General features: G+C 39.6%; 217 protein-coding genes, 1 tRNA gene and 1 pseudogene (1 of these 219 cut by a window edge). 204 read left to right on the forward strand and 15 right to left on the reverse strand.

Going from position 1 to position 230,686, the window contains the following annotated elements; translation table 11 throughout:
* Window positions 1-572: 572 nt before the first annotated feature.
* A complete protein-coding gene (locus tag CRN97_RS01975) occupies window positions 573-1,217 on the reverse strand; it encodes a phosphoribosyltransferase (protein ID WP_044933654.1) in 645 nt (214 codons plus the stop codon).
* A gap of 239 nt (window positions 1,218-1,456) precedes the next feature.
* Here CRN97_RS01975 and CRN97_RS01980 point away from each other — a divergent pair, with 239 nt between their 5' ends.
* On the forward strand, window positions 1,457-3,469 hold the full coding sequence (locus CRN97_RS01980; RefSeq protein WP_097075668.1) for a methyl-accepting chemotaxis protein: 2,013 nt from the start codon (window positions 1,457-1,459) through the stop codon (window positions 3,467-3,469).
* A gap of 29 nt (window positions 3,470-3,498) precedes the next feature.
* On the opposite strand, the gene CRN97_RS01985 is transcribed toward CRN97_RS01980, so the two are convergent.
* Window positions 3,499-4,359, reverse strand: a complete 861-nt coding sequence (locus CRN97_RS01985) for a patatin-like phospholipase family protein (RefSeq protein ID WP_097075669.1) — start codon at window positions 4,357-4,359, stop codon at window positions 3,499-3,501.
* A 149-nt stretch (window positions 4,360-4,508) separates the two neighbouring features.
* Here CRN97_RS01985 and CRN97_RS01990 point away from each other — a divergent pair, with 149 nt between their 5' ends.
* From CRN97_RS01990 to CRN97_RS02065, 16 genes are all read left to right on the forward strand, one after another.
* On the forward strand, window positions 4,509-7,349 hold the full coding sequence (locus CRN97_RS01990; protein ID WP_242961987.1) for a glycoside hydrolase family 3 protein: 2,841 nt from the start codon (window positions 4,509-4,511) through the stop codon (window positions 7,347-7,349).
* Between the two features lie 17 nt (window positions 7,350-7,366).
* On the forward strand, window positions 7,367-8,449 hold the full coding sequence (locus tag CRN97_RS01995) for a PTS transporter subunit IIC (RefSeq protein ID WP_097075670.1): 1,083 nt from the start codon (window positions 7,367-7,369) through the stop codon (window positions 8,447-8,449).
* Window positions 8,450-8,562: 113 nt separating this feature from the next.
* Window positions 8,563-8,904, forward strand: coding sequence for a hydrogenase maturation nickel metallochaperone HypA/HybF (locus CRN97_RS02000; protein WP_097075671.1), 342 nt, complete (start codon window positions 8,563-8,565; stop codon window positions 8,902-8,904).
* A 22-nt stretch (window positions 8,905-8,926) separates the two neighbouring features.
* On the forward strand, window positions 8,927-9,760 hold the full coding sequence (locus tag CRN97_RS02005; RefSeq protein WP_097075672.1) for a formate/nitrite transporter family protein: 834 nt from the start codon (window positions 8,927-8,929) through the stop codon (window positions 9,758-9,760).
* A 33-nt stretch (window positions 9,761-9,793) separates the two neighbouring features.
* A complete protein-coding gene (locus tag CRN97_RS02010; RefSeq protein WP_097075673.1) occupies window positions 9,794-10,489 on the forward strand; it encodes an MgtC/SapB family protein in 696 nt (231 codons plus the stop codon).
* A 21-nt stretch (window positions 10,490-10,510) separates the two neighbouring features.
* Window positions 10,511-12,088 (forward strand): helicase HerA-like domain-containing protein, encoded by a 1,578-nt coding sequence (locus CRN97_RS02015; protein WP_097075674.1) that lies wholly within the window; start codon window positions 10,511-10,513, stop codon window positions 12,086-12,088.
* A gap of 79 nt (window positions 12,089-12,167) precedes the next feature.
* Window positions 12,168-13,430 carry a transglutaminase domain-containing protein gene (locus CRN97_RS02020; protein ID WP_097075675.1) on the forward strand — a complete coding sequence of 421 codons (1,263 nt, stop codon included), beginning with the start codon at window positions 12,168-12,170 and terminating at the stop codon, window positions 13,428-13,430.
* Window positions 13,431-13,436: 6 nt separating this feature from the next.
* Window positions 13,437-14,156 (forward strand): cysteate racemase, encoded by a 720-nt coding sequence (cuyB, locus tag CRN97_RS02025; protein ID WP_097075676.1) that lies wholly within the window; start codon window positions 13,437-13,439, stop codon window positions 14,154-14,156.
* Window position 14,157: 1 nt separating this feature from the next.
* Complete coding sequence (locus CRN97_RS02030) at window positions 14,158-15,666, forward strand: amino acid adenylation domain-containing protein (RefSeq protein ID WP_097075677.1); 1,509 nt, start codon at window positions 14,158-14,160, stop codon at window positions 15,664-15,666.
* A 48-nt stretch (window positions 15,667-15,714) separates the two neighbouring features.
* Complete coding sequence (locus CRN97_RS02035) at window positions 15,715-15,948, forward strand: phosphopantetheine-binding protein (RefSeq protein WP_097075678.1); 234 nt, start codon at window positions 15,715-15,717, stop codon at window positions 15,946-15,948.
* 3 nt (window positions 15,949-15,951) lie between these two features.
* Window positions 15,952-17,544, forward strand: a complete 1,593-nt coding sequence (locus CRN97_RS02040; RefSeq protein WP_097075679.1) for an MBOAT family O-acyltransferase — start codon at window positions 15,952-15,954, stop codon at window positions 17,542-17,544.
* Between the two features lie 12 nt (window positions 17,545-17,556).
* On the forward strand, window positions 17,557-18,615 hold the full coding sequence (locus CRN97_RS02045; RefSeq protein ID WP_242961988.1) for an SGNH/GDSL hydrolase family protein: 1,059 nt from the start codon (window positions 17,557-17,559) through the stop codon (window positions 18,613-18,615).
* Between the two features lie 114 nt (window positions 18,616-18,729).
* Window positions 18,730-19,542 carry a flagellin gene (locus CRN97_RS02050; protein ID WP_097075681.1) on the forward strand — a complete coding sequence of 271 codons (813 nt, stop codon included), beginning with the start codon at window positions 18,730-18,732 and terminating at the stop codon, window positions 19,540-19,542.
* A 162-nt stretch (window positions 19,543-19,704) separates the two neighbouring features.
* Window positions 19,705-20,577, forward strand: coding sequence for an NAD(P)/FAD-dependent oxidoreductase (locus CRN97_RS02055; RefSeq protein ID WP_044933668.1), 873 nt, complete (start codon window positions 19,705-19,707; stop codon window positions 20,575-20,577).
* A gap of 30 nt (window positions 20,578-20,607) precedes the next feature.
* Complete coding sequence (gene trxA / locus CRN97_RS02060; RefSeq protein ID WP_074788814.1) at window positions 20,608-20,919, forward strand: thioredoxin; 312 nt, start codon at window positions 20,608-20,610, stop codon at window positions 20,917-20,919.
* A 20-nt stretch (window positions 20,920-20,939) separates the two neighbouring features.
* Window positions 20,940-21,386: a MarR family winged helix-turn-helix transcriptional regulator gene (locus CRN97_RS02065; protein ID WP_074788815.1), complete on the forward strand. Its 447-nt coding sequence runs from the start codon at window positions 20,940-20,942 to the stop codon at window positions 21,384-21,386.
* Here CRN97_RS02065 and CRN97_RS02070 read toward each other — a convergent pair.
* Both CRN97_RS02070 and CRN97_RS02075 read right to left on the reverse strand, forming a co-directional pair.
* Window positions 21,379-22,563, reverse strand: coding sequence for a hypothetical protein (locus CRN97_RS02070; RefSeq protein ID WP_097075682.1), 1,185 nt, complete (start codon window positions 22,561-22,563; stop codon window positions 21,379-21,381). The genes CRN97_RS02065 and CRN97_RS02070 overlap by 8 nt on opposite strands.
* A 9-nt stretch (window positions 22,564-22,572) precedes the next feature.
* Window positions 22,573-23,520: a tetratricopeptide repeat protein gene (locus CRN97_RS02075; protein WP_097075683.1), complete on the reverse strand. Its 948-nt coding sequence runs from the start codon at window positions 23,518-23,520 to the stop codon at window positions 22,573-22,575.
* A 163-nt stretch (window positions 23,521-23,683) separates the two neighbouring features.
* On the opposite strand from CRN97_RS02075, the gene CRN97_RS02080 reads away from it, so the two are divergent.
* Window positions 23,684-26,014 (forward strand): hybrid sensor histidine kinase/response regulator, encoded by a 2,331-nt coding sequence (locus tag CRN97_RS02080; RefSeq protein ID WP_097075684.1) that lies wholly within the window; start codon window positions 23,684-23,686, stop codon window positions 26,012-26,014.
* 10 nt (window positions 26,015-26,024) lie between these two features.
* Entirely contained in the window at window positions 26,025-26,267 is a 243-nt protein-coding gene (locus CRN97_RS02085; RefSeq protein WP_044933673.1) for a hypothetical protein, read from the forward strand.
* A 44-nt stretch (window positions 26,268-26,311) separates the two neighbouring features.
* Here CRN97_RS02085 and CRN97_RS02090 read toward each other — a convergent pair whose 3' ends face one another.
* From CRN97_RS02090 to CRN97_RS02100, 3 genes are all read right to left on the reverse strand, one after another.
* The gene (locus CRN97_RS02090; RefSeq protein WP_097075685.1) at window positions 26,312-26,767 is read right to left on the reverse strand and encodes an acyl-CoA thioesterase; all 456 of its coding nucleotides are present in this window, start codon (window positions 26,765-26,767) and stop codon (window positions 26,312-26,314) included.
* 203 nt (window positions 26,768-26,970) lie between these two features.
* Window positions 26,971-27,852 (reverse strand): hypothetical protein, encoded by an 882-nt coding sequence (locus tag CRN97_RS02095; protein WP_097075686.1) that lies wholly within the window; start codon window positions 27,850-27,852, stop codon window positions 26,971-26,973.
* A complete protein-coding gene (locus CRN97_RS02100) occupies window positions 27,849-28,412 on the reverse strand; it encodes an RNA polymerase sigma factor (RefSeq protein ID WP_097075687.1) in 564 nt (187 codons plus the stop codon). The genes CRN97_RS02095 and CRN97_RS02100 overlap by 4 nt, the downstream gene beginning before the upstream one ends.
* Window positions 28,413-28,730: 318 nt before the next feature.
* Between CRN97_RS02100 and CRN97_RS02105 the strand changes: the two genes are divergently transcribed.
* Together CRN97_RS02105 and CRN97_RS02110 are read left to right on the forward strand one after the other, a co-directional pair.
* A complete protein-coding gene (locus tag CRN97_RS02105) occupies window positions 28,731-30,071 on the forward strand; it encodes a butyryl-CoA:acetate CoA-transferase (RefSeq protein WP_074788822.1) in 1,341 nt (446 codons plus the stop codon).
* Window positions 30,072-30,224: 153 nt separating this feature from the next.
* Window positions 30,225-31,781, forward strand: coding sequence for a family 43 glycosylhydrolase (locus CRN97_RS02110; protein WP_097075688.1), 1,557 nt, complete (start codon window positions 30,225-30,227; stop codon window positions 31,779-31,781).
* A 2-nt stretch (window positions 31,782-31,783) separates the two neighbouring features.
* Here CRN97_RS02110 and CRN97_RS02115 read toward each other — a convergent pair whose 3' ends face one another.
* On the reverse strand, window positions 31,784-32,572 hold the full coding sequence (locus CRN97_RS02115) for a biotin--[acetyl-CoA-carboxylase] ligase (protein ID WP_097075689.1): 789 nt from the start codon (window positions 32,570-32,572) through the stop codon (window positions 31,784-31,786).
* A gap of 197 nt (window positions 32,573-32,769) precedes the next feature.
* Between CRN97_RS02115 and leuB the strand changes: the two genes are divergently transcribed.
* The 35 genes from leuB to CRN97_RS02290 all read left to right on the forward strand — a co-directional run bounded on the left by leuB (window position 32,770) and on the right by CRN97_RS02290 (window position 78,595).
* On the forward strand, window positions 32,770-33,861 hold the full coding sequence (gene leuB / locus CRN97_RS02120; protein ID WP_097075690.1) for a 3-isopropylmalate dehydrogenase: 1,092 nt from the start codon (window positions 32,770-32,772) through the stop codon (window positions 33,859-33,861).
* A gap of 2 nt (window positions 33,862-33,863) precedes the next feature.
* Entirely contained in the window at window positions 33,864-35,522 is a 1,659-nt protein-coding gene (ilvD, locus tag CRN97_RS02125; RefSeq protein WP_097075691.1) for a dihydroxy-acid dehydratase, read from the forward strand.
* A gap of 106 nt (window positions 35,523-35,628) precedes the next feature.
* Window positions 35,629-37,299: a biosynthetic-type acetolactate synthase large subunit gene (ilvB, locus tag CRN97_RS02130; RefSeq protein WP_097075692.1), complete on the forward strand. Its 1,671-nt coding sequence runs from the start codon at window positions 35,629-35,631 to the stop codon at window positions 37,297-37,299.
* Window positions 37,300-37,303: 4 nt separating this feature from the next.
* On the forward strand, window positions 37,304-38,386 hold the full coding sequence (gene serC / locus CRN97_RS02135) for a 3-phosphoserine/phosphohydroxythreonine transaminase (RefSeq protein WP_044933680.1): 1,083 nt from the start codon (window positions 37,304-37,306) through the stop codon (window positions 38,384-38,386).
* Entirely contained in the window at window positions 38,386-39,549 is a 1,164-nt protein-coding gene (locus tag CRN97_RS02140) for a phosphoglycerate dehydrogenase (RefSeq protein ID WP_097075693.1), read from the forward strand. The genes serC and CRN97_RS02140 overlap by 1 nt, the downstream gene beginning before the upstream one ends.
* Complete coding sequence (locus tag CRN97_RS02145; protein WP_097075694.1) at window positions 39,549-40,784, forward strand: DUF1015 domain-containing protein; 1,236 nt, start codon at window positions 39,549-39,551, stop codon at window positions 40,782-40,784. The genes CRN97_RS02140 and CRN97_RS02145 overlap by 1 nt, the downstream gene beginning before the upstream one ends.
* A 294-nt stretch (window positions 40,785-41,078) precedes the next feature.
* Window positions 41,079-44,702 carry a DUF7604 domain-containing protein gene (locus CRN97_RS02150; protein WP_097075695.1) on the forward strand — a complete coding sequence of 1,208 codons (3,624 nt, stop codon included), beginning with the start codon at window positions 41,079-41,081 and terminating at the stop codon, window positions 44,700-44,702.
* Between the two features lie 37 nt (window positions 44,703-44,739).
* The gene (locus CRN97_RS02155; protein ID WP_097075696.1) at window positions 44,740-45,777 is read left to right on the forward strand and encodes a DUF5979 domain-containing protein; all 1,038 of its coding nucleotides are present in this window, start codon (window positions 44,740-44,742) and stop codon (window positions 45,775-45,777) included.
* 23 nt (window positions 45,778-45,800) lie between these two features.
* Entirely contained in the window at window positions 45,801-46,319 is a 519-nt protein-coding gene (locus CRN97_RS02160) for a hypothetical protein (protein ID WP_097075697.1), read from the forward strand.
* An 11-nt stretch (window positions 46,320-46,330) separates the two neighbouring features.
* A complete protein-coding gene (locus CRN97_RS02165; RefSeq protein WP_097075698.1) occupies window positions 46,331-47,074 on the forward strand; it encodes a hypothetical protein in 744 nt (247 codons plus the stop codon).
* A 14-nt stretch (window positions 47,075-47,088) separates the two neighbouring features.
* Complete coding sequence (locus CRN97_RS02170) at window positions 47,089-47,931, forward strand: hypothetical protein (protein ID WP_090481551.1); 843 nt, start codon at window positions 47,089-47,091, stop codon at window positions 47,929-47,931.
* A 1-nt stretch (window position 47,932) separates the two neighbouring features.
* Window positions 47,933-48,970, forward strand: a complete 1,038-nt coding sequence (locus tag CRN97_RS02175) for a MucBP domain-containing protein (protein WP_097075699.1) — start codon at window positions 47,933-47,935, stop codon at window positions 48,968-48,970.
* Window positions 48,971-49,071: 101 nt separating this feature from the next.
* A complete protein-coding gene (locus CRN97_RS02180) occupies window positions 49,072-49,941 on the forward strand; it encodes a mechanosensitive ion channel family protein (RefSeq protein WP_179670648.1) in 870 nt (289 codons plus the stop codon).
* 12 nt (window positions 49,942-49,953) lie between these two features.
* A complete protein-coding gene (locus tag CRN97_RS02185; RefSeq protein ID WP_330400058.1) occupies window positions 49,954-52,863 on the forward strand; it encodes an insulinase family protein in 2,910 nt (969 codons plus the stop codon).
* Window positions 52,864-52,879: 16 nt separating this feature from the next.
* Window positions 52,880-53,794 (forward strand): GTPase Era, encoded by a 915-nt coding sequence (gene era / locus CRN97_RS02190; protein ID WP_090394557.1) that lies wholly within the window; start codon window positions 52,880-52,882, stop codon window positions 53,792-53,794.
* Entirely contained in the window at window positions 53,795-54,520 is a 726-nt protein-coding gene (gene recO / locus CRN97_RS02195; RefSeq protein ID WP_074788857.1) for a DNA repair protein RecO, read from the forward strand.
* Window positions 54,517-55,296, forward strand: a complete 780-nt coding sequence (locus tag CRN97_RS02200) for a hypothetical protein (protein ID WP_090481562.1) — start codon at window positions 54,517-54,519, stop codon at window positions 55,294-55,296. The genes recO and CRN97_RS02200 overlap by 4 nt, the downstream gene beginning before the upstream one ends.
* A 20-nt stretch (window positions 55,297-55,316) precedes the next feature.
* Window positions 55,317-56,714: a glycine--tRNA ligase gene (locus tag CRN97_RS02205; RefSeq protein ID WP_090481566.1), complete on the forward strand. Its 1,398-nt coding sequence runs from the start codon at window positions 55,317-55,319 to the stop codon at window positions 56,712-56,714.
* 17 nt (window positions 56,715-56,731) lie between these two features.
* Complete coding sequence (locus tag CRN97_RS02210) at window positions 56,732-57,370, forward strand: coiled-coil domain-containing protein (protein WP_097075702.1); 639 nt, start codon at window positions 56,732-56,734, stop codon at window positions 57,368-57,370.
* Window positions 57,371-57,391: 21 nt separating this feature from the next.
* Window positions 57,392-59,035, forward strand: coding sequence for a putative manganese-dependent inorganic diphosphatase (locus tag CRN97_RS02215; RefSeq protein WP_074788860.1), 1,644 nt, complete (start codon window positions 57,392-57,394; stop codon window positions 59,033-59,035).
* Window positions 59,036-59,067: 32 nt separating this feature from the next.
* Complete coding sequence (locus tag CRN97_RS02220) at window positions 59,068-61,014, forward strand: EAL domain-containing protein (protein WP_097075703.1); 1,947 nt, start codon at window positions 59,068-59,070, stop codon at window positions 61,012-61,014.
* A 117-nt stretch (window positions 61,015-61,131) separates the two neighbouring features.
* Complete coding sequence (gene rho / locus CRN97_RS02225) at window positions 61,132-62,550, forward strand: transcription termination factor Rho (RefSeq protein WP_033153785.1); 1,419 nt, start codon at window positions 61,132-61,134, stop codon at window positions 62,548-62,550.
* A gap of 27 nt (window positions 62,551-62,577) precedes the next feature.
* Window positions 62,578-63,729 (forward strand): NAD(P)-dependent malic enzyme, encoded by a 1,152-nt coding sequence (locus CRN97_RS02230; RefSeq protein ID WP_033153786.1) that lies wholly within the window; start codon window positions 62,578-62,580, stop codon window positions 63,727-63,729.
* A gap of 35 nt (window positions 63,730-63,764) precedes the next feature.
* Window positions 63,765-64,280: a DUF4364 family protein gene (locus CRN97_RS02235; RefSeq protein WP_033153787.1), complete on the forward strand. Its 516-nt coding sequence runs from the start codon at window positions 63,765-63,767 to the stop codon at window positions 64,278-64,280.
* Between the two features lie 3 nt (window positions 64,281-64,283).
* The gene (locus CRN97_RS02240) at window positions 64,284-66,266 is read left to right on the forward strand and encodes an ATP-binding protein (RefSeq protein ID WP_097075704.1); all 1,983 of its coding nucleotides are present in this window, start codon (window positions 64,284-64,286) and stop codon (window positions 66,264-66,266) included.
* Window positions 66,266-67,114 (forward strand): response regulator, encoded by an 849-nt coding sequence (locus CRN97_RS02245; protein WP_074788865.1) that lies wholly within the window; start codon window positions 66,266-66,268, stop codon window positions 67,112-67,114. The genes CRN97_RS02240 and CRN97_RS02245 overlap by 1 nt, the downstream gene beginning before the upstream one ends.
* A 136-nt stretch (window positions 67,115-67,250) precedes the next feature.
* The gene (rpmE, locus tag CRN97_RS02250) at window positions 67,251-67,457 is read left to right on the forward strand and encodes a 50S ribosomal protein L31 (protein ID WP_015550865.1); all 207 of its coding nucleotides are present in this window, start codon (window positions 67,251-67,253) and stop codon (window positions 67,455-67,457) included.
* 66 nt (window positions 67,458-67,523) lie between these two features.
* The gene (locus tag CRN97_RS02255; RefSeq protein WP_097075705.1) at window positions 67,524-68,453 is read left to right on the forward strand and encodes a DUF1385 domain-containing protein; all 930 of its coding nucleotides are present in this window, start codon (window positions 67,524-67,526) and stop codon (window positions 68,451-68,453) included.
* Window positions 68,454-68,455: 2 nt separating this feature from the next.
* Window positions 68,456-69,286, forward strand: coding sequence for a peptide chain release factor N(5)-glutamine methyltransferase (gene prmC, locus CRN97_RS02260; RefSeq protein ID WP_097075706.1), 831 nt, complete (start codon window positions 68,456-68,458; stop codon window positions 69,284-69,286).
* Window positions 69,287-69,342: 56 nt separating this feature from the next.
* Window positions 69,343-70,416 (forward strand): peptide chain release factor 1, encoded by a 1,074-nt coding sequence (gene prfA / locus CRN97_RS02265; protein WP_090481586.1) that lies wholly within the window; start codon window positions 69,343-69,345, stop codon window positions 70,414-70,416.
* A gap of 113 nt (window positions 70,417-70,529) precedes the next feature.
* On the forward strand, window positions 70,530-71,234 hold the full coding sequence (locus CRN97_RS02270; RefSeq protein WP_097075707.1) for a LytR/AlgR family response regulator transcription factor: 705 nt from the start codon (window positions 70,530-70,532) through the stop codon (window positions 71,232-71,234).
* Window positions 71,234-72,592: a GHKL domain-containing protein gene (locus tag CRN97_RS02275; RefSeq protein WP_097075708.1), complete on the forward strand. Its 1,359-nt coding sequence runs from the start codon at window positions 71,234-71,236 to the stop codon at window positions 72,590-72,592. Before CRN97_RS02270 ends, CRN97_RS02275 begins: the two co-directional genes overlap by 1 nt.
* A gap of 95 nt (window positions 72,593-72,687) precedes the next feature.
* Window positions 72,688-75,048 carry a glycoside hydrolase family 3 C-terminal domain-containing protein gene (locus CRN97_RS02280; RefSeq protein ID WP_097075709.1) on the forward strand — a complete coding sequence of 787 codons (2,361 nt, stop codon included), beginning with the start codon at window positions 72,688-72,690 and terminating at the stop codon, window positions 75,046-75,048.
* 12 nt (window positions 75,049-75,060) lie between these two features.
* Window positions 75,061-75,612 (forward strand): GtrA family protein, encoded by a 552-nt coding sequence (locus CRN97_RS02285; protein WP_097075710.1) that lies wholly within the window; start codon window positions 75,061-75,063, stop codon window positions 75,610-75,612.
* A gap of 43 nt (window positions 75,613-75,655) precedes the next feature.
* Complete coding sequence (locus CRN97_RS02290; protein ID WP_097075711.1) at window positions 75,656-78,595, forward strand: glycoside hydrolase family 3 protein; 2,940 nt, start codon at window positions 75,656-75,658, stop codon at window positions 78,593-78,595.
* 55 nt (window positions 78,596-78,650) lie between these two features.
* Here the strand turns inward: CRN97_RS02290 and CRN97_RS02295 are convergent, their stop codons facing one another.
* Entirely contained in the window at window positions 78,651-79,721 is a 1,071-nt protein-coding gene (locus CRN97_RS02295; protein WP_097075712.1) for an HD-GYP domain-containing protein, read from the reverse strand.
* 242 nt (window positions 79,722-79,963) lie between these two features.
* Here CRN97_RS02295 and CRN97_RS02300 point away from each other — a divergent pair, with 242 nt between their 5' ends.
* From CRN97_RS02300 to nifU, 117 genes and pseudogenes are all read left to right on the forward strand, one after another.
* A complete protein-coding gene (locus CRN97_RS02300) occupies window positions 79,964-80,980 on the forward strand; it encodes a glycosyltransferase family 2 protein (protein WP_097075713.1) in 1,017 nt (338 codons plus the stop codon).
* 888 nt (window positions 80,981-81,868) lie between these two features.
* Window positions 81,869-82,681 (forward strand): PDDEXK family nuclease, encoded by an 813-nt coding sequence (locus CRN97_RS02310; RefSeq protein ID WP_097075715.1) that lies wholly within the window; start codon window positions 81,869-81,871, stop codon window positions 82,679-82,681.
* A 244-nt stretch (window positions 82,682-82,925) separates the two neighbouring features.
* Window positions 82,926-88,166 carry a SpaA isopeptide-forming pilin-related protein gene (locus tag CRN97_RS02315; RefSeq protein WP_097075716.1) on the forward strand — a complete coding sequence of 1,747 codons (5,241 nt, stop codon included), beginning with the start codon at window positions 82,926-82,928 and terminating at the stop codon, window positions 88,164-88,166.
* A gap of 22 nt (window positions 88,167-88,188) precedes the next feature.
* A complete protein-coding gene (locus tag CRN97_RS02320; protein ID WP_097075717.1) occupies window positions 88,189-89,577 on the forward strand; it encodes a SpaA isopeptide-forming pilin-related protein in 1,389 nt (462 codons plus the stop codon).
* A 96-nt stretch (window positions 89,578-89,673) separates the two neighbouring features.
* Window positions 89,674-90,567, forward strand: coding sequence for a class C sortase (locus tag CRN97_RS02325; RefSeq protein WP_097075718.1), 894 nt, complete (start codon window positions 89,674-89,676; stop codon window positions 90,565-90,567).
* Window positions 90,548-91,429, forward strand: coding sequence for a class C sortase (locus CRN97_RS02330; RefSeq protein ID WP_097075719.1), 882 nt, complete (start codon window positions 90,548-90,550; stop codon window positions 91,427-91,429). Before CRN97_RS02325 ends, CRN97_RS02330 begins: the two co-directional genes overlap by 20 nt.
* A 17-nt stretch (window positions 91,430-91,446) precedes the next feature.
* Entirely contained in the window at window positions 91,447-92,541 is a 1,095-nt protein-coding gene (locus tag CRN97_RS02335; RefSeq protein WP_097075720.1) for a DUF5979 domain-containing protein, read from the forward strand.
* Between the two features lie 13 nt (window positions 92,542-92,554).
* A complete protein-coding gene (locus CRN97_RS02340) occupies window positions 92,555-93,130 on the forward strand; it encodes a hypothetical protein (RefSeq protein ID WP_097075721.1) in 576 nt (191 codons plus the stop codon).
* Window positions 93,130-93,891, forward strand: a complete 762-nt coding sequence (locus tag CRN97_RS02345) for a hypothetical protein (protein WP_097075722.1) — start codon at window positions 93,130-93,132, stop codon at window positions 93,889-93,891. The genes CRN97_RS02340 and CRN97_RS02345 overlap by 1 nt, the downstream gene beginning before the upstream one ends.
* 12 nt (window positions 93,892-93,903) lie before the next feature.
* A complete protein-coding gene (locus CRN97_RS02350) occupies window positions 93,904-94,758 on the forward strand; it encodes a hypothetical protein (protein ID WP_097075723.1) in 855 nt (284 codons plus the stop codon).
* Window position 94,759: 1 nt separating this feature from the next.
* Window positions 94,760-95,908, forward strand: a complete 1,149-nt coding sequence (locus CRN97_RS02355; RefSeq protein ID WP_097075724.1) for a hypothetical protein — start codon at window positions 94,760-94,762, stop codon at window positions 95,906-95,908.
* A gap of 124 nt (window positions 95,909-96,032) precedes the next feature.
* Window positions 96,033-96,386 (forward strand): hypothetical protein, encoded by a 354-nt coding sequence (locus tag CRN97_RS02360; RefSeq protein WP_097075725.1) that lies wholly within the window; start codon window positions 96,033-96,035, stop codon window positions 96,384-96,386.
* A gap of 4 nt (window positions 96,387-96,390) precedes the next feature.
* The gene (srtB, locus tag CRN97_RS02365; protein WP_097075726.1) at window positions 96,391-97,635 is read left to right on the forward strand and encodes a class B sortase; all 1,245 of its coding nucleotides are present in this window, start codon (window positions 96,391-96,393) and stop codon (window positions 97,633-97,635) included.
* 155 nt (window positions 97,636-97,790) lie between these two features.
* Entirely contained in the window at window positions 97,791-102,476 is a 4,686-nt protein-coding gene (locus tag CRN97_RS14305) for a hypothetical protein (protein WP_179670649.1), read from the forward strand.
* Window positions 102,477-102,601: 125 nt separating this feature from the next.
* On the forward strand, window positions 102,602-103,624 hold the full coding sequence (locus CRN97_RS02375) for a hypothetical protein (protein WP_097075727.1): 1,023 nt from the start codon (window positions 102,602-102,604) through the stop codon (window positions 103,622-103,624).
* Between the two features lie 65 nt (window positions 103,625-103,689).
* Window positions 103,690-105,183, forward strand: coding sequence for an accessory Sec system protein Asp2 (gene asp2, locus CRN97_RS02380; RefSeq protein ID WP_097075728.1), 1,494 nt, complete (start codon window positions 103,690-103,692; stop codon window positions 105,181-105,183).
* Window positions 105,184-105,330: 147 nt separating this feature from the next.
* Window positions 105,331-107,505: a hypothetical protein gene (locus CRN97_RS02385; RefSeq protein ID WP_097075729.1), complete on the forward strand. Its 2,175-nt coding sequence runs from the start codon at window positions 105,331-105,333 to the stop codon at window positions 107,503-107,505.
* Window positions 107,506-107,665: 160 nt separating this feature from the next.
* Window positions 107,666-108,811 carry a preprotein translocase subunit SecY gene (locus CRN97_RS02390; protein ID WP_179670650.1) on the forward strand — a complete coding sequence of 382 codons (1,146 nt, stop codon included), beginning with the start codon at window positions 107,666-107,668 and terminating at the stop codon, window positions 108,809-108,811.
* A 12-nt stretch (window positions 108,812-108,823) separates the two neighbouring features.
* A complete protein-coding gene (asp1, locus tag CRN97_RS02395) occupies window positions 108,824-110,434 on the forward strand; it encodes an accessory Sec system protein Asp1 (RefSeq protein WP_097075731.1) in 1,611 nt (536 codons plus the stop codon).
* Complete coding sequence (gene asp3, locus CRN97_RS02400) at window positions 110,435-110,878, forward strand: accessory Sec system protein Asp3 (protein WP_044933747.1); 444 nt, start codon at window positions 110,435-110,437, stop codon at window positions 110,876-110,878.
* Window positions 110,878-113,217: an accessory Sec system translocase SecA2 gene (gene secA2, locus CRN97_RS02405; protein WP_242961989.1), complete on the forward strand. Its 2,340-nt coding sequence runs from the start codon at window positions 110,878-110,880 to the stop codon at window positions 113,215-113,217. The genes asp3 and secA2 overlap by 1 nt, the downstream gene beginning before the upstream one ends.
* A 24-nt stretch (window positions 113,218-113,241) precedes the next feature.
* Window positions 113,242-114,738, forward strand: coding sequence for an accessory Sec system glycosyltransferase GtfA (gtfA, locus tag CRN97_RS02410; protein WP_097075733.1), 1,497 nt, complete (start codon window positions 113,242-113,244; stop codon window positions 114,736-114,738).
* Window positions 114,711-116,063: an accessory Sec system glycosylation chaperone GtfB gene (gene gtfB / locus CRN97_RS02415; protein ID WP_097075886.1), complete on the forward strand. Its 1,353-nt coding sequence runs from the start codon at window positions 114,711-114,713 to the stop codon at window positions 116,061-116,063. The genes gtfA and gtfB overlap by 28 nt, the downstream gene beginning before the upstream one ends.
* Window positions 116,064-116,262: 199 nt before the next feature.
* A complete protein-coding gene (ppdK, locus tag CRN97_RS02420; protein ID WP_090479709.1) occupies window positions 116,263-118,902 on the forward strand; it encodes a pyruvate, phosphate dikinase in 2,640 nt (879 codons plus the stop codon).
* A 325-nt stretch (window positions 118,903-119,227) separates the two neighbouring features.
* Window positions 119,228-119,563, forward strand: coding sequence for a helix-turn-helix domain-containing protein (locus tag CRN97_RS02425; RefSeq protein WP_179670651.1), 336 nt, complete (start codon window positions 119,228-119,230; stop codon window positions 119,561-119,563).
* Window positions 119,564-119,801: 238 nt separating this feature from the next.
* Entirely contained in the window at window positions 119,802-120,455 is a 654-nt protein-coding gene (locus tag CRN97_RS02430; RefSeq protein ID WP_097075735.1) for a hypothetical protein, read from the forward strand.
* Between the two features lie 293 nt (window positions 120,456-120,748).
* A complete protein-coding gene (locus CRN97_RS02435; protein ID WP_097075736.1) occupies window positions 120,749-121,468 on the forward strand; it encodes a DUF6033 family protein in 720 nt (239 codons plus the stop codon).
* Window positions 121,469-121,636: 168 nt separating this feature from the next.
* Window positions 121,637-122,680 (forward strand): DUF5688 family protein, encoded by a 1,044-nt coding sequence (locus CRN97_RS02440; RefSeq protein WP_179670652.1) that lies wholly within the window; start codon window positions 121,637-121,639, stop codon window positions 122,678-122,680.
* A 127-nt stretch (window positions 122,681-122,807) separates the two neighbouring features.
* Complete coding sequence (locus CRN97_RS02445) at window positions 122,808-123,737, forward strand: DUF6017 domain-containing protein (protein WP_097075737.1); 930 nt, start codon at window positions 122,808-122,810, stop codon at window positions 123,735-123,737.
* A gap of 9 nt (window positions 123,738-123,746) precedes the next feature.
* Window positions 123,747-124,571: a ParA family protein gene (locus tag CRN97_RS02450; RefSeq protein WP_097075738.1), complete on the forward strand. Its 825-nt coding sequence runs from the start codon at window positions 123,747-123,749 to the stop codon at window positions 124,569-124,571.
* On the forward strand, window positions 124,528-125,463 hold the full coding sequence (locus tag CRN97_RS02455; RefSeq protein ID WP_097075739.1) for a ParB/RepB/Spo0J family partition protein: 936 nt from the start codon (window positions 124,528-124,530) through the stop codon (window positions 125,461-125,463). The genes CRN97_RS02450 and CRN97_RS02455 overlap by 44 nt, the downstream gene beginning before the upstream one ends.
* Window positions 125,464-125,474: 11 nt before the next feature.
* Window positions 125,475-125,954, forward strand: coding sequence for a PcfB family protein (locus tag CRN97_RS02460; RefSeq protein WP_097075740.1), 480 nt, complete (start codon window positions 125,475-125,477; stop codon window positions 125,952-125,954).
* Window positions 125,951-127,696 carry a VirD4-like conjugal transfer protein, CD1115 family gene (locus tag CRN97_RS02465; protein ID WP_097075741.1) on the forward strand — a complete coding sequence of 582 codons (1,746 nt, stop codon included), beginning with the start codon at window positions 125,951-125,953 and terminating at the stop codon, window positions 127,694-127,696. The genes CRN97_RS02460 and CRN97_RS02465 overlap by 4 nt, the downstream gene beginning before the upstream one ends.
* Before the next feature lie 126 nt (window positions 127,697-127,822).
* Entirely contained in the window at window positions 127,823-128,191 is a 369-nt protein-coding gene (gene crcB / locus CRN97_RS02470; protein WP_097075742.1) for a fluoride efflux transporter CrcB, read from the forward strand.
* A gap of 60 nt (window positions 128,192-128,251) precedes the next feature.
* Window positions 128,252-128,902, forward strand: a pseudogene (locus CRN97_RS02475) (CatA-like O-acetyltransferase, family 3).
* Window positions 128,903-128,930: 28 nt separating this feature from the next.
* A complete protein-coding gene (locus CRN97_RS02480; protein WP_027111100.1) occupies window positions 128,931-129,353 on the forward strand; it encodes a hypothetical protein in 423 nt (140 codons plus the stop codon).
* Window positions 129,354-129,626: 273 nt separating this feature from the next.
* Window positions 129,627-129,839: a Maff2 family mobile element protein gene (locus CRN97_RS02485; RefSeq protein ID WP_031558130.1), complete on the forward strand. Its 213-nt coding sequence runs from the start codon at window positions 129,627-129,629 to the stop codon at window positions 129,837-129,839.
* 23 nt (window positions 129,840-129,862) lie between these two features.
* Window positions 129,863-130,798 (forward strand): VirB6/TrbL-like conjugal transfer protein, CD1112 family, encoded by a 936-nt coding sequence (locus CRN97_RS02490; RefSeq protein WP_456300056.1) that lies wholly within the window; start codon window positions 129,863-129,865, stop codon window positions 130,796-130,798.
* A 12-nt stretch (window positions 130,799-130,810) separates the two neighbouring features.
* Window positions 130,811-133,324, forward strand: coding sequence for a VirB4-like conjugal transfer ATPase, CD1110 family (locus CRN97_RS02495; RefSeq protein ID WP_097075744.1), 2,514 nt, complete (start codon window positions 130,811-130,813; stop codon window positions 133,322-133,324).
* Window positions 133,325-134,638, forward strand: a complete 1,314-nt coding sequence (locus CRN97_RS14310; protein WP_097075745.1) for a C40 family peptidase — start codon at window positions 133,325-133,327, stop codon at window positions 134,636-134,638. It abuts the gene before it with no gap.
* A gap of 9 nt (window positions 134,639-134,647) precedes the next feature.
* The gene (locus CRN97_RS02505; RefSeq protein ID WP_097075746.1) at window positions 134,648-134,908 is read left to right on the forward strand and encodes a DUF4315 family protein; all 261 of its coding nucleotides are present in this window, start codon (window positions 134,648-134,650) and stop codon (window positions 134,906-134,908) included.
* Window positions 134,898-135,548, forward strand: coding sequence for a DUF4366 domain-containing protein (locus tag CRN97_RS02510; protein WP_097075747.1), 651 nt, complete (start codon window positions 134,898-134,900; stop codon window positions 135,546-135,548). Before CRN97_RS02505 ends, CRN97_RS02510 begins: the two co-directional genes overlap by 11 nt.
* A gap of 2 nt (window positions 135,549-135,550) precedes the next feature.
* Window positions 135,551-135,691: a hypothetical protein gene (locus CRN97_RS14090; RefSeq protein WP_179670653.1), complete on the forward strand. Its 141-nt coding sequence runs from the start codon at window positions 135,551-135,553 to the stop codon at window positions 135,689-135,691.
* A gap of 11 nt (window positions 135,692-135,702) precedes the next feature.
* A complete protein-coding gene (locus CRN97_RS02515) occupies window positions 135,703-136,005 on the forward strand; it encodes a DUF4316 domain-containing protein (protein WP_031558144.1) in 303 nt (100 codons plus the stop codon).
* A gap of 13 nt (window positions 136,006-136,018) precedes the next feature.
* Window positions 136,019-136,294: a plasmid mobilization protein gene (locus CRN97_RS02520; RefSeq protein WP_097075748.1), complete on the forward strand. Its 276-nt coding sequence runs from the start codon at window positions 136,019-136,021 to the stop codon at window positions 136,292-136,294.
* 94 nt (window positions 136,295-136,388) lie between these two features.
* Window positions 136,389-136,673 (forward strand): hypothetical protein, encoded by a 285-nt coding sequence (locus CRN97_RS02525; RefSeq protein ID WP_031558149.1) that lies wholly within the window; start codon window positions 136,389-136,391, stop codon window positions 136,671-136,673.
* Between the two features lie 83 nt (window positions 136,674-136,756).
* Window positions 136,757-137,929: a relaxase/mobilization nuclease domain-containing protein gene (locus CRN97_RS02530; RefSeq protein WP_097075749.1), complete on the forward strand. Its 1,173-nt coding sequence runs from the start codon at window positions 136,757-136,759 to the stop codon at window positions 137,927-137,929.
* A gap of 100 nt (window positions 137,930-138,029) precedes the next feature.
* Window positions 138,030-138,326, forward strand: a complete 297-nt coding sequence (locus CRN97_RS02535) for a SpoVG family protein (RefSeq protein ID WP_097075750.1) — start codon at window positions 138,030-138,032, stop codon at window positions 138,324-138,326.
* 32 nt (window positions 138,327-138,358) lie between these two features.
* A complete protein-coding gene (locus tag CRN97_RS02540) occupies window positions 138,359-139,621 on the forward strand; it encodes an LPD16 domain-containing protein (RefSeq protein ID WP_097075751.1) in 1,263 nt (420 codons plus the stop codon).
* 11 nt (window positions 139,622-139,632) lie between these two features.
* Entirely contained in the window at window positions 139,633-140,097 is a 465-nt protein-coding gene (locus tag CRN97_RS02545; protein WP_097075752.1) for a hypothetical protein, read from the forward strand.
* An 8-nt stretch (window positions 140,098-140,105) separates the two neighbouring features.
* Window positions 140,106-140,288 carry a hypothetical protein gene (locus tag CRN97_RS02550; RefSeq protein WP_097075753.1) on the forward strand — a complete coding sequence of 61 codons (183 nt, stop codon included), beginning with the start codon at window positions 140,106-140,108 and terminating at the stop codon, window positions 140,286-140,288.
* Between the two features lie 187 nt (window positions 140,289-140,475).
* Window positions 140,476-140,694 (forward strand): helix-turn-helix domain-containing protein, encoded by a 219-nt coding sequence (locus tag CRN97_RS02555; RefSeq protein WP_097075754.1) that lies wholly within the window; start codon window positions 140,476-140,478, stop codon window positions 140,692-140,694.
* A 14-nt stretch (window positions 140,695-140,708) separates the two neighbouring features.
* Window positions 140,709-142,700 (forward strand): site-specific DNA-methyltransferase, encoded by a 1,992-nt coding sequence (locus CRN97_RS02560; protein WP_097075755.1) that lies wholly within the window; start codon window positions 140,709-140,711, stop codon window positions 142,698-142,700.
* Between the two features lie 15 nt (window positions 142,701-142,715).
* Window positions 142,716-145,316 carry a DEAD/DEAH box helicase family protein gene (locus CRN97_RS02565; protein WP_097075756.1) on the forward strand — a complete coding sequence of 867 codons (2,601 nt, stop codon included), beginning with the start codon at window positions 142,716-142,718 and terminating at the stop codon, window positions 145,314-145,316.
* A gap of 227 nt (window positions 145,317-145,543) precedes the next feature.
* Window positions 145,544-145,795 (forward strand): hypothetical protein, encoded by a 252-nt coding sequence (locus CRN97_RS02570; protein WP_179670655.1) that lies wholly within the window; start codon window positions 145,544-145,546, stop codon window positions 145,793-145,795.
* A gap of 123 nt (window positions 145,796-145,918) precedes the next feature.
* Entirely contained in the window at window positions 145,919-148,498 is a 2,580-nt protein-coding gene (locus CRN97_RS14245) for an AAA family ATPase (RefSeq protein WP_097075758.1), read from the forward strand.
* A 14-nt stretch (window positions 148,499-148,512) separates the two neighbouring features.
* Entirely contained in the window at window positions 148,513-149,853 is a 1,341-nt protein-coding gene (locus CRN97_RS02580) for an McrC family protein (RefSeq protein ID WP_097075759.1), read from the forward strand.
* Window positions 149,846-150,643 carry a hypothetical protein gene (locus CRN97_RS02585; RefSeq protein WP_097075760.1) on the forward strand — a complete coding sequence of 266 codons (798 nt, stop codon included), beginning with the start codon at window positions 149,846-149,848 and terminating at the stop codon, window positions 150,641-150,643. The genes CRN97_RS02580 and CRN97_RS02585 overlap by 8 nt, the downstream gene beginning before the upstream one ends.
* A gap of 44 nt (window positions 150,644-150,687) precedes the next feature.
* Entirely contained in the window at window positions 150,688-150,900 is a 213-nt protein-coding gene (locus CRN97_RS02590) for a hypothetical protein (RefSeq protein ID WP_097075761.1), read from the forward strand.
* A 20-nt stretch (window positions 150,901-150,920) separates the two neighbouring features.
* Entirely contained in the window at window positions 150,921-151,487 is a 567-nt protein-coding gene (locus CRN97_RS02595) for an HNH endonuclease (RefSeq protein ID WP_207653194.1), read from the forward strand.
* Window positions 151,488-151,489: 2 nt separating this feature from the next.
* Window positions 151,490-152,578, forward strand: coding sequence for a macro domain-containing protein (locus CRN97_RS02600; RefSeq protein WP_097075763.1), 1,089 nt, complete (start codon window positions 151,490-151,492; stop codon window positions 152,576-152,578).
* A 116-nt stretch (window positions 152,579-152,694) separates the two neighbouring features.
* Window positions 152,695-153,381 carry a vWA domain-containing protein gene (locus CRN97_RS02605; protein ID WP_097075764.1) on the forward strand — a complete coding sequence of 229 codons (687 nt, stop codon included), beginning with the start codon at window positions 152,695-152,697 and terminating at the stop codon, window positions 153,379-153,381.
* Complete coding sequence (locus CRN97_RS02610) at window positions 153,381-154,166, forward strand: ADP-ribosylglycohydrolase family protein (protein ID WP_097075765.1); 786 nt, start codon at window positions 153,381-153,383, stop codon at window positions 154,164-154,166. The genes CRN97_RS02605 and CRN97_RS02610 overlap by 1 nt, the downstream gene beginning before the upstream one ends.
* A gap of 16 nt (window positions 154,167-154,182) precedes the next feature.
* Window positions 154,183-154,410 (forward strand): TM2 domain-containing protein, encoded by a 228-nt coding sequence (locus CRN97_RS02615; protein ID WP_097075766.1) that lies wholly within the window; start codon window positions 154,183-154,185, stop codon window positions 154,408-154,410.
* Between the two features lie 332 nt (window positions 154,411-154,742).
* On the forward strand, window positions 154,743-155,864 hold the full coding sequence (locus tag CRN97_RS02620; protein WP_179670656.1) for a ribonuclease III domain-containing protein: 1,122 nt from the start codon (window positions 154,743-154,745) through the stop codon (window positions 155,862-155,864).
* A 2-nt stretch (window positions 155,865-155,866) separates the two neighbouring features.
* On the forward strand, window positions 155,867-156,067 hold the full coding sequence (locus tag CRN97_RS02625; RefSeq protein ID WP_097075768.1) for a hypothetical protein: 201 nt from the start codon (window positions 155,867-155,869) through the stop codon (window positions 156,065-156,067).
* 106 nt (window positions 156,068-156,173) lie between these two features.
* Window positions 156,174-156,515: a helix-turn-helix domain-containing protein gene (locus tag CRN97_RS02630; RefSeq protein ID WP_097075769.1), complete on the forward strand. Its 342-nt coding sequence runs from the start codon at window positions 156,174-156,176 to the stop codon at window positions 156,513-156,515.
* Window positions 156,516-156,639: 124 nt separating this feature from the next.
* Window positions 156,640-157,176, forward strand: coding sequence for a hypothetical protein (locus CRN97_RS02635; protein WP_097075770.1), 537 nt, complete (start codon window positions 156,640-156,642; stop codon window positions 157,174-157,176).
* 174 nt (window positions 157,177-157,350) lie between these two features.
* A complete protein-coding gene (locus CRN97_RS14095; RefSeq protein ID WP_179670657.1) occupies window positions 157,351-157,560 on the forward strand; it encodes a hypothetical protein in 210 nt (69 codons plus the stop codon).
* A gap of 301 nt (window positions 157,561-157,861) precedes the next feature.
* Window positions 157,862-158,407: a sigma-70 family RNA polymerase sigma factor gene (locus tag CRN97_RS02645; RefSeq protein WP_097075772.1), complete on the forward strand. Its 546-nt coding sequence runs from the start codon at window positions 157,862-157,864 to the stop codon at window positions 158,405-158,407.
* Window positions 158,408-158,873: 466 nt separating this feature from the next.
* Complete coding sequence (locus CRN97_RS02650; RefSeq protein WP_242961990.1) at window positions 158,874-159,284, forward strand: type II toxin-antitoxin system PemK/MazF family toxin; 411 nt, start codon at window positions 158,874-158,876, stop codon at window positions 159,282-159,284.
* Window positions 159,236-159,409 (forward strand): hypothetical protein, encoded by a 174-nt coding sequence (locus CRN97_RS14100; protein ID WP_179670658.1) that lies wholly within the window; start codon window positions 159,236-159,238, stop codon window positions 159,407-159,409. Before CRN97_RS02650 ends, CRN97_RS14100 begins: the two co-directional genes overlap by 49 nt.
* A gap of 52 nt (window positions 159,410-159,461) precedes the next feature.
* Complete coding sequence (locus tag CRN97_RS02655; protein WP_097075774.1) at window positions 159,462-161,150, forward strand: recombinase family protein; 1,689 nt, start codon at window positions 159,462-159,464, stop codon at window positions 161,148-161,150.
* Between the two features lie 858 nt (window positions 161,151-162,008).
* Window positions 162,009-162,407, forward strand: coding sequence for a DUF2127 domain-containing protein (locus CRN97_RS02660; protein WP_097075775.1), 399 nt, complete (start codon window positions 162,009-162,011; stop codon window positions 162,405-162,407).
* A gap of 9 nt (window positions 162,408-162,416) precedes the next feature.
* Entirely contained in the window at window positions 162,417-162,947 is a 531-nt protein-coding gene (locus CRN97_RS02665) for a nitroreductase family protein (protein ID WP_097075776.1), read from the forward strand.
* Between the two features lie 34 nt (window positions 162,948-162,981).
* A complete protein-coding gene (locus CRN97_RS02670) occupies window positions 162,982-163,869 on the forward strand; it encodes an alpha/beta fold hydrolase (RefSeq protein WP_097075777.1) in 888 nt (295 codons plus the stop codon).
* Between the two features lie 123 nt (window positions 163,870-163,992).
* Window positions 163,993-164,796: a MerR family transcriptional regulator gene (locus CRN97_RS02675; protein WP_097075778.1), complete on the forward strand. Its 804-nt coding sequence runs from the start codon at window positions 163,993-163,995 to the stop codon at window positions 164,794-164,796.
* A 58-nt stretch (window positions 164,797-164,854) separates the two neighbouring features.
* A complete protein-coding gene (locus tag CRN97_RS02680) occupies window positions 164,855-165,601 on the forward strand; it encodes an N-acetyltransferase (protein ID WP_097075779.1) in 747 nt (248 codons plus the stop codon).
* Between the two features lie 302 nt (window positions 165,602-165,903).
* Window positions 165,904-166,080, forward strand: a complete 177-nt coding sequence (locus tag CRN97_RS02685) for a hypothetical protein (RefSeq protein ID WP_176757607.1) — start codon at window positions 165,904-165,906, stop codon at window positions 166,078-166,080.
* Window positions 166,073-166,696 (forward strand): Fic/DOC family protein, encoded by a 624-nt coding sequence (locus CRN97_RS02690; protein WP_026504805.1) that lies wholly within the window; start codon window positions 166,073-166,075, stop codon window positions 166,694-166,696. Before CRN97_RS02685 ends, CRN97_RS02690 begins: the two co-directional genes overlap by 8 nt.
* Window positions 166,697-167,122: 426 nt before the next feature.
* Complete coding sequence (locus tag CRN97_RS02695; protein WP_330400062.1) at window positions 167,123-167,407, forward strand: helix-turn-helix domain-containing protein; 285 nt, start codon at window positions 167,123-167,125, stop codon at window positions 167,405-167,407.
* Window positions 167,404-167,721, forward strand: coding sequence for a hypothetical protein (locus CRN97_RS02700; RefSeq protein ID WP_097075780.1), 318 nt, complete (start codon window positions 167,404-167,406; stop codon window positions 167,719-167,721). Before CRN97_RS02695 ends, CRN97_RS02700 begins: the two co-directional genes overlap by 4 nt.
* Before the next feature lie 139 nt (window positions 167,722-167,860).
* Complete coding sequence (locus tag CRN97_RS02705; RefSeq protein WP_097075781.1) at window positions 167,861-168,481, forward strand: TetR/AcrR family transcriptional regulator; 621 nt, start codon at window positions 167,861-167,863, stop codon at window positions 168,479-168,481.
* Window positions 168,482-168,545: 64 nt separating this feature from the next.
* The gene (locus CRN97_RS02710; protein WP_097075782.1) at window positions 168,546-169,244 is read left to right on the forward strand and encodes a transglutaminase-like domain-containing protein; all 699 of its coding nucleotides are present in this window, start codon (window positions 168,546-168,548) and stop codon (window positions 169,242-169,244) included.
* A gap of 59 nt (window positions 169,245-169,303) precedes the next feature.
* A complete protein-coding gene (locus CRN97_RS02715; protein WP_330400064.1) occupies window positions 169,304-169,927 on the forward strand; it encodes a class I SAM-dependent methyltransferase in 624 nt (207 codons plus the stop codon).
* Between the two features lie 192 nt (window positions 169,928-170,119).
* Window positions 170,120-171,031, forward strand: coding sequence for a cyclophilin-like fold protein (locus tag CRN97_RS14250; RefSeq protein ID WP_242961991.1), 912 nt, complete (start codon window positions 170,120-170,122; stop codon window positions 171,029-171,031).
* Window positions 171,032-171,042: 11 nt separating this feature from the next.
* A complete protein-coding gene (locus CRN97_RS02725; RefSeq protein ID WP_179670659.1) occupies window positions 171,043-172,086 on the forward strand; it encodes an alpha/beta fold hydrolase in 1,044 nt (347 codons plus the stop codon).
* The gene (locus CRN97_RS02730) at window positions 172,046-172,411 is read left to right on the forward strand and encodes an ACT domain-containing protein (RefSeq protein WP_027438426.1); all 366 of its coding nucleotides are present in this window, start codon (window positions 172,046-172,048) and stop codon (window positions 172,409-172,411) included. The genes CRN97_RS02725 and CRN97_RS02730 overlap by 41 nt, the downstream gene beginning before the upstream one ends.
* Window positions 172,412-172,701: 290 nt before the next feature.
* Window positions 172,702-172,896, forward strand: a complete 195-nt coding sequence (locus CRN97_RS02735; RefSeq protein ID WP_330400065.1) for a DUF7695 domain-containing protein — start codon at window positions 172,702-172,704, stop codon at window positions 172,894-172,896.
* A gap of 48 nt (window positions 172,897-172,944) precedes the next feature.
* A complete protein-coding gene (locus CRN97_RS02740; RefSeq protein WP_242961992.1) occupies window positions 172,945-173,526 on the forward strand; it encodes a metallophosphoesterase family protein in 582 nt (193 codons plus the stop codon).
* Window positions 173,527-173,603: 77 nt separating this feature from the next.
* A complete protein-coding gene (locus CRN97_RS02745; RefSeq protein ID WP_097075887.1) occupies window positions 173,604-173,882 on the forward strand; it encodes a type II toxin-antitoxin system RelE/ParE family toxin in 279 nt (92 codons plus the stop codon).
* Window positions 173,883-173,900: 18 nt separating this feature from the next.
* Complete coding sequence (locus CRN97_RS02750) at window positions 173,901-174,197, forward strand: HigA family addiction module antitoxin (protein ID WP_074790802.1); 297 nt, start codon at window positions 173,901-173,903, stop codon at window positions 174,195-174,197.
* Window positions 174,198-174,344: 147 nt separating this feature from the next.
* Window positions 174,345-175,004, forward strand: a complete 660-nt coding sequence (locus CRN97_RS02755) for a hypothetical protein (protein ID WP_097075785.1) — start codon at window positions 174,345-174,347, stop codon at window positions 175,002-175,004.
* A 100-nt stretch (window positions 175,005-175,104) separates the two neighbouring features.
* Window positions 175,105-175,176: transfer RNA gene (locus CRN97_RS02760), tRNA-Leu, on the forward strand.
* A gap of 238 nt (window positions 175,177-175,414) precedes the next feature.
* Window positions 175,415-175,714 carry a helix-turn-helix domain-containing protein gene (locus CRN97_RS02765; protein ID WP_074790796.1) on the forward strand — a complete coding sequence of 100 codons (300 nt, stop codon included), beginning with the start codon at window positions 175,415-175,417 and terminating at the stop codon, window positions 175,712-175,714.
* A gap of 284 nt (window positions 175,715-175,998) precedes the next feature.
* A complete protein-coding gene (locus tag CRN97_RS02770; protein ID WP_097075786.1) occupies window positions 175,999-176,409 on the forward strand; it encodes a peptide deformylase in 411 nt (136 codons plus the stop codon).
* Between the two features lie 20 nt (window positions 176,410-176,429).
* Window positions 176,430-176,900 (forward strand): GNAT family N-acetyltransferase, encoded by a 471-nt coding sequence (locus CRN97_RS02775; RefSeq protein WP_097075787.1) that lies wholly within the window; start codon window positions 176,430-176,432, stop codon window positions 176,898-176,900.
* Between the two features lie 26 nt (window positions 176,901-176,926).
* Window positions 176,927-177,181 (forward strand): hypothetical protein, encoded by a 255-nt coding sequence (locus CRN97_RS02780; protein WP_033153817.1) that lies wholly within the window; start codon window positions 176,927-176,929, stop codon window positions 177,179-177,181.
* A 284-nt stretch (window positions 177,182-177,465) separates the two neighbouring features.
* Complete coding sequence (locus CRN97_RS02785) at window positions 177,466-178,065, forward strand: hypothetical protein (RefSeq protein WP_097075788.1); 600 nt, start codon at window positions 177,466-177,468, stop codon at window positions 178,063-178,065.
* 75 nt (window positions 178,066-178,140) lie between these two features.
* Window positions 178,141-179,427 carry a hypothetical protein gene (locus CRN97_RS02790; protein ID WP_097075789.1) on the forward strand — a complete coding sequence of 429 codons (1,287 nt, stop codon included), beginning with the start codon at window positions 178,141-178,143 and terminating at the stop codon, window positions 179,425-179,427.
* Window positions 179,428-179,444: 17 nt separating this feature from the next.
* Entirely contained in the window at window positions 179,445-180,029 is a 585-nt protein-coding gene (locus CRN97_RS02795; RefSeq protein ID WP_097075790.1) for a TetR/AcrR family transcriptional regulator, read from the forward strand.
* Window positions 180,030-180,206: 177 nt separating this feature from the next.
* Window positions 180,207-181,220, forward strand: a complete 1,014-nt coding sequence (locus tag CRN97_RS02800) for an NAD-dependent epimerase/dehydratase family protein (RefSeq protein ID WP_097075791.1) — start codon at window positions 180,207-180,209, stop codon at window positions 181,218-181,220.
* 30 nt (window positions 181,221-181,250) lie between these two features.
* Complete coding sequence (locus tag CRN97_RS02805) at window positions 181,251-181,604, forward strand: dihydropteridine reductase (RefSeq protein WP_097075792.1); 354 nt, start codon at window positions 181,251-181,253, stop codon at window positions 181,602-181,604.
* A 105-nt stretch (window positions 181,605-181,709) separates the two neighbouring features.
* A complete protein-coding gene (locus CRN97_RS02810) occupies window positions 181,710-182,258 on the forward strand; it encodes a GNAT family N-acetyltransferase (RefSeq protein WP_097075793.1) in 549 nt (182 codons plus the stop codon).
* A 23-nt stretch (window positions 182,259-182,281) separates the two neighbouring features.
* Window positions 182,282-182,938, forward strand: a complete 657-nt coding sequence (locus CRN97_RS02815) for a hypothetical protein (protein ID WP_097075794.1) — start codon at window positions 182,282-182,284, stop codon at window positions 182,936-182,938.
* A gap of 537 nt (window positions 182,939-183,475) precedes the next feature.
* Complete coding sequence (locus CRN97_RS02820; RefSeq protein WP_097075795.1) at window positions 183,476-183,781, forward strand: hypothetical protein; 306 nt, start codon at window positions 183,476-183,478, stop codon at window positions 183,779-183,781.
* A 1-nt stretch (window position 183,782) separates the two neighbouring features.
* Complete coding sequence (locus CRN97_RS02825; protein WP_097075796.1) at window positions 183,783-184,580, forward strand: alpha/beta fold hydrolase; 798 nt, start codon at window positions 183,783-183,785, stop codon at window positions 184,578-184,580.
* A gap of 107 nt (window positions 184,581-184,687) precedes the next feature.
* Entirely contained in the window at window positions 184,688-185,623 is a 936-nt protein-coding gene (fmt, locus tag CRN97_RS02830; protein ID WP_097075797.1) for a methionyl-tRNA formyltransferase, read from the forward strand.
* Between the two features lie 14 nt (window positions 185,624-185,637).
* Window positions 185,638-186,918, forward strand: a complete 1,281-nt coding sequence (gene rsmB, locus CRN97_RS02835) for a 16S rRNA (cytosine(967)-C(5))-methyltransferase RsmB (RefSeq protein ID WP_097075798.1) — start codon at window positions 185,638-185,640, stop codon at window positions 186,916-186,918.
* Window positions 186,897-187,970, forward strand: a complete 1,074-nt coding sequence (gene rlmN, locus CRN97_RS02840) for a 23S rRNA (adenine(2503)-C(2))-methyltransferase RlmN (protein WP_044933787.1) — start codon at window positions 186,897-186,899, stop codon at window positions 187,968-187,970. The genes rsmB and rlmN overlap by 22 nt, the downstream gene beginning before the upstream one ends.
* Window positions 187,970-188,689 carry a Stp1/IreP family PP2C-type Ser/Thr phosphatase gene (locus tag CRN97_RS02845; protein WP_097075799.1) on the forward strand — a complete coding sequence of 240 codons (720 nt, stop codon included), beginning with the start codon at window positions 187,970-187,972 and terminating at the stop codon, window positions 188,687-188,689. The genes rlmN and CRN97_RS02845 overlap by 1 nt, the downstream gene beginning before the upstream one ends.
* 26 nt (window positions 188,690-188,715) lie before the next feature.
* Window positions 188,716-190,716, forward strand: a complete 2,001-nt coding sequence (gene pknB / locus CRN97_RS02850; RefSeq protein ID WP_097075800.1) for a Stk1 family PASTA domain-containing Ser/Thr kinase — start codon at window positions 188,716-188,718, stop codon at window positions 190,714-190,716.
* Entirely contained in the window at window positions 190,716-191,603 is an 888-nt protein-coding gene (gene rsgA, locus CRN97_RS02855) for a ribosome small subunit-dependent GTPase A (RefSeq protein ID WP_097075801.1), read from the forward strand. Before pknB ends, rsgA begins: the two co-directional genes overlap by 1 nt.
* Before the next feature lie 5 nt (window positions 191,604-191,608).
* Window positions 191,609-192,262: a ribulose-phosphate 3-epimerase gene (rpe, locus tag CRN97_RS02860; protein ID WP_097075888.1), complete on the forward strand. Its 654-nt coding sequence runs from the start codon at window positions 191,609-191,611 to the stop codon at window positions 192,260-192,262.
* Window positions 192,259-192,933, forward strand: a complete 675-nt coding sequence (locus CRN97_RS02865; RefSeq protein WP_097075802.1) for a thiamine diphosphokinase — start codon at window positions 192,259-192,261, stop codon at window positions 192,931-192,933. Before rpe ends, CRN97_RS02865 begins: the two co-directional genes overlap by 4 nt.
* 150 nt (window positions 192,934-193,083) lie before the next feature.
* Window positions 193,084-194,292, forward strand: a complete 1,209-nt coding sequence (nifS, locus tag CRN97_RS02870) for a cysteine desulfurase NifS (protein ID WP_097075803.1) — start codon at window positions 193,084-193,086, stop codon at window positions 194,290-194,292.
* 26 nt (window positions 194,293-194,318) lie between these two features.
* Window positions 194,319-194,756: a Fe-S cluster assembly scaffold protein NifU gene (gene nifU / locus CRN97_RS02875; RefSeq protein ID WP_044933797.1), complete on the forward strand. Its 438-nt coding sequence runs from the start codon at window positions 194,319-194,321 to the stop codon at window positions 194,754-194,756.
* Here nifU and CRN97_RS02880 read toward each other — a convergent pair.
* The gene (locus CRN97_RS02880) at window positions 194,753-195,157 is read right to left on the reverse strand and encodes an Rrf2 family transcriptional regulator (RefSeq protein ID WP_044933799.1); all 405 of its coding nucleotides are present in this window, start codon (window positions 195,155-195,157) and stop codon (window positions 194,753-194,755) included. The two genes, nifU and CRN97_RS02880, sit on opposite strands and share 4 nt — an antisense overlap.
* Before the next feature lie 813 nt (window positions 195,158-195,970).
* Between CRN97_RS02880 and CRN97_RS02890 the strand changes: the two genes are divergently transcribed.
* The 7 genes from CRN97_RS02890 (at window position 195,971) to cysK (ending at window position 202,294) form a co-directional block, all read left to right on the forward strand.
* Window positions 195,971-196,591 carry a GDSL-type esterase/lipase family protein gene (locus CRN97_RS02890; protein WP_097075805.1) on the forward strand — a complete coding sequence of 207 codons (621 nt, stop codon included), beginning with the start codon at window positions 195,971-195,973 and terminating at the stop codon, window positions 196,589-196,591.
* Window positions 196,592-196,613: 22 nt separating this feature from the next.
* Complete coding sequence (locus tag CRN97_RS02895; RefSeq protein WP_033153834.1) at window positions 196,614-197,513, forward strand: transporter substrate-binding domain-containing protein; 900 nt, start codon at window positions 196,614-196,616, stop codon at window positions 197,511-197,513.
* 38 nt (window positions 197,514-197,551) lie between these two features.
* On the forward strand, window positions 197,552-198,211 hold the full coding sequence (locus tag CRN97_RS02900) for an amino acid ABC transporter permease (protein WP_097075806.1): 660 nt from the start codon (window positions 197,552-197,554) through the stop codon (window positions 198,209-198,211).
* Window positions 198,192-198,866, forward strand: a complete 675-nt coding sequence (locus tag CRN97_RS02905; RefSeq protein WP_090394142.1) for an amino acid ABC transporter permease — start codon at window positions 198,192-198,194, stop codon at window positions 198,864-198,866. Before CRN97_RS02900 ends, CRN97_RS02905 begins: the two co-directional genes overlap by 20 nt.
* The gene (locus CRN97_RS02910) at window positions 198,866-199,621 is read left to right on the forward strand and encodes an amino acid ABC transporter ATP-binding protein (protein WP_033153837.1); all 756 of its coding nucleotides are present in this window, start codon (window positions 198,866-198,868) and stop codon (window positions 199,619-199,621) included. The genes CRN97_RS02905 and CRN97_RS02910 overlap by 1 nt, the downstream gene beginning before the upstream one ends.
* A 378-nt stretch (window positions 199,622-199,999) precedes the next feature.
* Entirely contained in the window at window positions 200,000-201,334 is a 1,335-nt protein-coding gene (locus CRN97_RS02915) for an O-acetylhomoserine aminocarboxypropyltransferase/cysteine synthase family protein (protein WP_097075807.1), read from the forward strand.
* A gap of 27 nt (window positions 201,335-201,361) precedes the next feature.
* Window positions 201,362-202,294: a cysteine synthase A gene (gene cysK, locus CRN97_RS02920; RefSeq protein WP_044933809.1), complete on the forward strand. Its 933-nt coding sequence runs from the start codon at window positions 201,362-201,364 to the stop codon at window positions 202,292-202,294.
* Between the two features lie 146 nt (window positions 202,295-202,440).
* On the opposite strand, the gene CRN97_RS02925 is transcribed toward cysK, so the two are convergent.
* Both CRN97_RS02925 and CRN97_RS02930 read right to left on the reverse strand, forming a co-directional pair.
* A complete protein-coding gene (locus CRN97_RS02925; protein ID WP_097075808.1) occupies window positions 202,441-203,169 on the reverse strand; it encodes an N-acetylmuramoyl-L-alanine amidase family protein in 729 nt (242 codons plus the stop codon).
* An 83-nt stretch (window positions 203,170-203,252) separates the two neighbouring features.
* Window positions 203,253-204,401, reverse strand: a complete 1,149-nt coding sequence (locus CRN97_RS02930) for a D-alanyl-D-alanine carboxypeptidase family protein (RefSeq protein WP_097075809.1) — start codon at window positions 204,399-204,401, stop codon at window positions 203,253-203,255.
* Between the two features lie 181 nt (window positions 204,402-204,582).
* On the opposite strand from CRN97_RS02930, the gene CRN97_RS02935 reads away from it, so the two are divergent.
* The 8 genes from CRN97_RS02935 (at window position 204,583) to CRN97_RS02975 (ending at window position 214,406) form a co-directional block, all read left to right on the forward strand.
* On the forward strand, window positions 204,583-205,125 hold the full coding sequence (locus CRN97_RS02935; RefSeq protein ID WP_074790751.1) for a glutathione peroxidase: 543 nt from the start codon (window positions 204,583-204,585) through the stop codon (window positions 205,123-205,125).
* Window positions 205,126-205,859: 734 nt separating this feature from the next.
* A complete protein-coding gene (locus CRN97_RS02945; RefSeq protein WP_097075811.1) occupies window positions 205,860-207,836 on the forward strand; it encodes an amylo-alpha-1,6-glucosidase in 1,977 nt (658 codons plus the stop codon).
* A gap of 15 nt (window positions 207,837-207,851) precedes the next feature.
* Window positions 207,852-209,588, forward strand: coding sequence for an ABC transporter ATP-binding protein/permease (locus CRN97_RS02950; RefSeq protein WP_097075812.1), 1,737 nt, complete (start codon window positions 207,852-207,854; stop codon window positions 209,586-209,588).
* Window positions 209,588-211,276, forward strand: a complete 1,689-nt coding sequence (locus CRN97_RS02955) for an amino acid ABC transporter ATP-binding/permease protein (protein ID WP_097075813.1) — start codon at window positions 209,588-209,590, stop codon at window positions 211,274-211,276. The genes CRN97_RS02950 and CRN97_RS02955 overlap by 1 nt, the downstream gene beginning before the upstream one ends.
* A 24-nt stretch (window positions 211,277-211,300) precedes the next feature.
* Window positions 211,301-211,696 (forward strand): hypothetical protein, encoded by a 396-nt coding sequence (locus CRN97_RS02960; protein ID WP_143063567.1) that lies wholly within the window; start codon window positions 211,301-211,303, stop codon window positions 211,694-211,696.
* Between the two features lie 126 nt (window positions 211,697-211,822).
* Window positions 211,823-212,419: a GTP pyrophosphokinase gene (locus CRN97_RS02965; protein ID WP_242961994.1), complete on the forward strand. Its 597-nt coding sequence runs from the start codon at window positions 211,823-211,825 to the stop codon at window positions 212,417-212,419.
* A 12-nt stretch (window positions 212,420-212,431) separates the two neighbouring features.
* A complete protein-coding gene (locus CRN97_RS02970; protein WP_097075814.1) occupies window positions 212,432-213,103 on the forward strand; it encodes a response regulator transcription factor in 672 nt (223 codons plus the stop codon).
* Entirely contained in the window at window positions 213,096-214,406 is a 1,311-nt protein-coding gene (locus CRN97_RS02975; RefSeq protein ID WP_097075815.1) for a sensor histidine kinase, read from the forward strand. The genes CRN97_RS02970 and CRN97_RS02975 overlap by 8 nt, the downstream gene beginning before the upstream one ends.
* A gap of 864 nt (window positions 214,407-215,270) precedes the next feature.
* Here CRN97_RS02975 and CRN97_RS02980 read toward each other — a convergent pair.
* Both CRN97_RS02980 and CRN97_RS02985 read right to left on the reverse strand, forming a co-directional pair.
* Entirely contained in the window at window positions 215,271-215,486 is a 216-nt protein-coding gene (locus CRN97_RS02980) for a hypothetical protein (RefSeq protein ID WP_083380679.1), read from the reverse strand.
* A gap of 16 nt (window positions 215,487-215,502) precedes the next feature.
* Window positions 215,503-215,700 (reverse strand): PspC domain-containing protein, encoded by a 198-nt coding sequence (locus CRN97_RS02985; protein WP_090394124.1) that lies wholly within the window; start codon window positions 215,698-215,700, stop codon window positions 215,503-215,505.
* 164 nt (window positions 215,701-215,864) lie between these two features.
* On the opposite strand from CRN97_RS02985, the gene CRN97_RS02990 reads away from it, so the two are divergent.
* From CRN97_RS02990 to CRN97_RS03065, 16 genes are all read left to right on the forward strand, one after another.
* The gene (locus CRN97_RS02990; protein WP_033153849.1) at window positions 215,865-216,359 is read left to right on the forward strand and encodes a helix-turn-helix domain-containing protein; all 495 of its coding nucleotides are present in this window, start codon (window positions 215,865-215,867) and stop codon (window positions 216,357-216,359) included.
* Between the two features lie 116 nt (window positions 216,360-216,475).
* Complete coding sequence (trxA, locus tag CRN97_RS02995) at window positions 216,476-216,793, forward strand: thioredoxin (protein ID WP_090479963.1); 318 nt, start codon at window positions 216,476-216,478, stop codon at window positions 216,791-216,793.
* 175 nt (window positions 216,794-216,968) lie between these two features.
* On the forward strand, window positions 216,969-217,547 hold the full coding sequence (locus CRN97_RS03000) for an ATP-binding cassette domain-containing protein (protein ID WP_179670660.1): 579 nt from the start codon (window positions 216,969-216,971) through the stop codon (window positions 217,545-217,547).
* 75 nt (window positions 217,548-217,622) lie between these two features.
* Window positions 217,623-218,444, forward strand: coding sequence for a HipA domain-containing protein (locus CRN97_RS03005; protein WP_097075817.1), 822 nt, complete (start codon window positions 217,623-217,625; stop codon window positions 218,442-218,444).
* Window positions 218,422-219,231: a hypothetical protein gene (locus CRN97_RS03010; protein ID WP_097075818.1), complete on the forward strand. Its 810-nt coding sequence runs from the start codon at window positions 218,422-218,424 to the stop codon at window positions 219,229-219,231. The genes CRN97_RS03005 and CRN97_RS03010 overlap by 23 nt, the downstream gene beginning before the upstream one ends.
* A 121-nt stretch (window positions 219,232-219,352) precedes the next feature.
* Entirely contained in the window at window positions 219,353-219,937 is a 585-nt protein-coding gene (locus CRN97_RS03015; protein WP_097075819.1) for a 50S ribosomal protein L25, read from the forward strand.
* 152 nt (window positions 219,938-220,089) lie between these two features.
* The gene (locus CRN97_RS03020; RefSeq protein WP_097075820.1) at window positions 220,090-220,716 is read left to right on the forward strand and encodes a GNAT family N-acetyltransferase; all 627 of its coding nucleotides are present in this window, start codon (window positions 220,090-220,092) and stop codon (window positions 220,714-220,716) included.
* 151 nt (window positions 220,717-220,867) lie between these two features.
* Window positions 220,868-221,188 carry a nucleotide pyrophosphohydrolase gene (locus CRN97_RS03025; protein ID WP_090479977.1) on the forward strand — a complete coding sequence of 107 codons (321 nt, stop codon included), beginning with the start codon at window positions 220,868-220,870 and terminating at the stop codon, window positions 221,186-221,188.
* A 98-nt stretch (window positions 221,189-221,286) separates the two neighbouring features.
* Window positions 221,287-222,225 carry a DMT family transporter gene (locus CRN97_RS03030; RefSeq protein WP_242961995.1) on the forward strand — a complete coding sequence of 313 codons (939 nt, stop codon included), beginning with the start codon at window positions 221,287-221,289 and terminating at the stop codon, window positions 222,223-222,225.
* A 31-nt stretch (window positions 222,226-222,256) separates the two neighbouring features.
* Window positions 222,257-225,247 carry a DUF3427 domain-containing protein gene (locus tag CRN97_RS03035; RefSeq protein ID WP_097075821.1) on the forward strand — a complete coding sequence of 997 codons (2,991 nt, stop codon included), beginning with the start codon at window positions 222,257-222,259 and terminating at the stop codon, window positions 225,245-225,247.
* 14 nt (window positions 225,248-225,261) lie between these two features.
* Window positions 225,262-225,663 carry a (deoxy)nucleoside triphosphate pyrophosphohydrolase gene (locus CRN97_RS03040; protein WP_097075822.1) on the forward strand — a complete coding sequence of 134 codons (402 nt, stop codon included), beginning with the start codon at window positions 225,262-225,264 and terminating at the stop codon, window positions 225,661-225,663.
* A gap of 411 nt (window positions 225,664-226,074) precedes the next feature.
* On the forward strand, window positions 226,075-226,299 hold the full coding sequence (locus CRN97_RS03045) for a hypothetical protein (protein WP_097075823.1): 225 nt from the start codon (window positions 226,075-226,077) through the stop codon (window positions 226,297-226,299).
* A 72-nt stretch (window positions 226,300-226,371) separates the two neighbouring features.
* On the forward strand, window positions 226,372-227,220 hold the full coding sequence (locus CRN97_RS03050; protein WP_044933849.1) for an FKBP-type peptidyl-prolyl cis-trans isomerase: 849 nt from the start codon (window positions 226,372-226,374) through the stop codon (window positions 227,218-227,220).
* Window positions 227,221-227,286: 66 nt separating this feature from the next.
* Complete coding sequence (gene amrS / locus CRN97_RS03055) at window positions 227,287-228,123, forward strand: AmmeMemoRadiSam system radical SAM enzyme (protein WP_097075824.1); 837 nt, start codon at window positions 227,287-227,289, stop codon at window positions 228,121-228,123.
* Between the two features lie 15 nt (window positions 228,124-228,138).
* Entirely contained in the window at window positions 228,139-229,524 is a 1,386-nt protein-coding gene (gene amrA, locus CRN97_RS03060) for an AmmeMemoRadiSam system protein A (protein ID WP_097075825.1), read from the forward strand.
* Window positions 229,525-229,620: 96 nt separating this feature from the next.
* Window positions 229,621-230,469 carry a DegV family protein gene (locus CRN97_RS03065; protein ID WP_097075826.1) on the forward strand — a complete coding sequence of 283 codons (849 nt, stop codon included), beginning with the start codon at window positions 229,621-229,623 and terminating at the stop codon, window positions 230,467-230,469.
* A 2-nt stretch (window positions 230,470-230,471) separates the two neighbouring features.
* Here the strand turns inward: CRN97_RS03065 and CRN97_RS03070 are convergent, their stop codons facing one another.
* Window positions 230,472-230,686, reverse strand: partial view of an MFS transporter gene (locus tag CRN97_RS03070; protein ID WP_097075827.1) — the end only. It continues 943 nt past the right edge of the window; only the last 215 of its 1,158 coding nucleotides appear in the window; its start codon lies beyond the right edge, outside the window; its stop codon occupies window positions 230,472-230,474.

Genomic DNA, 230,686 nt, shown 5'->3' on the forward strand with positions numbered 1-230,686 from the left:
GTACGTCACAGATTTTGGATTATCTAAATGTGTAGTCGCCCATATTTATTAGTAGGTGTTCTTACAAAGTTTTACAATTCTATCGGTAAGGTATGGGTGGAGACGGACAAACACTACACTAAGTAATCATCAGTCTTAAACTAGCTTTGTATTTATTACTATTTGCTTTGGAGTGAACTTAGAAAAATAAAAAGAGATATTTGATATGAATTGGCAGCTGCCGCTAGGACGGCGGCAGCAGTGGTCACTTGAAACAGGACGTTGAATGTGCCACGGTGCCAATACATACAAATATCTCTTTTTTAATTTTTCTTTGTGAACGGAGTAGCAAAAGTAATAATACAAAGACTAGTTAAGACTAGATGATTATATAAACTACATTGTCCGTTCCACCCATACATTACCTTCGAATAGTAAAAGCTTCGTAAGTACACCTACATATGGGCCACTTTACACATTAAGGTAATCCAAAAATCTGCTCCAATGATACTGGCGGGGAGTTGTAAGCCGTCCCCCAGCCCGGTGGCCTGTACTAAGTCTGTGGGCACCTGTGGATGGTGGCCCCCCTGGGATTAGCGAAGCTCTGAGTAGCCGAAGGAGTTTACGATGGCGTCGATTGGGGTGCCAGATTTGCAGAGAGGGCACTCGTGGAGTGGGTACGACTGGTAGTTAGGAATGTCCTCGTCGTGGAATACGGCTGTTACTGGGATGTTGTCCACTTCTCGAACGGCTGAGAAGATGGCGCAGGCACCGCTGATGGTTGCCCCGTAGTATTGTACACATTCGGCTAGACTTTCGAGAGTGCGGCCGGTGGTTAGTGATCCGAATAATAAAAGAACGTGTTTGTCGCGGATAGTCAGTTGTAGATTATCGCGGAAAATATGCAGGCCGGATGGAGCAAGCTCTGGGGCAGTGACATAGATTGTCTTGTGCTGATTGTAGTTTGCGACACCGGCTTTTGTTAGTTCCTCGGCAAGATATGTTCCAACTACTTCCATGCCATCGGCACATACGATTGTGTCTACTGGTGTGGATACGGAATAGTGCATTGCAAGAAGCTGGGCAACACCGTGAGCCTCATTACATCTGGTCTTTATGGTTCCGATTTCCATATAGTTTGTGATGTGGGAGTGGTTGGTTGCGAAGTGACCAGGAATTATTTTCAAAACAACATCTGAGTTTAGTGGAGCAGGAATTTTAGTATAGTCTTTTAACATAATAAACCCCTTTCTTTTATGAACCTCATAGTTCGAATTACCCCTTTGATATTTACATCATAACATACTTTTGTCAGATATCTAGTGAATAAATTTTGTAATATTTGGCAAATATAAAATGGCGCGCTGAGTTCACAGATAGGACATAGAAATTTACAAATTTGCACATCGAAATTTGCTAGTGTTTTAATTAGTACATTCTACGTTTACGTTTCATATTATACAGAAGGAGGGGACTTATGGCGAAAGGACAAGCTAAGCAAAAGCGTATTAGTGCACAATTATTGGCGGTTTTGATACCTCTTGTAATTGTGGCAATCGCAATTGTAACCACTATTTTGGCGTTGCAGGCAAAGAAGGTAATTGTGTCAGAGGCTACTGAGGGATTACATCAGGAATCTAGAGCAAATGCTGCTGATATTGCACAAACAATGGATAGCATGACTAAGTATTATGATGGCTTGGCAGATGCTATTGAGGGTGGAACCTTTGAAAGTGATGTTCAGGTTAATAATCTGTTGACTGAATCTTTGAATGAGTTCCCAGGTGTTGTAACAGATGCTTATATCGCAATCGGCAGAACTGAGTTCTATGATGGTAGCGGATGGTTCCCGGATTTAAGTGAATATGATGCAACTACCAGAGGTTGGTATCAGAATGGTGATGGCCAGGCAGAGATTGCTATAGGTGCACCTTCTCTGGATTTAACAACTGGAAATATGGTTGTGTGCGGTTCACGTTCTATCACTTTGAATGGTCGTAAGGGTGTAATGTCTACAGATATTGCCCTTGCTGGTATTTCAGAGATGGTTAGCCAGTATACTCCAGGTGGAAAGGGTGCCAGCTTACTTGTTCAGGGTACTCAGATTATTGGATCGGTAGAGACAGAATATGTTGGTACAGATGTATCTGAACATACAGATGATGGCTTCTTGCAGAGAATGTCAGAAGTTGTTGCTGCAGGCGGAAGTGATTCTGTTGTTACAATGAAAGGAAATAATGGAAAGAATTATTTCGTTTCATTTGATAATGTAGATGGTACAGAGTGGACTCTTATTTCATATGTACCTCAGGATGCAGTATTAGCAGAACTTAGACAGTTCATACTCATTAGTATTGTAATTGCTGCAATTATTGTTTTGGCAATGGCAGTAATCCTTCTTCAGTTAATCAACTCAAAGATTACAAAACCAGTACGTAGTCTTACAGAGAATATTACAAGAATTGCAAATGGTGACTTTACAGTGGATATTCCAGCAGGCGGCGGAAATGAAATTGGCACCATGAATAACAACATGCATGATTATGTTGAACAGATGCGAAGTACTCTTACCGAGATTAAGAGTATGACTGATCAGCTTGCTTCAGAGGCTACAAACAGTAAGAATGTATCTGGTGATTTGAATGAGCGTGCTGACGAGCAGGCAAATGCTATGCAGCAGATTCAGCATACAATGGACGATATGTCTTCTGCAGTTGCTGATCTTGCAGAAAACGCAACTACATTGGCTCAGCAGGTTAATGATTTGACTATGCAGAGTGAGACAACCAAGCAGACTATGGATGATTTGGTTAGCACAGCAAGAGATGGTCAGCGTGACATGCAGGCAGTTCAGTCTGGTATGACAAATGTTGCACAGTCAATGCGTGAAATGAATGATGTTGTTAACAATGTAGATGAGTCTGCTAAGCAGATTGATTCTATTGTTGATATGATTAATTCTATTTCCAGCCAGACAAACCTTCTTTCGCTTAATGCTTCTATTGAGGCTGCACGTGCAGGTGAAGCTGGTAAAGGATTCGCAGTTGTTGCTGATGAAATCGGTGCGTTGGCTCAGAACTCTGCAGATAGTACTCAGCAGATTTCAGCTATTATCAAAGAGATTACAGCTCAGATTGCAGAGCTTTCAACAAAGGCAGAATCAAATGTCGAAGAAATCAACACCAGTATGGAATCTGTAAACCAGGCTGGAGAGACATTTGAAAAGATATTCAAGAGCCTAGATGAAGCCAGCGATACTGTTGGTGATATGATTGATAAGATTGGTAGCGTTGATGAGATTGCAACTTCTATGGCTGCTATTTCAGAGGAGCAGTCAGCTAGTACACAAGAGGTTAGTGCTACAGCCACAACTCTTGCTGAAGGTGCAGAACAGGTTGCAGAAAACTCTCGTGGTGTGGATAACAGCGCTACTGTAGTATCTGAATCATCAGATAAGATTGAAAATCTTATTAACCAGTTTACCGTATAAAAGAAAGAATAATAAAAGAGCTTATTTGACTAAGCGGTCAAATAAGCTCTTATTTTTTCTAGATTTTCTGTGGCAATGCGTCGTCCGATATCGTAAACACGTTGCAATTCATCAGGGTTCTTTTCTGTGGCACCAATGTTAAGTGGAGCATCTGGCCTGATTACGAAAGCCTTGCCATTTGCTACCTGTTTTTTTACATATGCCTTTTGCGCATTATACATGTTGTGTCTGTTTTCCATTGTGTCAATCATTCGTGGATATTTTCTCAAAATCCATCTAATAATTTTCATGTATTTCTGAGGCTTTTTAATATAGTCAGCAGGCTGGGTTTCGATAACAAGGATTTTGTCGCAGCCTTGCTTTTCCATAAAGCGAAGAGGAATGGAATCTGACATTCCACCATCTAAATACAAATCATCTCCAATTGGAACTGGCTTTGACACTGCAGGCATTGAAGCCGATGCACGTATCCAGCGAATGTCTATTCCATCTGGAGTGCCGTCATAGTTATCGCATTTATGATATACCGCATTTCCGGTAGATAATTCTGTGGCCACACAGTAGAAATCCATAGGATTCTTGTAAAAGGTATCGTAATCCCATTTATCAAGCTCGTATGGGAGAGTGCCATAGCAGAATGGCACATTATAAATGTCCCCTGTTTTAATCAGGGAGCTGAAGCTAGCATAGCGCTTGTCGTTACAATATTTTTTATTGTAGCGAATCCCGCGTCCTATCTGTTTTGATTTAATATTAAGTCCAAATGTGGCACCAGCTGAAACACCAACAGCACTGTCAAAATCAATATTGTTTTCCATGAGAACATCGATTACGCCGCAGGTAAACATGCCTCTCATGGCTCCACCTTCCATTACTAATCCTTTTTTCATAATAATTCCCTCAATTCTCTATAAATAAAAATTTATCATTGTGCACAATTAATTGCAAGTTTTATTGATAAAAAAGCCCAAAAATGAAGATGAATTTTGTATAAATAAATGATGCAAGCCATGAATCTGTAATGTATACTCTTGAAAGAATGTTTTGGAGAAAGGATATTGGAGGAATGTCGGGAAAGTTATTTGACGAGAATAAATTTGCAGCTGTGGCCAGACGCGCAGTTGCAGAAGGTGTGGTACTTTTGAAGAATGATGGTGATGTTTTACCACTTCAGAAAGGTACCACTATTTCATTGTTTGGCCGTAGTCAGTACAACTACTATAAAAGCGGTACAGGCTCAGGCGGTATGGTAAATACCAAGTATGTTATTGGAGTAAAAGAAGCACTTGAGGCTGATGATAGATATAATCTGAACCAGGATTTAAAAGCAATCTATGATGAATGGATAAAGGAAAATCCATTTGATGCCGGAATCGGATGGGCCAGTGAACCATGGTTCCAAAAGGAAATGGTAATCACTCCAGAAATAGCAAAGGCGGCAGCAGCAAAGTCTGATGTTGCAATTGTGCTAATTGGTCGTACAGCAGGTGAGGACCAGGATAATAGTGCAACAGAAGGAAGCTACCTTCTTACAGAAGATGAGCATACAATGCTGAAAAATGTTACTGAGGCGTTTGAAAGGACAATCGTTCTTTTAAATGTAGGTAATATTATCGATATGAAGTGGGTTAAAAATTACAACCCTAGCGCTGTTGCATATATCTGGCAGGGAGGCCAGGAAGGTGGAAATGGTGTTCTTGATGTTTTATCAGGGGACGTAAATCCAGCAGGTCGTCTTTCTGATACTATTGCCTACAATATTGATGATTACCCATCTACAGCTAATTTTGGTAAAAAGAAGAGAAATATCCAGCAGGAAGATATCTATGTTGGATACAGATATTTTGAAACATTTGCTAAAGATAAAGTTTTATATCCATTTGGATTTGGTTTATCCTACACTAGCTTTGACATCAAGTGTAAGAGCTTAGAGTTTGATATCACAAATGGAGCGACAGTTGTGGCAACTGTTACTAACACTGGCTCACGTAAGGGGCAGCAGGTTGTTCAGCTTTACTTAGAAAAGCCACAGGGCAAGCTGGGAAATCCATCAAGAGTATTGATAGGATTTGATAAGACTAAGGAAATCGAACCTGGTGAAACAGTGGAATGTGAAATTCATGTACCAGCATACTATATGTCTTGCTACGATGACTCGGGTGTTACAGGCCACAAAAGTGCCTATGTGCTAGAGCAGGGAACATATACATTCTACGTGGGCGGTGATGTGCGAGCAGAGGAATCTGCATCAGCAGATATTTCTGAAACTGTTGTGGTAGACCAAAAGTCAGAGTTGATGGCACCACCAATTGAATTTACAAGGGTTAAGCCTGAGGCAAATGCAGATGGAACATTCTCAGTTGTCTATGAAGCTGTTCCAACAGCAACAAAAAGCTCAGTGGAACATCGCCTAGAGGAGCTTCCAACAGAAATCACCCAGACAGGTGATAAGGGCTACAAGCTTGTGGATGTTGCCAAAGGCAGAGTATCAATGGATGATTTCATTGCTCAGCTTTCTGATGATGATTTGGTAGCCATCGTTAGAGGCGAGGGGATGAGCTCACCAAAGGTTACACCAGGAACAGGCGGAGCATTTGGTGGTGTTACAGATTCACTTTTAGGTTACGGTATTCCTGTTGCCTGCTGTACAGATGGCCCTTCTGGAATCAGAATGGACTCAGGAAAGAAAGCATTTGCTATGCCAAATGGAACACTTCTTGCAAGCACTTGGAACCTTGAGTTAATGGAAGAACTTTATCAATGGGAAGGTTTGGAGCTACGTAAAAACAAAGTGGACGTATTGCTTGGACCAGGTATGAATCTTCACAGAAATCCTTTGAATGGTAGAAACTTCGAGTATTTTTCAGAGGACCCATTCTTAACAGGTAAGTGCGCTGCATATCAGCTTAAGGGTATGCATAAATACCATATCACTGGAACAATAAAGCATTTTGCTTTGAATACACAGGAGACCTCACGTCACTATGCTGAGCATGTGGCATCTGAGCGCGCAATCCGAGAACTCTATTTAAAGGGATACGAGATTGCTGTTAAAGAAGCTGGCGCTCATGCTGTTATGACAACTTACGGCCCAGTCAATGGAAGATACACATCTTCAAACTTCGATTTGGTTACAAAAATCCTTAGGGATGAATGGGGCTTTGAAGGTATCGTAATGACGGACTGGTGGGCAAAAGGCGGAAATGCCGGAGCAGGAGACGGAGCCGATATGGCAGACATTGTAGCAGCTCAAAACGACCTTTACATGGTTACTACAAGTGCTGCTGACAACACAAACAATGACAACTCATTGGAGGGACTTGCAAATGGTACAGTAACTAGAGCTGACTATCAGCGTTGCGCTGCAAACATTTGCAGATTCATTATTTCAAAGCCAGTGCTCTTTAGACTTATAAATGAAAACAATGAGATAGATAATCAGCTTTTAGACGAGGCAGATGAGGAAGAGCTTTCATATGACAATATGATTGACTGCAACTTCAAGAAAAGCTCTGTCTTTGCCATTGACCCATCTGAAATCAGAACAGGTCGTGACAGTGCCAATATGCTTTCTGTTGCAATCAAAGAACGCGGCGATTACAGACTTACAATGACTGTACGTGCAAAGAATCTTAGCGCACTTGCACAGATTCCTTTGACAGTTTTCAGAGATAGAGATATCGTAAAGACGATAACCCTCACCGGAGAGGACAGAGAGTGGCAGACAGTTTCTGTTGATTTCGCAGACTGCTTTGCAAGCTTCTATATCAAGCTTTACTTTGCCCAGGACGGTATGGAGATAAAGGATGTTAATGTAGAATTTGTATGCTCAAAGGAGCAGGAGATTCACGATATGTTAGCTAGACTTGGAGAAGATTAATTAAGGAGAATTGATAAATGAAAGAATTTTTGAAAAGAAAAAACATCGAGATTTCTGTTAAAAGATATCTTGTAGATGCTCTTGGGGCAATGGCTCAAGGATTGTTCTGTTCACTTCTTATTGGAACAATCATCAATACCATTGGTACACAGTTTGGAATTGAATTTTTAACTGTGCCGGTAGCTACCGTTGCCGGTGTGGAATACACAGTTGGTGGTCTTGCCACAGCAATGAGTGGCCCTGCCATGGCAGTTGCAATTGGATATGCTCTCCAGGCGCCTCCTCTTGTATTGTTTTCACTTATCACTGTAGGTTTTGCTTCAAATGCTCTTGGTGGAGCAGGTGGTCCACTTGCAGTTTTATTTGTAGCAATCATATCAGCAGAAATTGGTAAAGCAGTTTCAAAGGAAACAAAAATCGATATATTGGTTACACCTCTTGTAACAATTGGTGTAGGTATTGCCCTTTCAGCTTGGTGGGCTCCAGCACTTGGCAAGGCAGCTAGCTCAGTAGGAACACTTATTATGTGGGCAACAACAAAGCAGCCATTTATTATGGGAATTCTTGTTTCTGTAATCGTAGGTATTGCACTTACACTTCCTATTTCATCTGCAGCTATTTGTGCCGCTCTTTCACTTACAGGACTTGCAGGTGGTGCAGCAGTAGCAGGATGCTGTGCTCAGATGGTAGGTTTTGCATTCATGAGCTTTAAGGAAAACAAGTGGGGCGGTCTTATTTCTCAGGGCATCGGTACATCAATGCTTCAAATGGGAAATATTATCAAGAATCCTCGTATTTGGATTGCACCTATTTTGTGCTCAGCTATCACAGGCCCACTTGCAACATGCCTTTTCAAGCTCGAGATGAACGGTCCTGCCGTTTCATCTGGTATGGGTACATGCGGTCTGGTAGGTCAGATTGGTGTGTACACAGGATGGGTAAATGATGTGGCAGCTGGCTCAAAAGCTGCAATCACAGCATTTGACTGGATTGGCCTAATCCTTATTTGCTTTATCCTTCCAGCCGTTCTTTGCCCAATCTTCAACAAGATTGCAATGAAGCTTGGATGGGTAAAAGAAGGGGATATGAAGCTTCAATAAATATTTTGGCAGCAGATTTCTGCTGCCTTTTTTATTGTCAAAAAATATTTGTTTATAACATCAATATGAAATAAAATAATAAGAAAAGTAAGGTTTTTACATGAGAGGTTGAAATGCACGAACTAGCAGTGACACAATACGTTTTTGAATTAGTCAATAAACAGGCCGAAAAAAACAATCTTTCAAAAGTAAATATTATTCATTTGCTGATTGGGGATCAGTGTGATTATGTACCTGAGATTATCGAAGAATATCTGCAGGTGATGAGTGAGGGAACACCTCTTGATGGAGTAAAGGTGGATGCCACAGTCAAGGAATCGAAGGTTGTATGCAAGGACTGTGGAGCAGAGTTTACCAGACACGAATTCAAGGATGTTTGCCTAAAATGTGGGAGTAATAATTTAAAACTAAACAGATGCACAGATTTTATAGTAGAAAAAATCGAAGCTGAGTAAGGTTTTTAGAAGGGGAGGTCATATGGACAAAATTTTCAATTCACCAGAAGAGGTGATAGAGGCAAATATTTGTGGAGGGGAGAAGAAGGTTAGCCTTCCACTTCCAAAGATGATATTGCTTGGAATTATGGCAGGAGCATTTATCGCGCTTGGAGCTGCCACTAGTTCAACAGCTGCTCATGCAGTAACAAATGTGGGGCTTTCTCGTTTTGTGGCGGGAGCTATTTTCCCAGTAGGACTTATGCTTATCACATTTATTGGTGGAGAGCTTTTTACAGGCAACTGTCTTACATCAATGGGGGCAATGGACCACAGATTTTCATGGGGAAAGGTGGTCAGAGATCTTTGTATCATTTGGTTATCTAATTTAGTTGGAGCCTTAATCATAGTGGCTCTCACTTATTTCTCAGGAAATCTTGACTATTCAGCAGGTTTGCTAGGTGCATACTCAATAAAGGTTGCTCTTGGCAAAGCTACAATCACTCCTATAAAAGGAATTGCATCGGGAATACTTTGTAATATTCTGGTTTGTGCCGCCATCTTAATGGGAGCAGCATCAAAGGATATTTCCGGTAAGGTTTGGGCTATTTTCTTTCCTATCATGGCATTTGTGGTAGGTGGATTTGAGCACTGTGTGGCAAATATGTTTTATATTCCAATGGGCATGCTTGCTGCTACCAATGATACATACGTTGCAAAGGCAGCAGAGGCATACGGTATCACCACAGATCAGCTTGCTAATCTTTCTGTGGCTGGATTTTTTGCAAATCAAATTCCAGTTACAATCGGAAATATCTTAGGCGGAATGATTTTTGTTGGTTTGCCATGCTATTTGGCTCACTGCAAAAAGAATTAGCATAATACAGACTAAATAATTGAGGTGTTATATATGGTAAATACGATAATAGATTACTTGCAGGGCATGGATGATTTGGCAGTAGCAATTAGATTGGTGATAGCAACAGCTTGTGGCAGTCTTATTGGCTGGGAGCGTGTAGTTAGAAGACACAGTGCAGGTATTCGTACCTTTGCACTTGTTAGCTTAGGTTCAGCAGTTGCTACAGTTTTAAATATCTATCTGGCACTCATTCCAGAGCTTAATGCCGATGTAAGCCGTATTCCAGCAGGTGTTGTAAGTGGAATTGGCTTCCTTGGTGCAGGAACTATTCTTGTTACAGGTAGAAATCAAATAAAAGGTCTTACAACAGCTGCAACACTTTGGGTTGCTTCATGTATGGGTATGGCCTTTGGCGCAGGATATTTATCAGTGGGGTTTGTATGCTTTGGTCTTGTGCTTATTGCAAATCTGCTGCTCATGCACCTTAGCACACGTGTTGAGGAAAACAGCCGTTTTGTTAGCTTGTACATTGAAGTAGAAGAGACAAACGGAATCAAAAAGCTTCGTAAGAGCTTTATAGAAATGGGCTATCAAATCACTAGCATGAACAAGACAAAGGATAAGACCTTATCTGGTACTGATACAGCACTTATGATTGATTTGGACTTCAAGAAGAGACATTCACACTTAAAGCTTATAGATGATCTTAATAATCTTGATTTTGTAAGTTATGTTGAAGAAGTTTAAATAAATATTGGGAGGGCGATTATGATTAGAGAAGGTAAGATTTGGGTTGCAAATACGGAAAAGTCAGAACCGGTATATTTATTACCACAGATGTCAAATAGACATGGGCTTATCGCTGGTGCCACAGGTACAGGAAAGACCATAACGCTGAAGGTTTTGGCTGAATCATTTTCCGACATGGGAGTGCCTGTTTTTCTTGCAGATGTAAAAGGGGACATTGCAGGAATGATTAATCCAGGCCAGGATAGTGCCGATATGCAGGAGCGCATTAAAAGGTTTGGACTTGATAAGGCCGGCTTTGAGTACCATGGATATCCTGTTACTCTTTGGGATATCTACGGCAAAAATGGCATTCAGGCACGTACCACAATTACAGAAATGGGCCCACTTTTACTTTCTAGAATTCTTGGCTTAAATGATAATCAAAGTAGCATACTTTCCATCGTGTTTAAAATTGCAGATGAAAGCAATCTTGCCTTGATAGATACAAAAGATTTAAAGTCCATGCTTAACTATGTGGCTGATAATAACAAGGAATTTGAAGCTGACTATGGAACTCTTAACAAGCAAAGCATTGGTGTTATTCAGAGAGCTGTAGTTGCTCTTGAAATGGCCGGAGGAGATAAGTTCTTTGGTGAGCCTGCTCTTGATATCAGAGATTTCCTTACACTGGGGGAGCAGGGCAGAGGCATGATACATATTTTGGATAGTCAAAGCCTTGTAAACGACGGCAGATTATATTCTACATTCCTTCTTTGGCTTCTTTCAGAGCTTTTTGAAACCATGCCAGAGGTAGGTGATTTGGACAAGCCAAAGATGGTATTCTTCTTTGATGAAGCTCATCTTTTATTCAACGATACACCGAAGCCACTGCTTGATAAGATTGAGCAGGTGGTAAAGCTTATTCGTTCAAAGGGAGTAGGAGTATTCTTCGTAACTCAGAATCCACGTGATATTCCAGATGGAGTATTGGCGCAGCTGGGCAATAAGGTGCAGCATGCACTTCACGCATACACTCCAGCAGAGCAAAAGGCTGTAAAGGCAGCGGCAGATTCCTTCAGAGAGAATCCTGCATTCAAGACAGCAGATGTAATCGAAGCACTTGGAACAGGAGAGGCAGTTGTTTCATTCCTACAGGAGGATGGCACTCCATCAATTGTAGAGAAGGTTGCTATTTTGCCACCTCAGTCCCAGATGGGTGGAATTGATGATGCTTCTAGAGATAAGGCTATAAAGTCTAGTATGCTCTATTCTAAATATGCAAATGGGGTAGATGCTGAGTCAGCCTACGAACTTCTTCTTCGTATGGGTGTAGAAAAGGAACAGGCAGAAGCTCTTGCTAAAGAAGAGGAAGAAGCTGCAAAAGCCAAGGCAAAAGAGGAGGCTGCAGCAGCAAAAGCAGCAGAGCGTGAGAAGGAAAAGGAAGCCAATCGCAAGAAGCGTGCAGCAAAATCAGTAGGTACAACTGTGGCAGGCACTGTAGGACGTGAGCTTGGCAAAAAGGTTGGCAAGCAAATCGGAGGTAAGTTTGGCCAGACACTTGGTGGCAACACCGGCGCTCAGTTGTTTAGAGGTATTCTTAACACCTTAATCAAGTAAAAATCTAGCTAAATTTGACTATAATATCCATGATTGCTAAAATTATCCTTGAGTGTAATCGCTCGGGAGAATATGTATCATGGGAATGACAAAATCGCCAAAAAAGAAAAAGAAAAAAACTAGAACGATATATAGGCTTTTCATACCATCAGCAGCTGTTATTGCAGTCTGCTTAGGTGTGGGAGCCTATTTTTATTATGACTATTCAAACAGGGTGTATTCCAGCTGTGTTGTAGAGCTTGGTGGGGAAGTCTCTGCTGCAGATTTTCTGAAGAATCCAGATCAGACAGCGGAGTTTACAGGTGACACAGTTATTACTACAGATTTCCCAGGCACCTATGATGTAGGGATTATATCCGGTAAGTATACCTATCAATGTACCTTGGAGGTGCAGGATACTGTTGCTCCAGAGCTTACGGTAAAGCAGTTGACTCGCACAAAGGAAGAAATTCCAGCAGCCCAGGATTTTGTCGAATCTGTTAGTGATTTATCTGGGGATGTTTCAGTATATTTTGGTGAGGCCATAAGCTTTGATAATTATGGTCAGATTCCTATCACTATTGTTGCTGAGGATGGCTCAGGCAACAAGACAGAAGCAGATACAGTTCTAAATCTCGTTCAGGAATACGATATCGAGCCTCCAGTTATTGAGGGCCAGCTTGATAAAACTGTCTACGCAGGTACATCTGTAAGCTTCAAAACGGACGTGGTTGTCACTGACAATGTGGACACCGATATTGAGGTTCAGGTGGACAGCAGCAAGGTTGATTTGGATACCCCTGGTGAGTACACCGTAGTTTATACCGCCACAGATTCCATGGGCAACATGGATTTAAAGGAAGGCACAATCACCGTTATTCAGCAGGAATACACAGAGGAAGATGTATTTGCTTTAGCTGATGAGGTGCTGGCAGAAATAATCACTGACGATATGTCTGCTTATGACAAGGCTCATGCCATTTATGTGTGGGTGCAGGGTAATATAGGTTACAGCGAAAGTGAAGATAGCGGAGATTGGTTAAAGGGTGCCTACGATGGCCTTAAAAACAGGCACGGCGACTGCTACAATTATTTTGCCGTTAGCAAGGCTTTGCTTACAAGGGCAGGCATTCCAAATGAGGATATCGAAATCATTCCAACCGCCACAAGACATCATTATTGGAATGTAATTGATTGTGGTGAAGGCTGGCGCCATTTTGACACTACACCACGATTGGACAAAAGCTTCAAAGGCTTCTATCTGACAGACGAGGAATTAATGACATACTCAGATGCTCATTATCATTCTCACAACTACGATAGAGAAATTTACACATATTTTAACGACAATCAGGAGCAATAAGGGAGAATGAAAAAGTTAGGTATAATAGGTGGCCTAGGACCTATGGCTACAGCATATTTTATGCGCCGCATTATAGAGATGACAGATGCAGCCACCGACCAGGATAATATTGAGATGGTGATTTACAATTCGCCATCTATTCCAGACCGCACAGGCTACATTTTGGACAATACAAAGGAAAGTCCACTGCCAAAGATTATAGATTTGGCAAATCGCTTAGAGTTGCAGGACGTTGATTACATAGCAATTCCATGTATCACTGCACACTATTTCCATCAGCAGATAGCAAAGAGTGTGGATGTGCCAGTTTCCAATGGAATTAGAGAAGCAGCAGATTATTTATCAGAGCATGGTATAAAAAAGGTTGGCATTATGGCCACTGATGGAACAGTTTCAACCAGGCTTTTTGACTCCGTGTTTATGGATTATGGCATTCAGTGTGTTTACCCGGATGGGGAATATCAAAAGCTTGTAATGAGCATCATTTATGATGAGGTAAAGGCAGGCAAGCCTGTTTCCATGAAGGAGTTTGAACTGGTTAAAAATCAGCTTTTAGCTTCCGGAGCAGAAGTAGTTATTTTAGGATGTACAGAGCTTTCTATAGCAAAAAGAGATAATCATATAGAAGGTGTTCTTGACATAATAGATGTTTTGGCAAGGGATTGCGTAATGAAGTGCGCAAAGCTTAGACTAGAATACAAAGAACTAATAAAAGAAGGAAAGTAAGATGCAAAACAATGTTTTAGACTACATAGACGAGAGTCTAGTGAGAGTCCCAGAAAAGGTGGCTTATGCCGATGATGAGGTTCAGCTTACATTTTCCGATGTTAAAAACATCATGGATTCTGTAGGAACAAACCTCCTTGAGATGGGATGCAGCAGAGAGCCAGTAATTGTATTTATGAAGAAGAGCCCAAATACAATTGCTACTTTCTTTGGAGTAATCAATGCAGGATGCTACTACGTACCAATCGATAGCGAAATGCCTGCTACACGTATTCAGCTTATTCTTGAAAATTGTAAGCCAAAGGTTATCATCTGCGATGATTCCACAGTGGATATTGCAGAAGGTTTTGAGTATAAAGCTAAGGTTTTATTGTTCAAAGATATGGTAAATACCAAGCCAGATGTGGATAAGCTTGCTTTAGTTAGAAAGAAGGCTATCGATACAGATCCAATCTATATCGTATTTACATCAGGCTCCACAGGAGTTCCAAAGGGTGTATGTGCTTGCCACCGCTCAGTAATCGATTATATCGAGCAGCTTTCAGAGACTCTTGGATTTAATGAGGATACAGTTTTTGGAAACCAGACACCACTTTATTTTGATGCCTGTCTCAAGGAGCTTTATCCAACGCTGAAGTTTGGTGCAACCACTTATCTGATTCCACATTCATACTTCATGTTCCCTATCAAGCTTGTGGAATACATTAATGAGCATAACATCAATACAGTTTGCTGGGTTGTATCAGCCCTTACCATGATTAGTGCTTTCAAGACATTTGATACTGTCGTACCACACACATTGAAAACAATCGCATTCGGCAGCGAAGTCTTCCCAATCAAGCAATTTAGATTGTGGAGAGCAGCAGTGCCAGAAGCAAAGTTCTTCAATCTCTACGGACCAACAGAGGGCACCGGAATGTGCTGCTACTATCCAGTGGAAAGGGAGTTTGCTGACGATGAGGTTATTCCTGTAGGCTTCCCATTTAAAAACACAGAAATCATGCTTTTAAAGGAAGATAATACACTGGCTGCTGATGGTGAGCAGGGGGAAATCTGCATCAGAGGAACATCGGTAACACTTGGATACTACAACAATCCAGAGAAGACTTCTGAGGCTTATGTTCAGAATCCATTGAACACAGCGTACCCAGAAATCATATATAGAACTGGTGACATAGGTCACATCAACGAATATGGTGAGCTTGTGTTCCATTCCAGAAAAGATTTCCAAATCAAGCACATGGGACATCGTATCGAGCTTGGGGAAATCGAAGCAAATGTAAATCTTGTGCCAGAGATAAAGCTTTCGGGCTGCATCTACGCAAAGGAACAAGGGAAAATAGTGCTTTACTATGTAGGGGACATCACAGAAGGTGACCTTATCAAAGCATTAAAAACAAAGCTTCCACGCTACATGCTACCAAACAAGGTAAACCGTCTAGAAAACATGCCATTTACCGCCAACGGTAAAATAGATCGTGTAAAGCTAACACAAATGTATAATAATTAAATGAGCTTAGTAGTTGACGTAACTAAGCGGACTAGGAGGATTAGAAAGATGAACGAGTTATTAGAGATTTTGGAGGATTTACATCCTGAGGTGGATTTTAAGAGCGCTACAGATTTAGTTGATGGAGGTATCCTTGATTCATTTGATATCGTTTCGCTTATTTCAGAGATTAACGAGACATTTGATGTTACTATTGGAGCTGCAGAGCTTACACCAGAAAACTTCAATTCCGCAGAAGCAATCTATGCTTTGATTAAGGAAAAGCTAGACGACGAGGACTAAAGAATGCTTTTTACTTCATATGGATTTATAGGATTTTTGCTGGCAGTATTTGTGCTGTATTATCTGATTCCTAAAAAGATGCAGTGGCCATTTTTACTTATTGCCAGCTACATTTTTTATTTCATAGCAGATCCTAGATATTTGATTTTTATTGCTATTACAACTGTCACCACTTTCTACGGTGCAAAGGTTATTTCAGATAAAAAGGTGGCCTTTGATGGTTGGTTTAAGGAGCATAAAAAGGAATATGAAAAGGAAGAACGCAAGGCACTAAAGGCAAAGGAGCATAGTGTTGAAAAGAAAATCTTTTTGGCATGCCTTCTATTTAATTTAGGTATTCTTGCGGTTACAAAATATACCAACTTTACCATCGCCAATATCAATTCATTGTTGGCAGCATTTGGTAGAGCAGACGGGATTTCTTTTGTAGATTTAATCATTCCAATGGGAATTTCTTTCTACACATTCCAGTCTATGGGCTATCTCATTGATGTTTACAATGGTAAGCATGAAGCACAGGATAACCTTTTCAAGTTTGCTCTATTCGTATCATTTTTCCCACAGTTAGTTCAGGGACCTATTAGTAGATACCATGATTTGAGCCAGACTCTTTATGCGGAGCACAGCTTTAATTGGAAGACAGTAAGCTTTGGTTTAGAGCGTATACTTTGGGGATTCTTTAAAAAGTTGGTGATTGCAGATAGAATCCTTGTGGCTGTTCAGGCAATCATTGCAGACACAGATACCTACAACGGTTTCTATGCATTTGCTGGCGCAATGTTTTATGCACTTGAGCTTTATGCAGATTTCACTGGTGGAATCGATATTACCATTGGTGTGGCAGAGACAATGGGAATCAAGGTTACAGAAAACTTTATTCGCCCATACTTCTCAAAGAATATCAAAGAATACTGGAACAGATGGCATATCACCATGGGTACATGGTTCACTGATTACATTTTCTATCCAATCAGTGCCAGCCAGTTTATGATGAAGCTTTCAAAGAAATCAAGAGCACGCCTTGGAAACAACCTTGGTAAGAGAGTGCCTGTTTATCTTTCAAGCTTTATTGTATGGTTTACAACTGGTATCTGGCATGGCGCAAGCTGGAACTTTATCGTATGGGGACTTGGCAACTTTGTAGTTATCATGATTTCCCAGGAGCTTGAGCCATTTTATCGCTGGTTCCATTCAAAGGTACATGTGCAGGGAACTTTCGGTTGGAGATTATTCCAGGTGGTAAGAACCGTTCTTATTATGTCCAGCCTTCGTATGTTTGATTGCTACAGAGATGTGCCACTTACATTTAAAATGTTTGGAAGCATTTTCAGCCAGTCCAGCCTTAGTCAGCTAAATGCTGAGGCTTTCATTGGAATGGGACTTACAGGATTTGATTATCTTGTGGTGTTTATAGGCATGCTTATTCTTGTAACAGTCAGCCTTATTCAAAGAAGTGGCTGCGTACGTGAAAAGATTTATGGACTTGCTGCACCAGTTCGTTTCATTATTTGGTATGGACTATTTATGGCTACATTAGTCTTCGGTGCATATGGCATCGGTTATTCAGCTAGCCAGTTTATTTACAATCAGTTTTAGTCGGAGGGTATGATGAAAAAGTTTATAGCGATTATATTATCTTTAGTCATTGCTCTCACCGGCATTTTTCTTGCTTCCAAGCTGCTTGAGCCTAAGTATATGTCAGGCATTTTGGAAGGAGCAATGATTCAGGAATACTACGATGATCCTACAGATCACAATGTTGTATTCATTGGCGATTGTGAATTATACGAAAACATTTCTCCTGTTTATCTTTGGGAGAATTATGGTATCAATTCATATATAAGAGGAAGTGCCCAGCAGTTGATTTGGCAGTCATATTATCTTGCTGAGGAGACAGTCAAAATGGAGCATCCTGATGTGATTGTTTTCAACGTGCTTTCTATGAAATATAACGAGCCACAGAACGAGGCATACAACAGAATGACTTTGGATGGCATGAAATGGTCATCAAGTAAAGTAAATTCCATAAATGCCTCAATGACAGATGAGGAAAACTTTATTGAATATGTTTTCCCTATTCTAAGATATCACTCTAGATGGAGTGATTTATCTGCAGATGATTTTAAATACATGTTCCACAGAGATAAGGTTTCCTTCAACGGATACTATATGCGAGTAGATGTAAAGGCTGCAGAGGATGTGCCAGAGGGAAGACCTCTTGCCGACTATCAGTTTGGCGATAATTCTTACTATTACCTTGATAAGCTTACTAAGCTTTGCAAGGATAACGATGTTAAGCTTGTACTTGTAAAGGCACCTACTCTTTATCCTTATTGGTACGACGAGTGGGATCAGCAGATAAAAGACTATGCTTCAGCTAACGGCTTAGACTATATCAACTTCCTTGAGCTTCAGGATGAGCTTGGTCTTGATTGGAGCCAGGATACATACGATGGTGGCCTTCATCTTAACTTAGCAGGAGCAGAGAAGCTTTCTGATTATGTGGGAAACATGCTTACCACTGAGTACGGTATTCCAGATAGAAGGGACGAGAGTGCTCTCAATGAATACTGGGATAAGGTAATAGAAAGATACAATGCTGAGATTGATAGACAAACTACCAACCTAAAGCTCTATGGCACTGTCCACGGCCCGGAGGAACAGTAGTAAATTATCATCACATAAAATTCACATGACTTTATGAAAGTGCAGTGTTATAATACGGTTACAAATTGGAAATTTATGTAATTATGTAACGTTTTAAGATTGAGGTGAGTTATTATGAAGATTCAATCTAATGTAAACACAGCACAGTATCAGAACACAATTAATAAAAGAAAGGAAACTGAGGAGCAGCAGAAGAAGGCTTCGAAGGAACTTTCTACAGGCAAAAAAGTAAATACAGCGGCAGATGATGCAGTTGCATTATCCATTTCGCAGCAGATTATGAAGGAGGCTAAGTCTCTTACAACAGGCAGCAGTAACATTTCTTATGGAATAGATGCCGCAAATATTGCAGACGGAGCTCTTTCTAATATTACTGATTCTCTTGGAGATATTGAGCAGAATACAGTTCATGCAATGAATGGTCTTTATTCAGAAAGCGACAGAGCTATTCTTCAGGAGGCAAATGAACAGTCTGTAGCTACAATCAATCAGACTATTAATCAGGCACAGTACAATGAAAAGAATCTACTTGATGGTTCAACAGGAGATATTAATATCTACACTGGTACATCAAGCTCTTCAATTAAAGAGGCAGATGCAAAAGCTGCAATTGCTGATTTAGAAAACTTTGATGTTTCTGGAAATGGAAATAATATCAGCACTGATGCTTTGGATAAAGCATATTCGTCAATTAGTGATATGCGTAGCCAGATTGGTGCCGAGACCAATGGCTTATCAGCTGCATATAATGTAAATAACAATACAGCTGAGAACCTTACAAGTGCACAGGCTCAGAAAGAAGATGCTGATTTTTACAAGTCAGTTACTAAAATGAAGTCAAGCGGAGTGGTTGGAGCTGCTCAGAATATGGCTTTGAAGAACCAGATGGAGAGCCAGGAAAATCTTGTATCAAAGATGTTCCAATAAACTATGTATTTTATTTTAATTGCCCTAGACAATAAAATGTCTAGGGTTTTATTTTAAAAAAAAACGAGTTGACAAATGCAATTCAATTGAGTACAATTAAATCAACTTAAAAGATTGTACACAATTATTATAGCTTTAAAAGAGTTATGGAGGTTTTAAAACATGGAAAGATATGATATTGCAGTTATAGGTACAGGTCCTGCTGGATTAGAGGCTGCTATTACAGCAAAGGTTAGAAATAAATCAGTACTTCTTATTGGTGGTAAAGGTTCTTCTGATAAGGTTTCAAAGGCACACACTATTCAGAATTATTTAGGTTTACCTGATGTAGCTGGTGCAGATATGGCAAAGGCTTTTCTTGATCATGCAACAGGAATGGGCATTGAAATCACAGAAGATAAAGTAAATGCCGTATATTCAATGGGGCAGTATTTTGCAATTCAGTGCCACAACGGTGATTATGAGGCAAGCTCAGTAATTATTGCAGCTGGTATGACTACTATGAAGCCATTCCCTGGTGAAATGGAGAATCTTGGAAGAGGCGTAAGCTACTGTGCAACATGTGATGCAGCTTTATATAAAGGAAAGACAGCAATCATCCTTGCATACAGCGAAGAGGATGAGCCAGAGGCTGAATTCTTAGCAGAAAGAGCTGATACAGTTTATTATTTGCCACAATACGAGTATAATGGAAATCTAAGTGGTAATATTAAAGTAACTTGCGATGTAAAGCCAGGCACAATTGAGATGAAAGATGGTGCAGCTGTTCTTACAACAGACGGCGATACATTCTCAGCAGATGGAATCTTTATTTTAAGACAGCAGATTGCTCCATCACAGCTTGTTCCAGGATTAAAGATGGATGGAAATCATGTTGAAGTAGACCGTCAGATGAATACAAACATCAAAGGTTTATTTGCATGTGGCGATATTACTGGTACACCATATCAGTACATTAAGGCCGCTGGTGAAGGAAATGTAGCAGCACTTTCAGCTGTTTCATATTTAAATGAATTAAAAAAAGCGCAAAATTAGTTATTGATTTAGAACGAAAGGAGATATACTATGGTAAAGAAAATTAATCAGGATGAATTTAAGTCAATGGACAAGTCAGGTGTTTCTGTTTTAGACTTCAATGCTACATGGTGTGGTCCATGTAAGATGCTTGCTCCAGTTTTGGAGGAGGTTTCTGAAGAGCTTTCTGGTAAGGCTAACTTCTACAGTGTCGATACTGATGAAAATCCAGATTTAGCAAGAGAATATGGTATTATGAATATTCCTGCAATCGTTGTCTTAAAGGATGGCGAAAAGGTAGACATGAACGTTGGTTTCGTCCCAAAGGAAGCACTTTCTGACTTTGTGTCTAAGAACTTATAATTAATAAGAGGTGAGTATTAATGAGTGATAAATTTGATTGCTTGAAAATTTCAAATCAGCTTTGTTTTCCGCTGTATGCTTGTTCAAAGGAGATTGTAAAGAGATATAAGCCATATCTTGACCCAATCGATCTTACATACACACAGTACATTACAATGATGGTAGTTTGGGAAGAACAGGAGATTACAGTTAAGGCTCTTGGAGATAAATTATTCCTTGATTCTGGTACACTTACTCCAGTTCTCAAGAAGCTTGAGCAGAAGGGTTATGTTAAGAGAAGCCGTTCAAAGGATGATGAAAGAAATCTTATCATCACACTTACTGACGAAGGATTGGAATTAAAAAAGCAGGCATGTCAAATACCTGCTAAGATGGGCAAATGTGTAAGTTTATCACAAGAGGAATGTTCACAGCTTTACAGTTTGCTATACAAGATTCTTGGATCTTTCCCAGAAGAAGCTAATTAAAAAGGTTAAATAGATCCACATTTTCACGAGCTTTAGAAATGACATCGTCTACGAAAGAGGCGGTGTCATTTTTTATTGTATCCCAGTCGATTACTTCAACATTGGATAAATCAGCGCCAGCATTATCAAAAACATCTCCCATATTTTCTACAGTCTGGAGAGTGCCTTTCATGTATCCTTCTCCTAATATTTCCTCATTTTTTGCGACCTCAATATCGGTAACTTCTGTTTTCATACCAGAATCAATAAAGTTTAATAATACTCCGCAATCAATGGTATATACATCGCCGTTGGATGCATAGTATGTGAGATTATCTGTAAATGAGTTTGTATATGTAGTGCTGCCATCTCGTTTGATGGTAACAACAGCAAGCTCATCATCTGGAAGAGGAGCATAGAACTCCATGGTGCTAAGGTTCTTACCGTAGATAGCAAGATACTCACCATCGTTCTTATAAGATAAATCAAACACGATTTTTCTAGTGTGATTCCACTTATCTAAATAAAGAGAACATGTTATATCGTGGTCAGGAGTTTTCATTCCAAGCAAATCCCAAATGAAATCACCCTCACCGGCAGGAATAATGATTTTGAACTCAGAGGCTTCAGTGCCATCCTCATCAGTGTACACATCGCCGGTTTTTTCTATTTCAATGCTGTGAACAAAGTTCCAGATATTTCGTTTATTGTTGTGGAACCATTCACGGGAAATATCGTTGTTTAGATTTGGAGCTTTAAGGAATAAATCTTCTCCGGTATCAAATCCGTAAGAGATGTCTCCTAAAAGAGGTGCAACAAGATAAACGGTATCATCCTGGGCATAGATATCCAATTCACCTACATTTAAAACTAATACATTAAGATTAGAGTTGCAGGAGAATTTCTTTTGCTCATATGAGCGCTCGCCCTTTATGCTACCGCTAATTGAATATGGAAAGCCCTTTACTTTTTTGATGTAGGCATTTCCTGAATAGCGAATGTCGGAATTAGTGTAATTTCTGAACAAATCCTTCAGGTCGATATTGTAGGCCAAGTAATCTGGACTGTTGAGTGTGGATTCTGAAAAGTTAATAACTGAAGCTAACACTCTTACTGTAGGATTAAAGTCCAATTCTGCCTTAATTAATATAGCTATTGCAAATACGATAATAAATGTTATTCCAATTTTTTTCTTCATAATAAGAAATTATAAAAGTTCTATTGGAGTATCTGCAATAGACAAAGCGATGGCTGTGTCCATCTCAAGTAGATGTTGTGTGGCTTCTGTATTTTCTACTTCAATGGTATCTTCTGCAAAGCGCACACATGCATCATGATATTTCTCAGTGTTGCCACTGTTTTTATAAACAATCATATAAAGCTTGGCCGCTTCAAGCTTCATGTGGATGTCATTGGCGATAGTTGCAGAGGAATCTAAGCTAAGTGCAACTGCTTCAGCCCGGTCAAATTCATTCATGCCACAGAAAGTTTCTATAAGAAGCTTCAAGTCCTCGATATAGTCTTGAATAGTGATTTTAGTATTTTTTATAAAGGTTACTAATTCATCGATATGGTCATAGACATATTGATTATCACCCATGCGATGATGCAGGTTTGCTTCCAATACCGACAGGCTAAGGTCATGATGATGCATGTCATTTTTTGAGGCAATCTCAGAACCACGTTTTAAAAATGTTTCAGCTTCAGCATATCTATGAACATGCAAATAGCAGTAGGCAAGGTTGAGACATGTTACTAAATATGAATGAGGCTCATTTGGAAAATCATCTCCGTGGTCTTCCAAATCCTGAAGAGCCATTTTCCCATAGTTAACAGCACTATCGTAATCGCCTAGTATCATGTAACGATTACAAATAGTTGTATAGAAAAAGTGCTTTGCACCAAGTATGCCGTGCTTATCAATAATATCCAAAGCATTAAGGCACTTGTAAAGCATCTTACTGTCATAGCCCATAATTCCATAAGCAATAGCAAGACCTCTGAGAGTGAGGATGTATTGCTTATAATCTTGTAATTCTTCATAGATGCTTGCAGCCATATTTAGATTGTCAATACCTGGCTCCAAGTTGTTGGAATGAACCAAATACATGCCCTTGTCATAATACTCTTTTGCAATTTGTTCTGAACTAGCCATAGTAACCTCCTATGCAAGACCCACTAATACATCAACTTTAGTATATCATTTAATAATAGTACTAATATTTAAAATTCTGTGACGTTTTTCGTAATTTGTTGTTTTGAATGAAATTAAATATTACAATTACTGTAGTGTTTGTAAGAATTACGGGGATTGAATTATGAAAAGGACTAGTCTATTTATCTATGAAATTGTGCTCGTAGCAGGAGTACTAATATATTTATTTATCATTGGCCTTTTGGTTTGGGGCGAAAATACTTTAAAAGAGGAGCGAACCTACACCTCATTTGAGCTTGAAAGCTATAATGATGGATGGTATAGAATCTACTCTGATGGCACCAAAGAAGCCATAGAAATTCCAGGACAATATCAGCCTGAATCTTCACATGAGTTTGTAATTGAAAAAGAGATTAATGTAGATGAGCCTTTGTTTGTCAGCTTTGATTCTGCAAAGCAGGATATTAATGCCTTCGTGAATGGTGAATTGAGATACAGCTATTCAACCAAGGATTCACGATTATTTGGTGACAACAGCCCAGGCGCGTTAATGTTTATTCCTGTTTATCCAGAGGATAATGGTCAAAACTTGCAAATAGTTTTTATAGGTGACAATAACTATTCGGGAGTTTTAGGCGATATGTGCATAGGAACTCAGCTTGGTATTGTCAAGAATCTTTTTGCTAAAGAGAAGTACTCACTAATCTTGACATTAATGCTACTTATACTTGGATTTATAGCTTTCGTAATAGGCTTGGTTGTGCGAGCTACGTATGGAAGGACCATGCCTTTGTTTTACGCTGGCTGGGTAGTTATGTGTGCAGGCATGTGGTCACTTGCTGAATCTAATATAAGACAGTTTATAGCACCAAACTTTTCACTTATGTCATATATGACATATCTAAGCTTAATGATGCTTCCATTTGCCATGGCATTTTATTTTGACAGGCTTCAGGAGGGACGTTATCGCATTTTCTATTTGATTGTTTCTGTGCTGGATGTTTTCTGTGGCTACATAGCAATAATGCTGCAGTTCTTTAATAACACTGATTTGATAAATGTGTTGGTATACGCTTTCGTTGCCATAGTTCTTACAATGCTAATATTTATAATCTCCATTGTGATTGATTTTATCCAAGGTCGTTTAAAAAACAATTGGGCAGAATTGGTTGGCGTAGCCGGCGGATTGATAGCTGGATTTGCACAGATCCTTTCATATAACAGTAGACCAACTACTGTGGACAGAGGAATACTTTTATTCGGTTTACTGTTTTTCATCGTCATGTCGTATATTCGTGCGCTGACAGATGTGCGAACAATGGAAAGAGACATGTATGCAGCAGTTAAGGCTCAGGATGCAAGCACGGCATTCCTTACAAGAATGAGCCATGAAATGCGAACACCTATTAACGCAATCCTTGGAATGAATAAGATGATTCTTAGGGAAAGCAGAGAAGATAATATTCTGGATTACGCCCGTGATGTAAACAGTGCTGGCAACTATCTTCTTGGAATCGTGAACGAGGTATTGGACCTTGCAAAAGTTAACGCAGGCAAGATTGCGATAGTGGAAGAAGAATACGAATTGATGGATATGGTTCGTGAATGCTATGCGCTTGTTCGGCCTAGAGCAAAGGCTAGTCGATTATCCTTTGAAGTGGATATGAGTGATGTGCTTCCAGAAAAGCTAAAGGGTGACAAGGAGCATATCATACAGGTAGTAACAAACCTTCTTACTAACGCAGTAAAATACACACCTGAGGGAAGAATAACACTTTCCGTGCAGGGAAAGATATCAGAAGGAAAACTACTTTTAATAATTACGGTAAGTGACACTGGAATTGGTGTGGCAGAAGAGAGCATTCCATATTTGTTTGATTCATTCAAGCGAGTAGGAGAGTTTGCGCAAAGCAAAATCGAGGGAACCGGTCTTGGTCTTACAATTACTAAGCAGCTTGTAGAATTGATGCATGGACAGATAGCTGTAGAATCAGAATTAGGTAAGGGCACGTCATTTACAGTTGTAATCCCACAGGAGATATGCTCAGTGGAACCATGTGGCATATTCTCTATGGGACCTAATGGCGACAGACGTGTGGCTGACAGACATGAAGTATTTGATGTGATTGGCGCAATACTTGTAGTTGATGATGTGGCTATAAATCTTAGGGTATTCACCATGCTTTTGAACGACACTGATGTCACTGTGGATACAGCAATCAGTGGAGCAGAAGCAATAGAGAAGATAAAAAGAACAAAATATGATATTATATTCATTGATCATTTGATGCCAGGCATGGATGGCCTCCAGCTAAAGGAAATCATGGATACCATAGAGAACAATCCAAACAAGGATACACCTCTTATCATGCAGACAGCAAATGCAGTTGTAGGCGCTAGAGAAGAATACGAAAGCTTTGGCTTCAGCGACTACATCGAAAAACCAATCAAAGAAGAGGAGCTAAAAAAGCTTCTCAGAAAATACATGATATAAGGAGATTACCATGGCATTTAATCCAGCAGATTTATTTAGAGTTAGAAGTGCAGCAGCCACTTTCAATGCAAATCATCCAAAGCTTCTTCCATTTTTTGGAGCAGCTAAAAACAAAGCAATGACACCAGGTTCAGTTATTGAAATTGCAATCACTGATCCAGCTGGTGAAAAAATCGAAACAAACCTTAGAGTTCAGGAATCAGACATTGAACTTATTAATCTTTTAATGGAAATTGGTTCTAAGGGAATGTAAAAAATAAACCTTCCTGCATTTGCAGGAAGGTTTTTCATTATCTGTTATTTAAATTCAAAGAACTTTGTATCAAGCTCAGGATAAGTCCTCTTCATAGAAATAGGGATTCCTGATTTATTCATAAAGCAGTGTCTAGTCTTTGCTACGGCACGGTCTTCTCCAGTAGCCTTATCGTAAATACGATAAGCCACTTCCATTTCATGACCATCGTAGGAAACCAACTTAGTATCTACAACGATTGTCTCATCAAACTTTACCTGACTTCTATATTCGATAGAATGAGAGATTACAGGGGAGGTGATTTCCATATCAAGCATCTGCTTAAATGAAAGTCCCATCTGCTCCATAAGATTCATTCTAGCATCCTCAATCCAGTTTAGATAATTGGAAGTGTGGATGATTCCCTGTTGATCTGTCTCATGATATTTTGTGTGATGCTCAAAAGGGGTAATCTTTATCTGCCTTTTAGCACCAGCAACTTCAATTTCTTGTTTTGCCATAGTGTTACCTCCTGATGAAATTCTTAAATCAATTATACCACTCTGTATGAAAAATAGTTATGGTTTCAATCTGCTTGTTACAGTTTATCTGGGAAGCCAGTAGCAGGGCCGGAGACACGAAATCCCTACAATCAAAAAAAGATTCACTAGTGCCCGAAGAGGAACTAGTGAATCATAGTATAGATATTTAAGATTAATCTTGGTTATTCCTTTACTTTATAGAAAACTTCTACAGTGCCTTCACTTCGTAGTTTATCTTCTGGATTTATAGACCACTCAATTCCAAAATTGTTCTTCAGTTCATCGTAAGTCATGTAAGCAGCATCCATGATTATATTGATACTATCAGTTGAGCCATCATTGTATGTAACCTGACATGTAATAATAATTCCCTCCAAAATATTCTTTACCTGATTTAAATATTCATCTATAGTCTCAGGGGTAAAAATGGCATTCATAGCAGTATCATTCTTTGGAATGTAGCCAATTACCGAAATATTGATGTAATTATTCTTAAATTCATCATATGAGAATGTATAAGTATCATTGCTATCACATGTACCGTCAACTGGTTTACCATCAGAATCAACAATATAATTTGTCACTTGAAGTTGTGACTTATTAATCGAAAACGAAATATCTTTTATGTTATTGCCTTCGCAATCCATTTTTGGCAAGTCGAAATGATAGTATATTACTTCTCCATTTTCGTCGTATTCTCCACCGCCTTCAGAAAATCCCCAACAGTTACCAATATTTCCGATTGAAATTGGTATTTCTTTTCCTGCTTCAAGCGGTATTTCTTTATTTTCAGCGGCATAGACTTTTAATGAAAAGCTATTTGTAAGATCTAATGTAATCTGGGATTGTACGCCATTTTGATTTTTATTTGGTGAAAGTGTATTAAACAATCCCTGGTTATATCCTAATACACCAGTGCCTATGATAATCAAGCAAATACAGGCAGCAACCAAAAAATTCTTCCTAAAAGATACTATTTTTCTTTTAGTGGAATATTTATATGTTTTTGAAATTATATCATCGTCAATGCCTTTCATGGCAAACAATAGTTTTTCGCTTTTCATGATGCTAAATACCCCTCCTTTGCTAATCTTAGTTGAAGTTTTTTTCTTAGCCGGCTAAGAATAACGGTTACATTATGCTTAGTCATACCAAATTTGATTGCTATATCTGAAATGTCTTGAGCGTAGAAGTATCTACTTGTAAAAATATAAGCATCTCGTTCATTAAGCTCACGTACAAAATCCCGAATAATCTCTGCTAATTCGTTTTCCAAAATGACATGCTCAACAGTAGTGTTATCAGGCAAGCATTCCTCAAGCTCATCAAGAAGTTGCGAGACTACGCCGCCTCCACGTTTCGAGGTCTTACTTGCCTTATACATATTTAATGCGATTTCTCTGACAATCTTTCCAATAAAAGCCCTTAGAATACGTGGCCGAGTTGGAGGAATTCGATTCCACATTTTCATATATGTATCATCAAGGCATTCCTCGATATCTTGATTATTCCATAGAATGTTGCCAGCAATAGTTTCACAATAGTTACCATACTTGATATCAGTCTCCTCAATGGCCCGTTCATTTCGTTTAAAATATAACTCAATTATTTCCTCGTCCTTCATACATTCTCCCTTCTCGAATCAATTTATAAGGCCCTTACACTTGTATAGCCAACAAATAAACTTGGATGTCACAACTAAAAATTAATTTTTAAGATTATTTCACTGATAAGTAGTTTTCTAAGCATAGGTAATATCAAATATTTTATCTTTAATTATAATTAATAGCCATAAAAAGGGAAAAGTGGAAAAATAGAAAAATCAAGAGTTCATTCATTTGAAAAAGTAGGTCGGGAGATAATTCAAAAATTAGATTGATTGTGTAGGATGATAGTGGTAAAATGACGTTAATTGATAAAAATTTAACGAGCGGAGGTTATTATGGATTTTCAGGCTGAGTATAAGAAGAAGCTGACTACTGCAGCTGAGGCTGTGAAAGTAGTAAAAAGTGGGGATTGGGTTGATTATGGCTGGTGTACTGGCACACCAGATGCTTTGGATAAGGCTTTAGCTGCACGTACTGATGAGCTTAGAGATGTAAAGGTACGTGGTGGTATTTTGATGAAGTTGCCTGCAATTTTTGAGCGTGAGGATGCAGGTGAGCATTTCTGCTGGAACTCATGGCATATGGGTGGTCTTGAGAGAAAGCTTATTGCAAGAGGATGCTCTTACTATGCACCAATCAGATACTCTGAGCTTCCTAGATACTACAGAGAACATATTGAGCCAAATGATGTTCTTATGATTCAGACTACAACTATGGACAACCATGGCTATTTCAACTTTGGTCCTAATGCATCACATCTTATGGCTGCAGTTGAGAAGTCAAAGCACATTATTGTAGAGGTTAACAAGAACATGCCACGTTGCCTTGGCGGATTTGAAGAGGGAGTTCATATCTCTAAGGTAGACGCTATCGTAGAGGGAGATAATCCAGCTATCCTTGAAATGGGTGGCGGCGCTGCTCCTACAGATGTAGATAAGGCTGTTGCTAAGCTTATCGTTGAGGAAATTCCAAACGGTGCATGTTTACAGCTTGGTATTGGCGGTATGCCAAATACAGTAGGCGCCATGATTGCTGAGTCGGACTTGAAAGATTTGGGTGTTCATACAGAGATGTATGTTGATGCATTTGTTGATATTGCAAAGGCTGGAAAGATTAACGGTTCAAAGAAGAATATTGATAGATTCCGTCAGACTTATGCATTCGGTGCTGGTACAAAGAAGATGTACGATTACATGGATGAGAATCCAGAGCTTATGAGTGCTCCTGTTGATTATACAAATGATATTCGCCAGATTTCTGCACTTGATAACTTCATCTCTATCAACAATGCTGTTGATGTAGATTTATTTGGTCAGATCAATGCTGAGTCAGCTGGAACAAAGCACATTTCGGGTGCAGGCGGACAGCTCGATTTCGTACTTGGTGCTTATCTTTCAAATGGTGGAAAGAGCTTTGTATGCCTTTCATCTACATTCACAACAAAGGATGGCACAGTAAAGAGCCGTATTCGTCCTACACTTGCTGAGGGTTCAATTGTTACAGATACTCGTTCAAACACACACTACCTTGTTACAGAGTATGGTAAGGTTTGCTTGAAGGGACTTTCAGCTTGGGAGCGTGCAGAAAAGATTATCGGTATTGCACATCCTGACTTCCGTGATGAGCTTATTGCTGAGGCTGAGAAAATGCACATCTGGAGACGTTCAAATAAATAATCATTGATTTTCAGGGACTTCGCTAATTGCGGAGTCCTTTTTTTGTTGAATATTTCACGTCTATTTCTATTGAAAGTGGGGCACATTAATGTTATACATAACTATAAAATAGTTTAATAAAAACTAAACGAAAACAACTAGGGGGATAATTACATGAAGAAAAAAGCGATGGTTGCAGTGCTGATTGCGACGACGGCTGTAGGCCTGGTGGGCTGTGGCTCGCCTAAGGAAGTGGTGCTAGAGAAAGAGGATGGGGGCAATCCTTTAGTATCTTCTAATGAGGACTATGTGTACGGTGGTGATCCTTCGGTGCTTGTGGATGGAGATACAGTGTATCTGTACACAGGCCATGATGCCTCTACAGATGAGGAGGTAGGAAAATCTATTTACAACATTCCAGAGTATTTGTGCTATTCATCTACAGATATGGTGAATTGGACCAGCGAGGGAGTGGTAATGTCCATGGAGGATGTTAGCTGGACTAGCAACGACACATCTGCATGGGCATCCCAGGTGATGAAGCATACAGACCCTGCAGATGGAAAAGATAAATACTACCTATATTATTGCAGCTGGGACAAGACTGGAAAGCAGTGTATTGGAGTTGCGGTTTCTGATTCGCCAACGGGTACCTTTGTTGATATAGGGGCTCCTCTTGTGAAGAGCACTGTTACAAAGCCAAACACTAGCACCTTCAATGATATCGACCCTACAGCCTGGATTGAAACAGATGAGGATGGTGTGGAGCATCGTTATCTTGCTTGGGGCAATGGCATGTTTTTTGTGTGTGAGCTGAATGAGGATATGATTTCTGTGACGGATGTTAATGGTGATGGAAAGATTACCAGCGGCAAGGTAGCAGGAGAGGATGATGTGGTAATTCGTACAGATGGATTGGAAAGCTACACAGAAGCACCATGGATTTATCGAAGATCTGATGAAAATGGCAACTACTATGGTGATTACTATCTGTTCTTTGCCCACCAGTGGAGAGAGTGCATGGCCTATGCAACTACTGACGATTTGTTAAGCGGTGATTGGAGCGAGACTAAGAAAATCATGAATCCTACTGCTACATCCAATACTAATCATATGGCAGTATTTGATTTTAAGGGCAAGACTTATTTTGTATATCACAATGGTTCGCTTCCTGCAGGAAGCGGCTTCAGAAGAACTGCCTGTGTTGTAGAGCTTCAGTTTAATGACGATGGAAGTATAGATTTGTTTGAGGAAAGTGCAGCAGGAATTTCAGGCAAAACATCTACCATTTCTACTATGGACGGAGTCAAGATTGCTCACAACCCATTCGTTTGCTCTTCAGCAGACAGCGATTATCCATACAAGGATGTTGCCATTGGAATTAATCTTGTTGAAGGAGACTCTAAGGATTTTGATTGGGTAATCAGAAGCGGCAAAGCAGATTTTTCGAACGAAGCATATGTCTCAATCGAATCTGAAAACAAACCAGGTCTTTACATCACAGCAAATTCTGACGGAACAGTAACCCTTTGCCAGGATACAAAAGCTTCTGATGCTTCAGCTGCTAATCAGACCTTTAAAACAGTGGAAGGACTTGCAGATAAAAATGGAATAAGCCTGGAGAGCGTGGCTCAGCCAGGAAAATACGTAACCTTAGTAGATGATGTGTTAACACTTACAGATGGTTCAAATAAAGAAAGTGCAACTTTCAAAATAGAAGTTGCACAGTAAAACTATTTCAGTATACGGTTTAGAATATCGGCTACTAGTTGATTTCTTGTGATGGTGATGTTGCCATCGGAGAATAAGCTAGTAGCTTTGTTTTTTATCTCATCTGGGAAGGCGTTGATATCGGAATTAAAATTGATGCCGATTCCAATAACAATCCACTGGAGACGGCCAGTTTCAAATTCAGTTCCGGCTTCTGTCAGGATTCCACAAATCTTTTTGTCTCCAACGAAAAGGTCGTTGATTGGCTTTAGTGTAGGCTTTACATCGGTGAGAGATGCGATGGCATCGCAAACGGCATTGCCAATGAAAGTGGTGATTTCATCTGAATCGGTGCTTGGCAAATGCTCTGGTGTCATTACCACACTCATGTACAATCCACCTTTTGGTGAGTAAAAGCTGTGGTCTGCTCGACCTCGTCCCTCACTTTGTTCATTTGCGATTACAAGTGTGCCATATCTTAAATCTGTGATGGCAAGCTCCTTGGCCTTGCGATTGGTGGATGGGATAGAGTCGTAGATGTGAATCAGACTGTCATTTCCTTTGTAAATGTCAGCTATATCTTTATTGAGGTATGAGCTAATGCCGGCCGCTGATAAAATATCATTTTGTCCAGCAAGTCTATAACCTTTGTTGCTTACTGCTTCTATTTCATATCCGTTTTTTCTAAGGTCATTGATGGCTTTCCAGATGGCGTTTCTTGAAATTCCAAGGGATGAAGCCATTGCTTCTCCTGAAAGAAATGTTGATTTATTGGCCTCTAGCAGCTCTAGAATTTTATCTTTAGAACTCATAAAAAATCTCCTAAAAGAATTTTATAGTAGAATGTCATACTTTAAAGTGGTAAAGTTTACTAAACACTTCATATGTATTTTAGAAGTATTTGGGCTATTTTGTCAAAGATATCAAAATGAGGTTTAATTTAATTGAATTTCACACTTTAGTGTACTAAAATGTAACTATTAATTAGAATGGTAATTAGGAGAAAGCTATGAAATGTAACATTGGCGTTATTAGGGGAGACGGAATTGGTCCAGAGATAGTAACCGAGGCAGTAAAGGTTCTAGATGCAATCGGTGCTAAATATGGACACAAATTTAACTATACTGAAATCCTCATGGGAGGCTGCTCAATTGATGCAACTGGAGAGCCACTTACAGATGAGGCAGTAGAAAAAGCTCTTGCAAGTGATGCAGTGTTAATGGGTTCAATAGGTGGCAACACATCTACCAGTCCTTGGTACAAGCTACCAGCCGACAAACGTCCAGAGGCCGGCCTTTTAAAGCTTCGTAAAAGTCTTAATCTTTTTGCAAATCTTAGACCAGCATATTTATATGATGAATTGAAAGAGGCATGCCCACTTAGGGACGATATTATCGGCGATGGTTTTGACATGATGATTATGCGTGAGCTTACAGGTGGTCTTTACTTTGGCAAGCGTGAAACAAAGGAAGAAGATGGTCAGCTTGTTGCCAGAGATTCTCTTACTTATTCAGAAAATGAAATTCGCAGAATTGCAAAGCGCGGATTTGATATAGCAATGAAGCGCAGAAAGAAAGTTACATCAGTTGATAAGGCTAATGTACTTGATAGCTCCAGATTATGGAGAAAGATAGTAGAAGAGGTTGCAGCAGATTATCCTGAGGTTTCCTACGAGCACATGCTTGTTGACAATTGTGCAATGCAGCTTGTGAAAGACCCAGGTCAGTTTGATGTAATTCTTACAGAGAACATGTTTGGGGATATTCTTTCAGATGAAGCATCTATGGTTACCGGTTCAATTGGAATGCTTTCATCTGCTTCCCTTAACGATACAAAATTCGGATTGTACGAGCCTTCCGGCGGAAGTGCACCTGATATTGCAGGCCAGGGTATCGCAAATCCGATAGCCACAATTCTTTCAGCAGCTATGATGCTTCGCTACAGCTTTGACTTAGATGCTGAGGCAGATGCCATCGAAAATGCCGTAAAGAAAGTGCTTAAGGCTGGTTACCGCACAATCGACATTATGCCTCGTGACGGCTCAGCCGTAACTCGCGTGGGTACAGTGGAGATGGGTGATTTAATTGTAAAGGAGTTGTAAATATGAGAAGTGACAATGCAAGAGCTGGTATGCAACAAGCTCCAGCAAGAAGTTTGTTTAATGCACTGGGATTTACTCCAGAAGAAATGAAAAAGCCAATGGTTGGTATCGTATCTTCGTATAATGAAATCGTGCCTGGCCATATGAATATTGACAAGATTGTGGATGCCGTAAAGCTTGGGGTAGCCGAGGCAGGCGGTGTTCCAGTGGTTTTCCCAGCTATCGCAGTTTGTGATGGTATTGCAATGGGACACATCGGAATGAAGTATTCCCTTGTTACTAGAGATTTGATTGCAGATTCCACAGAGTGTATGGCACTTGCTCATCAGTTTGATGCACTTGTTATGGTGCCAAACTGTGATAAGAACGTTCCAGGACTTCTTATGGCAGCAGCTCGACTTGATTTACCAACTGTATTTGTATCGGGTGGTCCAATGCTTGCAGGTCATGTAGGAGGTCAGAAGCGTTCCCTTTCTTCTATGTTTGAGGCAGTTGGCGCACATGCCGCTGGCAATATGACGGAGGAAGAGGTAGAAAACTTCGTTGAGAATGTTTGCCCAACATGCGGAAGCTGCTCAGGTATGTACACAGCCAATTCCATGAACTGCCTTACTGAGGCACTTGGAATGGGACTTAGAGGAAACGGCACTATCCCAGCAGTATATTCAGAAAGAATTCGTCTTGCAAAGCATGCTGGTATGGCTGTTATGGATATGTATAACAAGGGTATTACAGCACGTCAGATAATGACAAAGGATGCAATCCTTAATGCCCTTACAGTCGATATGGCACTTGGATGCTCAACAAACTCAATGCTTCATTTGCCAGCAATCGCTCATGAAATCGGATTTGATTTTGATATCGAATTCGCAAATCCTATTTCTGAAAAGACTCCAAACCTTTGTCACCTTGCACCAGCAGGTCCTACTTACATGGAAGACCTTAACGAAGCCGGCGGTGTATGGGCAGTTATGAAAGAGCTTGCAGATATAGGCTTGCTTAATACAGATTGCATGACTGTTACAGGAAAGACAGTTGGTGAGAATATTGCAAATGCAGTAAATAGAAATCCAGAGGTTATCAGAGCTGTGGACAATCCATATACAAAGACAGGTGGTCTTGCAGTTCTCAAGGGAAATCTTGCACCAGATGGTTCAGTTGTAAAACGAAGCGCTGTTGTACCAGAGATGCTTGTTCACGAGGGACCAGCCAGAGTATTTGATTCAGAGGAAGATGCTATCGCAGCTATCAAGGGTGGCAAAATCGTAGAGGGAGATGTTGTAGTCATTCGCTACGAAGGACCTAAGGGTGGCCCTGGTATGAGAGAAATGCTTAATCCTACATCAGCAATTGCAGGTATGGGACTTGGTTCATCAGTTGCTCTCATTACAGATGGTCGTTTCTCAGGTGCCAGCCGTGGTGCTTCCATCGGACATGTTTCACCAGAGGCAGCTGTTGGCGGACCAATTGCACTTGTAGAAGAGGGCGACATTATCGCCATCGATATACCAAATTACACTATGACTTTAAAGGTTAGCGACGAGGAGCTTGCAGCTCGTAAAGCTAAGTGGCAGCCACGTGAGCCTAAGGTAAAAACAGGGTATCTAAGAAGGTACGCTGAACAAGTAACTAGTGGGAATAGAGGAGCAATCCTTAAATAGAGATGAGCCAGTAGTCATCAAGCTATTAGTTTTCTCAAGCGAAACATGTTGTTGAGCGGAGAAAATCTAATGCTTGTAGACGTAACTGGCGGACTGGAGTTAGAGAATGTTATTAAATGGTTCAGAAATAATTATAGAATGTTTAAAGGAACAGGGAGTTGATACAGTTTTCGGCTATCCGGGTGGAGCAATTCTTAACTTATATGATGAGCTTTATAAGCATAGTGATGAGATTCATCATGTGCTTACAAGCCACGAGCAGGGAGCAGCTCACGCAGCAGATGGCTACGCTCGTTCTACTGGCAAGGTTGGTGTGTGCTTTGCAACAAGCGGTCCTGGCGCAACAAATCTTGTGACAGGTATTGCTACAGCTCATATGGATTCGGTTCCTATTGTTGCCATCACATGTAATGTAAATGTATCTTTGCTTGGTAAGGATTCATTCCAGGAGATTGATATCACTGGTATTACAATGCCTATTACAAAGCACAACTTTATCGTTAAGGATATCAAGGATTTGGCAGAGACAATCCGAAGAGCATTTACTATTGCAAAGAGCGGTCGCCCAGGTCCAGTTCTCATTGATGTGCCAAAGGATGTTACAGCTCCTACTAACAAATACGAATACATGCCAATGAAGCCAATCCCAGTTGGCCGAGTTAAAAAGAGCATTACTGAGGATGCTATCAAAGAGGCAGTTAAGCTTATCAAAAAGTCTAAAAAGCCAGTTGTCTTTGTTGGTGGTGGTGCAGTTCTTGCAAATGCTTCAAAGGAATTAAAGAAGTTTGTAGAGCTTGTTGATGCACCAGTTTGCGACACTCTTATGGGTAAGGGTGCATTCGATGGCAGAGATGAAAGATACACAGGAATGCTTGGTATGCATGGCTGCAAGGCTTCAAACCTTAGCGTTTCAGAGTGCGATTTGCTTATCGCTGTCGGTACCAGATTCTCTGATAGAGTTCTTGGAAATCCAGACAAATTTGCTAGCAATGCAAAGATTCTACAGTTTGATGTAGATCCTGCTGAAATTAATAAAAATATTCTTACTGATCATGCTATTGTTGGAGATGTAAAGGAAATTTTATCTAGATTAAATAAAGTTCTTGAGCAGGCTGATCATGCTACTTGGATGAAGCATGTAAAAGAGCTATCTGAAAAGTATCCTCTTACAATTCCAGCAGAAGGCTTGTCAGGTCAGTATATCGTTGCTGAAACTTACAGACAGACAAAGGGCGATGCAATTATCGCAACAGAGGTTGGTCAGCATCAGATGTGGGCTGCTCAGTACTACAAGTTCAAGAAGCCTCATCAGTTGTTGACATCTGGTGGCCTTGGAACAATGGGATATGGCCTTGGCGCTGCAATCGGTGCGAAGACAGGTAATCCTGATAAAAAGGTTATCAATATCGCCGGCGATGGTTGCTTCCGCATGAACATGAACGAAGTTGCAACAGCTGCAAGAGAAAAGCTTCCAATCGTCGAAATTGTTATTAATAACCACGTACTTGGAATGGTAAGACAGTGGCAGACAATTTTCTATGAGAAGCGTTATTCAGCAACAGTCCTTGATGACGTAGTAGATTACGTTAAGTTAGCTGAGGCTATGGGTGCAACAGGCTACAGAGTTACAACTCAGGAGGAATTCCAAAGTGCCTTGAAGGAGGCCCTTGTCTCCGAGAAGCCTGTGCTTATTGACTGTATCATCGATTCAGATGACAAGGTATGGCCAATGGTAGCACCAGGAGCACCTATTAACGAGTTTTTCAAGGAGGATTAGTGTAATGAGTAGAGTTTATAATTTTAGTGCTGGACCAGCTGTTTTACCAGAGGAGGTTTTGAGAGAAGCCGCTGATGAAATGCTTGATTATAAAGGATGTGGAATGTCTGTTATGGAGATGAGCCATCGTTCAAAGGTATTCGATGACATCATCAAAGAGGCAGAGGCTGATATCCGCACTCTTATGAATATCCCAGACAACTATAAGGTTCTTTTCCTTCAGGGCGGTGCAAGCCAGCAGTTTGCAGCAATCCCTATGAACCTTATGAAGAACAAGAAGGCTGGATATATCATCACAGGTCAGTGGGCTAAGAAAGCTTATCAGGAAGCTAAGATTTACGGTGAGGCAGTAGAGCTTGCAAGCTCAGCAGATGAGACATTTAGCTACATTCCAGATTGCTCGGATTTACCAATCACAGATGATATGGATTACGTATACATCTGTGAAAACAATACAATCTATGGCACAAAATTTAAGACTCTTCCAAATACTAAGGGGAAGGATTTGGTAGCAGACGTAAGTTCTTGCTTCCTTTCAGAGCCAGTAGATGTTAGCAAGTACGCTATTATCTACGGCGGTGTTCAGAAAAACGTTGGACCTGCAGGTATGGTAATTGTTATCATCCGCGAGGATTTAATTCGTGACGACGTTCTTCCTGGCACACCAACAATGCTTAAGTACAAAACACAGGCAGATAACGATAGCCTTTACAATACACCACCTTGCTACGACATCTACATCTGTGGAAAGGTGTTTAAGTGGCTTCTTAAGAATGGTGGTCTTTCAGCAATGAAGGAACTTAACGAAAAGAAGGCTAAGATTTTATATGATTACCTTGACTCTTCAAAGCTTTTCAAGGGAACTGTTAGAAAGGAAGATCGTTCACTTATGAATGTACCTTTTGTTACAGGTAATGAGGAGCTTGATGCAAAGTTTGTAAAAGAAGCAACAGCAGCAGGATTTGTAAACCTTAAAGGACACAGAACTGTTGGCGGAATGCGTGCTTCTATTTACAACGCTATGCCAATCGAAGGTGTAGAGAAGCTTGTTGAGTTTATGAAGAAGTTCGAGGAGGAGAATGCCTAATGTTTACTTATAATTGCTTAAATCCAATTTCAGATAAGGGATTAGTTAACTTCTCAACTGACTACAAAAAGGTTGAAAACATTTCAGAGGCTGACGCAGCTTTAGTTCGTTCAGCAGCAATGCATGATTTGGAGCTAGGGGATAAGCTCAAGTGCATCGCTAGAGCAGGAGCTGGCGTAAACAACATTCCTCTTGATAAATGTTCAGAGGAAGGAATCGTAGTTTTCAACACACCAGGTGCAAATGCTAATGGTGTAAAGGAGCTTGTTTTCGCAGGAATGCTTTTAGCTTCACGTGATATCGTAGGTGGTATCGATTGGGTTCTTGAAAACAAGGACGACGAGAACATCGGCAAGACTGCAGAGAAGGCAAAGAAGGCTTTTGCCGGAACTGAAATTGCAGGAAAGAAGCTTGGTGTTATCGGGCTTGGTGCTATCGGTGTAAAGGTAGCCAATGACGCTAATCGCCTTGGCATGGAAGTGTTGGGATATGATCCATACATCTCTGTAAATGCAGTTTGGAACCTTTCTAGAAATGTAAAGCATGTGACAAACGTAGAGGATATTTATAAGGAATGTGATTTCATCACAGTTCACGTACCTCTTCTTGATTCAACAAAGGGCATGATTAACAAAGAAGCAGTACAAATGATGAAGAAGGGGGTTGTTATTCTCAACTTCGCTAGAGATCTTCTTGTTGATGAGACTGCAGTGCTTAATGGTATTGAATCAGGTAAGGTTCGCCACTATGTAACAGATTTTGCAAATCCTACTGTTGCTGGAAAGAAGGGTGTTATTTGCACTCCTCATCTTGGGGCTTCAACAGAGGAGGCAGAGGACAACTGTGCAGTTATGGCAGTTAAAGAAGTAATGGACTATATGGAGAATGGTAACATTACTCACTCTGTAAACTATCCAGATTGCGATATGGGAATTTGTACAGCAGAAAGCCGTGTAGCAATCCTTCATAAGAATAAGGCTGGTCTTATCGCTTCATTTACAACAATCCTTAGTAAGGATAATGTCAATGTAGAGGATATGACAAACAAGAGCCGTGGGGATTTCGCATACACATTGCTTGATATTGGAAGCAAGCTTACAGATCAGGTTATTTCAGAAATAGAGAAGGTTGATGGTGTTATAAAAGTTAGGGTGGTAAAATAATGGCGCTTATTGTACCGTTTAAGGCAATCAGACCAAGTAAAGAGGAGGCTGCTACAATAGCAGCCCTTCCTTATGATGTATACAATAGACAAGAGGCATATCAAAAAGTAAAGGAGCAGCCTGGTTCATTTTTGGCAATCGACAGACCGGAAACTCAGTTTGAGCCAGATGTAGACATGTATTCAGAACAGGTTTATAAAAAGGCTGCTGAAATGCTTGATGAGTGGATATCTAAGGGAAGATTCATTCAGGATGATATGCCTTTTTATTATGTCTACGAACTTACTATGGATGGGCGCTCTCAAACAGGAATAGTTGCCTGTGCATCCATAGATGACTACGCTAATGGCGTTATCAAGAAGCATGAGAATACCAGAGCAGAGAAGGAGCAGGATAGAATTCGTCATGTGGATACCTGCAGTGCCCAGACCGGTCCAATATTTCTTGCTTACAGAGCGGACGCTACAATTGCCAGCATTGTGGCAAAGGCAAAAAGTCGCAAGCCAGTATATGATTTCGTGGCAGAGGATGGAATCTCACATCGCTGCTGGGTTTTAGACGATATGATGACATGCGCTTTGATTGCCACCACATTCGATAAGATGGATTCTATCTATATTGCAGATGGCCACCACAGAGCTGCATCTGCTGTAAAGGTGGGATTCAAACGTCGTGAGGAGAATCCGGATTATACCGGAAAGGAAGATTTCAATTTCTTCCTGTCAGTTTTATTTCCAGACGATGAGCTGAAAATCTATGATTACAATAGAGTAGTTAAGGATTTGAATGGCATGGCTCCAGAAGAGTTCCTCGAGGAACTGGATAATGTGGTGGATTTACTATCTACTTCAGAAAAAGCAATCAGGCCAGAGAAAAAAGGCCAGTGGAGCCTGTATTTGGATGGAGTATGGTATTTGTATCAGGTTAGAGAAGAGCTTTTATCTGACGACCCGGTAGAGGGCCTTGATGTTTCATTGCTACAGAATCTGGTACTGGAACCGCTTCTTGGAATCGATGATCCTAAGACTAGCGATAGAATTGATTTTGTGGGAGGCATCAGAGGTCTAGGTGAATTGGAGCGCAGATGTGCTACAGATTGCAGGGTGGCATTTGCCATGTACCCAACCAGTATCTCAGAGCTTTTTGATGTGGCAGACGCAGGACTTTTAATGCCACCAAAATCCACATGGTTTGAGCCAAAGCTAAGAAGTGGGTTGTTTATACATAGAATATAAAAGTAAACGGGACAGCGTAAGCTGTCCCGTTATTTTTTCCCAGTAAACGTTTCAGTGTTCGTTTTCTACCATCATATTTACGAAAGTCTATAAAGTTATTTCGTTACTTTGTTCACAAAATTCTCACAAGTTGTATAGTAAATTAATTACGTTCTTGCCAATATTCAGATAATTCTTGCCTATTCACAGACTTATCACAAAATATATGCTAATTTGAACTTACAAAAAGTTATGCAATGTAACGTTTTGTAGGAGACATTGTTGATTGGCAAATATTAAGTGAGGAAGAAGCATATGAAAAGAAATCTACCTATTTTACTTAATAAGATCATTTCATTAGGTCTTATAGTACCACTGTATTTGGCAATGTCAATAAGTGCATTTGCTGATATAACAGATGCGCCTTCAGAGGATACTCCTACAGAGGAAGTTGCTTCTGTTCCAGAGAGCAGCCCTGCTCCTGAGGCAAATGCACCGGCAGAGCCAAGTACACCTCCAACTGAGGACCCAGTTCCAGAGGTTCCACCAGCTACAGATGGTGGAACACCTGATAATCCAGGTGAAGCTGATCCAACTGGTGACCAAACTCCTAATAACGATCTATTAGGAGATGGTTTAAATCAGGATGGTGATGGCCTAGAAGATGGCAATCTGGATGATGGGAACCTAGATGACGGGTTGGATGATGAATCTGACGACGAGCTAGACGAAGAATTGGATGAGGAGTTAAAAGAGGAAGAAGAAGAGGAAGAAGAAGAAGAAGAGGAGGAGGAAGAGGAAGAGGAAGAGGTCAAACTTGTTTATGAGGATGAAAATGTAAAGGTAACAGTTTCAGGTGCAATTCCTGAAAATGCAGATTTCAATGTTAAGCCTATTACAGAAGAAAATGAAGAAACTAGAGACCTTTATAATCACACAGCTGACAAGATGGAAGAGCTGTTAGCTGATTCAGAAAATGAAGTGTATGGATTCTTAGCATATGACATTTGTTTTACAGATGTGGAGACAGGTGAAGAAGTTGAACCATCGGATAATGTAACTATATCAATGGAGTACAAGGGGAGAGTTCTTCCAGTATCCAGGGAGGATGTTAATAATGCAAAAGAACTCAAGGTTGATGTAGTACATATTAATGATAAGACAGACGAGGTTGAGAATCTTACAGAGGCAGGTAGTGCAACAGTAGCAACTGCTTCAGATACTTCGGTAAAGAGTGCAAGCTTCACAAATGACAGTTTTTCCGTATATACATTACTTTGGAATGGTAACACAAATAGACAAATCGAAGTAACTTTTAACAATGTATTTGTGGAAATGTTGGATGGTGAAGAAGTTCCAGAATACGAAGAAATACACGAATCAATTAATATGGACGTAAGTACTCCTGAAATTATGATTTCGGATAAGGTTGATGATATTCCTGGATACAAGTTTAGGAGAGCTGACTATAAGGTAAATGGCATAGGAAAAGACGTTGATGGACTTAAGTTTATAAAGAAAGATAACTCATATTACTTACAACTTCTAAATAAAGGTGCAGAGGTTGCAAAAGTTGCTCTAAGTAGTTCAGCAAAAGAAACTGTAAATATTTACTACGAAAAGAACATAAACCTTACAGTACAGAAAATTGCAACAGGTGCTGCTAAAGAAGATACTACTACAACTTATGAATTTGTAATTAAGAATTCAGAAGGTGTTCCAGTAGGTGCAACAAAATATTACGTAGGTGAAGAATTAAGAACTACAGATGCTGCATCAGGAATGTTTACATTACTTTCTGGACAAAAGGCTGAATTCTTAGACCTTCAAGTAGGAACTTACTATATCACAGAAACAGGTACATCCTATGATAGTACTTATAAACTAAAGGATTTCACAACAAAGATTTTAGAGGTAAAGAAGAATCAGGCAGATACATTATTAGTTCAATATGAAGCTGCATCAGGGGATACAAGAGTAGTTGAAACATCTGTTGATGATGAGTCTACAAAAAATATTAAGTTTAAGAACTGTTACACAACAGTTAGTGAACCAATAGAAACTGTATCTGCAACAGTTGCAAAGTATATAAGATATCATGCAGAAGACGACAATTATGATCTTACAATCAAGTTTAAAGGACCAGAACAGAAAATAGTTACTACTATTGATACTTCAGAAGAACTTGAACAGGAAGAAAATATCAAAGTAGACATTGTCCTTGTAGTTGATAAATCAAATTCAATGGGGTATGCAACAACAGATCCTAATTATCCTACTCGTATAAAGTGCGTAGTAGCAGCAGTTGATTCTATGGTAAAGACCATAAAGGATAAAGATGATGTTGATGCAAAATGGAAGGTTATAGATTTTGGTCAATATGCAAAATTGATGACATCTAATTGGATTGATACAGGCAGTGTTGTAGTAACAGAAAATCTTGGACCAGCAGAAAGCATAGGTGGCGGAACTAATTATTGTGCTGGATTAAAGATGGCTAATGATCAAATGCCAGGAGCAAGATCGGACGCAAAGAAAATAGTGATTTTCCTAACTGATGGATGTCCTACATACGGTATAAAAGATGGAAAGCAAATAGGTAAAGGTACAACTTTAACAACAGATATAGAAGGTGCCACATATAATTATGCGAGTCAACTTGAATGTGACTATTTCTACGCAATAGGAATGGGACTTGGCTACAACGCATATAGTGATACATCAGGTGGTATAGATGCATTTACACTTTTGCAGAATATGAGCGCCAAAGTAAAAGCTAAGGAAGCAGCACAAGCTTACAATATTTCACCTGAAAAGGTTGGTGCTATCTTTGATAGTTTGGCTGGAACAATCAGCGGTATTGCAGCTGGTGGATTAGAAACCAGTACAGAGATGCTCTACTCATCAAATGTAGTTATGACAGATACACTTAGCGAATATGTAGACATCGTTCCAGATAGTACATTCAAGATTAACGTAACCTTAGACTTACAGGATGTTCAGGATGAGAGTGTAGCGAGTGTGCCAGGTGTTATCAAAAACGGAATTCAGGATTCACCTGCCACATACACATTACCTGATGGAACAGTTCTAACAGCAAATTACATCGTTAAAAATAATGCTGATGGAACAGTTGTAAGAACAATTAGCATGGTATTCCCACAGGGTTATCTGTTAGATGATGGATATGAGTATCAGGTTAAGTTCTACGTACAGCCAAGTGATTTGGCATACGATTACTACTACGACAACATTGAGAATGAAAATCCATATCCACACAGAGGAGATGATAAAACAGATCATGGAAACAACGATCCTATTACATCATCATTATTACCTGGCTTCTATTCAAATGGTTTAGCTAATACAACATATGTAATAAACAACCAGCAAGGCACGCTTGATTTCCCTAAGCCTGTAGTTCAGGTACATTTCACAAATGTTTGGGAAATCTACAAGGTAAATCAGAACGATGATTACTTAGATGGAGCAGAATTCGTACTCGAAGAACAGGCAGAAGAAGGAACAGTGGCTGCATCTTATACAGGAATTAGCCAGAAGGTTGATCAAATCGATGGTTTGGTTGTATGGAATGACACAGTAGCAACTGGAAAGATATACAAGTTGAAGGAGATGCAGGCTCCTACAGGATATGTTACTAGCGATGACAAATGGATAATCACAATCTCTGATGAGAATGTTCCTACAGTAAGAATTGTAACATCTGATGGCAATCCAGAAGGAACAGAGTATCTGGTTGAACCGGTAAGAGAAGGAAAGGTTATTACCTACAGATTCCAGTTCACAAACAAAAAAGCATCAGCTTTACCTTACACAGGTGGAAGCGGAGTATACAAAACTACAGTAACCGGAATTGCAATGATGATTTTATCAGCATTCATGTTCTACTTGAACAGAAGAAAAAAGGCAGGTTTTTAACATGGTAAAGTCATAGTGACTTGGAAGGGAGTCGCCAATGAAGAAGGCAGTATTTAAATCAAAAGGATTAATAGGAATAATTCTTGGGGCGTTATTAATCATAGGCTGTCTACAGATAACTGGGTTAAAAGCTGCTGGAAGGATTAATCCTAATACTCCGATTACTATTACAGCTAAAATAGCTGAAAATGATCAATCGATATTTGCACAGGAATTTGACGGTAAGCTTCAAATCAGACTATATAAGATAGCTGATATTGGAGAGACAGGCAAAGCCACTGTAGAAGCTGGGTTTGAAGATATAGATTTAAGAATTTTAGATCAAAACCCATCGCCAGACGACATCATAGATAATATAGTGGCTGTTGCCGAACCTATTGCAAAAGACATGGAAGACTACACCACTATTGAGATAAATAGAGGTGCTGGTGAATCTGAAAAAACAGTTACCATGCCAGACGGAGCTGGAATCTATTTATACGTACCACAGCCTGCAGCAGATAGAAGGTATACATACACATTTACAAGCTATATCCTCTATGCACCAACCAGTACATACATTATGACAGGACAGGGAAGTGACCAGTGGCAGTACGATGTAGAATTTACAATCAAATCAGAGGCTGAGCAAGCATATGGTGATCTTGCTATAACAAAGACTCTGGATACATTCAATAAGTCACTGGGAAAAGCATCATTTGTTTATAAAGTTACAGCAACGCTGGATAACGAGGTAGTTTTAAACAATGTGTATTCAATCGATTTTGACAAAGCTGGAAGCAAGACAAGAACAATAAAGGACATACCAGCATCAGCAGTTGTCACAGTAGAAGAGATATACACAGGTGCTAGCTATGAAGCAGTAGGGAATGAGATAGTTTCAGGATTAGTGATAAAACCGGGAGATACAGTAACAGCTAATTTTGAAAATGACTACAACGGAAATCTAATCTCCGGTGGAATTAGCGCAGAAAATCAGTTCACCGTAGATGAGAATGGCAACATTATATGGACTGACAAGGATGGCAATCCAAAGGAACAGTTACATATGGAACCAGCTGAAACTTTTAGGTAGATGTGAGATGGAGGTAGCTAATTATGAAAGTAAATCGATTAATATTAGTGGCTGCAGCCATTGCCTTAATTGGTGGTCTTGCAGTGAAACCGGCCATAGCATATTTTACAGACACCGCTACTGTTAGCAAAACAATTCCAATTACCCTTGGGGATGTAGAGCTTCCAGAGATGGATGATGATGTGAATCACATGATTAAAACAATAGCGATTTCAAATACAGGTGATTACGACATATTTGTTAGAGCTAAGGCTTTATATCCAGACACCTGTATGATTACAAAGCAAACATCTACTAATTGGTCGGATTTAGATGGTGGGTATTATTACTACAGCGAAATCCTTAAACCTGGTGAAAAGACGGAAGATCTTAACCTGAAAATTGATTTTGACGGTAGTACAAGCGATTTCAATGTAATCATCATTCAGGAAGCAACAAAAGTTCTTTACGACGAGGAAGGAAATGCATACGCTGATTGGACAAATGCAATTTCTAACGAAGATCAAGTGCAACCTGTTGAAGTGATTGAGCAGATGCGATAGGAGGGATGAGTATGAAAAAATTATATAAGAACCCTCTGATAATATTAGCACTTGGCTTGATAATCATTATTTCAGCATCTGCTGGGGCAGCAAGAGCAGCAATTGTTTATCAGTCAGCAGCTGAGAGAGTAAACTTCTCAACAGCAACAATTTCAGTTGAGGTTCAGGAGAAAACAGACGAAGGATACGTTGCAGTAGAAAATGAATTGAATTTCAGTGAAGTGGCAAAAGATGAGAAATTCAAAGTAGGAAAAATATACAACGAGAGTGTAAGAATTGTTAATAACTCTAATCAGGAAACTGGCTACAGTGAATATGTAAGAGTTGTAGTTAGAAAGAATTGGTACAAGGATGGTAAAAGCACAAATCTTGCTCCTGATTTGATTGAGTTAGGAATCGCTGATGGATGGTATTTAAATCCTGATGAAACTACAACAGAGCAGGCAGTTTATTACATGACAACACCTCTTGGTTGTGGAAATGCAGCAGAGTTTTTAGTATCAGTACAGGTAAAGAGTAAGCTTACATCCTTCGTAGAAACAAAGCCATATGTAGAGAATGGCGTAGAAATTGAAGGAACCATAGTAAACGAATATCTTTACGATGGACAAGCCTTCCAAATCGAAATTCAGGCAGACGCAGTTCAGACTCACAACAGTGAAGATGCAATATATGCAGCCTGGGGAATCAAGGCAACATGTGATGGACAAGACGACGGAAACATACTAACAATTGGTGGTAAGCCTGTTAATTAAGAAAGGAGCAAGAGATGAAAAAGAAAATTTTTAATACAGTCCTTGCTCTAGTAGTTACAGTGGCAGGGCTAATGACAACAAGTTTTGAATCTAATGCAGCTACACAAACAACAGGATGGAATGTTGAATATGATGGACAGGGATTTAGCTCAGACTACAATGTGGATAAATCCACCATTACCAGTGTAATGCCTGGGGATACAGTAGTATTTCAGGTTAATTACAAAAACAACTCTAGCGCAACTACAGATTTTTACTTAAGTACAGATGTAATTGCATCGCTGGAAGAAAAAAATGCAGATGGAAGCTCAGCAAATATCAGTGGCGGTGCCTATTCTTACAAGATTAGTTACAACTTAAATGGCAACACAAACGTCCTATATGATAGTGAAACCGTAGGTGGCGACAACACTACAGTAGTTGGCTTGAAACAGGTTCAGGGCGGATTGAAAAATGGCGAAAACGCATTTATGAGCGTAGGTTCATTAGCAAGTCAGGCCAGTGGAACAGTTGTTATAGAAATCAAGCTTGATGGAAATTCGCAGGACAATGATTACATGCAAAAGCTTGCACAGCTGGATGTAAGGTTTGGAGCTGAGAAGCAAACATCACCGGAGAATGTAGTAGTAAACACATCTGAAACAAAGCGAGTAGTGTACACCATACCAGGAGGAAGCCAGGTAGTAGTATTAGAGGAGCCAGCAGTTCCACTTGCTAATACTAATACACTTGGAAGCCCTCAAACAGGAGATTCCATTATTCCTATTATTGTATGTAGCATGATGTTACTTATAGGATTATTACTTGTAATTAGTTACTTTTGGATCTCAAAAAATAATAGAGAGAAGGTAGCGTGATATGAAGAAATTAAAAAGATTATTCGGATTTAGTTTAATAATGACCATGTTATGTTCTCTTATTTCGCCTATTTGGGTGAGAGCTGAAGAGTACACATATCAAATAAGTATAATACGTGGTGGTACAGAGGAAATAGGAGCAGGTTTTGTTTCAGATATGTCAGATTCGTTGACAATTGTAAGTGCAAGTGATGAGGTTTCTGTTTCGTCAAATAAGGATTCGGTTATAATCAAGGGTCTTAAATACAATGACCAGATTTCCTTCAACCCTAAATCAGCAGTGGAAATACCTGATGATTCAAACGATAAGTACTATGTAAAGGGAATGAGAATCAGTGGATCAAACGATGTTGTTTCTGAATCTACTTTCTCAGTTACAAAAGACAATTCCTATGTTGTAGCTTATGGAGTAGGAGCGGTAGTTCCATATACAGTTAAGTATTTGGACGGCGCAGGAAATGCACTTGCTCAGCAGAATACCTTTTACGGAGCCATTGGTGATGAAGTATATGTTCCATATAAATATATAGATGGATATATTCCAAACGCTTTAAATCTTCATACTACAAGTCTAAAGGAAAATGACGAATTTGTATTTACATATACTAAGGCATCATCTGGTGGCCAGACAATCTATAATACAACCACTTCCACATCATATGGTGTGGTAGAAGGTGAAGGCCAAATGAGCTATCAGTTTGTTCCAGCGGCAGTAAGAGGAGTGGCAGGCAATGGCACAGCAGGCGGCACAGCAAATGGAAATGGCCAAGGACAGGCAGGCGGTGCGGCAGGCGGAAACCAGAATAATGAAGCAGCCAATGGAAATAATGAAGTTGCTATCGAAGATACTCAAACACCTACAGCAGCAGATGTGATTGATATTGCTGATGAAGATGTTGCTAAAGCTGGTGAAACAGAAAAAATGTTTGATGTTCTAGAGAGAACAGCGATGGTTATTGCAATATTTGGATTGTTGTTAATACTTTTAACAATTGGAGTAGCAATAAAAGAAAAGCATGATATTACTAAATATAACTAGTTAATAGTTATATTACTTTGAGGCGGCAGGAGTTCCTGCCGCTTTTTTCATGTCAGTAAATATGATACAATATAACAGATTGTAAATACATGGAGGGTGTTATGGACACAGTAGAGACAGTTACAGCGGATGAACTAGTGGAAGACATACAGTCTGGTGTGCTTCAGCAGCAGCTTGAAGCCATGATACCAAAGTTTTGGAGCTTCTTTTGGAGTGCAGTTCTTGCACTTATAGTTTTTTTCATTGGAACCCGTATTATTAAAGGTATAATCAAGCTTTTTCATAAAGCTATGAACCTTAAGGAAGTTGATCCAGGTGTGGAGACCTTCCTTGAATCTGTTCTTAAATGGATTCTATACATAATTCTACTGACAATTATTCTCGGCTTATTTGGTGTTACAACTACATCAATATCTGCAGCTGTAGCAGGCCTTGGGGTTACAATAGGTCTTGCTTTACAGGGAGCTTTGTCAAATTTTGCAGGTGGCATACTTATCCTTGTTATGCATCCATTTAGAGTTGGGGATTACATTATTGAGCATGCTTCAGGGCAGGAAGGTACAGTTGATAAAATCAACATCATCTACACTACTCTAAAGATGCTAGATGGCCGTTTGGTTCAGATTCCAAATGGAACACTTTCAGCTACATCACTTACAAACTGCACAGCTCAAAGCTATCGTTTGTTTAACGAAACAGTGGGCATCAGCTATGGCTCAGATATCGCAAAGGCAAAAGAAATACTTCAGGATATTGCTGAAAAGGCTGAGCATAGGCTTGAGATTTCTCCTATTCAGGTTTTTGTAGCAGAGCTTGGAGAAAGTGCTGTACAGATTGGTTTGAGATTCCCAGTGGATATAGACAATTACTGGCTTACAAAATGGAGCACATTAGAAGAAATTAAAAATAGATTTGATAAATCGGGAATCGAAATTTGCTACAATCAGCTAGATGTACATATCACACAATAGAAAGGCATTAATTTGAACAAGGCATACGAATTACTTAAAGAAGAAAAGCTAGAGGGATTAGATTCATTAGGCTTCATATTTGAACATAAGAAAACAAAAGCTAGAATTTGTTTTATTTCAAACGATGATACAAACAAAGTTTTTTACATAGGTTTTAGAACACCACCAAAGGATTCTACAGGTGTAGCTCACATCGTTGAACACACAGTCCTTTGTGGCTCAGATAAATATCCTGTAAAGGACCCATTTGTTGAGCTTGTAAAGGGAAGCCTTAATACTTTCCTTAATGCAATGACATATCCAGATAAGACAGTTTATCCTATAGCCAGCACAAATAACGCTGACTACATGAATCTTATTGATGTATATATGGATGCGGTTTTCCACCCAAATATCTACAAATACCGTGAGATATTTGAACAGGAGGGCTGGCATTATGAAATGGAAAATGAGGACAGCGACTTAACAATCAACGGCGTTGTATACAACGAGATGAAGGGCGCATATTCATCACCTGATGATGTGCTTTCACGTCAGATTCTTAATTCTCTTTTCCCAGATACAACTTACGCTATTGAATCAGGCGGTGACCCAAAGGTTATTCCTAGTCTTACATACGAGGATTTTCTTGCCTTCCACAGCAAGTATTATCATCCAAGCAATTCATACATCTATGTTTATGGTGATGTGGATATCGATGATTTACTTGAGTATTTAGATACCAAATATCTTCGCCACTACGATTATCTAGAGGTAGATTCAGAGATTAACATGCAGCCTGCCTTTGATAAGCCTGTAGAGGTTACAGTAGATTATCCAATCGGGGCAGACCAGGAGACAAAGAACAATGCTTATCTTTCATATAATGTCTGCATAGGAGATGTTCTTGATCCAAACATGTATAGAGCTTTCGATATATTAAATTATGCTCTTGTTTCTGCACCGGGTGCTCCTTTATATAAAGCACTTATTGATGCGAATATTGCAGAGGATGTTGAGTGTTCGTTTGAATCGTCTCAGCGTCAGATGTATTTTTCAGTAGTAGCACGTGGGGCAAACGAAGAGGACAGAGATCGCTTTGTAGATATTATCGAGACTACACTTCAAAAGGAAATCAAAAAGGGTATTGATAAAAAGACTCTTTTTGCTGCAATAAATGGCGAACAGTTTAGAGCTAGAGAGCTTGACTTTGGTAGTGCACCAAAGGGACTTATCATTGGACTTCAGCTTCTTGATAGCTGGTTATACGATAAGAATCAGCCATTCCTTCATCTACATGCTGTTGAAGTATTAGATAAAATTAAAACCAGAGTTAATAACGGACTTTTTGATTATATTGCCGATGTTTATTTGCTTTCAAACAATCATAAATCTGTCGTTACTCTTAGACCGAAGCAGGGACTTACAGCAGCAGATGACAATGAATTAAAGGAAAAGCTTGCTACTAAAAAGGCTAGTCTTTCAAAGGAAGAAATTAAGCAGATTGTTGAACATACGGCTCATCTAAAGGAATACCAGGAGACTCCTAGTTCAAAGGAGGATTTGGCAAAGATACCTATGCTTTCCAGATTCGACCTGACAAGAGAAGCACGTCCTATTGATTTGGCGGTATATGATGAGGATGGAACAACAATTCTTCATCACAAGGTTAGTACAAATGGAATCCATTATTTCAATATGGTTTTTGATATTAGCGATATTACATTATCAGATATTCCATATGTATCATTGTTGGAACGATTCATCGGATTAATGGATACAAAGCATTATACATATGCCGATTACACTAATGAAATGTATCTTCATACAGGTGGCATCACCACCACTACAGCAGTTCATGAAGTGTTTGGCGAGCATGATAAATATCGCATCACCTTTGAGGTTCGCTCAAAATTCATTTATGAAGAAGCGGATGTGGCCAAAGATCTTGCAATGGAAATGATATGCAATACCTTATTCTCGGATGAAAAGAGATTAAAGGAGCTTATCGTAGCAGAGAAATCCCACATGGAATCAATCCTCAATTCAAGAGGTAACCAGGTGGCTGCTACTAGAGCGAGATGTGGTTTCTCAAAGAAGGCCAATATTTCAGATTTGGCAAATGGAGTTCGATTCTACAGATTCCTGGTAGACCTTGAAGAGAACTTCGACAATAGAAAAGATGAAATTATATCTAAACTTAACAAAATGTGTAAAACAATATTTGCAAAGGATAGATTGATAATATCTTCTACTGGTAAGACAGAGGTACTGAATCAGGCAAGAAGGCTTGTCAACGATATAAGACCATTGCTTTCTCAGGAAAAGCTTTCCTTCGAGGGAGATAATGAGTTTGAGGTTCATCCAGTAAAGGAGGCCCTTAAGGATGCTTCTCAGATTCAGTATGTAGCGATGGCTGGCGATTTTGTTAAATCAGGATATAAATACAACGGAAGCTATAAGCTTCTCAATACAATCCTTGGTTATGACTATTTCTGGATTAAGGTTCGTGTTCAGGGTGGTGCATATGGTTGCAATATGAATTCAAGTCGCCAGGGAGATATGGTGTTTGTTTCATATCGTGATCCAAACCTAGCTGAGACTCTCAAAGTGTTTGAAGAGACTGGAGACTACCTTAGAAACTTTGATGCTGACGATAGAGATATGACAAAGTACATTATAGGTACTATAAGTGGCATGGATACACCACTTACACCTTCACAGCGTGGCCTTCGTGGATTGAATTGCTATATTTCAGGCGTTAGCTACGAGGATTTGCAACGCACCAGAGATGAAGTTTTAGATGCAACAGTAGAGGACATCAGAGCCTTGGCTGAGCCAGTGGATGCTGCTATGTCACAACGCTACATCTGTGTTGTAGGCAATGAATCAGTGGTGGAAGCGAATTCAGAGTTATTTACGGTAGTAGAGAATTTATATTAGTTAAGAGGAATTTAGAATGAGTGATAATTTTAAATCGGGTTTCGTTACTATAGTGGGGCGCCCAAATGTTGGTAAGAGCACTTTGATGAACCATATAATTGGGCAGAAGATTGCTATTACAAGTAACAAGCCACAGACAACAAGAAACAGAATCCAAACTGTTTATACAGATGAGGAAGTTGGTCAAATCGTGTTCTTGGATACACCAGGTATGCACGAAGCTAAGAATAAGCTTGGCGAATATATGATGTCTGCAGCAAAAAGCACAATCAACGATGTTGATTTGATTCTCTGGCTTGTAGAGCCTGATACAAAGGTTGGCGCCGGAGATAAGAAAATTGCTGAGCTTTTATCCACAGTAGATGCTCCAGTAATGTTAGTTATCAACAAGATTGACATGGCTGATGGTGTAAAAGTAGGAGAGACAATTTCAGCATTCAAGGATTTATGTGATTTTGTTGAGGTTGTTCCAGTTTCTGCTTTACATGGAGAAGGCTGCGAAGATCTTCTTTCTACTATATTTAAATATTTACCAGAAGGACCTGCCTTCTATGACCCTGAGACTGTTACTAATCAGACTCTCAGAGAAATTACAGCAGAGATTATCCGTGAAAAATCTCTTCATGCTTTAAATGATGAGGTTCCACACGGAATAGGAATTCTTATTGATTCCATGAAGGAGCGCCCTGGTAAGCGTCCAATGTGGGATATCGAAGCGACAATTGTCTGCGAGAAAAACTCACACAAGGGAATCATTATTGGTAAGGGCGGTGCCATGATCAAAAAAATCGGTACAAATGCTCGTTACGAAATCGAAAAGCTTCTTGAAGCAAAGGTAAACCTTAAGCTCTTTGTTAAGGTTAAAAAGGATTGGAGAGAAAGCGAGTACGATTTAAAGACTTTCGGTTACAAGAAAGAGGATTTAGGATAAATGGGACTGGTTACCCTGACAGGATTAGTGCTTTCCAGCTCTGATGTTGGTGAATTTGATAAGCGCCTTGTTATCCTTACAAAGGAGGCAGGACGAATTACAGCTTTTGCCAAAGGAGCAAGAAGGCCAAACAATCCACTTGTTGCTGCATGTTCACCATTTTGTTTTGGAGTTTTCGATGCTTTCGAAGGCCGAAATTCCTACCATATCAGCAAAGCCAATATCTCCAATTACTTCAGGGATTTGGTTTTGGATTATGATAAGGTGTGCCTGGGCTCGTATTTTTTGGAGGTAGCTGATTTTCTCTCAGTGGAGGGAATGGATGAAAGAAACAGACTGGCTCTTTTGTATCAGAGCTTGAAAGCCTTAGAATCGGGCAAATTTAGCCATCGCCTTCTGAAAAACATCTACGATTTAAAAACCTGGGTAATAGATGGTGAATATCCTAATGTATTTAATTGTACATGTTGTGGAAAAAAGGAAAATTTAACGGCCTTTTCGTTGAAAAGACATGGAATGCTCTGCAAAGAGTGTGCAAATTTAGAAGCAGGTTCAAATATTTCCAGCTCAACACTGTATACAATGCAATTTATAGTTTCCTCAACCATTGAAAAGTTGTATACTTTTGTGTTGAATGAGGAAACTGAAGAAGAATTAACTAGAATTTTAGACGGCTATAGATTAAACTATAGGTCGCATAAATATAAGAGCGAGGAATTTCTATGACTAATAACAGACCCCGCCAGGGTTCTGGCATGCGGAGTCGTAATAGTGCAAAAAGTCCTACAAGACAGGGAGTTGCTGCTAGGGAGCTTCAGGAAGCTCGTAGGAAAAGAAGACAGCGCGAGGTAATGCGCAATCGCATTATTCTAGGTGTTGTTTGCATTTGTATTTTTGCACTTCTCATTACACTTATTGTAAAATTATTAGGTGGGCTGATTGGTTCAGGTAACACAGCCGACACTTCTACCATTACTTTCCAGAAAAATGGACAGGTCGTTTTTGAAGAAGTGATTGATTTTGATTCAGATACATATTCAAAATCGGAGCTTAAAAGCTACACAAATGATTTAATAAGTAGCTTCAACGAAACCTATGGCGAGGAAGCAATCAAGCTTAATAAGCTTTCTGTTAAAGGGGACGAAGCCTACATTAAAACTACATATAAGGATGCTGATTGCTACACAGCTTTCACTTCTTATGAAACTTTTGATGCTTCTTACGAAGATGCAGTTTCTGCTGGCTACGATTTTGGTGAGCTTTTTTCAACTGTAGCTGATAATGTAGTAGGGGAAGCACAGGTGGTGGACACTGACAGCTTATTCGCTGGCATGCAGGTGGCCATTATCAAAGAAAACGTTACTGTTGTTGTGCCTGGCACAATTACATATATATCAAATGCCAATGTTGATTTGGTAGAAGCGGACACAGTTACAATTTCCCAAGCTGATGGGAATGAGGATGCTTCAGATTTAGTATATGTTATATATACTTTGGAATAATATTAGAAGGGAACATAATCATGGAAAAAACAATGGACAAAATTATTGCTCTTGCTAAAGCAAGAGGCTTTGTATATGCAGGTTCCGAGATTTACGGTGGTCTTGCTAATACATGGGATTACGGTAATCTTGGCGTTGAGCTTAAGAATAACGTAAAAAAAGCTTGGTGGCAGAAATTCGTTCAGGAAAATCCATACAACGTAGGTGTTGATTGTGCGATTCTTATGAATCCACAGACATGGATTGCTTCTGGTCACCTTGGTTCATTCTCAGATCCACTTATGGATTGTAAGGAATGTCACGAAAGATTTAGAGCTGATAAAATCATTGAGGATTTTGCTGCTGAAAAGGGTATCGAGCTTAAGTCATCAGTTGATGGTTGGAGCAAGGAAGAGATGAAGGAATTCATCGATAGCAACAACGTTCCATGTCCTACATGTGGCAAGCACAACTTCACAGATATTCGTGAGTTCAATCTTATGTTCAAGACATTCCAGGGTGTTACTGAGGATGCTAAGAACACAGTTTACCTTCGTCCTGAGACAGCACAGGGTATTTTCGTAAACTTCAAGAATGTTCAGCGTACATCTCGTAAGAAGGTTCCATTTGGTATTGGCCAGATTGGTAAGTCATTCCGTAACGAGATTACACCTGGTAACTTCACATTCCGTACTCGTGAGTTCGAGCAGATGGAGCTTGAGTTCTTCTGCAAGCCTGGTACACAGGATGAGTGGTTCCAGTACTGGAGAAGCTTCTGCCGTGATTGGCTTACAAGCCTCGGCATGAAGGAAGACGAAATGAGACTTCGTGACCACGATCCAGAGGAGCTTTCATTCTACTCAACAGGTACAACAGATATCGAGTACTTATTCCCATTTGGTTGGGGTGAGCTTTGGGGTATCGCTAGCCGTACAGACTACGACCTTACACAGCATCAGAACGTATCTGGTCAGGACCTTACATACTTCGATGATGAGACAAATGAAAAGTACTTACCATACGTAATCGAGCCATCTCTTGGTGCTGATCGTGTTGTTCTTGCATTCCTTTGCGCAGCATACGATGAGGAAGAGGTTGGTAAGGATGGAAAGAGTGATGTTCGTACAGTTCTTCACTTCCACCCAGCTCTTGCACCAGTAAAGATTGGTGTGCTTCCACTTTCAAAGAAGCTCAACGAAGGCGCTGAAAAAGTATTTGCAGAGCTTTCAAAGAAATATAACTGCGAATTTGACGACAGAGGAACAATCGGTAAGAGATATCGTCGTATGGACGAAATCGGAACACCATTCTGTATCACATATGACTTTGATTCAGAAGAAGACCATATGGTTACAATTCGTCATCGTGATTCTATGGAGCAGGAAAGAATTGCGATTGCAGATTTGGATGCTTATTTTGCAGACAAATTTACATTTTAACATAGGAGGAGAGTGCTATGGAAAACATTAATGTAGAGGGAGCAGCTGAAAAGCCTGTTGCACAGCCAGTTGTTGATAACGGAGAAGACTTACTTTTAGCACAGATTGACGCATTCCGTGAGAAGGCAACACAGCTACAGCAACTCATTGCTCAGAAAGAGCGCAAGGCTGCAGAATTAGAAGCTTTAGTTAGAGAGAAAGAAGCAATTAATGTTAAGCTACAGGAAGAGCTTTCAAGAAAGCAGCAGGAGGCAGATAGCCTTGTTGCTGATGTAGAAACTCAGGTAGACCGTATGATGCAGGTTGTTAAAAACAACATGGATCAATTAGAGATTGACATTAAGGGCCAGGTGAGTGATAATCAAGAGTCCTACGAGACCCACAATAGAAATCTTCAGGATACACTTAAAAATGTATCAGATGGTTTGGATAATATTCAAAACGAGCTTTCCGAGAAAACGCACTCAGAATCAGTTCATTTATATCGTTTGATTCAGGATTTATTAAAGGAACATGACAATAGCGAGGAGCAGGCTATTAAAGCCATCGAGCATTACAGCTCATTAAAGAAGCTTTCAGTCGTAGTTATTGTTCTACTTGTATTAACAATGGGGGTATCTATTGCATCACTTATTCTCTCGATAGGATTATTTTAAGATAGAATAGATGGAGGGATTATGCCGAATTCAGTTTTTATTATCGGACACAAGAACCCTGATACCGACAGTATTTGTGCCGCTATAGGATATGCATACCTTAAAAATGCACTTGGCACAGGAGTAAATTATATACCAAAGAAAGCGGGCGAGCTCAATAAAGAGACTCGTTACGTTTTAGACCGTTTTGGCGTTCAGGAGCCAGAAACAATATCAGACGTTGGAGCACAGCTCATGGATATTGAGTATAGACAGCTCGAGGGCGTTGATGGTCATATTTCTCTTAAGAAAGCATGGGAAATCATGCTAGAGAGAGACGTTGTTACACTTCCAGTTATTGCAAAGACAGGCAAGCTTGAAGGTGTAATCGTAAACGGAGATATTGCGTACTCATACATGGATGTATACGACAACAGCATCCTTTCAAGAGCACGTACACAGTTCTCAAATATCATTAGTACACTTAGTGGACGTCTTGTTACAGGAAATCCACACGCATATTTTGTAAAAGGTTCTGTAGTTATTGCATCAAACAACAGAGAGGATCTTAAAGAAGATATCAACAGAGACGACCTTGTTATTGTTGGTAATATCACAGCTCGTCAGCTTATCTGTATCGAAGCAGGATGTAGCTGCTTAGTAGTTTGTGGCGCTTCATCAGTAGACCCTGAGGTTGAAAAGGCAGCTATAGATCATCAGGTAGTGCTTATCACTACGGAGTACGACACATTTACAGTTGCTCGTCTTATTCATCAGTCAATGCCTATCCGTCAGTTCATGCAGAAGGAAGACATTATCAGCTTTGAGTTAGACGATTATGTAGATGATGTTAGAGAAGTTATGAAAACAGTTCGTCATCGAGATTTCCCAATTCTCGATGAAAACAGACATTATATTGGAATGGTTTCACGTCGTCTTCTTTTAAATATGCAAAAGAAGAAGGTTATTTTAGTAGACCACAATGAAAAGTCTCAGGCAGTAGATGGTATTGATCAGGCAGAAGTTCTTGAAATCATCGACCACCACAGACTTGGTTCACTTGAAACTGTTTCACCAATTCTTTTCAGAAATCAGCCACTTGGTTCTACAGCCACAATTGTATCGCTGATGTTCAAGGAAAGAGGAGTACAAATTCCAAAGGAAATTGCTGGTGTACTTTGCTCAGCAATCCTTTCAGATACTTTGATGTTTAGGTCACCAACATGTACACCAATAGACGAAGAAAGAGCAAGAGAGCTTGCTAAGATTGCCGGTGTTGATGTTACAGAGCTTGCAACTTCTATGTTTGAAGCAGGCAGCGATTTCAAGGACCGTACAGCTGAGCAGATCTTCCATCAGGATTACAAGATCTTCACTAGCGGAGACACAAAGTTTGGAGTTGCCCAGGTAAGTTCAGTATCAAAGGGGCAGCTTAATTCTATTAAGGGTGAAATCAGAAAATACATGGATTCTGTACTTAATTCATCAGATTTGAATGCAGTATTCGTTATGCTTACTGATATCCTTAATGAATCAACAGAGCTTCTATTCGTTGGCGGGGAGGCTGACAAAATAATTGCCGATGCATTTAGAATGCCTGTTGCTGCAGATAGCTACATTTTAGATGGTGTAGTTTCAAGAAAGAAACAGCTTATACCACCTATCATGGAATCTCTACAGGAATAAGCAAAATATAAATTAAAGGGCAGAATTTTGTTATGTTAATCAACGGATTTAATATTGCAGCAGAGAGAGTAGACTTACTAATAGCACTTGTAATGCTTTATTTGACAGTGGCCACCAAACCAAGGAGGACCGCTGTCCTTTCCGTTGTTTTTTATGGTCAAATCTTATCAGTGGCTAATATTATTTTGCACATGGCATCCATTTTCCTTTTGAGCTTTGATACAGCCTTAGAAGGATTCTTGTTTAGGATGTCTGTGCTGTTTTATTATGTCACCTATCTTGGAATTCTCGTTTTATTGTTTTCCTATATACACTTACTTAGTTTAAAACAAAGAGAAAATTTAGATACGTTAAATGTTGTTGTTATTGTCTTCATCGCAATTTACATGGTTGTTGTAGGAGGAGTATTTATCTCTGATAGTTATGTAACTGTTATTGATGGAGCTTACAAATTTACTGAATGGTTTAATGTTAACGTATGGTTTGCGCTTTTAGACGTTGTTCTTATTGTGCTTTCAACTTTTCAGAATAGAAATGAAATCCCAAGAGTTCTTATGAACCTTATATTTATATATGTACCATTTGAAGTTCTTACATTAATAATTCAAATGATACAGCCACAGTATGTGATTCTTAGTGTCACATATGTTGTGCCATTTATGCTTTGTTATATTGTTTTTCATAGTAATTTATATGATGAGGTGACAGGCTGCCAGAATAAGCAGGCTTTCGAGGCTCATCTTTTGTCGCTTCAAAAGAAGAATAAAAACGGCAAGCATATTGGCTTCATCTATATAAAGTTCCCTCGTCTTGAGGTAGTAGATAACTACGAGCTTATGTATATTGCTAATCGTAGAATATCTGCACAGATTAGAAATCTGGAACAGCACAACCCAGACGCTAGGGTTTACTCTATCAATGAGTTTACTTATGGCATTATTTTCCCAAATAATAGCGAATACGTTACAAGAGAGACAATAGAGCTTGTAAAGAATGATCTTGAAGAGGCTATGTCTAATTGGGAATATTCCAACAGCCCTGAATACAGAATGGTTGTTATTAAAAATGATTTAGAAAACTGTGATTTACAGACGCTTGACGCATATTCTAATTTCTTGTTTGACAAGGCAGCTAAAAAGAAAGTGAGAGTTTATGAGGCAACACTTTCTGATTACAATATCTGCATGGAACAGAAGGAAATAGAAAGAGTTATTGTTGACATCAGAAATAAGGATGACTTAATGGACTCAAGAGTTGTGGTTTATGTGCAGCCTATTTTCGATGTCACCAACAACAATTATCAAAACGCTGAGGCATTGATGCGTCTTGATGTTCATGGCAGATTAATCTCACCGGATATATTTATTCCATTGGCTGAAAAGGTGGGATGTATTCATACACTTACAAGAATTATTCTTAACAAGGTGTGTGCAAAGATTTACGAGATTCAAGATTACTACAATTTCGAAGCTGTATCTGTAAATGTTTCACTTTCAGAGTTTATGGATTATTGCCTACATGATGAGCTTATTGAAATTATCAAAAACAATGGTATTACTTGCGACAGAATTCGTCTCGAAATGACAGAGTCTATGACTAGTGACGAAATCGAAGCAATTAGTCACAACATGGAAGAGTTTAATGCCGCAGGCGTGCATTTTTATCTTGATGATTTTGGAACAGGTTACTCTAACCTTGAAAGAATTGTCAGCTTACCATTTAGAACAATCAAGTTCGACAAGAGCTTACTTTATAAATCAATGGATGACCCTATTTTGCTTAGATTGATTCAAAATATGGTTGATGTGTTTAAGAGTCATGGATTAGTAGTACTAGTAGAAGGTGTTGAAAACAACAAACAGGCTGAACTTTCTATTGGTCTAGGATTCGAATATATCCAGGGTTATAAATACGCAGCACCAGTTCCAATCAACAAATTAGAGGAGTTCTTTGAGCCTAAGCTAGAGCGCTTGGCCTAAAATAAAGTTATGGACATACGAAGATTTTGGTTATATAATGCAACTATCATCAAAGTTATTCGTTAGTCGATTCGACTTTTATTTCCATGACGTTTTTATTTTATTAAGGAGAGTTAGATGAGAGAAAAATATGAAAGTTTATCAGTAACAATTTTGCGCGACTTAGCAAAAGCTAGGGGAATAAAAGGCGCATCAGCAATGAAAAAAGCAGATTTGGTAGAAGCTATGCTTGCACAGGACGAAATTGACAAGCAGAATGAAGCTGCATCTGCAGAAAAGTCAGAGCCAGTAGAAAAGGCTGAAAGACCTAAAAAGGTAGAAAGAACAGAAAGACAGGAGAGACCAGAGAAGGCTGAAAAATCTGAGAAGGCTGACAAGACAGAGGTTCCAGCAGATATCCCTATGGACAATCTTATTCCAGCAAGTGGAATTCTTGAGGTAATGGGAGATGGCTTTGGTTTCATCAGATGTGACAACTACATGCCAGGTACAGACGATGTATATGTTAGTCAGTCACAAATCAAAAAGTTTAACCTTAAGACAGGCGATATTATCATAGGTAAGAAGCGTTTCAACAACCCTACAGACAAGTTCGCTGCACTTATGATTATAGATTCAATTAACGGTTACGATCCTTCAAGAGCTAGCAAGCGTCCTAATTTCGAGGATTTAACACCTATTTTCCCAAATGAACGTATTCGTCTTGAAAGACAGCGCAGCTCAGTTGCAATGCGTATCGTTGATTTAGTTAGCCCAATTGGTAAGGGTCAGCGTGGTATGATCGTTTCCCAGCCAAAGGCAGGTAAGACAACACTTCTTAAAGAAGTTGCTACATCAGTTAATTACTCACATCCAGATATGCATCTTATCATTTTGCTTATCGACGAGCGTCCTGAGGAAGTTACAGACATGAAGGACACTATGAGAAACAGCAAAAATGTTGAAGTTATCTATTCAACATTCGATGAGAGTCCAGAACACCACAAGCGTGTTTCAGAAATGGTTATTGAAAGAGCAAAGAGATTAGTAGAGCATGGCCAGGATGTAATGATTCTTTTGGATTCAATTACTCGTCTTGCACGTGCATACAACCTTACTGTACAGCCATCAGGCCGTACACTTTCAGGTGGTCTTGATCCTGCAGCTCTTCACATGCCAAAGAAGTTCTTTGGTGCAGCCAGAAACATGCGTGAAGGCGGTTCCCTTACAATCCTTGCTACAGCACTTGTAGATACAGGTTCCAAGATGGACGACGTTGTATTCGAGGAATTCAAGGGTACAGGTAATATGGAGCTTATTCTTGATAGAAAGCTTTCAGAAAAGAGAATATTCCCAGCTATTGATATCACAGGTTCTGGTACTCGTAGAGAAGATCTTCTTCTTTCAAGAAAAGAGCTTGATGCAATGGAAATTATGAGAAAAGCAATCAATGGTGCCAGAAAAGAAGACGCCGTTGAAACTATTCTTAATATGTTTGCTCATACAAAGAGCAATGACGAATACATCGATATGATTATTCGTAAGAGAGTTATCTAATTCAATTGATATTCAAGGAGGGAAATCATGGCATCAGTAGACGAAACAGCGGTATTTTTACACAAGCAGTGGAACGGTAAAATCGAGACATGTGCAAAGGCGCCAGTTAAAAGCAGAGAGGATTTGTCGATTGCTTACACTCCAGGCGTTGCAGCTCCATGCCGAATCATTGCTGAAGACCCAGAAGCAGCGTATAGCTACACACTTAAAGCAAACACAGTGGCTGTTGTATCTGACGGTTCTGCTGTCCTTGGCCTTGGAAATATTGGACCACTTGCAGCAATGCCAGTTATGGAAGGCAAGTGCGTATTGTTCAAGGAGTTCGGTGGTGTTAATGCATTTCCTATCGTTTTAAATACTCAGGATCCAGACGAAATAGTTGCTGCAGTAAAGGCTATTGCTCCAACATTTGGTGGAATCAATCTTGAGGATATTTCTGCTCCACGTTGCTTCGAAATCGAAGAGCGTCTTAAAAAGGAGCTTGATATTCCAGTATTTCATGATGATCAGCATGGTACAGCAATTGTTGTACTTGCTGGCATTATCAATGCGTTAAAGGTAGTTAACAAGAAAAAAGAAGATTGCAAGGTAGTAGTTAATGGTGCAGGTTCTGCAGGAATAGCCATTACAAAGCTTCTTCTTAGATATGGATTTAAGGATGTCACAATGTGTGATAGGGAAGGAATCATTGGTCCGGACTATCCAAATCTTAATTGGATGCAAAAAGAAATGACCAACGTCACGAACCTTTCACATAAGACTGGTACACTTAAGGATGCCTTAGTTGGTGCGGACATTTTTGTTGGTGTTTCGGCTCCGGGTATCGTATCAAAGGAAATGGTTGCCTCTATGGCAAAGGATTCAATTCTTTTTGCGATGGCCAACCCTACACCAGAGATTATGCCTGACGAAGCAAAGGAAGCAGGGGCTAGGGTAATTGGTACAGGACGTTCTGATTTTCCTAATCAGGTTAACAATGTAGTTGCATTCCCTGGTATTTTTAGGGGCGCCCTTGAAGCGAGAGCTACAGCTATCACAGAAGAAATGAAATTGGCAGCAGCAGAAACTATTGCCGGTCTTGTTGACGAAGAGAATCTTTGCGATGATTTCATTTTGCCAGAAGCTTTTGATCCACGTGTTGCAGTAGCAGTAGCAAATGCAATTAAAGCATTGGTTTAAATCAAATAAGTTATAAGTAGTTAGTGAGGAAAATCATGGCAGAACCAAATTTAATATACAAGATTACAATACTAGAATTATTACATCGTAGTGGTTTCCCGCTTAGCAACAGTCAAATCACAGACTTCTTTCTGGAGGGTGATTTGACTGATTATTTCACAGCCCAGCAAGCCATCAGCGACGATGAGGAAGCAGGGCTGATTTTTTCGAAAACTAATCATAATAATACGACCTATTCAATTACAGATGATGGTGTGAAGACCTTGGAGCTATTCAAAGAAAAGATTTCTCCAGCTCTTTCAAAGGATATTAACAAATATCTAAAGGTCAATTCCATTTCCATGAAGGAAGAGAATTCCTACAAGGCAACGTACTTCAAAGCCGATAGGGGTGGCTATGTTGTACAGCTTCGTATTACGGAAAACGATGTTCCGACCATGGATTTAAGCTTTCATGTAGGCTCTAAGGAGCAGGCAGAAACACTATGTAACAATTGGAAGGTTCGTAGTGATCAGGTATATGAAGCGGTGATGGATATACTTATGGGGTGAGGTATGAAATCTGTTTACATTAAAATGATTTTAATTGTAACAGTAGTATTATTTATTGTAGTGGGGGCACTACTAGCTTCAGTTGCCGTCATTTCTGACGGCACGCTTAGTAGAAATCAATTCATTAAACTAATCGTTGTTTTTTCCATTTTTTTAATCTTTGCCATTATTGTGGCACTTAGAATTGCACAGAATGTTATAAAAGAAATAAATAGCATGAATGAGTTTATGCAACGTCAGCTAGATGCTATAGATTCTGCAAGTAGGGCAAAAAGCCAGTTCTTAGCAAACATGTCACATGAAATAAGAACTCCTATTAATGCTATCCTCGGTATGAACGAAATGATTATCAGGGAAAGCGCGGATGAGCAAATAGTAGAGTATGCAACTAATGTAAAACAGGCTGGAAAAGCTTTGCTTGCTCAGGTAAACAGTGTTTTGGATTACTCAAAGCTGGAAGAGGGCAAGATGGAGATAATCCAGGTTGAGTACGACTTAGCCACCATGATAAATGGGTTTGTTACGGCTGTAACTACTAGAGCTAAATCAAAGGGCCTGAGGATGGATGTAAATGTAGATACCAATCTACCAACCACATTGTTTGGCGATGATGTCAGATTGGGCCAGGTAATTAATAATCTACTTACAAATGCAGTGAAATATACCGAAGTAGGTGTAATCACTTTAAATATTTGGGAAGAATCCAGATCAGATGGAGCAATTGATATTGGCGTAAGTGTGCAGGATACTGGAATTGGTATTAAGCCAGAAGATATGGAAAAGCTATCTGCTTCATTTACTAGAATAGAGGAGGAGCGCAATAGAAACATAGAGGGCACAGGTCTTGGAATACCAATTGTTATAGAGATTCTTAAGCTGATGGGAAGCGACCTGAAAGTGGAAAGTGTGTATGGACAGGGTTCCACTTTCTCGTTTGTTGTCAGACAGGGAATCATTAATGATGAGCCGCTGGGAGATTATAGAAAACGTGTTAAGCGCAGCTATATGCGAAGGAATAAGTATACTTATCCATCTATGCCGACAGCCAACATTATAGTTGTAGATGATTATGAAATGAATCTTGTAGTGGCAAAGAACCTTATGAAGGTTTATGATTTTATTCCTGATTTAGCAGAATCTGGACCAGAAGCACTTACTAGAATTCAGGAGAAGCATTACGACATCATTTTCATGGATCATATGATGCCGGATATGGATGGCGTAGAAACGCTGGAGCTTCTAAAGAAGCGACATATGATTGATGAATCTACGGCGGTAATAGCATTGACTGCTAACGCAATTGCAGGTGCTAAGGATTTTTACATATCAAAGGGATTCAATGACTATCTGACAAAACCAATAGACGCGGAAGCCTTGGAGCAGGTGCTGACAAAATACGTACCGGCAGAAAAGATAGTAAAGAAATCGATCAGTGATATAAAAAATAATAAATCCTTAACAACGGATGATGAGGAAAGAAAAGCTTTAATAAAAATATTTATATCCACTATTCAAGAAACAGCAAGGAATCTAGATAGTTTATTGGAAGCGGAGGACATTAAAAACTACACTATCAAGGTTCATGGACTGAAGAGCACAGCTAGATTGATAGGTGAAATGTCCATTTCAAGTAAAGCGGAAGCTTTAGAAAAGGCAGGAAATGAAAACGACTGGGATTATATAAAATCTCATCATAAGGAATTAATAAGAGAATACCTAGGCCTGGAAAATTCATATAAAGAAGTAAAAGAAACGAAGAAAACGCTGGATCCAGGGGAATTGAAGGATGCAATATATTCAATTATAGAAATGGCCAGCGTTTGTGATTACACATCTACAGAGATGGTTTTAGATTCATTGGATGAATATGCTATGCCGGAAAATGTAGAATCGGAAATGAAACATGTACGAGAGCTTTTACAAAAGCTTGATTATGAGGGTGTTGTTGAATCAGCTAAAAAAATGCTTAACAATGGGGGTAACTAATGGATTACGGGTTTTCTAATGAAAAGCAAAGTAAAGTAGCAATTATCAGTTCAAAGTCCAGCTTTTCAGTAATGGGAATTCAAAAGAAGCTGCAGGAATCAGGAATTGAAGGGGTGCCGGTTCGTCCAAGTATCTTTCAGATTGAGGAAGCTATTGAGGAGAGTGAACCGATAATTTACTATTTGGATGACGAAATCTATACTCCAAGTGGAGAAGATTTTTTAAACGAAATGAGAAAGCTATGCCTGGAGCAGGAGCGTTTGCTTATACTTGTAGGCGAAGAAGCAGAGTATGAGAAGGCTACAGAAATTATCCCTAAATCGGCAATCGTAGGGTGGTTTAATAGGCCTGTTGATATGGATGCCTTGCTGGAAACATTGGAAAAGGCATTAGGGGGCGAAATAAAACCTGCCAGACAGCGTCATATTTTAATAGTAGATGACGATGCAACGTATATGCGAATGCTTCATGAGTGGATGAAAGACAGATATCAGATTACTATGCTTGATGCTGGTACAAAAGCTATCCATTGGCTGATGGACAATTCACAAAACGTAGATTTGATTTTACTGGATTGCGAAATGCCATCGATGGATGGCCCTACAGTTTTTCGAATGTTAAAAGAAGACCCAGGCTCTAGAAATATTCCAGTAATGTTCTTGACTGGCAAGAGTGATAGAGATATGGTTATAAGAGCCGTTGGCTTAGGGCCAGAGGACTATATACTTAAATCAATAGATAAAAAAGAACTTATGGATAAGCTGGAAGATTTCTTTGGTCGCTTGAAGACCATGGAGGATTCAGACCAGGAAGAAGTATCAGATGGTAAAACAGGGGTTGTATTTTAGTATATTCCATGTTATACTTGAGAAGCTGTTAATCGGGATGAAATGCGAGACCCTCGCATTTAAGCAGTATTCGAGATTTTTATCTCACAAATTACAGTTGGAAATTGTAAAAAATTATTATGAGAGGTGAAATTAAATGAGACAGGGTATCCATCCAGATTATTACCAGGCTACAGTTACTTGCAACTGCGGTAACACATTCGTAACAGGTTCTACAAAGGAGAGCATCCACGTAGAAATTTGTTCAAAGTGTCATCCATTCTACACAGGCCAGCAGAAAGCTACACAGGCTCGTGGACGTATTGACAAGTTCAACAAGAAGTATGGTATTGACGCAAAGTAGTCATTTATTTGGACTTTTAAGGGTTGAGATTCGTCTCAGCCCTTTATTTCGTGTAGGGGGCTTAAAATGAAGTATTCAGGCATAGGCGGACAGGCTGTGATGGAAGGCGTTATGATGCGAAACGGCAATAAATATGCCGTGGCAGTTCGTACACCAGACAAATCTATTGCAGTAGATGTTAAAAATACAAAAGACATAAATGACATGTGGCACAAGATTCCAATTATCAGAGGAATGGTATCATTTATTGATTCACTTGTGATTGGCCTTAGCACACTTATGTATTCAGCTAGCTTCTTCGAGGACGAAGAGGATGCTGTTGATAAATCAAAGCTTTCTGAAGAAGAGCTTAAAAAGCTCGAGAAAAAGGAAAAGGCTGAGATGGGCGGCACTCTGGTGTTGTCATTTGTACTTGCTCTTGGTATTTTCTTTGCGTTGCCATACTTTATATCCCTTGGTTTAAACAAATATATTGAGTCGCAGGCGTTGATTGCTCTCATCGAAGGACTTATTCGTATCGGTATTTTTATTGGTTACATCGTGATGATTTCTCATATGGATGATATCAAGCGTACCTTTATGTATCACGGTGCAGAGCACAAATGCATTAATTGTATCGAGGCAGGAAAGCCTCTTACAGTTGAAAATGTTCGCACAGCCACACGTTTTCACAAGAGATGTGGTACTAGCTTCATTTTCATTGTATTCATTATTTCAGTTTTTGTTTTCATGTTTATCTCTTTCGATAACACATGGGTAAAGCTCATTGCAAGACTTTTACTTATTCCAGTTATCGCTGGTATTTCTTATGAGTTCATAAGGCTTGCAGGACGTCATGAAAATGGCTTTGTAAACATTTTCTCAAAGCCAGGGCTATGGTTACAGAGACTTACAGTAATGGAGCCAGACGACGATATGATTGAGGTTGGAATTGCCTCAGTAGAAGCAGTGTTTGATTGGAAAGGATTCATCGAAGAAAACAGGGAGTGTTTTTAGGTATGACTTTTAAACAGGCTTTAGATAAAGGAATAGTATTACTGGAATCAGAAAATATCGCTGATGCAAAGATAGACGCTTGGTATCTTCTTTCATATGTTAGCGGTCTTACAAAGGCTCAGTATTTTCTGAAGCAATCAGAAGAAATCGATAATAATATTCTTTATAAATATAAGGATGTCCTTTTAAGGAGAGCAGGTCATGAGCCACTCCAGCACATTACTGGAGAGCAGGATTTCATGGGCATCACATTTTGGGTAAATGAAAATGTTCTCATCCCTCGTCAGGACACCGAGACTCTCGTAGAGGAGGCTCTTAAGGTTATTCCTAGTGGTAGCCATATTTTGGATTTGTGTACTGGCAGCGGATGTGTTATTCTATCTCTTGTTGTCCTGGGCCAAGGGCTTTCAGGAATAGGTGTAGATATCTCGGAGGAAGCACTTGCTGTTGCCCGCGAGAATGGCGCTAGGCTTGTAGGCCGTAAGGCGGATTTTGTTAAAGGCGATATGTTCCAGCCAGTTAGCGGCAAGTTCAACGCCATCGTATCAAATCCACCATACATCCCTTCAGCAGTTGTGGATGAGTTGGAGCCAGAGGTAAAGGATCATGAGCCTCGTCTTGCACTAGACGGCACAGAGGATGGCCTTTTCTTCTATAAGAAAATCACTGCTGAGGCAGGGGATTATCTTAACGATGGTGGCTGGCTTTTAGTTGAAATCGGCTATGATCAGGGGCCTGATGTTTCTGCACTATTCAAAGAGGCAGGATTCAAGGACGTTGAAGTAATAAAGGATTTAGCAGGCAACGATAGGGTCGTTAAAGGACATCTATAGTGACGCAGGTGTATTGTGTCTGTTAATAAAGTGGTTAATAACATGGAGGTTTTAGCATGTTTGATAGATTAGAAGATTTAGTATTAAGATACGAGGAAGTAATGAACTTGCTTTCTGAGCCAGATGTGGCTAATGATAATGCCAGATTTAGAGCACTCATGAAGGAGCAGGCTGAGCTTGCACCTATCGTAGAGGCTTACAAGCAGTATTCAGCTCACAAGCAGAACATTCAGGATTCTTTAGAGCTTCTCGAGCTTGAATCAGATGAGGAAATGAAGGAGCTTGCAAAGGAAGAGATGAAGGAATCTCAGGCAGAGGTTGAGCGCCTTGAGCAGGAGCTTAAAATCTTACTTCTTCCTAAGGATCCTAACGATGATAAGAACGTTATCGTGGAAATTCGTGCAGGCGCAGGTGGAGAGGAAGCAGCCCTTTTCGCAGCGGAAATCTACCGTATGTACGTACATTACGTAGAGTCACGTGGATGGAAGGTTGAGCTTCTTGAAGCAGACGAGACAGGTATCGGCGGAATGAAGAACATCGAGTTCATGGTTAAGGGAACTGGCGCATACTCAATCCTTAAGTACGAGTCTGGTGTACATCGTGTACAGCGTGTTCCAGAGACAGAGTCACAGGGCCGTATCCAGACATCTACATGTTCAGTAGCAGTTATGCCAGAGGCAGAAGAAGTTGATATCCAGATTGATGAAAAGGATATCCGTATCGACGTAATGCGTGCTTCAGGTAACGGTGGTCAGTGTGTCAACACAACAGATTCAGCTGTTCGTCTTACTCACTACCCAACAGGTATTGTTATCTACAGCCAGACAGAGAAGTCACAGCTTCAGAATAAGGAAAAGGCTTTCGCACTCCTTCGTGCAAAGCTTTATGATTTAGAGCTTCAGAAGCAGCAGGATGCAGAAGCTGCAGAGCGTCGCTCACAGATTGGTACTGGTGACCGTGCAGAAAAGATTCGTACATACAACTTCCCACAGGGACGTGTAACAGATCACCGTATCAACCTTACACTTTACAAGCTCGATAAGATCATGAACGGAGATATTCAGGAAATTCTTGATGCGCTTATCGCAGCAGATCAGGCTGCTAAATTGGCGAAGATGAATGATAAGTAATATAAAAACAGTCTAGCATTAATGCTAGGCTGTTTTTTGTTTGCAGCGTTGTCACCTATGGCAACAAACTTTTTAATCTTGCGCACAATTCAAATTTGTATTATTTTAATAGCATGATTAATGTTTGTATAGTTGAAGACGAGCTAGAGCAGGCTTCAGTTTTAAAGAATTATATAAGTAAATACAGTTCGGCAAAGAATCAGCAGTTTAATATTACATATCTGCCAGATGGAATTGATTTGGTGGATGATTATAAGGGACAGTTTGATATTATCCTTTTGGATATTCAGATGAAGCATTTGGATGGCATGGCAGCAGCAGAGAAAATCCGCCAGGTGGATTCTGATGTTATCATTATTTTTATCACATCCACAGTTCAGTATGCAGTGCAGGGCTATGCAGTGGATGCGCTAGGATATGTTCTTAAGCCTGTACCATATCATCAGTTTGAGCAGATTTTTGATAAGGCAATAGTCAGAGTGCAGGCTAAGCAACAGCATGTTTATATAAAGGTTGCTGTTGATGACAAGCAGCTGAAGCTGGATTGCAACAATATTATCTATATTGAAAGTCAGCGCAACAATGTGGTTATACATTGCAAGGATGCTGATTACGTTACAGCAGGGCCTCTCAAGCGTTTTGATGAGATGCTTATGGACCATGGCTTCAGCAAGTGCCATAATGCATATTTGATAAATCTATCAGAGGTTGAAGCTGTACAAAAAGAGGAAGTTTTATTAACAAATGATGTAATGCTTCCAATAAGTCGCGCCAGAAAGAAAGAGTTTATGGCTGCGTTGACGGAGGACATTTTATAATGGATTTTAGCGCATTTTTAAATCCTGTTAATATACAGGACACCCCAAGACTTTTTACCGCTATTGCTGAATGGCTAGCGGTTTTTGTTTACTTTAATATCTACAAGAAAAAGAGACATGATAAGGAATTTGCTATTTACTGTATTGCTATATTTATTATCTTGGTCGCATTTCAATTTATAGCGGGTTTGTTGCCACTGGGTTTTTGGATTCCTACTATGATCGGTGCAGTAGGACTTATGTACTTTTCACTTTATATTGTTTTGGATATAAAGCCTAGGGATTGTGCGGTTCTTACAACTCATGCATTTGTACTGGCAGAGTTTGCTGCCAGCCTTTATAAGCAGCTTTATGTGTGGAGCGTAAAAATTACTGAGCAGGAAGGTATGGGCGAATCTGTTTTCAATATGCTCCTGGTGTACACTGTAACTTATATTGTTTATTACAGATTCGAGCGAGGCAATGTTCCATCTAATAGAAACCTTAACATCAGTAATAAAGAGATGATTAGTGTTATCGCTACAGGTATTGGCGCTTTCATCATGTCTAACATCAGTTTTGTAAATAGCAGAACGCCATTCTCTGCCACCGAGAACATGCTCTATGTTCGTACGTTGGTAGATTTCGGAGGAATGTTGATGCTGATGACGGAGATGGGCCGCAGAAACGAGCTGGCTCTTCGAAAGGAAAGTACTGAGATTAATCAGCTTTTTCAAAAGCAGTACGAGCAGTACAAGCTTGCAATAGATAATTCAGAAGCATTGCGCAAGGAGATGCATGACATGAAGCACTATGTCATGGCTCTTAAAAATGAGGATGACCCGGATCGTCGCTCAGAAGTGCTTGCAGATATGGAGCAGGCAATTGCAATCCAGGAATCCTTTATGAACACTGGAAACAAGGTTCTTGATGTGGTGCTTACTACAAAGAGCCTTCAGTGCCAAAAGAAGAACATCACTTTAAATGCAATGGTTGATGGCGATTTGCTGTCAGATATCCACGTAAAGGATATATGTTCTTTATTTGGTAATATATTGGACAATGCCATCGAGGCATCGCAGCAGGTTGCTGACAAGGAAAAGCCTCTTATCACGCTTTCAGTTCGCAAAAGAAACCAATTTATCATCGTAGAGTGTGATAATTACTCTGACAGTGAAAATGTAAAGCTTCGCAACAATCAAAAGCGTAGCTTCTTTGGTAAGAACAACCTACCTAAAACTACAAAAGGAGATAACGTAAAGCATGGCTATGGGCTTAAGTCCATTACTCAGGTTGCTGAAAAGTACGGCGGCGCAATGAATTGCAGCTATGAAGATGGCTGGTTTAAGCTGAAAGTGCTGTTAGCTGCAAGCAAATAATGCAAGTTATCACGGATAAATGACAAGTTGTCCTTCGGGATGGCTTGTCTTTTTTATTTCGTGGTAGATTATTATCAAGAAAACGGAGGATTAGTATGGACGCTAAGGAAATTATTTCACAGCTTACACTTATGGAGAAGGCAGCTCTTTTGAGCGGAAAAAATGAGTGGGAATCACGTGATATTCCAAGACTTGGAATTCAGTCGATTTCTTTTTCAGATGGTCCTCACGGCTTACGTCGTCAGGAGGGGGCAGGAGATCATTTGGGGCTTAATGCATCTCTTCCAGCTACATGTTTTCCAACAGCAGCTACAGTAGCAAACAGCTGGGATGAAAGTCTTGGTGAAGAAATTGGAGCAGCACTTGGTGAGGAAGCAGTTGCACAGAACGTTGATGTACTTCTTGGTCCAGGCTTAAATATGAAACGTTCTCCACTTTGCGGACGAAATTTTGAATACTTTAGTGAGGATCCAATCCTCGCCGGCAAGATGGCAGCTTCTTATGTAAGGGGTATACAGAGCAAGCATGTTTATTCTTGTCCAAAGCATTTCGCAGTTAACTCTCGCGAGTATCGCCGAATGGCAATGAATGCAGTTGTTGATGAGCGTACACTTCGAGAGATTTACCTTACAGCATTTGAAATTGCTATTAAAGAGGGTGGAGCAAAGACAATCATGTCTGCTTACAACGAAGTTAATGGCAAGTATGCAAATGAAAACGAGCATTTGCTTGTGGATATCCTCAGAAATGAATGGGGATTTGATGGAATCGTAGTTACTGACTGGGGTGCAAGTAATGACCACGTTGCTGGTGTTAAGTGTCAGTCAAATGTGGAAATGCCAAACCCAGGACTTGATTCGGCTAGAGAGCTTATCAAGGCAGCTACAGAGGGTGAAGGTCGTATCACAGAGGAAGAAATCGATAGAGCAATTCTTCCTATTATCGAAGCAGCAATCTACTTCAAAGAAAACGACCACACAAAGGGCTTTGACAAAGAGGCTCATCACGCTATCGCTAAAAAGGCAGCTGTTAACTCAGCAGTTCTTCTTAAGAACGACGAGGACATCCTTCCTCTTGCAGCAGGCACAAAGGTATGCCTTAGAGGACCATTCGTGGATAAGCCACGTTATCAGGGCTCAGGAAGCTCACAGGTTAACTCAACAAAGGTTGAGACCATCAGAGAACAGATTGCAAATTACGATTTACAGGTTATTGATGATCCTGAAGCAGCAGATGTTGTTTTATTCTTCTTTGGTCTTGATGAAATCGCAGAGAGCGAGGGCGCAGATAGAATGTCTATCGACGTTCCTGAATATCAGATTAAAGAGCTTGAGGAACTTACAGTTTACAACAAGCACATCGTTGGTGTTATGAGTGCTGGTTCATCAGTTAAGATGCCATGGCTTTCAAATCTCCAGGGATTGCTTCATGGATACTTAACAGGTCAGGCTGGAGCGTCAGCTCTTCTTGATATCATCACAGGAAAGGAAATTCCTACTGGTAAGCTTTCAGAGTCTTATCCATTCGCATATGCGGACTGCTCAATTGTTAATTATGCAGGTCAGGAAAAGAGAAATCTTCAGTATCGCGAAGGTCCTTTCATTGGATATCGTTATTACGATACAGCAGATGTGGCAGTTCAATTCCCATTTGGATATGGACTTAGCTATACAACATTTGAGTATTCAGCACTTTCTGTTACAGAGGATGGTGTTAAGTTCACTATCACAAATACAGGAAAGCGCGACGGTGCTGAAATTGCTCAGCTCTATGTTGGTAAGAGCCAGTCAGGACTTATCCGTCCTAAGAAAGAGCTTAAGGGCTTCAAGAAGGTATGGATTAAGGCTGGCGAATCAGTGGAAGTAGAGATTCCATTTGATGACAAGACATTCCGCTATTTCTCAACTGTTTCAAACAAGTGGGAAATCGAAGGCGGTGAGTATCAGATTTACGTTGGAAAGAACGTTGCTGACATCGTACTTACAGGAATAATCACAAAGGAAGGCACAATTACAGAGCTTCCTTACGACATCGAAACACTTCCAAGCTACAAGACAGGAAAGGTTCGAAACGTTCATTACGAGGAGTTCGAAAAGCTTTATGCTAAGCCACTTCCTGAGGAAAAGGTTGGACCACTTGATATCAACGATGCTCTTTGCCAGATGAAGGATGCTAAGAGCGGACTTTGCAGATTGGTTTACAAGATTCTAAAGAACAATCTTGATAAGTCTTATGAAAAGGGTGTTCCTGATTTGAACACAATGTTCATTTACAACATGCCTTTCAGAGCAATCAGCAAGATGTCAGGCGGAATGGTTAGCCGCGAAATGGTTGAGTCAATCGTAACCATCGCCAATGGACATTTCTTCAGAGGTCTTGGTGGTGTGATTGGAGGATTCTTCCGAAATAGAAGTGCTAACAAGAAGTATGAGGCACGTTTACAGCATAAAGAATAGGAGAGTATAAAAATGAATTTATGGAATAGTTTCGCCGAGAAGCATCCAGAGGCAGCTAAGTGGGTGCGAGAAGGCGGCTTGTTTGTAATAGTAAGTAATTTAATTACAGTATTTAAGTATTTATTACTTACATTTTTGCCGGCAGCCTTCGCATTCTTAGGCGACAGATCATTTGGATGGCCAGGAATTCCACTTACAATTGCAGGTGAGACTTTTGATTGGAATATCCTTGGTTACGACCAGGCACACGGAGGACTTGCTTACTTTACAGCTTACATGATTGCAATGGTAATTGGTGAGTGCATCAATTTCCCAATCCAGAAGCTTTTCGTTTTCCGTAATCACGATAAGCCTGGCAAGCAGATTGCATGGTATATTGCAGCATTCATTGTAATCACATGCATCGTTAACTCAATTAACTGCATCTGGGTAGCAGTTGCAGGTATGTTTGTACCAGCTTGGCTGTACAACATTGGAACTACAGTACTCAACGGCGGAGTTTCTATGGTGGTGTTCTTCTTTGTAAATAAGATCATTTTCCCAGAAACACCAAAGGCCGAATGAGATATATCTTTTAACGTTAGTTGAAAGGAAGGAGAAGAAGAAAATGTTATCAATCAACATTGCGGACGTTATCGCCGTAGTACAAACAATGATCCCACAGCTTATCGTTTTAGGCGTGGCGCTCGTTGCAGCAATCATCGTTACAATTTGCGCGATGAAGGCTAAGAAGCCTCTTAAAGGCTTTATCAGAAAAGAAGCTTGGTTAGCTTTCTTATTAGTAGTAGTTGTAGTAGTTAATACAATTCTACTTGGACCAGTTTACTCTATGGTAAACATGGCAATGGGAGGTGGCACAATCTCAGATGAAGCCATCGAAGAGGCAAAGGCTCTCGCAACAGAAATTGCTGAAGAGGGTATTGTTCTTTTAAAGAATGATGATGCAGCACTTCCTCTTGCAGAGGGAACAAAGGTCAACGTATTTGGTTGGTCTTCAACAAACCCAATTTATGGTGGTACAGGATCAGGTGCACTTTCAGATGCATATCCAACAGTTGATTTCCTTACAGGTCTTACTGATGCAGGTATCGAGTACAATCAGGACCTTGTAGATTTCTATACAGGATGGAGAACAGAAAGACCTACAGTAGGTATGATGGGACAGGATTGGACAATTCCTGAGCCAACAGTTTCTGAGTATGGTAGCCTTATTTCAGATGCTAAGGACTTCTCAGATACAGCAATTTTCTTCATCGCACGTTCAGGTGGTGAGGGAGCAGATCTTCCACAGTCATATGATGGAGAAGATACATTCTCTACAGAGGGAATGTTCGGTGCTTCAGGTGTTCGTTATTCAGATCAGAAGGATGATCTTGATGCATCTAAGTCATACCTTGAGCTTTCAAACAGAGAGCAGGCACTTCTTGATGAAGTAACAGCAAACTTTGACAAGGTAATCGTAGTTGTTAACTCAGCAAACGCTATGGAGCTTGGCTTCGTTAACGATTACTCACAGATTAAGTCAGTTCTTTACTGCCCAGGTACAGGTCAGACAGGTTTCGACGGACTTGGCGAGATTCTTGCAGGTCAGATCAACCCATCTGGTAAGACAGCTGACACATTTGTTTCAGACTTATTCGCAACACCAACAGCAAACAACTTTGGTGATTTCGATTACACAAACATGGATGAGTATGGATTCGAGAATATGTTCGCTGAGGGCGGCATGGCTTATCCTACATTTGTAAACTATGTTGAAGGTATTTACGTTGGTTACAAATATTATGAGACAGCTTACGCTGAGGCAGAAGCTGGCAACATGGAGTTCGATTATGACTCTACAGTACTTTATCCATTCGGTTATGGATTATCTTACACAACATTCTCTCAGGAGATGGGACCTATTACAAATGATGGTACAACAGTATCATTTGACGTAACAGTTACAAACACAGGTGATGTTGCTGGTAAGGATGTTGTAGAAGTTTACTACAACCCACCATACACAAACGGCGGCATTGAGAAGGCAGCAGCAAACTTAATCCAGTTTGCAAAGACTTCTACACTTGAGCCAGGTGCATCAGAGACAATCAACATCTCATTTGCACTTGAGGATATGGCTTCATACGATACATACGGCGAGGGCTGCTATGTACTTGAGGCTGGTGATTATGAGATTTCTATCAACTCAGATTCACACAACAAGATTGCTACAGATACAGTAACAGTTGGCTCTACAATCGTTTATGATGAGTCAAACAAGCGTGAGTCAGATCAGGTTGCAGCTACAAACCAGTTTGGCTTCGCAGAAGGTGATGTAACATACCTTTCACGTGCAGATGGTTTCGCTAACTATGACGAAGCAACAGCTGCTCCAACAAGCTATGAAATGTCTGATGAAGCAAAGGCTACTTACTTCAACGAGACAAACTATGATCCTACTGATTACAATAATGATTCAGATGTAATGCCTACAACAGGCGCTGACAATGGTGTTAAGCTTGCAGATCTTCGTGGTCTTGATTACGATGATCCAATGTGGGATACACTTCTCGATGAGCTTACAGTTTCAGATATGAACACACTTATCGAGCTCGGTGGATACGAGACATCAGCAGTTGATTCAATCGGCAAGGTTATGACATACGATTGTGATGGTCCTGCTTCAATCAACAACAACTTCACAGGCCAGGGTTCTATCGGATTCCCAGCAGCAGTTATGATTGCTTGCACATGGAATAAGGACATTGCACTTGCATTTGGTGAGTCAATCGGCCGTATGGCAAACGACATGGATGTTTCTGGTTGGTATGCTCCAGCTACAAACACACACCGTTCAGCATTTGCAGGACGTAACTTCGAGTACTACTCAGAGGATGGCGTACTTGCAGGTTGGATGTGTGCAAACGCTGTAAATGGTGCAAGAGAGTGGGGCGTATACTCATACGTTAAGCACTTTGCAACAAATGACCAGGAAACAAACAGAACAAACTTCCTTTGCACATGGCTCAATGAGCAGTCATTGCGTGAGATTTACTTAAAGTCATTTGAAATTGTATTCAAGAACTCAAACCCAGGTGCAACAATGGTTGCATTCAACAACATCGGTACAGTACCAGCTGAGGCTTGCTCAGAGCTTCTTAACACAGTACTTCGTGGCGAGTGGGGATTCAGAGGTCTTGCAGAGACAGATTACTTCGGTGGCTACGGATATCAGGATTCTGACCGTATGATTAGAAATGGTTGCGACCTTATGCTTGCAACATACTCTACACCACAGTCTACAGTTACAGATCAGGAATCTGCTACATCAGTAATTGCTATGAGAACAGCTTCTCACAACATTCTTTACACTGTAGTAAACAGCCGTGCATATGATTCAGAAATCAGCGCAGGCCTTCCTACATGGGAGAAGATTCTCTTCGCTATCGATGCAGTACTTGTTCTTCTCATTGCTTGTCTTGAGTACTTTGCAGTAAAGAAATACCTTGCAAAGAAGAAAGAGGTAGTAGTAGAAGAAGTTGTAGAAAACACAACAGAAGAGTAATAAAGAAAAAAGTAGGGCAGCTCGAAAGAGCTGCCCTTAGTTTTTTTATAAGGTTTTATTTAACAATTACAGTGCTAAGATAATTGCGGTCATTTGATAAATCAACAACCGTTTGAATGCTTGTAATCTTAATAACTGGTCGAAGTGGATATGCCTTATTCTGACGAACAACCACACCTTCCTCACCGTTGCTAAGCTTGATAGTAGAACCATTTGGATAGATGTTTACTATAGTAAGGAATGCTCTGAAGTATTTCAGATTAAATTTGTTACTCATTGTAAACATTATTTCAATTGCTTCTGCAGGAGTGTAGGCTCTCTTATATGGTCTTGCAGTAACAAGCGCATCATACACATCTACAATAGAAATGATTTGAGCCATCTTTCCAATCTGGTCACCAGAAAGATTTCTTGGATATCCTGAGCCATCAATATTTTCATGATGGTTAAGTATTGCCTGACGCATCTCCTCTGTAAGGTCAGGAGACTTGGCAAGCAGGCGATATCCTCTTACTGGGTGAGTTTTGATTAATTCAAATTCTGTGGCTGTAAGCTTCCCTGGTTTGTTTAAAATTTCATTTGGAATTTCTTCTTTTCCAATATCATGAAGAAGTCCTACAACTGTAATATCTCTTACAAATGAATCAGGTTCGCCTAAGGCCTTTGCTAATATGGCTGCCATTGTGCCTACATCTACAGAGTGTCTGTAAGTATACTCATCACATACCTTTAGCTTTGAAAGATTTAGGCTTAAGGATTTAGAGTCATTTATAATGCTGCAAACCTTTTCACCAATCTGAATTATTCCTTTAGTCAAGCTATCTATATCATCAAGATTAGCATATAGTCTGGCTAATGATTCCATGGCGTACTGTCTGAAGCTTTCATCAAAACATATGGAATCATCTGGAAGTGGAAAATCATCCTCTAAATCGAATTCATCCGCATCTGAATAATAAATTGTAGCGTGAATTTTCCCGTGATAATCAGACAACGACTTTAAAATCTTTTGGTCGATGACTGTCATTTTTGGGCAAAGAAGTGCCCCCGAATCTGTATAGATGTCAGTTTCTGTAATACATCCCTCCGGTAGATCACTGACATATCCATATACATCTTTAATCATACATTACTGTCCCTTTAAAACGCAAAAATTTCTTTGTGTTGATAACAATGTTATTATACACCCTTAATAATGTGTTGACAATGAAAACTATAATGTTGTATGAAAAACTTTTAAAGCTTGATGAATTTATAAATATTGGGAAACTTTGCCAGAATTGATGTGTCAAATAAGGGGAAGTGGCGTTGAAGAATTGAGTGTGATTTGTTAAAATTGTAAAGGTTAAATTAGTTAGGAGAGTATTTATGAAATTACTAAGTTTTGCAGTACCATGTTACAACTCAGCAGCTTATATGGAGCATTGCGTAGAGACACTTTTACATGGTGGTGAAGATGTAGAAATAATAATAGTAGACGATGGTTCTACAAAAGATAACACAGCAGAAATCGCAGACAGACTTGCAGCAGAACACCCTACCATTATCAAGGCTGTTCATCAGGAAAACGGCGGTCATGGTCAGGCAGTCAACACAGGTCTTAAAAATGCCACAGGCTTATTCTTCAAGGTTGTAGACTCAGATGACTGGGTAGACCCAGATGCATACGACAAAATCTTAAAGGTATTACGCAGCTCAGTTGAAAATGGCAAGCAGCTTGATATGCTTATTTCAAACTACGTATACGAAAAAGAAGGGGCTCATCACAAGAAGGTTATGTCATACTCAAACCTTCCTAAGAACAAGTACTTCTCTTGGGATGAGACAGGCCACTTCAAAAAGGGCCAATACATTTTGATGCATTCAGTTATCTATCGTACAAAGCTTTTGCGTGATTGTGGAATGGAGCTTCCAAAGCACACATTCTATGTTGATAACCTTTATGTATTCTACCCACTTCCATACGTAAAGACTATGTACTACTTGGATGTTGATTTCTATCGTTACTTTATTGGTCGTGATGATCAGTCAGTCAACGAAAAGGTTATGATTTCTCGTATCGACCAGCAGATTAAAGTCAACAAGCTTATGATGGAAGCATACGACTACAAGAATATTAAGGATAATCATGTTAAGAAATACATGTTCAATTACTTAGAGATGATTACAGTTATCTCTACAGTTCTTCTTATGAAGAGTGGCACAAAGGAACACCAGCAGAAGCGTCATGATCTTTGGAAATACATCAAAGAGCAGGACTACTATTTATATAGAAAGCTTCGCTACGGCTTCATGTGCGCAACTACAAACCTTCCAGGCCACGGCGGCCGCGCAATCTCTATCACAGCATACAAGATTGCCCAGAAGGTAGTAGGATTCAATTAATCATTAGATTAATTGAATCCGTAAATGGCACATATTTCGCAAAGCGAAATGTGTGTTCTGCGAAGCAGAATTAAACTGTTGCTTACACTGGCAACAGTTTAACCCTAGGATTCAACTAGACATTAGGCTCACCTGTTGTGGTGAGCTTTTTTGTTGCTTTTTCACATAGACTTTAGTGGGGGAGCATGCTAATATCTTTCGTATCGAAACACGATTCTTTTGAACCTGGTTCACAGGTTCATGTCCTGGGGTGCAAACAGGGCATTATTTCCATTTTATACTTTCGGGGAAACAATAGGTGGATTTCTTGCAGTGCGCCTTTTTGGAAAATTGGCGTTGGCAATAGCAAAGGTGGTGAAATTGGTAGGAAAATAGATATTTGATTAGGGCTGGCGATTAGTTTAAAGTGTCCGGATTGGGGCTGGGGATTGTCTGGTCTGGTAAAAGAGGAAGGTTGGACTATATATGCTGACTAGGGCGGGGAAATATAGTCGAGATTTACTGGCTGGACTATATATGCTGACTGTGGCGGGGAAATATAGTCGAGATTTATTAGTTGGACTATATCAGGAGAAAAGATAGAGGATATATAGTCGGTGGAGATGGGCTGTGACTATATAGGAGCCTTGTAGCGGGCTATATATAGTCAAAATTGGGCTATCGGACTATAAATTACGAGGAGATGGGGAATATATAGTCAATTATTGGTCAAAATGACTATATGGACAGGCGGATGGAAATATATATAGTCCGAGACGGCGAAAATGACTATAAAAGGACTGGCTTCTATATGTATTTATAGTCGGTGGCTTATATTGCTGACTATAAATAGAAGGTATATGGGGAGTTCTATAGTTAAAAGATAGATGAGAAATGGAAAGGAAACATATGACAAGTTACAAACAGATTTTAAAACTATTGAATGCTCGCAAGGTGGAGCTTGATACGATTATTGAAACAAAGAAGATTGAATTGAAAAATGCGCCAGAAGGAGAACTACGTACTGCTAAGTGTAGAAATAAGATTCAGTATTTCAAAAGACATAAAGGTGGAGACTCAAATGGAGAATACATAAAGTATTCAGAAATAGATTTAGCCAGAAGATTGGCCCAAAAGGAATATGATAATCATGCTTTGCAAGCAGCAGAGAAAGAAGTGAGACGGTTAGATAGTTTGAAAAGATTGTACGAGGGGATGGCTATTGAGCAAATTGGGTCCAAAATGGTTAGAACAAAAATGGCTTTGGTTACACCAGTGGAGAAGTCCGACGAGGAATATGTGGCGGAATGGTTGGCGCAGGAGTATGAGCCATTTGACTATTATAGTGAAGCGCTTTCATATGAAAATAGCAAAGGAATAAAAATGAGGTCGAAGTCGGAGGTGCTGATTTCGAATATATTGGATGAGCTAGGGATTCCTTATTTGTACGAGAAGCCACTGAAGCTTTCAAAATATAAGACGGTGAGTCCAGATTTTACTTTGCTTGATATGCGGACTAGGCAGGAGGTCTATTTGGAGCACCTGGGAATGTTGGATAATATGGATTATGTAGAGAAGAATATGAATAAGATACGGGCCTATGAAGAGGCCGGCATTTATATAGGATGTAGGCTGTTGATTTCACATGAGGCAAGAAATGCCCAATTTAACGCGAAAAGTGTGAGAGGAATGCTGTCGGAATACTTTAATAAAAGTATTTAAGTAATAGGTTTTAGCAAAAACGCAATACAAAAGAATAACGTCTTTGTTCAGATTTACGATACTTTTACTCCAAGTTTTCTAGCTTGGGGTATTTTCTTGCCAAATTTTTGCACTTCCTGCCAACCCACTTTAAAATCGTTACACGGTGTAATAACATATCATTCGGAACACAAGATTGACACAGTTTATATACATTATCGACACATATACCGTTTCAGTTAACGTTTAAGGGAGTATTTGTTAAATGAAAAAGAACAGATTACTTAACAGAACATTGTCTTTTGGTCTTGCACTTGCGCTATTTCTTTCTTCACCTGCATCAGTGTACGCTGAAGAAATTAATAATGCGTCTGTGGAGATTATGTCTGAAAATACATTAGAGGATAATGCTGCAGCTGGAGGGGAGTCAGCTGACAATACAGCAACTGATTCCTCTGCAACTCAAAAGTCTGAGTCTGGTAATGCTTCTTCTGAAGCAAGCCAGACAGGCTCAGATGGTTCTGCATCTGAGGATGATTCCAAAAACAATGAACAAGTAAATAATAAATCAACTGAAACACCTTCACAGGAAACAGTAGCAGATGAGTCTACTACAACAGATGAGACTGTTTCTGAAGATAACAATGCCGAGACTGAGGAAGTGGTTGAGGAAGAGACTGACGAAGAAAAAAAAGAGTCAAAGAATAAAGCGGATACTTTTCATGCAACTGTAGATGGTTTTGAAATCACAGCAGATGTACCAGAATGTGCTTTTGATTCAAATGATATTAAGTTCGAGGCTGAGGCTTATGAATTGTCAGATAGTGAAAAAAAGGCTGTTGATGAAGCAGTTATTGAAGGGGAAAACGGCAAAAAAGTTTTAGATTATTATTCATTCGATTTACGTTTTATTGTAGATGGAGTAGAGACCAATCCTAATGATGGATATTCAATAAATGTATCGATTTCGCTTGTTAATAATATTCAGAATGCATCTGTTGTTCACTTTGATGAACAACAAAATGATGTCAAAGAAGTTTCTTCAACAATCAACAATACTAATAATGAGAGTAGTGAAATTGTTTTTGATGCAGAATCTTTTAGTGTATACACTGTTGCGGCTACAGGTTCAGGAAATTATTTGGGATATATTTGCTGGGGAGACAGCATAAAGGCTGCAGTTAAAGCTTATGACGAGAACGGAAATGCTATAAATACAGAGTCTAAGTTTGAATGTGTTACGTTGGACAGTACAAAATCTGATACAGGAAATTTATCTGGAAATTCTAATGGTACAGATAAAGATTATTTCGAGGAAATTGTACCTGAAATTGCTGGTTACACATACAGTGGTACATATGATTACAACCCAATTGAAAATGAAAATGCTATTAATATTTGGAATATAAGTAGCAACACTACAGAAAATAGCGCTAATTGGTGGTATGTTGTTAATGCCAATACAAAAAGTTGGCAAAATTTTAATACAAATGGCAACAACAATTATTACATTGAGATATATGTGATTTATACAGCTAAGACAACTGAAAGCGATATTACTTACTTCAAGGGTAATCTTTTCGATTATGAAAAGGATTATGTAAATAATGAAACCATGAAGCAGGATAAAACCAACGGTGCTCTAGTATTCCATGAGTGCGGCGGTAATGTTAATGGAGAAGCTGCAAATTACTACAAAAAGAGATGGAACTTATGTAACACTATTGGCAATTCAGATGGTACGGCTACTGCATATCAGGGAACAGTAAATAAATATATGCAAAACAACTTGCCAGTTTATAAGTATGCTTTTGCAGATATTTTTAATCCAGATAGTCCATTGTTTACCGAGGCGACTGGTAGGGATACTGAAACAAAGACAGATGATACAGTTGTTTACAAAGACGTTTTAATTCCTTTCTATCAGGAAGATGGATACTATGTTTTTGATACAACTACAGATGATGCAAATAATCAGAGAAACTATTATACATACAATAGTTCAAGTAATAAGTTAGAAAGATCAAAAGTATACAATCAGAATAATGGATTCTGGCCATTTGGAACAGATGATTATTATTTTGGAATGAGCTTCCAGGTTAATTTCAACATTAACGAGGATGGACTTACAGATGATGACACCAAGCACACAAAGTTCGAGTTTGCAGGTGATGATGATGTATTAGTATTTATTGATGGCAAGCTTGCACTCGATATGGGCGGTGTTCATGAGACTGTAAAGGGCGATATTGATTTTGCTACAGGCGAATGCAAAGTTACATATGCGTATAACTCTGATAAAAGTATAAATAGAGAAGTTGAGACAAGAGCACTATACACAGATGTGCTTGAGTATTCAAGTAAAGAAGCTGGTAGAGCGGCCTTGTCAAAAGGGGCTCATACATTAACAGTCTTTTATCTTGAAAGAGGTGCTGGACAATCAAATTGCAAGATTAAGTTCAATTTTGTAAACACAGATATAGCAGCACCTGTAGATGTTTACTTCAACAAAGTTGATGAAGTAAATAATCCACTTGCTGGAGCAGAGTTTGCTCTTTATCCAGTAAGTGATGAGAATTGCACAGGAGATGCTTTATATAAAGCAACATCAGGTACTGATGGAAAAGTTTTATTTAAAGATGTAGAAGCAGGTACTTACTACTTGAAGGAGACAAAAGCTCCAGTTATTGGTGAGGGTGAAACACAGATTGCTTATGCATTAACCAATGTTATTTACAAGGTAACAGTTACAGCAGGAAAATCTGAAGTAGTTAATGGACAGCCTGTTGTAAAAGAAGCAGGTAGCTTCAAGATTGTTGCTGTTGGAGATGAGAAAGAAACTCCGGTAACAACAATTGTAAACAAGCAGATGTCTAGCAAGACTGTAGTTGATTACAGTAAAACGGCTAAGGTTAATAATTGGGATAATCGTATTTACGATATTACATTAACTGCAAATGCTCAGGGTATTAAATATGTGCCAACTATAGAAACTATTCCTGCACCTGTAGATGTAATGCTTGTTGTTGATGCTACATATTCAATGTATTTCCCTGGTGATTTAACCACCTATACAAGGGGAACATCCAGATTAGATACAAGTGTAACTAAGAATTCGGGAAAGAGATATTATTTCGAAGGTGCCCCAGATTCGTACACTGTTTATGAAGTATTCTATGATAATGGATGGAAATATGTGGATTCATCATCTGCACAAGGTATGAATAACTATGGTGGAACGGGTGATATAGCATCACTTACAGAGTCGGTAGTACTTAAAATCGGCAATAATAGCGTCAAGGTATACGATCATGATAATAAAGAGGTATCATCAGTAAATGAAGATGGAACACATTATTACTATTATGATTATACGAATAATAAAATATATGAGATTTATTACAAAAGCGGTCAGTGGTTACGTAAAAGGACTGATAAAACTAAATGGAATGCCCTCAACGGTGAGTTCCAGTACACCTACAAATATGGTGACAAAGAAATAACTCAGTTCTTTACATCACCATCTAATGGAAAAGAAACTAGATTATCTAGTTTACAAGATCAGATAGGAGATTTTATTGACACATTAGCAGAGATTAATCCTAGCAACAGAATAGGAATTGTTTACTTCAATTCTGGTTCAGGAAAGCTTGCTGATTTGACTACATTAAATGCTGAGGGTGCGGCTAAAATCAAGAATATAATTACTGGTAGTAGAAGCAATTCAAATTCTCTTGCAAGTAAGATTGGATCAGGAACTGATCAATCATTAGGTTTGGGCGCAGCAGTATCATTGTTTGACGATGAATCTAATCGTATGAAGTATACATTCCTGATTTCAGATGGATGCCCTACAACATCTAAGGATGGAGTAATTAGTTCATTGAGACAAAGTGTTAATACTCTTAATAGCAAGAGTGTTACTTGCTTGAGCTTAGGAATTGATGTTCATAGTAATTCAAATAAGACTTCAACAGCTGATCAGGTATTAAAAGCAGCTGCATCAAGATCAGATTTGTATTACACATCTACATCGGAAGAATTGTATAAGCAGTTTAAGCTAGTTACAGAGGAGATTACAAAGTACAAGGCAGTTACTGTTTATAAGTCAGGTACAATTGTTGATTACATTGATGATAGATTTAGTTTGGTTGGAAATCCAAGTGATTACGGCGGAGCAGCAATCACAGATGCTTCAGGAAATGTGATTGGAATTAAGTGGACTGTAGAAGAAATCAAGAATTGGGAAAAGACCATAAGGGTTCAGGCTAAATCAGATTTTATGGGCGGAAACGTTATTACTACTAATACACCGGATTCTGGTGTGATTGTAGATGACACATTCTACCAGTTCAAAGAACCAACGGTTAATGTAAAGCTTTTAGATTTGTCAATTGAAGGTAACGAGACAACACTTCTGAAAGATGATACATATTCACCGGTTGCAGCGGTTAATGAATTGCTAAGTACATTGACAACTTCTGATGGCAATAAGATTGCTAGGATAGTAGATGATAAGGTTTCTGCATCGGCATTGCTTGATGGTGAGCCAGTTAGAATTCCTTATACATATGGAAGCAAAAATGATTATGTTGGTGATATCGAGGTTTCCCTGGATAAGGCTAACAATGCAGTTGATGCGGTTGAGAAAGAAGGGCTAGTCGTTGCATCAGTATTAGGTGATGATAGTTATTCATACATCTTGCATATCTCTTACATTGCTAAGGAATATGGTGATAGATGTTCAGAGGTAGTCAAAGGAAATGTAACCACTCCTGATAGTGATGATGTAAGTACAGGCTACTATCTAAAGTCAGTTGCAGATACAAATATTGATAATGCAATAAAGAGAAACGGTAAAGCTAGCTACGACATAAATGTAGTAGATGCAGCAATTCTCGTTGATAAGATTGGAAGTATTGGTTCTACAACAGGATTGTTTGGAGCACAGTATAAGGTTTCTACAACAAGTGATTTTAAAGATTCATTTAGAAATGCTACAACAGCAGGCGATAATGAAACATACAAGTCAATGGTAATTGATGGACTTGGAATCGGAACCTTCTATATTAAAGAGGTTAAAGCTCCAAATGGATATTCGTTAAGTGATGAAATATTCACATTAACAATTGCTAATACAGGAAAAGCTAGTGAGTACAAGATGACAATCACGTCATCTAATGGCAGAAGCTTTACTGATGAAATATCAAAGGTATTTAGTGTATTAGCTGATAATGCTACGGACAGCGGATACTTCTTCAATGAGGAAGTAAAAGCCATCCAAAGAAATTCAACATGCTATCTACTTAATGAGACAAAAGATGATTACACAGTAGTTGTTGGAACAGAAGTGGCAAAGATAGCGTTTAGCGCTGTTGATCCAGTGCTTTACACACTTCCAGAAACAGGTGGAAGCGGAGTATATGTTTATACAATCGGCGGTATCCTACTAATGATTGCGGGGGCGCTGTTGTTATATAAAAACAAGAATAATAAAAGCAAATAAAGGAAAAGGAGAGAAAAGAAAGATGAAAAAGATCAGAAAAATCGTTGCTCTTGCACTTGCAACAGTAATGATGATGGCAATGAGCATTACTGCTTTTGCTGACGAGGCTGTTAAAACAGCATCAATTACAATCAATGGGGTAGAGGCTGGTGCAACAGCAAACATCTACACAGTAGCTACAGTAAATGACAAGAATAAGATTGAAAAATCTACATGGGCTTCAAGCTATCCAGTAGAAGAATCTCAGACAATTGAGGAAGCTATTGTTTCAGAAGAAATGACAGCTGCTCAGGTACAGGCTTTAAACAAGAACTTTACAGATAAAAAGCCTTCAGCTGTTAAGCCTGCTCAGGTAGCAACAGATAAAACAGTTACATTTACAGATCTTGCAGCAGGTGTGTACTACATCGACATTACACCAGCAGAGGGTAGTTCAACAGTATATAGCCCAATGGTTGTAGTAGCTATTACAAGAGATGGAAATGGTAACTATGAAGCAGTTGATAAGACAGCTACAGCTAAGGCAACAACAGATGACCTTGAGAAGGAAGCAAAGGATAAACTTGTTTATAATGGACAGGTTGTAGATTTCAAAATCACAAAGACACTTCCAAACCATGTTACAAAATTTGTTGTATATGATTACACAACAAACCTTTCTTCATTAAAGGATGTAAAGGCAAAGGTTACTGTTGAGGGACAGGATGCAAAGGAATACACATTTGTAGAAGCATTTAATGATAAGAATAAAGACAACAGATTTGCTCTTGACTTAACAGATCTTGTATATGATGGAACAGATTTTGTAGTTGCTAATGCAGGTAAGAAAGTTACAATTGAATATTCTGCAACAGTAGCAGATCCAGAGTACAATGAGTTCAAGAACGAAGCAACATATTCTACAAAGGATGGCGAGGAGTCAACACCTAAAAAGACAGAAGGTTTCGAGGCAAGAATTACACTTGAAAAGACTGGTTTAGATAAAGCAATCTTACCAGGTGCTGAATTCACATTAACAAAGAATGGCACAAAGCTTTATTTCACAGGTAAGAATGCAAGAGGCGAATATGTTTACGATACATCAGTAACATCAACAACAGAGGGTGCAACAGATACACTTGTTACAGATGATGAAGGTCTTATTAAAGTAGTTGGTCTTGATGAGGGTACATATCAGTTTACAGAGACAAAAGCTCCAACAGGTTATTCAATCAATGAAGACATTGATGAAGTAGTGATTACAGAAGATATGGACGACTATAGTGTAGAGCTTCCAGTAGTTGATCCTACACTTGTTAAGCTTCCATTCACTGGTGGTATGGGTACAACAATCTTTACAGTACTTGGTGTAGCTATCATGGCTATGGCTTCAGCTCTTTACTTTGCAACAAAGAAGAAGGCTACAAAGTAATTAATATTCGCTGAGTTAAGAATGAAAATATGATGTGGCCCGGCGGCTGAAAGGCCGCTGGGTACACTATCAAGGAGAGGACAACAGTTAGACACAATGAAAGCATTTTTACTGAAACATTACAAAACTATAGCGACTGCAGCGTTGATGATTGTTGGTTTGTCCTTGTTGGTGTACCCACTGGTTGCAAACACTTGGAATAATCATGTGCAAGCAACTTTGGTAAACAACTACACAGAGGCTGTTGATACAGCTATTTCAGAAGGTTCACTGGATGTTGATGCTGAGCTTGAAAAAGCATACGAGTACAACGAAGAGTTGTTACCTTCTATTTTGCCAGATTCCTTTGCAGAGGCAGAGGCAAATGGCGTAGATGATAATTACATGAGCTTACTTAACACCAACGGTGATGGAATCATGGGATACATTCAGATTCCTTCAATCAATGTAAAGCTTCCTATTTTCCACACAACATCTGAAGAGGTTTTGCAGATTGGTGTTGGCCATTTGGAAGGTTCATCACTTCCAGTAGGCGGAGAGAATACTCATTCAGTTCTTTCTGCACATCGTGGTCTTCCAAGTGCTACACTATTTACAGACTTGGACAAGGTTCAAATTGGAGAAGATTTCTTCATTATTATCATGGGCGAGTATTACGCTTATGAAGTTGATCAGATAGAGGTGGTTGAGCCTGATGATACATCACTCCTTCAGGTAGAGGATGGTCAGGATCTTTGTACATTAATCACATGTACACCATACGGTGTAAACACTCAGCGTCTCATGGTTAGAGGCCACAGAGTTCCTTACACACCAGAACTATTGGCAGATGCAGACACTCCACTTTTCGGAGCAGTCAGCTTACATACAAATTACCTTCTTTGGGTAATAGTTGGACTTGCTATTGTAGGAGCGTTCATCTTGATGCTTTACATAATGGACAGAAAGAGAAGTCAGAAGGATAAGGCAATTGAAACAAAGAGTTATTAAGATTCTACTAATTTTATTATTTCTTGTAGGATTTGGCTTGCTTACCTATCCTACTATTTCAAATGAGTGGAATGTATATGTTCAGAGTACACTCATTAATGATTATGAGGATTCCCTGTCAGAAATGACCGAGGAAGACTACACAAAAGAGTGGGAGGCTGCCAGAGCATTTAACGAACAGATTACAGAAAATGCAATTGGCACAGATGTATTCGGGGCAAATGCGGATGGTGATGCAACAACTCCTACAGATGAGTTTTTAAACTCAGAGTACTATTCAGTGCTCAATGTTAATGGCGATGGAGTTATGGGCTATTTGTCCATTCCAAAGATAAATCTAAAGCTATCAATCATGCATGGCACATTTGATGAGTACATCCAGACAGCTTTAGGACACATGAATGGAACAGCACTTCCAATTGGAGGTGAAGGCACACATTCAGTAATAGTTGGTCACAGAGGTTTGCCAAGTGCAGAGCTTTTTACAAACATTGATCAGCTAGAGGTTGGAGATAAGTTTTACATCCACGTTTTAGATGAGACACTTGCTTATCAGGTGGATATGATTTATCCAATGATTGAAGCAGAGGATATTACCTCACTTCAGAATGCAATGAAGGTGGAAGAGGGCAAAGATTACGTCACACTTTTCACCTGTACACCATACGGTGTAAACACTCACAGACTTTTGGTGCGAGGCACCAGAGTTGAGTACCTGGGCGAGGACGAAGTCCCTACCGGTGCAGCAGCTGTTGCTGAGACAGTGAAGAATTACTACTTGATTATGGGCATTGTCGGATTTATTGCGGCAGTGATTATCATATTAATAATAAGAAGGATATTTAAAAAGAAAACCGCATAAGCTGAAGGGAGAACTCAGTGAAAAGTTTAATTTTTAAGAAAAAGAATTTAATAGCCTTTGCGATGGCAGCAGTGGTTGCTGTGTCAGGTTTTGGTGTTTATCAAAGTCAGGCGGCTGAAAAGATTAATGAGAAGGAGCAGTGTACTATTACGGTGAAAGTTCCTGATTCATGTACACTGGATGATAAGCCAGATGATAGTAGTATTGTTAATGGAATCTCTTTATATGATGGCACACTGGAAGTTGATTTTTACAAGCTTGCAGACATTGAATTAAACGGAGAGATAGGAATTTCATTAGCAGACGTGGATCTCTCAGATTTAAGTAGGTCTGATGTTACTGCTAAGGATATTAAGGCAGCTGCCAATAAAGCATATGAAGTAGTAAAGGATAGTGCTCCAAATTACAAAGTAGAGATTAACCCTAGTAAAGAAACATCAAAGAAAGTAAATGATGATGAAGGTGTTGACCGAGGCATTTACCTTTATGTAGTTAAAGATTTTCAGAACAAGCAATACCAGTATTCGTTTGATAAGTACATTGTGATGGTTCCTTACAGTACAACTATTTCACAGGGAACTAAGGTTGACGAACATGGAAACATTGTTGATGTTGAAGAATCAAGTGATGATTGGGTGTATGACACAGAAATTGCATTGAAGTGTAAGGCAACAGAGATTTATGGTAAGCTCAAGATTACAAAAGAATTAAAGACTTATAATGAATCTCTTGGAACAACACCATTTGTATTTGAAGTTGAAGCTTTTTACGGTGAAGAAGATAATAAGGAAATAGTATACAGCAATGTATTTTCTATGGACTTCGAAAAGCCAGGTGAGCAGTATATTGAGGTGGAAAAAATTCCTGCAAACTCAAAGGTAATAGTTAAAGAAGTATACTCAGGTGCCAGCTACACAATTGAAGGTGATGTTGAGAAGACAACTGAAATTAAAGAGAATGAAACTGCAGAAGTTAAGTTCACTAACGATTACAATGATCAGACAGATGTGGGAGCAATCAGTATAGAGAACCACTTCAATGAGAATGGTTATGTGGATTCTAATATTAATCCAAATAGCACAACTACAGAAAATGTAGAAACTGAAAACTAAGGAGGAGAGGCAAATGAAATATAGAAAATATTTACTTGTTGCCGCTGCTCTTGTAGTAATCGGTGCAACAAGCATAAAGCCAGCAATGGCATATTTCACAGATTCCCATCAGGCAGTTGGAAAAGTTACAGTTCATTTGGGAGATTTAGAGATTACTCCAAAAGAAGATGCTAAAGAGTGGGTAAAAGATATCACTGTTACAAATACTGGTGACTATGATGTGTTTGTTAGAGTAAAGGCAATCTGCGGTTCACAGTATGGGGTAAAGTTTACAAGTGGTGATGGCTGGAGCTACAACGCAGATGATGGCTATTACTATTACAATCAGATGTTAGCAAAAGATGCAGTATCATCTGTACTTAAGCTCACAATTGAGCCTCCAAAAGGACTGGATTATGATACATTCAATGTAGTTATCGTTCAGGAAGCTGCAAAAGCAGTTGATGAGAAAGATGCTGATGGCAACAAGACAGGCAAGTTGGTAGCAGCGTGGAATGATGTAATAATGAAGCAGGATGTGTTTAATGCTAAGTTCCATGACAATACTTCAAAACCAAAAGAAGGTACAAGTGAAGGGGGGAATAATTAATGAAAAAATTATTTAAGAACCCTTTAACAATACTTGTTCTCGGACTAATTATTGTAGCTGGAAGCTCTGTGGGAGCAACAAGAGCAGCTATGAGCTATTCCGATGCTGCTGAGGAAGTTTCATTTGAAACAAAAGAGCTTAATGTAGATTTGCAGGAAGAGCGAAATGGTGGTTATGTAAGTGTAGCTATGAGCCGTTCTGATTCAAATCAACAAAATATGGTTGGAAAGCTTGAGCTTACGGCATTAACTGAACAGATTACCGAGACAAATCCACTTAAGGTCAATCATAATTATGAAGAACATGTTCAGATACAAAATACAGGTGCTTATGATGAGTACGTAAGAGTACTTGTACGAAAGAGCTGGATTAAGAATGATGGCTCGAAAGATACACGCTTAGATCCTTCAGTAATCACTCTGAAGACAACAGATGATTGGTTCATAGATAAAAATGAGAGCACCACAGAAGGAACTGTGTATTATTGCAGAAAACCTGTGACGGTTGGTGAAAAAGTACAGTTTCTAGATGGCATCTCATTTGAAAGAGAAATTCTTGATGGTGTTACAAAAACGAATGTTAATGATGACGGTACCATTGTTAAGAATGTATACGGCTACGATGGCAAGACATTTGAGATAGAGGTTCGTGTTGATGCAGTTCAGACACACAGTGGCGCAGAAGCAATTCTTGGTGCCTGGGGTGTTGAGGCAACAATCGATTCAAATGGTAATATTACTTCAATCAATAGTTCTAACTAAGGGAGAGTAATGATGAAAAAGAAATATATGAATATTGTCCTTGCTCTCACTATAGTGGCAGCAGGATTTATAGGATTAAAAGCTGAAGCTCTTGCAGATACTTTAGATCCAGTTACATGGACTGTTACATATGATGGTACAGACACTTTTGGAACTACATATGATGCTGATAAGGCTACAGTTTCTGGAGCAATGCCAGGAGATACAATCACATATGAGGTAACATACACTAATGCATCTACAGAAGCAGCAAACTTCTACATGGATGCAAATGTTGTAAAAACACTTGAGGAAGGCAGTGACGCAACAGGTGGTGCTTATACTTACAAAATCCTTTCAGACAAATCTACTACACCACTTTTTGATAGTGAAACTGTCGGTGGTGATAACGACGATGTTGTTGGTCTTACTCAGGTAAATGGAAACAGTGAAGCTTACTTTGATCTTGGTTCATTAGCTGTAGGTGATAGCGGAAAAGTTACAGTAATTATTGCACTTGATGGTAATACACAGTCTAACAGCTATATGACTGCAGTTGGTAAGTTGAATATTCAGTTTGCTGCAGAGCCAGAGTCAGATAATAAAGATGGTATTGTTATAACAAAGACAATTACAAACACAAAAACTATTTTCACAACACATACAAATCACGCTAAACAGAAGGTGTCAAAGAAGGTAGAAAGAACGCTTCCAAATGGTACAAAGATTGTTGTCATCGAGGATGAGGATACACCATTGTTTGGCGAGAATCCTTTGACAGGAGATAGCATTCTACCACTTGTATTCTGTGGTATTGCATTATTATTTGGATTATTCCTTATTTATATGTACTTTAGAATGACTAGAAATAATAAGGAGGTGGCCTAAGATGAAAATCTTAAAGAAAGCTTTTAGCGTAATCTTTACACTTGCCTTCTTATTATCAGTGTTTGCTTTTGATTCTACAGTAGTAAATGCAACAGAGGCTACTACAGAAGAAACTACTACAGAAGCCACTACAGAAGCACCTACATATACCTACAGAATTAAGATTTCTCTTGGAAATAACGAAAAAGCGTATTTCGATGATGCAGCGGTAGCAAAACTAAATGAGACTTATAAAGTATCAAAGTCAGGTAGAAATCTGATAATCAGTGGGTTGAAGTATGGTAAAGATGTTGAATTTAACTTCACTGAACTTATTAAAGTTAATGTAGATAATTCTGAAACAAATACTTCTAAATATTATGTAAAGGGACTTAGAGTTGCTGGTAGTGATGATTTAGTAAAGGATACAAATAAGGACGTAACACTTCATGTTGTAGGCGATGAATCTTATGTTGTGGCTTACGGTGTTGGAAATATTATTCCATACACTGTTCGCTATGTAGACGAAGATGCAAATGAGCTGTTGCCAGATGAAACTCTTTATGCAGCAGAAGGCGAAGTAGTTTATGTTCCAGCTCGTCATATCAAAGGATATGTTCCTGACTACTACTACAGAACAGCTTCAAAGGGTCTTAAGAAGGATACAGTTTTCACATTCGAATATCACAAGCGTGTTATTGGTGAGGAAACAGAAGTAATAGAAAAGACTGAGGAATCTTCTTCAACAATAGAAGGTGATCCAGAGTATGAGTACGAATACGAGTACATAGACGGAGGATCTACCGGAACAACAACTGGTGGTGGAAACACAACAGTTACTAGACAGAACAATGGTGGCAACGGTGGTACAGTAAACAACCGTGCCGATGCAGGTGATGGAGACGGTGCTGGCGATGCAGGTGCAGGCGCAGCAGGAAATGATGGCGGCGAAACAATCGAAGATGACAATACACCAGGTGGTATCTTAGACATCGACGATGAAGAAGTTGCTAAGGCCGGTGGCACGCGCGATACATTGATTCGCAATATGATTATTGGAATCATCATCGCAATCATTGCAGTTGCTTCAATTCTTGTTACTCTTTACATTGCAAACAAGAAGAGAAAGCAGGAACTTGTAAAAGTTGAAAAACACGACGATAATGAATAAATAAGTTTTTAAGAGGAAGCGTTTTGCTTCCTCTTTTTTTTAATTAATACTTGCCAATTTAATTCTTTATTTGCCAATTATTTCAGTACGGGGTGAAAATATGTTACACTGTCTATGAGGAAACATGCGTAAAGTTTTTAGATGTATTATTAGTTTCTTCAGGGGAGCAAAAGAGAATATGAGGGGAAAGATTAAAAAGAGCATTTTAATATTATGCTTGAGTTTATTCATAGCCCTGCCAGTGTATGCTAGCGAAGATACTGACAACAAAGAACAAACGCAGGAGCAAGTAGTAGACGAATCAAAGCAGCAAGTGGAAATTGAAGAAGAGGAAGTTCCGCTTGGATTAGATAACATGGCTACCTTTGAGCGATACAAACGTGATGTGGTAGTTATGATAGTCTTTGGCTCGTTGGTTGTCGTGACTACCATTGCCGCAACAATCAAAGAAAAAAACGAGAGGGAAAAACTAAACTAGCACAATGAATACTAGAGTATTAAAAGTAACAGGAAACCTTTTAATTGGATTAATAATTCTAGCATGCTTACCAGTAGCGGTACCAAAGTTGCTAGGTATACAAACATATAATGTAATATCAGGATCGATGGAGCCTTCAATATCAGTAGGCTCCATTGTCTATGTGAAGAATACGGAGTTTGACCAGCTGGCAGAGGGGGATGTGATTGCCTTCGAATCTGGAGCCAGTGTGGTGACTCACCGAATCACATCTATTGATTCACAGTCGAAGCTAATCACCACAAAGGGCGATGCAAATAACAATGAAGATTTTGTTCCAGTAGCATATGTGAATGTCATTGGAAGGGTAGTGGCCCATGTTCCTTTTTTAGGTTACATTGCATCATGGCTTTCTGAAATAACAGGAAAAGTTATAGCGGTGATGTTGTTAATCATTGGCTTGTTGCTTTCAAATGCAGGTGATAAAAGTCAGGATAAGGAAAAGGCTGAAAACAAAAAGCAAAATACGAAGGTTAACCCAAAGGTATTTCTGGCTCTTGGTTTGGTAATCATAGTTGGTTCCATGAGCGGTTTCCTATATATATTCATGGATTATCATAGCTCAAACAGTTTATACAGCGAGCTTAATTCTTCATATATAATAATAAATGAGCAGGCCAGTGAGGATTCATGGGACAGCATGATAGATGTTGATTTTGAATCACTGCAGCAGATTAACCCAGACGTGGTTGCGTGGATTTACGTAGAAGGAACGGATATTAGTTATCCTATTTTGTATTCAGGCGATGATGAGACATATCTTCGAACCACAATGGAAGGTGAAAGTGCAAAGGCTGGTTCCATTTTCCTGGAGGGATACAATTATCCTGATTTTAAAGATAGCCACAGCATTATCTATGGCCACAACATGAGAAACCTCTCAATGTTTGGTACATTGAAATATTACAAATCAGAGGAAGGATATTTGGATGAACATCGATATTTCCAAATAATCACACCTGATTCGAAAATGCGATATGAGATTTTTTCATACTTTGATACGGAGGCTGCATCTTGGGTTTATGCGGTGCCATATTCAGATTGTGAAGAGTTCGATGATTACATTTCAGAGCTGCTTCGTCATTCATACGAAGTGGTGGATACAGAGGAAGTTACCTCAGCAGATAGGGTGGTGACCCTGTCGACATGCTCAACATCGGGCATGAGATTTACAGTACACGGAGTTTTAAGAGAAGATATATCGTTATAAATTTGACAAGAAATTATTATTTGGCAGAAATGTAACTTTTTTGGCAAGAATAGTTACGAAATTCTATTTAAAAAAATAAATTGCGTGATAGAATAACATTAAATGATAATTGGACAAAAATTTGTAATGGTATATTAAATAGAAGGAGTACAAGGATGTCAAAAAAGAAGGTCGAGAATTTGTTAAAGGGAGTAGCAATCACAGGCGCTACAGTTGGCGGGGCTTCAGTGCTTGGTGATGCTAATTTAGCGTATGCTGCTGAGCTTGGCGAAGAACAGGCTGCTGCTAATGCCGAAGGGGTTATCGTCCTTGAGACAACACAGGTTCAGGCAGAGCAGGTTGTTGAGACCACAGTTCAGTCAGTACAGCAGGAGACAGTAGAGGTTGCGGCTGTTGCTGAATCTTCAACTCAAATAGAAGAAGTTGATCTTGAAGCATCTGCCGTTACAAATACAGATACACAGGTTGCAGCTAATCTTGATGAGACTGCTCCAGTAAATGAAAACACACCAGTAGATGAAAACGCATCTAATGTTGCTTCTGAAGTTGCAGTTGTATCTGAATCAGCTAGCACTTCATTATCAACAGAGGATTCTCAGATAGAATCAACATCTGAATCATCTAAAGAATCTCTTTCAACAGAGACTTCTGAAATCGAATCTACATCGGCATCATCAGCAGATTCATTAAAATCAGAAAATGATGAAATTGCAAGTACATCAACATCTAATTCACAGGAGTTAGCTTCAGAGTCGGCTAGCCTTTCTACAGCTATGTCTGAGGCAGAGGCTGCATATGAATCAGCATCTACATCTTTCTCAGAGGCAGGATTAGAGGATGATTATCTTGAGAATCTTATTAAGGAAATTGAGCAGGCACAGGAAGAGCTTAAAGCTGCTCAGGAGGTAGCTAAGGCAAATGGCCAGTGGCTCAACCATTCAGATTCTTCAAATAACTATTATGGATATGGCGATAAGCTTGCAAACCTTCTTATTCAGTATGCATTCTATCAGGAGGGGTATGTTGGCGAAATCGTATACAGCGAGTGGGACTCTAGCAGCTACACAACAAACAGTGTAAAGGTAACATACATTGATGCAGCTGGTGAGACAAAGTACGCATATTTTGATTATGTAACAGTTGATGATAATGGTAATGCACTTGCAGCAGGAGATGGTGCAAGATTCCGTGGAACAGAAAATTCCGATCAACATGACAATCCATATGTTGTTGGTGGAATCATGGTTGTTCAGAAGACTGTTAAATATTCAGATGGTAATGGTAATGTTCTTACTTGGGAATACCAGACACATACAGAATATGATGGAACAGAATCTACAGAGTGCGTTTACTATATCAACGGTGTAGAAACAGATGCAGAGGTTGTCCTTAACGATGATGGTACGTTCTCTATTACTTCAGAGACATATGGTAACGGATATTCAACTGAAGTAAGAGATATATACTGGTCAAAATATATTGACGGAAATGGTTCATATTATTATGAATTGGGAGATAGTTATTCTACAATTGATAATGATTGGAACAATACATTTAGAGGTATTTATAATAATAGGGCCGATGGAACAATCGGTGTTATCTCCAACAACACTTACACAACATTGACAGATCAAAAGGGAAATGTTGTTGAATTGGTATCCAAGAAAAATACTAACTACTGGAGCTGGAAGGGTACTTATACATCCATCAAGATTGATGGTAAAACATATTATTTTGAGAGTTCTAACTTATATAAAAACGGTGATGGTACTTATACATTAAAGGCATATTATGATCAGAATGGCGCTTCTAATGAGGCACAGTATATCACCCTTTACACTTCAGCAAATGCTGCCAGTGCAACAACAACTTTTTCTCCAAGATTTGTTGCTAAGCAGAATGATGGTAGTGATACTTACACCAACAAGTTTGGTGAAGTTAAAGATGGTAACTTTGGAAAGAAAGGTTACGTATATTATTCAGAAGATGATTTCAATACAGGAAAAGATGACTATGCTGAGGAGAGAAGCCAGGTAACATCGCTTTCAGAATCAGCAAGCCAGGTCGCATCAGAGTCTTCATCTTGGGAGGCATCTGTAAGCTCGAGTGCAGAGGCTTCACAGAGCGAGTCTGGAATCAGAAGTGAGTCAGTATCGGAGAGCGCTGCTTCATCAGAAAGTGCATCGGAGTCTCGTAGTCAGTCTTTATCAGAAAGCGCAGCAGCATCTGATAGTGCTTCATTATCAAGATCACAGTCGCTTAGTGAATCAGCACGCGAAAGTGCTTCAATGAGCGAGAGCATTAGCACATCACTTAGCGCAAGCTTATCAGAGTATGTAAGCCAGAGCATGTCAGCAAGTGCTAGTGCATCTGCATCAGCAAGTGAGAGTGCATCAATAAGTGCAAGCACATCAGCAAGCGAGAGTGCATCAACAAGTGCAAGTACATCAGCAAGTGAAAGTGCCTCAACAAGTGCAAGTACTTCGACAAGCATGAGTGATTCAGCATCAGTAAGCGAGTCAACAAGCACATCACTTAGCCAGAGTGAATCAGCAAGTACAAGTGCATCAGAAAGTGTATCTACATCAGCTAGTGAAAGTGCCTCAACAAGGGCAAGTACTTCAACAAGCTTAAGTGATTCAGCATCAGTAAGCGAGTCAACAAGCACATCACTTAGTGATAGCGAGTCAGCAAGTATAAGTGCATCAGAAAGTGCATCTACATCAGCTAGTGAGAGTGCATCAACAAGCGCAAGTGTTTCAGCAAGTGCTAGTGCCTCAACAAGCGCAAGTGTTTCAGCAAGTGAGAGTGCCTCAACAAGCGCAAGCACATCAGCAAGCGCAAGCGTTTCAGCAAGTGAGAGTGCATCAACAAGTGCAAGTGAATCAGTAAGCTTAAGTGATTCAGCATCAGTAAGTGAATCAACAAGTACATCACTTAGTGATAGCACATCAGTAAGCTTAAGTGAGTCAACAAGCACATCACTCAGCAATAGTGAGTCAGTAAGCACAAGTACTTCAACAAGTGCATCGCTTAGTGATAGCACATCAGTAAGCTTGAGTGAGTCAACAAGTACATCACTTAGCCAGAGCTTATCAGCAAGTGAAAGTGCTTCAACAAGCGCAAGTATTTCAGCAAGTGAAAGTGCCTCAACAAGTACATCACTTAGCCAGAGCGAATCAGCAAGCACAAGTACTTCAACAAGCGCAAGTACATCAACAAGTTTGAGTGAGTCAACAAGTACATCGCTTAGCAATAGTGAGTCAGCAAGTACAAGTACTTCAACAAGCGCATCTACATCAGCAAGCGAGAGTGCATCAACAAGTGCCAGCACATCAGCAAGCGAGAGTGCATCAGAAAGTGCATCTACATCAGCAAGTACAAGTGAATCAACAAGTGCATCTACATCAGCAAGTACAAGTGCATCAACAAGCGCAAGTGCATCAGCAAGTGAGAGTGCATCGACAAGTGCCAGCACATCAACAAGCTTGAGTGAGTCAACAAGCGCATCACTTAGCCAAAGTGAATCAGCAAGCACAAGTACAAGCATCTCAATTAGTGAGAGTGTATCAGCAAGTTTGAGTATTTCTGAATCTGTAAGTGAAAGCCTATCGGCTAGCACAAGCACATCAGAATCAATAAGTGCTTCAGTGAGCCAGAGCTTATCAGCAAGTGAAAGTGCTTCAACAAGCGCAAGTATTTCAGCAAGTGAAAGTGCTTCAACAAGCGCAAGTATTTCAGCAAGTGAAAGTGCTTCAATAAGCGCCAGCACATCAGTAAGTACAAGTGCATCAGAGAGTGCTTCAACAAGCACAAGTGAATCAGCAAGTGTAAGTACATCAACAAGCTTAAGTGATTCAGTATCAGAGAGTGCAAGCGCATCAACAAGCTTGAGTGATTCAGCATCATTAAGTGAGTCATTAAGTACATCAACAAGCTTGAGTGATTCAGCATCATTAAGTGAGTCATTAAGTACATCAACAAGCTTGAGTGATTCAGCAAGCATAAGTACTTCACTTAGTGAGAGTGCCTCAACATCAGAGAGCCTTTCAACAAGCGTATCACTTAGCGAGAGAGCTTCAACATCTGAGAGTATTTCGCTTTCAGAGAGTGCAAGCATGTCACTTTCAGTTAGCCTTAGCTTGTCAGAGAGCATGAGCCTTAGTGCTTCAGAAAGAGCAAGCTTGAGCAACAGTGCATCAGCAAGTGCAAGTGTTTCAGCAAGTGAGAGTACATCAACAAGTGAGAGCGCATCAGCAAGTGAGAGTGCATCAACAAGCACAAGCATTTCAGCAAGTGAGAGTACATCAGCAAGCGAGAGTACATCAGTAAGCGAAAGCACATCAGCTAGTCAGAGTGCTTCAGCTTCAGCAAGCACAAGTGCTTCTGAGTCTGCTAGTGCATCTGCAGCTGCAAGCACTGCAAATAATAACACTGGAAATGGTGGATCAAGCACTCCTGCATCAGCAAGCGAGACAAATGGTACTGCTACTACAAAGACAGAAACAACAACTTCTTCATATAATGAAGTTTCAACAAATGCTTCATCTACAAGCACAGTTTCTTCATTCAACGAGATTGGAGGAGCAGAGACTACAATCGAAGAACAGCAGGTACCTCTTGCTGTAAGATTGGATTCAACAGATGATTTATTATCAGAATTTGATGATGAATACACAACAATCGAGGATGAAGATACACCTCTTGGTATCACAAAGAGCGGTTTAGGTGGAAGAGTTTGGTGGTATTGGATTCTTATTATAATTACAGCAATTACTGGAAAAGTTGCTAAGGATAAGAGAAACATTGTTGAAAAAGAAGTTGAAGATACAGACAAGTAATTAAATTTACAAGTGAGAAATAATTCACAAAAGTATGTGGAATGTAACTAGAAAGTGAACTATAATATGAGAGTGGAAGATGTCAGACATTTTCCACTCTTTATATTATGCGTAGGAGGTAATATATGAACAAAAATCTAAAAAGGTGCTTAGAATTCCTTGCGATTGTAGTAATCACTGGAATCGTTGCGATATCAAGTCCATTTAATCCATGGATTGCAAATGCCTTTACTGAGGTGCAGGAAGAGATTCTTAATATTGCGTACTCAGTAAGAGAAGGATATCTAGCATATGTTGAATTGGATGGTCACTACGGACCGGTTGTATATGAGTTCTTTGGACTTGGCTATTTACCAACAGACACTCATTTGGTTCAGTTCATCATGGAGACAGCTCTCAATTTTGTGTCTATATTATTCTTATATAAGACAGCAAAGCTTTACACATCTAATATTTTCGCCTGGGTTGCAGCAGCGGCAGTAGCTATCTTTGAATGGGGTGCACTTACCCATGCTGGTGCAGAGGAAATATTATTCTTCGTAATGTCTTTGACATGCTACCATGTAGCACGCCAGCTAAAGAGCGGCATGCTTTCACATCACACATATTTACTTGCCATTGATTTAGGATTAGTTCTTTTCCTTCAACCAGGATATGTATTCTTTTGGGCGATACTAATTGTATTCTTTGCAATTAAATTCAAAGTAGATGGCATAGATGGAAAAGGATATAGAACATTCTGGCTTTCAACAATTGAAGGTTGGATAACCGTAGCTGTTCCTATGGGATTATACTTATGGTATTTCAAAAATGGAGCAGCATTCCTTCAGAATGTAGTTTCATACAACATGAGTAATATAGGTTCCTTTGGTGAAGGCTTAAGAGTAGTTCTTGCTACACCTTGGACTATCGCAATTGCGATACTTGTAATTGCAATCATCATAAAGGTTGTTATGAATGAAAAAGTTTCTGATTTATGTATTTGGCTTGGAATAATAATTTGTGCAATAATAGTAGTAGCACTACAGGGGGAGAATCTTGATTCATTCAAGGTAGCAGTTAAGGCACTCTATATTGTTCCAGTTGCTAGTATCCTTTCACTTTTGGATAAGCCACTTGGACTGAAGATAGAGGAAAGAGATAATTAAGATTTATAGCCCAGCTTGTAGTAATGCATGCTGGGCTTTTATATTGCACGAAGGACTTAGATTTAATGGATAAGATTAGAATTTTACAGATTGGTACAGAAAGTTGGGCAACTAAATATAAATATCCGGACAATGTAAAGATAATCTTTGCAGGTGACACAATTGAAAAGAAGAAAGATATTTATGAGATAGTTGTGGTTGAAAGAAATCTGGATGATGAAGAGGCAGAGACAGTTCTCAAGATGTCAATGTCATATTGCGTTTTCATTGTGGGAGATTTCAAGCTTAATAGACCTACCACGAGACTATTCAACCGAAGAATGGCCAGCAACTTGGCAGTGGAGGACATACAGGACTTCCTGACAAATGAGACTAAGAAATATTTTCCACATCCATACGGAGAGAAGTTTAAGCCGGAGAATGTTGGCGTAGCCCAAGGTTTCAAAGGTAGCATCAGATGGAATGGCCAATACGCCGTTGAATTGGAAGGTGATTACGGCAACCAGTTCACCCAGGTTGCTTTCTGGAAGAATAATATCCCAATAGTAAAAGACCAAGGATTGGAATTTTGGCTAGAGTACGAAAAGGATGACACTGTAGAAATATCATTATCCATTACACAGTTTGTGCCAGGCTCTCTATCTGACGTTCGAGATTCATGGACATTTAGCGAAGAAGATTTGAAAGAACCGGTCCTTATTGAAGGCCGAAATGGGGATGGACAGCTGTTTGTATCACTTCGTGCAGCAGGTCAGGGAAAGTTGAATATTATAGCTTTACACGATCGAGTATCTAGATGGGATTTAGGAGCCTTTTTGGTAGGTGGTAAGCGATATGTTACATCTGAGAGAGAGGAGATTTTCTCTTACTTTGATCCAGGTGATTTCAAACCACCCCTTGCGGTTTACTTTTCAGGTTATAAAACACAGGAAGGCTTTGAAGGATACTACATGATGCGAAAAATGGGATGTCCATTTTTGCTGATTGCAGAGCAGCGCTTTGAAGGTGGCGGATTTTACATGGGAAGCCCAGAGTTTGAAGCGTTGATGGTTAAGATAATTGATGAGCATCTGAATAAGCTGGGATTCTATCCAGATCAGCTAATCCTTTCTGGAATTTCTATGGGAACAATCGGTTCATTATACTATGGCTGCAATATGAGGCCCCATGCACTTATTCTCGGAAAGCCATTGGCTAGCCTTGGAGATATTGCTGCTAATGAGACACTGAAGCGACCAAAGGGATTTCCTACTTCACTAGATATCCTAAAACGATATGGTGGAGGTACAGATAGGGAAGCTGTTGAAAGATTGAATGAAAGATTATGGAATAAGATAAGAAACACAGACTTTGGTCATACCAAATTTATTGTTTCTTATATGATAGAAGATGACTATGATTCAACTGCCTATAACAAGCTAATCACAGAATTAAATTCTGCAGGTGTGCAGGTTTACGGTAAAGGATTACACGGTCGCCACAACGATAATACCGCTGGAATTGGTGCCTGGTTTAAGGGTCAATATGAGCGTGTTTTGAAGGAGGATTTTGACAGATAATTCTTACAGTTTGAACATTCTGTGAACTGGCAAGAAGTGGGAAAATATGGCAATAATTGGCCTTCGGGGAGCAAAAAAAGTTCACAATTTACCGATAAAATATATACAAATAAATGAATAGGAATTTGTGAAAGAGAGGAATGAAAAATGGGTGAAAAGAAAGTAAGAAGTTTATTAAAAGGAGTAGCCATTACAGGTGCTTCAGTAGGTGGAGCAGCTTTACTTGGCGATGCCGATTTAGTATATGCAATGGAAGAAGCAGCAGGTGAGATAGTTGTAAATACTACGCCAGCACCAGCAGCAGTAGAAGTTACAGCACCGGCACCAGCAGTAGAAGTTACAGCACCGGCACCAGCAGCAGTAGAAGTTGCAGCGCCAGCACCAGCAGCAGTAGAAGTTGCAGCACCAGCTCCAGCGGTAGAAACTCCAGCTCCAGTAGCAGAGACACCAGCTACACCAGTAGAAGAAGTGCCATCTACTCCAGTAGCAGAAACACCAGCAACTCCAGTAGAGGAAGCTCCAGTCGAGACACCAGCAACTCCAGTAGTGGAAGCTCCAGTAGCAGAGACACCAGCTACTCCAGCAGAAGAAACTCCTGCGGCTCTAGCTGAGGATACAAATGACGATGTATTTACCATTCTTAGAGGGGCTTATAGAGACGAATCAATTGATGAGAATGAGTTAGCTGAAAACAAGATTGAGCTTAAAGCTATGAGAAAGGCAGCTCCTCTTGCAACTGAATCAACAAATGATGCAGAAAATGATGCAGAAACTGATGCTAGCCTTTCTGATACAGCAGAGGTAGCTACCGTATATACGGAGGAACAGATTTCTGAGTCAGGAGCATCACTTTCTACAGTTGAAAGTGAATTATCATCTACATCTGAGAAACTTTCTACTTCAGCATCAGAGGCAGAATCTCAGTATGAAAGCTATTCAGAGACAATGACTACAACATCAGAGGATTATTCATCTAAGAACTATAACATTGCAAAGCTTGATAAATTAGAGCAAGATGTTAAAGCTGCTCAGGCGATTGAAACAGCAAAGAGAGAAGCATTAGCTGCTAAGAACAAGAGTTTAGATACTGATTATTTTGAACACGCTGGCAGACCTCTTGCAATTACAATGATTAAATATAACCTTGTAATTGACGGAAAAGCTGATCCTAATTATATTGATAGCGCACAGATTAAATATTACACACCGGATGGATATGATAAAAAGCATTTCTGTACAATTTATTTAGGAACCGATGGACAGGTTCATGAGGAATATTATGATTATGTAACAGCTAATGCTAGAGGAGAAAGTCTCTTTAGATGGTCTGAGCTTTCTGAGGAAGATGTTGCTGCAAATATTACAATTCCAAGAAATATTTCTATAGAGAATTATTCTCCTTATGTTTCAGGAATCAATATTGTTGAAAAGTTTTTACAAGACAATGGCATAAGAGAAAACGGCAAACTGTTTTCATATACATTTACAGGTGATGATGGCACTATAAAGACATTCAAAATCACAAGACAGAGCTATTCTATGGAGGCAGATGAAAACGGACATTATAAAGGCAAAGATTACTATGGCTACGCATTCATGAATAGCCAGATGGATGAGCGTTCTGAATTAGCATCAGAGATGTTATCTTTATCAGCAGCAATTGCATCTACTGGTTCACAGGTTGAAGGATACCAGTCAATGGTAGACGAGTATGTGGCTCGTTCTAATGAGCTTGATAGTGCATGGTCACAGTATGCTGCTAACAGCACAAAAACTGCAGAAAGTCTTTCTAACAGCACAAGCACATCTGAGAGTGCAGCAAGCACAGCAGCAAGCCAGCAGGCATCAACAGTAGCCAGCCAGGAAGCTTCTACTGCAGCTAGTACAAGCGCATCTGCAAGCGAGTCAGCAGCAGTTGCAGCAACAGTATCTGCTCCTGTAGCATCTGCATCTACAGCAGCACCAGCAGCTTCTGCGCAGACAGTTATGCCAGCAGCAGGTGCTATTGCAAACCAGGCAATCACACCTATCGATGATGCAAGAGTTCCACTTGGTGTTGTAAATGACGACGCAGTTGGTGGCGAAGAAGTGACAGGTGGCCGCGAGTTAATCGTAGAAGGCCGTACAATCGAGGCTGTAAATGAGGCAGAAACTGAAGTAACAGAAATCGCAGATGATGATGTTGCTAAGGGCATTACAGTCACAGAAGATGAAAGCCTTGCAAGAAAAGGTTTCTGGTGGTGGATTATCGCATTGATTACTGGAAAAGTTACATACGATAAGGTTAAAAAAGAAAAGGAAAAAGAGAAAGAAAATAACTAAGACACTTTTCTAATAGTTGGAGGCAACCGAAAGGTTGCCTCTATTTTTTCTACATTTAGTGTAGTAAAATAAAAGTGCATAATGGGGGGAGGATAATCAGTTGAGACAAAAATTTTTTCCCAAAACACTTATTCAAAAATTAATATTTACCTTCATAATAATGGGAGTTTACCTTGTTGGTAGAGAGCTTCCTTTATATGGAGTTGATTTAGAAGCTTACAAAGCATTCCAGAGTACCTCTGGAGATCTTATCATGGAGACAATCGGAGGAGATAGATACAAAACCAGCTTGCTGGCACTGGGTATTTCTCCTTTTATGTTTTCCATGCTCTTTGTTCAGGTAATAGTTGCTGTTAAACGTGCTGATTCAAAGGCACACACTTCTCCTAAAAAAATCACCATGGCAACTCTTATTTTGATGTTTGTATGGGCTAGCGTCCAGGCATATCTTACTGTTAATTCCACAATTTATGTTTTTGATGGTGGGCTTCAGCTTATCATTGCAAAAATCATATCTGGATTTCAGATGGTGACAGGAGCTTTTGTGATTTTATGGCTTGCCACTCGAAATGGTAAATACGGTATAGGTGGTCAGACAGTTCTTATTTATGTAAATATCCTGGATAGTGTGGTTCACACAGTCAAGAATTCTGGCTTATGGGAAATGCATGTTATTGGTGGAATTGGATTTTTGGCAGTGATATGCACAATCATATTTGAAAACAGTGAATATCGTATTCCTATGCAAAGAATATCTATTCACAATATTTATTCTGATAAAAACTATATCCCAATCAAGCTAAATCCAATCGGAATGATGCCGGTTATGTTTTCTACTGCGTTTTTCATGCTACCAGTGTATGCGTCTATGGGACTTAGTATGCTGTTCCCTAACGACAAAAATTTACAGTGGGTATACGAAAACATGGATACAGCACATACCCTTGGAATTGCTGTATATACGGTAGTGCTATACATAATTACGATTATTTTCTCATTCGTATTTATCAGTCCAAAGAATCTTACAGAATCTTTGCAAAAAGCAGGAGACAGTATCACAGGTCTCAAATCTGGTAAAAATACACGAAGATTCATTTCTATAAGAGTATTTTGGATTGCATTTTTCTCAGCAATGTTTATGGGGTTTTTCATTATTGTTCCATTAGTCCTTCATTTACGAGGTTATGTAGAATCAACAGTTATCAGTTTGCCATCTATTCTTATTGCACTGGCAAGTATCAACTGTAACTTATATCGAGAACTTAGGGCAGTAAGAGATTACGATGCTTACGTGCCTTTCCTATAAGAGGTAATTGCGATGCTTTATTTTATTCCAGCTTGGTATCAACAGAATGAGTGGAGAGAGTCCGAGCAGAGTTGGCACACACGAAGAATGCATACAGAGTTTGATGATACGGTAAAACAGGTTCAGATGTTTTATCGTAGCGGTATGCGTGATTTTAAGATTCTTCTTTTGAGTCATGCTCCAAACTTCAGACATTTCCTACATCGCCAGGGAGTTTTTCATGCTCCATACTGGTCTTGTTTTGATGCCATTCAGGAGGTTAAGAAAAAGAAGGCAGCGGTTTTTTCATTTCACAATCTGGATTGGCCAGAAGGAATCGAATTCGTATATACCCCATTTGTTGTAATTGCATATCTGCATAATACCAAGTACGCCCAGATAGATTTTGGTGAAGCAGGCAACCCTATTCAGGTTAGTATGTACAAGAAAGAGGTGCTTAGCCGTCGTAACATTTACGATGACAGAGGTTTCGTTTCATCTACGGAGGTTTATGATAATGGACGCATGCTCTACACCGATTATCTGACAGAGGCTGGTGTTACAAAGCTTCGTGTGTATGCTGAAACAGGTGCGGTGGAAATCAATGCCAGCTGCAACACATATCAGGTTTTTAAATCTGATGACACAACAGAGACCAGGACTTTCAAAGAGACAATCTACATGAGTCTTACTGATGTAATCCTGGAAGTGCTTGAAGCACATATTGAGGATGATAATGGAGATGATGTTTTCTGTATTGCCATGCACGAGTTAAACTATCTGGCAGCACAGAACATCATAGGAAAAAAGAAATGTATTCTATCTTTCTACGGAGATAGATATCGCATAAAGGATCATTTGGATTCCAGACCACTTGTAAAAAAGGCAGGATACATCATCACGGATTCTGAGGCAACCACTCGTTATTTGAAGCGAGAGATGGAAGAAGAAATCACTAATATCACAGATATTTCTCCTTACGATTCACGTATGGATTTTGGTATCAGTGAAAAGCTGATGGTTCAAAAGGTTCTTGTACCTGTAGATGGCTTGCCAGAGGCTCGTTTCAAAGAAATGATGATTGCTTTGGCCAAGTATCTGCAGATGAATGAAAATGCGGTAATCAGCATCTTCACAAGAAACGCCACCTATGATTTGCCTGAAAAGCTTCTTAATAAGATTGCAGAGATTTTGGAAGAGGCCGGCTTTGACAGACGAATGGTAATCCATGATGAAGAGGATGATACTGCGGAAAACGAAGATATGGAAGCTGAGGAGCAGGAAGAAATTCCTATCAGATTTTTTGTGGAGCAGTGTGTAGATGAGCTATCAGTCAGCAAGTGTATTCGTGAGCAGCGTATCATGCTTGATATGCGTCACAATCCTGATTTATTCCTACAGATTAACTGTATCAGTTCAGCCATCCCTCAGATAGTCAGACGCGAAACACAGTATATGCAAAATGGCTACAACGGATTCGTCATGACGGAGATTGATAGAATACCTGTTGCATTGGATTACTTCTTAGGAAGTCTTTTCAATTGGAACCAGGCAAAGGTTTATTCTTACGATATAGGACAGAAGTTTACTACAAAGCATCTTCTTGAGAAATGGAAGAGTGTAATTGCAGGTTTGGAGAAATAAATGGAAAAGGCAAGTTGGACAATCTATTGGAACGAATACAGTTCAGATACTTATCTGTATGGTTCGCAAATAGATTACAAAGCGAAGAATTACGTACATTTTGAAAATGAGCTGATGCCACCAGGAACAGTTATAAAGGAGTGGTATTCTCTAACCAACTATCAGGCACAGCGTATCGAACCATCCCTTCCTATCATTGATGGTGAGAGTCATTACCGCATAAAAATCAACGTACATACACCTACAGGAGGTGGATATTTGGTGCGTTTGGTTTTCTTGGATAGATACGAAAGAGAGGCAGGAGACTTTACTGTGAGAGGAACAGAGGCAGAGTTTTCATGCCCACTTAAAACCTACAGCTACAGAATGCAGCTGATAAATGCAGGTATGACGGAATTTACATATCATTCAATTACCATTGAAGAGATTGAGGTAGAGCGATAGTGAAAACTAGAAAGCTTGTAAATAAGCTACGAAAAGAACTGAAAAAGGTAAAGGCATACAAGGAGCAGATGGAGCAGCTTACAGATCAGCAATTGTCTGGGCTAACTGCATCCTTCAAGGAGCGCTATGAGAAGGGAGAGTCCCTGGACAAGATTTTGCCAGAGGCTTTTGCTGCCATGTGCGAAGCCGACAAGCGCGTGCTGGGAATGTATCCTTTCGATGTTCAGATTATGGCAGGCGTGGCCTTACATCAGGGCTATCTGGCAGAGATGAACACAGGTGAAGGCAAGACACTTACAGCCACCTTACCTATGTATCTAAATGGTCTTACAGGAGAAGGAGCAATCCTTGTTACAAACAATGAATACCTGGCTTTGCGAGATGCGGAGGAAATGGGACCAGCATATCGATTCATGGGCCTTTCTGTTATGGCAGGTGTAAAGCGTGATGAGGATGATAGATTCGAAAACGACGAAAAAAAAGAAATCTACAAAGCAGATATCGTATATACGACACACTCTGCTCTTGGTTTTGATTACCTTATCAACAATCTGGTAAAGTCTGCCAGCGATAGATTCTTACGTCCATTCAATTTCATAATTATTGATGAAGCTGATTCAGTACTTCTAGACAGTGCCAGCACACCGCTTGTTATTTCAGGTGCTCCACGTGTCCAGTCCAACCTATACGAATCGGCAGATTTCTTTGTGCGTACTTTGAGGGAAAATGAGGACTACGAAGTAGAAGAGAAAAACGTATGGTTCACGGAAAAGGGACTTGAATATGCAGAAGAGTACTTTGGAATCGACAATATTTTTGCTCCAGAGTATTTCGAAATATATCGTCATTTGGTATTGGCACTTCGCGCCCACAAGATTATCGAAAAGGGCACAGAGTACATGATATCTGAAAACGGTGAAGTTGCACTTATCGACGCCAGCTCAGGACGTACCTTAAAGGGCGTAAAGCTTCGTGGTGGTCAGCATCAGGCTATTGAATGCAAGGAGCGCTTGGAGCTTTCACAGGAAAATCGTTCCATGGCATCCATCACATATCAGAATTTCTTCTCTATGTTCCCAAAGATGTCGGGCATGAGCGGAACTATCTACGATGCAAAGGACGAGTTATATGATGTTTATGGCAAACAGGTAGTAGTTATTCCTACCAACAACCCAATCCAGCGAGTGGATTGTCCGGATTGGTATTTCAGCGATTCGAAAAAGCAGTTTGAGGCTGCCATTCGTCTGGCTGTCAAAAAGCATGATACAGGCCAGCCGGTTCTTATTGTTACAACTATGATTGCAGATACTGAAATCATTTCGCATTTGCTGGTAGAAAAGGGATTGCCACATTCGGTGCTCAATGCCAACAACGCATTCTGGGAGGCTGATATTATCAAAGAAGCTGGCCAGATGGGAGCTATGACAGTTGCCACATCCATGGCAGGACGTGGTACGGATATCAAGCTTGGACCAGGTGTAAAGGAACTGGGAGGCCTTGCTGTTATTGGTGTGGGTCGAATGTTAAACATCCGCGATGAGCGCCAGGCAAGAGGTCGTTCCGGAAGACAGGGTGATCCTGGATACAGCAGGTTCATTGTATCTTTGGAGGACGATATTGTTGAAAAGGGTACTGACCTGGAGAAGATTCAGAAATACATCGACGGAACAAAACGTATAAGCGATAGAAAAATAAAGCGAATTGTTAATAGCGCTCAAAAGATAAATGAAGAGCTTGGCAGTACAAACAGAAAGACTTCAAAGGACTACGATGTAGTACTTCAATTGGAACGTAAGCTGATGTACGACACCAGAGACATGTTGCTTGATGGTGGTACTGTAGAAAAGGACCGTCTTCTTCGTATAGCAGAGGACAATGTTGATCTGTTTTTGAAGGAGAATAAGGAGTTGGATGTAACCACACTGAATCGTTATCTGTTGGATAACATCTCCTACAGAATGGAGAAGGATTCGGGCTATCTCAATCTTAAAAACAGAAACAGAGTGAAGGCATATATCATGGCAAGAGTGGAGCAGTCCCTTGAGGAAAAGAAGGCATCCATTGACTCAGAAAGTGCCATGAACGACTTCGTTAGAGTATCAGCTTTATCTGCAATTGATGAGGCTTGGATTGAGCAGGTTGACTATTTGCAGCAGTTGCAGGCTGCGGTTTCAGGACGAAGCAGTGCTCAGCGAAATCTTATGTTTGAGTATCATGCGGAGGCTTTGGAATCATTTAGAAAAATGGAAAACTCCATCAAGCGAAATATCATCAGAAATGTATTGCTTTCGGAAGTAAGCATGGATAAAAAGAACCGATTACACATCATACTTCCATAAAAGTTTGGCAGAAAAGGGGCATATATGATTTACAACTTTAATCTAGGAATAGGATGGGCCAGCTCAGGGGTGGAGTATGCTCAAAGCTACAGAGCAAAGGTACTTCGAAACATAGGAGCTGAGGCAAAGTTCATATTTTCAGATATGTTTTCCAAGGATAATCTTATCGATATGACCAGAAATATTGGTTTTGAGGATGATGAGATTATTTGGTTATACACATTCTTTACGGATTTTAAGCCGAGCTCTGTCACCTATACCTTGGATGATTTGAAAGGGACACTTGGAGATAAATCTTTTTCCTATGAGCGAGATGGCAAAATAGGAAAGCTGATTTTTGAGGGGGATAATAATTTCTACAGAGTCTACTTCGTAAATACGGAGGAGGATTTCGTTCATCGTGTGGAAATGGTTTCCAGAGGATGTTTGGTGCGCAAGGACTATTTCATGTCTAAGCGTGTGTTCTCGGAATACTATGCTCCACTTGATGGCAAGGCACATCTGTATCACAGACGATTCTTCAATCAGGATGGTAGCCTTGCTTACGAGGAAATCAATGATGATGACAATGTCATGTACAAATTCCCAGATAAATTAATATGTTCAAAGGAAGAGCTTGTAGGTTATATGACAAGCAAGCTTGGGCTTACCAGCGATGATATTGTAATAATCGATAGAACCACAGGCCAGGGCCAGGCTATTCTTGAAAATGTTGGAGATGCAAAGGTTGGAATTGTCATTCACGCAGACCATTTTAGCGAAGGGGCTACGGATGATGATTATATCTTGTGGAACAATTACTATGAGTATTCATTCTCGATGCATGATGAAATAGATTTCTACATCACTGCGACGGAAGACCAGCGAAAGCTGTTGCTGCAGCAGTTTGATAAGTACTGCGGGGCCAAGCCTAATATTGTAACTATTCCGGTGGGCGCTCTTACTGAGCTTAAATACCCAGCAGGTGAGAGAAAGCCGCATTCTTTAATTACAGCATCACGCCTTGCCACTGAAAAGCACGTTGATTGGATGATAGATGCAGTGGCAGCTGCACATGATAGGGTGCCTGATATTTCGTTAGATATCTACGGCAAAGGTGCTGCTGAAAAGGATTTGAAGGAAAAGATAAAGTCCTTGGGAGCTGATTCGTATATACGATTGATGGGACAGCATGACCTGACAGATGTATATACAAGGTACGAAGCATATCTATCAGCGTCTACCAGTGAAGGCTTTGGACTTACATTGATGGAGGCTATTGGTTCGGGACTTCCAATTATCGGTTTTGATGTTCGTTACGGTAATCAGAATTTCATCGACCAGGGAAAGAATGGCTACAAGTTGCCTTATGCCATAGGAATGGAAAAGGGTCGCAGGCAGAAGGCCATGGTTGATGCAATTTGTAAATTGTTTACAGAAGAGGATTTGGAAAAGATGCATAAGCATTCTTATTCAAAGGCTAAGAAATATCTTGCAAGTGAAGTGGAGGCAAAATGGAAAAAACTAATAGAAACGACATAGTTTTGTTGTTCGACTATTTTAATATGGGTAGCCAGGATTTGCTTTTCTCATTTCAGAATGCAGATTATGAGGTGAAGGCGGTCACAATCAATGACGATGGCTTTCTGCCTGATGGCGTGGAAAATGTGTTTGAGCATTTTCTGGGAGATTTTAAGAAGGCGGAAGGCTGTCCTAGAAAGCCTCTTTACTTCAACCAGATTCAGGTACCAAAGTATTGGCAAATCAGTGGCAACAATACCAGTGGAAGCATTCACGATAAAGCGAAGGAGAGAGGTAGAATCTTTTACGCTGAGCCTAAGAATAAAAGGTTTGTTAAGGTGGTGGATTGGCTTGATGATGCTGGCAAAGTCAGAGCCAGCGACCACTATAATAAATATGGCATGCTTTACGCCAGAACTATCTTTAATAAAAAGTCACAGAAGGTAAGCAAGTCATATTTTAATGGTAATGGCCAGGAAATCATTGTTGAAAACTTTGTTACAGGAGACATCATTTTAAATATTGATGATCAGTCCCTGTTCTTCAAAAATCGCACGGAGTTTGTGGTTTACTATCTGAAATCCCTGGGGCTTGAGAATCACAGAATATTCTTTAACTCTTTGTCGGTTCCATTTTTTGTATCGAATGCTTTACCACCTTTATCAGATGGAAGGGAAGATATACTGTTTTGGCAGGAGGCAACCCATGATGCAATTCCAGGCAATATGCTTTTGATTTTCGACGGTAAGGCTAACAGATGCAAGAGGGTAATAGTGCAAAATCACCCATCTTATGAGCGTCTTAGAATGCTTAATGCCCCTGAGGACAAAATGGATGAGCTTGGCTATATCTATTCATTTAAAAAGAAAAACATGGGTAGACCATCTGCCCTTATTTGTACAAATACAGAAAACGTTGAAAAGCTGAAGGAACTTGTGGAGGCGTTGCCTGAGATGAAGTTCCATGTGACCGCGCTTACAGAAATGTCCGCAAAGCTTTTGGCACATGAGAAATATGACAATGTGGTGATGTATCCAAATGTGAAAATGTCTACATTGGATAGACTTTTCTGGGAGTGTGATTTCTTCCTCGATATCAATCGTGAGGGAGAAATTGTTGATGCAACTAGAAAAGCATTTCTTCATAATCAGCTTATTCTGACATTTAACGAAACTGCCCACGGATTGACGTATACAGCCCGTGAAAATCGTTTTGAGGCGAAACAGTACCTCAAAATGACAGAAAGAATAAAAAGTCTATTAAAAGACGAGAATCAGCTTAAAACTGCGGTTTATAGCCAGCAAAGATACGCATTGAATGCATCTGTAGATGATTATACATTTTAGCTAATTGAGCCAAAGTTTCAAACAACTCTCTTGTTTGATAAAAATGCACAAAAATCACTCCTGATTTTCTACTAACTGTACAACGAATTTGTTTGTATTGGTGTCTAAATTGTGTTTTAATAATAACGGACTGTTTGAAAACCCCGTTTTTTACAGACAGACAAATCAAAAGTTATATATATGTTAGGAGGATTTTGAAATGGCTAACAAATGGGTCTACATGTTTAGCGAAGGCGACATGACAATGCGCAATCTTTTAGGAGGAAAAGGTGCAAACCTTGCTGAAATGACAAGCATTGGACTTCCAGTACCACAGGGCTTCACAATCACAACAGAAGCTTGTACACAGTACTATGAGGATGGTCGCAAGATTAATGATGAAATCATGGCTCAGGCTATGGAAGGTGTTAAGAAAATGGAGGAGATCAACGGCAAGAAGTTCGGAGATCTTAAGAATCCACTTTTAGTTTCAGTTCGTTCAGGTGCTCGTGCATCTATGCCAGGTATGATGGATACAATCCTTAACCTTGGTCTTAATGATGAAGTAGTTGCAGCTATGATCGCTGGTAACCCAGATCCAGCTTTCGAGCGTTTCGTATATGATTCATACAGACGTTTTATTCAGATGTTCTCAGATGTAGTTATGGAAGTAGGTAAGAAGTACTTCGAGCAGCTCATCGATGAGATGAAGGAGAAGAAGGGTGTTAAGTTTGACGTTGAGCTTTCAGCAGCAGACCTTAAGGAGCTTGCTGAGCAGTTCAAGGCTGAGTACAAGAATCAGCTCGGTTCTGATTTCCCATCAGATCCAGTAGAGCAGTTAAAGCTTGCTATCGAAGCAGTATTCCGTTCATGGGATAACCCACGTGCAAACGTTTACAGAAGAGACAACGACATCCCTTACTCATGGGGTACAGCAGTTAACGTAATGCCTATGGTATTCGGTAACTTAAATAATGAATCAGGTACTGGTGTTGCATTCACTCGTGACCCAGCTACTGGTGAGAATAAGCTTATGGGTGAGTTCCTTATCAACGCACAGGGCGAGGACGTAGTTGCTGGTGTTCGTACACCAATGCCAATCGCTCAGATGGAGAAGGAGTTCCCAGAGGCATACGCAGAGTTCATCAAGGTATGTGAGACTCTTGAGAATCACTACCATGATATGCAGGATATGGAGTTCACAGTAGAGAACAAGAAGCTTTACATGCTCCAGTGCCGTAACGGTAAGAGAACAGCTCCAGCTGCTCTTAAGATTGCTTGTGATCTTGTTGATGAAGGACACAAGACTCCAGAAGAGGCTGTAGCAATGATCGACCCACGTAACCTTGATACACTTCTTCACCCACAGTTCGAGGCTGCTGCTCTTAAGGCTGCAACACCTCTTGGAAAGGGTCTAGGTGCATCTCCAGGTGCTGCATGTGGTAAGGTTGTATTCACAGCTGACGATGCAGAAGCTTGGGCTGCTAGAGGAGAGAAGGTAGTTCTTGTACGTCTTGAGACATCTCCAGAAGATATCACAGGTATGAAGGCTGCTCAGGGTATCCTTACAGTTCGTGGTGGTATGACATCACACGCTGCCGTTGTTGCTCGTGGTATGGGTACATGCTGTGTATCTGGTTGCGGCGACATCGCTATGGATGAGGAGAACAAGAAGTTCACTCTTGCAGGCACAACATTTACAGAGGGTTCTGAAATTTCTATCGATGGTACAACAGGTAACATCTATGCTGGTATCATCCCAACAGTTGATGCTACAATCGCTGGTGAGTTCGGTCGTGTAATGGCTTGGGCTGACGAGTTCAGAACACTTAAGGTTAGAACAAATGCAGATACTCCAGCTGATGCTAAGAAGGCTAGAGAGCTTGGTGCAGAAGGTATCGGTCTTTGCCGTACAGAGCACATGTTCTTCGAAGCTGACAGAATCGCAGCATTCCGTGAGATGATCTGCTCAGATACAGAGGAAGAGCGAGAGGTTGCTCTTGATAAGATTCTTCCTTACCAGCAGGGAGACTTCAAGGCTCTTTACGAAGCACTTGAGGGATGCCCAGTTACAATCAGATTCCTTGATCCACCTCTTCACGAATTCGTTCCTACAGAGGATGCTGATATCGAGAAGCTTGCAAAGGCTAAGAACAAGTCAGTAGAGGAAATCAGAAATATCTGCGAGTCACTCCACGAGTTCAACCCAATGATGGGTCATAGAGGATGCCGTCTTGCAGTTACATATCCTTCAATTGCTAAGATGCAGACAAAGGCTGTTATCCGTGCAGCACTTGAAGTACAGAAGGCTCATCCAGATTGGAATGTTAAGCCTGAAATCATGATCCCACTTGTATGTGAGGTTAAGGAGCTTAAGTATGTTAAGGACGTTGTTGTAGAGACAGCTGATGCTGAAATCGCAGCAGCAGGCGCTAAGCTTGAGTACGAAGTTGGTACAATGATCGAGATTCCACGTGCTGCTCTTACAGCTGATGAAATCGCTAAGGAAGCTGACTTCTTCTGCTTCGGTACTAACGACCTTACACAGATGACATTTGGATTCTCTCGTGATGATGCTGGTAAGTTCTTAAATGCTTACTATGACACAAAGATCTTCGAGAACGATCCATTTGCTAAGCTTGACCAGACAGGTGTTGGTAAGCTTATGGAGACAGCTATCAAGCTTGGTAAGCCAGTAAATCCAAAGCTTCACGTAGGTATCTGCGGTGAGCACGGTGGAGATCCATCTTCAGTAGAGTTCTGCCACAAGATTGGTCTTGACTATGTATCATGCTCTCCATTCAGAGTACCAATCGCTAGACTTGCAGCAGCACAGGCAGCTATTGCCGAGAAACACTAATTGAAAATGCGCTATTTCTGGGAACATTTGAGATCCCAAAATCTTACATACAGAAAGCTGCAAAGCTCTACTATGGAGAGCACCGCAGATTTCGGTTCCCAGAAAAGCTTGAATTTAAGCTGTTTCTAGTATAGGGAGTCATTTTGACTCCCTATATTTTTACCTAAAAATGAAAAAAGTTTTGGGTATAAGCTTATAGGCAAAAAAATTTTATACAAGATATATTTGATGCGTTCAGGGAATTAGTATAAGGTAATTTCAAGGACGCATTTTTTATGGGTTTTGAAAAAAGCGCAAGATGTTGCGCATCAAGGAGGGTTTGAAAATGAGCGAATTTACAGCAAAAAAGCTACGTGAAGCAAGAAATGCAGTTGGCCTGTCTCAGGATGAGGCCGCAAATCGTATGAAAATAAGTAGAAGAAAACTTCAGGGGATAGAGGCAAATGAAAATCAAGTGACAACTGACGATATTTTGGAGTTTGCAAAACTCTATAAGGTTGATGTTAGAGAATTATTATTAGAATCCTACGCAGAGGAAAGTGAAGAGCAAATTCTTTGTAATCGATACATTTCCTTATGTAGGTTATACGACCAGCTTTCTACTAAGGATAAAGAAGATATTTTCTGGGTAATTAAGCAAAGAATTGCTGGATTAATTTAACCTATAAGCTTATAACCTTAATTTTTTTAAAATATTTTCTTTTTTAAAATATGAGATGTGATAAGCTTATAAGGTAATTTTAATTAACAAATCGCAATTTTTAGAGGCAAATTATATTTCAGGATAATAGACTAAGACAAACGGAAATTTGACGCACTATTAACTTTTGGATATAAAGTGCCGATATTACAGATATAGAAACGGATTTCTTTGGATTAATTCAAGGAGGATTGGCATTATGAGTAAAATTGATTCAAATATGTCAGGGTATCTACATACATATGAAGCATATCGTGTTCCGAAAGGAACGAAGGTACAGGATGCAACTGGAAAAGAGGTTGTGTTATCGAATGAAGAAGATGTGCTGGTTCTTACGGAGAAAGCTAGTAAGCAGTTGGTAAAAGACCGTGGCGAGCATACTGGAATGCTTCAACAAAAGTCAGAAATGGCGGCACAGAAAACACAAGATGCTGCAAGTGAAAAGATAGCTAAAGATAATGCGAAGGTTATGGCTGTTTATAAAGCTATGGCAAATGGAGATACTGTACCAGCGAGTGATGAGAGAAAACTGCAAGAATATGATAAAGATTTATACCAAGCGGCTAAAATGGCTCAATCAATGGCTCAATTAAGGACTAAACAAGCAGAACGAAAACACCATGCTTCACAGTGGGATGAAAAAGAGGAACAAGCATATAATGCTAAAATGAAAGAACTTGGTGATGCGTCAAATGAAGCAGTACTTGCAATTGGTGAAGGTTCATACGAATTTTCAAGTGCTCAAAAAGAAAACATAGTAGAAATTGATTCATCAGGTGTTGATTTTTCTTCTATGAAAGTAATGAGTTTGGGTTCTGGTGTAACAGGAGCATACATTGACCTTTCTATATAAACTAGGTAGAAGCGAAAATTTCAGTTTATCGGGATGCGGCATAGCACTTTAACTCAGAATATATTCCAGTTTTTCTCTCTAAGGCGGGCCAAATAAATGAATATCAATCGTAGTAATCCACCATGCTAGATCTCCGGCATAGAAGATATATGTTTCTTAACAAAAACGTTAAGAAAACAGTGACCTTGACCGATAAAACAAATATAACTGATAAAGCTAGGATAGCATCTGTAATCAAGGGATTGATAAATACCTGTTTACAGGTGCTTTTTATATAATGATGGAGGTAGAATGTGGATATCAGCAGTTTGAGCGGAGTGGCAAGTGCATACAGTTATGCAAATCAGATCAGGAATAAGTCGGTTTCATCATCCGATTTTGCAAGTTCGCTGAATAAAGCAACATCGTCAGATAATGTAGTAGAAGCCTATAAAAACAGCCTACAAAGTAAATTTGGATGTCCGATTACAGTAACAAGCGTTGGAAAAGATCAGAATAGCATGGATAGATTTGCCGGCGGAACTGTTGGCTCCGGGAATGTGGCAATTGCACCTAATATTTTGGAGCAGATGGCAAATGATCCGGAGAAGGCGGCTTATTATGAGAAGAAAATATCGGATTATTTTAATTACGGTGTCCCTAAGACCGATGCATTTATGGCAATGATAGGCCATAGGAAAACGTCTGAAGGGTTAGTTATACACGAAGATGGAACCGTGACACATTATCTGAGCGGTGAGGAATCACCGGAAAAGATAGCTAAATTTGAAGCAGAGCAGAAAGCAAAAAGAGAGAAAAAAGCTAAAGAAAGACAGGAAAGTATAGCGCGGAGTCAAGAGGCTGCAGATGAACGCAGACGTATTCAGGAAGAGATTTATCACAAGCGAAGTATAGAAGCTGTTCTTAATGAGCAGATGCTTGGCTCGGGGACATTTGCTTTTGGAGATACCCCAGAAAGTGTGTTAACAGCTTATGGAGCTGGGGTATCACTCCCTACTGGTTTGTATTTATAGAAAAAGGTCAGGGCGATAGTAAGATATATTGGAAGTTAATCGCACAAATTCAAATCTGTCGACCTAATTGTATATTGAACGTTACATAGCAGTTATCTCAATCGAGATAGCTGCTATTTTTGTGCTCATTTTGAGCAGTAACTATTCACTATTCAAAGGAGGTAGACAATGGACTACGAGAAATTCAAACAGGACATGGAGCAGGATGTACTAAAGAATCTTGCAAACAGGGGAATCGAAACGGAGACCGATGTTCGGCATATTGATAAGTTGAACGATGGGTATGATGCTTTGACAGTGAAGGCACCGGGAAGTGTGATTGGTGTAAATATCAATCTTAGCAGTGCCTTTGAAGCGTATGAGGATGGAAGAGATTATATCGATATCGTGGAGCGAGCTTCTGATCAGGCTGCGAAGGGAATCACAGAGTCAAAGAGCTTTGATATCGATAAGGTCAATGACTATGACCAGATGAAGCAGACGCTTTCCATGGAAGTGGTATCAGCAGAGAGAAATGCTGACATGCTTGAGAAGGTTCCTCACAAGAACATCGAAGACATGGCGGTGGTATATCGCTTTGTTTTGGATGCTTCAGATGAGGGTAGAGCCAGCATTCTGGTGACAAATCAGCTTCTTGATTCCTATGGCATCACAGCGGATCAGCTTCATGAAGATGCGATGACAATTGCTCCGGAACTTCGTCCGGCAGTGATTAAGACTATGTCTGAGACATTGCAGGAAATGATGGGCGATGAGGCCTTTATGATGATGGGCATGCCGATTGCCCCACCAGAGAATGAGCCACTATTTGTTGCCACAGTTCCAGATAAGGTGCAGGGCGCCAGTGTACTTGCTTACCAGGATTTCATGGAACAGGCGGCTGAGAGGGTTGGCGGTGATTTCTATGTTTTACCTTCATCAATCCATGAAATTCTCTTGGTAAGAGATGATGGAAGTATGAATCGTGCTGACTTGGAAGACATGGTTCGCACAGTAAATGCTACCGAGGTTCAGCCAGAAGATATCCTTACAGATAGTGTTTATCACTATGATTCTAAGGATAAGGTCTTTGAACTGGCTGAGAAGTTCGAGGAGCGTACTGCCGCAAAGCAGCGTGAATCAGCTCTTGATAAGCTTGCTGATAAGAAGCGTGAAGCTCCAATTCATGAAAGTGTCACTCGTCCTCATGACCGTGGTGGCGAGGCGTTGTAATGAATAAAAAGACAGGCAAGAAGCCCTCTGCCTGTAGAGGATGTCCTTACGGGAAGCATCAGCCATGCATCGGCTGGTGCACCCGTAAAATCCTAGAAGAGATGAGATTGTTAAAGGAGAAGAAAAAATGACGTTTGATTATTTCTATGGCCGCGAAAGCGACCTTTTTTCATTTGTACGAATTCCAAAGCTTCTGTTCAAGGAAGAACGTCTAAAGCGTCTGTCGTCGGACGCCAAGATTCTCTATGGTCTTCTCCTGGACCGTATGAGCTTATCCGCAAAAAACGGTTGGCAGGATGATGATGGCAGAGTGTATATCATCTACACCATCGATGAAGTGCAGGATGACCTAGGATGTGCCAACAAGAAGGCTGTAAATATCCTCGCAGAGCTTGAAGATATCGGGCTCATCGAAAAGAAACGTCAGGGCTTAACCAAGCCAAATCTCATCTATGTAAAGAACTTTTCATCTGAAGTGTTAAAAGAACATTTCCAGAAATGTCAAAATGACACTTCAGGAAATGTGGAATTGACAGGTCAAGAAGTGTCAAAAGGACGAACAAATAATACTGATAATAACAATACTGATTTTAGTGATACTGATTCTATTCCATTCCATTCTGACAGGATACGGCTTTATCGTGAGTCGCCCCAGGAAAATGGAATGGAAGGGAATGGAAATGATGCATTACAGATTCGTAAAAAATATCAGGATTATGTGGCTGAGAATATCAGCTTAGAGATTTTGAAAGAGCGATATCCATATCAACGAGAGTTACTAGATCAATTAGCAGAGCTGATGGTGGATGTCCTTTGTTCGACTAAGGATCACATCTGTGTTGGAAAAGAGGACAAACCGGCACCGATAGTGAAGGCACAGTTTATGAAGATTAATTCCATGCATATTGAGTACGTGTTAGAAGGGCTTCAGAAGAACACGACTTTGGTTCGTAATACCAGGCAGTATCTAATCACGACGCTTTATAATGCGCCGCTGACGATAGATGCCCATTACGACACGCTTTTTAACCATGACAGAGCAAATGGATTGATTTAGGAGGAGAAAATGAGTAAGTCACAGGTGATTGCACTTGTTAATCAAAAAGGAGGTACTGGGAAGACGCAAAGCACAGAAAATCTTGGTGTTGGGTTAGCTTCTGAAGGGAAAAAGGTTCTGCTTGTGGATATGGATCCACAGGGTTCTCTCACCATTAGCCTTGGACATCCAAAAGCAGATGAGCTTCCTGTTACCGTGGCGGACATTATGTCGAAGGTTCTTCGGGAAGAGCCAATTGCTCCTGGAGAAGGGATTCTTCATCATCCGGAAGGTGTGGATTTGATGCCAGCTAACATTTCTTTATCAGGAATGGAGGTCTCTCTGGTAAATGTCATGAGCCGAGAACAAGTGCTAAAGGAATACATTGATTCCGTAAAAGGTAATTACGATTATGTGCTGATTGACTGCATGCCATCTCTTGGAATGCTTACCGTAAATGCGTTAGCTGCAGCGGATAGATTAGTGATTCCGGTTCAGGCTCAGTACCTTTCAGCCAAAGGTTTAGAGCAGTTGCTTCAGACAGTGAACAAGGTAAGGAGGCAGATAAATCCAAAGCTAAAGATTGATGGCATCCTGCTAACCATGGTGGATGGCAGAACAAATTATGCGAAGGATATCAGCAACCTGATTCGTGATACCTACGGTAGCAAGCTGAAGGTTTATAAGACAGAGATTCCACATTCCGTCAGGGCTGCAGAAATCAGTGCAGAAGGAAAAAGTATCTTTGCTCATGATCCAAAAGGGAAGGTATCAGAAGCCTATAAGAATTTAACAAAGGAGGTGCTGAAGAATGAAGAAAGAGCGCTCAAACATTCAGCTGAGCAGTTACGATGATATTTTCGGAAATGATGTATCGGCTGATAAGGCAGGGGCCGTGAATGGTGATATGGTGGTTAATATTTCACTGGATGAATTGCATCCTTTTCGGAACCATCCCTTTAAGGTTCGTGATGATGCTGATATGGAAAAAACAGTGGAGTCCATTCAAGAGTTTGGTGTATTGCAACCAGCTATTGTTCGACCAGACCGCGATGGAGGCTATGAAATCTTGTCAGGACATCGAAGACATCATGCCTGCCAAATAGCAGGAATCGAGACACTTCCTTGTATTGTTAGAGATTTGGATGATGATGCCGCTACCATTTTGATGGTTGATTCAAACCTGCAAAGGGAAGAGATACTGCCAAGTGAGAGAGCATGGGCTTTTAAGATGAAGTTGGATGCGATGAAACACCAGGGCGAACGAAGAGATTTAACTTCGTCCCAAATTGGGACAAAGTTAAGAAGTGATGCGGTTATGGCTGATGAAGTAGGGGTTAGTCGTAATCAGATAGCTCGTTATATCCGCCTTACCAACCTCGACCCAGAACTTCTTCAATTAGTAGATGATAAGCTAATGGGTTTTAATCCAGCCTACGAGCTTTCCTTCTTAAATTCCGAACAGCAGAAAGACCTTCTTTCAGCTATCGATTATGCCCAAGCGATTCCTTCACTATCTCAGGCTCAACGAATTAAGAAACTGGCATTGAATGGTGAAATCACTCAGGAGGGCATGAACATTATCTTATCTGAAGAAAAGAAACAGGACTTGGACCGAGTTACTTTAAAACACGACACGTTAAAGAAGTACTTTCCAAAGTCTTATACGCCAAAGCAGATGGAAGATACTATTATCAAGCTACTTGATCAGTGGCAGAAGAAACGTAATAGGGATATGGAACGTTAGGAGGTGATTCTATGCAGGAAGAGATTGAAGAGAAAACTGTCCGACTTGCGATTACTACCACAAAGCTTTCTGTTAGCTCATTCATTGCTGGAGTGAAAGCTTACTTGAGACATCGGCAGAAAAAGCAGCTGGCAGCTATTGATGAGCATATCCAGGGCAAGCAATCCATCGATGAACTGATTAAGCAGAATCAAGGAGTAACCAGCATGGTAGTCGGCGATGAAGGGCTTCGTACTTTTGAGCGTATTGCAAAGAAGTACGGTGTAGACTTCGCTGTTATGAAGGATACTTCTGAGAAGCCACCGGTGTTTACGGCTTTTTTTAAAGCCAGAGATACCGATGCAATGGAAGCTGTGGTGAACGAATACAGCAAGAAGATGGTAAAGAAGCAGGAGCGACCAAGTGTGCTTGCGAAGCTTCATAAGTTTATTGAGATTGCAAAGAAACAACCAAACAAGGCAAAGAACAGAACACAGGAGATGACGCGATGACCAAAAAGCAGAAACGACTGATCCTGTTAAATATCCCGTATGTGCTTATGGGATTATTTGCAACAAATCTAGGAGAGGCTTGGAGAATATCGCAGACAATTGATGCGGTAAATGAAGTGGGAGCTCTAGCGCAGGCATTTCCAATAGCTATGGCGAATTTCCTTCCAAGCCTGCATCCTTTTGATTTGATGGTCGGTATTGCTTTTGGTATTGGAATGAAGGTTGTTGTTTATGTAAGAGGTAAAAATGCTAAGAAATACCGTCATGGTGCAGAATATGGAACAGCACGATGGGGTACAGCGCAGGACATTGAGCCATATATGGCTCCAAACTTTAAGGATAATATCATCCTTACCCAAACAGAGCGACTGATGATGAGCAGCCGCCCGAAAAAACCAAAGTATGCAAGAAATAAGAATGTACTTGTAACCGGTGGTTCTGGCTCAGGTAAGACCAGGTTTTTCCTGCTTCCGAATCTGTTACAGATGCATTCAAGTTATGTTGTCACAGACCCGAAGGGTGACGTGGTGATTAAGGCTGGTAAGACTCTTTTGAAGCATGGCTACAAGTTGAAAATCTTTAATACCATCAACTTCAATAAAAGCATGCACTACAACCCATTCGCCTATATTCATTCTGAAAAGGATATCCTGAAACTGGTGAATACCCTTATCGCAAATACGAAGGGTGATGGCAAAGCCGGGGATGAGTTTTGGACGAAGGCCGAGACTCTTCTTTATTGTGCGCTTTTTGGATATATCCATTATGAGGCGCCGGAGGAAGAGCAGAACTTTAATACGCTACTAGAATTTCTGAATGCTTCAGAGGTTCGCGAGGATGATGAGGATTATGAAAATCCAGTAGATATGATGTTTCATGATCTGGAAAAGAAGAGTCCAAATCACTTTGCAGTAAGGCAATATCGTAAATACAAACTGGCGGCGGGCAAAACAGCAAAATCTATTCTAGTGAGCTGCGGTGCAAGACTAGCTCCATTTGATATTGCAGAGCTTCGAGAAATCACAAGCTACGATGAATTGGAACTGGACACCTTGGGAGATAGAAAGACAGCATTATTTCTCATTATGAGTGATACAGATGCTACCTTTAATTTCTTGATTTCCATGGTCTACAGTCAGCTTTTCAATCTGCTATGTGAGAAGGCTGATGATGTGTATGGCGGCAGGCTTCCGGTTCACGTCAGATGCCTAATCGATGAGACAGCCAATATCGGACAGATCCCCAACCTGGAGAAGCTGGTAGCAACTATCCGAAGTCGAGAGATTAGTGCATGCCTATTCTTGCAGACGAAATCACAGCTGAAAGCCATCTATAAAGACAATACGGATACCATAATTGGAAATATGGATTCCCAGTTATTCCTTGGTGGTACCGAGCCAACCACGCTGAAGGATTTATCTCAGTTCCTTGGAAAAGAAACCATCGACATGTATAACACCGGCGAAAGCAGGGGCAACAATCCATCCTACTCCATGAACTATCAGAAGAGTGGAAAGGACCTCATGACCGTAGATGAAATCGCAGTCATGGATGGTGACAAGTGCATCCTACAACTTCGAGGTGTACGTCCATTTTTGTCGGACAAATATGATGTCACCCAGCATCCTCTTTATAAGGAGACTGGCGAATATGATGAGAGGTATAAGTTGGATATCCAACAGTTTGTGCATCAGAATCTGAAGCTTAAAAAGGGTGAGATGTTTGATGTGATTAGGATTTAATGGAATTTAGGCACCTCTTCTAATGAGTAATATGGTAAGATTATTAGAGCACGGAGAGGTGCTTATTATTACAAATCGGGATTTATAGAGTATTTATATTCTAGTTTTTATGATTATGAGGTTGATATGAGTTTTTTATTTGTGGCGCTTGGAGGCGCTTTAGGTGCAGTAACACGATATGCTATAAGTCTTATTCCAGTTAAGACGGGATTTCCAGTATTGACTCTTATAACCAATATAATAGGAGCTATCTTGATTGGATTTATAGTCGGTGTTACGAGTAACAATAACGGAATATCCGATAATACAGTTCTATTTTGGAAGACAGGTGTCTGTGGTGGTTTTACAACATTCTCTACATTTTCTCTTGAGGCTTTTAACCTGTTTGATAATAAACAATATGCTGTTGGTAGTATATATGTGATGTTAAGTTGTGGCTGCTGTATTTTAGGAATACTATGCGGGAAGAAGATCGCTTCTGTTATAAAAATATAATCGGTGAATATATTCAAGATAAAAGAGAAATATAACTTCCAGTTTGTAGGGGTAATAAAAATGAACTATAAGATAATTGATAAAGAAAAATACTATAGAAAAGGAGTATTTCGCCACTTCTCGGAAGACTGTAAATGTTCGACTTCAATGACTGCAAGAATTGACGTTACGTATCTCGTTGAGTATTCCAAAAGAAATGGGACAAAGTTTTATATAAATTTCCTTTATATTCTATCAAAAGTTTTGAACTCACGTGAAGATTACAGAATGGGGTATCTTTGGCAGACAGATGAGCTGATTTGCTATGACGTAATAAATCCTACGCAGTATGTTTTTCATGAAGATACGGAAACCTGTACGCCAGTATATACAGAGTATTTTGAGGAATAAAAAAAGTTTTACACTGGTGCTTTAAATGATGTTGAGGAAGCGAAGAAGACTCGTGAATATGGTTTGGATATGGCAAATCATCCCAACTGGTTTGATGCATCTTATATATCATGGCTTTCATATGACTCGCTTAATATTGAATTGCCTGATGGACATTTATTCTTTTCTCCTATTATCAATTGGGGGAAATACAGAGAGGAAAACGGTAGACTTGTTATGCCTGTAACTGTTCGACTTAATCACGCAATTGCAGATGGATATTTGGTTGCTAATGTATTTCGTCTTTTGGAGAAGGAAATCAATTCTTTTGTTGAGTCATAATCGCACAAATTTAAAGAGGTGTCTCATTTTGAAAAAAGGAATAAAGATTCTGTATTATATTTCAGTTGTAATAAGTGCTTTAGTGGGAGTCTGGCATTTCTTTGTCCCATGGATGTTTCAGTGGTATGACTATCTTCCAATGCAATATGAAAATCTTATAGTGGGGATTGATTATACGAACTATTGCTTTTCGTTGCTGCTGTTTGGTTTAAGCACGATGCTAATTGTGTTAGGAAAAAGAGCATTGGCAATAAATCGAGAAATTATTTATTTTTATTTCTTTCTTACGGTGGTTTGGATATTTAGGGCATGTCTTGCCAGTTTTATTGAGCCATGGCCGTTGCAGCCAATTCCAGCGGCTGCGATTGGGCAATTGATTGCTTCAGATATATTAGCTGTAATGATGATAATTGTCAGTGCGAGCTTTATTAAAGAACTTAGGAGAAAATAACAACTTCAGGTTTGTCGGACAAAACTAAATAAAACCTTACATAGACCAGTACCTCTGGGGACGCCCAGAAGATTTGTACTGGTCTATTATTATGCCCATTTTTAGCGCAAGGAATGGACATGAGCCGAAACTATTAATCTATTTTCAAGAAAGGAAAATTCGGGAGCTCGCGACTTCCGAATGAAGGTATGAACTATGAAGGTGTGGAAATTTTTGAAGGGATGTTGGATGAAGGTACGCGTGAAGGCTGCGAGAATCCGAAAGGGTATCAAAATGGCATTTTTCAATTCAGCAATCACAGTATTACAGACACTTGTTATCGCACTTGGCGCAGGCCTTGGAGTATGGGGCGTTGTAAACCTTCTTGAGGGTTACGGCAACGACAATCCAGGTGCTAAGTCACAGGGAATGAAGCAGCTCATGGCTGGTGGTGGTGTTGCACTCATTGGTACACAGCTCATTCCACTTCTTTCTGGATTGTTCTAATCTAAGGGAAGACACAACTGAATATGGAACAGGTAGCAGGCTGGCACTCGCCAGCTTTTTGCTACCCAAATCAAAATGAAGGAGATCATTGCATGGATAGAATATTTGAGCAAATGACCTCTTGGCTCAAGGACTGGATTGTAGATGGGCTGATGAGCCTGCTAACAGGAACCTTCGACAGTATCAATGCCCAGGTTGGAAGTGTAGCTGCAGATGTAGCAACAAGCCCGGCGGATTTTACGCCGGGTGTTTTCAACTTGATGAGGACGGTGTCCAACAATGCGATTATGCCGATTGCCGGCATGATTCTCACATTCATTGCATGTTATGAGCTGATTCAGCTGGTCATCGCCCACAACAATCTGGCGAACTTTGAAACATGGATATTCTTCAAATGGATATTCAAGACTTATGTAGCAGTAATGCTGATTACGCATTGCTTTGATATCACCATGGCAATTTTCGATGTGGCGGGGCATGTGATTTCCCAGAGTGGAAATATCATCCAAAACTCTACGGCAGTGAATGCATCCCAACTTGCGCAGATGCGTTCCACACTAGAGGCCATGTCCATCGGAGAGCTGTTGCCATTGTTTATGGAAATCGGATTACTAAACATAGGAATCAAAATCATGTCCATGATGATCTTCCTAGTCATCTACGGACGAATGATTGAAATCTACCTGATGATAAGCTTGGCGCCACTTCCATTTTCAACCTTTGGAAATAGGGAGCAGAGCCAAATAGGACAGAATTACGTGAAGAGCCTTGTTGCACTTGGCTTCCAGGGATTCCTTATCTTAATCTGCGTTGCAATCTATGCGGTGCTCATCCAGAACGTTTCCATTTCCAGTGATATTGCAGGCTCCTTGTGGTCAGTGCTTGGCTACAACGTACTGTTGGTATTTGCCTTGTTCAAGACCAGCACCTTGTCCAAGAGAATTTTTTCAGCACAGTAAGGAAGGATAATTATGGCGATAAGAGTAAATGTGCCAAGAGATTTATCCAGGGTAAAAGAGAAGGTGGCGTTCAATCTCACCAAGAGGCAGCTGATTTGCTTCACGCTTGCCGGAATGATTGGAGTGCCCACCTTTTTTCTTGTGAAGAGTGTTTCGGATAACGTGAGCGCGTCTACGTTTCTCATGATGGCGGTGATGATGCCGCTATTTTTCATGGCGATGTATGAGAAAAATGGGGAGACTATCGAGCGCATTATCCAGCACGCCATTGATTGGAAGAGGCGAAAGCCTGCCCCGGAAGAATCTTTCGAGCAAATGTTTAAAGACGGTATCTGCAGAGTGGATGAGAATTATTATTCCAAGACCATTCGCTTTTCAGATATCAATTACAAGCTTGCTACCGATGAGGACCAGCAAGCGATTTTTGATAATTGGAGGAAGTTCCTAAACTTCTTTGATAGCTCCGTCCACTTCGAGTTGACCTTTGTAAATGTTACCAAGGACGAAGCAAAGTTTTATGAAACGATACGTATTAAGGAAAAGCAGGATGGCTTTGATGATGTAAGAGCGGAGTATTCCGAGATGCTGAATCGACAGCTGGAGAAGGGCAATAACGGTCTGGAAAAGACCAAGTATCTCACTTTTGGTATCTATGCCAAATCCATTAAGGACGCTAAGCCTAGACTTCGCTCCATTGAAAACGACATCTTAAATAACTTCAAGCGCATGGATGTGCAGACAGAAGTGCTTGATGGTATGCAGCGTCTGGAAATGATTCAGCTGATCAAGAGCCTGGGCGGAGATGACAGCACCCTTAAATATCCAGTGAAAAACATGATTCGCACCAAGCAGCGCTTTGCGACAGTATCTGCATTATCCTACGATGCGCCAACTATGGAAGACAGATTCTTGATGGAACTTTTAAGTGCAGATTCCAGTCAGGTTATCAGTATCCATCTGCAGTCTATCAATCAGAATGAAGCGATTAAGAAGGTGAAGAAGACCATCACGAATATTGATTCAACGAAGATTGATGAACAGAAGAAGGCAGTCCGTTCCGGTTATGACATGGATCTGATTCCGGGTGATTTGGTGACTTATGGCAAGGACGCCAATGCATTTCTTCAGGACTTACAGGATCAGAACGAGCGAATGTTTAAGATGACATTTCTCATTCTAAATACCGGTGCATCCAAGATTGAGCTTAAGAATAACTACTTGCAGACATCCAGCACCGCCCAGCAGTTTAACTGCGATATCTACAAGCTGGATTACAGGCAGGAGCAGGGCTTAAATAGCTGCTTGCCACTTGCAAGAGACCTGATTCATACAGACAGAAGTCTTACTACAAGCTCTGTCGGAATCTTCATTCCATTTACCACACAGGAGCTGATGCAGACAGAGGATGAAGCTCTTTACTATGGTCTGAATGCATTGTCACAGAATCTGATTATGGCAGACAGAAAGAGCCTGTCTAATCCAAATGGAATGATCCTTGGAAAGCCTGGTTTTGGTAAGTCTTTTTCTGCAAAGCGTGAGATGAGTAACGTCATGCTCTCTACAGATGATGACATCATGATTTGTGATCCGGAGCAGGAATATACGGCGCTGGTAAACAAGTTCCATGGGCAGGTCATCCATATCAGCCAGAAGTCGAAACAGTTTATCAATCCTATGGATATCAATGAGAACTATTCCGATGGAGATGATCCGGTGTCACTAAAGGCAGAGTTTATTCTGTCATTGTTTGAGCTTGTCATGGATGGAAAAGGTGGACTTGGCCCAGTGGAGAAGACGGTTATCGACCGCTGTATCCACAAGGTCTATGAGAAGTACTTCGAGAATCCAATTCCGGAGAACATGCCAATCCTTGCAGACCTTTTCAATGAGCTGATGGCTCAGAATGAGAAGGAAGCCCATGAAGTAGCGACAGCCCTTGAAATCTACGTCTTTGGTTCTTTGAATGTATTCAACAATCAGACCAATGTAGATATCAATAGCCGAATCGTCTGCTACGACATCAAGGATTTAGGAAAGCAGCTAAAGAAAATCGGTATGCTTATCGTTCAGGATCAGGTATGGGGACGAGTTACAGCCAATAGAAGCATGGGAAAAGCTACCAGATACTACATGGACGAGTTCCATTTGCTTCTAAAAGATAAGCAGACCGCCAATTATAGCGCAGAGATTTACAAGCGATTCCGTAAATGGGGAGGCATCCCGACAGCCATCACCCAGAACGTAAAGGATTTATTGGAGTCGCCGGAGGTTCAGAACATCTTTGATAACTGCGAGTTTATTTATTTGTTGAATCAAGCACCGGGAGACAGAGAGATTCTGGCGAGAAAGCTTGGTATCAGTAAGTATCAGCTTTCTTATGTGGAGAAGGCAGAGCAAGGCGAAGGACTTCTAGTCTTTGGAAATCTGATTCTACCATTTAAGGATCAGTTCCCTCATGACCTAGAACTCTACCGCATCATGACCACAAAGCCTAAGGAAGTAGCCGCCTGGCAGAAAGGAGTATAAGTGAGTAATTACAATCAGGATGAAAACATCGGTGGGCAGGCTCTTGATGAAGGTGTAGCTGCAGGGGAAGAGGCCACTAGGGAAATGCACAGAGCCTATCAGCGTCATCAAATCAAGAAGAACTACTACCGAAAAGACAGAGATAGCCCTTATGTGAAAAGCTTTGCTGACAAGATGAAGGAAAGGGCAGAAGGAATTAAAGATGGAGTGAAAGATTCGATCAGAAGAATTGCCGAGTTTCTTAAAGAGCATCCTGTGGTGCTTGTGGTGACGATTCTGATCATTCTTTTTATCTGGCTATCTAGCAATGTGCTGACAGTCTTTCAGGCTGTGATTTCTAGTATGGGAGATACCGTTCTGGTGTCCACTTATACTGCCTACGATGAAGATATCACGGGTGTAGATGCAGATTATGTGAAGCTGGAGCAGGAACTTCAAAAGACCATTGAAAATACCCAGACGGATTATCCCGGCTATGACGAGTACGAGTATAACCTGGAGGAAATCGGTCATAACCCATATGAGCTAGCTAGCTATCTGACGGTAAAGTATGAGGATTATAAGCGAAGAAACATGAAGCAGGTGGTAAAAGACCTTTTCAATGAGCAGTATGACCTAACTTATACCACCAGAACCGAGCGCCGTTCTAGACAAGTAACAAAGACTGGAACCAAGACTGTGATTGATAAGGAAGGTAATCCTCACACGGTTTCCTACACCTATACAGAGACGGAATATTATCATGTGCGGATTCTAACCGTAACTCTGAAGAACAACAGCCTTGGTACTGTCATTGCATCAAAGGGGATGAACGAGGATGAGCAGGCCAGATATGCACTTCTTTTAGAAACGCAGGGAAATAAAGCCTATCTATTTAATGATGCATACGTGGATTATGAGGATCCAGAGGAATACCAGATTCCGCCGGATGCCCTGTCAGATCAAACCTTTGCAGCCATGATTGCAGAAGGGGAAAAGTACTTGGGACGTGCCTATGTATGGGGTGGCTCTAGTCCATCTACTGGATTTGACTGTAGTGGTTTTGTCAGCTGGGTTATTAATCATAGTGGATGGAATCTCGGCAGACAAACGGCTGATCAGTTGAAACACACTTGTACAGTGATTTCGCCTGAGGAAGCAAAGCCAGGAGATTTAATCTTCTTCAAAGGCACTTATGACACCAGTGGAGCCAGTCATGTGGGCATCTATTGTGGAAATGGAATGATGCTTCACTGTGGCAATCCGATTCAGTACACGTCCATTAATACCAAGTACTGGCAACAACATTTCTATTGTTATGGCAGATTGCCTTAAGGAGGAGCTATGGCTGAGAGATTAGATAAGATCAAGGCGGATTTGGAAGCCGCCAAGGAGAAACGTGCCTGGTGGGATAACCGCATCAGGTATTTGGAAAAGAAGCTTTCGGACGAGGAAAAGACTATCGTTCATGACATTGTAAAAGCTGCAGATTTGACGCCGGAAGAGCTGGCACAGGTAATCGCATATGCGAAGAACCATTTGCCTGGAAATGCGCCAATTACTGCGACAACAGAAGATTCAAAGGAGGAAATCGATGAAGAATAAAATCAGATTAATTACTGTGGCAGCCGCACTTTTGATAGGCTCTATGCCACTTACTGCATTTGCTCAGGTGCCTGACAACGTGGACACATCCGTTATTGATGAGGATACTGAAACTAAAGAGGATGACCACACACCACTGACACCAGATGGAAATATGACGTTAGTGGATGACATCACCACATCCGATGGTCATGCCAAGCAGTTCATGACTGTGACAACGAAGAGTGGTCACATCTTCTATATCATCGTAGACCGCGATGATAAGGGAACCAACACGGTACATTTTCTGAATCAGGTGGATGAGCGTGATTTGATGGATCTCATCAGTGATGAGGATAAGGAAGAGATTGAAGCTGCTACCGGAACCAAGGTGGTGCCAAAGACTACAGAAACTGAGCCTACAGATGCTACTAGTGAAGATAATCAGCAGGCGGATAAGACCTCTAAGAAAAAGACATCAGGTCCAAATCCAATCCTTGGTCTTTGCATTGTGTTAGGTCTTGCCGGAGTAGGTGGATTCTACTGGTATTCGAACCGCGATAGCTTCAAGCGCAAGAAGAATGGGGCTGATCCGGACAGCGATTATGCTGATGATTATATTGAGATGCCGGGTGCAGAAGATGAGAAAGGAGATGAGTAACTATGGAATTTGAGCTTAAGAATGTAGAGGCGACAACTCGTCGCCTCATGGAATTTCAGAAGGGTCTTCATTCTGTGATGGCTGCTAAGGGCAAGAAAAAGGAATCTGTCATCAAGAGACTCAACGCCTACAAGCAGATGTAAGGAGGTGCGTTATGGATGGACTTGATATTGCAAGCAAGAGGCTTGCTAAGGAAGAGGAACTGACACCGGTGGAGGAATCCATTTTGGAACAGCATACGATTCACTCCAAGAAGAATCATCTGAAGGCAGTGGAGGATGCCATCGAAGGAAATGATAATAACTTCGACGGTATCATCAACAACATGCCGGAGGATGCACCGAGCGAATCTACCCTGAAGAAGGCCAAGGAGTATGAGAAGTTGATTGAGAAAAAAGATGAGGTGGTGAAAGTTGCAAAACCGCACAAACAAGATCTCGGTGAGATTGTCCGATAGCGAGTATCGCCGGATGCGTAACAAGATGGAAGAGCTGGGTGTCACAAACATGAGTAACTACATGCGAAAGATGCTATTGGATGGGTACTGCGTGAAGGTGGATACCTCTAGTGTCCGTGAGATGGCGTATCTGATTCGCATGTGCTCTAACAATCTGAACCAGTATGCCAAGAAAGCAAATGGCTTGGGTGAGATCTATGAATCAGATATCAGAGATTTGCAAAAGAGGCTGGATGACATCTGGAGTGGCACCAGAGAACTCATGCGAAAATTTGCAGCCATCAAGTGACCATCAAGGAACCATCAACTTTATTTGGCATCCTTGCCTTTTCAAAATCCACAGCATAGACTAAAGACAAATGAAGGAAACGGGAGGTATGGACATGGTGATTTTAAGATTCTTATTAAAGCTTTTAACCTTACCACTTTTATTGGTAGTGGACATAGCACTCTTAATCACAAAAGCATCTCTTTGGCTTAGCGAAGTAGTCGTAGGCCTTGGAATATGGATTTGCATCATCGTAGGACTGTTCTGTTTGTTCGACGGTCTCTATCCATGTGCCATAGCTTTCGGAGTGATGCTGCTCCTCATCTTTATAGGTCTGTTTGCAGCATGTGTCATCGAGTACTTCTTTGAGTCTGTGCGTGGAGCATTGAAGCGAATTTAAAATTGAATATTGTAGATGTAGGGCAGTCTTTCTTTGGAGGGGCTGTCCTTTTTGATTGCAAAAGGTTGGAAGGGAGGAAGGCGATGGCTGCTACGAGATTGATGGCACTGCATATCGTTCGGGATAGGACGTTGGCAGAGAGCCTGAAGGAACGTATGGATTATACAGAGGATGAGCTTAAGACAGAGCAAAAAAGATATATATCAACCTATGGCTGTGATATTGAAACAGCTGATGAAGAGTTTTTGCTTTCCCATCGAGAGTATCATGCCAATGTTAGAGACATACGTAAGAAAGAGATTATTGCCTATCAAATCCGGCAGTCATTTAAGCCAGGAGAAATTACGCCAGAGAAGGCCAATGAGATTGGTTATGAACTTGCTATGCGATTCACAAAAGGTGACTACGCATTTACGGTATGTACACATACGGATAAGAAGCATATTCATAACCACATCGTGTTTAATGCAATCTCTATGGATGGGAAAAAGAAGTTCAGAAATTTCTACTATTCGGGGATAGCGCTTCGTCGCATTTCCGATATCTTATGCTTTGAAAATGGCTTGTCCATCATCAAGCCGGCACCATATGCTGAGAGGAAAAAGAAGGGCAGATATTCAAGAACCAAGAACTATACAGATAAGAAACTAGAGTTTATCAAGGATATCGAGTCAAAAGTCCTAACAGGCAAAGGTAGGGGGTATGTGAATTGGGCGAAGAAGTTTAATGCCAAGCAGATGGCAAAGACCATCCTGTTTCTGCAGGAGCATAAGATTTCTTCCTACGAAGAACTAAAGGCAATCACTGATGAACGTTCTGGCAAGGTAAGGCAACTCATGGATTCCATGAAGGCGAAGGAGGCACTTCTCGCAGAAAACAAGAAGTATCAGAAAGCTATCGTTGATTATGGGAGGACTAGGAAAACTTTTGTGGCCTATAAGAAGAGTGGCTACAGTAAAAAGTTCTATGCAGAACATGAGGCAGAGCTTTTGATTTATAAGGCTGCAGAGGAAGTGTACAAGAATGCTCCAGGTCGGAAAATTCCACCTATGCAGGAACTACGAGATGAGTATGGTCGGATTTTAGCCGAGAAAAAAGCAGAGTTCCTAGAGTATGCCCAGATTAAAAAAGACATGAATGAGTACCTGATAGCCAAGAAAAATTTGGAACTCCTATACCAGCAGGAAGAGGAGAAAAAGGAAAGAGAGGGGCGCGATAAGCGAACCCGAAACTCACATCAGAAGGATGTGTTGTAAAAGCCGCCTACGCATTTGTCGGACAAATGCACTGCTTGCCACAACGACAATTTCGCGTTAGCGGAACACTAGAAACATTACCCTAAGGAGGATCAAAAAGATGAAAGTAAACGTTAAAGCAAATCAATTGGAAGCAACTACTAACAATGTGAAGGGACTTTGCACAGTTACCTTCGGGGATAGCTTCGCTGTTCGAAATATCTCCATCGTGGAAAGCAAGAAGGGAGGTAACTTCGTATCCATGCCAAGCTTCAAGACGAAGACCGTGGATGATGAGGGCAATCCGATTTTCAAGGACATTGCTTTTCCTATCACTAAGGAATTTAGAGAGGAGCTCTACAGCAAGATTATGGAGAGCTTTGAATCCAAGGAGCCGGTAGAGTTCGAATGGGAGTAGTGAACGCTGAAAAATAAATAGGAGGTATGACTATGGCTGATACAGATAATAAGTCAAAGGTAGAGGAGATCACGGAGCAACTAGAGCAGGGGCTACGTGATCTTTTTAATTCCGAGAAGTACAAGACGTATCTGACCACCATGTCCAAGTTCCACTACTACAGCGTCAATAACACCCTCTTAATTGCCATGCAGCGCCCGGATGCCACTTTGGTAGCCGGGTATGGCGCCTGGCAAAAGAACTTTGAACGCCATGTAAAGAAGGGAGCCAAGGGAATCAAGATTATCTCCCCTGTGAAGCTGAAGGTGGATGTGGAAGATAAGGATGCCCCAGAGGAAGGTGCTACAAAGCAGATCGAGGTAACGAAGTTCAAGGTATCTACAGTATTTGATGTGTCAGATACGGAAGGTAAGGAATTGCCAACCATCGGTGTGGAGATGCTATCCGGTCAGGTGGAGAAGTACCACCAGATGATTGATGCCCTCACAAAGATATCCAAGGTACCTATTGAGTATCAGAATATCGATGGTGGTAGCAAGGGATACTTTTCTCTTAAGGACCGAAAGATTGTAGTGCAAAAGGACATGACCCAGGTGCAGACCTTAAAGACGCTGATCCATGAGATTGCACATTCCAAGCTTCACGACTATCCGATTGATAAATCGGATGAGAATGGAATGGAAAGGAAGGATAAGCGTACCAAAGAGGTAGAGGCAGAGTCAGTAGCCTACACGGTATGCCAGCATTTCGGGGTGGATACTTCGGACTATTCCTTTGGATATATCGCAGGCTGGAGCTCCGGCAAGGAATTGGACGAACTGAAATCATCCATGATGACCATCCGAAAGACTGCTAGTGAAATCATCTCTGATATGAATACTGAGATTGCTATGAGCCAGAACCAATTGGAGGAGACTTTGGACAAGGAAGAACTGGCTCTGCAGGTAGGGGATAAGTACCTGGCTATCCAGAAGTGCGATGAAGGTTACGACTACACTTTTTACGATGCTAATTACCATGGCCTGGATGGAGGTGTCATCGAGAATAAAGATGCACCAATCGCTATCGTGGCAGCGGAGGTTATTGCAGCAGAAGGCCTAGGCAATGTGAAGTCTGTAAAAGAAGTGGACTATGACAAGCTTCAGGAAGATGCCGCCTACACAGCAGCCTACGAGATGGAAACGATTGCGGAAAAGAAACCATCTATCCTGGGTCAGCTGAGAGATAAGTTCGGTCTGGTGGAAGGCAAGCATGAGCATGGGAAAGTGAAGCCGGATAGGGATGAGTGTAGATAGGGAGGAAGACTATGGGAAAGAAAAGTGTAGATCCAAGCCAGGTGCCACTCATGAAGAGTGAGATGGTTGCAACAGCTTTTGAGATTTTGATGGAGGCTTATATTAAGAGCCTAGGCCGTTGTTCCTCAGGCCAGAAAGTGACCATCACCATCAAGAGTTACAATCGCTATATCAAGTTCTCTGGATTCAGGGAGTACTTCGATATTTGTCTCTATAAGAGTGGTGACATCGACATCAAGATGCGAGAGTCTTGCCATGCAGACTATCTGGAACGTATTTACGAATATAAAGAGGATAGATCGCAGCAGGAGGTATTTCTTCAGAAACTCCGAGATGGATTTGCTGAGCAGCTCATTGATGTAGCGAACTGCAGCCTGATGGATTATCACAGCTTTATGGATATGCTTCATGGGGACTGGCACTTCAAAGAAGCGTATGAGTATTTCACTAAGCTGGTGGAAGGATGCAAGGTTTAGGAGGTGCCATGGAAACATATATTATCGAGCTTTTCGATGGTAAGAAAAGAGTTGGTAAAGAAAAGATACGCACCGATGATTATGACGATGTGCTAAAGCGTGTCGCTGAGATTGTTGCTAAGACGGATTACAGAGTAGAAATCTGGGATAGCGTAGCGTATATGCATCGAAATAAGGATGCGTGTAGGTAATTATTTGGCTGGTCTCACTGTGGTGGGGCCGGCTCTTTTTTTATTGTGCTACTAGAGAATGTCCAACTGTAAAAATTCGTGCGAACAAGCGAATTTTATCGGACAATTTAATAGTCTTATGATATACTGTAAATTAGCGTGATTACTGTATTTTGTCACTGTTTTAACAGTGAGAAAGGAAACTATTATGTCAGTATCGTATCAGAAGTTATTTGATTTAATGCGTGATAAGAAAATGAAGCGCAAAGATTTAATTGAACGTGCTGGTATTAGCTATGCTACAATTGCAAAACTTGAAAAGGGCGATAACGTCCAGATGGAGGTTTTGGAGAAAATCTGCAGAGAGTTTAAGTGCCAGTTAAGTGATATTGCAGAAATTCTTTTTGATTTTGATAATACACATTAAAGAAGGAGTTATTAATGGAGAATACAAGACTACAACTTGAATGGTTTAATAAAAGTAAAGCGCTTATTCCTATAGAGACTGGAAAATATGGTTACACATGGGTTGAACCATCCGATCCAAGATATTGCGAGACGCATACAATAGTTTTAGATGATTATTATAAGGGTATTCAACTAAAAAAAGATTCTAATTATCAATATTCAGAAATGGCAGATTTATTACCACAAAGTGATAATTTGTTAATTCAAGGTGAGTCTGGTGATGTATTAGAAGCACTCACTAGAGTACCGGAATATGCCGCTAAGTATGTGGGAAAAGTGAAACTTATTTATATTGATCCACCATTTAATACATCTCAAACATTTGAATCATATGAGGATAATTTGGAACACTCAATATGGCTGACTATGATGAGAGATAGATTGCTTCATCTTAAAAAGCTATTGGCTAAAGATGGATCAATTTGGGTTCATCTTGATAATGTCGAAGTTCATAGAATGAGAATCCTATTGGATGAGATATTTGAACCACAGAATTTCGTCATGGATATGCAGTGGGAAAAAAAGTATGGTGCAAGTAATAACTCCCATACTATTGCATCGATGACTGACACAATACTTGTATATCGAAAATCTACAGATTTTTCACCTAATCGTTTGCCTAGAACAAATGAGATGAATGCAAGATACTCTAATCCTGATAATGATCCACTTGGCAAGTGGAAGGTTGGAGATGCAACTGCAAGACATAATATTGGTAGACAGCAGCATCCAAGTGTTTATGGATTTCAAAATCCGTTTACTGGGGAAATACAATATCCATCAAATGGTGCTAATTGGTATTTCAAAAGAGAAACGGTAAAAGAGTTCCTGGAGTTTTGGGGCGAATATATAGATGGCCCTTATGACAAGGTTGAAGAAGAGAATCGAAGACGAATAGAGGGGAATGATGCAGAGCTTAGAAGTGATATCAAGCCATTAATATTAAAAGAGTGGAATGAAAATATAGGAAAACAAAATATTGAGAAGTATAACAAGTGCGTCTTGCCACAGTTTACACCTACACCAGTTGGTGGCGCGATTTTAAAGGTGTATTTGTCTGAAGTATCAGGCAGGGTGCCTGTGAATTTATTACCTTTCGATGAAGTTGGACATAATGATTCTGCAAAAAAAGAAATTATGGCGCTGTTTCCAGATGAAAAGCCATTCTCGACACCTAAACCAGAGCGTTTACTAGAAAGGATTATAACAATAGCTACTAATCCTGGAGATATAGTGTTGGATTGTTTCGCTGGTTCTGGAACGACTGCAGCTGTGGCACAAAAAATGGGGAGAAGATGGGTTACCTGTGAATTGAAAGAGCATACGTTTTCACATTTTGTTTTACCTCGTTTAAAAAAAGTTGTTATGGGTGAAGATATGGGAGGAATTACTCGAACCAAGGGAGAACGTGTTTTTGATGAAAGCGTGACTCCACCTGAAGGAATATCAGTTGATGATGCTGCAACTTTTACGAAGGTACTTAATAGAATAATTGCAGAAAATGAGAATTTTAAAAGTGATTCAGTAGTTAGAGAACTTAAGCGATTGACTAAAACAAAAAGAACTAAAGAAGTACTCAATTGGCGCGGTGGTGGTGGTTTTCAAGTGGCACATTTATCACCGGCTTGCTTTGATTACGATGAAAAGTATAACATTGTTAAACTAACTGATGAAGCACATGGTGAATTATTGATTCGTTCGATTGCAGCAAATCTAGGATACAAATTATTAGAAGCAGGTGTAGGTGGTATATTTGATGCTTATAAAGGAAAAAGCGTTTTGAAAGTTATAGAAGGTGTTGCTACACCGGAGATGGTGGATTGGTTATTAGCAAATTTAGATGAAGAAAAAACACTTATGATTGCATCAACTGGAGTGATGGATGGTACACGTGAATACTTAAGGAAAGCACGTAAGGGTTCAAGAATACTTGTTATACCAGATGATATTTTTTGCAGCATTTAAGGAGGAAAAGTAATTGTGGGAAAAGGACTAAATATCGATTTTGATGAAGATTTAATTGAGTCAATTAGCGCTGATTTTGATTTGAGAAAACCCAATAAGGAAGCACTTATTGAATTGGTGTCTACTATAGCTGAAGGATATGATCCTAGTCTTATCCAAATAATTAACATGGCAACTGGCGTTGGTAAGACATACTTAATGGCCGCTTTTATTGAGTATTTGCGGAATAAAGGTATTGATAATGTAGTTATTGTTACCCCTGGTAAAACGGTTCAGGCAAAAACGGTAATGAACTTTTCGCAAGGAAATCCTAGATATATAAGTGGAGCACAGGTGCCTCCTGAGGTTGTTACTCCCCAAGATTACTCTGCATGGGTATCGCGTAAAAATGGTGATCCAAGATTATCGTTTGGTCGTGTAATTCCTTCATTAGTATTTATCTTCAATATTCAACAGTTGATAGCACCAAAAGAAATGGATGGTGATACTCATGGAGGAGCACAAGAAGCAATTCGTCGCAAACCTAGAAAATTTGATGAAAATGCGGGAATACTATTTGATTATTTAAAAGACTTAGACAATTTAGTAGTAATCGCTGATGAATCACATTTGTATTCAACTAGTGCTGCTGCGTTTAATGCGGCATTGAAAGAGTTAGATCCTGCATTAACAATTGGATTGACAGCATCTGTTACACCAGAGGATCACGTGATTTTTAGATATCCATTATATAAGGCTATACAAGATGAATATGTTAAGGCTCCTGTATTAGCATTTCGAAAAGGCGGATATGGAGAAGATCAAGCATCAGAGGAACAACAACTGCGTGATGCATTACAACTTCGGAGTTTAAAGCAAGCATATTATGATGCATATACTAGCCAAATGAATTTGCCACGGCTAAATGCAATTCTATTTGTTGTATGCGCGGACGTTGAACATGCAACGCAGGTTGCTTCTTTGCTTAGAAGTCCTGCATTCTTTGGTAAGGAATTGTCAGTTCTTCAAGTGGATTCAAAACACGACGATGACATTACAGAAAAACTACTAGAAAATTTAGATTGCTCGGATTCTCCTGTTCTTGCTGTTGTTAGTGTTAATAAACTAAAAGAGGGGTGGGATGTAAAAAATATCGCGGTGGTTGTAACTCTTCGCGCTATGGCTTCCGAAGTTTTAACCCAGCAAACTATGGGTAGGGGATTGCGACTGCCATTCAAAAGATATACAGGGGTTAGACAGATTGATCAGTTGGATATTATTTCGCACCAGTCTTTTCGTGAATTGCTTGAATCAGAAAATGTGTTAATTCAATTTGGTCTGGAGGAGGCGATTGCTGAAAAAGATGATTCTATAATTAAACAATCCATAGAATCATTTATTAATACACAGGAGCAGAACGGAGCGTCTAGTGGAAATAACATAGAAGAGTCATTGCCTTTGTATAGTTCTTTAGGGGAGTCTTTTGAAAAAAAAGATTTATCTGATGGTTTTGCCAGTGGAGTTCATGAACAGCATAAAGAGTATTTTAATAACACTGGAGGAAACGCTGAAAAAGCGGCTACTACTGTCATTATTAAATCTGTAGATGAATTGACATCCCAATCGCTTGAAATAAAGCCGGTTGTAGTTGAAAAAAATAGTGAATTTGTTGATGTATCATATACTTTCCCGGTTACGGATATTGAGATAAAACAGCCACCAATTGATTTGTCGGAAATTACAGATAGAGAAATTGAAGATGCGGCACGAAGAGTCACTTCAACGGGTGATGTGCTATATCGAAAGGAAATTGTGGCTGCCCTTGGGAAAAAACTTCGTACAATAGACGCCGAGAGTGCAGAAGTTGAATCATTAGAGGTTTCAACAGAAGACGCTAAAGAAGCATTAGTAAAGATTGCAATTAATATGCAAATGATACCAAAGAATGAGACGGTAATAGGATATGTTGAGAATTATCTTGTACCTAAATTTATGAAGGAAGTAACCTTTGATAAATGGACTGTTAAGTCGCTTGAATCTGCACGTGTACAGCTTATGAGTTTAATAAAGGACTATATATCAGTGGTTCAACGCTCAACGAAAGAGATAACAATAATCCATCCTCGCAAGATAAATTTAGACAGTCGAGTATTCCCATTTAATACTGAATTCTTTGATCCTATAGATTCGAGCGATGAATTTGTTCGTGGAAGATTATATTCCGGATGGTTTAAGTCACTTTACAAGGAAGAATCATTTGATTCATATAGTGGAGAATATAAGCTTGCATCACTTATGAATACGTCACCACATATTGTTTGGTGGCACAGACTGCATTCATATTATGAAGCGTATATTTATTACACTCCAAAAGATAGATATTTCCCTGATTTTGTAGCCAAGGATGACCAAGGAATATATTGGATTATTGAAGGCAAAGATAAACGAGGTAGAACCAATGATCAGGTTCAAAACAAGCGAAAGGCAGCTGAATCCCTCGTTAGAAGACTTGCAGCAGAAAAAGATTTCATGTCGCAAAAGTGGGGGTATCTTATAGCGTATGAAGATGATATTGAAAAATCAGATTCGTGGGATGATTTAAAAAGTCTTTCGCAACCAGTGACTAATGTTGTGTAGCTGACTCGGTATTTAGACTAGGAGGCAGTTAATAATATTAAGTTTTATGATGAAATAATTATAGGATTCTTGGGGGAATAGATGGAAAAGGTTGTAGATAAGCCAATAAAGATTGATTTACATATGCACTCATGTTTTTCATCGGATAAAGATGGAAAAAAGTTGCGTCTAATACTAAGAATAATCTACAAGTCCTTATAAAAGGGCTTGTAGATAATAACGTTAACATGGTTTCTGTAACAGATCATGATACGTTTAATTATGATTTATATTCAACATTAAAAATATCAGGAGATATGAACAGCGATGAGTTCTTCTTGCCAGAGGAATATTGGATGTCCCAGAGCCCTTATAAAGAAATAAATGAGGAACGTAATAGATGGTTGGAAGGGCTAAAAAAACAACGTGAAGAAGCAGAACGAAAGAAAATAAACTCGTTTCTTTATAGAAGACCTGTTAGACGTGGACCACGTTTTTGAAAGGCTTTAATAGAAAGCTTTAGATTGGAGAATGTAATGGTAGTTACACAGATTTAAGCTGCGGAATTTCTTACAGAATTAAAGATTGTACAGAACCAATCGAAAAAGAGGAGTGTGAAGACTATGAATCACGGTGAAGTAATAGCTGATTATATAAAGTTAATTAATTTTATTGAGAATAATGGTGGTGGAATATTTATTGATCCTACTGATCCTAAATTAACAAAAGAAGCCAAGGAAAAATATATTGATAAGCAGCAATTGGGACAAGAAACTGTAGACGAACTATTAAAAGTCTATGAAGAATGCAGTGTAAGATTTAACCTTAGATATCATGAAGAAGTTCGGTGGAAAAGTGCCAGTGGGAAAAGCATAGTGCCATACCTTTGGCTTCAAATGAAATATGCTGATTTCAAAAATAGAAAAGAAAGCATATCTGTTTTTGTGGAGAAGATATCTGAAACCAGCGCGGCAATAAGAGTAAGTCTTGATATTAAGAATGATAATTCTGATAAAGCGGAAATGGTTCAGTATCATAAGCATTTGGAAATACCTCTAGATAAAGAAGCAAATCTAGTTTATGTAGCTGGTAATAATGATTTGGGAAGGCCAGAAATAATAAATGAGATGACTGCTGCAACTTTGGCCACCAAAGAAAAAGTACAGATTTCGAAGTATATTGAGCTTGATGAGTATGACAATAATCAAGCAATTGAATCTGAATTATTCAAGTCTATTCATGCATTGCTACCATATTATGATCATGTTTTAGGAATACGTCGTGATGAATGGTGGCCTTCTTTAGAAACATATCTACCTAAAATAACAGCGAACCAGTGGGAAGTGTTTCTAAAAAAGGATTGTATCAAGTATCCTAAAACAATAAAAATGCTTAAAGCTATGTTGGAACTTGGTGGAGCATGTACATGTAAACGGTTAGGAACCTATTTTTCAGAATCTCCATCATCTTTTATTAGTAGAGGTTCAAATCTTGGAAAAAGAGCAGCTGCAGAATTTAACGTACCGTTATATCAGGATGATAAGGGGAAAGAATGGTTATTTGTTATTCCATTTCAAGGGAAGCATACTGAGGACGGATTATATGCCTGGAAATTGCGCGAAGAGTTAAAAGAGGCTCTTAAGAATATGGATTTATCTGAGTTTGAAGAAACTGATAAGGAGAAGAAAAGCATGTTTGATAAAAATACTATCCTATATGGCCCTCCGGGAACAGGAAAAACATATAATTCCATTAATTATGCAGTGGCAATAATAGAGGGAAAAACTATAAGAGAAGTTCAATCCGAAGATTATGGGCTCGTAAAAAGTAGATATGAGAATTATAAAAATCTTGGTCAGATAGCGTTCACTACATTCCATCAGTCTTATGGATATGAAGAATTCATTGAAGGAATAAAGCCTAATCTGAATGGTGAAAATGATGAAGGATTGGAATACTCAATTGAGCCAGGTGTTTTTAAATCTTTTTGCAATAAAGCAGCAGTTTCCTTATCAGTAAATGATAAAGACGATTTAGGGTTAAATAAGAATCCTGTTGTTTGGAAAGTTTCACTAGAGAGAACATATGATAATCCAACAAGAACAGAATGTCTTGAAAACAATCACATACGTATAGGATGGGATGAGTATGGCGCTGATGTTGTTGAAGACATGGACTATTATTGTGGTGGAAAAAATGAATTAAACGCATTTATAAATAGAATGCGCATAGGAGATATTGTCTTTTCGTGTTATTCAGCTACAACGATTGATGCTATCGGTGTGGTTACAGGCGAGTACGAGTGGCATGATGAGTATGAACGGTACAAGCGCGTGCGTCCTGTAAAATGGCTTGTAAAAGGGGTATATGAAGAAATCACAGATTTGAATGCTGGAAAGAACATGACATTGTCGTCCGTATATAAGTTGAGAGTAAATGCGTCCGATGCTTTAAAGCTAGTTGAAAAACATATTGCTGATGACGAGGATGTTGATCAGAATCAGAAGAATTACGTGTTTATAATTGATGAGATTAATAGAGGTAACATTTCCAAGATATTCGGCGAATTAATTACTTTAATTGAGGACACAAAACGTGATGGAGAATTAGAGGCGGCATCTGCAATATTGCCGTATTCTGGGGAAACATTTAGTGTGCCAAATAACGTATATATTCTTGGAACGATGAATACAGCAGACAGATCAATTTCTTTACTTGATACAGCGTTACGTCGACGATTCAATTTTATTGAAATGATGCCTAACTCTAATGTGCTTAGAGATATGGGAATAGAAACAATTTCAATTAATGGAGTTGAACTAAATGTCGCAAATATGCTAGATGCAATAAATGAGCGTATTAAATTCTTATTTGATAGAGAGCATACAATTGGTCATGCTTTTTTTACTGGATTAGCCAGTGATTCTTCGATTGAAAAACTTGCGTCTATTTTTGAAAAGAATGATATTCCTTTATTGCAAGAATATTTCTATGAGGATTATCAAAAGATACAGCTTGTTCTTGGGGATAATGCAAAGGTAGATGATAATTTGAAATTTGTGGTTGATAACCGCATTAAGTTAAAAGAGCTTTTCATGGGAAGTGTAGAGGATATAGTCGACGAACAAGAAGTAAAATATGAGATTAATTATGATGCTTTTCTCAACGTTAATGCATATAAAACAATAGCTAATAATGTATAAAGTGTGGTGATTACATGGGTAAACTTAAAGAAGTTAAAGAATACGATTCTATAACGGGAAATATAGATTATAAAGATGATGATAAATATGAATATGTACCGGAACCTGTTTTTAGCGAACTTATAGAGTTTATCCATGAATTTGCTGGCAACGAAGAGAATGCTGACGCTTTAGATTTTATGCGAATATCATATAAGCGAAATGTTGGCGATTTGGTTTCAATTAAGAATTTTGTTGGTCTTATACAAATGAAAAGTGGTTATCAGATTCAGGTCCTTCCAAAAATCGATTTTGGTACTGAAGAAGATGACAGTAATACCAAAACGAAGAAAGTATTCTTGAAAATGCTCAAAAGCATGAAAGATTTTCCTAGTAAGACCTTTAATGCTGCAAGCTTAAAAGTTGATAAGATGAATCTTTATGAGATATTTATTAACATGTATTTGCAGGAGGTAAGACAGCTTGTAAAGCATGGTATTAAATCGACATATATTACGAAAGAGGATAATCTAAATTACTACAAGGGAAAACTTCTAATTAATCAGCATATAAAGACTAATATTGTTCATAAGGAAAAATTCTTTGTTGCTTTTGATGAATTCAATCCAAATCGTGCAGAAAACAAATTGGTAAAGGCAACTTTATTAAAGCTACAAAAAATGACAAGTAGTGCAGAAAACAGCAAAGAAATTAGGCAATTACTTACCGCATTCGAGATGATTGATGTTTCGACAAATTATGAGAAGGACTTTGCATGTGTACATATTGATAGAAACACAAAAGATTATGAAATGCTAATGAAATGGTCGAAAGTTTTTTTGATGAATAAAAGTTTTTCGACGTTTTCTGGAGATACTTATTCGCGTGCTTTATTGTTCCCAATGGAAAAATTTTTTGAAAGCTATGTTGCTCAGAAAATGAAGAAAATCTTTTCTCCTGGAGGTTGGGAAGTTAAAAGTCAGGCACATGGATTCTTTTTGTTTGTTGAACCTAGAAAGCAGTTTGCCTTAAGACCAGATATTGTTCTACAAAAAGGTAATCGCACTGTAATAATGGATACAAAGTGGAAGAACTTAATAGATAATGAAAGCAAGAATTATGGCATTTCACAGCAAGATATGTATCAAATGTATGCCTATTCTAAAAAGTATGCCACATCTGAAATCTGGTTATTGTATCCATTGAATAGGCTGATGCGAGAACATGCGCCTATAGTATTTGATTCTGGTGATAACACAACTGTGAGTATTCATTTCATAGATTTAGATAATATAGAAGAGAATTTAGAACAGTTGAAAGATAAATTAGAAATGAATGCTATTTATGAAAATCTAGGAGGAGAAGCTATTGGATAATAACGTCGACACAAAACTAGAAGCGGATTCAATCCGAGTAAAAATATTATATGAAAGTTTAGTAGATGCTCTTGCAGGTTTACCGTTTGATGTTGTTGTTGATAAGAGGTATCTGTTTATTAGATTTGACACGCTTAATTTATGTGAAATTGAAGTCTACGATGAATACTACAAAGTTCAGTCTAGTTATATGGATTGGAAGGAGCAATCAAAACTTTCTTGGGAAGAAGACGAGAATTTGATTGTTTTTTATGCTGATATGCCAGATGAATGCATTGGAGAATGTAAAAGATTAGTATTATATGAAGCAAAAAAAGGTTCAAAGCAAGTACAGTCTATTAATATACATAATAGCGAGTTGATGGAGCTTGTTTCATTGGAGAAGTTCCAAGTTGCTTATAATAAGTTTTTGGAACAAGCTGACGAAAATGCCGTATCAGGAAAGTCCAAAGGTAAAAAACTTCCATATGGACTTGAATACGGAAAGATTGATAAGAAGAATTTTACACAACACTTTGGTCAAGGAGCTGCTACAAAAACTCCTTACATGAATTGGCATGTAGTATCAATCTATTATATTCCTGATGAGGGGAGAATACTGATTGGAATTGAAAAAGATCGTTATCAACATGTAAACAAGATGTCTCGTATTAGAGCGGAACAAATCGGTAATAAAAAGACAGATGTTGCTATTTTTTATGAAACCACAAAGAGTAAATTAGACTATAAAGAGTTATACGACGAATTTATAAAAGTATGTGGGAAAGTAATGGAATTAGGCGTTGATTAATATTGAATTAATGAGCTGAAATTGTTTAACGGAGAGCATTTATTTTGAGGTACATCGTAAAGAAAATCATGGAGCCTGATTACGGCTGCGAAGAACGCCCGGAAGGATATATCGCCATGGACCACTTAATTCTTCGTGATGAGTCAGGTCAGGAAATAGACTATGAAGTGGCAGATCAGGAACTCTATGAAAAGGATATCAATGAAGGGGATTGGGTTTATTTCGATAAGGATAATAAGAATTTTAAGGAAGAGTAGAGGATTGCAGGAATATTACAATGAAAAATGTATTTAGAATGCCTACACCAGTCAAGATTGTTGGGCGAACGTCAAGTATTACAAATGCATTTATAAACGGAATCATTCCGGTTATAGAGCCATCAGATGAAGAAATTAATGAAGCTTTAAAAACTCTTGGAATGACAAGGGAGACCATTTGTTGTGCCTATTGTGGTGACAGTTATACAGAGTGGGATCACTTTCATCCGCTTATCAAGAATAAAAAGCATACTGGTTATATTTCTGAAATTCATAATTTGGTTCCGGCTTGTGGCAAGTGCAATCAAAGCAAGGGCAATCGAGATTGGGAGGAATGGATAAACAGTGATGCTCGATTATCACCGAAAACTCGCGGGATTAATGATTTAGAACAAAGAATAGAACGTTTACATCTGTATGAAAAGAAGTATAAACCGCGGTTAATTAACGTCGAAGAAATCGTTGGTTTTGAGCTTTGGGAACAGCATAAGAGTAATTACGAAAAACTAATTGCTTTGATGAAGGAATGCCAGGAAACCTCGGATATAATTAAGCAGATGATTTATAAGGCTACAAAGGAAGAGTGACTATGCCATTTCAAATAATCAGAAATGATATTACAAAAGTAAAAGCAGATGCCATTGTTAATACCGCAAATCCAAATGTTGCGGTTGGTAGTGGTGTGGATTCTGCTATATATAAGGCTGCTGGTAAGGAAAGGCTGTTAGCGGAACGTAAGAAGGTTGGGCTATTATTACCCGGTGAAGTTGGTATTACTCCGGCATTTGATTTAGATGCAAAGTATATTATCCATGTTAGTGGTCCTTGGTGGACCGATGGTACTAAAGGAGAAGCTTCTGTTCTTCGTACATGCTATGACAAAGCGCTTGATCTTGCTTATAAGAATAAGTGTAAGTCTATCGCATTCCCTGTCCTTGCTACAGGAACGTATGGATTTCCAAAAGAATTAGGAATTCAAATTGCGGTTGATTCTTTCACTTCATTTCTTGAAGAACATGATATGGAAATTACACTTGTTGTCTTTGGAGATGAGTCTGTTCGTATTTCCGGTGAGATTGTAGACGAAGTCTCAAGCTATATAGATGACAACTATGTGGAAAAAGCTTTAGCAGATGAATACAAGTCTGATAGTTTTAGCAGAACTGTGATTCATGCAAATCGCATGATGGATTGCATGCGGGTATCATCTGCGTTTAAACCTGAAGATGACGAAGCCGAAATAGAGGAAGACTTTGAAGACGATATGGTGCTATCGGCGCCAATGGAAACTCCTGCTGAGAAAGAGGAATCTTTAGATGATGTCTTAAAGGAAATCTATACGGATTCGTTTGAAAAACATCTTCAGAAAATTATCAACAAAAAAGGTTTGAAGAATTCCGAAGTCTATGCGGCTGCGAATATTTCAAAGCAGTATTTCTCAAAGCTTTTAAAGGGACAGGTAAAACCTTCAAAGGGCAAGATGCTTGCATTAGCTGTTGGACTGCGCTTGAACTTAGATGAGACGGTAGACTTTTTACGTATTGCTGGATATGCCTTATCTCCGATATCTCAAACTGATGCTGTAGTGGAATACTTCATCGAGCATGAGGATTATAACGTATTAAAAATTGATATTGTGCTGTTTGATTATGGATTGGATCCACTTTCAAATGGATAATTTGTAAGGTCGCCTTCGGGTTGACCTTTTTTCTTTGCCTTCTGAGTATTATTAAATCATCAAAACAAACAACGCCTCGCTGCAGAGAGGCATGAATGATAACAGGAGGTAAGCATATGAGTAAAGGTTTAACAGAAATCATTTATATTCTAGATAGATCTGGTTCTATGGGTGGTCTTGAAGCTGATACCATTGGCGGGTTTAATTCGATGATGGAAAAACAGAAAAAGACCGGTGAAAAGGCGCTAGTTTCTACAGTACTTTTTGACGATGTGTGTGAAGTGATTCATGACAGAGTTCCGATTGATAAAATTGAGACGATGACAGATAAGCAGTATTACGTGAGAGGTTGCACAGCACTTTTAGATGCTGTTGGTGGTGCTATCAAGCACATTGGTAACGTTCATAAGTATGCCAGGGAAGAGGACAGACCAGATAAGACGATTGTTGTTATTACTACAGATGGTATGGAAAATGCTAGCTGCAAGTATTCACGAGACAAGATTGAAAAGATGGTAAAGCGTCAGCAGAAGAAGTATGGCTGGGAATTCATTTTTATCGGCGCCAATATCGATGCATATGCTGAGGCACAGAAGTATGGCATCCGCAAAGACAGAGCGGTTAATTATGTTTGCGATGAAGTCGGAACTGCAAATGTTTATGCCGGGGTATCCAAGGCTGTATGTTCAGTAATGATGGCGGATTGTATGCACGTGAGTGAAGAATTAGATAAAAGTGCCTGGGATGATGATATTAATGAAGATTATGAACGTCGTGGCAAGCAGAAAAGGGGACGAGCATAATGGCAATAAAAGGCGCAGTTTTAGGTGATATCTTAGGGTCACAATACGAGTTTAATAGACCTAAGAATTTGGACTGGAAGAATATTCCTCTTATTGCAGACGGGAAAGCTAAGTTTACAGATGATTCAGTAATGGCGCTTGCGATTAAGAAGGCTCTCGATGAAAGCACCGACTTGGTGGAAACCATGATAGCGGTTGGTAAAAGATATCCATTTTGTGGATATGGTGCTAAGTTTTATTGGTGGATTAACGGGAAAAAACATGAACCTTACAATAGTTGGGGCAATGGCTCAGCGATGCGCGTTGCATATGTAGGTGAATACTATGATAACTATGATGAAATGCAACGTATGGCTAAGGTTACAGCGGCAGTGTCGCATAATCATCCAGAGGGAATCAAAGGTTCTGTTGTAACTGCAACATGCATTTGGATGGCAAAACATGATAAGAGTAAACAGGAAATCTATGATTATGTTTTGAGTCAGTACCCAAAGGAAGAGTATGAATATAGCATTGCTTATAGCTTGGATGAAATCCGCTCACGCTATAAATGGAATGAAAGTTGCCAAGGTTCTGTTCCAGCAGCTATGAGATGCTTCTATGAGAGCACGGATTATGAATCATTTATTAGGAATGTGTTCAGTTTGGAGTGCGATAGCGATACCTTTGGTGCTATCGCCGGTGGAGTGGCAGAAGAGTTCTATGGTGGATTTGGAAGCGTGGATGCTGAAGGAATCTTTAGGAAATATTTGGATGATTATCTGTATGAGATATTGATGAAATAATTGGAGGATAAATGAAATGAGCAACTATGTAACTAACACATCAGATAAAAATAAGAACACAGCATTATTGTTATGCATTTTTCTTGGATGGGCAGGTGCGCATCAATTCTATGTAGGTAAGTGGGGAAAAGGATTCTTGTATTTATTTACTGCTGGACTGTTTATGATTGGCTGGATAGTAGATATATTTAAGATTTTGACGGGATCATTTAGAGATAATGTAGGTGCTCCACTAAGGGAATAAAACTCAATAATTCCATAATAATCCAATCGAGAATGTAATGTTATTACACCCCTTGATAAAAACAAGGGGTGTCTATTGTAAAATGATAAAGTGTTGGTTATACTTGTTGTGTAACTAAATATCGGGGCGTGATGCTTTTTAAATTTTGCGTTCTATTTGTACGAGATTTATTCCTGCATATGCAAGTGTACATGAGTAAATACATGAAAATAGAGAAGAAAATTTAAGATCCATGTCTAATGCAGACGATTACTATCTCACGAGTAGTCTGTTTTGTGTTAGGCTATTATGCCCCTTTCAGCAAGAAAATTGCAGAAAGGATTTTTTATTTTATGGAAAAGAAAGACTTATTTGACAAGCTGGTGCCACAGCAGATTGGTAACTACAAATTTAGTAATGAAGCACTTTTGAAGCAGGCATTTACTCGACGTTCTTTTACTGAAGAGAATGGAGGAGAAAACAATGAAGTATTAGAGTTTATTGGGGATAAAGCGTTAGACATTGCTGTAGTAAGATATTTGGTGCGCAAATATGGCAATGCTCCTACTAAAGATGATCTTAATAAAATGATGTGGCCTGGTGAAAAGTATGATTATGAGTTTTCATCCAGTTTGAATGAAGGTGAATTAACTATTCTAAAGCAAAGATTGGTTCAGAAAGACACCTTGGCAAGACGAATTGATGAATTAAGCATTGCCGACTATCTAATAATGGGAAAAGGCGATGTGCTGAATAATAGAGAACAGGATAAATCTGTTAAGGAAGATTTGTTTGAAGCTATTATTGGTGCAGTAGCAATTGATAGTAATTGGGATTTTGAAAAGATTCAGGAAGTTGTAGAGGTTATGCTTAATCCGGATTCTATTCTCGCAACTGATGCAGAAATTGATTATGTTCGCCTAATATATGAGTGGGACGAGTCTTATGGAAATGAACCTTGGTTTCAGTATGAGGAGCATGGAGAAAGAAGCACATGGTATATGCGTCGTGAGAATACTATTTATCAGAGCTGCAATGTGCTTGGTAGCAAAGAACAGCAGTATCTTTCAGGCACAACGCGAACTTGTTTCGTTAAGATAGCAGATGATGTACCTGCTTTTGCTGGCTTTGGGTATTCTAAAAATGAGGCGCGAAGAAATGCGTGCAAATTAGCATATGAATATCTTGAGAAGAATAATATGTTATTTACCATCCGAGATGAGATTGATGAGCCTACAATAGATATGGCGATTAATCAGTTGGAGATTCTAGCTAGACGTGATTACATTGAGATGCCTGAGTATGGATATCGGGAAGGACATGACGATGACGGAAATCCTATCTGGTATGTTACCTGTCATGTAGATGGGTTTGATGTGACAATGTCAGCTGAGTCTTCGTCCAAGAAGCAAGCAAAGAAGGAAGCTGCATTGGATATGTTGAATTACGTGTTAGAGAATTATAAGGAGGAGTAGCTATGTCAAAGTGGGCTTTTAATTACGATTCTGGTGAATATGAAGATATTGATCGTGATGGTTTCAGCTGGACCCGTGGCGAGTATACTTATAATTGGGATGACAGTGAGTATCGTCGTGAAGAAGAGGAGGAACGTCGTAGACAGGAAGAGGAAGAAGAGAATCGACGACAGATGTTTGATAACGATAATGAGTGGTGGTAGATAGCTAAATCTTACTACGGTAAGAAATATTCTTCCCACCGTGGTAAGAGGTTTTCTTACAATAATGGTGTAGCACTTTCGCGGGAGAATAGGAGGTGTTTTCACCATGGACACTTTAATGACGGGCAAGGACTTTATTGCTAGATTAGATGAACTCTTGAACGAAAGATGCATGTCAGATAGTGATATTCATAAAAAGGTGAAGCTGTCGTCAGGAACAATAAGCAAGATGAGATCTAATGGCAGTGATCCAACATTTAGAACCATTCAACTGGTATGCATAGCGTTAGGTGTATCGCTGAGCGAATTTTTTGATACTAATAAGAAACCACAAAACGGAGATTATTTCTCTGAGTATGAGTTGGAGCTTGTTGCTTTATCTAGAAAAGCAAATCTTGAACAAAAAGGAAGACTCCGAGCATACGCTGAAGGTCTTGTTGGGAATTAAATAGCAGAGTTCGCGGCGGAATTGAAATCTTATAGTTGTTTATTAAGCGAGAAGATTGGAAGCAATTCCAGCCTTCTCGCTTTTGTTATTTAAGAAAAGGACATTGTTGGAGGGAGGCAAGGTTATGTCAAAAAACGAGCAGCGCATAGACAATTGGTGTGTGCGAGAAGAATTCGAACCGGCGTTAGTGCTAGAATTGACAAGGGTTCTTTTGGAGCACTTTCGAAGTGGATTAAAGATTTCGGATATGTTCCATCCAAATCTTACAGAAGTGGATTTGAAGAAACAAAAGGATACTATGAGACGAGATTTTCTGGAAGCGATTCGTTTGCCGGTGGATGATTCCTTGGATCTTCAGGACAGGCTTTTTCAAGAACTTCGAGACTGCCCGTGGATGCGACCGTTGATTGAACAGGTTTTAGAAGAAATTGCAGCTACTGTTGATGAGGGGCAGCTGTATAAGCGGATTATAGAGAACTATTACCTGAATGATAATCCTATGTCCAATGATGAGATGTCGAGAACTGAGAGTCTTTCATCTGCATCAATTGAGCGCAAGAAGCGCGAAGCCATCAAATGCTTTGGAATAAGCATGTACCGATATGCATATCGCAGGGAATGCGAGGAAAGTGAAAAGGAATCAAATAATGGAAGCAAGTGAGCTATAGGCTGCTGTTTTGCATGTAGATGTGAGACAGCAGCCTTTTTTCATTTGATGGATGTTTGATGGTTACAAGATGGTTTGTTGAGAATCGATTGATAACGTGTTGATGGGCTGCACACTAGGTTTTCATGTTATGCTATTTTTCGACGAGGTAATTACCCGTTGGGGAAAATGGTTAATGAGGAGGTTGTTTATGGCGTGGAAACAGTGAAGGACATCAAAGTTTGGCTTTGTTGCCCGGTATGTGGTAACAAGCTATTTACGGGGAAGAGTTTTGAGGATATTAGTATTAAGTGCCCTTGTGGGGCCATTGTACAAGCTGAAGCTAAGCATTTACAAATACTGATTAATGTAGAAAGTTTAAAGCTTAGGAGTAAGTGAACTATTACAACTGAATAACTGAGCTGTCTGCAGAGATAAGGAATCCGGCATAGATCCAGGAAAGCTTGCGGCAGGCAGCAAGAGTTTGTTATCAGCTTGAACGACAAGGATTCGTTGAAAGGCGGAGCAAAACAGAAGGAAGTACATTATTGTACTCTGTTTTGCTTTGCCTTCTTTTTTTGTGCTTCTTTCTGTTGCTCTGATGGTGAATATCAGTGCATGAGTGGGAAGCATATGTAGGCAGATATCCCTGACTGCCGGTTTTTGAAACTTATCAATTTTCAAGAATCGGAGGTCAGATATGAGTTTAGATCGAATTGCAAAAAAATTGAATAGAGGGCAGGGGCAGTACAAGCTTGTTAGCTTGGTGCATCATTATCCAGGAATTAAAGGTGGTGTGAAGTGGGCGGTTGCAACAAACCTTTCTCTAGAGGAACTGGAAAAAGTTGCAGAAGGTGAGTTGAATATCTTCAAACCTTTTATTTTGATTACACCGGAGCAGGGAAAAGTGTTTGACGAATTTGAACAGCTGGATAAAAGGCTGGAGATGGAAGAACTGAGGCATCAGTCCGCCTTTGCTTTTTATGAAGATATCGAAGGTTATGTAGGAGCTCAGTTTATGCACGAGATATGTAGTGGTTTGGATCAGGAGGATGCATTGGACGCACACATTGTACGTACAGCATTGAAACAGCTTTCGGAAAAGCAGCAGAGAAGGTTTCGTTTGTTCTTTTACTATGGCTATAGCGAGAATGAGATTGCACGAATTGAAGGTGTGTCACAACCAGCGGTGCATGATTCAATCCAAGCCGGGCTTAAGAGATTAAAATATATGCTTAATTGGTAAGTTTTTAAAAAAGTTTCTTTAGACACCTTATAGATTAGGGGTAGTTCAGTGGGGTTAAGTGAGAGGATATTTTTTTCTCTCACTTGATCCTTGACATCTGAATACACATTCACTAAGTACGTTTCCGTGGATTCGAGCCTCATAGGTACGCCTTGCGCGAGATAGCCTCACTGGAAAGTCGGTAGCACCGGCATTGGCGAAGACGGCCACGGGTATAATGATACTTCCGCTTAGCCACAGCCAGTAGGGCATGACCTGAACACGCAATGGGAGCGGCTAGACGAGAACCGTCTTGAGGATGAACCTATGGAGCTGTGCTGCAGCCGCTTAGTGATTTCCCGTATCTCTGGGGTGTCGTGGACAAGTAAGAGATTTGATAACTGTTTTTTTAGGAAGAGCTTCTTTTGTGTACTGGCAGAGGAAGCCTTCCTTTTTACATAGGAATTTGTCAAGAATGGAGGTGGTAATGATGGAAATTAAACGAGGAGACATCTTCCTTGCGGATTTAGGTGAGTCTATTGGTTCAGTTCAAAGAGGAGAACGACCAGTACTGGTTGTTCAAAATAATAAAGGCAATAAGTATTCACCTACAGTAACTGTTATTCCAATTACCACCAAGATTCATAAGAGCAAAGAATTCCCAACACATACCATATTAGAAAACATTGGAGGACTTGACGAAAAATCAGCATCAATGGCGGAGCAAATTACAACCATTGGCCGCGAAAAGTTGATGCGATATATAGGGAGTTTGCCAGAGAGTTTTATGAAAAACGTAATTGACGAGACGCTTTGTATTCAGTTGGAGATTAAGGGAGGTAGAAAAAAATGGAAGGAATGCAGGAAGTCAAGTTTCCACCGGAAGCAGAAAAGTTAGCCATTAAGCTTGCTGCTTTCAGTATTATGGAAAAGCTTTGTGACGAAGGAAAGATAACAGAAGATGAATTGAAATATATTGCTAAGAAACGAGATATTGACATCCTTGTGAGAATAACAGCTTGATTATATCATGCTATCAACATCTAGATGAAAATAGAAAATGAGGTGGAAACAGATGATACGTAGAGCAGCAATTTACGCTCGTGTTTCTACAGAACACGAGGCGCAGATATCAGCACTTGAAAATCAGGTGCAGTATTATGATGAGCTTCTGTCACGTCATCCTGAGCTTACACTTGTTGAACGATATATTGATGAAGGAATAACCGGAACTTCTATTCATAAGAGAGAGGGATTCCTTCGAATGATGCAGGATGCAAAAGATGGAAAGTTCGATCTTATTATTACCAGAGAGGTATCACGATTTGCTAGAAATACGGTAGATACTCTTCAGCAGACTAGAATACTTAAGTCTTACGGAGTCGAAGTGTGGTTTACAGAAGATAATATCTGGACACTGAATGACGAAGATGGTGAACTGAGATTATCGATTATGGCTACACTTGCTCAGAATGAAAGCAAGAAGATATCTCAGAGAGTAAAAGCCGGCCAGATGATTTCATTTAAAAATGGAGTTATTTATGGTACTGGAAATATTCTTGGATATGACCGCGTTGATAAAAATCATTTTGTTGTGAATAAGGAGCAGGCGAAAACAGTTAAGAGAATATATGAATTATATCTGGAAGGCAATGGTTTGCGACGTATCCAAGATATCATGGAGCAGGAAGGTCGGAAAACGGCAACAGGCCTTACTAGATGGTCTTCTAGTAATATTAGTAGAATCCTTAAGAATTCATTTTATTGTGGAAGAATTGAGTATCGTAAGGAATACGTGCCAGATTACCTTACTCAGAAAAAGATACGTAATGATGGTGCGGTTGAAAAGGTTTATGTTGAGGGAAATCATGAGCCTATTATTACTCCAGAGATGTACGATGAAGCTCAGCGAATGAGATCTTTGAATTCATTTGAAAAGAAGGATGCCAAAGGAAATATAAAGATGAACGGCCAGTCTCCTTGCAAGAATGTCTGGGGAAGAAAATGCAAATGTAAATGTGGACACGCTTTAAATAGAAGAATGGCACATATGTCCAAGACTGGGGATCCTTCCTTTGTATTTCAATGTTATGATCAGCTTCATACTGGTACTCCTCGTTTTAGAAAGAAAAAGGGACTTGATATAGAGGGCATTTGCGACAATGATACATTTATGGAATGGAAACTTGTCGTTCAAGCGGATTTTCTATTTAAGAAATTGGTATCTAATAGACAAGCGATTTATGATGATGCGATATCTATGGCTGAAGATTTACTTGATGTAAAATCAAATGGAACAAACGTTAAGGAAAAGGTTGAGAATAACATTAAACAAATTGATAAGCTAAAGAGTCAGATATCAGTACTTGTAGATATGTGCACTTTGGGGGATATTTCCAGAGAAATGTATCAAAGGAAGAAAGAAAAGTTAGAAAAGCAGATATCAAATCTTGAGAAATCTAATGAAGAATGCCAGCAGGAGGTGCTCGAATCGGAAAATGATATTCTTAAGCAGGAGAGAATTAAGAGCCTTACTGCATTTATTAATATGGAAGCTTTTGATCTTAGAGCCAAGATTCCTGATAGAATAATTGATGGATTCGTAGAGCGAATCATTTATGATAAGGGAGAATTTATTTGGTATCTGAATCCACAGGTTGGAAACGCAATATTTAAGGTAGATACAACAGACTGGAAGAAGAAAATGTTTAAGGCTAATAAAATGGTGTATCCCAGTTTAAGCGGCACAGGCAGCTATCGCTAACAAGTAATCTGAGATTACTACACTGCGTTGCATAAAATGAAATAATTGGGCTCAGCCCCTTGGCTTTTTGTCGGGGCTGGGCCTTTTTTGTTATTGTGGGCTGTTTGTTGGAGGGGACTTTTGGGGATAATTCCGGTCAAATTATAGTTAAACTCTATAAAATGCATCCCAAATGTTGGACTTGTTGTTTTAGGATGCATGCATCTAAGTTGTAATTTTGTATGATGCATCCCAGAGGAGAATTATGTGTTGTTGGGATGCATATGATTAGAGTTGATTTTAGTGATTTTCATCCCATAGGTGTTTTTTGCTTTTTGGGGATGCATATGTATAGAGACGATTGCTTAAGTTTATGCATCCCATAGTCAATATTTTGAGATTTGGGATGAAAAAGTATTTGGCAGTATGCATCCTGAATACGCATTATCGATATACGGGATGCATTACTGCTAAAAAACTGTTTCTAGCACTGCTTGAGAAGATGTTGTGTGGCATTACTTGAAAGCCGGATTGAAGACGTACAGTTATTATTTAATAAATACAATTTTTAACTGTATGGAAATGCCTAGTTGAAATAGTTTTGAAAGCATTATGACGATATGACAGAGTGTTGCTACTCATGATTAATATTCTGTATAGCTATTTTGTGGAAATAATACACACTAGGAGAGATTTTTTGAGACGGATACAGTTTTTTTCTGAAAGAATACAAATATAACTGTATCATTGATAAAAATATTGCAACAGGACTGCTTAAATAGTAGGAATATCGATTTGGTATTTCGTGAAGACTAAGGATTCTGTATAATTAAAGGCAGGAAAATTAACAAATCGGAGTTTATGGGGCGAGGAAAAACTATGAAAAAATATAAGATAGCAGCAATTATCATGATTATTCATGGCGGATTCATGGAGCTGGCTGGTGTGCTATGTATGATACCTGCGTTGTTACTAGGAAATGATAAGTTTGATATTGGAAAGTTTTTTGAATTCAAGCTTCAATATTTCCAAGATAACATTTATATGATGATTGTTATGGGGGCAATCTACGGTGTGATTAGACTGATTGGTGCTATAGGACTACTTAAAAATAGAATGTGGGGGTTAGTGCTGTCGGTAATCATCTGCATAATAACCATTACGCTGATGATGTTTTTATTGCCAGCCGGCATTATGGATGGAATTCTTGCTGGAAGTGCATTGATATTGATTTTAATGGGATTTTATGGCGATAGAAAGATAACTAATGATTTGTAAGGAGATGTTATGAATACTATAGATGCAATCAAAAACAGACATAGTTATCGTGGAAAATACACTGGAGCAAAAGTGCCTAGAGAGGACCTGGTTACCATCTTGGAAGCAGGGCTTATGGCTCCATCAGGTTGCAACAAGCAGACAACGAGTCTTATCTGCGTTGATGATCCTGAGGTTCTTAAAAAGGTTATGGGAGTAATTGATCCTCCTGTTGCTGAGACTACTCCAGCTCTAATTTGTGTTCTGACAAAGAGAATCATTGCCTACAGAGACAGGTGTTATTCTGTTCAAGATTATTCTGCTGCTATCGAGAACATGCTTTTAGCAATTGTTGATCTGGGCTATCAGAGCTGCTGGTTTGAAGGCCATGTCACTGACGAGGACAGGATTGGTGACAAGATTGCAAGAATATTGAACGTTCCTGAGGACTATGAACTAGTATGCATTCTTCCTGTTGGAACTGCTGAGGGTGAGCCTATGAATCCGCCTAAAAAGAGCTTTGAAGAGAGAGCATGGTTCAATTCTTTTAACGGTAAATAATTGTAGATAGAATTATATTTTAGGATAACGTATTATGGGCAATATAAAGAACGGAAAGTTCGTTTATAAAAATGAAGACGGCAGGAAGAAGATGCATGAGTTCTACGATAAGACCCTTGCAGCTCTTGATGTACCATATTCGGAAGATTATTTTGATACATCATTTGGCAAAACCCATTGCCTTCTCGTTGGTGATCCTGAAAAGCCAAGGATATGTACAATACATGGCGGAAACGGGATCACAACGTTGAATCTGAAACTGTTTCTTCCGTTGCTTCAAGAATACTGTATCATTGCACCGGATGTGATTGGTATGCCGGGGAAAAGTGATCCATACAGAAATATAAGCAGCAAGAAGGATGAGTACGGACTATGGATCAAGGAAGTACTGGATCATTACAAAGAAGATCGGATATCCTTTGTTGTATCTTCCTACAGTTCCGCTATGTTTCTTTCATTTGCCAGGATGTATCCGGAGAATGTAAGAAGTGCATTGCTTCTGGTTCCGTCAGGAATTGCACATGGCTCGATACTGCCTATGCTGGGCAAGATGGTCGTTCCGTTTATGAAATACTATTTTAGTCCTTCCGGGAAAACACTTGATGCAGTGATTGAGTCTATGGGTGGAAAAGGGGATTCGATATGGAGAGAATTCTTCGACATTATGATGTCCTCATACAAGATGGAGATGAGACCTCCCAGGGAATATAAGAAGAGGGAAATGATATCGTTTAAAGCTCCTCTTCTGATAATCGCATCGGAAAAGGATATCTTTTTTCCGTCAGGCAGAGTATTTAACAAGGCAGGGAAAATCTTTGCAGGACCTGTCGCGATGGTTGAAATAGATAGTAAACATCTGCCATCAGATGAAACTATGGTTGATGTATGTAAACGAACAATAGAGTTCTTTGAGAATACTTAACGAGAATATCTTTCAGTTTTACGTTTTATGAAAACTTAAAAAATGTATATTGACTCTCACATTATGTGAGGGATTATCGTTGTAGTGAGCTCAAGAGAAAAACATCCATGGAGGTAGGAACAAATGCTTAAAATAGGCGAATTTTCAAAACTATCCAGAGTAAGCATCAGGATGTTACGTCACTATGATGATATCGGACTTTTGAAACCGGCTGAAATCGATAATTTTACTGGGTACCGCTATTATCGAGAGGAACAGCTTTTTACCATCGGAAGAATCACATCACTCAAGGATATGGGTTTTGCCCTTGCAGATATTATCAAGATCCTTGACAGCTATGATGATAAAGAAAAGATGGATGCCTTCCTGTCAGAGAGGCAGAAGGAGCTCTCAAAGCTTTCCAAAGAAACGGAGTACAAACTGATGCTTCTGGAAACAGCCAGAAAGAGGCTGAGGAAGGAGCAGAATATGAGTTTTGATGTAACTGTAAAAACAATACCAGAGAGATATGCTGCCACGGTTCAGATGGTGGTTCCTCACTATGAAGATGAAGGAATGCTTTGGAATACAATGATGAGCGAATGCAAGAATCTTGTGCCGGCTGATCCGTGCCTTGCGGCGGCAGAGTTCCTCGATCCCGAGTACAAGGAAGAAAATGTCGAGATCATTGCGTGGATGACTGTGAATGGTTCTTATAACGATACGGAACATGTAAAGTTTAAAAATCTTCCTGCAATAAAGGTTGCAAGTTGTATCATTAAAGGCAGCTACGACCAGATGGGTGAGGCATATGCAACTGTGGCGTCATGGATCAAAGCTAATGGATATAAAATGAATGGACCTATGTTTAATATCTATCATGTGAGTCCTGCACAAACACAGAATCCTGATGAGTATGTAACGGAAGCTTGTTTCCCTGTTGAGTAAATACTATCTATGCCAAGGAGCTTAAGTGTTCCTTGGCATATTATTGAAAGGAGCGGTCATGGAATATGTTTATGTAACAAAAGATAACCTCGAAGAGGAGCATATTTGCTGCGCGATATCAAATAATAAGGATGCTCAGGTTTCTTCTAAGAAGGCATGGCTCTTGGAGAGGTTTGATGAAGGACTTGTTTTCCTAAAGAGCGTAGAGCGCGGAAAGTGCTTTATCGAATATATCCCGGCGGAAAACGCATGGATTCCGATAGCGGCAGATGGATATATGTACATTGACTGTCTTTGGGTGTCCGGGGGTTTCAAAGGACATGGATATTCTACTGATCTACTTACTGCCTGCATCGAGGATAGTAAGGAAAAGGGGAAAAAAGGGCTTTGTATTCTTTGCGCTTCAAAGAAGAAACCGTTTCTGGCTGATCCGAAGTTTCTGAAGTACAAAGGATTTGTCGTGAGCGATGAAGCTGATAATGGTATTCAACTTTGGTATATGCCGTTTGATAAAAATGCAAAAGCTCCAGTGTTTAAGGAATGTGCAAAACATCCGCATATAGAAGAGAAGGGATATGTTCTGTACTATACGAATCAGTGCCCGTTCAATGCAAAATATGTCCCGGTTTTGGAGCAGACGGCAAAAGAAAATGGTATTGCATTCAAGGCAATACATCTTAAAAGCAAAGAAGAAGCACAGAATGCACCGACACCGATTACGAATTATGCGTTATTCCATGATGGGGAGTATGTTACAAACGAGCAAATGAACGATAAGAAATTCTTAAAACTTGCAGGAAAGTGATATTCGTATTAACCGGAATACAATGTAGACCGACAAATCGGTATTTTGTCGAGCTCTTAATTGAATAATGAACATTACAAATGGCAGTTATCGAAAGATAACTGCCATTTGTTACTTTCAAAAAAATAAATATATTTAAAGTTTTGAAAATGCGGCGTAAAAATTTACGTTGCATTTGCGTCGGGTTTAATAGTTTTCGCCTGTAAAAATGTATTTCTACACTAATTGAAAAGACTGCGCGGATATAAATCGAAATATATGCCGATATATGTTAAAATATAATAGAAAAGGAGGCGGATATTATGACTAATGCTGACGCATGGAATTATGCAATAGGTATGATTAAAGTAGACGGTCTAGAGCCAACTAAAGATTTTAAAGAATATATAGAAAAAGAAAAACGTGGTGAAGTAACAATGGAGGATGCAAAGCGTTTTTTAGATAAGAAATATAAGATGAAGGAGTCCACAAATGCGTGATCCTTATCTTTATGAGGACGTTCCTGTACTAAAAAATATTCTTGGTATAAAATCTCAAGAATTGCTGGATGAAGCTGAGGCTGATTATGTTGTATATCGATTAAAAGATGTAGCAATTAATCCATTGCCGGGAGATTATCACACGGAACATTTTCTTAAGATGCATCAGGTTATCTTTCAAGATATATTTGATTGGGCGGGTTCGCCTCGAACTATTTCGATTTATAAAGAGGAAGATGTTTTAGGTGGACAATCTGTAGAGTATTCTGATCCGTTTGATATTGTTTCTGATATTCATCATGTATTGAAAGACATGAGAGAAAAAGAATGGGATGCATTTAATCATGAAGAATTAGCAAATCAATTCTGCGATTCTTTAGCGGCATTGTGGAAAATTCATCCATTTAGAGAAGGAAATACTCGAACTACAATAACTTTTTGCTGTCAATTTATTGAAGCACAAGGAATAATGATTAATCGAAAGCTTTTTGAAGAAAATGCTGGCTATGTTAGAACTGCTCTTGTTGCATACAATGCATTCTTTTCTGATGGAAGTGATTTTAGCAAAAAAGAGTATTTATATAAAATTGTTTATGATGCTCTTTCTGAGCAATAATGTGAACGTTGCAAAAAGTGTCGTAGGATAGCACACCACTACAGGCAGCTATCGCCGAGTCACGTCAGTAAGCGAGACCAGTTGTTTTTTTGGAACTTTTGAAATCTCGAAGTATGAGATAATCAGGTTGATGTAAGAGAATTACTTTTTGTAGAGTTTACAGAAGCCGGTGATGAGCAGAGATTAACTGCTAAGTATAGTTCTTTCCTTAAATTACTCAAAAAACTATCTGATCGAGAAGTAGAAGATGTATATTGGGTAATAAAGCGTAAGGTTGAAGGACTACTTTAAAATAGAATAAGGCTCGGAATGCCCGCATTGCAGATTACACCTGCTTTGCGGGTATTTTTTATATTGACATATACGGAGACCGTATATATAATAAAAACAGAAAGATATACGGAGACCGTACATAGGAGGTGCGTTATGGCAGATTTAGATTTGAAACTTGATGGTATCGCAAATGGATTATTAGTTGAACAAACTGATAAGAAAAAAGCCGATGCTGAGCAGAAAAAAAGAATGTATGCAAGCGCCTTTGCTTATATCAGAAGCCAGACGGGAATGAATAAGAAGGAGTTTGCTGAATACCTTGGAATTCCTTATAGAACTTTACAGGACTGGGAGCTTGGAAATACCCAGGCTCCGGAATATGTGCTCCGATTAATTGCTTATAAAGTACAGATGGAGAAGGAAAGGGGGAACCTATGATGACAGTATTATATGGTATTGGAACAGTTGTAAGATTTATTCTTAGAGTAGTATTATTGCCGGTACAGGCAGTACTTACACTTGTGATGCTTGCGATGGCATTTATAGGTAGCCTTGCATGCACTTTATTTGAAATCCTTGGAACGCTAGGCGTAATCTGTGGCTTGTATGAATTTATTAGCAGCACAGGTTCTGCTACCTCTGGATGGCAGTTTTTGATAGGCGGCATTCTTCTAGTTATTATCCCTCAAGCTTTGATAATTTGGGGAGAAGCGGGATTACTGAATTTAAAGGATCTTTTGGCAAGAATATAGATTAATATTAATTTACTAAAAGGAGAGCAGTAAAAGCTCTTCTTTTTTTGTTCCTGCATTGACAGTATAATTTAATGGGAGTAAGATAACAGTGTTACGTAACAGTGTTATCAAAAAAAGAAAAACGATGGTGTGACATATGAAAACAGATAATGGAACCAAAGAAAAACTTTTAAATAGCGCAAAAGAAGAATTCATGGAAAAGGGTTTCCAGAATGCTTCGCTTCGAAAAATATGCAGCAAAGCTGGAGTAACTACTGGCGCAGTTTATTGTTTCTTTGGAGATAAAGAAGGATTGCTTACCGGTTTAGTAGAGAATGTGTATCAAAACGTTATGCATACGATTAGCAATCATATGAAGGAAATGTCATCTGAGGGCTTTGCTGCTCATATGCATGAGATTGGAGACCATGATTCTTTTGTTGAAGAGTTGGTTCACACGTTATATCAGGACTATGATGCAGTGGTACTTCTGATGTCAAAATCTGCCGGATCAAAATTTGAAAATGTGGTAGAGGATCTAATATCTCAAGTAGAATCACGACTTGGTGATTTGGCGGAAACATATGCTAAATCAGTTCAAGGGAAGAGTGTAAATTACTATATGGTTCATTGGCTATCACACTTGTCAGTAATGTCGTTTGTTCATGCTTTGACACATTTCGAAGATGAGAGTGAAGCTCTAAAATATATGAAACCTGCAATGGAACATCTAATTGTGGGCTGGAGGAATTTTATACTAGAAGATGTAGAAGTGTAGGTTTGGGTTGGACAATTATATTCGAATTAACTGGCATCCGTTTGTTTGAGAGGGTGAAGACATCATGGAAAGATACTTGAAGGAAACGCGAATGATAAATTATTCAGATGAGAGTATTCAAAATCTGATCAAAAATAGAGGATGGAAAGAATTAGATACGTATGAATGCTTAAAGTCTATCTACGATTATGTAAGGGATGAAATACTTTTTGGATACAATGTTGACGACAATATCCCAGCATCAAAAGTTCTTAGCGATGGTTATGGTCAATGCAACACAAAAGGAACGTTGTTTATGGCGTTGCTTCGTGCCTGTGGTATTCCTTGTCGAGTTCATGGATTTACTATCAATAAAGAATTGCAAAAAGGAGCAATGACAGGATTTGTTTATAAAAATGCGCCACAAAATGTTTTTCATAGTTGGGTAGAAGTGTACTTTGAAGATCAGTGGTATGAGTTGGAAGCATTTATACTTGATAAGTCTTATGTAAATAATCTTCAGAAAAGGTTTGCAGATTGTACAGGCGCATTCTGCGGATATGGTGTAGCAGTTAAGGATTTTCATAATCCTGTTTTAGATTTCAATAAGAATAATACTTACATTCAAAGTGAAGGAATTAATCAAGATTTTGGCGTATATGATTGCCCCGACAATCTGCTTGTAGAGCATCATCAGGAGATGTCACCACTTAAGGCATTTGGGTACAAGCACATTGGAAGGCATTTAATGAATCATAATGTTAAAAGGATAAGGAACAAATAGAAAATAATAATACATATGTGAAAGGCTTTGTTATGAGGACAGCGGAAGAATACAAAAATATGACAATTAAAGAATTTACCAAAGCTGCAGATGTATATGAGTCTGATCAGGCTGGTATATATGAAATATGTAAGGATGATTATCCATATATCGCAGCTGAATTAGATAAAGAAGAATATCACGATTTGTTAGACTGCGGATGTGGTACAGGTCCAATGATTTCTCTTTTACATGAAATGGACTCAAAAAAACATTATACTGGATTGGATATTACTCCAAGAATGATAGAGGTAGCTAAGGCAAAGAATCTTAGCGGTGTAGATTGGGTAGTTGGGGACTGTGAAGATTTACCATTCGAGGAAAACTCCTTTGATGTAATCATTTGTTCCAATAGCTTTCATCATTATCCTAATCCACAGAATTTTTTCTATAGCGTTAAACGTGTGTTGAGACCAAATGGAAGATTGATTTTGCAGGATTATACAGCGCCAAGTATTGTGCTATGGTTTATGAATCATACAGAAATGCCAATTTCTAATCTTTTCGGTCATGGAGATGTTAAAGCATATTCATTAAATGAGATAAAGGCTTTTTGTGAAAAAGCGGGGTTATCGATTGATAATCTGGAGGCATGTAAAAAGTTTAGAATGCATTTGGTGGCGAGAAAAAAATGTAATAGTTAAAAAATGTGGGTATGACCGACACGGATACAGTTTTTTCCTGAAAGAATACAAATATAACTGTATGATTGATAAAAATATTGCAACAGGACTGCTTAAATATTAGGAATATAGATTCGGTATTCCGTGACGACTAAGGATTCTGTATAATATAAGGCAGTGAAATCAACAAATCGCGATTTATGGGGGAGTACTATGATTTTTGTTATTGAAAGCTTAGTCTTATGTGGATTGTTTACTTTGATGGTTTATATCATGTCTAGAAATCCGATTAAGACATTGTACAACTATCCGCCGAAGATTCAGGAGCGTGTAATGTCATTAGATGACTATAAGGATCAGCTTCCTACTCAGAAGAATAAGGTGGTAGCAAAGGTAGGAGCGTCACTATTATTTTTGGCGATTCTGGCTATTATCCTGAGATTTATCAATGGATATACAACATTTTTGCAGACATTTGGATATGGATTTTTACTTTGGACTATCGTAAATGCGTATGATGCAATCGTGCTGGATATCATCTGGTTCTGTCATGATCCACATTTTGTGTTCAAAGGCACTGAGGACATGGTGGACGAGTATCACGACTATTGGTTTCATATCAAAGGTTTTTTCATAGGCGAAGGGCTGGCGATAGTGGTGTGTGCCCTGGCAGGGTTAGTTGTATCGCTGATGCCGTATAGCAGCATTGAACAGCCTCCAAATGCGCCTGACACTGTAGAAGTGCAGGAGGCTATAGTTAAAGAAGATTCAGAGGAAGAGGTAGGGATGATATTACAAATTGATGGAAAAGAAATACCAGTGACCTGGGAAGATAATGCATCTGTGGATGCTTTATGTGAACTTGCAGCCGATGGCCTGGAAATCCAGATGTCTATGTACGGTGGATTTGAGCAGGTGGGCTCCATCGGCCAGAGCATTGCCAGAGATGATAAGCAGACCACCACAAGTGCAGGTGATATTGTGCTCTATTCAGGCAATCAGATTGTTGTATTCTATGGCTCTAATTCATGGGCATACACCAGGCTTGGTAAAATCAATCTGTCTGAAGATGAGCTGACAGAGTTATTAAGTAATGCTGATGTGACATTGAAATTAGCTCAATAGGAAGAAATAGATTGAGTTGTTCAGATGATGAATTATATATGAAGAGAGAAAAAATGAAAAAAATAGCTAGAATTACTGGGAAGATTTTATTACTACTATTAATAGTGTTAGTTGTTCTTATTGGTGGAATTTTTATCTATAACAAGATTATGCTTGCATCTGAAGAGGCGCTAATAGAGAAACCTATTGGGCAATATGTCGAGGTGGATGGTCATAAGATGAATATATACACCGAAGGCGAAGGAAAACATACACTTCTTTTCCTTTCAGGTTCTGGAACAGCTGCACCGGTTCTTGATTTTAAAAGTTTGTATTCTCTTTTGAGTAGCGATTATAAAATAGTTGTTATTGAAAAATTTGGATATGGGTTTAGTGATGTGGTCGATAGTGAGAGATCCTTTGAAACTATTCTTAGACAAGATAGGGAAGCACTCACCAAGGCAGGAATAGAAGGCCCGTATATTCTTTGTCCACATTCTATGTCAGGAATTGAGGCAATAATGTGGGCTCAAAATTACCCAGATGAAGTGGAAGCTATTGTTGGTCTTGATATGGCACTTCCGAGATCCTACGATAATTGGGACTGGGACAGCACAATTAAAAAGGAAAGGCTTGGAGCTTTTGCTCGTGAACTAGGGATAGTTAGGTTATTTTATTCTGATAGTCAGCTTCCAGAAAAACTTACAGACAAAGAAAAGAAGATTTATAGGGCGCTTGCTGCAAGTAAAGCAGTAAATACTTGTATCATAAATGAGGGTTTGGCAATTTCGGATGCAGTAACAGAAATTGATAGAAAGCCCAAGCCTGATATACCAATGCTCATGTTTGTATCAGATGGACATGAAACAGGTGTTGAAAATTGGATAGATATTCAAAGTGATTATATTTCAGATCTTACAAATGCAGAAGTCATAGAACTGGATTGTGGTCATTATGTACATAATTTTAGGCAAGATATAATAGCTGAGAAACTTGTAGAATTTATTGAATCGCAGCTTGTATTGGAGAACATAGATGGAACTGAAGAGAATAGATTGCAAACTAACAGTCTGTAAGGTAACTGAGGTATCAAGTATCAATTTAGAGTCGGATTTTTATTTTATTGGTAAGACAGACGAAGAGGTATCGTTAGTTTGTAAAACGGAAGATACTCCTATAAATACGGTGGAACGAGATGATGGATGGCGAGGTTTTCGCATTCAAGGAGTTCTTGATTTTTCATTAATTGGAATTTTGTCAAAACTTTCAGGTATTCTTGCAGAGCACAAAATTGGAATCTTTGCAGTATCGACATATAACACAGATTATATTCTTGTAAAAGAAGAAAATTTTGAGCGTGCATTGAACGTATTGGCTGCTGAAGGATATACAGTGGTATAACTTCAAAATTGTAGGGAAAAAATGATGTCAAAGTGACTTAGAAAAAATTAATCATTAGGGAATAGGAGGCACTTCGGTGCCTCCTGTTTAATTAAAAATGAGGTCGCAATTATTTATGCAAAGGTGTATCTGACGAAGCCAGATTATTGTGGGAGTTTTCTCTGTTTGTCCCGTAATAAGTAATTGCCACTGAACTACAAGTTCAATGACAAGAGAGAGAGGATGGTTAATAATAGAACATAAAAGATTCCCTTTTGCGGTAATAATTTGGGATTGACTGGAAAGGAAAAATGATGGTAATAATTAAAAATTGTATTAAATGCCTTAAATGTGGAGATATCATTGAATCTGTATCAAGACATGATTTTAAATCATGTTCTTGCGGTGCAGTATGTGTTGATGGAGGGAAAGATTATTTGCGACGTTGCGGTTATCTAGAGGACTACGAAGATTTGAGTGTAGTGGAGGAAGATAATTCAAAGTAGAGTTTATAAGCGTAAAACGATAGAATAAAAGTTAGATATAAAAGGATTATGATGAAATATTATATTAGTGATTTACATTTGTTTCATAATGCGGCTATTAGATTTGATAATCGACCATTTGACAATATTTCAACCATGCATGAATACATACATACAAATTGGAATAATAGAATAACAAATGGAGATACCGTTTATATTCTAGGGGATGTGAGTTTACGTGGACAGAAGGATAATCTGATAGCTTATGTCTCAACTTTGAAAGGGCAAAAGGTTCTTGTTAAAGGAAATCATGATGATGTATCAGATTATAGATATCAGCAATTGTTTTCGGAAATATGTGATTACAAAGAAGTGCATGATTCATTTGATGGGAAGAATTATGACCTGGTGTTAAGCCATTATCCAATATATAGTTGGAAAAATATGGGGCGGGGATGGATACATTTGTATGGCCATACTCATAATAGCATTGAGGATGATATGTATCTGAAGGCACTTAGTGATATGAAGATTAACTGTGGTCATTTACATGATAACAATCCAGTGGCAGTCAATGTAGGTTGTATGAAGCCTTGGATGGGATATGAACCTAGGACGTTAAGGGAAATTCTTGAGGGGATAAATAATTGACTGCGCCTTGGTTCCTAGGGATTATAAATAAAGTAAAAGGAGTTGACACCTGTTACGTTACGGGATACAATATACATATGATAAAATCTTTTTCACATAAAGGTTTGAAGGATTTCTTTGAAACCGGATCTAAGAAAGGTATACAGGCAGATCATGCACCTAAATTGTCAAGAATGCTTGATAGGTTGGATGCAAGCACTAATCCACAGGATATGGATTTACCTGGGTATCGTTTGCATCCACTCAAAGGGGATAAAAAAGATATGTGGGCAGTTACAGTAAATGGCAACTGGCGTATGACCTTTTATTTTGAAGGACTAGATGCATATCTTGTTGATTATACGGATTATCATTAATTGATAGGAGGTAGAATAATGACACGAAAACCAACACATCCCGGAAGTGTTTTTTTAGAAGATGTAATGAAGCCTCTTAACTTAACAGTTACTGAAGCTGCATTTATGTTAGGAGTTAGTAGGAAGACCTTGTCAGAATTTGTTAATGAAAAATCATCACTTAGCCCTGATATGGCTTTACGTATTGCTAAAGCAACGAATACTTCAGCTGAAAGCTGGCTTAATATGCAACTAAAATTGACATTGTGGACTGCTAGTCAGAATGAACCTAAAAATGTAATTCCATTTCCACTACCAGATATTATGGAGGGGTAATAAATCACAAATAATGTTTGTAGATGTAGAAAGCTCAGGCTCGAGTTATAGAGTCTGGGCTTTCTTTATACTACAAGTTCAATGACATATCTAACATTCCGTGAGACAATATTATAGGTAAGAAAAATGGTTCTAGGAGGGAAGATTATGTCAGAAAAAATGTTAGTTACACAGGCTCTTGATGAGAGAGATTTACTTGTAAAAAAGATTTCAGACAAGATTGCTAAAGCAAGCTTTGTCGATAGTATTAAACATAATGAAGAAAAGGTTTTTGATGGAAGAATACAAAAGGATGAATTTGCAAAGAATGCACATAGTGCATATCAGCAGATTGAGGACTTAATTATTCGTTATCAGAAAATTGATTCTGCCATCGTTGCTTCTAATGCAGCGACAGTAATTAAAACATCTTATGGTGAATATACTGTAGCAGGTGCTATATCTCTTAGAAGCAGATTGAGAAATAGTGATATATATGATTCAAGCCTTGATTTTGAATATAATTTACAAGAAAAAATGGAAGAAGAATTAAATAATTGTTTAACCCAAATTGAGTTGAAAAATAGACAGCTTCAAAGTACTGCTGAAAGTATGAGAATGTCAATCCTAGGAAAAGATACGAAAGTAAAGGATGATAAGCCTCTTGAGGTTGTAGATACATATGTTAAGGAAAATACAACTGAGCTTGTTGATCCTTTAAATATTAAGGAAAAGATTTCTTTACTCAAGGAAAAAAGAGATACAATTCTATCTGAACTTGATACTCAGATAAAGGTTTCTAACGCGACAACTTTTATAGAAATATAATGCTTTTGCCTGCAATACGTAAACTATAAACCCAGCTTCCCTGTAACAGGGTTAAGTTACAATCAAGTTATTCTTTATAGCAAATTAAAGAGTAAGGACTTCCAGAATGGCGCAATGGTAGCGCAAAGGTAGTAAATACCTTATGTTGTAGGTTCGAATCCTACTTCCGGATCCCGTAACAGGAGATGGTCATAATGACCATGCATATTTAACTGTTTTCTATTATTTGTATTTGATTAATCTTGAATTGTTAACCTTTTTCATATAAATTACTAACTGATAATTGATAACTTTTATTTAGGCATAGAGATGTGCTGAAATCCATGATACAGGTTTTAGATGTTAAGCTGGTTGGTCTTTAGTAATCCTCATGGCTGTATTGTAGGCTATTTTTGAAAGGAGGCACTTAAATGTATCCCATCATAGATAAAATTAAAACTGGTGAAAAAATCCGAATGCTCATGGAAGCAAATGGATATTCAGTCAATGATATTCAAGAATATTTAGGCCTTGCATGTGTACAGAGTATATATCACTGGCTTAACGGAAGCTGCCTTCCTTCTATTGACAATTTATATGCTCTGAGCGATTTATTAAACGTATCAATTGATGATATGATATGTGGTAATAAGCTAGAAAAAATTAATCAGAATATACCTGATAGAGTATTGCATTATTATGATATATTAAAGGATATTATAGCCGCTTAGGCTATATGCATTGGGATTTGCAGAATTTATAGTGGAAGAGCCACTTTGCTATTTGCAGCAATATAGATAAATGGCGGGAAAAGAAGGCAAGCGGATTTGGAAAAATAAGATAGTAAAGGCTTTTTAATAAAGTTTTATTTAGTGTAGAGGATCTTAAGATCCTCTATTTTTTTAGAACAGCTATTTCGAAAGAGATAGCTGTTCTTTTTTATTACAACTTTTGAATTTTTATTCCGTGATGGAGTTGGATTCGATATAATGATAGTCATAGTGAAGGAGTATTTATGGTAAAAAAAATAGTTAGAGATCCATTGTTTTTACAACAGAAGTCTGAGCCGGCCACAGAGGCTGACGCGCAGGTTATAGTGGATTTAATTGATACATTAAAAGCAAATTTAGATAGATGTGTGGGCATGGCTGCTAATATGATTGGCGTAAAAAAGCAAATTATAGTTGTGGCTGCAGGTCCTTTCATTTTCCCGATGGTCAATCCGGTGATTACTGCCAAGAGCGGTAAGTATGAGACAGAGGAAAGCTGCCTGTCGATGGACGGTGAAAGACCATGCGTTAGATACAAGGAAATAGAAGTGGATTATCTTGATCAAAACTTTAAGCCTCAGCATGGCAAGTATACAGATTTTACAGCACAGATTATACAGCATGAAATCCAACATTTTAGCGGGGATTTAATCTAAATAATATAGAGGGGAGACAAATGAATATTTCTTATAAGAAGCTTACATCAACTGAATTAGATATATTCATCAATATGAGAATTACACAGCTTACAGAGGAATATGTTTCATCTGGGCGAACTGTTCCGACAGATGTTGATTTGCAAGCAGCATTGAAGGATTATTATGATAGACATCTTGCGGATGGGACATTTGTCTCATGGCTGGCATTTGATGGGGATAAAATAATAGGAACTAGTGGCATGTCTTTTGTTGAAAAGCCACCATATTTTGGTTGTCCAACAGGAAGATTAGGACTCCTTTCCAGCATGTATACTAATCCAGATTATCGAAGGATGGGCATTGCAAAAGAACTGCTTAATAGAGTGGTAGAAGAGGCAAAGGCTTATGGCTGTGGAGCAGTACATATTACTGCATCAGATATGGGCGTAAAGCTCTACACTTCTTATGGATTTGAGCACAACGGAAATTTTATGCAGTATAAGTTGTAAAATGGAATTTGAAGGAGGAGAAAGCTTTGGAAGCAGGAGAATTAAAAATGACAGTATCATCTGTTTGCAGGAGTGAACAGGGGGATAAGTATGCGTTTGTTACATTTCAGGATGGTGTTAGGACAGCTGAAGGGAAAATTCCTGACTGTAAAATATTAAAAAATGATGGATTTGCAGAAATTGAAGTGCAGCAGTTGGAAAGATATTTAAAAGAACACCTTACAGAGCTAAAAAAAATGGCTGCTTCCATAGATATTTTTTCTGCGTTTAAAGGTGAATAAAAGAAGCATTTATAATTATTACTAATCCTTTCAAAAATAGGGAAAAGCTTATGCTTGTTACTCGCTTTTCTCTCAGAGTGAATAGTGCCACAAAAATGACAACTAGCCATTGCTAGATGTCATTTTTTTTGTTAGACTACCCACTTTATGAGAGAAAGGATATTAAAAACATGAAAGGATTGAACTCTAATTACACTCGAGCGGGCCACCAGGCCTGTAGTATTATTTTAATCGCATCATTATTATTAATATTGCATTGCTATTGCTATCTCAGAAGCTATGCCATGGAAATGGTGGAGGAAGAAGCGATAATTATTGAAGAAGAAATAGCAATGAAAAGCACAGAAATAATCTCAGAAATTATTGAAGATGCTGGAAACTCTATAGAAGAAGTTGAAGAAGAAATTGAGGAAGTTGAAAAAACTGTATATGAGATTCCAAGTAGCTATGTAAATCCTGTATCTGGAAACACAGTTAGCTACAAGGGTGGAAAAACCATCGAGCGTTCAAGCAAAATCACATATGGTGATTTAGGAGATATTAATGACTTAGCTGAACCTGATAGCGATGGCTTTATGAAGATTGATGATAGATATTTGATTGCAGTTGGAAGTAGATTTGACACAGCGGCTGGTCAGTACATTGATCTTGTTCTTGAAAATGGCGTTATTATTGAATGCATAATGGGTGACGCAAAAGCAGATGTAGATACAGATTCAACAAACACATTCACATATAAATCGAGCTGCTGCAGCGAATTCATTATCGATGAAGCATCAATCCGCACAGATATTTATGAAAGAGGAAATGCTTCGCTTAAATATGAATCATGGGATTCACCAGTTATTAGCGTAGTTGTCTACGATCAGTATTGCGAAATGTAGACAATTGAAAAATTATGGGGAAATTGGTAGCATAAACGGTAGAATACAAATAAAGGGGGCTAACAGAATATTGTTATGGGGTTTAATATTGGACCAGTAAGACTGACAGAATTATACCGAAAGAAATATGATGCTTTTACAGAAAATTTGGGATTAGCGATATCTGAAGGTAAGAAAATCTCTTTCGCAGATAATGATATAACCAATCTTTTAAAGCTTCAGCATGAGCGCATCATGGATAAGGGCCTTTCGATTGATTATGAGGTTACCGACAAAGAAGAAGCAGACGAGTTAGATTTGGGCCCAATGGTTCTTAGCGATTGGAAAGATGCTCACTATCAGAATTACGTTTGTCTTGAGGAATATGATGTAAAACGAACTGTGAAGCAGGATGGCAAAAAGCAATACAGCGACCGCAGACACAACACACTTCATACTGTCATTACAGATGTGACAAGCGGAATAAGAGCTGATTTGGAACCTTGTACTTGCCCCAACTGTGGCGCAGTAAGTACCATTTCTAGATTGGTGGATGGCTGTCCATATTGCAAAACCATGTACAAGATGGATGATTTGTTTCCACGTATCACCAGATATTATTTTACAGAGGACGCTGCTCCAAAGGAGCGAGAAGACACCAGGCTTCGTGGAAAGGTGTTGCTTGGCGGATTAATTTTGGGATTCATTATCGGTGCAATCTTGAATCTGTATTCCATGAATGTATACGACGATGAATATAATCTTTTTGAACATTTTGTCGTAACTATTTTTGGTATGCTGATTACTTACTCAGCCTTTTGCGTGCTGAATGTTCTAAATCTTATACGCAGGAGTGTAGTTAATAGTGCTGGCAAATGGGGCACGGCAGGCACACATGGCAAGTTCGAACACATGATGAAGGCATATAGTCCAGAGTTTTCCTTCGATTATTTTTCGGGAAAGGCCTTATCCCTTATTAAGACAGCCGTGTATTCAAAAGATGAGCAGGATTTGCTTTTTTACAAGGGACCAGCTCTCGATAAAAGATTCAAAGATATTATCGACATGAACTATGGCAATGCCATGAAGCTTATTAGCTTTACGGAAAATAATGGTTCGGTGACCGTTGCCATGGATGTGTTCTTTGATACGCTGTATGCTTTTGATAACAAAATCAAATACAAGCACGAAAAATACAGAGCCGTATTTCGTAGAAGAGTAGATATTCCGCTGAACCTTCAGTTTTCAATGACACGAATATCTTGCCCTAAATGCTCTGGAAGTTTCAATGCAGTCCTCAACAAGAATTGCCCATTCTGTGGAACTGAATACGATATAGAGTCCCAGGATTGGGTATTGTTGGAGCTTAGTCAATACAACTAACGAGGAGTAATTGAGCTATGAACAAAAACGAAAGCAAGTATTTCAAATCGGCAGAAAAGATGCACACTGCACTTATTTCATTAATAGATGAAAAGGATTTTGAATTGATTACTGTTAAAGAGATATGCGAAGTGGCAGGGGTTAACAGATCCACATTTTATCTGCATTATGACAATACGAATGATCTTTTAAAGGAGACCATTGAGGCAGTTTATAAGGATTTCTTTGGCAGGTTTTCTGCAGAGGGACCTAAGGAAGTTAATATTGCGGATAAGACCGATGATGAATTGTTTTTGATTACACCAAAGTATCTGATGCCGTATTTGGAATTTGTGGAGGACAATCGCAAGCTCTTTCTTATTATGTATGAAAAGAATGAGATGATGGGGGCCGAGAAAACCTACGAGAAATGGTTTACAGATATTTTTGGACCGATTCTTACTAGATTTGGAGTATCAGAAGAAGAGCAACCATTCATCATGATTTTCTATTTGAATGGTATCATAGGTTTGATTAACGAGTGGCTGGCCAGGGATTGTGCACAGCCAAAAGAGGAAATAATTAGCATAATTCAAAAGTGTATTTTGAGGCCTGCACATTAGCAACTAAAACTAAATAAATGAAAATACAACACTTTTCATGAATCGTGTTGGGACCTTAGTCCCTGAAATCAACACTTTTCGTGGAAAGTGTTGTTCTGTTTATAGAATCTTTTTCCTATAATCACATCAAGCTCAAAGCAAGGAGCTGAAAAATGAAAGTGATGGAGGTAAAGATAAATGAGCAAGAAGATTTATTTAGTAACAGGTGCAGCAGGCTTTTTAGGTAGCACAGTATGTAGACAACTTATTGACCGCGGCGAAAATGTAAGAGCGTTTGTATTGGCTGGAGATAAATCGGCACGATTTCTTCCAAAGGAAGTTGAAATTGTTTATGGCGATCTTTGTAACAAGGGCGACTTGGAACGCTTCTTTACTATCGAGGAAGATGATGAAGCGGTGGTACTTCATATTGCTAGTATTGTTACCGTAAATCCAGATTACAGCCAAAAGGTAATGGATGTAAACGTAGGTGGAACAGAAAACATAGTAGAAATGTGCAAGTCACATAAGGTATCTAAGCTGGTTTATTGCTCTTCAACAGGAGCTATTCCAGAAGAGGAAAAAGGAACAATAAGAGAATGCGAAGGTTCTATTCCTCTTGATCCAGAGAGAATCAAAGGTTGTTATTCAATGTCAAAAGCTATGGCTACAAATGTAGTACTGAAGGCAGCAGCTGATGGATTAAACGCATGTGTAGTTCATCCTTCTGGAATTCTTGGACCAGAAGATTTTGCAATGGGCGAAACAACCAAGACCCTTGTAGATATCATCAACGGTGAAATGCCTGCTGGAATAGATGGCAGCTTCAATTTATGTGATGTAAGAGATTTGGCAGACGGTGTTATTGGCGCAGCAGACAAGGGAAAGAGTGGAGAATGTTACATTCTTGGGAATGAGCCAGTCAGCTTTAAAGATTTCACCAAGCTTGTCTCAGAGGAAAGCGGCTGCAAGCCATTGAAATTCTTTTTGCCAATTTCAGCTGCAAATTTACTTGCAAAGATGCTTGAAAAGAAGGCTAAGAAAACAGGCGAAAAGCCACTTATGACTACATTCTCTGTATACAATTTGGCAAGAAATAATCGATTTGATTCAAGTAAAGCAGCCAAGGAACTTGGCTATACAACCAGACCATACAGAGAAACAATTCGTGATGAAATCAGATGGTTAAAAGATACAGGAAAAATAGCGTAAATAATTTTGATTATGATGGAGGAAAACAAAATGAATAATTTAGACAAAGTATATGCAGAAAGTATTGCAAAGGACTATATGCCAAAGGAAACAAGCAAGGTGCGCCAGCTGAAGAAGCTTGATGACAAGGCAAAAAAGCCAGCATTTATTACAGCTTTATCGGTTGGTATAGTAGGTGCTTTGATTTTAGGAACCGGAGTGTGCTTTTCTATGGGCGTGCTTGGAGCTGGCGTAGCAGCCATGGTATTTGGCATAATTCTTGGAATTATAGGAATTGCAATTTGCATCATTAACTATCCACTATATTTAAAACTACTAAAAAAGGGAAAGGCTATGTATGCATATGAAATTATAGAGCTAGCAAAAGAAATAGCTGAAGAATAATAGTAGGAGACAACAAATTCCAGATAGTGTGAATATTTTTCTTTATTTATGAAGCCATAACATATAGAATAGAAACAATAATTAAAGAGAGTAGGGGAATAAGTCGTGGTTTTTGAAGAAAAAGAAATCATATTAAAAGATGGAAGAAAATGTAAGTTGCGTTCCATTGATAAGAGCGATGCAGCAGATATGATTGAATATTTACGCATTGTCTCTGGTGAAACTGAGTTTCTGCTTCGTTATGCAGATGAAGTGACATACACTATTGAGGATGAAGCTAAACTTCTTGAGGGCAAGCGCAATGCTCCTAGGGAAATAATGATGGCAGCAGAAGTAGAAGGAAAGCTTGCAGGCACATGTTGCATCATGGCAAAGGGAGAGATTCGCAGAATTCGTCATCGTTGTGATTTTGCAATAGCATTGGCGCAGGAGTTTTGTGATGCAGGTCTAGGCTCTGAAATGATGAAGTATTCTTTATCTTTGGCTAAAGATATGGGATATGAGCAGGTTGAGTTAGGTGTAGTTGATGGTAATAACCGAGCAAAGCATCTTTATGAAAAGATGGGATTTGTTGAAATCGGCAAGACGCTAAAGGCACTGAAGTATGATGATGGTAGTTACCGCGATGAATACCTTATGGTGAAAATGCTATAGGATGCACAGGAGAAGGAGAATATATGAAAAAAGTACTGAAAGTGTTAGGGTGTGTTTTGGTTTTAATCATCTGCGTGGCTTTGATTGCTCTGGGAATTACAGGCATTCGCACAAAGCTCACGCAGGATGATTATTCCAGCGTGTATACAGATGAAAAATATCAGACTCCTGTGGGGGCTGAAAATGTTGAGGTAATTACCCAGGATATTTCCTGTGGCTATGCTGTAATTGAAATGTTTTCAGCTTGGAATGGAGGAGATATTACAGAAGAAAGCTTGTATGACCAATATGGCAAAGTTGTCACTTCTACAGGAAATAAGTTTTGCCAGGAGATGAATAAGCAGTTTCCGGAATACAAAACAGAGATTCACAAGTATGTGAAAAACACCGAGTTCATCGACATCATGTATGACACACTGGCAGCTGGGAAGCCTGTTCCATTTGAGTGGGCAGCTTTGTATGGAGACGAATGGACTTTGCATTATTCATTGATTGTCGCTGCAGATATTCCAAATGACAAAATCACTGTAGCCAATCCATACGGCTATTACGAGGAGCTTACACTGGAAGAGCTACTGGAGCGAACCAGCTTTCAGGCATACGAAAATATGCCGCTGTTTATGAAGATGGGATTCGCCATTGGATTGTTTGAGAAAAATACAATTTATTCGGTTGAGTAGGTTTGGTGTTCTGTAGACTGATATATTAATGTGGATTCATAATTCGTGACTGGAGGAGATATTTAGTTAAGTTAAAATATGAAAATCTATTTTTCACTTAAAAAGTGATTTGGCAGTTAAGTGAATATGGAAAGAACAAAAATAAACTTAAAATAAGTTAAAATATTTTAGATAAAGTTAAGTCGATTATTAGGTAATCAAAAATTCACTTAATAAACAGTGTGATTGAGTTAAGTTTATTTTGCTTATTACATAATAAACTTAAGAAGCGGAGATTTTAACATGAAAAAGTTAAGTTTATTTTGAGATATTTTTAATACACTTAATGCCATGTTTCATTTTTAAGTGAGATCTAAAAGATTTTTAGATTCACTTAACTTTTATTCAATTTGCATGTAAGTGAATTTGGGGATTTCAGTAATTCACTTAACTTGGCTCCAGAAGGAGATATTTTAATTACAATTAGACAGATGGGGATGATTTTGGGTTAATAAAACAAGATAATTTCCATAAAAAAGACATAAGAAAATATACAATATGATAGAGACTAGAACAATAGACACAACAAACATAGCTGACGCTATAAAAATATACAATTCAAATACAGATTTTCTAATTCATCATTTAGGGGAAGATCATATAGATGAAAGCTTCCTTAAAAATGAGCTTGAAGAAATGATACGTAATTCTGGAGCACAAATTATTAGAATTGATGTAGTTGATGACTATGAAAATAATGTTCTTCCATTTTGGGAGAAGATGGGATTTGAGGCAAAGAGACGGGATGAATTGACTTGGGGTAATAAGAAATCATCAGTCTCAGTTATGGAGAAGGTATTATAAAATGCAAAAAAATGGATGCGTGAAAGTCGGTAATACAGATATGTATTATGTGGCTTTCGGAGAAGGGGAAAAGAATCTGGTAGTTTTGCCAGGATTGTCTGATGGCTTGTGGACTGTAAAGGGAAAGGCCATGCTTTTAGCAGGCTCTTACAAAAAGTTCTTCAAGGACTACACTGTGTACATGTTCAGTAGAAAGAATGAAATCCCTGAGGGTTATTCTATAGAAGATATGGCAGATGATCAGGCTCTTGCTATGAGAAATCTTGGCATAGATAGAGCGATTGTGATGGGAGTATCCCAGGGAGGCATGATTGCGCAGTTTCTGGCAGCGAACCACTCTGAGCTGGTGGAGAAGTTGATTCTTGTAGTTACTGCACCATACGCCAATGAAACAATTAAAGGTGTTGTTACAAAATGGATAGAAATGACCCGCAATGCATCCCATACAGAGCTAATGCTAGACACAGCTGAGAAAGTTTACACAAAAGAATTCAATGAGAAGAACAAAAGATACCTTCCATTGGTAGCCAAATTTACAAAGCCTAAAACCTACGATAGGTTTTGCAAAAACGCATATGCGATATTAGCTTTTGACTCAAGGCCAGTCTTATCGAAAATCAAATGTCCTACATATATCATGTCAGGCAACTGCGATAATACTGTTGGCAATGATGCACCTTATGAGCTACATGCTGCAATCGAGCACAGCGAAATTCTTATTTTCGAAGGCTTAGGACACGGTCTATTTGAAGAAGATAAGAATTTTTACAATAAAGTATTCGAGATTTGTGGACGCTAATCCACAGCATCCACTGCGATTGTACAAAAACGTCTTAAAATGTTACACTTAGAAGTAGCGTCTTGAGACGTTTTTTCTTATGCAAAAGGCAGAAAGGATTGATATAGATGAAAGTAGTATTTATGGGTACACCGGATTTTGCGGTGGAGACTTTAAAGGCAATATATGAGGCAGGGCATGAGGTTATCCTTGCAGTGTCTCAGCCAGATAAGCCAAAGGGACGTAGTGGTAAGCTTCAGCCTACTCCAGTAAAGGAATTTGCAATGGAGCATGATATCCCAGTTTATCAGCCAGTTAAAATCAGGGCAGAGGAGTCAGTTGAGTATTTACGTCAGTTCCAGGCAGATGTATTTGTTGTGGCGGCATTTGGCCAGATTCTTCCAAAGGTTATCCTTGATATGCCACGCCTTGGCTGTGTAAATGTACACGGCTCACTTCTTCCAAAGTATCGTGGTGCAGCACCAATTCAGTGGGCTGTTATCAATGGAGAGAAGGTTTCAGGCAACACAACAATGCTTATGGGGCCAGGTCTTGATGATGGCGATATGCTTCTTAAATCAGAGATTGAGCTTGCTAAAGACGAAACAGGCGGCAGCCTTTTTGATAAGCTTGCCCTTGATGGTGGACAGCTTGCAGTAAAGACAATCGAGGCTCTTGATAGAGGAGAAATCACACCAATCCCTCAGGATGAATCACAGGCTACACACGTAGGCATGATTTCAAAGGATATGGGAAATATTGATTGGAATAAGCCGGCAGAGGAAATCGAGCGCCTTATCAGAGGCCTTAATCCATGGCCATCAGCATTTACATTTATTAATGGTAAGCAGCTAAAGCTTTGGAAAGCAACTGTAGTTGATAAGACAGGTGAGGCTGGCACAGTTATCGATGTAAATAAAAACGTATTTACCATAGCTTGTGGAAGCAAGGCTCTCGAGATAAATGAGCTTCAGCTTGAAGGCAAAAAGCGTATGGCAGCTGGTGATTTCCTTAGAGGATATCAGCTTGAGACTGGTGCCAAACTATCAAATAGTAAGAATTAATTAGAGGATATTTGATGTCAGATAACAATAAGATAAACACGAGAATGATTGCTTTTGAAACTCTACTTGAGATTCTTGAGCATGGTCAGTTCTCACATATATATTTAAAAGCTGTCCTAGATAAATACGCATATCTTGATAAAAACGAGAGAGCATTTATCACACGTCTTGTAAACGGCACAGTGGAGCGAAAGCTTCAGCTTGATTACATCATCGACAGCTTTTCAAAAACAAAGGCTAAAAAAATGAAGCCTGTAATTCGCACCATTATGCGAATGGGAGCTTATGAAATTTTTTACATGGATTCCGTTCCAGACTCTGCAACCTGCAATGAATATGTAAAGATTGCAAAGAAAAAAGGCTTTACTGGTTTGTCAGGATTTGTTAACGGAGTACTTAGAAACATTTCCAGACAAAAATCAGAAGTTAAGTTTACAGATTTGTGCACAAAGTACTCTATGCCACAGTGGATTGTGGACAAGTGGACTTCAGAGTATGGCAAAGAACAGACAGAAGAAATCCTCAAGGGATTCTACGAGCCACAGGATCTTTGCATCAGGGTTAACCTTAGCAAAGTGACCAGGGAAGAACTGAAAGAGAAATTGGAAAGCAGAAATATTTCAGTACGTATATGCGATACAATCGACAGCGCATGCTACATCAATGGATATGATTCTCTGGCAAGTATTCCTGAGTTTAATCAAGGACTTTTCTATATTCAGGATTATTCTTCACAGCTTGTACCATACAGGGCAGGCATCAAGGATACTGATAAAGTCATAGATGTGTGCGCAGCACCAGGAGGCAAGGCACTTCATGCGGCGCAGATTGCTTCCCAAGGAAGTGTAGAAGCAAGAGACCTTACCGAGGCAAAGGTTTCACTTATAAATGAAAACATACAGCGTACTGGGGCTACAAACATCACCGCCAAGCAGTGGGATGCCACAGAATTTGACCAGGCAGCAGAAAATCAGTATGATGTGATAATTGCTGATTTGCCATGTTCAGGTCTTGGTATTATCAGAAAGAAGCCGGATATTAAATACAATCAGACAGAAGAAAGCTTGAATGAGCTGGTACAGCTTCAGGCAAATATTCTAGATACTGTTTGTAAGTACGTAAAGGCCGGCGGAACATTGTGCTATAGCACATGTACTATTAACAAAGATGAAAACGAAAATCAGGTAAGCAACTTCTTATCATCACATAAGGACTTTACAATGGTTAACATGGAACAGCTATTGCCTGATTCTAGTCACGATGGATTTTTTATATGTGTAATGAAAAAGAACTAGTAGACCTTAGGTCGCTAAATTTAAATGAACTAACAGAATTTGTTACAGCTGACTTGGGAGAGCCAAAGTTTAGAGCAAAGCAGCTTTATGAGTGGATGCATCAGCATTTGGCGCAGGATTATGACGAGATGAAAAACATTCCAAAGTCTCTCAAGGAAAAGCTTGCAGACAGATGCAACTACCATCCATTGAAGCAGATTGATTTGCAGGTTTCCAAAATCGATGGTACTCGCAAATACCTTTTTGAGCTTTATGATGGAGAAATGGTAGAGAGTGTTTGGATGAGCTACAAGCATGGCAACTCTGTGTGTATCAGCTCTCAGGTTGGATGTAAAATGGGATGCCGTTTCTGTGCATCTACACTCAACGGATGGGTGAGAAACCTGACAGCTTCAGAGATGCTTGGACAGATTTATGCCATCCAAAGGGATACAGGAGAGCGTGTTTCAAACTTGGTTGTTATGGGCACAGGCGAGCCAATGGACAACTATGATAATATAGTTAAATTTGTTAGACTATTATCAGATGAAAATGGACTGAATATCTCACAGCGAAATATCACAGTCAGCACATGCGGTATTGTTCCTCGCATAAAGCAGCTTGCGGATGAGGATTTGACAATCACACTTGCCATTTCTTTGCATGCGCCAAACCAGCAGAAGCGAGCAGAGCTTATGCCAATTGCAAACAAGTATGAGATTCACGAGTTAATCGATGCTTGTGAATACTATTTCAACAAGACAGGTCGAAGAATCACCTTCGAATATTCTCTTGTTGGTGGTGTCAATGATAGAGATCAGGATGCCACAGAATTAGGTGAATTAATAGGCCATCTTAACTGCCATGTAAACCTTATTCCGGTGAACCCAATTAAGGAGCGCGATTTCGTTTCACCAAGCATGGACAGGGCCTATGCATTCCAAAAAAAGATTGAAAAATACGTGAATAATGCTACTATTAGAAGGGAAATGGGTCGCGATATTGACGGGGCCTGTGGACAACTTAGAAAGCGAACAATGGACGCAAAAGACGCTTCGAAAGGGACTACTTAATGATAAGCTATGAAAAAACTGATGTCGGTGTCAAGAGAAAGGTAAATCAAGACACTATCTATGCATCTGATGCAAGGGTTGGAAAGCTTCCAAACCTTTACATTGTGGCCGATGGCATGGGTGGAGAATTGGCAGGTGATTATGCTTCTGCAAAATGCGTGGAAATCATAATCGATTCAATTACCAATTCAAATGAGCTTGAGACTGTCAGAATCTTAGAGCAGGCAATTCAGACAGCAAACAACCGCATATTTACAGAGTCTCATAAGGATTCTAGCAAAACTGGTATGGGGACTACTTTGGTCTTGGCTACAGTTTTTGATGGACACCTTTATGTGGCAAATGTGGGCGATAGTAGACTCTATGTTGCTAATGGAGCAATGCTAAAGCAGGTTACAAAAGACCACTCTGTTGTTGCTGAACTAGTTAGAACTGGTGAGTTAGATAAAGACGATGCTAAATATGACAAACGTAAGAACATGATTACTCGAGCTATCGGGGCCGAAGAAACTATTACACCAGATTATTTTGATGTGGAAATCAGCGGTAATGAACACATCCTTCTTTGTTCAGATGGATTGACCAATATGGTCGAGGATCAGGAAATATTCGAGATTCTCACATCTGAGGAAAACATCGAAAGCAGGGCAAACAAGCTCGTTGAGCGTGCCAATGCAAATGGTGGCAAAGACAATGTTTCAGTTATTATTATCGAATAAGGAATAGGTTGTATAAAGGAGAATACATGATTACACAAGGCGTATTTATAGCGGACAGATATGAAGTAATAGATAGAGTTGGATCAGGCGGAATGTCTGATGTTTATCGTGCAAAGGACCACATTCTTGGTCGTGAAGTTGCAATAAAAATATTAAAGCAGGAATTTTCCGAGGATGCTACTTTCGTAGCAAAGTTCAGAACTGAGGCTCAGTCAGCAGCAGGTCTTGAACATCCAAATATCGTTAATATATATGATGTAGGTTCTGAAAACGGAATGTACTTCATCGTTATGGAGTATGTAGAGGGCATTACTCTCAAGACATACATCGAGAAAAAGGGACAGCTCAATTTCAAGGAAGCTATCTCAATTGCCATTCAGGTTGGTCGTGGTATCGAGGCTGCTCATCAAAAGGGCATTATCCATCGTGATATTAAGCCACAGAACATTATCATTTCCACAGAAGGAAAGGTTAAGGTTACAGATTTTGGTATTGCTCATGCAGCAAGCTCAAACACAATCCACGCTGATGTGATGGGTTCGGTTCACTATTCATCACCAGAGCAGGCTAGAAATGGTTTTGTTGATGGAAAGAGTGATATTTATTCACTTGGTATTGTTATGTACGAAATGGTTACAGGCCGTGTTCCATTCGATGGAGACAATACAGTTGCAATTGCAATCCAGCATTTACAGGAGGAGATGGTAGCACCTTCAGCATATGCTCCAGACCTTCCAATTTCACTTGAGAAAATCATCCTCAAGGCTACAATGAAGTCGCCAGATAGAAGATATCCTACTATCTCAGACATGCTTATCGATTTAAAGAGAGCACTTGTTAGCCCTAATGAGGATTTTGTTACAATCGTCGGTGCAGCAGACCTTGGACAGACAAAGGTAATGCCAAGAGTTCCAGCAGAGACAGAGGAATCAATCACAAAGAAGGCCGCCGCAGCTCTTATCTTCGATGATGAATATGATGACGAAGAAGAGTACTATGATGACGATGAATACTACGATGATGACGATTATTATGACGACGATGACGAGGATGAAGAAGATTCTAAGATGGATAGAATCATGACATTCGCAGGCATTGGTGTTGGTGTTGTTATCGTTGCTATCTTAGTTGCTATTCTTGGAAATGTATTTGGCGTTTTCAACTTTGGCGCAAAGAAAGTAACAATGGTTAATGTTGTTGGTTCATCTTATGAGGCAGCTGTTGAACAGCTTGAAGGCCTTGGTCTTGATACAGAGGACAATATTGTTGTTTCATACGAGGAAAACGAAGATTATGCTGATGGCACAGTTATTTACCAGTCAGTAGCAGAGGGCGAGGAGTTCTCTCTTAAAGATACACTCAGACTAACAGTATCAGGAGCAGATTCATCAGAATCAGGTTCAACAGATACATCAACTGATGGTTCAAGCAGTACAGGTACAGATAGTTCAAACAGCTCTAATAGCTCAGGCAGCTCAAGTAGCTCTAACAGCTCAAGTAGTTCAAGTAGCTCAAGCAACTCTAGCAAGGAAAACAGTTCATCTTCAACAGATACAAAGACAGATTCTGATTCCACAGTTGCAGTACCAAGCGTTGTTGGACTTACACAGGCAGAAGCTACTACTGTTTTAGATGCAAAGGGTATCGTTGTTACTAGCACAACTCAGGAGTACTCAGATGAGGTTACTTCTGGTTCGGTAATTAGCCAGTCAATCGAAGCTGGTGAAATGGTTGCACCAAACACAAGCATTTCACTTGTAATCAGCAAGGGTAAAAAAGAGACAACATACAGCTATACAGTATCAAATCCATTTGATGGTCCATGTACATACTCAATAGCTGAGACAAATCAGTCAGGTAGCATTCCAAAGAATGGTGCAATCAATATTAGTAAGTCACCAAAGTCATCGCTTACTATTACTTTGACTTATACTCCTACAATTACTGCATCAGATGGAAGCACAGTTTCTCTTGATGACAAGACTGAAACAAAAACTGAAACAATAAATGGTACAGTTGAGCAATAATGACAGGAAAAATAATTAAAGGTATCGCCGGGTTCTACTACGTATACGTGGAGGATCAGGGCGTATACGAGTGCAAGGCCAAGGGAGCCTTCAGAAAAGATAAAATTAAGCCTTTGGTAGGAGATGACGTTACGATTGACGTCATCTCTTCAGAGGAAATGACGGGCAATGTTATAAGCATTTTGCCGCGAAAGTCTGAGCTTATCAGACCGGCTGTTGCAAATGTTGATCAAGCATTGCTCATTTTTGCAACTAAAAATCCTGAGCCAAATCTTAATCTTTTGGACAGATTCCTCTGTATGATGGAAGAGCAGGATTTGCCTATCGTCATATGCTTCAACAAAGAAGACATAGCAGACGATGGCTTTGAAGAGAGAATGCGGGCTACTTACGAAAATGCAGGATACAAAGTTATTTTCTGTTCTGCAAAAAACGACGAGGGCATAGATGGCATTCGAGAAATATTAAAAGGCAAAACATCTACCGTTGCAGGACCATCCGGTGTTGGCAAAAGCTCCATAGTCAATAAACTGACTGAGGGTCAGACCATGGAAACCGGAGAGGTTTCTGAAAAAATCGGTAGAGGAAAACATACGACACGTCATTCCGAGCTTTTATATTTAGGTGACGACACATTCATTATGGACACACCAGGTTTCTCATCTTTGTTTGTTCCAAAGATAGAGCCTGTGGATTTATATACTTTATTTCCAGAGTTTATTGAGCCAGCTTCTTACTGCAAGTTTACAGGCTGTGCTCACGACAAGGAGCCTAGCTGCGGCGTAAAAGATGCAGTAGCATCTGGTAAAATCGCAGCCAGCAGATACGAGAACTACCTTCAGATTTATTCTGAAATGGTTAATGAAAGGAATAATAAATACAGGTAATGATTATGGAAAAATGTTTAGCACCTTCAATTTTGTCAGCGGATTTTGGAATTTTAAAACAACAGCTCGAGGTTATTGATGAGGCTGGAGCGCAGTACGTTCATTTCGATGTAATGGACGGCGTTTTTGTGCCAAGCATTAGCTTTGGACTTCCTGTTCTAAAGACAATTCGTAAATACACAGACAGAATGATGGATGTGCATTTGATGATAGTGGATCCTGAGCGTTACGTTAAGGATTTTGCTGAGGCAGGAGCGGATATTATTACAGTTCATGCTGAGGCTTGTAAGCATTTGGATGCAACGATTGAATTGATTAAGGCCAGTGGTGCTATGGCCGGTGTAGCAATCAATCCAGCAACTCCACTTAGTGCAATTAGCCATGTTTTGGAAAGGGTAGATATGGTTCTCATCATGACAGTCAATCCAGGTTTTGGTGGACAGTCATTGATTCCATACACACTTGATAAGGTAAGAGAGCTATCACAGCTTTTAAATCAAAAGGGATTAAAGATTGATATCGAAGTTGATGGTGGCATTAATAAAGACACTATTGATGATGCTTTAGATGCAGGAGCCAATATTATCGTAGCTGGCTCAGCTGTGTTTAACGGCGATATTTCAGCAAACGTTGAAGCTCTTATGGAGAAAATGCGATGATAGTTATAATTGGTGGCGGTAGCATCAATACAAGCTTTGCAAAAGAATTCATTGATAGGCTAGATAAATCTTCATTAAGCATAATGGCATGTGACAGTGGCTATGAAAACTGTCTTGCCATTGGCTTAGAGCCTGATATAGTGATTGGAGATTTTGATTCAATATCTAGGGAAGCATACGAAAAGCTTCAGCGCAGCAATGCCGAGGTAATCAAGCTCAATCCTGTAAAGGATGATACAGATATTGAAGCAGCCGTAAATATAGCAATTCATAAAACTTCCTTCGGGGAGTTTATTTATATTTTAGGAGGCACAGGCAAACGCCTTGATCACTTCCTTGGAAATGTAAATCTTCTTGGCTTGGGCTGTTTGAAGCAGCGTAAAGTTGTAATCGTGGATGAGTACAATTATATTCAAATGATTTCTGCAGGTCAGACTCTAAGCCTTAGCAGAGAGGGAGAGGAAGCACAATTTGGTCATTATGTTTCAGTTTTCCCTTATGGAGGCAAGGCTACGGGAGTGACTATGACAGGTTTCAAATATCCTTTGGAAAATGCAACCATAGAAGGGTTTAATACCTTGACAGTTAGTAACGAACTGATTGAATCATCTGGCAGTATTACATTAAAAGAAGGATATTTAATAGTGTGTGAGACAAGAGATGCAATTTAGCATCTCTTTTTTAATGAGAAGATTTCTTAATAAGGCTAAAAGATGCAAACACCTATTGACCTAGTAGGTGTTTGGTGATATCTTCATTAACAGACTAGGTTACTAGGTAAAAGGAGCAACTTAGAATAATGTTAAAGAAAGGTAGTAGTTATGTTTGTATATGCAGATAATGCAGCGACAACAGCTGTTAGTAAAAAAGTAGTGGATGCCATGCTTCCATATTTCACAGAAGTTTATGGAAATCCATCAAGCCTTTATTCAGTAGGTCAGAAGGCTAAGGAAGTATTAGAAGAATCGAGAGAAAAGGTGGCAGCTATTTTAGGTGCCAAGCCTAGAGAGATATATTTTACATCAGGCGGAAGTGAGGCAGATAATCAGGCAATTATGTCTGCAGCAAAAGCAGGTGCAAAGAAGGGCAAGAAACATATTATTTCATCAAAGTTTGAGCATCATGCAGTGCTTCACACACTTCAGGCATTGGAGAAGGAAGGATTTGAAATCACACTTGTGGATGTACATGAGAATGGTGTGATAGATCCAAAGGAAATCGAGGATGCAATACGTGAGGATACAGCACTTGTTACTATCATGTATGCCAACAATGAAATCGGAACAATTCAGCCAATCGCAGAAATCGGAAGAATCTGTCGTGAGAAGAAGGTATGGTTCCATACAGATGCAGTTCAGGCTATTAGCCATGTTCACATCAATGTTGAAGAGCAGAATATTGATATGCTTTCAATTTCTGCCCACAAGTTCCATGGCCCAAAGGGTGTAGGTGTTCTTTATGTAAAGGGCGGTATCCCAGTGTCTAACGTAATCTACGGTGGAGCTCAGGAAAGAGGAAAGAGAGCAGGCACAGAAAACCTTGCAGGCATTGTAGGACTTACTGTTGCACTTGAGGATGCTGTTGCAAATATCGACGCAAATAATGAGCATCTTGCACCTCTTCAGGAAAGACTTATCCAGGGATTATCTCAGATTCCATACTCAGAGTTAAATGGAGACAGACACGCAAGAGTTACATCAAATGTAAACTTCTGCTTTGAGGGAATTGAGGGAGAATCACTTTTACTATTACTTGACGACAAGGGCGTGGCAGTTTCATCAGGCTCAGCTTGTACATCAGGCTCACTTGATCCAAGCCATGTACTTCTTGCAATTGGCAGACCACACGAGGTAGCTCACGGCTCACTAAGAATTTCACTTGGCGAGGATGCAACAGAAGAGCAGGTAGACTACATTATTAAATCAGTAGCTGAGGTAATAGAGTACCTTAGAAGCTTTTCACCATTCTGGGGTGATTTAATTAGCGGTAAGAGAAATCACGTTTTTGCAGAGCACAAAGAAATCGCTTAAATACACAAGAGAGAAGGAGTAGAAAGATGGCATTATATAGCGAAAAGGTCATGGACCATTTTAGAAACCCAAGAAATGTAGGAGTTATTGAAGACGCCGATGGAGTAGGTGAAGTAGGAAATCCAGTCTGTGGCGATATCATGAAAATATATCTTAAGATTAATGACCAGCAGATTATCGATGACGTTAAGTTTGAGACATTTGGATGTGGTAGCGCCATTGCATCAAGCTCAATGGCAACAGAACTTATTATGGGAAAGCCGGTATCAGAAGCTTTACAGCTTACTAACAAGGCTGTTACTGAGGCACTAGATGGGCTTCCACCACACAAGCTTCACTGTTCAGTTCTTGCTGAAGAAGCAATAAAATCTGCTGTAAAGGACTACTACGACAAAAATGACATAGAGTACGATCCAGCAGATTTTCCTGAAGAGCATGATTGTGAAGCTTGTCACGTAAACTAAGCTTCGTTTACAAGATCACTGAGTTTCTTTCCATAGAAGAAATCACGTTCTAACAAATAAAACTCGGTCCACATAGGAAGAGTTTTGCATACACCTTCACGAGGGCAGTCTTTTGCACCGTCGGCTAAGCAAGCCACAGGAGCAAGGCTGCCTTCAAGCAATTCTATAATCTCACCAATAGAATATTCCTCAGGCTTTCTGGTAAGACGATATCCACCGCCTTTTCCACTAACTCCAGACACAAGGCCACCTTTAACCAATTCCTTAACTATTATTTCCAAATACTTCTTAGAAATATCCTGGCGCTCAGCAATATCCTTAAGTGGAATGTAAGCCTCGCTATCCTGCTGCGCCAAGTCTATCATTACACGAAGTGCATATCTACCTTTAGTACTAAACATATCGTACCTCCTTAATAACACTATAATATCCTAGGTAAATAGGTAAATCAAGGGGGGAGTGTGTCCTGCCACCATCCACCTAATCCCATATGTAATATATCTTGGGCTCCCCCTAGGACCACGCCGCACCACTGCCAGTATGTAACATCGCATGAATATTATGTTTTTCTAAGACGCAAGGCTCGCATTCTTAATTTGCAGGTGTCTTTTGCAGGTCTGTACATTTTCTGAATCTGTATGTCTAAGGACGGACACACTGTTGTTGGTTAATATATGGATTTTCAAAACTATGGTAACCTTTGGGCGATTTTGGAATGAGTTTAGTAGAACAAAAAGAGATATTTGATATGGATGAGCAGCTGCCGCTAGGACGGCGGCAGCAGTGGTCACTTGAAACAGGACGTTGAATGTGCCACGGTGCTCATCCATACAAATATCTCTTTTATAGTTCTACTTAACGAATGTAATATGAGCCCATGGTACCATAGCTTTGGAAATCCATATTATTATTTTTTAAGTGTCCGTCCTAGCCTATACAGATTCAGAAAAAGTCCATCCCGCAATAAGACACCTGCTGAATGCTCACCTTTTGCGTCAAGAAAAACTATAATATTCGCGAAATCGTTACATACTGGCAGTGGTGCGGCGTGGCCCCAGGGAGAGCCCAAGAGACAGTGTGGGGGATTAGGTGGATGGTGGCTTTGCTATAGGTTTTGTTGATAACGGTGTATAGGAAACCTTGATTATAAAACCTATTGACCTAGTAGGTAATAAGAGATAAGATATCACACATAACAAGGAAGGAGGTAGCAGATGAAAAACATATTGTGTTTTGGAGATTCAAATACATATGGTCTTCGCCCAGATAACGGGGATAGATACGGTAGTGACATCCGCTGGACAGGAATTCTTTCAAAGAAGCTTGGTACCTCCGACTACAGAGTTGTTGAGGAAGGGTTGTGTGGAAGGACTACAGTGTTTGAGGATAGGACGCGAATCGGCAGAAACGGTTCATTATATCTTCCAGTATTTTTAGAGTCACATTATCCGATAGACACGGTGGTGTTGATGCTTGGAACAAATGATTGCAAATCAATTTACAATGCATCGTCAGTTGTTATTGGCCGCGGGATAGAAATTCTTCTGAAACAGATTAGGTCATATAAGAAGGATATGGAAATCATCCTGGTGTCACCAATTCATTTGGGAGAAAAGGTATGGCAGAACAATTATGATCCTGAATTCAATGAACACTCTGTAGTGATTTCTAAAGAATTGAAAGCAGTCTTTAGAAAGCTCGCCGAGGAGTATGACTGTAAGTTTTTGGCAGCATCTGATGTGGCGAAGCCATCAGAATTGGATCAGGAGCACATGGACGCCAAAAGCCATGAGTTACTCGCGGGAGCTATATATGAAAAGTTGGTAAAAATATAAAGATAGAAAGAGGACGATTATTATGAAAAACAACTTACTTAAGAAATTATCAAGCGGATTACTTATTACAGCACTTACAGCTACAGCATTTGTTGGATGCGGAAACTCAAGTGCAGATGCAGGAGAGGAAGTAAAGGATGCAAGTGTGGAGGCAGGCGCAGATGCTGCAGATTCAAATGCAGGCTTTAGAACACTTGATGAGATTAAGGAAAGCGGAACAATTAACATCGGTGTTTTCTCAGACAAGAGCCCATTTGGTTATGTAGATGAGAATGGCGAGTATGCAGGATACGATGTTTATTTTGCAGAAAGAATTGGTGAGGATCTTGGTGTTGAGATTAACTACGTATCAACAGAAGCTGCAAACAGAATTGAGTATCTTCAGACAGGAAAGGTTGATATCATTCTTGCAAACTTTACTGTAACAGAAGAGAGAGCTCAGGAGGTTGATTTCGCACTTCCATATATGAATGTTGCACTTGGCGTTGTATCACCTTCAGATGCAGTTATCGAGAGCCTTGATGATATAGGTGAGGATGATCAGGTAATTGTTATTTCTGGTACAACAGCAGAGACATACCTTACAAAGAACTATCCTGATATCAAGCTTCAGAAGTACGATGCATATGCAGAGGCAAAGACAGCATTTGAGAACGGCAACGGCGTAGCATGGGCAAACGACAACACAGAGGTTATCGCATTTGCAATCGAGAATGAAGGCTACACAGTAGGTATTCCAGAGCTTGGTGACCAGGATACAATTGCTCCAGCTGTAACAAAGGGCAATGAGACACTTCTCAACTGGCTCAACGAAGAGCTTGATACACTTGGCGATGAGAACTTCTTCCACGCTGATTATGAGGCAACTCTTCTTGATACATACGGTGCTGACTACGAAGATACTCTTGTAGTAGAGCAGTAAGATTCCTAAAGAAAATTTGAAAGGCTATTTATTTAGTAATGGATATAAGTATTCTTAGAGAATATATTCCACTATATAAAGAAGCACTTTTACTTACAATGAAGATAGGATGGCAGGGCATATTAATGAGTCTAATCATTGGACTCGTAGGCTCTGCTATCCTGCATTTTAAAGTTCCAGTGCTTAAAACAATAATTGGAATATATATTGAAATTTTTAGAAACACACCACTTTTGGTTCAACTGTTTTTTATTTACTTTGCATTGCCAAAGGTAGGAATCAGAATAACTGCAGAAACATGCGGCGTACTAGGACTTGGACTTCTAGGTGGAGCCTATATGATTGAAACCTTTAGAAGTGGTCTGGATGCAATTCCTGTAATACAAAAAGAAAGCGCACTTAGCCTTGGCATGAGTGAGTATCAGACCTTGTGGCATGTAATTATGCCTCAGGCAATTTCTATCAGTGTGCCTGGACTTTTGGCCAACGTAATATTCTTATTAAAAGAGACATCAGTGTTTTCAACAATCAGTCTTATGGACCTGATGTTTACTGCAAAGGATTTAATAGGAATGTACGCAAAGACAATTGAGTGCCTGTTCCTTTTGGTTGTATTCTACCTGATTATGCTCCTTCCAGTATCGATCATAGGAGCGATTGTGGAAAGGAGGTTGCGCTATGGCCAGTTTGGGGATTGATGTTCTGTTCAAAGGAACAAACTTCATGAGATTGCTTCAGGGCTTGTGGGTTTCAATTGAAATCAGCCTTATATCCGTTGCAATTAGCATTTTACTTGGACTTGTTGTCGGTGTATTGATGACAGTCGATAATAAGATTTTAAAAGCGGTATTGAAGCTATATCTTGAAACAGTAAGAATAATGCCACAGATGGTGCTTCTTTTCATTGTGTATTTCGGAACTACTAGAGTTTTTGGTTGGGACTTATCAGCAGAAGCTTCAGCAATTTTTGTATTCACCTTCTGGGGCACAGCAGAGATGGGAGATTTGGTAAGAGGTTCTATAAAGAGTATTCCTCGTATCCAATTTGAATCTGCATATGCTCTTGGTATGGATAAGCTTCAGACCTATTTATACATAATACTGCCACAGACAATAAGACGTCTGATTCCACTATCAATCAACCTTATTACCAGAATGATTAAGACAACATCACTTGTAATGATGATTGGTATTGTGGAAGTTTTGAAGGTAGGACAGCAGATTATCGAGGCAAACAGAAACACTTCACCAAATGCTGCATTTGGCGTGTTTGGGGTTGTTATGCTTATGTATTTCCTTGTTTGCTGGCCAATCAGTAGACTTAGTATTTATTTGGAGAAAAGGTGGACGTAATGAGCGAATTATTAAAGGTTACACATTTACATAAGGAATTTGGAAACAATGTTGTTTTGAAAGACATCAACCTTTCTGTAAAAAGAGGAGAGGTTGTAGTAATCATCGGACCATCAGGCTGTGGTAAAAGTACATTCTTAAGATGCTTGAATGGTTTGGAGGAAATTCAGGGAGGCATCATTACCGTTGATGGACTTCCAGTGGAGGCTGATAAAAGAGATATCACAAAGCTTCGCCAGAAGATTGGAATGGTGTTCCAGTCTTACGAATTGTTCCCTCACAAGACAGTAATTGAAAATATCATACTGGCACCTACTAAGGTTCAGAAGAGAAATAAGGAAGAGGTTACAAAGGAGGCAATAGAGCTTCTAGACAAGGTCGGTCTCTCTGATAAAAAAGATTATTATCCAAGACAGCTTTCTGGTGGTCAAAAGCAGCGAGTTGCAATTGTACGTGCACTTGTAATGCATCCAGAGATTATACTTTTTGATGAGGTGACAGCGGCTCTTGATCCAGAGATGGTTCACGAGGTTCTTGAAACTATGATTAAGCTGGCTAAAAGTGGCCGCACGATGCTCATAGTAACTCACGAAATGAGTTTTGCAGAGGCTGTTGCAGATAGAATTCTATTCTTCGACAATGGTGAGATAGTAGAAGAGACAGAAGACGTAAAAGGATTCTTTAAGGAACCTGTTACAGAACGAGCTCAAAAGTTCCTTAGAACCTTTGAGTATGATAGTGCCTTGTATATTTAAACGGCTGCAGCTTTACTATTTATGATTAGAAAAACGTAATAAACATTTATAGTTGCAAAAAATAGGCACAAAACCATATTTATATTTCTTTTCTAGTTCAACTGTTGATATTTCAAACATTTTGCGGCACATAGGGCAACGAAGTTTTACCATATCCATAAAAAACACCTACCTTTACTGTTTTATAAGGATATAGTAGCAACAAAATGTGAAAATATAATATTAAAAGTGTGACTATAGCTAGTTATAAATTCAATTTATAGCTAGCTATAATTTTTGCTTATTGTAAAACCTATTGACCTGATAGGTAATTAAATGTATTATCATTTCAACACAAAAACATATCAACCAGATAGGCAAAAAAAAGGAGGAAGAATTATGAGCAATTATAGATTTGAAACTTTAGCACTTCATGTGGGCCAGGAAAACCCAGATCCAGCATCTGATGCAAGAGCAGTACCTATTTACCAGACTACTAGCTACGTATTCAGAGATTCACAGCATGCAGCAGATAGATTTGGTCTTGCTGATGCAGGTAACATTTATGGTCGTCTTACAAATTCTACTCAGGGTGTTTTAGAGGAGAGAGTTGCAGCACTTGAAGGTGGAAGCGGAGCACTTGCAGTTGCATCTGGTGCAGCAGCTATCACATATACAATCCAAGCACTTGCAGCAAACGGCGGACACATCGTAGCACAGAAGACTATCTACGGCGGAAGCTACAATCTTCTTGCTCATACACTTACACAGTACGGTGTTTCAACTACATTCGTTGATGCACACAACTTAGATGAGGTTAAAAACGCAATTCAGGATAACACAAGAGCAATCTACTTAGAGACTCTTGGAAATCCTAACAGCGATATTCCAGATATCGATGCAATTGCAAAGATTGCACACGAGGCAGGTCTTCCACTTGTTGTTGACAACACATTTGGAGCAGCTTATTGGGTAAGACCAATTGAGCACGGCGCAGACATCGTTGTTCATTCAGCAACAAAGTTCTTCGGTGGACACGGAACAACACTTGGTGGTGTTATCGTAGAAGCTGGCAAGTATGATTGGAAGGCAAGCGGAAAGTACCCTAACATCGCAGAAGCAAATCCAAGCTATCATGGTGTATCATTTGCTGAGGTTGCCGGTCCTGCAGCATTTGTAACATACATCAGAGCTATTCTTCTTAGAGACACAGGGGCAACAATCTCACCATTTAATGCATTCCTCCTTTTGCAGGGAATTGAGACATTGCCTCTTCGTCTCGACAGACATGCAGAAAATACAAAGAAGGTTGTTGAGTTCTTGAAGAATCATCCAAAGGTAGCTCATGTAAATCATCCATCACTTGAGGATCATCCAGACCATGAGCTTTATAAGAAATACTTCCCTAAGGATGGCGGCAGCATCTTCACATTCGAAATCAATGGTGGCAAGGAAGAAGCTTACAAATTTATTGATAGCCTTGAAATCTTCTCAATCCTTGCAAATGTAGCAGATGTAAAGAGCCTGGTTATTCACCCAGCGACAACAACTCATTCTCAGCTTACAGAGGAAGAGCTTTTAGATCAGGGAATTACACAGTCTACAATCAGACTTTCAATTGGTACAGAGCACATTGATGACATCATTGAGGATTTACAGAAGGGCTTTGATGCAATTGATGCAGATAAGATTGAAGAAGTTTTTAATGCAGAAAAAAACGCAAATGCGGTATAATATAAAAAAACTAGGAGGAGACTTGAAATGTCTAAGATTTATAAGGGAGCTATTGAGTTAATTGGAAAAACTCCACTTGTTGAGGTGGTAAATATTGAAAAGGAGCTTGGGCTTGAGGCTACAGTTCTTGTAAAGCTTGAGTATTTCAATCCAGCTGGATCAGTAAAGGATAGAGTAGCAAAGGCTATGATCGAGGATGCAGAGGAGAGAGGTCTCCTCAAGGAAGGTTCAGTAATCATCGAGCCAACTTCAGGAAACACAGGTATCGGTCTTGCAGCAATCGCAGCATCAAAGGGATACCGTGCAATCCTTACAATGCCAGAGACAATGTCAGTTGAGCGTAGAAATATCCTTAAGGCATATGGCGCTGAAATCGTTCTTACAGAAGGCTCAAAGGGTATGAAGGGGGCTATCGCAAAGGCTGAGGAGCTTGCAGCAGAAATCGAGGGAAGCTTTATCCCTGGACAGTTTGTAAATCCAGCAAACGCAACAGCTCATAGAACAACTACAGGTCCAGAAATCTGGGAAGACACAGATGGAAATGTTGATATCTTCATCGCTGGTGTAGGTACTGGTGGAACAGTTACAGGTGTAGGTGAGTACCTTAAGTCACAGAAGCCAGATGTTAAGATTGTTGCACTTGAGCCAAAGGATTCACCTGTTCTTTCAGAGGGACGTGCAGGTGCACACAAGATTCAGGGTATCGGCGCAGGATTTGTTCCAGACGTATTAAATACAGAGATTTACGATGAGATTTTCGTAGCAGACAGTGCAGATGCATTTGCAGCAGCAAAGCTTCTTGCAAAGAAGGAAGGAATCTCAGTTGGTATTTCTTCAGGAGCAGCTCTCCACGGAGCAATCGAGCTCGCTAAGAAGCCAGAAAACAAAGGCAAGACAATCGTAGCTTTACTTCCTGATTCAGGTGACCGCTACTACTCAACACCTCTATTTACAGAATAATTTAAACTGAGAAAGCCACTCTGTTACGGCTACAAGCCTACTGATTTCTCCGCTCAACAACATGTTTCGCTTGAGAAATAGTAGAGCTTGATGCCTACAGAGTGGCTTGTTTTAGTTTGTATTAGTAATTGAAGTAAAATTACCATTTACTTCTGTGTGAAGTAGCTATCTATACCATTAGTTATACCTTGGGCGAGTTCAAGTTGATATTCATCTGTTACCAACTTTGTTTCCTCATCCACATTTGTGAGGTTACCAACTTCTACGATGGCGGTAGGAGATGCACACCAGTTGATGATAGGCTTGTCATCGTCTTCGGTGACACCTGCATTATTACACTGGGTTTCCTGGACAACAGAGCCTAGGATTGCATCTGATAATAGTCTAGCATCATTATAATTTCCATAGTTGTATGGATTATCTTCTGACTGACATACAACAGAAACTCCATTGTTTTCCCCAGTCTGAATTACTATAAATGCATCGGCATTTGCGGTGTTGGCAATCATTGCACGGTCGCCACTGCTAAGATTTACATCGTTTTCATTTCTGGTAAGGAGTACGGTGTAGCCCTGCTTGCTAAGAAGAGAAGATGTCTTCAAGGCAATCTGCAGATTCAGCTCATATTCGTGAATTCCTGTTTCGGCCCCATCTACACCAGTTGTGGCACGTGTAGTTGTTTTGAAAGCTCCCGGACCAATTGGTTCTTTCCGATTATTAGCAGTCTGCTGACAGCCGGGGTCAATCACTATAACTTTCTGGGTAGATGTGTCTTTAACGGATTGTTTGGCATCTACGGTGATTGAAGGACAAACCATTGCAACTAGGAGCATTACTACAACATATTTTTGTAAGAGCTTTCTAATCGGTTTCATTTGTAAATCACACTCCCTTCCAAAAAATTCTCTACTATGATTATCGGATACTAATGTGAAAAAACAATGTTATTTCCGTGATTTTACCAATAATTTGCAAATCCAAGTTCAATTAATCGATTGGTTTCAGAATAACGTGATGATTTTACTGTTCCGTCAAACATTGTGCGGTTCTTTCCCCCAAGAACAACAGTGATAATTGTCTTGCCTTCTCTTGAAGCAACAGTCACAAGACACTGGCCAGCGCGGTTGGCTGTTCCTGTTTTGCCGCCTACCACGTATGGGTTGTAATAAGCGGAGCCTGGAATTACGAGAGCGTCAGTGTTTACAAGTGCTCTAGGAGCGGCGCACATATTTGTGGCTGGAAGAACTGAGCTTGCCATACCAAAATACTGCTTGAATAATGGATGAGCATAAGCGTTAGCTGTAATCAAATAAAGTGAGTAAGCGTTTGTGTACATGTTTTTATCTGGATAGCCAGATGGATTAGTAAAGTTTGTATTTACACAGCCAAGCTGAGTTGCTCTTGCATTCATAAGTGCTACGAAGTTTGATACGGAACCGGCAACGGCCTCAGCAAGAATATTGCAGGCCTGGCAATCAGAGCTAACCATCATTGCTGTAAGAAGCTGATCTACAGTAAGAATCTCTCCAGCCTGAAGTCTTGGCTCCACATGGCTTGCATCAGATGGAAGAGAAGCAACTGCTGTTGCAGAAGTCAAAACAGGGGTATCCAAAGTGAGCTGTCCAGCCTCGATAGCTTCTATAACAAGAAGAGCAGTCATAATCTTTGTGGTGCTGGCTGGCTCAAGCTTGTCATTTGCTCCCTGGCTATAAATGATTTTGCCTGAAGCTGCATTAGCAACAAGGGCTGCATTTACATCATAAGAAGTAAAGCGAACAGCAGTAGTATTTGCTGCAACAGAAAGAGCCTGCTGTGAAATATAGTAAATTCCGCCATCAAGGCTAACCTGCCAAAAGCCATTTGATGTCTGGCCTGTAACCTGCACAGGTGTATTAACAGCGAGAGTTTTTACGAAAGTGGTGGTATCTGCATCAGCAAATACTTCAGTACCATTGCAGGACAAAAGCACTGCAGATATAGGTGTAACAGAATAATAAGCAGCCTCAGCCTGAAGTGATGCCATAGGCACTGTAAAACTAATAGTCAATGCCAAGGCTAGGGACAAGGCAGTCTTAGTAAAAATCTTTTTTAAATTTTTTAGGTTCAAATTAATATTTCCTCCATATACAAATGTTATTTTTATTTTATCAGAACAAGGAAAAAAATAAAATTTGAAAAAAAAAGTGTTGACAAATAAAATTTAATTGCGTACAATTCAATCATAATCAATTGCACACAATTAAATTAAAAGAAATATGAACATGTTTTTCTGTGAAGGAGGAAAAGTAATGGGATTTTATGATCTTACAGTTGAAAAGACAAATGGCGAGCAGCAGGCTATGAGCGATTATCAGGGCAAGGTTGTCATGATTGTCAACACAGCTACAGGATGCGGTTTCACACCACAGTACAAGGACATCGAAAGCATCTATGAGCAGTATCACGCTCAGGGCTTCGAAATCGTAGACGTTCCTTGCAACCAGTTTGCAGGTCAGACACCTGGCAACGACGAGGAAATTCACGAGTTCTGCCAGCTTCACTACAACACACAGTTCCCTCAGATGAAGAAGGCTGATGTAAATGGTGAAACAGCTATCGAGCTTTTCAAGTATCTTAAGTCTCAGAAGGGCTTTGAAGGATTTGGTAAGGGTGCTAAGGCACTTGCTATGAGCGCAATGCTCAAGAAGATTGACAAGGATTACAAGAACAATCCAGAAATCAAATGGAACTTTACAAAGTTCATCGTTGACCGTCAGGGTAATGTAGTTGCCCGTTTCGAGCCAACAGCTGACATGAAAGAAGTCGAGAAGTGTGTAGCTTCTTTGATTTAGTCTAATATATTCGTATTATTTCTCCCTTTTTGTAAGGACTAGGCACGCCCATGCCTGGTCCTTTTGTTTTTGCCATTCCCACCCACATATCTACATGTAATCTGGCTGCCCTCCCCCTAATGGTACCACCGCCACCTGGGTAGGAGACGATTTCGCGAATATTATAGTTTTTCTTGACGCAAAAGGTGAGCATTCTGCAGGTGTCTTATTGCGGGATGAACTTTTTCTGAATCTGTATAGGCTAGGACGGACACATTATAACTAACAATATGGATTTTCAAAGCTATGGTACCTTGGGCTCATATTACATTCGTTAAGTAGAACTATAAAAGAGATATTTGTATGGATGAGCAACGTGGCACATTCAACGTCCTGTTTCAAGTGACCACTGCTGCCGCCGTCCTAGCGGCAGCTGCTCATCCATATCAAATATCTCTTTTTGTTCTACTAAACTCATTCCAAAATCGCCCAAAGGTTACCATAGTTTTGAAAATCCATATATTAACCAACAACAGTGTGTCCGTCCTTAGACATACAGATTCAGAAAATGTACAGACCTGCAAAAGACACCTGCAAATTAAGAATGTGAGCCTTGCGTCTTAGAAAAACATAATATTCATGCGATGTCTCCTACCCAGGTGGCGGTGAAATTTTTGCAAATTTAATGAAGAAATGGGGGGATTTTTGTGTATAATGTAGGTGTAAACTTTTGCGTGTACGATGGAGAATAATAAATGAATTTTGAATTTGCTTTAGATAAGCTTAATAATTATAAGAATAATTTAAATAGAGAATGGCTTTTGACAAATGGCCTTGGTGGATATGGAAGCAGTAGCATTATCGGTGCACACTCGAGAATTCATCAGGGCTATTTGATTGCTAGCTTGCAGGCACCGGTGGATAGAGTGCTTGCGTTTTCAAAGACAAATGAGCGCCTCGTGTGTGGTAGCAGGATTTATGATTTGACTACAGCTCAGCATAAGGGCCCTTATACTAGCGAGTTTAATCAGGGTAATATGCACCTGAGCCAGTTTAAGTATGATGGTAATGTTACATTTATTTATGAGGCGGGTGGTATGCGTCTCACAAAGACAATTACTTTGGTTCATGAAAAGAATCAGTGTACTATCGCATATACGTTGGAGAATAATGGTCCAGCAGCAGGTGTAGTTATCACACCTCTTATGAATTATAGAAAGCATTCAGCTAATATGACTATCAATGATTTGAGATTTGAGTTGCCAGAGGAAGTTTTCCAGGAGATTCGTAACGAGAATAATGGCAATGTTGGATTTTACTATAGTCCTGTTAGCAATTCAGATGTGAGAATATCTCTTATTTCTGCAGGCTGTGAGATGGTAAAGCGTAACAACGTGTACGATGAAAATATGGAGCTTCAGCATGAGCTTGATGATGGCAAGGATGGTTTGGATTGTCATATTAAGCCATACGATTTTGTTATGGAAGTTGCGGCAGGTGGAGTTTCAAAGGCTTCATTTGTTTGTTCCGTGGATGTGAAATCTAGCACTGGTCGCAAGAAGGTGAACTGGCCAGATTTCGAAGATATCGATAGAGACACAGCTTTTGTAGAGGCTGAAAAAGAGAAGAACAGAGTCCAGGAGCTTATTGAAACTGCTGGATTTGATGAGGATGATGAGCTTGCACAGGTTCTTACTGTTGCGGCAAATCAGTTTATCGTAAAGAGAAAGTCTTCTAATAAAAAGAGTATTATTGCAGGCTATCCATGGCTCACAGACCGTGGTAGAGATGCAATGGTGGCGTTCACAGGCATTTGCCTGGAGACTGGCCATTTTGATGATGCCAAATCAATTCTTCTTACATATGCAAAGTATATTAAAAATGGTTTGCTTCCTAATGAGTTCCCAGAGGAGGGAGGCACACCTTCAAACAATACAGCTGATGCGTCACTTTGGTATTTCTATGCAGTTTATAATTATCTGAAATACGTTGATAACGATGAGGCATGGAAGTTTGTTGAGGATGAAATTTATCCTCATCTTCAGGAAATCATGGGGGCGTACAGAAAGGGCACATCATATTCTATCAAGATGGATGATGATGCTTTGATGCAGGTAGGCAAGTGCAAGCCTGTTGATATTAATGCTCTTTGGTACAACGCACTTATGACAATGGAGGAAATTTCACGAGGAATCGCCAGAAGAACTCACAACAAGCCAGAGAACTATCTGGCGTACGCAGGTGGTTGCAGCCAGCTTGCTATCTGGGTTAAGGAGGCATTCAACACAGATTTCTGGTACGAAGAGGGCGGCTACCTTTACAATTCCATCAGCGAAGAGGAGAAGGATACAGCGCTCTGCCCTGATCAGCTTTTTGCTATCAGCCTTCCATTTACAATGCTTGATGTTGAAAAGGAAAAGTCTGTAGTAAAGGTCGTAAAAGACAATCTGTATGTTGGTGTTGGTATCAAATCATTGGAGGAAGGCACAGCCTGGGGCTTCATGCTAGGTGCATTTATTGAGGCATATCTTAAGGTTGGCGGACATAGCGCACAGTCTATCGAAGAGGCAAAAGCTATGTTTGAGCCAGTAGAAAAGCATCTTGTAACAGAATGTATTGGCAATTACTCAGAGAATTTTAATAGTGAAAAGCCATATCAGCCAAAGGGATGTTTTGCGCAGGCTTGGTCTGTAGGCGAAATACTTAGAGCATATGCACTCCTTAAAAAATAGTTTTGAGGGAAGAATATGATTAAAACAAGATTACTAAAAATGATGAAGCAAGGCACACGCCACGTGTTCATGTCAATTCTATGGCAGTGGCTTGGTCTTGTTGCTCAGATTATCATAGTAGGTTGCTTTGCCAGAATAATTGGCGGCACATACGCCGGCAAATTAGACACAAAGCACCTGGTGATTTATCTTGCAGTTGCCTTGTTTTGCATTTTTTCTAGATTAGTTTTTGACAGACTCTACACTGAAGCTTCTTTTGAAGCCAGTGTAGATGTAAAAAAAACGATGCGAGAGGAAATCTACAGCAAGCTTCTTCGTCTTGGAAGCAGCTACCGTAGCAAGGTATCCTCTGCACAGATTACCCAGATGATGGGAGAGGGCGTTGAGCAGCTTGAGATATACTTTGGAAAGTATATCAGCCAGTTCGTATATGCGTTAATTGCTCCCCTTACATTATTTGGAATTCTATTTCAATACAATTTGAGAGCGGCAGTTGTTCTACTTGTCGCAGTTCCACTTATTCCAATTGTTATCATGATAGTTATGAAGGTTGCCAGAAGGCTTTTGGACAAATACTTCAAAGTATACTATGGCCTGGGAGATACATTCCTTGAAAAGCTTCATGGTCTTACCACTCTAAAGATTTATGAGTCTGATGGACAGGCAGCGGAGGAGATGGATGTAGAGTCAGAGCGTTTTAGAAAAATCACCATGAAGGTGCTTTCTATGCAGCTCAACAGCACCATCGTTATGGATATTGTTGCCTATGCAGGAGCAGCTGTGGGAATCATCACCACAATCAAAGAGTTCCTAGATGGAAATATGACTCTCGTTAGCGCCATTATGTTTTTGCTTTTGTCGGCAGAGTTTTTCCTTCCAATGAGACTCCTTGGCTCATACTTCCACATTGGTATGAATGGAATGAAGGCGGCAGACAAGATATTCGAGTTCTTAGATTTGCCAGAGCCTGAGGCAGGGAAGTATTTAATTTCAGAGGGACCATACGACATTCGATTTAAGGGGGTGTCATTTGCTTACAATAAAGAGGAGACGTTAAAAGATATCTCCATGGATATTGATGCAGGTCAGCTGGTTTCAATTGTAGGTGTTTCTGGCTCAGGAAAGTCCACAATCGCCAGTCTTCTCAGACAGCAAAACAGAAACTACAAGGGATCAATTACTGTTGCAGGCAAGGAGCTCAAGAATATTTCCGAAGCATCACTTATGTCTGCCATGACAGCAGTTTCTTTGAATAGCTATATTTTCCACGGAACAGTTCGTGACAATCTTCATTTGGGTAAGCCAAAGGCTAATGATACAAAGCTTGTAAACATTCTAAAGCTTCTAAATCTTTGGGATGAGCTTGCGCCTTTAGGCGGACTGGAGTTTGAATTGGCAGAAGGCGGAGCCAATATTTCAGGCGGTCAAAAGCAGCGCCTATGTATAGCAAGAGCCTTGCTTAAAAACTCACCAATTTATATTTTTGATGAAGCTACCAGCAATATAGATATGGAATCAGAAGAAATCATAATGAGTATCATCCGCAAGCTTTCGAAAGAGCTAGGAAAGACGGTTATCCTTATATCACATCGACTTGCAAATGTGGTGAAGTCGGACCAGATATTTATGCTTGATAGTGGAAGTATCGTAGAATCTGGAACCCATAGTCAGCTGATTAAAAAGAATGGAGCCTACGCTACTCTTTACAAGAAGCAGCATGCTTTGGAAAACTATGCAGGAGGTGCCATGTAATGAAGAAAGAAACATCTGGATTAAAAATCATGGCACGTTTAATCGGCCTGGTAAAGCCACTGATATTTATTATGATCCTTGGTATTTTGCTGGGAAGCTTGGGGCATTTATGCGCCATTTTTGTAACAGTGCTTGGAGCTGAGGGCATAGTTATGGTAATCAACAGCCTGGAGAACCCAGTACTTGTTCGTACCTTGCCAAAGTTTTTCCAGCTTATTGTAGTAGTTGCAATACTTAGAGGTCTGCTTCATTACGGAGAGCAGTATTGCAATCACTACATTGCCTTTAGAATACTTGCTATTATCAGACACAAGGTTTTCAACAAGCTTCGTGTGCTGTGCCCAGCCAAGCTAGAAACAAAAGAAAAGGGTAATCTTATTACAATGATTACCACGGATATAGAGCTTTTAGAGGTGTTCTTTGCTCACACCATTTCACCTATCGCAATTGCGATAATAGTGTCATTGTTTATGTCAGGATTTTTGTGGCTACAGTATCCAGTGGCAGGTATTATTGCTGCCATTGCTTACCTGACTGTAGGTGGAATGATTCCTGTTTCTAACGAGATGAGTTCGGCCGAGGCAGGGCTTAAATTCAGAAACAAGTTTGGCAAGATGAACAGCTTTATCCTAGGTGCTTTATATGGCATCGATGATACCATTCAATTCAAAAATGGTCATAAGCAATTAAATAGATTAAATGCAAAATCAGATAATCTGGCTGAAATCAAATCCGATTTGGTGGACTACGAAAAGAATCAGAAGCTACTTACAAATCTGTCTATACAGGCGTTTTCATTAATCATTTTGGTGGTAATGGTGGTTGCCTACAACAAAGGCCGTGTCTCATTTGAACAGGTGATGATAGCAGTTGTTGGTATGATGAGTTCATTTGGGCCAGTGGTTGCCCTTGCATCATTGTCAAACAATCTGAATCAGACTCTTGCCAGTGGCGAGAGAGTGCTTGCACTTCTTGATGAAAAGCCTCTTGTAGAGGAAGAGACTGATGGGGTGGATTTGGAAATGGTGGCCAACCCAAAGGGCAACATCGCTACAGTAAACAATGTTTCATTTGCCTATGAGGATGTGGAGGTCATCAAGGATAGAACAATCGATATTCCAAAGGGACAAATCCTCGGAATCCATGGCCCAAGCGGATGCGGCAAATCCACATTGCTTAGACTTTTAATGGGATTTTGGAAGCCAGATAAGGGGCAGATTTACTATTACGATAAAACTGAAGGTCCTATTGAAATAGGGGATGTAAATACTTCTTCACTTAGAAAGAACCAATCCTTTGTCACACAGGAAACATGGATTAGCCAGGATACCATTGCAAAGAATATAGCGGTGGCAAAGCCGGATGCAACCATAGAAGAGATTATGGAAGCAGCGAAGAAAGCCAGCGTACATGATTTCATTATGAGTCTGCCAGAAGGCTACGACACAAAGGTGGGTGAGCTGGGCTCCACACTTTCAGGAGGAGAGAAACAAAGAATTGGTATAGCCCGTGCATTTTTGCATGGTGGTAATATGCTCCTTCTTGATGAGCCTACTAGCTCGTTAGATTCGCTGAACGAGGGAATTATCCTGAAATCTCTAAAGGAAGAGGCCAAGGACAAGACGGTAGTGTTGATTTCTCACAGAAAATCTACCATGGGCGTAGCCGATTCCGTAATAGATTTTTAAAAATTATGTGTTAAACTATGGCTTATGAAGAAATATATTAGTTTGTTATTAGTATTTACCATAATCATCAGTTTTGTAGGCTGTGGAAAGAGCTCTGAAGTAGGAGACGTGGATGTGGATTTGACAACCATGTCATCTACCATGGTGTACTCTTATGTGGCGGACATGCTTGCCAACCCATCCAACTACAAAGGACAGCTCGTAAGGATGAAAGGTGACAGCAACACCACCCACGGAGGCACACATTCTTGCATTGTCTACGATGCTTTGGGATGTTGCACAGAGGGAATTGAGTATCTTCTTCCAGAGGATGAAGAATACCCTGACGATGGTAAAGGAATCACAGTAGTTGGTACTTTTGCCACATATACAAAGGGCGAGGGTAAATATTTTGTATTGATTGACGCAGTCATCGAGTAAAGTTCAGATAAATTTTAGAAAAATTTAAGAGAGTTTACCAAGGTTTTTTGGTAAACTCTTTTTATGTGGAATAATTATCATTGAAACTAAATTTGTTGAGGACTCAATAAAAAATAGGAGAAAGTTTTGGAAGAAAGTATATACGGCAACCATCGTGACGAGATGGAAAATGTTATGAATATAATCCTTGGTTCAATTAACGAGCTGAGGGAGGATATGATACAGGAATTTGGCAGTGATCCAGTGGAGCATTGTTTGGCTCGTATTAAGGATGAGGAAAGCATGCGTGAAAAATGCAGAAGGCAGAATCTTCCTGAGACTACAGAATCGGCCCTGGAGCAGATTCATGATGCTATCGGAATAAGAGTTGTCTGTGCATTCATTAGTGATGTATATTCAGTTCGTGACCATCTTAGAACAATTGATAAGGTGGAGGTCATCGAGGAAAAGGACTACATCAAACAAGCTAAGCCAAACGGCTACAGAAGTTTGCACATGATTCTGAGATACGACAATAAATACTATGTAGAGATACAGCTTAGAACCATTTCCATGGATACATGGGCTGCTTTGGAACACCATATGCGATACAAGAAAAAGGTATCCAAAAGCGATGCACTTATTAGCGCAGAACTAAAAAGATGTGCTGATGAGCTGGCGTCTACTGATATGTCTATGCAGACAATCAGAGACTTGATTCGCTCAGAAAGCATTGACGAATAAGAGAGGAAATTTATGAAAATATTACTTGCTGAAGACACACTTGATTTAAATAAGGTTATTACATCCATGCTGGAAATGCAGGGATTTGTAGTAGATAGTGCCATTGATGGAGCACAGGCTTTGGAGCTTGCACTTAGCAATGGCTACGATGGTATCATCCTAGATATCATGATGCCAAAGATGGATGGACTTGAAGTATTAAAGGAAATCCGAAGACGAAACATCGTTACACCAGTGCTGATGCTTACAGCAAAGGCAGAGGTGGATGACAGGGTAGAAGGACTGGATGCAGGAGCAGATGATTATCTTACCAAGCCTTTTGCCATGAAGGAGCTGATGGCTAGAGTAAAGGCTATGACAAGACGAGGCAGCCAGTACGCAGCCAAGGAGCTTTCTTTTGGTGATATCACACTTAAATCCGAAAGTCTTGAGCTTATTTGTGCCAACACAGTTCGTCTGTCATTAAAGGAATTCTCATTGATGCAGGCTCTTCTTTTAAATCAGGAGCATCCAGTGGATACAAAATATCTAATAGAGCATGTTTGGAATGATGAAACAGATGTTGAGGAAGACACAGTTTGGCTCTATGTAAATTTCTTACAGGGCAAGCTGGAGTATATTAATTCTGGAGTAACTATTAAAGGCGAAAAGGGCGGTTCTTTCCAGGTGGTAGTGAATGAGTGAAAAATCAATTCGAGCATTAAAGAATAAGTTCATAATAACTGCAATGGTGTCATTCTTTATTGTAATGAGCTTTATTGCAGGTTGTATTTATGTTATCAACTCTCTGATGACACGTGGACAAATCAAAGATAACATAATGTACATTGTTGAAAATGATGGTATCTTGCCTATGCAGTACGAAAGCATCGAATCAGATGATGCTGGAGGCAATAATACAACCATTGATAACAAGAATGATTTGGTTTATCAGCTTGAAAGGCTTTTTGGTGTGGAGAGCGACTATATTTCTGATGAATTCTATTATTCAACCAGATACTTCGCTGTCACATATACTGAGGATGGAGATGTTGAAAAGGTAATCACATCTCACACTGCAGCAGTGGAAGCGGACCAGGCAGTTACATATGCCAACACAGTCATGAAGCGCTGGTTCAAGTTCGGAAGCTACGACGACTATTACTACATGGTGGCCCCAAGAGATGTAGGAGGCACAATTGTGGTAGTTTTGGATTGTAGCACCCAGGTTGCCATAAATCGTCGACTTGTATTACTGGCTTGTATCCTGATCGGATTTGGTATGGTGATTTCAGCATTCGTTATTAAATCCTGGGCAGGAAAGCTTATTCAGCCTGAGATTAAGAATGCAGAGCTGCAAAAATCATTTATTACAAATGCCAGCCACGAGCTTAAAACACCACTTGCGGTCATCAAGGCAAACACAGAAATGCTTGAAATTATGGGCGTTGAAAACGAATGGACTCAGTCTACCATGCGTCAGGTAGATAGACTGACAGGCCTCATTCAAAACCTTGTTCTAGTTACACGAGCAAGTGAGAAGGATAGTAAAGAGGATAGAGTGGAGACAGATTTCTCTGCCATCGTCACTGACACTGCAAAGTCATTTGAGGCGGTAGCTATTTCCGATGAAAAGACGATGGAGCTTAGTATAGCATCTGATGTTAAACTTCTTGCACACGAGGGTGACATCCGACAGATTACAACATTGCTTATCGATAACGCTATAAAATACTGTGATCCAAAGGGAAAAGTAACTGTTGGACTTGGCAGAGATAAAAAGCATAAGCACATCTACTTACGTGTTTCAAACAGCTATGAATCTGGAGCAGGCATTGATTACCACCGATTCTTTGATAGATTTTACAGAGGCGATGAAGCCCATAATATCGACAAGGAAGGCTATGGTGTTGGTCTGTCTATTGCCCAGGGGCTTATGGAACGCTATCACGGTGACATCAAAGTAAACTGGCGCGATGGCATCATCACGTTTACTTGCATTTTTTAAGTATGAATTTGTTGCATTTTTAAATGAATAGAAGAGAGTGACAGGGAGCCAGTGCTTTTGCACTGGCTCTTTTTTGTGGGGCGGGGCTTGTTTTGGGCTGGATGCCGGGCTGTGCGGGCTGGCACTACTGCCTGAGAGAAGATTTTGAATTTAGGCAGTAGTAGAATTGGCCGTGACTACTGCCTGAGAGAGATTTTTGATATTAGGCAGTAGTGGAATTGGCCGTGGCTACTGCCTGAGAGAGGACTTTTGAATTTAGGCAGTAGTGGAATTGGCTGACGCTACTGCCTGGGGAGAGATTTTGAATTTAGGCAGTAGTGGAATTGGCCGTGGCTACTGCCTGAGAGAAGATTTTTGATTTTGGGCAGTAGTGGAATTGATCGGGGCTACTGCCTGGGGAGAGATTTTGAATTTAGGCAGTAGGAAAAATGGCCGGGCTTACTATCTGGGAGAAAAATTAGATTTAAGATAGTAAGATAGTAGGCAAAACTTACTATCTGAAACGAAAAAGCAAATCTAGATAGTAAGAAAGTGGAGAAATACTACTATCTGGGATGAAAAAGAGATTCTAGAGAGTAAGAAATCAGGAAATGACTACTATCTGTGAGTAAAAAGTGATTCCAGGCAGTAATAGGCACATTCTTAAGTGCCTATGCGGGAAGAAACTCATTTATGGGGTGCGCCTGGTGGATTTTGGTATTGTTAATCTTTTTAATCGTTGTAGGTTTAATCTATTTGAAACTGATAGATTATTATAGAAAAGTTAGGTAAGTGTGAGTTTAGTAGAAGTAAGATATTGTTCAAAAAGCATCTTATTGACGTATGTCAAATAAGATGCTTTTTAGTTCAATAAAGATTTTGTAGTTAATCAACTGCACCTGCAATCAGTGAAATCACACCTACTGCTATCAGTATTGGCAATGCCAAATACATCAATCCGCCAAATACAAGTGCTAACAAAAACAATGGTAAAAAGACGATATAAAGCATTATTTTAAAAATGCCCCATGTGGCTCTGAAAGCCAAGCCAATCATCTTGCCAAAAACCATGAAAAATAAAATTCCAAATAATACTGACATAACAATGCCTCCTTCGTTATACAACGTCTACTGGATTATCATCCATTACAAGAGCTGCAACGATGTAGATGATAATTCCGCTTCCACCTGCAAGTGTAACTGCTGCCCAAATCAATCTTACAAGTGTTGGATCTACATCAAAGTATTCTGCGATTCCGGCGCAAACACCACAAATCTTTTTATTGTTGCTTTTGTATAATCTTTTTCCGTTCATATTAAGTACCTTCCCTTTCTATAAATAAGTGGTTTGTTTGATTTCTTACTTAGATTTTACATTTGTATTTCCTACTAATATATCACTATTTCAGCAAACGAATATATGCTATTTTTCTTTTTTGGAAAAATAGATATAATGATTTTATTAGGAGGATGATACCGATGGGAAGAAAATCAATTAGAGAAGACAAAAGTGTATATTTCAAGGCGCGTGAGGAGGCTGGACTTACAAGAGCTCAGGCTAGTGAATTGATAGGTTCGATGACAGAAAGTCGTCTTGAAAAAATCGAAACTGGTAAGGTCGCAATCTATCCGGAAGATGTTGTGGATTTGGCAAACGCATACAAGCGCCAGGATTTATGCAACTATTACTGCACTCATCAGTGTAAAATCGGCCAGGAAACAGTCCCTGAGGTGAAGATGTCATCCCTGCCTGAGATTGTACTTGGTATGTTGTCCGCGTTGAATTCTCTCAACAATCAGAAAGAGCGTTTCATTGATATCACTGCCGACGGTATAATCTCTGATGATGAAATTGATGATTTCCTTGCAATTCAAAAGCAACTTGAGCAAATCGATTTGACTGTGGAATCGCTCAAGCTTTGGGTATCAAAAATGATTTCCGAGGGAAAAATCAATAAAGATAAACTTAATTAGTCAGGTTTTTCTGACCAGGCAAGTTATTTTTGCGTACTTGATATAAATTCCGTACCACATATAATGTTCTTATCAGCTGATTAAACGAAAGATGATTAGAATAGTGAGGTACGATTATGGAATATGTATTTACATCAGATAACTTTAATTCGGAAGTATTAAACAGTGACAAGCCTGTTCTTATAGACTTTTACGCAAACTGGTGCATGCCATGCAAAATGATGGGGCCAGCAGTGAAAAAGATTTCAGAAGAATATGATGGAAGAGCAAAAGTTGGCAAGGTCAATGTAGATGAGCAGCCAGAACTAGCTAGTCAATTCAATGTGAGAAGCATTCCATTTTTTGCAATAGTCAAAGATGGTAAGCTAGTAGACAGCGCCCTTGGCGCAATGCCAAAGGCTGCTCTTGAGGAAAAATTGAATAAGGTCCTCTAATCTAACTAGAGGTTATTTTTTCAGGATTTCGGCTAATTCGTCGAAATCCTCTTTTGCTTTGCTCCATACAGGACTTCGTCTTAATAAATACATCACATAGACATTCGTTACTGATACTGATTTGTGGTAAAATTTAGTAAGTTAGGCCGAGAATAATGAGATGGGGTTAAATAAAATGACAATCATACTTGAAAACATTAGCAAATCATATGATGGTAACAAGGTTCTGGAGAATCTTAATGTGGAAATAGAAGATGGCAGATGCTATGCATTTGTTGGGCCTAAAGGGGCAGGAAAAACTACAGCTCTCAAAATCTTTATGGGGATGGAGAAGCCAGATGAGGGAAAAGTGTGCAGAATGGGAGATTACAAGTATCCTACTTTACAAAGTGCATATGTTTCCCAGGATGGCCAACTGAATCTGAAGAAGGATGCCATCTGGAATGTAAAAAAGGCACACAGATGGGCCAGCAAAGGAAGAGCCATAGAGGAACTGACCCGCTTTATAGAGCCAGATAGGCTGAGCATCCCGGTGTCGGAATTATCTGTGCCAGAGCGTAGGTTGGTGGAGCTGGTAAAGGCCTTGTTTACACCAGCGGATTTTATAGTGCTGGATTCTCCATTTGAGGGAATGGATGCTGACACCAAGCAAAACACCATCGATTATCTGCTAGATATAAAGGGCAGCAGACCTCTTATAATTGCCCAGGAAGATGCTGAGGGGCTAGATTTTGCTAGAAAGGTTTGCTTGTAGGAAAAAATGAAATAATAGCATCTTATTTGACGTGCGTCAAATAAGATGCTATTTTATATTTAGGAGGACGACAATATGGATACAAAGATAATCCTAGATAAACAAGATATGACTCATCTTCAATGGTCTCATACTAGGTCATCTAGTGGCACAGCAGGAACATTTTTGAAGGCATCAGAGCGAGTGCATGGGAAAAAAGTTTATTATAAGCTTTCCAATTTTGATAGTGAAAAAGGTATTGTTGGGCACGAGTGTGTAAATGAAATTATTGTAGATAGATTGCTGACGATACTTGGAGTGGAACATTTGCATTATCAGCTTATACATGCAGATGTTGATATTGATGGTCATATTTATGAAACATGGCTTTGTGCTTCTGAGGATTTTAAAGAGCCAGGAGAAACAAAGGTTGCACTAGACAACTATTATCAGGTTAATAGTGAAGCAAAAACGAGCCACTACGATTTTTGTGTTCAGAATGGATGGCAGGACTATATCGATACTATGCTTGCTGTAGATTATTTGATTATGAATCGTGATAGACATGGTGCAAACATAGAGGTTCTCAGAAATGCCAGAAAAAAAACGCTTAGAATAGCGCCTTTGTTTGACCATGGGTTGTCTTTCTTATGTTCATGTTTTAGTGAAAAAGAAATTGCTGAGTTTGATATTGATGTAGATAGAAAATGTCAAAACTTCATTGGCGGCAGGTCGACACTTGAAAATCTTGATTTGATAAAAGATAAGAAAAAGTTGTTTGCAAACAGTATTGCTTTAGACACAAAGGAAGTGCTTTTTAAAGATTTGAATCGGGTTTTATCCGTTGAGCATATGGAAAAGATTTGGAATATGCTTTATAAAAGGTGGTGTTATTATGAGAGTATTTGCAATTCATGATGATGAAATAGACAAAAACAATCCAATAGGAATGTTGTTGTATTATGAGCGTTCAAATCATTTTATAATAGAGCTTTGTGAATGTTTGGATGAATGGAATGCCCCATTGTTATTTGCTTCGTTTGTAAAGAAAGGAATATTTACCATTCCGCATCAGTACGCAAAACTATGGGTCGAAGAAAGGGTAATTCCATCTGGCAGACAGAATATTGGAATGATTCTTAAGAATGCAAAGCTCACTAAATATGATGAATGTAAATTGCTGTGGCTCAGTAGAGGAAAATCTTCTCAGGATTCATGCTATTTAAAGGATGTAAAAGAAGAGGAGATACCTGGATGGCTTGTAGCAAGGCAGGCTGATAATATTTATGAAAGTTTTCCATACATGGATGGAAGAATAATATGCCTTTTGAAAAACGACACATCGATGGAGGTGGATTTAACTAAGTGCATTGATGACGTGCCTAAGCTTTATTCGGTTATCAAAAATGAGAGACTGATGTCAGGTCTCACAGTTGATTCTGGCGGATATGGGATAACCTTTAATGGCAATATATTTGTAGAAAAGCGTATCCTGGTTGAAAACGGAGTGGTTTTACCGATATATGCAAAGGTTTTCGATTCATTTGCAAAACACTGTGTTATAAATACGACAGAAGCATGTGATATATTGGAGTGTACAAGGCAGAACCTAGGTTATTTTGTGAAACAAGAATTACTGCATCCAATTAAGACTGATTGGAAAGAGAATGTTTTCCTAAAAGGAGAAGTAACAAGTAGCACTTGACTATTAAATAAAAGAGGACTATAACAGAGTCGAACACGAGAAACAAACGAAACGCCAATTGAATATCGACATTCCGCAAATTTCCCTGCTCAAATATTTGTATTTTAGGAGGAAGAGACAAATGGATACTTACAGAGTACAAAGACGTGACATGGAAAAGAAGGCAAAGAGGTTGAGAAGAGAGGGCTACGTTACAGGTAACCTGTTCGGTAGGGATATCGAACAATCAATCCCACTCCAGTTCGAGGTTAAAGAGGCTGAGGCACTCAGAAAGAGCAAGCACACTCAGATGACTCTGGATTTGGAAGGAAAGAAGTACAATGTGTTACTTAAGGAACTACACTATGATGCAGCTAAGCATCAGATTGTAGAGATGGATTTCCAGGAGCTTGTTAAAGGCGAGGTTATCCATGCAACAGCAGAGGTTGTTCTTGAAAACAAGGAAGCTGTTACAGAAGGTGTTTTAGAGCAGCTCGTTTCGGAGGTAGCATACAAAGCAAAGGCCGAAGATGTAGTTGAGAAGATTGAAATAGACTGCAGCTCACTGAGACTTGGTGATACAGTTACTGTTGCAGATCTTGCTATTTCAAAGAACAAGAAAGTTGATGTAACCACAAACGCTGACCAGGTAGTTGTTGAGGTTATTGCAGCAAAGAACCAGGTTGCTGATGCTGAGGATGAGGATTCTGAGCAGGCAGCTTCATAGTATATAATTCATTTTTTTAAAGGAGAAGTGCTGTTTGACAAAGTACAACACAAAGGAGATTGTAGGCTAACCGGGAGGTTTGCAGACAATCAGACAAACCTCCCGCTGAAAAGCAACTTTAAGTCACAAGTTTTCAGGAGGTTAGATAAACAATGAATAAAAATGACTATATTATTCGATTAGAAGAAAAGAAAGACTACAGAGAGATTGAGAACCTAGTAAGAGAATCATTTTGGAATGTATATCGCCCAGGATGTAGCGAGCATTATGTGATTCACGTGCTTCGAGATGACCCAGCTTTCATACCAGAGCTTGATTTTGTTATGGAGAAAGATGGAAAGCTGATAGGGCAGAATATGTTCATGAAGACGGTTATTGAAGCAGATGACGGCAGAATCGTGGACGTTCTTACAATGGGCCCAATTGGTATCACTCCAGAGTTGAAGCGTCAGGGATATGGCAAAGCCATTCTTGATTATTCGCTGCAAAAGGCCACCCAGATGGGATTTGGTGCAGTTTTATTTGAAGGTAATATCGACTTCTATGGTAAAAGCGGATTTGATTATGCAAGCAAATTTGGAATCAGATACCATGATTTGCCTGAGGGCGCAGATGCATCCTTTTTCCTCTGTAAGGAACTGAGACCAGGATTTTTGAATGATGTCGAAGGAGTTTATCAAACTCCAAAAGGATATTATGTAAGCGATGAGGATGTGGAAGAGTTCGATAAAGACTTTCCACCTAAAACGAAGCTTAAGCTTCCGGGTCAGATTTTCTAATTGAACAGGAAAAGCCTCACATGCACAAAGTGCATGTGGGGCTTTTGGTTTAAGTGAAGTACTTATACTGGTGGGCACAAAATAGAGTGCCATAAAAAGTACCACTGTGCTATACTAGCATTGTTAGAAAACACAAGAAAAGGGATATGTTATGACACAGGAAACTATAGATCGTATAAGAAAAATGACAATAGATCGTGACTGGGACCAGTTCCACTCACCAGCAAACTTGGCAAAGTCTATTTCCATCGAGGCAAATGAATTACTTGAGTGCTTCCAGTGGAGCGACGATGATTACGATATCAATCATGTGAAGGAAGAGCTTGCAGATGTAATCGTGTATTGCAGAAACATGCTTGATAAGCTGGGCCTTGACGAGGATGAAATCGTAAATGCGAAGATGGATAAGAACGAGGCAAAGTACCCAGTGGAGAAGTCAAGGGGAAGCAATAAGAAATATAATGAATTATAATGAATAATAAGAATAAGGCTGCACTTTTTGTGCAGTCATCTTTTTAACGTGGGAAGAGTATTTGAAAAGAAATAATGATTAAAGAGAGAAATTGTTAATTGGAATCAATCAAGAAAAATAAAGTATCACTTAGTAATAAATATGTTGTTTGTGCTTTAGCCATAGTCTGTTGCTTGCTGTGGGGCAGTGCATTTCCTAGCATCAAAATCGGATATCGTATTTTCGGAGTGGATGCAGCAGATTCAATGTCACAGATTCTGTTTGCAGGAATTAGATTTTCGCTTGCAGGAGTGCTGGCGGTAATCTTTGGAAGCATTTCACAGAAGAAGGTATTAGTACCAAAGGCAAGTTCATGGAAAATGATATGCACTCTTAGCATTTTCCAAACTATGCTGCAGTACTTTTTCTTTTATATAGGCCTGGCACATGCTTCAGGAGTCAACGCATCAATCATTAATGGAATGAGCACATTCTTTGCAATCCTGCTGGCATGCCTGGTGAAAAAGCAGGAGCACATGACGGTCAGCAAATTAACAGGATGCATTCTTGGTGCAATCGGAGTAATCCTTGTAAGTTTGAGCAGCGGCAGCATCGGAACTGGCATCGCTTTTAATGGTGAGGGATTCATCCTCATTGCATCTGTATCCTATGCAATTTCTTCGGTGCTTATAAAGGAGTATTCTCAGCACGAGAACCCGGTAACGCTTAGCGGATACCAGTTTATCATCGGCGGCATAGTGATGATTTTGGTTGGCTGGGCAGGCGGAGGCAGACTGCACCAATCATCAGGCCTGGGAATTCTTTTGATAGTATACCTAGCATTGGTTTCATCAGTTGCTTACTCGGTGTGGGGACTTTTGCTGAAGTACAATCCGGTTTCTACCGTTACCGTATACGGATTTACGAATCCAATCTTTGGCGCGCTGCTATCAGCTATTTTCCTGAGAGAGTGGGGAAATATTTCGTGGAAATCATTGGTGGCGCTGGTGCTTGTAAGTGCGGGTATTTATATTGTTAATAGTGGGAAGATGAAATAAAGAATATTCAAGACTGAGGGGATATCAATAAATGTCAAACGTTGAAGAGTTAAAACTAGGTCTGCAAACAGCATATATCGATGGTAGCGTGGCATCAAATCTTGCTTACAGACCTCAGTTTGTTTCAAACAACTATAAAGAGGGAAAGAAAGTAATTTCGTCTATTGAGGATGAGCTTTCTAACTGTGACAGTTTTCAGATAAGCGTTGCCTTTATTACAATGGCGGGTATTGTACCATTATTGCAGATACTTAAGGAGCTTGAGGAACGAAATGTTCCAGGTAAGATATTAACTACAAATTATCTTAACTTTAGTGAGCCACGAGCTCTTAAAAAGCTTAATGAGTATAGAAATCTTGAAATTCGTATGTACGATGTGGATGCAGCAGAGGAAGGCTTCCATACAAAAGGTTACATTTTCAAGAGAGATGAAATATATCGAATTATTATTGGAAGTTCAAACATTACTAGTTTGGCGCTCACCAGTAATAAGGAGTGGAATACTAAAATTGTATCAACTGAGCAAGGCGAAGTGGCACAGGAAATTGTTGCTGAGTTTAATGATTTATGGAACTCAGAATATGCTTTGAACTTCGATGTTTTCTACGAAAACTATAAGCAAGCATATAAGCTTATTAAAGAGCAACGAGAGATCGCCAGACAAAGCGAAGTTACTTCAATAGAAAGCTACAAGTTAAAGCCTAATAGTATGCAGGTAGGCTTCATTACAAATCTGAAAAAGATTGTTGGTAGTGGTGAGAATAGAGCATTACTTATTTCTGCAACAGGAACAGGTAAGACTTATGCTTCGGCTTTTGCTATGAGAGAAATGCGATTCAAGAGAGTTCTGTTTCTTGTTCATAGAGGTCAGTTGGCTAGACAAACTAAGAAGTCTTATGAAAGAGTTTTTGGTAGCACTATAACAACAGGAATAATTGGTGCAGGCCATTCAGTTGAAGATAATAAAGATAAGGACTACATCTTTGCGATGATTCAGACTATGAGCAAAGACGAGTCTTTAAAGCAGTTTGATAAAGATGCATTTGATTGCATCATATTTGATGAAGCTCATCATGCGGCAGCTGATTCTTATAAAAAAGTTATGGAGTATTTTACACCTAGTCTTTGGCTTGGAATGACAGCTACTCCAGATAAGCGCGATGACAATGTTGAGGGAAGAAATATCTATGAAATCTTCAATTATCAAATAGCTTACGAAATCAGATTGCAACAGGCAATGGAAGAAAATCTTTTATGTCCATTTCATTATTTTGGAATAAAGGATATTTCAATTATAGGTGATGATGCCGATGCTCACAGAGATTTCAGTGTTCTTACAAGTGATGAGAGAGTTAGGCACATTATTGAACAGACTAAGTATTATGGATACAGTGGTGAAAAAGTAAAGGGATTAATCTTCTGTAGTGGAATAGAAGAATCAAAGACTTTGTCAGCTAAGTTTAATCAGATTGTAAATCCAGATACTGGCAAAAAGTATAGGACCATTGCATTGAACGGTGATGCAAGTGAAGATGCCCGACAAGAAGCGTTTGAAAGACTGGCCATGGATGAAGCTGATGCGACAGAAAACATGCAGCCACTTGATTACATCTTTTCATATGAAATATTGAATGAAGGTGTGGATATCGTAGAGGTTAATCAGGTTGTAATGCTTCGACCAACTCAGTCGCCTATAGTATTTATACAGCAGCTTGGACGAGGACTTCGTAAAGCCAATGGAAAAGAATATGTTGTTATCATAGATTTCATTGGAAACTATAACAACAACTTTATGATTCCTATAGCTCTGTCAGGAGACCGTACCTATAACAAAGATAATATTCGTAGATACGTTATGGAAGGTGGCAGAGTTATCCCAGGAGCGTCTACGGTTCATTTTGATGAGATAAGTAGAAAGCGAATATTTGATTCAGTAGATAATGCCAACTTTAGTGACGTTAGACTGATAAAAGAGAATTATACCAATTTGAAGAATAAGCTTGGTCATATTCCGGCGCTGAAGGATTTTGATGATTATGGTGAAATGGATGTGCTGAGAATTTTTGATAACAATAACCTAGGTTCATACTATAAGTTCCTGGTTAAGTATGAGAAAGAATATACAATTCGTCTTTCCGATAATGAAGAAAAGGTTATAGAATTTGTATCTAAGAAGTTAGCTAATGGTAAGAGAATACATGAGCTTCGATTGCTTAAAAGGATGCTTTTGCTGGTTGGATATGGTCCAGTTAGTAATCTTATTTCTGAGTTAGCAAAGGATCTTGAGGAGAACTACGGTAAGCATTTATCAGAAGATCAGGCTGAAAACATTGTAAACGTAATGACAAATGAGTTTGCTTCAGGCTCTGGAAAAAAGACGTATGCTGAATGCGTGTTATTGGAAAAAGACAATACAGACTATACCTATAGCAAGTCATTTATAAAAATGCTTCATAATAAGGACTTTTATAATATTCTAAATGAGCTAGTTGATTTTGGAATAAGTCGATATGAGCGAGATTATAGTAAACCATACCTTGACACTGATTTGGTACTATATCAGAAGTACACATATGAGGATGTGTGCAGGCTACTTAATTGGGCAAACAATGAAGTGCCAACAAATATTGGTGGATATAAGTATAATGATAAGACAAAGACATTTCCTGTTTTCATTAATTATGAAAAGGATGATGACATAAGTCTTACTACAAGATATGAAGATCGTTTTACTAGCAATAGAACTTTGATTGCAATTTCAAAATCAGGAAGAAGTCTACAGTCAAATGATGTTCAAAAGTTTTTGAATAGCCAAGAACTTGGAATACAGGTAGAATTATTTGTTAGAAAGAATAAAGACGACAAAGGCTCAAAGGAATTCTATTATTTAGGTCATATGACTCCAAGCGGATATGCCAAGGAATTTACTATGGCCAATACTGAGAAGAAAGCAGTAGAAATAGAATGGATTTTAGATGTACCTGTTAGAGAAGATATTTATGAGTACATTGTAGGTGTTTAAAAGGAGATATGTATATGAAAACAGTACGTGTAGTTGCAGCAGTTATAAAAGCTGAAAATGAGAAAGGCCAGCCAATAATTTTTGCTACCCAAAGAGGATATGGTGAATACAAAGATGGTTGGGAATTCCCAGGTGGAAAAATCGAAGAAGGTGAAACTCCACAGCAAGCATTAAAGCGCGAGATTATGGAGGAACTTGATACTGAGATAAGTGTTGGGGAATTGATTGACACTATTGAGTATGACTATCCAACATTCCATTTATCAATGGATTGCTTCTGGTCTGAAATCGTAAAAGGCGATTTGGTTCTAAAGGAACACGAAGCAGCTAAGTGGTTGACTAAGGAGCAGCTTGGAGATGTGGATTGGTTGCCAGCGGATATTACTTTAATTGAGAAGGTTGGGGAGAATATCTAGACGTCAATGATAATTTAAGAATTTGTTCGATTGTATCCCTACTGTCCGTTTGGTACACTAGTATTCGGTGCTACCAAGCGGTAGGCGATTCGGCCCTTGAATTAGAGAGGGCGGTACCCTCATGATTACCTCAAAATCTGGCTCGCCAGAAATCGACATCAGGAGGGATATCTTATGGAAATCTATGCTATTATAGCAGTCATCTGTTTTGGTATGACTTGTTTTTCACTAGGCGTAAGCTACGGAAAAGACCATAAGAAAAAGAAGTAATCGCCCACGCCAAAGGTTCGATTACTTCTTATCTTATAAGAATTAATATTTAACCAAAGGGCTGTCCGTCTATCGGTAGCACCTTTTCTTATATTGAATAATACTATAGATTGATTAAGTTTTCAACAAAAGAGAATAGATATGACCTACAAACTAAAGAAAATCCTAGAAGCAGATTATGGATGTGAAGAGCGACCTGCAGGTTACGTACCGCAGGTCCTTGTGATATTACAAGATGAGGCTGGCAACCAAATTGAGCGCGAAGTCCCTGATGCTGATTTGTATAAGAGAGATATCAATGAAGGTGATTTAGTGTACTTCGACGAGGCGGGCCAGATTCAGAAGGGAGCAAATGAAAAGCATTAAAGCGTAGTCATTTGCTTAATACTCCTTTTGCAGTTATAATAGCAAGGATTTTGTTTTTAAAAGGAGTATATAATGAGAATAGCAGTTACATATGAAAATGGTCAGGTGTTCCAGCACTTCGGACACACTGAGCAGTTTAAGATTTACGAAGTAGAAGATGGCAAGGTTGTTTCATCAGAGGTTATCGGTTCTGACGGACAGGGCCACGGTGCTTTAGCTGGTCTTCTTAGCAACAATTCAATCGACGTACTTATCTGCGGTGGCATCGGTGGCGGAGCACAGGCAGCTCTTAGCGAGTGCGGAATTGAGCTTTGCGCTGGCGCATCAGGAGATACAGATGCAGCAGTTGAGGCATACCTTAAGGGTGAGCTTATCAACTCTGGTGTAAATTGCAATCACCACGGCGAGGGTCACACATGTGGTGATCACGAGGAAGGACATAGCTGTGGCGGTCATTCTGGATGCGGCGGATGTCATTCTGAGCCAGCGTTCGAGGGCAAGAATGTAGGCAAGACATGCCGCACACACTATAGAGGCACATTTAACGATGGTACACAGTTCGATTCATCATACGACAGAGGCGAGCCACTTGAGTTTGTTTGTGGCGCAGGCATGATGATTAAGGGCTTTGACAAGGCTGTTGCAAACATGGAAGTTGGCGAGAAGGTTGACATTCACCTTATGCCAGAGGAAGCTTATGGCCAGCGTGACGAGGAGGCAGTTTTCACAATTGAAATCGCACAGCTTCCTGGTTCAGAAAACTTAGAAGTAGACCAGCAGGTATACTTACAGGATCCATATGGCAGACCATTCCCAGTAAAGGTTGTTGCAAAGGATGATACAAATATCACTCTTGATGCAAACCACGAAATGGCTGGCAAAGAACTCAACTTTACAATTGAGCTTGTAGAGGTAAAATAGTATATAGCAGAGCGGTGCTTATGCACCGCTTTTTTTCTAAGAATAATTGGAGCCAAGGGGGGAGTTATGGCAGTATGCAACTTATGCTACAGGCATTGCAACATTGCAGAAGGTAAATATGGTTTCTGTCAGGTGAGAACCTGCAGGGACGGCAACATCGTGCCGGAGAATTATGGGATGCTCACGGCGATTGCACTGGACCCGATTGAGAAGAAGCCGTTGAATCGATTTTATCCGGGCAGCTATATTCTGTCTGTGGGAAGCTATGGCTGCAATTTGCGATGCCCATTTTGCCAGAACTATCACATTTCATGGGGTGATGAAGTGGATGATAGTAAGAGAGAGGCAAGGTTCGTATCGCCTGAGACGCTTGCCCAGATAGCTGATGAGCAGCGGGCAAATGGAAATATTGGAGTGGCTTTTACTTACAATGAGCCATTGATCTCGTACGAATACATTTTAGATACAGCAAAGCTCCTTTCGGCAAAGGGCTTGAAAACTGTTTTAGTATCAAACGGGATGGCCGATGTAGCTACGGTGAAAGAGTTGTTCTCCTATGGAGATGCTATGAACATCGATTTGAAGGGCTTTACAGACCATTATTATGAGGACGTGCTAAAGGGAAACAGGCGGATGGTAATGGACTTTATCCTGGAGGCAGCGAAGCATTGTCATGTGGAGCTTACCACGCTGATTATTCCAGGGGAGAATGACTCTGATGAGGAGATGGATAAGCTAAGCAGTTGGATAGCTTCAGTAAATCCAGAGATTCCTTTGCACATTTCCAGATTTTTCCCAAGATTTCATATGGTAGATAGGGACGCTACGCCAGTGGAGACTATCTATCATTTAAAAGATATAGCGAAGCAACATTTGAAATATGTTTACACAGGAAACTGTTAAGGGAGGGGTTAAACTATGGCAATTCTAGCAGCATTTATGGTTCCACATCCACCGATGATTGTGCCGGCTGTAGGCCGCGGTGGCGAAGCGCAGGTTCAGGAGACTATCGATGCCTATGAAAAGGTGGCAGATGAAATAGCGAAGCTTGAACCGGATACAATCATCATCACTAGTCCACACAGCATCATGTATTCGGACTATTTCCATATTTCTCCGGGAAAGGGAGCGAAAGGTTCATTCGCCAGATTCAACGCACCGGAGGTATCTTTCCAGGAAGAATATGACACAGAGCTTGTAGATAGAATAAATGAAATCGCCTATGATGCCAGCTTTCCAGCAGGCACGCTAGGTGAGCGTGATCCAGAGCTAGACCATGGCACTATGGTTCCTCTTTGGTTTATAAGGAAGAAATATGCCAAGGGGCAGATTGTACGCATCGGCCTGTCCGGCCTTGGTTTATTGGATCATTACCGTTTGGGACAGATGATACAGGAGGCTGTGGATGAGGTTAATCGCAAGGTAGTTTTCGTTGCCAGTGGAGATTTATCTCACAAGCTTCAGGACTATGGGCCTTATGGATTCGCTAAAGAGGGACCTGTCTATGACCAGAGGATTATGGACGTGGCCGGCCGTGCAGCTTTTGGTGAGATGTTTGATTTTAAAGAGGATTTCTGTGAAAAAGCGGCAGAGTGTGGTCATCGTTCATTTGTCATAATGGCTGGTGCTTTGGATGGAAAGGCTGTAGATGCCCATGTATATTCTCATCAGGATGTGACAGGTGTTGGCTATGGTATTGCATCTTTTTATGTGACAGGAGAGGATGAGAAGCGTCGTTTTAGAGATACTTATCTGGCAAAGTTGAATGCCCATATACAGGATTCCCAGGAGCCGGCTGACGAATATGTTAAGCTAGCCAAGAAATCCCTGGAAAGCTATATATTACGGGGCAAGGTGCTAGATATGCCCGATGATTTACCTAAAGAGCTAGTATCAAAGCAAGCCGGAGCATTTGTATCTATCCACAAGGCTGGTCGTCTGAGAGGCTGCATTGGAACAATCCTTCCTACCACCGAGTGCGTGGCGGCAGAGATTATCCAAAACGCCATCAGCGCCTCCACCAGAGATACTCGTTTTAATCCAATCAGTCCAGAGGAATTGCCTGATTTGGAAATCAATGTTGATGTACTAAGCGAGCCGGAGCCTATATCTTCACCAGATGAACTTGATGTGAAACGCTACGGTGTAATTGTAAGCAACGGAAATCGCAGAGGCCTATTGCTTCCAGATTTGGATGGTGTGGATTCTGTAGCTCAGCAAATTTCTATCGCACGCCAAAAGGGCGGTATCGGCATGGACGAACCAGTTCAGCTTCAGCGATTTGAGGTTATAAGACACAAGTGATAAGAAAAAAGGCTTGCATTCCTAATTGCAAATAATTAAAATAATTGAATTAAGATATATTTAATTTTTTAAGTAATTAGGAAAGGACACAATAGAATGGCAATAAGAATAATCACAGATTCTGCTAGTGATATCCCACAGGATGTAGCTAAGGAATGGGGAGTGACAGTATTACCCATAAATGTAAGATTTGGGGATGAAGAGTATTTAGATGGTGTTACACTCTCCGCAGAGGATTTTTATCATAAATTAATCGAAACTGATGAAGTGCCTAAGACAAGCCAGATTTCACCTTATGTTTATGCGCAGGAGTTTGAGAAGGCTGATGAAGCTGGGGATGAGCTTATTTATTTCTGCTTATCATCTGGAGTTTCTGGATGCTATCAAAGTGCCATGCTTGCAGCAGCGGATTACTCAGACAACATACATATCGTTGACACCAAGCAATTCTGCATTTCAGAATACATTTTGGTGCAAAGAGCAGTTATGCTTAGAGACGAAGGAAAATCTTGTGATGAAATCATTTCTATCATCCAGGAAGAAATGAAGAACGTTCATGTAATATCAGCATTTGATACTTTAGAGTATTTAAAGCTTGGTGGAAGACTTTCTTCAGCGGCAGCCTTCGCAGGAAACATGCTAATGATTAAGCCTGTAATCACAATCGAGGATGGCTTGGTTAAGGTTATCGGCAAGGCTAGAGGCTCAAAAAAGAGCCACAATATGCTGACAGAATTTGTTACTAATTCTGGTGGGATAGATTTTAGCAAGCCATTATGTCTTGCTTATTCAGGTTTCTCCCAGGAAGTACTTACTAAATATGTAGAAGATTCAAAGGCTATTTACGAGGGCCATGAAGATCAGCTTCAGTACACAGTTGTAGGTGCTACAATTGGTACATACGCAGGCCCAGGCGCAATAGCCTTGGCATATTTTTCATTATAAAACTAATCTTTTTTAATCCAGCGAATCTTTAATATTATTACTGATATTAGTGATAAGACGAAAAACGCTGACAGCATCATAACAGCCTGGCGGAGGCCATACATATCTCCTAAATATCCAGTGAGGGCAGTGAATACCACGCCTCCGATACCAGTGGCTGTTGTGATTAAGCCTGTGGATGTTGCCTTGTGATTGCCAGACAAAGGCATGGCAAGAT

It is taken from the genome of Pseudobutyrivibrio ruminis DSM 9787, assembly GCF_900218035.1.
Classification (GTDB): Bacteria; Bacillota; Clostridia; order Lachnospirales; family Lachnospiraceae; genus Pseudobutyrivibrio; species Pseudobutyrivibrio ruminis.

Coding starts and splice junctions, on each gene's coding strand:
- CRN97_RS02285 (WP_097075710.1), top strand. CDS start 75,061: ATGAATTTATGGAATAGTTTCGCCGAGAAGCATCCAGAGGCAGCTAAG.
- recO (WP_074788857.1), top strand. CDS start 53,795: ATGGGACTGGTTACCCTGACAGGATTAGTGCTTTCCAGCTCTGATGTT.
- CRN97_RS02210 (WP_097075702.1), top strand. CDS start 56,732: ATGGAAAACATTAATGTAGAGGGAGCAGCTGAAAAGCCTGTTGCACAG.
- CRN97_RS02680 (WP_097075779.1), top strand. CDS start 164,855: ATGGAATATGTTTATGTAACAAAAGATAACCTCGAAGAGGAGCATATT.
- CRN97_RS02630 (WP_097075769.1), top strand. CDS start 156,174: ATGGACACTTTAATGACGGGCAAGGACTTTATTGCTAGATTAGATGAA.
- CRN97_RS03015 (WP_097075819.1), top strand. CDS start 219,353: ATGGATACTTACAGAGTACAAAGACGTGACATGGAAAAGAAGGCAAAG.
- CRN97_RS02000 (WP_097075671.1), top strand. CDS start 8,563: ATGCACGAACTAGCAGTGACACAATACGTTTTTGAATTAGTCAATAAA.
- leuB (WP_097075690.1), top strand. CDS start 32,770: ATGAAATGTAACATTGGCGTTATTAGGGGAGACGGAATTGGTCCAGAG.
- CRN97_RS02570 (WP_179670655.1), top strand. CDS start 145,544: ATGGTTTCTGTAACAGATCATGATACGTTTAATTATGATTTATATTCA.
- CRN97_RS02795 (WP_097075790.1), top strand. CDS start 179,445: ATGAACAAAAACGAAAGCAAGTATTTCAAATCGGCAGAAAAGATGCAC.
- CRN97_RS02430 (WP_097075735.1), top strand. CDS start 119,802: ATGAGTAAAATTGATTCAAATATGTCAGGGTATCTACATACATATGAA.
- CRN97_RS02820 (WP_097075795.1), top strand. CDS start 183,476: ATGATAGAGACTAGAACAATAGACACAACAAACATAGCTGACGCTATA.
- CRN97_RS02580 (WP_097075759.1), top strand. CDS start 148,513: ATGGGTAAACTTAAAGAAGTTAAAGAATACGATTCTATAACGGGAAAT.
- CRN97_RS02650 (WP_242961990.1), top strand. CDS start 158,874: ATGATGGAAATTAAACGAGGAGACATCTTCCTTGCGGATTTAGGTGAG.
- CRN97_RS02800 (WP_097075791.1), top strand. CDS start 180,207: ATGAGCAAGAAGATTTATTTAGTAACAGGTGCAGCAGGCTTTTTAGGT.
- CRN97_RS03065 (WP_097075826.1), top strand. CDS start 229,621: ATGGCAATAAGAATAATCACAGATTCTGCTAGTGATATCCCACAGGAT.
- CRN97_RS02865 (WP_097075802.1), top strand. CDS start 192,259: ATGATAGTTATAATTGGTGGCGGTAGCATCAATACAAGCTTTGCAAAA.
- CRN97_RS02775 (WP_097075787.1), top strand. CDS start 176,430: ATGAATATTTCTTATAAGAAGCTTACATCAACTGAATTAGATATATTC.
- CRN97_RS02730 (WP_027438426.1), top strand. CDS start 172,046: ATGGAACTGAAGAGAATAGATTGCAAACTAACAGTCTGTAAGGTAACT.
- CRN97_RS02670 (WP_097075777.1), top strand. CDS start 162,982: ATGGGCAATATAAAGAACGGAAAGTTCGTTTATAAAAATGAAGACGGC.
- CRN97_RS02110 (WP_097075688.1), top strand. CDS start 30,225: ATGAAGAAAAAAGCGATGGTTGCAGTGCTGATTGCGACGACGGCTGTA.
- CRN97_RS02510 (WP_097075747.1), top strand. CDS start 134,898: ATGAAGAATAAAATCAGATTAATTACTGTGGCAGCCGCACTTTTGATA.
- gtfA (WP_097075733.1), top strand. CDS start 113,242: ATGATTTACAACTTTAATCTAGGAATAGGATGGGCCAGCTCAGGGGTG.
- CRN97_RS02595 (WP_207653194.1), top strand. CDS start 150,921: ATGAAAAATGTATTTAGAATGCCTACACCAGTCAAGATTGTTGGGCGA.
- CRN97_RS02895 (WP_033153834.1), top strand. CDS start 196,614: ATGAAAAACAACTTACTTAAGAAATTATCAAGCGGATTACTTATTACA.
- CRN97_RS02625 (WP_097075768.1), top strand. CDS start 155,867: ATGTCAAAGTGGGCTTTTAATTACGATTCTGGTGAATATGAAGATATT.
- CRN97_RS02745 (WP_097075887.1), top strand. CDS start 173,604: ATGATAAAATCTTTTTCACATAAAGGTTTGAAGGATTTCTTTGAAACC.
- CRN97_RS03010 (WP_097075818.1), top strand. CDS start 218,422: ATGAGAGTATTTGCAATTCATGATGATGAAATAGACAAAAACAATCCA.
- CRN97_RS03040 (WP_097075822.1), top strand. CDS start 225,262: ATGAAAACAGTACGTGTAGTTGCAGCAGTTATAAAAGCTGAAAATGAG.
- CRN97_RS02900 (WP_097075806.1), top strand. CDS start 197,552: ATGGATATAAGTATTCTTAGAGAATATATTCCACTATATAAAGAAGCA.
- CRN97_RS02975 (WP_097075815.1), top strand. CDS start 213,096: ATGAGTGAAAAATCAATTCGAGCATTAAAGAATAAGTTCATAATAACT.
- CRN97_RS02610 (WP_097075765.1), top strand. CDS start 153,381: ATGGCAATAAAAGGCGCAGTTTTAGGTGATATCTTAGGGTCACAATAC.
- CRN97_RS02290 (WP_097075711.1), top strand. CDS start 75,656: ATGTTATCAATCAACATTGCGGACGTTATCGCCGTAGTACAAACAATG.
- CRN97_RS02055 (WP_044933668.1), top strand. CDS start 19,705: ATGGAAAGATATGATATTGCAGTTATAGGTACAGGTCCTGCTGGATTA.
- CRN97_RS02950 (WP_097075812.1), top strand. CDS start 207,852: ATGATTAAAACAAGATTACTAAAAATGATGAAGCAAGGCACACGCCAC.
- CRN97_RS14090 (WP_179670653.1), top strand. CDS start 135,551: ATGGAATTTGAGCTTAAGAATGTAGAGGCGACAACTCGTCGCCTCATG.
- CRN97_RS02360 (WP_097075725.1), top strand. CDS start 96,033: ATGCGTAAAGTTTTTAGATGTATTATTAGTTTCTTCAGGGGAGCAAAA.
- CRN97_RS02970 (WP_097075814.1), top strand. CDS start 212,432: ATGAAAATATTACTTGCTGAAGACACACTTGATTTAAATAAGGTTATT.
- CRN97_RS03005 (WP_097075817.1), top strand. CDS start 217,623: ATGGATACAAAGATAATCCTAGATAAACAAGATATGACTCATCTTCAA.
- CRN97_RS02755 (WP_097075785.1), top strand. CDS start 174,345: ATGTCAGAAAAAATGTTAGTTACACAGGCTCTTGATGAGAGAGATTTA.
- CRN97_RS02735 (WP_330400065.1), top strand. CDS start 172,702: ATGATGGTAATAATTAAAAATTGTATTAAATGCCTTAAATGTGGAGAT.
- CRN97_RS02445 (WP_097075737.1), top strand. CDS start 122,808: ATGACGTTTGATTATTTCTATGGCCGCGAAAGCGACCTTTTTTCATTT.
- trxA (WP_090479963.1), top strand. CDS start 216,476: ATGGAATATGTATTTACATCAGATAACTTTAATTCGGAAGTATTAAAC.
- CRN97_RS02100 (WP_097075687.1), bottom strand. CDS start 28,412: ATGAAGGACGAGGAAATAATTGAGTTATATTTTAAACGAAATGAACGG.
- CRN97_RS02490 (WP_456300056.1), top strand. CDS start 129,863: ATGGAACAGGTAGCAGGCTGGCACTCGCCAGCTTTTTGCTACCCAAAT.
- CRN97_RS02050 (WP_097075681.1), top strand. CDS start 18,730: ATGAAGATTCAATCTAATGTAAACACAGCACAGTATCAGAACACAATT.
- CRN97_RS02245 (WP_074788865.1), top strand. CDS start 66,266: ATGGATTACGGGTTTTCTAATGAAAAGCAAAGTAAAGTAGCAATTATC.
- CRN97_RS02955 (WP_097075813.1), top strand. CDS start 209,588: ATGAAGAAAGAAACATCTGGATTAAAAATCATGGCACGTTTAATCGGC.
- CRN97_RS02020 (WP_097075675.1), top strand. CDS start 12,168: ATGGGAATGACAAAATCGCCAAAAAAGAAAAAGAAAAAAACTAGAACG.
- CRN97_RS02740 (WP_242961992.1), top strand. CDS start 172,945: ATGATGAAATATTATATTAGTGATTTACATTTGTTTCATAATGCGGCT.
- CRN97_RS02310 (WP_097075715.1), top strand. CDS start 81,869: ATGACAAGTTACAAACAGATTTTAAAACTATTGAATGCTCGCAAGGTG.
- CRN97_RS02440 (WP_179670652.1), top strand. CDS start 121,637: ATGGACTACGAGAAATTCAAACAGGACATGGAGCAGGATGTACTAAAG.
- CRN97_RS02815 (WP_097075794.1), top strand. CDS start 182,282: ATGAAAAAAGTACTGAAAGTGTTAGGGTGTGTTTTGGTTTTAATCATC.
- CRN97_RS02485 (WP_031558130.1), top strand. CDS start 129,627: ATGGCATTTTTCAATTCAGCAATCACAGTATTACAGACACTTGTTATC.
- CRN97_RS02300 (WP_097075713.1), top strand. CDS start 79,964: ATGAAATTACTAAGTTTTGCAGTACCATGTTACAACTCAGCAGCTTAT.
- rlmN (WP_044933787.1), top strand. CDS start 186,897: ATGTGTAATGAAAAAGAACTAGTAGACCTTAGGTCGCTAAATTTAAAT.
- CRN97_RS02705 (WP_097075781.1), top strand. CDS start 167,861: ATGAAAACAGATAATGGAACCAAAGAAAAACTTTTAAATAGCGCAAAA.
- CRN97_RS02525 (WP_031558149.1), top strand. CDS start 136,389: ATGGTGATTTTAAGATTCTTATTAAAGCTTTTAACCTTACCACTTTTA.
- rpmE (WP_015550865.1), top strand. CDS start 67,251: ATGAGACAGGGTATCCATCCAGATTATTACCAGGCTACAGTTACTTGC.
- CRN97_RS02325 (WP_097075718.1), top strand. CDS start 89,674: ATGAAAGCATTTTTACTGAAACATTACAAAACTATAGCGACTGCAGCG.
- ppdK (WP_090479709.1), top strand. CDS start 116,263: ATGGCTAACAAATGGGTCTACATGTTTAGCGAAGGCGACATGACAATG.
- CRN97_RS02545 (WP_097075752.1), top strand. CDS start 139,633: ATGGGAAAGAAAAGTGTAGATCCAAGCCAGGTGCCACTCATGAAGAGT.
- CRN97_RS03025 (WP_090479977.1), top strand. CDS start 220,868: ATGACACAGGAAACTATAGATCGTATAAGAAAAATGACAATAGATCGT.
- CRN97_RS02235 (WP_033153787.1), top strand. CDS start 63,765: ATGGCAGAACCAAATTTAATATACAAGATTACAATACTAGAATTATTA.
- CRN97_RS02505 (WP_097075746.1), top strand. CDS start 134,648: ATGGCTGAGAGATTAGATAAGATCAAGGCGGATTTGGAAGCCGCCAAG.
- CRN97_RS02695 (WP_330400062.1), top strand. CDS start 167,123: ATGGCAGATTTAGATTTGAAACTTGATGGTATCGCAAATGGATTATTA.
- CRN97_RS02655 (WP_097075774.1), top strand. CDS start 159,462: ATGATACGTAGAGCAGCAATTTACGCTCGTGTTTCTACAGAACACGAG.
- CRN97_RS02035 (WP_097075678.1), top strand. CDS start 15,715: ATGAACGAGTTATTAGAGATTTTGGAGGATTTACATCCTGAGGTGGAT.
- CRN97_RS02960 (WP_143063567.1), top strand. CDS start 211,301: ATGAAGAAATATATTAGTTTGTTATTAGTATTTACCATAATCATCAGT.
- CRN97_RS02715 (WP_330400064.1), top strand. CDS start 169,304: ATGACAATTAAAGAATTTACCAAAGCTGCAGATGTATATGAGTCTGAT.
- CRN97_RS14100 (WP_179670658.1), top strand. CDS start 159,236: ATGGAAGGAATGCAGGAAGTCAAGTTTCCACCGGAAGCAGAAAAGTTA.
- CRN97_RS02600 (WP_097075763.1), top strand. CDS start 151,490: ATGCCATTTCAAATAATCAGAAATGATATTACAAAAGTAAAAGCAGAT.
- CRN97_RS14095 (WP_179670657.1), top strand. CDS start 157,351: ATGGTTAATGAGGAGGTTGTTTATGGCGTGGAAACAGTGAAGGACATC.
- rsgA (WP_097075801.1), top strand. CDS start 190,716: ATGACAGGAAAAATAATTAAAGGTATCGCCGGGTTCTACTACGTATAC.
- CRN97_RS02230 (WP_033153786.1), top strand. CDS start 62,578: ATGGCATCAGTAGACGAAACAGCGGTATTTTTACACAAGCAGTGGAAC.
- CRN97_RS02160 (WP_097075697.1), top strand. CDS start 45,801: ATGAAAGTAAATCGATTAATATTAGTGGCTGCAGCCATTGCCTTAATT.
- CRN97_RS02150 (WP_097075695.1), top strand. CDS start 41,079: ATGAAAAGAAATCTACCTATTTTACTTAATAAGATCATTTCATTAGGT.
- era (WP_090394557.1), top strand. CDS start 52,880: ATGAGTGATAATTTTAAATCGGGTTTCGTTACTATAGTGGGGCGCCCA.
- CRN97_RS01980 (WP_097075668.1), top strand. CDS start 1,457: ATGGCGAAAGGACAAGCTAAGCAAAAGCGTATTAGTGCACAATTATTG.
- CRN97_RS02990 (WP_033153849.1), top strand. CDS start 215,865: ATGGGAAGAAAATCAATTAGAGAAGACAAAAGTGTATATTTCAAGGCG.
- CRN97_RS02615 (WP_097075766.1), top strand. CDS start 154,183: ATGAGCAACTATGTAACTAACACATCAGATAAAAATAAGAACACAGCA.
- CRN97_RS02295 (WP_097075712.1), bottom strand. CDS start 79,721: ATGATTAAAGATGTATATGGATATGTCAGTGATCTACCGGAGGGATGT.
- CRN97_RS02165 (WP_097075698.1), top strand. CDS start 46,331: ATGAAAAAATTATATAAGAACCCTCTGATAATATTAGCACTTGGCTTG.
- CRN97_RS03035 (WP_097075821.1), top strand. CDS start 222,257: ATGTCAAACGTTGAAGAGTTAAAACTAGGTCTGCAAACAGCATATATC.
- CRN97_RS02785 (WP_097075788.1), top strand. CDS start 177,466: ATGGAAATGGTGGAGGAAGAAGCGATAATTATTGAAGAAGAAATAGCA.
- CRN97_RS02275 (WP_097075708.1), top strand. CDS start 71,234: ATGGATTTTAGCGCATTTTTAAATCCTGTTAATATACAGGACACCCCA.
- CRN97_RS02690 (WP_026504805.1), top strand. CDS start 166,073: ATGCGTGATCCTTATCTTTATGAGGACGTTCCTGTACTAAAAAATATT.
- CRN97_RS02520 (WP_097075748.1), top strand. CDS start 136,019: ATGCGTAACAAGATGGAAGAGCTGGGTGTCACAAACATGAGTAACTAC.
- CRN97_RS02030 (WP_097075677.1), top strand. CDS start 14,158: ATGCAAAACAATGTTTTAGACTACATAGACGAGAGTCTAGTGAGAGTC.
- CRN97_RS02205 (WP_090481566.1), top strand. CDS start 55,317: ATGGAAAAAACAATGGACAAAATTATTGCTCTTGCTAAAGCAAGAGGC.
- CRN97_RS02750 (WP_074790802.1), top strand. CDS start 173,901: ATGACACGAAAACCAACACATCCCGGAAGTGTTTTTTTAGAAGATGTA.
- CRN97_RS14245 (WP_097075758.1), top strand. CDS start 145,919: ATGAATCACGGTGAAGTAATAGCTGATTATATAAAGTTAATTAATTTT.
- CRN97_RS01975 (WP_044933654.1), bottom strand. CDS start 1,217: ATGTTAAAAGACTATACTAAAATTCCTGCTCCACTAAACTCAGATGTT.
- CRN97_RS02080 (WP_097075684.1), top strand. CDS start 23,684: ATGAAAAGGACTAGTCTATTTATCTATGAAATTGTGCTCGTAGCAGGA.
- nifU (WP_044933797.1), top strand. CDS start 194,319: ATGGCATTATATAGCGAAAAGGTCATGGACCATTTTAGAAACCCAAGA.
- CRN97_RS02255 (WP_097075705.1), top strand. CDS start 67,524: ATGAAGTATTCAGGCATAGGCGGACAGGCTGTGATGGAAGGCGTTATG.
- CRN97_RS01990 (WP_242961987.1), top strand. CDS start 4,509: ATGTTTTGGAGAAAGGATATTGGAGGAATGTCGGGAAAGTTATTTGAC.
- CRN97_RS02320 (WP_097075717.1), top strand. CDS start 88,189: ATGAAAAAGATCAGAAAAATCGTTGCTCTTGCACTTGCAACAGTAATG.
- rsmB (WP_097075798.1), top strand. CDS start 185,638: ATGTCAGATAACAATAAGATAAACACGAGAATGATTGCTTTTGAAACT.
- CRN97_RS02880 (WP_044933799.1), bottom strand. CDS start 195,157: ATGTTTAGTACTAAAGGTAGATATGCACTTCGTGTAATGATAGACTTG.
- CRN97_RS03000 (WP_179670660.1), top strand. CDS start 216,969: ATGACAATCATACTTGAAAACATTAGCAAATCATATGATGGTAACAAG.
- CRN97_RS02065 (WP_074788815.1), top strand. CDS start 20,940: ATGAGTGATAAATTTGATTGCTTGAAAATTTCAAATCAGCTTTGTTTT.
- CRN97_RS14250 (WP_242961991.1), top strand. CDS start 170,120: ATGATTTTTGTTATTGAAAGCTTAGTCTTATGTGGATTGTTTACTTTG.
- CRN97_RS02220 (WP_097075703.1), top strand. CDS start 59,068: ATGTTAATCAACGGATTTAATATTGCAGCAGAGAGAGTAGACTTACTA.
- CRN97_RS02925 (WP_097075808.1), bottom strand. CDS start 203,169: ATGAAACCGATTAGAAAGCTCTTACAAAAATATGTTGTAGTAATGCTC.
- CRN97_RS02540 (WP_097075751.1), top strand. CDS start 138,359: ATGGCTGATACAGATAATAAGTCAAAGGTAGAGGAGATCACGGAGCAA.
- CRN97_RS02145 (WP_097075694.1), top strand. CDS start 39,549: ATGGCGCTTATTGTACCGTTTAAGGCAATCAGACCAAGTAAAGAGGAG.
- CRN97_RS02805 (WP_097075792.1), top strand. CDS start 181,251: ATGAATAATTTAGACAAAGTATATGCAGAAAGTATTGCAAAGGACTAT.
- CRN97_RS02915 (WP_097075807.1), top strand. CDS start 200,000: ATGAGCAATTATAGATTTGAAACTTTAGCACTTCATGTGGGCCAGGAA.
- CRN97_RS02980 (WP_083380679.1), bottom strand. CDS start 215,486: ATGTCAGTATTATTTGGAATTTTATTTTTCATGGTTTTTGGCAAGATG.
- CRN97_RS02425 (WP_179670651.1), top strand. CDS start 119,228: ATGAGCGAATTTACAGCAAAAAAGCTACGTGAAGCAAGAAATGCAGTT.
- gtfB (WP_097075886.1), top strand. CDS start 114,711: ATGGAAAAAACTAATAGAAACGACATAGTTTTGTTGTTCGACTATTTT.
- CRN97_RS02635 (WP_097075770.1), top strand. CDS start 156,640: ATGTCAAAAAACGAGCAGCGCATAGACAATTGGTGTGTGCGAGAAGAA.
- CRN97_RS02825 (WP_097075796.1), top strand. CDS start 183,783: ATGCAAAAAAATGGATGCGTGAAAGTCGGTAATACAGATATGTATTAT.
- CRN97_RS02605 (WP_097075764.1), top strand. CDS start 152,695: ATGAGTAAAGGTTTAACAGAAATCATTTATATTCTAGATAGATCTGGT.
- CRN97_RS02095 (WP_097075686.1), bottom strand. CDS start 27,852: ATGAAAAGCGAAAAACTATTGTTTGCCATGAAAGGCATTGACGATGAT.
- CRN97_RS02645 (WP_097075772.1), top strand. CDS start 157,862: ATGAGTTTAGATCGAATTGCAAAAAAATTGAATAGAGGGCAGGGGCAG.
- CRN97_RS02770 (WP_097075786.1), top strand. CDS start 175,999: ATGGTAAAAAAAATAGTTAGAGATCCATTGTTTTTACAACAGAAGTCT.
- CRN97_RS02115 (WP_097075689.1), bottom strand. CDS start 32,572: ATGAGTTCTAAAGATAAAATTCTAGAGCTGCTAGAGGCCAATAAATCA.
- CRN97_RS02340 (WP_097075721.1), top strand. CDS start 92,555: ATGAAATATAGAAAATATTTACTTGTTGCCGCTGCTCTTGTAGTAATC.
- CRN97_RS01985 (WP_097075669.1), bottom strand. CDS start 4,359: ATGAAAAAAGGATTAGTAATGGAAGGTGGAGCCATGAGAGGCATGTTT.
- CRN97_RS02270 (WP_097075707.1), top strand. CDS start 70,530: ATGATTAATGTTTGTATAGTTGAAGACGAGCTAGAGCAGGCTTCAGTT.
- srtB (WP_097075726.1), top strand. CDS start 96,391: ATGAATACTAGAGTATTAAAAGTAACAGGAAACCTTTTAATTGGATTA.
- CRN97_RS02180 (WP_179670648.1), top strand. CDS start 49,072: ATGGACACAGTAGAGACAGTTACAGCGGATGAACTAGTGGAAGACATA.
- CRN97_RS02155 (WP_097075696.1), top strand. CDS start 44,740: ATGAAGAAGGCAGTATTTAAATCAAAAGGATTAATAGGAATAATTCTT.
- serC (WP_044933680.1), top strand. CDS start 37,304: ATGAGTAGAGTTTATAATTTTAGTGCTGGACCAGCTGTTTTACCAGAG.
- CRN97_RS02515 (WP_031558144.1), top strand. CDS start 135,703: ATGGATGGACTTGATATTGCAAGCAAGAGGCTTGCTAAGGAAGAGGAA.
- ilvD (WP_097075691.1), top strand. CDS start 33,864: ATGAGAAGTGACAATGCAAGAGCTGGTATGCAACAAGCTCCAGCAAGA.
- CRN97_RS02890 (WP_097075805.1), top strand. CDS start 195,971: ATGAAAAACATATTGTGTTTTGGAGATTCAAATACATATGGTCTTCGC.
- CRN97_RS02905 (WP_090394142.1), top strand. CDS start 198,192: ATGGCCAGTTTGGGGATTGATGTTCTGTTCAAAGGAACAAACTTCATG.
- fmt (WP_097075797.1), top strand. CDS start 184,688: ATGAAAGTAGTATTTATGGGTACACCGGATTTTGCGGTGGAGACTTTA.
- CRN97_RS02710 (WP_097075782.1), top strand. CDS start 168,546: ATGGAAAGATACTTGAAGGAAACGCGAATGATAAATTATTCAGATGAG.
- CRN97_RS02010 (WP_097075673.1), top strand. CDS start 9,794: ATGGTAAATACGATAATAGATTACTTGCAGGGCATGGATGATTTGGCA.
- CRN97_RS02555 (WP_097075754.1), top strand. CDS start 140,476: ATGTCAGTATCGTATCAGAAGTTATTTGATTTAATGCGTGATAAGAAA.
- CRN97_RS02085 (WP_044933673.1), top strand. CDS start 26,025: ATGGCATTTAATCCAGCAGATTTATTTAGAGTTAGAAGTGCAGCAGCC.
- CRN97_RS02790 (WP_097075789.1), top strand. CDS start 178,141: ATGGGGTTTAATATTGGACCAGTAAGACTGACAGAATTATACCGAAAG.
- CRN97_RS02560 (WP_097075755.1), top strand. CDS start 140,709: ATGGAGAATACAAGACTACAACTTGAATGGTTTAATAAAAGTAAAGCG.
- pknB (WP_097075800.1), top strand. CDS start 188,716: ATGATTACACAAGGCGTATTTATAGCGGACAGATATGAAGTAATAGAT.
- CRN97_RS02495 (WP_097075744.1), top strand. CDS start 130,811: ATGGCGATAAGAGTAAATGTGCCAAGAGATTTATCCAGGGTAAAAGAG.
- CRN97_RS03050 (WP_044933849.1), top strand. CDS start 226,372: ATGAGAATAGCAGTTACATATGAAAATGGTCAGGTGTTCCAGCACTTC.
- crcB (WP_097075742.1), top strand. CDS start 127,823: ATGAGTTTTTTATTTGTGGCGCTTGGAGGCGCTTTAGGTGCAGTAACA.
- CRN97_RS02945 (WP_097075811.1), top strand. CDS start 205,860: ATGAATTTTGAATTTGCTTTAGATAAGCTTAATAATTATAAGAATAAT.
- CRN97_RS02385 (WP_097075729.1), top strand. CDS start 105,331: ATGGGTGAAAAGAAAGTAAGAAGTTTATTAAAAGGAGTAGCCATTACA.
- cysK (WP_044933809.1), top strand. CDS start 201,362: ATGTCTAAGATTTATAAGGGAGCTATTGAGTTAATTGGAAAAACTCCA.
- CRN97_RS02530 (WP_097075749.1), top strand. CDS start 136,757: ATGGCTGCTACGAGATTGATGGCACTGCATATCGTTCGGGATAGGACG.
- CRN97_RS02765 (WP_074790796.1), top strand. CDS start 175,415: ATGTATCCCATCATAGATAAAATTAAAACTGGTGAAAAAATCCGAATG.
- CRN97_RS02985 (WP_090394124.1), bottom strand. CDS start 215,700: ATGAACGGAAAAAGATTATACAAAAGCAACAATAAAAAGATTTGTGGT.
- prfA (WP_090481586.1), top strand. CDS start 69,343: ATGTTTGATAGATTAGAAGATTTAGTATTAAGATACGAGGAAGTAATG.
- rho (WP_033153785.1), top strand. CDS start 61,132: ATGAGAGAAAAATATGAAAGTTTATCAGTAACAATTTTGCGCGACTTA.
- rpe (WP_097075888.1), top strand. CDS start 191,609: ATGGAAAAATGTTTAGCACCTTCAATTTTGTCAGCGGATTTTGGAATT.
- CRN97_RS02280 (WP_097075709.1), top strand. CDS start 72,688: ATGGACGCTAAGGAAATTATTTCACAGCTTACACTTATGGAGAAGGCA.
- CRN97_RS02700 (WP_097075780.1), top strand. CDS start 167,404: ATGATGACAGTATTATATGGTATTGGAACAGTTGTAAGATTTATTCTT.
- CRN97_RS02685 (WP_176757607.1), top strand. CDS start 165,904: ATGACTAATGCTGACGCATGGAATTATGCAATAGGTATGATTAAAGTA.
- asp3 (WP_044933747.1), top strand. CDS start 110,435: ATGGAAAAGGCAAGTTGGACAATCTATTGGAACGAATACAGTTCAGAT.
- ilvB (WP_097075692.1), top strand. CDS start 35,629: ATGTTATTAAATGGTTCAGAAATAATTATAGAATGTTTAAAGGAACAG.
- CRN97_RS02455 (WP_097075739.1), top strand. CDS start 124,528: ATGAAGAAAGAGCGCTCAAACATTCAGCTGAGCAGTTACGATGATATT.
- CRN97_RS02665 (WP_097075776.1), top strand. CDS start 162,417: ATGAATACTATAGATGCAATCAAAAACAGACATAGTTATCGTGGAAAA.
- cuyB (WP_097075676.1), top strand. CDS start 13,437: ATGAAAAAGTTAGGTATAATAGGTGGCCTAGGACCTATGGCTACAGCA.
- CRN97_RS02200 (WP_090481562.1), top strand. CDS start 54,517: ATGACTAATAACAGACCCCGCCAGGGTTCTGGCATGCGGAGTCGTAAT.
- CRN97_RS02170 (WP_090481551.1), top strand. CDS start 47,089: ATGAAAAAGAAAATTTTTAATACAGTCCTTGCTCTAGTAGTTACAGTG.
- CRN97_RS02935 (WP_074790751.1), top strand. CDS start 204,583: ATGGGATTTTATGATCTTACAGTTGAAAAGACAAATGGCGAGCAGCAG.
- CRN97_RS03045 (WP_097075823.1), top strand. CDS start 226,075: ATGACCTACAAACTAAAGAAAATCCTAGAAGCAGATTATGGATGTGAA.
- CRN97_RS02075 (WP_097075683.1), bottom strand. CDS start 23,520: ATGGCTAGTTCAGAACAAATTGCAAAAGAGTATTATGACAAGGGCATG.
- CRN97_RS02215 (WP_074788860.1), top strand. CDS start 57,392: ATGCCGAATTCAGTTTTTATTATCGGACACAAGAACCCTGATACCGAC.
- asp2 (WP_097075728.1), top strand. CDS start 103,690: ATGGATAAGATTAGAATTTTACAGATTGGTACAGAAAGTTGGGCAACT.
- CRN97_RS02910 (WP_033153837.1), top strand. CDS start 198,866: ATGAGCGAATTATTAAAGGTTACACATTTACATAAGGAATTTGGAAAC.
- CRN97_RS02070 (WP_097075682.1), bottom strand. CDS start 22,563: ATGAAGAAAAAAATTGGAATAACATTTATTATCGTATTTGCAATAGCT.
- CRN97_RS02465 (WP_097075741.1), top strand. CDS start 125,951: ATGACCAAAAAGCAGAAACGACTGATCCTGTTAAATATCCCGTATGTG.
- CRN97_RS02045 (WP_242961988.1), top strand. CDS start 17,557: ATGAAAAAGTTTATAGCGATTATATTATCTTTAGTCATTGCTCTCACC.
- CRN97_RS02620 (WP_179670656.1), top strand. CDS start 154,743: ATGGAAAAGAAAGACTTATTTGACAAGCTGGTGCCACAGCAGATTGGT.
- CRN97_RS14305 (WP_179670649.1), top strand. CDS start 97,791: ATGTCAAAAAAGAAGGTCGAGAATTTGTTAAAGGGAGTAGCAATCACA.
- CRN97_RS02040 (WP_097075679.1), top strand. CDS start 15,952: ATGCTTTTTACTTCATATGGATTTATAGGATTTTTGCTGGCAGTATTT.
- CRN97_RS02350 (WP_097075723.1), top strand. CDS start 93,904: ATGAAAAAGAAATATATGAATATTGTCCTTGCTCTCACTATAGTGGCA.
- trxA (WP_074788814.1), top strand. CDS start 20,608: ATGGTAAAGAAAATTAATCAGGATGAATTTAAGTCAATGGACAAGTCA.
- CRN97_RS02240 (WP_097075704.1), top strand. CDS start 64,284: ATGAAATCTGTTTACATTAAAATGATTTTAATTGTAACAGTAGTATTA.
- CRN97_RS03020 (WP_097075820.1), top strand. CDS start 220,090: ATGAATAAAAATGACTATATTATTCGATTAGAAGAAAAGAAAGACTAC.
- CRN97_RS02390 (WP_179670650.1), top strand. CDS start 107,666: ATGGGAGTTTACCTTGTTGGTAGAGAGCTTCCTTTATATGGAGTTGAT.
- CRN97_RS02345 (WP_097075722.1), top strand. CDS start 93,130: ATGAAAAAATTATTTAAGAACCCTTTAACAATACTTGTTCTCGGACTA.
- CRN97_RS01995 (WP_097075670.1), top strand. CDS start 7,367: ATGAAAGAATTTTTGAAAAGAAAAAACATCGAGATTTCTGTTAAAAGA.
- nifS (WP_097075803.1), top strand. CDS start 193,084: ATGTTTGTATATGCAGATAATGCAGCGACAACAGCTGTTAGTAAAAAA.
- CRN97_RS02550 (WP_097075753.1), top strand. CDS start 140,106: ATGGAAACATATATTATCGAGCTTTTCGATGGTAAGAAAAGAGTTGGT.
- CRN97_RS02175 (WP_097075699.1), top strand. CDS start 47,933: ATGAAGAAATTAAAAAGATTATTCGGATTTAGTTTAATAATGACCATG.
- CRN97_RS02450 (WP_097075738.1), top strand. CDS start 123,747: ATGAGTAAGTCACAGGTGATTGCACTTGTTAATCAAAAAGGAGGTACT.
- CRN97_RS02535 (WP_097075750.1), top strand. CDS start 138,030: ATGAAAGTAAACGTTAAAGCAAATCAATTGGAAGCAACTACTAACAAT.
- CRN97_RS02315 (WP_097075716.1), top strand. CDS start 82,926: ATGAAAAAGAACAGATTACTTAACAGAACATTGTCTTTTGGTCTTGCA.
- CRN97_RS02140 (WP_097075693.1), top strand. CDS start 38,386: ATGTTTACTTATAATTGCTTAAATCCAATTTCAGATAAGGGATTAGTT.
- CRN97_RS02005 (WP_097075672.1), top strand. CDS start 8,927: ATGGACAAAATTTTCAATTCACCAGAAGAGGTGATAGAGGCAAATATT.
- CRN97_RS02460 (WP_097075740.1), top strand. CDS start 125,475: ATGCAGGAAGAGATTGAAGAGAAAACTGTCCGACTTGCGATTACTACC.
- CRN97_RS02090 (WP_097075685.1), bottom strand. CDS start 26,767: ATGGCAAAACAAGAAATTGAAGTTGCTGGTGCTAAAAGGCAGATAAAG.
- amrS (WP_097075824.1), top strand. CDS start 227,287: ATGGCAGTATGCAACTTATGCTACAGGCATTGCAACATTGCAGAAGGT.
- CRN97_RS02355 (WP_097075724.1), top strand. CDS start 94,760: ATGAAAATCTTAAAGAAAGCTTTTAGCGTAATCTTTACACTTGCCTTC.
- CRN97_RS02105 (WP_074788822.1), top strand. CDS start 28,731: ATGGATTTTCAGGCTGAGTATAAGAAGAAGCTGACTACTGCAGCTGAG.
- asp1 (WP_097075731.1), top strand. CDS start 108,824: ATGCTTTATTTTATTCCAGCTTGGTATCAACAGAATGAGTGGAGAGAG.
- CRN97_RS02015 (WP_097075674.1), top strand. CDS start 10,511: ATGATTAGAGAAGGTAAGATTTGGGTTGCAAATACGGAAAAGTCAGAA.
- CRN97_RS02845 (WP_097075799.1), top strand. CDS start 187,970: ATGATAAGCTATGAAAAAACTGATGTCGGTGTCAAGAGAAAGGTAAAT.
- CRN97_RS02675 (WP_097075778.1), top strand. CDS start 163,993: ATGCTTAAAATAGGCGAATTTTCAAAACTATCCAGAGTAAGCATCAGG.
- CRN97_RS02375 (WP_097075727.1), top strand. CDS start 102,602: ATGAACAAAAATCTAAAAAGGTGCTTAGAATTCCTTGCGATTGTAGTA.
- amrA (WP_097075825.1), top strand. CDS start 228,139: ATGGCAATTCTAGCAGCATTTATGGTTCCACATCCACCGATGATTGTG.
- CRN97_RS02660 (WP_097075775.1), top strand. CDS start 162,009: ATGAAAAAATATAAGATAGCAGCAATTATCATGATTATTCATGGCGGA.
- prmC (WP_097075706.1), top strand. CDS start 68,456: ATGACTTTTAAACAGGCTTTAGATAAAGGAATAGTATTACTGGAATCA.